Origin of the sequence: Pseudomonas sp. rhizo25, assembly GCF_031931935.1 — a bacterium.
In the GTDB taxonomy this organism is placed as follows: domain Bacteria; phylum Pseudomonadota; class Gammaproteobacteria; order Pseudomonadales; family Pseudomonadaceae; genus Aquipseudomonas; species Aquipseudomonas synxantha.
Map to the genome: position 1 here is coordinate 55,305 of NZ_JAUJXA010000004.1, position 228,954 is coordinate 284,258.

At 60.5% G+C, this 228,954-nt stretch carries 206 protein-coding genes, 2 tRNA genes and 1 pseudogene (2 of these 209 running past the window's edge); 88 read left to right on the plus strand and 121 right to left on the minus strand.

Going from position 1 to position 228,954, the window contains the following annotated elements:
- Together QZR30_RS10150 and QZR30_RS10155 are read left to right on the plus strand one after the other, a co-directional pair.
- Nucleotides 1-587, plus strand: partial view of an amino acid ABC transporter ATP-binding protein gene (locus tag QZR30_RS10150; RefSeq protein WP_046070394.1) — the 3' portion only. Its footprint begins 190 nt before the window's first position; only the last 587 of its 777 coding nucleotides appear in the window; its start codon lies beyond the left edge, outside the window; the stop codon is at nt 585-587.
- Entirely contained in the window at nt 584-1,435 is an 852-nt protein-coding gene (locus QZR30_RS10155) for a transporter substrate-binding domain-containing protein (protein WP_046070395.1), read from the plus strand. Before QZR30_RS10150 ends, QZR30_RS10155 begins: the two co-directional genes overlap by 4 nt.
- Nucleotides 1,436-1,509: 74 nt before the next feature.
- Here QZR30_RS10155 and QZR30_RS10160 read toward each other — a convergent pair whose 3' ends face one another.
- A complete protein-coding gene (locus QZR30_RS10160; RefSeq protein ID WP_046070396.1) occupies nt 1,510-2,673 on the minus strand; it encodes an AAA family ATPase in 1,164 nt (387 codons plus the stop codon).
- Between the two features lie 120 nt (nt 2,674-2,793).
- On the opposite strand from QZR30_RS10160, the gene QZR30_RS10165 reads away from it, so the two are divergent.
- The 4 genes from QZR30_RS10165 (at nt 2,794) to QZR30_RS10180 (ending at nt 10,342) form a co-directional block, all read left to right on the plus strand.
- Nucleotides 2,794-3,876 (plus strand): efflux RND transporter periplasmic adaptor subunit, encoded by a 1,083-nt coding sequence (locus tag QZR30_RS10165; protein WP_046070397.1) that lies wholly within the window; start codon nt 2,794-2,796, stop codon nt 3,874-3,876.
- On the plus strand, nt 3,873-4,943 hold the full coding sequence (locus QZR30_RS10170; RefSeq protein ID WP_046070398.1) for an efflux RND transporter periplasmic adaptor subunit: 1,071 nt from the start codon (nt 3,873-3,875) through the stop codon (nt 4,941-4,943). The genes QZR30_RS10165 and QZR30_RS10170 overlap by 4 nt, the downstream gene beginning before the upstream one ends.
- Nucleotides 4,940-8,005 (plus strand): efflux RND transporter permease subunit, encoded by a 3,066-nt coding sequence (locus QZR30_RS10175; protein WP_056847227.1) that lies wholly within the window; start codon nt 4,940-4,942, stop codon nt 8,003-8,005. Before QZR30_RS10170 ends, QZR30_RS10175 begins: the two co-directional genes overlap by 4 nt.
- A 135-nt stretch (nt 8,006-8,140) precedes the next feature.
- Nucleotides 8,141-10,342, plus strand: coding sequence for a glycoside hydrolase (locus QZR30_RS10180; protein WP_068965955.1), 2,202 nt, complete (start codon nt 8,141-8,143; stop codon nt 10,340-10,342).
- A gap of 84 nt (nt 10,343-10,426) precedes the next feature.
- Here the strand turns inward: QZR30_RS10180 and QZR30_RS10185 are convergent, their stop codons facing one another.
- From QZR30_RS10185 to QZR30_RS10240, 12 genes are all read right to left on the minus strand, one after another.
- Nucleotides 10,427-11,053 (minus strand): class I SAM-dependent methyltransferase, encoded by a 627-nt coding sequence (locus QZR30_RS10185; protein WP_046070401.1) that lies wholly within the window; start codon nt 11,051-11,053, stop codon nt 10,427-10,429.
- 41 nt (nt 11,054-11,094) lie between these two features.
- Nucleotides 11,095-11,739 (minus strand): methionine ABC transporter permease, encoded by a 645-nt coding sequence (locus QZR30_RS10190; RefSeq protein WP_034117212.1) that lies wholly within the window; start codon nt 11,737-11,739, stop codon nt 11,095-11,097.
- Nucleotides 11,729-12,844, minus strand: a complete 1,116-nt coding sequence (locus tag QZR30_RS10195) for a methionine ABC transporter ATP-binding protein (RefSeq protein WP_046070402.1) — start codon at nt 12,842-12,844, stop codon at nt 11,729-11,731. The genes QZR30_RS10190 and QZR30_RS10195 overlap by 11 nt, the downstream gene beginning before the upstream one ends.
- Nucleotides 12,841-13,656 (minus strand): MetQ/NlpA family ABC transporter substrate-binding protein, encoded by an 816-nt coding sequence (locus QZR30_RS10200; protein ID WP_056847225.1) that lies wholly within the window; start codon nt 13,654-13,656, stop codon nt 12,841-12,843. The genes QZR30_RS10195 and QZR30_RS10200 overlap by 4 nt, the downstream gene beginning before the upstream one ends.
- A gap of 159 nt (nt 13,657-13,815) precedes the next feature.
- Nucleotides 13,816-15,168 (minus strand): LLM class flavin-dependent oxidoreductase, encoded by a 1,353-nt coding sequence (locus tag QZR30_RS10205; protein WP_056847224.1) that lies wholly within the window; start codon nt 15,166-15,168, stop codon nt 13,816-13,818.
- On the minus strand, nt 15,168-16,361 hold the full coding sequence (locus QZR30_RS10210) for an SfnB family sulfur acquisition oxidoreductase (RefSeq protein WP_056847223.1): 1,194 nt from the start codon (nt 16,359-16,361) through the stop codon (nt 15,168-15,170). The genes QZR30_RS10205 and QZR30_RS10210 overlap by 1 nt, the downstream gene beginning before the upstream one ends.
- Nucleotides 16,362-16,401: 40 nt before the next feature.
- Nucleotides 16,402-17,643: an SfnB family sulfur acquisition oxidoreductase gene (locus QZR30_RS10215; RefSeq protein WP_046070406.1), complete on the minus strand. Its 1,242-nt coding sequence runs from the start codon at nt 17,641-17,643 to the stop codon at nt 16,402-16,404.
- Nucleotides 17,644-17,830: 187 nt separating this feature from the next.
- A complete protein-coding gene (locus tag QZR30_RS10220; RefSeq protein ID WP_046070407.1) occupies nt 17,831-18,628 on the minus strand; it encodes a hypothetical protein in 798 nt (265 codons plus the stop codon).
- A 370-nt stretch (nt 18,629-18,998) separates the two neighbouring features.
- Nucleotides 18,999-19,745, minus strand: a complete 747-nt coding sequence (gene tcyN / locus QZR30_RS10225) for an L-cystine ABC transporter ATP-binding protein TcyN (RefSeq protein ID WP_046070408.1) — start codon at nt 19,743-19,745, stop codon at nt 18,999-19,001.
- 3 nt (nt 19,746-19,748) lie between these two features.
- Nucleotides 19,749-20,414, minus strand: a complete 666-nt coding sequence (gene tcyL, locus QZR30_RS10230) for a cystine ABC transporter permease (protein ID WP_311903268.1) — start codon at nt 20,412-20,414, stop codon at nt 19,749-19,751.
- Nucleotides 20,414-21,208 carry a cystine ABC transporter substrate-binding protein gene (gene tcyJ / locus QZR30_RS10235; RefSeq protein WP_046070409.1) on the minus strand — a complete coding sequence of 265 codons (795 nt, stop codon included), beginning with the start codon at nt 21,206-21,208 and terminating at the stop codon, nt 20,414-20,416. The genes tcyL and tcyJ overlap by 1 nt, the downstream gene beginning before the upstream one ends.
- A gap of 192 nt (nt 21,209-21,400) precedes the next feature.
- On the minus strand, nt 21,401-22,396 hold the full coding sequence (locus QZR30_RS10240) for a D-cysteine desulfhydrase (protein ID WP_046070410.1): 996 nt from the start codon (nt 22,394-22,396) through the stop codon (nt 21,401-21,403).
- 167 nt (nt 22,397-22,563) lie between these two features.
- On the opposite strand from QZR30_RS10240, the gene epsC reads away from it, so the two are divergent.
- The 3 genes from epsC to mgrA all read left to right on the plus strand — a co-directional run bounded on the left by epsC (nt 22,564) and on the right by mgrA (nt 27,043).
- Nucleotides 22,564-23,490, plus strand: a complete 927-nt coding sequence (epsC, locus tag QZR30_RS10245; protein ID WP_046070411.1) for a serine O-acetyltransferase EpsC — start codon at nt 22,564-22,566, stop codon at nt 23,488-23,490.
- 413 nt (nt 23,491-23,903) lie between these two features.
- Nucleotides 23,904-25,865 carry a choline transporter BetT gene (gene betT, locus QZR30_RS10250; protein WP_173664503.1) on the plus strand — a complete coding sequence of 654 codons (1,962 nt, stop codon included), beginning with the start codon at nt 23,904-23,906 and terminating at the stop codon, nt 25,863-25,865.
- Between the two features lie 140 nt (nt 25,866-26,005).
- Nucleotides 26,006-27,043: an L-glyceraldehyde 3-phosphate reductase gene (gene mgrA / locus QZR30_RS10255; protein ID WP_056847219.1), complete on the plus strand. Its 1,038-nt coding sequence runs from the start codon at nt 26,006-26,008 to the stop codon at nt 27,041-27,043.
- A 130-nt stretch (nt 27,044-27,173) separates the two neighbouring features.
- Here mgrA and tauD read toward each other — a convergent pair whose 3' ends face one another.
- The 7 genes from tauD to QZR30_RS10290 form a co-directional block, all read right to left on the minus strand.
- Nucleotides 27,174-28,022 carry a taurine dioxygenase gene (gene tauD / locus QZR30_RS10260; RefSeq protein ID WP_059397489.1) on the minus strand — a complete coding sequence of 283 codons (849 nt, stop codon included), beginning with the start codon at nt 28,020-28,022 and terminating at the stop codon, nt 27,174-27,176.
- 3 nt (nt 28,023-28,025) lie between these two features.
- Nucleotides 28,026-28,862, minus strand: a complete 837-nt coding sequence (gene tauC, locus QZR30_RS10265; RefSeq protein ID WP_311903269.1) for a taurine ABC transporter permease TauC — start codon at nt 28,860-28,862, stop codon at nt 28,026-28,028.
- Entirely contained in the window at nt 28,859-29,638 is a 780-nt protein-coding gene (gene tauB / locus QZR30_RS10270) for a taurine ABC transporter ATP-binding subunit (RefSeq protein WP_056847217.1), read from the minus strand. Before tauB ends, tauC begins: the two co-directional genes overlap by 4 nt.
- 17 nt (nt 29,639-29,655) lie before the next feature.
- Nucleotides 29,656-30,633, minus strand: a complete 978-nt coding sequence (gene tauA / locus QZR30_RS10275) for a taurine ABC transporter substrate-binding protein (RefSeq protein WP_311903270.1) — start codon at nt 30,631-30,633, stop codon at nt 29,656-29,658.
- A gap of 222 nt (nt 30,634-30,855) precedes the next feature.
- Nucleotides 30,856-32,439 (minus strand): glutamate--cysteine ligase, encoded by a 1,584-nt coding sequence (gene gshA, locus QZR30_RS10280; protein WP_046070418.1) that lies wholly within the window; start codon nt 32,437-32,439, stop codon nt 30,856-30,858.
- A gap of 214 nt (nt 32,440-32,653) precedes the next feature.
- Nucleotides 32,654-33,037, minus strand: coding sequence for a PaaI family thioesterase (locus QZR30_RS10285; RefSeq protein ID WP_056847214.1), 384 nt, complete (start codon nt 33,035-33,037; stop codon nt 32,654-32,656).
- Nucleotides 33,037-35,361, minus strand: coding sequence for a Tex family protein (locus QZR30_RS10290; RefSeq protein WP_068965965.1), 2,325 nt, complete (start codon nt 35,359-35,361; stop codon nt 33,037-33,039). The genes QZR30_RS10285 and QZR30_RS10290 overlap by 1 nt, the downstream gene beginning before the upstream one ends.
- 357 nt (nt 35,362-35,718) lie before the next feature.
- On the opposite strand from QZR30_RS10290, the gene ompR reads away from it, so the two are divergent.
- Together ompR and QZR30_RS10300 are read left to right on the plus strand one after the other, a co-directional pair.
- Nucleotides 35,719-36,459 (plus strand): osmolarity response regulator transcription factor OmpR, encoded by a 741-nt coding sequence (ompR, locus tag QZR30_RS10295; RefSeq protein WP_043047388.1) that lies wholly within the window; start codon nt 35,719-35,721, stop codon nt 36,457-36,459.
- 117 nt (nt 36,460-36,576) lie between these two features.
- Entirely contained in the window at nt 36,577-37,890 is a 1,314-nt protein-coding gene (locus tag QZR30_RS10300) for an ATP-binding protein (RefSeq protein WP_043047387.1), read from the plus strand.
- Nucleotides 37,891-37,965: 75 nt separating this feature from the next.
- On the opposite strand, the gene rimK is transcribed toward QZR30_RS10300, so the two are convergent.
- The 3 genes from rimK to rimA are packed head-to-tail and all read right to left on the minus strand — an operon-like array spanning nt 37,966 to nt 40,143.
- On the minus strand, nt 37,966-38,871 hold the full coding sequence (gene rimK / locus QZR30_RS10305; RefSeq protein WP_003187674.1) for a 30S ribosomal protein S6--L-glutamate ligase: 906 nt from the start codon (nt 38,869-38,871) through the stop codon (nt 37,966-37,968).
- Entirely contained in the window at nt 38,868-39,350 is a 483-nt protein-coding gene (gene rimB / locus QZR30_RS10310) for a retropepsin-like aspartic endopeptidase RimB (RefSeq protein WP_043047386.1), read from the minus strand. Before rimB ends, rimK begins: the two co-directional genes overlap by 4 nt.
- Nucleotides 39,351-39,363: 13 nt before the next feature.
- Complete coding sequence (gene rimA, locus QZR30_RS10315; RefSeq protein ID WP_046070421.1) at nt 39,364-40,143, minus strand: S6 modification regulatory phosphodiesterase RimA; 780 nt, start codon at nt 40,141-40,143, stop codon at nt 39,364-39,366.
- 116 nt (nt 40,144-40,259) lie between these two features.
- On the opposite strand from rimA, the gene QZR30_RS10320 reads away from it, so the two are divergent.
- Nucleotides 40,260-40,667: an RNA-binding S4 domain-containing protein gene (locus QZR30_RS10320; RefSeq protein WP_056847212.1), complete on the plus strand. Its 408-nt coding sequence runs from the start codon at nt 40,260-40,262 to the stop codon at nt 40,665-40,667.
- A gap of 134 nt (nt 40,668-40,801) precedes the next feature.
- Here the strand turns inward: QZR30_RS10320 and QZR30_RS10325 are convergent, their stop codons facing one another.
- The gene (locus QZR30_RS10325) at nt 40,802-41,605 is read right to left on the minus strand and encodes a phosphatase PAP2 family protein (protein WP_311903271.1); all 804 of its coding nucleotides are present in this window, start codon (nt 41,603-41,605) and stop codon (nt 40,802-40,804) included.
- Nucleotides 41,606-41,729: 124 nt separating this feature from the next.
- On the opposite strand from QZR30_RS10325, the gene hslO reads away from it, so the two are divergent.
- Together hslO and QZR30_RS10335 are read left to right on the plus strand one after the other, a co-directional pair.
- The gene (gene hslO, locus QZR30_RS10330) at nt 41,730-42,632 is read left to right on the plus strand and encodes an Hsp33 family molecular chaperone HslO (protein ID WP_046070424.1); all 903 of its coding nucleotides are present in this window, start codon (nt 41,730-41,732) and stop codon (nt 42,630-42,632) included.
- Nucleotides 42,633-42,811: 179 nt separating this feature from the next.
- Nucleotides 42,812-44,353, plus strand: coding sequence for a phosphoenolpyruvate carboxykinase (locus QZR30_RS10335; protein WP_043047381.1), 1,542 nt, complete (start codon nt 42,812-42,814; stop codon nt 44,351-44,353).
- A 57-nt stretch (nt 44,354-44,410) separates the two neighbouring features.
- Here QZR30_RS10335 and QZR30_RS10340 read toward each other — a convergent pair whose 3' ends face one another.
- From QZR30_RS10340 to QZR30_RS10355, 4 genes are all read right to left on the minus strand, one after another.
- Nucleotides 44,411-45,274, minus strand: coding sequence for a DMT family transporter (locus tag QZR30_RS10340; RefSeq protein ID WP_233518662.1), 864 nt, complete (start codon nt 45,272-45,274; stop codon nt 44,411-44,413).
- A 159-nt stretch (nt 45,275-45,433) separates the two neighbouring features.
- Complete coding sequence (locus QZR30_RS10345) at nt 45,434-45,790, minus strand: DUF1493 family protein (RefSeq protein ID WP_046070427.1); 357 nt, start codon at nt 45,788-45,790, stop codon at nt 45,434-45,436.
- A gap of 111 nt (nt 45,791-45,901) precedes the next feature.
- Nucleotides 45,902-46,501 (minus strand): putative adenosine monophosphate-protein transferase Fic, encoded by a 600-nt coding sequence (locus QZR30_RS10350; RefSeq protein ID WP_056847208.1) that lies wholly within the window; start codon nt 46,499-46,501, stop codon nt 45,902-45,904.
- Nucleotides 46,501-46,671 (minus strand): YhfG family protein, encoded by a 171-nt coding sequence (locus tag QZR30_RS10355; RefSeq protein WP_005783831.1) that lies wholly within the window; start codon nt 46,669-46,671, stop codon nt 46,501-46,503. The genes QZR30_RS10350 and QZR30_RS10355 overlap by 1 nt, the downstream gene beginning before the upstream one ends.
- A 267-nt stretch (nt 46,672-46,938) precedes the next feature.
- Here QZR30_RS10355 and QZR30_RS10360 point away from each other — a divergent pair, with 267 nt between their 5' ends.
- Nucleotides 46,939-48,876: a RecQ family ATP-dependent DNA helicase gene (locus tag QZR30_RS10360; RefSeq protein WP_311903272.1), complete on the plus strand. Its 1,938-nt coding sequence runs from the start codon at nt 46,939-46,941 to the stop codon at nt 48,874-48,876.
- A gap of 12 nt (nt 48,877-48,888) precedes the next feature.
- Nucleotides 48,889-49,320 carry an acyl-CoA thioesterase gene (locus QZR30_RS10365; RefSeq protein WP_046070430.1) on the plus strand — a complete coding sequence of 144 codons (432 nt, stop codon included), beginning with the start codon at nt 48,889-48,891 and terminating at the stop codon, nt 49,318-49,320.
- A 67-nt stretch (nt 49,321-49,387) separates the two neighbouring features.
- Here the strand turns inward: QZR30_RS10365 and QZR30_RS10370 are convergent, their stop codons facing one another.
- The 3 genes from QZR30_RS10370 to fdhD form a co-directional block, all read right to left on the minus strand.
- A complete protein-coding gene (locus QZR30_RS10370) occupies nt 49,388-49,873 on the minus strand; it encodes a glycine zipper domain-containing protein (RefSeq protein WP_046070431.1) in 486 nt (161 codons plus the stop codon).
- 319 nt (nt 49,874-50,192) lie between these two features.
- The gene (locus tag QZR30_RS10375; RefSeq protein WP_046070432.1) at nt 50,193-52,541 is read right to left on the minus strand and encodes an FdhF/YdeP family oxidoreductase; all 2,349 of its coding nucleotides are present in this window, start codon (nt 52,539-52,541) and stop codon (nt 50,193-50,195) included.
- Entirely contained in the window at nt 52,538-53,377 is an 840-nt protein-coding gene (fdhD, locus tag QZR30_RS10380) for a formate dehydrogenase accessory sulfurtransferase FdhD (protein WP_046070433.1), read from the minus strand. Before fdhD ends, QZR30_RS10375 begins: the two co-directional genes overlap by 4 nt.
- Before the next feature lie 244 nt (nt 53,378-53,621).
- Between fdhD and lysM the strand changes: the two genes are divergently transcribed.
- A complete protein-coding gene (gene lysM / locus QZR30_RS10385; protein ID WP_046070434.1) occupies nt 53,622-54,062 on the plus strand; it encodes a peptidoglycan-binding protein LysM in 441 nt (146 codons plus the stop codon).
- 107 nt (nt 54,063-54,169) lie between these two features.
- On the opposite strand, the gene yrfG is transcribed toward lysM, so the two are convergent.
- Nucleotides 54,170-54,832, minus strand: coding sequence for a GMP/IMP nucleotidase (gene yrfG, locus QZR30_RS10390; protein WP_311903273.1), 663 nt, complete (start codon nt 54,830-54,832; stop codon nt 54,170-54,172).
- 87 nt (nt 54,833-54,919) lie between these two features.
- Between yrfG and nudE the strand changes: the two genes are divergently transcribed.
- The gene (gene nudE, locus QZR30_RS10395) at nt 54,920-55,486 is read left to right on the plus strand and encodes an ADP compounds hydrolase NudE (protein ID WP_046070436.1); all 567 of its coding nucleotides are present in this window, start codon (nt 54,920-54,922) and stop codon (nt 55,484-55,486) included.
- Nucleotides 55,483-56,319, plus strand: a complete 837-nt coding sequence (gene cysQ / locus QZR30_RS10400) for a 3'(2'),5'-bisphosphate nucleotidase CysQ (protein ID WP_046070437.1) — start codon at nt 55,483-55,485, stop codon at nt 56,317-56,319. The genes nudE and cysQ overlap by 4 nt, the downstream gene beginning before the upstream one ends.
- A gap of 111 nt (nt 56,320-56,430) precedes the next feature.
- Here cysQ and QZR30_RS10405 read toward each other — a convergent pair whose 3' ends face one another.
- Genes QZR30_RS10405 through rfbB form a run of 7 tightly spaced genes read right to left on the minus strand, consistent with a single transcriptional unit; the run spans nt 56,431 to nt 63,512 of the window.
- Complete coding sequence (locus QZR30_RS10405; protein ID WP_046070438.1) at nt 56,431-56,886, minus strand: thioesterase domain-containing protein; 456 nt, start codon at nt 56,884-56,886, stop codon at nt 56,431-56,433.
- Between the two features lie 26 nt (nt 56,887-56,912).
- Nucleotides 56,913-58,298, minus strand: coding sequence for a sigma-54-dependent transcriptional regulator (locus QZR30_RS10410; protein ID WP_046070439.1), 1,386 nt, complete (start codon nt 58,296-58,298; stop codon nt 56,913-56,915).
- Entirely contained in the window at nt 58,295-60,103 is a 1,809-nt protein-coding gene (locus QZR30_RS10415) for a sensor histidine kinase (protein ID WP_046070440.1), read from the minus strand. Before QZR30_RS10415 ends, QZR30_RS10410 begins: the two co-directional genes overlap by 4 nt.
- Before the next feature lie 34 nt (nt 60,104-60,137).
- A complete protein-coding gene (rfbD, locus tag QZR30_RS10420) occupies nt 60,138-61,019 on the minus strand; it encodes a dTDP-4-dehydrorhamnose reductase (protein ID WP_046070441.1) in 882 nt (293 codons plus the stop codon).
- Nucleotides 61,016-61,561 carry a dTDP-4-dehydrorhamnose 3,5-epimerase gene (gene rfbC, locus QZR30_RS10425; protein WP_046070442.1) on the minus strand — a complete coding sequence of 182 codons (546 nt, stop codon included), beginning with the start codon at nt 61,559-61,561 and terminating at the stop codon, nt 61,016-61,018. Before rfbC ends, rfbD begins: the two co-directional genes overlap by 4 nt.
- Nucleotides 61,558-62,433: a glucose-1-phosphate thymidylyltransferase RfbA gene (rfbA, locus tag QZR30_RS10430; RefSeq protein ID WP_046070443.1), complete on the minus strand. Its 876-nt coding sequence runs from the start codon at nt 62,431-62,433 to the stop codon at nt 61,558-61,560. Before rfbA ends, rfbC begins: the two co-directional genes overlap by 4 nt.
- Nucleotides 62,430-63,512, minus strand: coding sequence for a dTDP-glucose 4,6-dehydratase (gene rfbB, locus QZR30_RS10435; RefSeq protein WP_046070444.1), 1,083 nt, complete (start codon nt 63,510-63,512; stop codon nt 62,430-62,432). Before rfbB ends, rfbA begins: the two co-directional genes overlap by 4 nt.
- Nucleotides 63,513-63,890: 378 nt before the next feature.
- Here rfbB and aguA point away from each other — a divergent pair, with 378 nt between their 5' ends.
- Both aguA and QZR30_RS10445 read left to right on the plus strand, forming a co-directional pair.
- Nucleotides 63,891-64,997 (plus strand): agmatine deiminase, encoded by a 1,107-nt coding sequence (aguA, locus tag QZR30_RS10440; protein ID WP_046070445.1) that lies wholly within the window; start codon nt 63,891-63,893, stop codon nt 64,995-64,997.
- 236 nt (nt 64,998-65,233) lie between these two features.
- Nucleotides 65,234-65,461 (plus strand): hypothetical protein, encoded by a 228-nt coding sequence (locus QZR30_RS10445; protein WP_046070446.1) that lies wholly within the window; start codon nt 65,234-65,236, stop codon nt 65,459-65,461.
- Between the two features lie 52 nt (nt 65,462-65,513).
- On the opposite strand, the gene QZR30_RS10450 is transcribed toward QZR30_RS10445, so the two are convergent.
- Nucleotides 65,514-67,601 carry a TonB-dependent receptor gene (locus tag QZR30_RS10450; protein ID WP_046070447.1) on the minus strand — a complete coding sequence of 696 codons (2,088 nt, stop codon included), beginning with the start codon at nt 67,599-67,601 and terminating at the stop codon, nt 65,514-65,516.
- Nucleotides 67,602-68,014: 413 nt separating this feature from the next.
- Here QZR30_RS10450 and QZR30_RS10455 point away from each other — a divergent pair, with 413 nt between their 5' ends.
- Nucleotides 68,015-69,331, plus strand: coding sequence for an OprD family porin (locus QZR30_RS10455; protein ID WP_046070448.1), 1,317 nt, complete (start codon nt 68,015-68,017; stop codon nt 69,329-69,331).
- 107 nt (nt 69,332-69,438) lie between these two features.
- On the opposite strand, the gene QZR30_RS10460 is transcribed toward QZR30_RS10455, so the two are convergent.
- The 14 genes from QZR30_RS10460 to QZR30_RS10525 all read right to left on the minus strand — a co-directional run bounded on the left by QZR30_RS10460 (nt 69,439) and on the right by QZR30_RS10525 (nt 82,329).
- A complete protein-coding gene (locus tag QZR30_RS10460) occupies nt 69,439-71,016 on the minus strand; it encodes a M48 family metallopeptidase (RefSeq protein ID WP_311903274.1) in 1,578 nt (525 codons plus the stop codon).
- 13 nt (nt 71,017-71,029) lie between these two features.
- Nucleotides 71,030-71,395: a hypothetical protein gene (locus tag QZR30_RS10465; RefSeq protein WP_046070450.1), complete on the minus strand. Its 366-nt coding sequence runs from the start codon at nt 71,393-71,395 to the stop codon at nt 71,030-71,032.
- A 37-nt stretch (nt 71,396-71,432) separates the two neighbouring features.
- Nucleotides 71,433-72,776, minus strand: coding sequence for a CHASE2 domain-containing protein (locus QZR30_RS10470; protein ID WP_311903275.1), 1,344 nt, complete (start codon nt 72,774-72,776; stop codon nt 71,433-71,435).
- Between the two features lie 194 nt (nt 72,777-72,970).
- Complete coding sequence (locus QZR30_RS10475; protein ID WP_046070452.1) at nt 72,971-73,255, minus strand: DUF3077 domain-containing protein; 285 nt, start codon at nt 73,253-73,255, stop codon at nt 72,971-72,973.
- A gap of 811 nt (nt 73,256-74,066) precedes the next feature.
- On the minus strand, nt 74,067-74,420 hold the full coding sequence (locus tag QZR30_RS10480) for a nucleotidyltransferase domain-containing protein (RefSeq protein WP_052721971.1): 354 nt from the start codon (nt 74,418-74,420) through the stop codon (nt 74,067-74,069).
- Between the two features lie 17 nt (nt 74,421-74,437).
- Nucleotides 74,438-74,815 (minus strand): hypothetical protein, encoded by a 378-nt coding sequence (locus QZR30_RS10485; RefSeq protein WP_046070453.1) that lies wholly within the window; start codon nt 74,813-74,815, stop codon nt 74,438-74,440.
- 1 nt (nt 74,816) lies between these two features.
- Complete coding sequence (locus QZR30_RS10490; protein WP_046070454.1) at nt 74,817-75,515, minus strand: HNH endonuclease signature motif containing protein; 699 nt, start codon at nt 75,513-75,515, stop codon at nt 74,817-74,819.
- A gap of 662 nt (nt 75,516-76,177) precedes the next feature.
- Nucleotides 76,178-77,335, minus strand: coding sequence for an AAA family ATPase (locus QZR30_RS10495; RefSeq protein ID WP_046070455.1), 1,158 nt, complete (start codon nt 77,333-77,335; stop codon nt 76,178-76,180).
- Between the two features lie 194 nt (nt 77,336-77,529).
- A tRNA-Thr gene (locus QZR30_RS10500) sits at nt 77,530-77,605 on the minus strand.
- Between the two features lie 518 nt (nt 77,606-78,123).
- A complete protein-coding gene (locus tag QZR30_RS10505) occupies nt 78,124-79,311 on the minus strand; it encodes a methyltransferase (RefSeq protein ID WP_311903276.1) in 1,188 nt (395 codons plus the stop codon).
- A complete protein-coding gene (locus tag QZR30_RS10510) occupies nt 79,292-79,981 on the minus strand; it encodes an ABC transporter permease (RefSeq protein ID WP_046072631.1) in 690 nt (229 codons plus the stop codon). The genes QZR30_RS10505 and QZR30_RS10510 overlap by 20 nt, the downstream gene beginning before the upstream one ends.
- Before the next feature lie 38 nt (nt 79,982-80,019).
- On the minus strand, nt 80,020-80,715 hold the full coding sequence (locus tag QZR30_RS10515) for an ABC transporter permease (RefSeq protein ID WP_043047309.1): 696 nt from the start codon (nt 80,713-80,715) through the stop codon (nt 80,020-80,022).
- 74 nt (nt 80,716-80,789) lie between these two features.
- A complete protein-coding gene (locus QZR30_RS10520) occupies nt 80,790-81,542 on the minus strand; it encodes an ABC transporter substrate-binding protein (RefSeq protein WP_003187758.1) in 753 nt (250 codons plus the stop codon).
- Between the two features lie 13 nt (nt 81,543-81,555).
- Nucleotides 81,556-82,329, minus strand: a complete 774-nt coding sequence (locus tag QZR30_RS10525; protein ID WP_025859203.1) for an ABC transporter ATP-binding protein — start codon at nt 82,327-82,329, stop codon at nt 81,556-81,558.
- 554 nt (nt 82,330-82,883) lie between these two features.
- Here QZR30_RS10525 and gabP point away from each other — a divergent pair.
- On the plus strand, nt 82,884-84,275 hold the full coding sequence (gene gabP, locus QZR30_RS10530) for a GABA permease (RefSeq protein WP_046070493.1): 1,392 nt from the start codon (nt 82,884-82,886) through the stop codon (nt 84,273-84,275).
- Nucleotides 84,276-84,839: 564 nt separating this feature from the next.
- On the opposite strand, the gene QZR30_RS10535 is transcribed toward gabP, so the two are convergent.
- Nucleotides 84,840-85,253, minus strand: coding sequence for a hypothetical protein (locus QZR30_RS10535; protein WP_311903277.1), 414 nt, complete (start codon nt 85,251-85,253; stop codon nt 84,840-84,842).
- A 157-nt stretch (nt 85,254-85,410) separates the two neighbouring features.
- Here QZR30_RS10535 and QZR30_RS10540 point away from each other — a divergent pair, with 157 nt between their 5' ends.
- The gene (locus QZR30_RS10540; RefSeq protein ID WP_311903278.1) at nt 85,411-86,376 is read left to right on the plus strand and encodes an arsenic resistance protein; all 966 of its coding nucleotides are present in this window, start codon (nt 85,411-85,413) and stop codon (nt 86,374-86,376) included.
- An 87-nt stretch (nt 86,377-86,463) separates the two neighbouring features.
- Nucleotides 86,464-88,071, plus strand: coding sequence for a hypothetical protein (locus QZR30_RS10545; protein ID WP_311903279.1), 1,608 nt, complete (start codon nt 86,464-86,466; stop codon nt 88,069-88,071).
- Between the two features lie 22 nt (nt 88,072-88,093).
- Here the strand turns inward: QZR30_RS10545 and QZR30_RS10550 are convergent, their stop codons facing one another.
- The 7 genes from QZR30_RS10550 to QZR30_RS10580 all read right to left on the minus strand — a co-directional run bounded on the left by QZR30_RS10550 (nt 88,094) and on the right by QZR30_RS10580 (nt 94,634).
- A complete protein-coding gene (locus QZR30_RS10550) occupies nt 88,094-89,254 on the minus strand; it encodes a Fic family protein (RefSeq protein WP_311903280.1) in 1,161 nt (386 codons plus the stop codon).
- A 198-nt stretch (nt 89,255-89,452) separates the two neighbouring features.
- Nucleotides 89,453-90,124, minus strand: coding sequence for a hypothetical protein (locus QZR30_RS10555; protein WP_005783902.1), 672 nt, complete (start codon nt 90,122-90,124; stop codon nt 89,453-89,455).
- Between the two features lie 93 nt (nt 90,125-90,217).
- The gene (locus tag QZR30_RS10560) at nt 90,218-90,652 is read right to left on the minus strand and encodes an energy transducer TonB (RefSeq protein ID WP_046070498.1); all 435 of its coding nucleotides are present in this window, start codon (nt 90,650-90,652) and stop codon (nt 90,218-90,220) included.
- Nucleotides 90,653-90,899: 247 nt separating this feature from the next.
- Nucleotides 90,900-90,975: transfer RNA gene (locus QZR30_RS10565), tRNA-Phe, on the minus strand.
- A 103-nt stretch (nt 90,976-91,078) separates the two neighbouring features.
- Nucleotides 91,079-91,351 (minus strand): oxidative damage protection protein, encoded by a 273-nt coding sequence (locus QZR30_RS10570; protein ID WP_043047303.1) that lies wholly within the window; start codon nt 91,349-91,351, stop codon nt 91,079-91,081.
- Nucleotides 91,348-92,415 carry an A/G-specific adenine glycosylase gene (gene mutY / locus QZR30_RS10575; RefSeq protein WP_311903281.1) on the minus strand — a complete coding sequence of 356 codons (1,068 nt, stop codon included), beginning with the start codon at nt 92,413-92,415 and terminating at the stop codon, nt 91,348-91,350. The genes QZR30_RS10570 and mutY overlap by 4 nt, the downstream gene beginning before the upstream one ends.
- Nucleotides 92,412-94,634 carry an AsmA family protein gene (locus QZR30_RS10580; protein WP_311903282.1) on the minus strand — a complete coding sequence of 741 codons (2,223 nt, stop codon included), beginning with the start codon at nt 94,632-94,634 and terminating at the stop codon, nt 92,412-92,414. Before QZR30_RS10580 ends, mutY begins: the two co-directional genes overlap by 4 nt.
- A 326-nt stretch (nt 94,635-94,960) precedes the next feature.
- Between QZR30_RS10580 and QZR30_RS10585 the strand changes: the two genes are divergently transcribed.
- The 7 genes from QZR30_RS10585 to QZR30_RS10615 all read left to right on the plus strand — a co-directional run bounded on the left by QZR30_RS10585 (nt 94,961) and on the right by QZR30_RS10615 (nt 100,683).
- Nucleotides 94,961-96,622, plus strand: a complete 1,662-nt coding sequence (locus tag QZR30_RS10585; protein ID WP_046070501.1) for an OFA family MFS transporter — start codon at nt 94,961-94,963, stop codon at nt 96,620-96,622.
- 189 nt (nt 96,623-96,811) lie between these two features.
- A complete protein-coding gene (gene hisB / locus QZR30_RS10590) occupies nt 96,812-97,408 on the plus strand; it encodes an imidazoleglycerol-phosphate dehydratase HisB (RefSeq protein WP_003187781.1) in 597 nt (198 codons plus the stop codon).
- Nucleotides 97,408-98,046 (plus strand): imidazole glycerol phosphate synthase subunit HisH, encoded by a 639-nt coding sequence (hisH, locus tag QZR30_RS10595; RefSeq protein ID WP_043047298.1) that lies wholly within the window; start codon nt 97,408-97,410, stop codon nt 98,044-98,046. The genes hisB and hisH overlap by 1 nt, the downstream gene beginning before the upstream one ends.
- Complete coding sequence (locus QZR30_RS10600; RefSeq protein ID WP_043047297.1) at nt 98,047-98,304, plus strand: DUF2164 domain-containing protein; 258 nt, start codon at nt 98,047-98,049, stop codon at nt 98,302-98,304. It begins immediately after the preceding gene.
- Between the two features lie 39 nt (nt 98,305-98,343).
- Nucleotides 98,344-99,081: a 1-(5-phosphoribosyl)-5-[(5-phosphoribosylamino)methylideneamino]imidazole-4-carboxamide isomerase gene (gene hisA / locus QZR30_RS10605; protein WP_046070503.1), complete on the plus strand. Its 738-nt coding sequence runs from the start codon at nt 98,344-98,346 to the stop codon at nt 99,079-99,081.
- Nucleotides 99,082-99,090: 9 nt separating this feature from the next.
- A complete protein-coding gene (gene hisF / locus QZR30_RS10610) occupies nt 99,091-99,861 on the plus strand; it encodes an imidazole glycerol phosphate synthase subunit HisF (protein ID WP_003187786.1) in 771 nt (256 codons plus the stop codon).
- 66 nt (nt 99,862-99,927) lie between these two features.
- Nucleotides 99,928-100,683 carry a substrate-binding periplasmic protein gene (locus QZR30_RS10615; protein WP_311903283.1) on the plus strand — a complete coding sequence of 252 codons (756 nt, stop codon included), beginning with the start codon at nt 99,928-99,930 and terminating at the stop codon, nt 100,681-100,683.
- Between the two features lie 179 nt (nt 100,684-100,862).
- Here QZR30_RS10615 and QZR30_RS10620 read toward each other — a convergent pair whose 3' ends face one another.
- The 4 genes from QZR30_RS10620 to gpmI all read right to left on the minus strand — a co-directional run bounded on the left by QZR30_RS10620 (nt 100,863) and on the right by gpmI (nt 106,065).
- Entirely contained in the window at nt 100,863-101,636 is a 774-nt protein-coding gene (locus QZR30_RS10620; RefSeq protein WP_046070505.1) for a divergent polysaccharide deacetylase family protein, read from the minus strand.
- Between the two features lie 2 nt (nt 101,637-101,638).
- Nucleotides 101,639-102,955: a S41 family peptidase gene (locus QZR30_RS10625; RefSeq protein WP_046070506.1), complete on the minus strand. Its 1,317-nt coding sequence runs from the start codon at nt 102,953-102,955 to the stop codon at nt 101,639-101,641.
- A 30-nt stretch (nt 102,956-102,985) separates the two neighbouring features.
- Complete coding sequence (locus tag QZR30_RS10630) at nt 102,986-104,281, minus strand: murein hydrolase activator EnvC family protein (RefSeq protein WP_046070507.1); 1,296 nt, start codon at nt 104,279-104,281, stop codon at nt 102,986-102,988.
- 257 nt (nt 104,282-104,538) lie between these two features.
- On the minus strand, nt 104,539-106,065 hold the full coding sequence (gene gpmI / locus QZR30_RS10635; RefSeq protein WP_068965987.1) for a 2,3-bisphosphoglycerate-independent phosphoglycerate mutase: 1,527 nt from the start codon (nt 106,063-106,065) through the stop codon (nt 104,539-104,541).
- Nucleotides 106,066-106,216: 151 nt separating this feature from the next.
- Here gpmI and QZR30_RS10640 point away from each other — a divergent pair, with 151 nt between their 5' ends.
- From QZR30_RS10640 to secB, 3 genes are read left to right on the plus strand one after another with little or no spacing between them, the layout of a single operon-like run.
- A complete protein-coding gene (locus tag QZR30_RS10640) occupies nt 106,217-106,630 on the plus strand; it encodes a rhodanese-like domain-containing protein (RefSeq protein ID WP_003187796.1) in 414 nt (137 codons plus the stop codon).
- Between the two features lies 1 nt (nt 106,631).
- A complete protein-coding gene (gene grxC / locus QZR30_RS10645; protein ID WP_043047291.1) occupies nt 106,632-106,886 on the plus strand; it encodes a glutaredoxin 3 in 255 nt (84 codons plus the stop codon).
- 42 nt (nt 106,887-106,928) lie between these two features.
- Nucleotides 106,929-107,408: a protein-export chaperone SecB gene (secB, locus tag QZR30_RS10650; RefSeq protein WP_043047290.1), complete on the plus strand. Its 480-nt coding sequence runs from the start codon at nt 106,929-106,931 to the stop codon at nt 107,406-107,408.
- Between the two features lie 126 nt (nt 107,409-107,534).
- Here secB and QZR30_RS10655 read toward each other — a convergent pair whose 3' ends face one another.
- Nucleotides 107,535-107,990, minus strand: coding sequence for a tRNA (cytidine(34)-2'-O)-methyltransferase (locus QZR30_RS10655; RefSeq protein ID WP_046070509.1), 456 nt, complete (start codon nt 107,988-107,990; stop codon nt 107,535-107,537).
- Between QZR30_RS10655 and QZR30_RS10660 the strand changes: the two genes are divergently transcribed.
- Entirely contained in the window at nt 107,989-108,429 is a 441-nt protein-coding gene (locus QZR30_RS10660) for a hypothetical protein (protein ID WP_046070510.1), read from the plus strand. The genes QZR30_RS10655 and QZR30_RS10660 overlap by 2 nt on opposite strands.
- A gap of 449 nt (nt 108,430-108,878) precedes the next feature.
- On the opposite strand, the gene ntrC is transcribed toward QZR30_RS10660, so the two are convergent.
- From ntrC to glnA, 4 genes are all read right to left on the minus strand, one after another.
- Nucleotides 108,879-110,315: a nitrogen regulation protein NR(I) gene (gene ntrC, locus QZR30_RS10665; protein ID WP_046070511.1), complete on the minus strand. Its 1,437-nt coding sequence runs from the start codon at nt 110,313-110,315 to the stop codon at nt 108,879-108,881.
- Complete coding sequence (glnL, locus tag QZR30_RS10670; RefSeq protein ID WP_311903284.1) at nt 110,312-111,397, minus strand: nitrogen regulation protein NR(II); 1,086 nt, start codon at nt 111,395-111,397, stop codon at nt 110,312-110,314. Before glnL ends, ntrC begins: the two co-directional genes overlap by 4 nt.
- A gap of 297 nt (nt 111,398-111,694) precedes the next feature.
- The gene (locus QZR30_RS10675; protein WP_046070513.1) at nt 111,695-112,231 is read right to left on the minus strand and encodes a chorismate mutase; all 537 of its coding nucleotides are present in this window, start codon (nt 112,229-112,231) and stop codon (nt 111,695-111,697) included.
- Between the two features lie 205 nt (nt 112,232-112,436).
- Nucleotides 112,437-113,843, minus strand: coding sequence for a glutamate--ammonia ligase (glnA, locus tag QZR30_RS10680; protein WP_034117297.1), 1,407 nt, complete (start codon nt 113,841-113,843; stop codon nt 112,437-112,439).
- Nucleotides 113,844-114,176: 333 nt separating this feature from the next.
- Between glnA and thiI the strand changes: the two genes are divergently transcribed.
- Entirely contained in the window at nt 114,177-115,631 is a 1,455-nt protein-coding gene (thiI, locus tag QZR30_RS10685; RefSeq protein ID WP_046070514.1) for a tRNA uracil 4-sulfurtransferase ThiI, read from the plus strand.
- Between the two features lie 139 nt (nt 115,632-115,770).
- Entirely contained in the window at nt 115,771-117,591 is a 1,821-nt protein-coding gene (gene typA, locus QZR30_RS10690) for a translational GTPase TypA (RefSeq protein WP_043047284.1), read from the plus strand.
- Between the two features lie 193 nt (nt 117,592-117,784).
- Here typA and QZR30_RS10695 read toward each other — a convergent pair whose 3' ends face one another.
- Complete coding sequence (locus tag QZR30_RS10695) at nt 117,785-118,219, minus strand: YkgJ family cysteine cluster protein (RefSeq protein ID WP_003187815.1); 435 nt, start codon at nt 118,217-118,219, stop codon at nt 117,785-117,787.
- Nucleotides 118,220-118,446: 227 nt separating this feature from the next.
- On the opposite strand from QZR30_RS10695, the gene QZR30_RS10700 reads away from it, so the two are divergent.
- From QZR30_RS10700 to QZR30_RS10720, 5 genes are all read left to right on the plus strand, one after another.
- Nucleotides 118,447-120,897: a glycogen/starch/alpha-glucan phosphorylase gene (locus QZR30_RS10700; RefSeq protein ID WP_046070515.1), complete on the plus strand. Its 2,451-nt coding sequence runs from the start codon at nt 118,447-118,449 to the stop codon at nt 120,895-120,897.
- A gap of 156 nt (nt 120,898-121,053) precedes the next feature.
- Nucleotides 121,054-124,131, plus strand: coding sequence for a DUF2339 domain-containing protein (locus QZR30_RS10705; protein ID WP_311903285.1), 3,078 nt, complete (start codon nt 121,054-121,056; stop codon nt 124,129-124,131).
- Between the two features lie 95 nt (nt 124,132-124,226).
- Nucleotides 124,227-125,237, plus strand: coding sequence for a class 1 fructose-bisphosphatase (locus tag QZR30_RS10710; protein ID WP_034117301.1), 1,011 nt, complete (start codon nt 124,227-124,229; stop codon nt 125,235-125,237).
- Nucleotides 125,238-125,413: 176 nt separating this feature from the next.
- Nucleotides 125,414-125,668: a lipoprotein gene (locus QZR30_RS10715; RefSeq protein ID WP_043047281.1), complete on the plus strand. Its 255-nt coding sequence runs from the start codon at nt 125,414-125,416 to the stop codon at nt 125,666-125,668.
- 30 nt (nt 125,669-125,698) lie between these two features.
- The gene (locus QZR30_RS10720; protein ID WP_056847177.1) at nt 125,699-126,268 is read left to right on the plus strand and encodes a lipocalin family protein; all 570 of its coding nucleotides are present in this window, start codon (nt 125,699-125,701) and stop codon (nt 126,266-126,268) included.
- Between the two features lie 111 nt (nt 126,269-126,379).
- On the opposite strand, the gene QZR30_RS10725 is transcribed toward QZR30_RS10720, so the two are convergent.
- The gene (locus QZR30_RS10725) at nt 126,380-127,744 is read right to left on the minus strand and encodes a formimidoylglutamate deiminase (protein WP_311903286.1); all 1,365 of its coding nucleotides are present in this window, start codon (nt 127,742-127,744) and stop codon (nt 126,380-126,382) included.
- A 147-nt stretch (nt 127,745-127,891) separates the two neighbouring features.
- Between QZR30_RS10725 and hutC the strand changes: the two genes are divergently transcribed.
- The 20 genes from hutC to QZR30_RS10830 all read left to right on the plus strand — a co-directional run bounded on the left by hutC (nt 127,892) and on the right by QZR30_RS10830 (nt 152,384).
- On the plus strand, nt 127,892-128,602 hold the full coding sequence (gene hutC, locus QZR30_RS10730; RefSeq protein ID WP_236708731.1) for a histidine utilization repressor: 711 nt from the start codon (nt 127,892-127,894) through the stop codon (nt 128,600-128,602).
- Nucleotides 128,599-129,159 (plus strand): HutD/Ves family protein, encoded by a 561-nt coding sequence (locus QZR30_RS10735; protein WP_046070519.1) that lies wholly within the window; start codon nt 128,599-128,601, stop codon nt 129,157-129,159. Before hutC ends, QZR30_RS10735 begins: the two co-directional genes overlap by 4 nt.
- 405 nt (nt 129,160-129,564) lie before the next feature.
- Nucleotides 129,565-131,238 (plus strand): urocanate hydratase, encoded by a 1,674-nt coding sequence (gene hutU / locus QZR30_RS10740; protein ID WP_046070520.1) that lies wholly within the window; start codon nt 129,565-129,567, stop codon nt 131,236-131,238.
- Between the two features lie 130 nt (nt 131,239-131,368).
- Nucleotides 131,369-132,814 (plus strand): purine-cytosine permease family protein, encoded by a 1,446-nt coding sequence (locus tag QZR30_RS10745; RefSeq protein ID WP_311903287.1) that lies wholly within the window; start codon nt 131,369-131,371, stop codon nt 132,812-132,814.
- A gap of 69 nt (nt 132,815-132,883) precedes the next feature.
- A complete protein-coding gene (locus QZR30_RS10750) occupies nt 132,884-133,849 on the plus strand; it encodes an ABC transporter substrate-binding protein (RefSeq protein WP_046070522.1) in 966 nt (321 codons plus the stop codon).
- Between the two features lie 71 nt (nt 133,850-133,920).
- Nucleotides 133,921-134,772, plus strand: a complete 852-nt coding sequence (locus QZR30_RS10755; RefSeq protein ID WP_034108788.1) for an ABC transporter permease — start codon at nt 133,921-133,923, stop codon at nt 134,770-134,772.
- Entirely contained in the window at nt 134,769-135,593 is an 825-nt protein-coding gene (locus tag QZR30_RS10760; RefSeq protein WP_052501115.1) for a quaternary amine ABC transporter ATP-binding protein, read from the plus strand. Before QZR30_RS10755 ends, QZR30_RS10760 begins: the two co-directional genes overlap by 4 nt.
- Before the next feature lie 74 nt (nt 135,594-135,667).
- Nucleotides 135,668-137,176, plus strand: coding sequence for an HAL/PAL/TAL family ammonia-lyase (locus QZR30_RS10765; RefSeq protein WP_311903353.1), 1,509 nt, complete (start codon nt 135,668-135,670; stop codon nt 137,174-137,176).
- 32 nt (nt 137,177-137,208) lie between these two features.
- On the plus strand, nt 137,209-138,741 hold the full coding sequence (hutH, locus tag QZR30_RS10770; protein WP_046070523.1) for a histidine ammonia-lyase: 1,533 nt from the start codon (nt 137,209-137,211) through the stop codon (nt 138,739-138,741).
- A gap of 161 nt (nt 138,742-138,902) precedes the next feature.
- Entirely contained in the window at nt 138,903-140,312 is a 1,410-nt protein-coding gene (locus QZR30_RS10780; protein ID WP_311903288.1) for an amino acid permease, read from the plus strand.
- Between the two features lie 15 nt (nt 140,313-140,327).
- On the plus strand, nt 140,328-141,533 hold the full coding sequence (gene hutI / locus QZR30_RS10785; RefSeq protein WP_311903289.1) for an imidazolonepropionase: 1,206 nt from the start codon (nt 140,328-140,330) through the stop codon (nt 141,531-141,533).
- Between the two features lie 11 nt (nt 141,534-141,544).
- Entirely contained in the window at nt 141,545-142,345 is an 801-nt protein-coding gene (gene hutG / locus QZR30_RS10790; protein WP_056847168.1) for an N-formylglutamate deformylase, read from the plus strand.
- Between the two features lie 242 nt (nt 142,346-142,587).
- On the plus strand, nt 142,588-143,559 hold the full coding sequence (pip, locus tag QZR30_RS10795) for a prolyl aminopeptidase (RefSeq protein ID WP_043047267.1): 972 nt from the start codon (nt 142,588-142,590) through the stop codon (nt 143,557-143,559).
- Nucleotides 143,556-143,993 (plus strand): D-aminoacyl-tRNA deacylase, encoded by a 438-nt coding sequence (dtd, locus tag QZR30_RS10800; RefSeq protein WP_043047266.1) that lies wholly within the window; start codon nt 143,556-143,558, stop codon nt 143,991-143,993. Before pip ends, dtd begins: the two co-directional genes overlap by 4 nt.
- 266 nt (nt 143,994-144,259) lie before the next feature.
- Entirely contained in the window at nt 144,260-145,996 is a 1,737-nt protein-coding gene (locus QZR30_RS10805; protein ID WP_311903290.1) for a glucan biosynthesis protein G, read from the plus strand.
- Nucleotides 145,989-148,559 (plus strand): glucans biosynthesis glucosyltransferase MdoH, encoded by a 2,571-nt coding sequence (gene mdoH, locus QZR30_RS10810; RefSeq protein ID WP_274357654.1) that lies wholly within the window; start codon nt 145,989-145,991, stop codon nt 148,557-148,559. Before QZR30_RS10805 ends, mdoH begins: the two co-directional genes overlap by 8 nt.
- A 187-nt stretch (nt 148,560-148,746) precedes the next feature.
- Nucleotides 148,747-149,547 (plus strand): transporter substrate-binding domain-containing protein, encoded by an 801-nt coding sequence (locus tag QZR30_RS10815; protein WP_046070529.1) that lies wholly within the window; start codon nt 148,747-148,749, stop codon nt 149,545-149,547.
- A gap of 218 nt (nt 149,548-149,765) precedes the next feature.
- Nucleotides 149,766-150,563 carry a transporter substrate-binding domain-containing protein gene (locus QZR30_RS10820; RefSeq protein WP_046070530.1) on the plus strand — a complete coding sequence of 266 codons (798 nt, stop codon included), beginning with the start codon at nt 149,766-149,768 and terminating at the stop codon, nt 150,561-150,563.
- A 134-nt stretch (nt 150,564-150,697) separates the two neighbouring features.
- Nucleotides 150,698-151,657, plus strand: a complete 960-nt coding sequence (locus QZR30_RS10825; RefSeq protein WP_068965998.1) for an amino acid ABC transporter permease — start codon at nt 150,698-150,700, stop codon at nt 151,655-151,657.
- A complete protein-coding gene (locus tag QZR30_RS10830; RefSeq protein WP_032878328.1) occupies nt 151,650-152,384 on the plus strand; it encodes an amino acid ABC transporter ATP-binding protein in 735 nt (244 codons plus the stop codon). The genes QZR30_RS10825 and QZR30_RS10830 overlap by 8 nt, the downstream gene beginning before the upstream one ends.
- 4 nt (nt 152,385-152,388) lie before the next feature.
- On the opposite strand, the gene QZR30_RS10835 is transcribed toward QZR30_RS10830, so the two are convergent.
- The 12 genes and pseudogenes from QZR30_RS10835 to ubiE form a co-directional block, all read right to left on the minus strand.
- Nucleotides 152,389-154,296 (minus strand): methyl-accepting chemotaxis protein, encoded by a 1,908-nt coding sequence (locus QZR30_RS10835; protein ID WP_056847165.1) that lies wholly within the window; start codon nt 154,294-154,296, stop codon nt 152,389-152,391.
- Between the two features lie 175 nt (nt 154,297-154,471).
- The gene (locus QZR30_RS28010; RefSeq protein ID WP_370881245.1) at nt 154,472-155,344 is read right to left on the minus strand and encodes a methyl-accepting chemotaxis protein; all 873 of its coding nucleotides are present in this window, start codon (nt 155,342-155,344) and stop codon (nt 154,472-154,474) included.
- Nucleotides 155,330-156,388 (minus strand): annotated as a pseudogene (locus QZR30_RS28015) (methyl-accepting chemotaxis protein); the annotation flags it as partial. The gene QZR30_RS28010 and the pseudogene QZR30_RS28015, both read right to left, overlap by 15 nt.
- 203 nt (nt 156,389-156,591) lie before the next feature.
- Nucleotides 156,592-157,299 (minus strand): 16S rRNA (uracil(1498)-N(3))-methyltransferase, encoded by a 708-nt coding sequence (locus tag QZR30_RS10845; protein WP_311903291.1) that lies wholly within the window; start codon nt 157,297-157,299, stop codon nt 156,592-156,594.
- Entirely contained in the window at nt 157,296-158,087 is a 792-nt protein-coding gene (gene tatC / locus QZR30_RS10850) for a twin-arginine translocase subunit TatC (protein ID WP_046070535.1), read from the minus strand. Before tatC ends, QZR30_RS10845 begins: the two co-directional genes overlap by 4 nt.
- Nucleotides 158,084-158,479: a Sec-independent protein translocase protein TatB gene (gene tatB / locus QZR30_RS10855; protein ID WP_046070536.1), complete on the minus strand. Its 396-nt coding sequence runs from the start codon at nt 158,477-158,479 to the stop codon at nt 158,084-158,086. Before tatB ends, tatC begins: the two co-directional genes overlap by 4 nt.
- A gap of 10 nt (nt 158,480-158,489) precedes the next feature.
- Nucleotides 158,490-158,768 (minus strand): twin-arginine translocase TatA/TatE family subunit, encoded by a 279-nt coding sequence (locus QZR30_RS10860; protein ID WP_046070537.1) that lies wholly within the window; start codon nt 158,766-158,768, stop codon nt 158,490-158,492.
- A gap of 26 nt (nt 158,769-158,794) precedes the next feature.
- Nucleotides 158,795-159,127, minus strand: coding sequence for a phosphoribosyl-ATP diphosphatase (locus QZR30_RS10865; RefSeq protein WP_003209299.1), 333 nt, complete (start codon nt 159,125-159,127; stop codon nt 158,795-158,797).
- A gap of 2 nt (nt 159,128-159,129) precedes the next feature.
- Nucleotides 159,130-159,522, minus strand: coding sequence for a phosphoribosyl-AMP cyclohydrolase (gene hisI / locus QZR30_RS10870; RefSeq protein ID WP_046070538.1), 393 nt, complete (start codon nt 159,520-159,522; stop codon nt 159,130-159,132).
- Nucleotides 159,523-159,563: 41 nt separating this feature from the next.
- Nucleotides 159,564-161,168: a ubiquinone biosynthesis regulatory protein kinase UbiB gene (ubiB, locus tag QZR30_RS10875; RefSeq protein ID WP_046070539.1), complete on the minus strand. Its 1,605-nt coding sequence runs from the start codon at nt 161,166-161,168 to the stop codon at nt 159,564-159,566.
- Nucleotides 161,165-161,788: a ubiquinone biosynthesis accessory factor UbiJ gene (locus tag QZR30_RS10880; protein ID WP_046070540.1), complete on the minus strand. Its 624-nt coding sequence runs from the start codon at nt 161,786-161,788 to the stop codon at nt 161,165-161,167. The genes ubiB and QZR30_RS10880 overlap by 4 nt, the downstream gene beginning before the upstream one ends.
- Nucleotides 161,788-162,558 (minus strand): bifunctional demethylmenaquinone methyltransferase/2-methoxy-6-polyprenyl-1,4-benzoquinol methylase UbiE, encoded by a 771-nt coding sequence (gene ubiE, locus QZR30_RS10885; protein ID WP_003171186.1) that lies wholly within the window; start codon nt 162,556-162,558, stop codon nt 161,788-161,790. Before ubiE ends, QZR30_RS10880 begins: the two co-directional genes overlap by 1 nt.
- A gap of 145 nt (nt 162,559-162,703) precedes the next feature.
- On the opposite strand from ubiE, the gene QZR30_RS10890 reads away from it, so the two are divergent.
- The 3 genes from QZR30_RS10890 to QZR30_RS10900 all read left to right on the plus strand — a co-directional run bounded on the left by QZR30_RS10890 (nt 162,704) and on the right by QZR30_RS10900 (nt 164,442).
- Nucleotides 162,704-162,979, plus strand: coding sequence for a polyhydroxyalkanoic acid system family protein (locus tag QZR30_RS10890; RefSeq protein WP_046070541.1), 276 nt, complete (start codon nt 162,704-162,706; stop codon nt 162,977-162,979).
- 104 nt (nt 162,980-163,083) lie between these two features.
- Nucleotides 163,084-163,506 (plus strand): phasin family protein, encoded by a 423-nt coding sequence (locus tag QZR30_RS10895; RefSeq protein WP_059397526.1) that lies wholly within the window; start codon nt 163,084-163,086, stop codon nt 163,504-163,506.
- A 12-nt stretch (nt 163,507-163,518) separates the two neighbouring features.
- On the plus strand, nt 163,519-164,442 hold the full coding sequence (locus QZR30_RS10900) for a phasin family protein (protein WP_311903292.1): 924 nt from the start codon (nt 163,519-163,521) through the stop codon (nt 164,440-164,442).
- Nucleotides 164,443-164,516: 74 nt separating this feature from the next.
- Here QZR30_RS10900 and QZR30_RS10905 read toward each other — a convergent pair whose 3' ends face one another.
- From QZR30_RS10905 to argS, 9 genes are all read right to left on the minus strand, one after another.
- Entirely contained in the window at nt 164,517-165,137 is a 621-nt protein-coding gene (locus tag QZR30_RS10905) for a TetR/AcrR family transcriptional regulator (RefSeq protein ID WP_046070544.1), read from the minus strand.
- 27 nt (nt 165,138-165,164) lie between these two features.
- A complete protein-coding gene (gene phaC / locus QZR30_RS10910; RefSeq protein WP_311903293.1) occupies nt 165,165-166,847 on the minus strand; it encodes a class II poly(R)-hydroxyalkanoic acid synthase in 1,683 nt (560 codons plus the stop codon).
- 90 nt (nt 166,848-166,937) lie between these two features.
- Nucleotides 166,938-167,783 (minus strand): poly(3-hydroxyalkanoate) depolymerase, encoded by an 846-nt coding sequence (gene phaZ, locus QZR30_RS10915; protein WP_056847159.1) that lies wholly within the window; start codon nt 167,781-167,783, stop codon nt 166,938-166,940.
- A gap of 149 nt (nt 167,784-167,932) precedes the next feature.
- Nucleotides 167,933-169,612, minus strand: coding sequence for a class II poly(R)-hydroxyalkanoic acid synthase (phaC, locus tag QZR30_RS10920; RefSeq protein WP_056847158.1), 1,680 nt, complete (start codon nt 169,610-169,612; stop codon nt 167,933-167,935).
- Between the two features lie 249 nt (nt 169,613-169,861).
- Nucleotides 169,862-170,239, minus strand: a complete 378-nt coding sequence (locus QZR30_RS10925; protein WP_057023513.1) for a gamma-butyrobetaine hydroxylase-like domain-containing protein — start codon at nt 170,237-170,239, stop codon at nt 169,862-169,864.
- A gap of 149 nt (nt 170,240-170,388) precedes the next feature.
- On the minus strand, nt 170,389-171,726 hold the full coding sequence (gene hslU / locus QZR30_RS10930; protein ID WP_003171208.1) for an ATP-dependent protease ATPase subunit HslU: 1,338 nt from the start codon (nt 171,724-171,726) through the stop codon (nt 170,389-170,391).
- A gap of 38 nt (nt 171,727-171,764) precedes the next feature.
- The gene (gene hslV / locus QZR30_RS10935; protein ID WP_003171209.1) at nt 171,765-172,295 is read right to left on the minus strand and encodes an ATP-dependent protease subunit HslV; all 531 of its coding nucleotides are present in this window, start codon (nt 172,293-172,295) and stop codon (nt 171,765-171,767) included.
- 258 nt (nt 172,296-172,553) lie between these two features.
- On the minus strand, nt 172,554-173,255 hold the full coding sequence (locus tag QZR30_RS10940; RefSeq protein WP_046070550.1) for an SPOR domain-containing protein: 702 nt from the start codon (nt 173,253-173,255) through the stop codon (nt 172,554-172,556).
- Between the two features lies 1 nt (nt 173,256).
- Nucleotides 173,257-174,993 (minus strand): arginine--tRNA ligase, encoded by a 1,737-nt coding sequence (gene argS, locus QZR30_RS10945; protein ID WP_046070551.1) that lies wholly within the window; start codon nt 174,991-174,993, stop codon nt 173,257-173,259.
- Here argS and QZR30_RS10950 point away from each other — a divergent pair.
- Nucleotides 174,964-175,161 (plus strand): hypothetical protein, encoded by a 198-nt coding sequence (locus tag QZR30_RS10950; RefSeq protein ID WP_059397530.1) that lies wholly within the window; start codon nt 174,964-174,966, stop codon nt 175,159-175,161. The genes argS and QZR30_RS10950 overlap by 30 nt on opposite strands.
- Before the next feature lie 54 nt (nt 175,162-175,215).
- Here QZR30_RS10950 and QZR30_RS10955 read toward each other — a convergent pair whose 3' ends face one another.
- Entirely contained in the window at nt 175,216-177,435 is a 2,220-nt protein-coding gene (locus QZR30_RS10955) for a primosomal protein N' (RefSeq protein ID WP_311903294.1), read from the minus strand.
- A gap of 226 nt (nt 177,436-177,661) precedes the next feature.
- On the opposite strand from QZR30_RS10955, the gene rpmE reads away from it, so the two are divergent.
- From rpmE to QZR30_RS10970, 3 genes are all read left to right on the plus strand, one after another.
- Nucleotides 177,662-177,898, plus strand: coding sequence for a 50S ribosomal protein L31 (rpmE, locus tag QZR30_RS10960; RefSeq protein WP_003237330.1), 237 nt, complete (start codon nt 177,662-177,664; stop codon nt 177,896-177,898).
- 14 nt (nt 177,899-177,912) lie between these two features.
- Nucleotides 177,913-178,719: a thermonuclease family protein gene (locus QZR30_RS10965; RefSeq protein WP_274357735.1), complete on the plus strand. Its 807-nt coding sequence runs from the start codon at nt 177,913-177,915 to the stop codon at nt 178,717-178,719.
- A gap of 183 nt (nt 178,720-178,902) precedes the next feature.
- A complete protein-coding gene (locus tag QZR30_RS10970; protein ID WP_034117342.1) occupies nt 178,903-180,171 on the plus strand; it encodes a malic enzyme-like NAD(P)-binding protein in 1,269 nt (422 codons plus the stop codon).
- A 207-nt stretch (nt 180,172-180,378) separates the two neighbouring features.
- On the opposite strand, the gene QZR30_RS10975 is transcribed toward QZR30_RS10970, so the two are convergent.
- Nucleotides 180,379-182,841, minus strand: a complete 2,463-nt coding sequence (locus QZR30_RS10975) for a penicillin-binding protein 1A (RefSeq protein ID WP_419178872.1) — start codon at nt 182,839-182,841, stop codon at nt 180,379-180,381.
- A 232-nt stretch (nt 182,842-183,073) separates the two neighbouring features.
- On the opposite strand from QZR30_RS10975, the gene pilM reads away from it, so the two are divergent.
- The 12 genes from pilM to QZR30_RS11035 all read left to right on the plus strand — a co-directional run bounded on the left by pilM (nt 183,074) and on the right by QZR30_RS11035 (nt 199,125).
- On the plus strand, nt 183,074-183,730 hold the full coding sequence (gene pilM, locus QZR30_RS10980) for a type IV pilus assembly protein PilM (RefSeq protein WP_046072635.1): 657 nt from the start codon (nt 183,074-183,076) through the stop codon (nt 183,728-183,730).
- A complete protein-coding gene (locus tag QZR30_RS10985; protein ID WP_046070556.1) occupies nt 183,727-184,278 on the plus strand; it encodes a PilN domain-containing protein in 552 nt (183 codons plus the stop codon). The genes pilM and QZR30_RS10985 overlap by 4 nt, the downstream gene beginning before the upstream one ends.
- Nucleotides 184,275-185,246 (plus strand): pilus assembly protein PilP, encoded by a 972-nt coding sequence (locus QZR30_RS10990; RefSeq protein WP_311903295.1) that lies wholly within the window; start codon nt 184,275-184,277, stop codon nt 185,244-185,246. Before QZR30_RS10985 ends, QZR30_RS10990 begins: the two co-directional genes overlap by 4 nt.
- Before the next feature lie 69 nt (nt 185,247-185,315).
- Nucleotides 185,316-186,641: a type IV pilus secretin PilQ gene (locus QZR30_RS10995; protein WP_311903354.1), complete on the plus strand. Its 1,326-nt coding sequence runs from the start codon at nt 185,316-185,318 to the stop codon at nt 186,639-186,641.
- Between the two features lie 4 nt (nt 186,642-186,645).
- Nucleotides 186,646-187,164 carry a shikimate kinase AroK gene (gene aroK / locus QZR30_RS11000; protein WP_046070559.1) on the plus strand — a complete coding sequence of 173 codons (519 nt, stop codon included), beginning with the start codon at nt 186,646-186,648 and terminating at the stop codon, nt 187,162-187,164.
- A gap of 125 nt (nt 187,165-187,289) precedes the next feature.
- Nucleotides 187,290-188,390, plus strand: coding sequence for a 3-dehydroquinate synthase (gene aroB, locus QZR30_RS11005; RefSeq protein WP_046070560.1), 1,101 nt, complete (start codon nt 187,290-187,292; stop codon nt 188,388-188,390).
- A gap of 10 nt (nt 188,391-188,400) precedes the next feature.
- Complete coding sequence (locus tag QZR30_RS11010) at nt 188,401-189,972, plus strand: SPOR domain-containing protein (RefSeq protein ID WP_046070561.1); 1,572 nt, start codon at nt 188,401-188,403, stop codon at nt 189,970-189,972.
- Nucleotides 189,973-190,327: 355 nt separating this feature from the next.
- Nucleotides 190,328-194,773 carry a glutamate synthase large subunit gene (gltB, locus tag QZR30_RS11015; protein ID WP_311903296.1) on the plus strand — a complete coding sequence of 1,482 codons (4,446 nt, stop codon included), beginning with the start codon at nt 190,328-190,330 and terminating at the stop codon, nt 194,771-194,773.
- Nucleotides 194,774-194,805: 32 nt separating this feature from the next.
- Nucleotides 194,806-196,224, plus strand: coding sequence for an FAD-dependent oxidoreductase (locus tag QZR30_RS11020; RefSeq protein WP_311903297.1), 1,419 nt, complete (start codon nt 194,806-194,808; stop codon nt 196,222-196,224).
- A 182-nt stretch (nt 196,225-196,406) separates the two neighbouring features.
- On the plus strand, nt 196,407-197,474 hold the full coding sequence (hemE, locus tag QZR30_RS11025) for a uroporphyrinogen decarboxylase (RefSeq protein WP_068966010.1): 1,068 nt from the start codon (nt 196,407-196,409) through the stop codon (nt 197,472-197,474).
- A 135-nt stretch (nt 197,475-197,609) separates the two neighbouring features.
- Nucleotides 197,610-197,861: a helix-turn-helix transcriptional regulator gene (locus QZR30_RS11030; protein ID WP_046070565.1), complete on the plus strand. Its 252-nt coding sequence runs from the start codon at nt 197,610-197,612 to the stop codon at nt 197,859-197,861.
- Nucleotides 197,854-199,125: a type II toxin-antitoxin system HipA family toxin gene (locus tag QZR30_RS11035; protein ID WP_046070566.1), complete on the plus strand. Its 1,272-nt coding sequence runs from the start codon at nt 197,854-197,856 to the stop codon at nt 199,123-199,125. Before QZR30_RS11030 ends, QZR30_RS11035 begins: the two co-directional genes overlap by 8 nt.
- Before the next feature lie 25 nt (nt 199,126-199,150).
- Here the strand turns inward: QZR30_RS11035 and QZR30_RS11040 are convergent, their stop codons facing one another.
- On the minus strand, nt 199,151-200,368 hold the full coding sequence (locus QZR30_RS11040) for an MFS transporter (protein WP_442967535.1): 1,218 nt from the start codon (nt 200,366-200,368) through the stop codon (nt 199,151-199,153).
- A 177-nt stretch (nt 200,369-200,545) separates the two neighbouring features.
- On the opposite strand from QZR30_RS11040, the gene QZR30_RS11045 reads away from it, so the two are divergent.
- Both QZR30_RS11045 and QZR30_RS11050 read left to right on the plus strand, forming a co-directional pair.
- A complete protein-coding gene (locus QZR30_RS11045) occupies nt 200,546-201,439 on the plus strand; it encodes a LysR family transcriptional regulator (RefSeq protein ID WP_046070567.1) in 894 nt (297 codons plus the stop codon).
- 88 nt (nt 201,440-201,527) lie between these two features.
- Nucleotides 201,528-201,914, plus strand: a complete 387-nt coding sequence (locus tag QZR30_RS11050; protein WP_032878300.1) for a type II toxin-antitoxin system PemK/MazF family toxin — start codon at nt 201,528-201,530, stop codon at nt 201,912-201,914.
- Between the two features lie 203 nt (nt 201,915-202,117).
- On the opposite strand, the gene QZR30_RS11055 is transcribed toward QZR30_RS11050, so the two are convergent.
- The 20 genes from QZR30_RS11055 to QZR30_RS11150 are packed head-to-tail and all read right to left on the minus strand — an operon-like array spanning nt 202,118 to nt 219,431.
- The gene (locus tag QZR30_RS11055; RefSeq protein WP_311903299.1) at nt 202,118-202,513 is read right to left on the minus strand and encodes a hypothetical protein; all 396 of its coding nucleotides are present in this window, start codon (nt 202,511-202,513) and stop codon (nt 202,118-202,120) included.
- A 25-nt stretch (nt 202,514-202,538) separates the two neighbouring features.
- Nucleotides 202,539-203,765: a beta-ketoacyl-ACP synthase gene (locus tag QZR30_RS11060; RefSeq protein WP_311903300.1), complete on the minus strand. Its 1,227-nt coding sequence runs from the start codon at nt 203,763-203,765 to the stop codon at nt 202,539-202,541.
- The gene (gene fabG, locus QZR30_RS11065) at nt 203,765-204,493 is read right to left on the minus strand and encodes a 3-oxoacyl-ACP reductase FabG (RefSeq protein ID WP_046070570.1); all 729 of its coding nucleotides are present in this window, start codon (nt 204,491-204,493) and stop codon (nt 203,765-203,767) included. The genes QZR30_RS11060 and fabG overlap by 1 nt, the downstream gene beginning before the upstream one ends.
- Nucleotides 204,490-204,951, minus strand: coding sequence for an ApeP family dehydratase (locus QZR30_RS11070; RefSeq protein WP_046070571.1), 462 nt, complete (start codon nt 204,949-204,951; stop codon nt 204,490-204,492). Before QZR30_RS11070 ends, fabG begins: the two co-directional genes overlap by 4 nt.
- Nucleotides 204,948-206,114 carry a beta-ketoacyl-[acyl-carrier-protein] synthase family protein gene (locus QZR30_RS11075; RefSeq protein ID WP_311903301.1) on the minus strand — a complete coding sequence of 389 codons (1,167 nt, stop codon included), beginning with the start codon at nt 206,112-206,114 and terminating at the stop codon, nt 204,948-204,950. Before QZR30_RS11075 ends, QZR30_RS11070 begins: the two co-directional genes overlap by 4 nt.
- Nucleotides 206,111-206,593 carry a hypothetical protein gene (locus QZR30_RS11080; protein ID WP_046070573.1) on the minus strand — a complete coding sequence of 161 codons (483 nt, stop codon included), beginning with the start codon at nt 206,591-206,593 and terminating at the stop codon, nt 206,111-206,113. Before QZR30_RS11080 ends, QZR30_RS11075 begins: the two co-directional genes overlap by 4 nt.
- Nucleotides 206,590-207,339: a class I SAM-dependent methyltransferase gene (locus tag QZR30_RS11085; RefSeq protein ID WP_046070574.1), complete on the minus strand. Its 750-nt coding sequence runs from the start codon at nt 207,337-207,339 to the stop codon at nt 206,590-206,592. Before QZR30_RS11085 ends, QZR30_RS11080 begins: the two co-directional genes overlap by 4 nt.
- On the minus strand, nt 207,336-208,583 hold the full coding sequence (locus QZR30_RS11090) for an NAD(P)/FAD-dependent oxidoreductase (RefSeq protein WP_274357749.1): 1,248 nt from the start codon (nt 208,581-208,583) through the stop codon (nt 207,336-207,338). The genes QZR30_RS11085 and QZR30_RS11090 overlap by 4 nt, the downstream gene beginning before the upstream one ends.
- Nucleotides 208,584-208,616: 33 nt before the next feature.
- Nucleotides 208,617-210,947: an MMPL family transporter gene (locus QZR30_RS11095; RefSeq protein ID WP_311903302.1), complete on the minus strand. Its 2,331-nt coding sequence runs from the start codon at nt 210,945-210,947 to the stop codon at nt 208,617-208,619.
- Entirely contained in the window at nt 210,919-211,569 is a 651-nt protein-coding gene (locus QZR30_RS11100) for an outer membrane lipoprotein carrier protein LolA (RefSeq protein WP_046070577.1), read from the minus strand. Before QZR30_RS11100 ends, QZR30_RS11095 begins: the two co-directional genes overlap by 29 nt.
- Before the next feature lie 29 nt (nt 211,570-211,598).
- On the minus strand, nt 211,599-212,024 hold the full coding sequence (locus QZR30_RS11105) for an acyl-CoA thioesterase (RefSeq protein WP_046070578.1): 426 nt from the start codon (nt 212,022-212,024) through the stop codon (nt 211,599-211,601).
- Complete coding sequence (locus tag QZR30_RS11110; RefSeq protein WP_311903303.1) at nt 212,017-213,558, minus strand: HAL/PAL/TAL family ammonia-lyase; 1,542 nt, start codon at nt 213,556-213,558, stop codon at nt 212,017-212,019. Before QZR30_RS11110 ends, QZR30_RS11105 begins: the two co-directional genes overlap by 8 nt.
- Nucleotides 213,542-214,477, minus strand: coding sequence for an LpxL/LpxP family acyltransferase (locus QZR30_RS11115; RefSeq protein WP_311903304.1), 936 nt, complete (start codon nt 214,475-214,477; stop codon nt 213,542-213,544). The genes QZR30_RS11110 and QZR30_RS11115 overlap by 17 nt, the downstream gene beginning before the upstream one ends.
- Complete coding sequence (locus QZR30_RS11120; protein WP_046070581.1) at nt 214,474-215,208, minus strand: glycosyltransferase family 2 protein; 735 nt, start codon at nt 215,206-215,208, stop codon at nt 214,474-214,476. Before QZR30_RS11120 ends, QZR30_RS11115 begins: the two co-directional genes overlap by 4 nt.
- On the minus strand, nt 215,201-216,871 hold the full coding sequence (locus QZR30_RS11125) for an acyl-CoA synthetase family protein (protein WP_046070582.1): 1,671 nt from the start codon (nt 216,869-216,871) through the stop codon (nt 215,201-215,203). The genes QZR30_RS11120 and QZR30_RS11125 overlap by 8 nt, the downstream gene beginning before the upstream one ends.
- On the minus strand, nt 216,868-217,413 hold the full coding sequence (locus QZR30_RS11130) for a membrane protein (protein WP_046070583.1): 546 nt from the start codon (nt 217,411-217,413) through the stop codon (nt 216,868-216,870). The genes QZR30_RS11125 and QZR30_RS11130 overlap by 4 nt, the downstream gene beginning before the upstream one ends.
- Nucleotides 217,410-217,664 carry an acyl carrier protein gene (locus tag QZR30_RS11135; protein WP_003209389.1) on the minus strand — a complete coding sequence of 85 codons (255 nt, stop codon included), beginning with the start codon at nt 217,662-217,664 and terminating at the stop codon, nt 217,410-217,412. The genes QZR30_RS11130 and QZR30_RS11135 overlap by 4 nt, the downstream gene beginning before the upstream one ends.
- A 9-nt stretch (nt 217,665-217,673) precedes the next feature.
- Nucleotides 217,674-217,943 carry a phosphopantetheine-binding protein gene (locus tag QZR30_RS11140; protein WP_046070584.1) on the minus strand — a complete coding sequence of 90 codons (270 nt, stop codon included), beginning with the start codon at nt 217,941-217,943 and terminating at the stop codon, nt 217,674-217,676.
- Nucleotides 217,921-218,733 (minus strand): lysophospholipid acyltransferase family protein, encoded by an 813-nt coding sequence (locus QZR30_RS11145; protein WP_046070585.1) that lies wholly within the window; start codon nt 218,731-218,733, stop codon nt 217,921-217,923. The genes QZR30_RS11140 and QZR30_RS11145 overlap by 23 nt, the downstream gene beginning before the upstream one ends.
- Nucleotides 218,709-219,431, minus strand: coding sequence for a beta-ketoacyl synthase chain length factor (locus QZR30_RS11150; RefSeq protein WP_056847142.1), 723 nt, complete (start codon nt 219,429-219,431; stop codon nt 218,709-218,711). The genes QZR30_RS11145 and QZR30_RS11150 overlap by 25 nt, the downstream gene beginning before the upstream one ends.
- Before the next feature lie 337 nt (nt 219,432-219,768).
- Between QZR30_RS11150 and QZR30_RS11155 the strand changes: the two genes are divergently transcribed.
- Nucleotides 219,769-220,539 carry a ParA family protein gene (locus tag QZR30_RS11155; RefSeq protein WP_311903305.1) on the plus strand — a complete coding sequence of 257 codons (771 nt, stop codon included), beginning with the start codon at nt 219,769-219,771 and terminating at the stop codon, nt 220,537-220,539.
- Between the two features lie 462 nt (nt 220,540-221,001).
- Complete coding sequence (locus QZR30_RS11160; RefSeq protein WP_046070587.1) at nt 221,002-221,223, plus strand: DUF6124 family protein; 222 nt, start codon at nt 221,002-221,004, stop codon at nt 221,221-221,223.
- A 130-nt stretch (nt 221,224-221,353) separates the two neighbouring features.
- On the opposite strand, the gene trxC is transcribed toward QZR30_RS11160, so the two are convergent.
- Nucleotides 221,354-221,788, minus strand: a complete 435-nt coding sequence (gene trxC, locus QZR30_RS11165; RefSeq protein WP_046070588.1) for a thioredoxin TrxC — start codon at nt 221,786-221,788, stop codon at nt 221,354-221,356.
- A 222-nt stretch (nt 221,789-222,010) separates the two neighbouring features.
- On the opposite strand from trxC, the gene QZR30_RS11170 reads away from it, so the two are divergent.
- Nucleotides 222,011-222,307, plus strand: coding sequence for a type II toxin-antitoxin system HigB family toxin (locus tag QZR30_RS11170; RefSeq protein WP_043047206.1), 297 nt, complete (start codon nt 222,011-222,013; stop codon nt 222,305-222,307).
- Nucleotides 222,304-222,705, plus strand: a complete 402-nt coding sequence (locus QZR30_RS11175) for a helix-turn-helix domain-containing protein (RefSeq protein ID WP_046070589.1) — start codon at nt 222,304-222,306, stop codon at nt 222,703-222,705. Before QZR30_RS11170 ends, QZR30_RS11175 begins: the two co-directional genes overlap by 4 nt.
- A gap of 4 nt (nt 222,706-222,709) precedes the next feature.
- On the opposite strand, the gene selO is transcribed toward QZR30_RS11175, so the two are convergent.
- The 3 genes in view from selO to QZR30_RS11190 are tightly spaced (at most 49 nt apart) and all read right to left on the minus strand, a layout consistent with a single transcriptional unit that may run on beyond the window.
- Complete coding sequence (gene selO / locus QZR30_RS11180) at nt 222,710-224,173, minus strand: protein adenylyltransferase SelO (RefSeq protein WP_046070590.1); 1,464 nt, start codon at nt 224,171-224,173, stop codon at nt 222,710-222,712.
- A gap of 48 nt (nt 224,174-224,221) precedes the next feature.
- Complete coding sequence (mscK, locus tag QZR30_RS11185; RefSeq protein ID WP_311903306.1) at nt 224,222-227,605, minus strand: mechanosensitive channel MscK; 3,384 nt, start codon at nt 227,603-227,605, stop codon at nt 224,222-224,224.
- Between the two features lie 49 nt (nt 227,606-227,654).
- Nucleotides 227,655-228,954, minus strand: the 3' portion of a protein-coding gene (locus QZR30_RS11190) for a potassium/proton antiporter (RefSeq protein WP_005784108.1). Its footprint extends 443 nt past the window's final position; 1,300 of the gene's 1,743 nt are visible here — the last part of the coding sequence; the start codon falls outside the window, past its right edge; it ends in the stop codon at nt 227,655-227,657.

The following is a 228,954-nucleotide window of genomic DNA, read 5'->3' on the forward strand; positions in this document are numbered from 1 at the left end:
CCGGCAACGAGCTTTTGCACAAAAGCACCGACTGGCGCCAGGTCCGCCAGGACATCGGCATGGTATTCCAGAGCTACCACCTGTTCCCGCACATGAGCGTGCTCGACAACATCCTGCTCGGCCCGCTGAAGGTGCAAAAGCGCGACCCCCGCGAGGCCCGTGCGCAGGCTGAAAAACTTCTCGAGCGCGTAGGCCTGGCCGACAAGCGCGACGCCTTCCCGCGCCAGCTCTCCGGCGGCCAGCAGCAACGCATCGCCATTGTCCGCTCGTTGTGCATGAACCCCCAGGTCATGCTGTTTGACGAAGTCACCGCCGCCCTTGACCCGGAGATGGTCAAGGAGGTGCTGGAAGTCATCCAGGGCCTGGCCCGCGATGGCATGACCCTGCTGATCGTCACCCATGAAATGGCCTTCGCCCGTGCCGTCGCCGACCGCGTGGTGTTCATGGAGGCCGGCCGCATCCTCGAACACAACACCCCCGAGGCATTCTTTACGAACCCGCAGACCGCACGCGCGCAGCAGTTCCTGGAGAAGTTCTCCTTTGTTTCAACACTGCCCAAGAAGATCAAGGAACTGGAGCTGATATGAAAAAGTTACTGCTGCCGCTGTTTGCCGTCGCCTTACTGGCCGGCTGCGATAAAAAGGCCGAAGAGCCTGCCAAACCTGTTGCTGCTGCGAGCTATATCGACAAGATCAAGGCGCGGGACAAGCTGATCGTCGGCGTGTTTACCGACAAGCCACCATTTGGCTTTGTCGATGAAGCCGGGCGCTATGTCGGCTTCGATACCGACATCGGCCGCCAATTCGCCAAGGACCTGCTGGGCGACGAAAACAAGGTTGAATTCGTGGCCGTGGAACCGGCCAGCCGCATTCCGTTCCTGCAAAGCGACAAGGTCGACTTGATCCTCGCCAACATGACCGTGACGCCTGAACGCAAGGAAGCGGTGGACTTCACCAACCCCAACCTGAAAGTCGCGGTACAGGCCCTGGTGCCCAATGACAGTACGGTCAAAAACCTGGCTGACCTGGCGACCCGTACGACCATCGTCACCACCGGTACCACGGCTGATATCTGGCTGACCAAGAACCACCCGGACTGGAAGCTGCTCAAGTTCGAGAAAAACTCCGAGTCGTTGCAAGCGTTATCGGCGGGGCGTGGTGATGCCTATGCGCAAGACAACCTGGTGCTGTTCAGCTGGGCCAAGCAGAACCCGGGTTACCGCGTGCTGGAAGAAAAACTCGGTGATGAAGCGCCGATTGCCCCGGCGGTGAAGAAGGGCAATATCGAACTGCGCGACTGGGTGAATGCCGAGTTGGCGAAGTTGGGTGAGGAGAAGTTCCTGCTCAAGCTGTATGACCAATACGTGCGCAAAGAGCTGAGCGATGACACCAAGCCTGAAAGTGTGATTGTTGAAGGCGGGAAGTGGCAGGGCTGATCTCTGGACTTTGTGTTGGCTGTCCGGGCCTCATCGGGGGCAAGTCGAATCGATGAGGCCAGCACAGCCACCGCCTACTCCGGCCAATGCCAAGCCGGCCCATCCAACATCCCCTGTCCGACGATCCGCGTCTCCCCCATCACCTTCTCCAGCACAATCGAATTACACCCCTCATCCTGCTGCAACGCCGCAATCAAGCGGCTGGCATGGGACACCACCCACACCTGGCAATGCATCGACGCCTGGGCAATCAGGCGCGCCAACGCCGGCAGCAGATCCGGATGCAGGCTGGTCTCGGGTTCGTTCAGCACCATCATGGTCGGTGGCCGTGGCGTCAGCAGCGCGGCGATCAGTAGGAGGTAACGCAAGGTGCCGTCCGACAACTCCGCTGCCGACAAGGGACGCAGCAGGCCTTCCTGATAAAACTCGATTGCAAACCGCCCGCCCTGCAAGGGTTGGATATTCAGGCGTGCCCCCGGGAATGCATCGCTGACGGCGTGCTGCAATGCCTCGGCGTCGCCCACTTCGCGAATGGTCTGCAACGCTGCGGCCAGGTCCCGGCCGTCGTGATGTAACACCGGTGTGCGGGTGCCCAATTGGGGTTGGCGCACCGGCGCATCCACATCACTGCGAAAGTGATCATAAAAACGCCAGCCACGGATACTCTCGCGTAGCAGCAACACTTCCGGCGAGCCACGCAGGTTGCCCACCTGGTCGAACAGGCTGTGATAGTTGGGTGTGTGCTGGGCCAATACATCCCAGGCGCGGCCGTCACGCGCCCGTACCATCGGCCCGGATCGCTGAACCAGTAGGCTGGCCGGGCGGTAGAGGGGGCCGGCCCAGATACATTCCTTTTTGATTTCCGGGTCTAGTTTGAATTCGCTGCCGGGGACCGGGATGGGCAGGCCCAGGGAGATGGCGTAGCTGAAATCCTCCCCGGCAAACCCCAGGCGCAGGCGTTTGACCCCTTGGGCCGCGGTGGCCTCCACCGGCACTTCGCCGCTGCGCATACGCCGAGTGATGGTTTCCGGGCCGGCCCAGAAGGTCGAGTCCAGCCCACCTTCACGGGCCACGGCATTGATCACCCCGCCCTGTGCGGTTTCGGCCAGCAAGCGAAGGGCCCGATACAGGTTGGACTTGCCGCTGCCATTGGGCCCGGTCACCAGATTCAGCCGGTCCAGGGGCACCACCAATTTATTGATCGAGCGGTAATTGGCCACCGCGAGGGTTTTCAGCATGTGTATTTAGCCGGCATGGGAACCATTGGAGTATGGGATCCTCCATGCAGATAAGGAACCCTGATCTAAGCTCACAGTCGCATACACACTTGTACCTTGCGTCGCGCAAAAGGAGCCTGCATGGGCGGTCGTACTTCGACATTTATTTTCAGCCTTGGCCTCCTGGCGCTGCTGAGCGGCTGTGGCCAAGACAAAGCCGAGCCCAAGCAGCATTCCCGGGTGTTTGTACAAACTGTACAGTCGGCGGATTTCGCCGCAGCGGTGACACTCACCGGGGATATCCAGGCGCGGGTGCAGACCGACCTGTCCTTTCGCGTGGGCGGCAAGATCATCCAGCGCATGGTGGATGTGGGCGACCGGGTGAGTGCCAAGCAAGTGCTGGCCAAGCTCGACCCCAAGGACCTGCAGACCAATGTCGATTCCGCCCAGGCCCAGGTCGTGGCCGAACAGGCGCGGGTCAAGCAGACCGCCGCCGCCTTTGTGCGCCAGGAAAAACTCTTGCCCAAGGGCTACACCAGTCGCAGCGAATACGACGCCGCCCAGGCTGCGTTGCGCAGCAGCCAAAGCGCCCTGGCCGCTGCCCAGGCGCAACTGGCCAATGCCCGCGAACAGTTGGGCTACACCGCGTTGGTCGCCGATGCGCCGGGGGTTATTACAGCGCGCCAGGCCGAAGTCGGCCAGGTGGTACAAGCCACGGTGCCGATCTTCAGTCTGGCCCGGGATGGTGAGCGTGATGCAGTGTTCAACGTCTATGAGTCGCTGCTGGTGGAGCCGCCGTCGGATGCGCCGATCACCGTCAGCCTGCTGGATAACCCAAGCATCAAGGCTGTGGGCAAGGTCCGTGAAGTGACACCTGCCGTGGCCGCCAATACTGGCACCCTCCAAGTGAAGATTGCCCTGCAAAGTCTGCCCAAGGGTATGGAGCTGGGGTCGGTGGTGAGTGCCACGGCCAACGGCCCGGCCAAGGCCAGCATCGAGCTGCCTTGGGCCGCGTTGACCAAAGACCTCAGCGAACCCGCCGTGTGGCTGATCGACGGCGACGGCAAGGCGCAACTGCATAAGGTCACGGTGGCGCGCTACCTTACCGGCAAAGTGATCATTGGCGACGGTCTCAAGGGCGGGGAAAAAGTCGTGGTGGCCGGTGGGCAATTACTGCACCCCGGCATGCAGGTCGAGATCGCCCAGCAAGGAGCCCAGCCATGAAGCAACTGACGGTTATCGTCGCCACGAGCCTGTTGCTGATGGCCTGCTCCAAGGAAGAAGCACCGCCCGAACCAATACGCCCGGTGCTGTCCATGGAAGTGAAGGCAGAGGACCAGGAACACCTCGGCCGCTTCGCCGGCACCATCCAGGCCCGCTACGAAAGCAACCTGGGCTTTCGCGTGTCCGGTCGCATCGCGCGCCGCGCCGTGGATGTGGGCGCCGAAGTCGAGAAGGGCGCCTTGCTTGCCGTGCTCGACCCCACCGACCAGCAGAACCAATTGCGCGCCGCCCAGGGCGACCTGGCCCGCGTGCAGGCGCAGTTCATCAATGCCCAGGCCAATGCGCGCCGTCAGCAGGAGCTGTTCAATCGGGGCGTGGGCGCCCAGGCCCAGCTGGACGTAGCCCAGACCGACCTGAAAACCACCCAGGCGACCCTCGACCAGGCCCGTGCTTCGGTCAACCAGGCCAAGGATCAACTCAACTACGCCGAGCTGCGTACCGACCACGCCGGCATCGTCACCGCCTGGAATGCCGAGGCCGGCCAGGTGGTCAGTGCCGGCCAGCAAGTGGTGACCCTGGCGCGCCCGGACATCAAGGAAGCGGTGATCGACCTTCCCGCCGGCCTGGCCGAGCGCCTGCCGGCAGATGTGGTGTTCCTGGTCGCCGGGCAACTGGACCCCAGCGTGCATACCACCGCCGTCGTGCGCGAGATCGAACCCCAGGCCCAGAGCGCCACGCGCACTCGCCGCGCACGCCTGAGCCTGGCCGAAACACCGCCCGCGTTCCGCCTCGGCACCGCGATCAGCGTGACCTTGAGCACCGCCATTGCCCCGCGCATCGAACTGCCCCTGAGCGCCCTGCAGGAAGACGACGGCAAGACCCGCATCTGGATGCTTGATACCCAGAGCCAGACTGTGCAGCCCCGTGAGGTCAGCGTCCTTAGCCGTAGCGGCAACAGTGTCTTGCTCAACGGCAGCGTCAAACCCGGCGAGCGCATTGTCACCGCCGGCGTGAACAGCCTGAAACCCGGGCAAAAAGTCAAAATCGACGAGGGCAGTTCGCGATGAAAGGGAGTTTCAACTTATCCGACTGGGCCCTCAAGCATCAGTCCTTCGTGTGGTATCTGATGTTCGTCGCGCTGCTGATGGGCGTGTTTTCATACATGAACCTGGGCCGCGAGGAAGACCCCTCGTTCACCATCAAGACCATGGTCATCCAGACCCGCTGGCCGGGCGCGACCCAGGAAGAAACCCTCAAGCAGGTCACTGACCGCATCGAGAAAAAACTCGAAGAGCTGGACTCCCTCGACTACGTGAAAAGCTACACCCGGCCCGGCGAATCGACGGTGTTCGTGTTTCTCAAGGACACCACCAGCGCCAATGCCATCCCCGACATCTGGTACCAGGTGCGCAAGAAGATCGATGACATCCGCGGCACCTTCCCCCAGGGCTTGCAGGGACCGTCGTTCAACGACGAGTTTGGTGATGTATTCGGTTCGGTGTATGCCTTTACCGGTGACGGCCTGTCGATGCGCCAGTTGCGCGACTACGTGGAGCAGGTGCGCGCCGAGATCCGCTCAGTGCCGGGGCTGGGCAAGGTCGAGATGATCGGCCAGCAGGACGAAGTGATCTACCTGAATTTCTCCACGCGCAAACTTGCCGCATTGGGGATCGACCAGCGCCAGGTCGTGCAAAGCCTGCAATCGCAGAACGCCGTAACCCCGGCCGGGGTGATCGAGGCCGGGCCGGAGCGCATATCGGTGCGCACCTCAGGGCAGTTCGCCTCTGAGAAGGACCTGGCTGACGTCAACCTGCGCCTCAATGACCGTTTCTATCGGCTTGCGGATATCGCCGACATCAGCCGTGGCTATGTCGACCCGGCGCGGCCAATGTTCCGCTTCAACGGCAAGCCGGCCATCGGCTTGGCCATTGCGATGCAGAAGGGCGGCAATATCCAGTCGTTCGGCAAGGCCCTGCACCAGCGTATGGACGAGCTGACCGCTGACTTGCCGGTGGGCGTTGGTGTGCACAAGGTGTCCGACCAGGCCGAGGTGGTGGAAGAGGCCGTCGGTGGCTTTACCAGCGCGCTGTTCGAGGCGGTGATCATCGTGCTGGTGGTGAGTTTTATCAGCCTGGGTATGCGCGCCGGCCTGGTGGTGGCGTGCTCGATTCCGCTGGTGCTGGCGCTGGTATTCGTGTTCATGGAATACAGCGGCATCACCATGCAGCGAGTGTCGCTCGGTGCGTTGATCATCGCCCTCGGCCTGTTGGTGGACGATGCGATGATCACCGTCGAGATGATGATCACGCGCCTGGAAAAAGGCGAAACCAAGGAGCAGGCGGCGACCTACGCCTACACCTCCACCGCGTTCCCGATGCTCACCGGTACCCTGGTGACCGTGGCCGGTTTTGTACCGATTGGCCTCAACGCCAGTTCGGCGGGCGAGTACACCTTTACCCTGTTCGCGGTGATCGCCGTGGCGATGCTGGTGTCGTGGGTGGTGGCGGTGCTGTTTGCACCGGTGATCGGTGTGCACATCCTCAGCGCCAATGTGAAGCCGCACAATGCTGAGCCCGGACGCATCGGTCGTGCGTTCAATGGCGGCATGCTGTGGGCCATGCGCAACCGTTGGTGGGCCATCGGTATCACTGTGGGCCTGTTTGCGGCCTCGGTGTTTTCCATGCAGTTTGTGCAGAACCAGTTCTTCCCGTCATCGGATCGCCCGGAAATCCTGGTTGATTTGAACCTGCCGCAAAACGCCTCGATCAACGAGACACGCAAGGCCGTCGATCGCCTTGAAGCGATTATCAAGGACGATCCGGACATAGCCCGCTGGAGCACTTATATCGGTCAGGGCGCGATCCGTTTCTACCTGCCGCTGGACCAGCAGTTGGAAAACCCCTACTACGCGCAGTTGGTGATTGTCAGCAAGGGCCTGGAAGAGCGTGGTGCGTTGATCGCCCGCTTGCAACAGCGCCTGCGCGATGATTTTGTCGGCATCGGCAGCTATGTGCAGCCGCTGGAAATGGGCCCGCCGGTGGGGCGGCCGATCCAGTACCGCGTGTCCGGCAAAGACATCGATCAGGTGCGCAAGCATGCTATCGAGCTGGCGACCTTGCTCGACCAGAACACCCACCTGGGCGAGATCATCTACGACTGGAACGAGCCGGGCAAAGTCCTGCGGGTCGACATTGCCCAGGACAAGGCGCGGCAACTGGGGCTGTCGTCGGAAGACGTGGCGCAGTTGATGAACAGCGTGGTCAGCGGTGCGTCGGTGACCCAGGTGCACGACGATATCTACCTGATCAATGTGGTCGGCCGCGCCGAAGATGCCGAGCGTGGCACCCCGGAAACCTTGCAGAACCTGCAGATCGTTACGCCCAACGGCACTTCGATTCCGCTGCTGGCGTTCGCCACCGTGCGTTACGAGCTGGAGCAACCGCTGGTGTGGCGACGCGACCGTAAGCCGACCATCACCGTCAAGGCTGCGGTGCGCGATGAAATGCAGCCGACGGACCTGGTCAAGCAACTGGCGCCGACCATCGAGAAATTCGGCGCTGACTTGCCGGTAGGCTACAAAGTTGCCACCGGCGGCACCGTGGAAGAAAGCGGCAAGGCCCAGGGGCCTATCGCCAAGGTAGTGCCGTTGATGCTGTTCCTGATGGCCACCTTCCTGATGATCCAGTTGCACAGCGTGCAGAAGATGTTCCTGGTGGCGAGCGTCGCGCCCCTGGGGCTGATCGGCGTGGTGCTGGCGTTGATCCCCACGGGCACGCCCATGGGCTTTGTGGCGATCCTGGGTATCCTGGCGCTGATCGGCATCATCATTCGTAACTCGGTGATCCTGGTGACGCAAATCCACGAATATGAGGTGGCCGGTTACACGCCGTGGGATGCCGTGGTGGAAGCCACTGAACACCGGCGCCGACCGATCCTGCTTACGGCCGCTGCCGCGAGCCTGGGCATGATCCCCATCGCCCGCGAAGTGTTCTGGGGGCCGATGGCCTACGCGATGATTGGCGGGATTATCATTGCCACCTTGCTGACGCTGCTGTTTTTGCCGGCGCTGTATGTGGCCTGGTACAAGATCCGCGAACCGAAGCAGGAGCAACAGGAACAACACGGTTAAAAATGTGGGAGGGAGCAAGCCCCCTCCCACATTTTGATCTTCATAGCGCTTGAACAACTGTGGGAAGCTTCCGAAAAGTCCGCTTGCCGCCCCGCCCAATCGCTGCATGTCTTACCCTCCCCCAGGTCGATCCCTATGTCTTGCCTGCGCTCCACCGTGCTGCTCTGTGCGCTCCTGCTGTCGCCGCCGACCTTTGCCGCTACCGTGCTGGAAAACGCCCTCTGGCGCATCGAGTTGGACCCGGCCACCCTGGCCCTGCGTGTGACGCCATCGGGCCAGGCCTCGGTGAACGTCTCCAGCGGCATCACTGCCCATAGCGTCAGCCAAGTGCAGAACAGCTCCGACCAGGCCAGCTGGCAATGGGACAGCGGCGCCTATCGCCTGACCGCACGCCTTGAACAACGCGACCTGGCCTTGACCATCAACGCCAGTCAGCCTGGCGAGTTGCCGCTGCTGCGCCAGCCCGCCGAAGCCATGGGCCAAGGCTTGCTCTGGCCCTTGGCCGAAGGGCATTACGTACCCGCCGGCAATGCCATATGGCAGGCTTTCCTGCAGGAGCAGGGCGCGCTCAATACCACCCAGGACCTGAGCCTGCCGTTATGGGGCATGGATCATGGAAGCTTTACCCTCAACTGGCTGCTGACCAACCCCTACAACAACCGCCTCCAATGGCAGGCGGAAGGCAAAGGCCTGGCGCTGTCCCTGACCCATGAGTTCACCACGCTGGACTCCAGCGCACCGATGACGCTACGTCTGCACCTGGGCGACGCCGACCCCTTGGCCGGAGCCAAGCGCTACCGCCAGTGGCTGGTAGAGCAGGGCAAATATGAGCCGTTGGCGGACAAGCTGCGCCAGACCCCCGAGGCAGAAAAACTGCTGGGCGCCAGCCATGCCTACCTGTGGGGCAATGACCTGCTGGCGCTGGACGATGTGCGTGATTGGCCGAAGTTGGTCGAGCGGCTACGCGGTCATGCGCTTGCTGCCCTGTTTGATAAGGAAGCGGCCAAGGTGCTGGCGCAGACCACGGCGTTAAGTCGTTATGAGCAGGCGGCGCTGTTGCGTGGCCTTAACGCCGCAATCAACAAGCAGGCGCGCCAGGCGTGGCAAGTCGAGGAGCCGGACATGACGCGACTCGCCGCCCGCTATGGTGAACTGCGCCAGGAGCTGGCGACAGCATTCGCCGGAGCCTTGGGCGGCAGCCCTGAAAGCTGGGGCAGCAAGACTATCCAAGGCCTGCGCGATGCCGGCCTGCCTCGTCTGCTGCTGACCCTGGGCGAAGGCTGGGAAGGCGGCCTCTGGCATCCCGAAGCGATTCGCGCCGGTGTCGACGCGGGATTTCTGATCGCGCCCTACGATTCCTACGAAACCGCTTTGTCCGCGGCCGAGAACCCGGACTGGACTACGGCCCACCAGGGCGACCAGGCTTACCGCAACTGCGCAATCATGCTCAAGGACGGCAAGCTGAAAACCGGCTTCCAGCAGTCCGGTCACTACACCGACCCCCGCTGCGTGCGACCGTTGCTGGAGGCGCGGGTGCGGGCCGTGCAGGCCAAGGCCGGCTTCAACGCCTGGTTCCTCGACGCCTATGCCACCGGCATGCTGTTCGACAGCTACCGGGATGGAGCGTCCATGACCCAGGCGCAAAACGCCGCGGGCAATATCGATGCGTCCCGCTGGCTCAACAGCGTGCTCAAGGTGCCGGCCGGCTCCGAAGACGGCAACGCCACTACTGCCCAGGGCATTCTGTTTGCCCACGGTATGCAGACGCCGGTCATGGGCTGGGGGGATCGGGACATGACCCAGGACAAGCAGTCGCCCCATTACGTCGGCAACTGGTTCCCGCCGGAGCAACCGACGGTGTTTTTCAAACCTGTGCCATTGAAAGAGCCGTTTCGCACGGTGTATTTCGAGCCGAGCATGCGCCTGCCGTTGTACCAGGCGGTGTTCCACGGCTCGGTGATCACCACTCATCACTGGCTGTTCGATAGCCTGAAATTGAGCAATGTGCAGGTTGAGAATGAGTTGACCCAACTGCTCTATAACGTGCCGCCGCTGTATCACCTGAGTGCGGCGACGCTTAAGGCGCGCTTGCCGGTGATTCAACGCCAGGACCGGTTTTTCCGACCACTGCACCAGCGTTTGGCGACCCAGGCGATGACGGATTTTCGTTGGCTGACAGCGGACAAACAGCTGCAGCAAACCACGTTCGCCGATGGCACGCGGTTGGTGGCGAACTTTTCGGCCATGGAAAAAGAAGGGTATGCCGAGCGCAGTGTCACAGCGCTGGTGGAAGGTGAAAAACCGGTGGTGTATCAGGTAGATCAGCAACGCCATTGAGACCATCGGGAGCAAGCCCCCTCCCACATTTAAATGTGGGAGGGGGGCTTGCTCCCGATAGCGTCAGACCAGGTAATAAATCACTTAAGACCGGCGCCACACACTCGCCAACCAAGGCTGCTGCTCCCGAGGCACCCCGGCCGGGCGGTAGTAATGCTCCAGCTCTTCAAACCCGGCCTCAATCAGCAGCGCCTGCCACGCCTCCAGATCGTGATAAGACCCATACCGCGGCCCATTCCAGCCTTCCTGGTTTTCGCCCCGAGGGTTGGAGCTGAACAGCACGCCCCCGGGCTTCAACGTGCCATGCAGCTGCTTGAGAACCCGCGGCAGTTCCTGCTTGGGAATATGAAACAGCACCGCATTGGCAAACACGCCATCGAAGCGCTCGGCGGGCAGGTCCAGCTTGAGAAAGTCCTGCTGCAGCACCTCGCAGCCGCTGTCCTCCCGCGCCATCTGCGCGAAACGCTCGGAGCCATCCAGCCCCACGGCGATATGCCCCATGCGGGTGAAGGTCTGCAAATCCCGGCCCGGCCCGCAGCCGAAATCCAACACGGTAAACGGCGCGGGGCCCTGAATGTGCCGCAATAACGCGTCGATGTTCTGGCTCACATCGTGATCGCGGGTGCCTTCACGGAAGTCTTCGGCCACCTTGTTGTAATGGCCGAGGGTGGTGGTGGTGATCTGGTTGAGGTCTTCGGGGGCAAGTTTCATGGCATGGCGCACGGCTGCGGCTGAGGTTGGTGAACTATACCTCAGCGCTTGTTCAACACCCGCGCCAATCGATCACCACCCAACTGGATCACCGCCACCAGGACCACCAGCAGCACAATCACCGTCAGCATGATCTGCGTATCAAAACGCTGGTAGCCATAGCGATAGGCAATGTCGCCCAGCCCACCGGCACCAATCGCCCCGGCCATGGCCGATGAGTTGATCATGGTCACCAGGGTGATGGTGAAGCCGCCGACGATTCCCGGCAGCGCTTCGGGCAACAGCACGTGCCAGATGATGTGCCAGCGTCGGCAACCCATGGCCTGCGCGGCTTCGATCAGGCCGTGGTCGACTTCGCGCAGGCTGACTTCGGCGATGCGTGCAAAGAACGGCGTGGCGGCGATGGTCAGCGGCACCACGGCCGCCCATACGCCATAGGTGGTGCCGACGATCAGCCGGGTAAAGGGGATCAGCGCCACCATCAGGATCAGGAACGGAATGGAGCGGAACAAGTTCACGAACGCCCCCAGCACGCGGTTAAGGGCCGGCGCCTGATAGATGCCGCCCTTGTCGCTGGTGACCAGGAACACCGCCAGGGGAATCCCTACCAGCAAGGCGATCAGCGATGACACGCCGACCATTAACAGGGTGTCGATGGCGCCCTGCACTAAACGATCAAACCACATAACCGAGCACCTCCACCTGTTGCGCCCAATTGCTGGCGCGGTTGCGCAGCTCTTCGGCGTTGTGCGGCGAGCCATTCACCGCCAGCAGCAATTGCCCCAGGGCATGCCCCTGGATGCGTTCCACACCGCCTTGCAGCAAACGCACGCGTCCGCCGAGGGCGCTGAACAAGGCGGCGAGGTCCGGCTCATCGCTATCGCTGCCGGTGAACTGCAAGCGCAGCACCAGCGCCGCGCCCGCCAGGGATTGTGTGGGTTGCAGGCGGCTTTGCAATTCAGGCGGCAAGCCGTGCTGCAGCGGTGCGAGCAGGGTCTTGCTGACCTCATGCAGGGGGTTGCCGAACACTTGCCACACCGGGCCTTGCTCGACGATTCGCCCGTGTTCCAGCACCACCACGCGGTCGCAGATTTCGCGAATTACCGCCATCTCATGGGTGATCAGCACGATGGTCAGGCCCAGGCGTTGGTTGATCTCGCGCAGCAGGCCGAGGATCGACTGGGTGGTTTCCGGGTCGAGGGCCGAGGTGGCTTCGTCGCACAGCAGAATCTCGGGGTCGTGCACCAGCGCGCGGGCAATGCCAACGCGCTGTTTCTGCCCGCCAGAGAGCTGCGCCGGATAGGCGGTGTGCTTGTCCTGCAAACCCACCAGTTCCAACAGCTCACGCACCTTTTGCTCACGTTGGGGCTTGGGTACGCCGGCAACCTTGAGCGGCAACTCGACGTTCTGCCATACGGTCTTGGCCGACATCAGGTTGAAGTGCTGGAAGATCATGCCGATGCGCCGCCGCAGCGCCACCAGGTGGTCCTCGTCGAAGCCGCCGATGTCGACTTGATCAATCAGCACCCGCCCACTGCTGGGTTGCTCCAGGCGATTGATGGTGCGGATCAGCGATGACTTACCGGCGCCGCTGCGGCCGATGATGCCGAACACTTCGCCACGCTGGATCGCCAGGTCGATGCCTTGCAGGGCGTGTACCGTGCCGCCGTAGGTCTTGCCCAGGTTGATAAAGCGTACGTGGGCGCGGTTGAGGTCCGGGTGCAGTTCAGTCTGCTCGGCGTCCCTGGGCGCATGGCCCAGGTCGCGCAGTTGGGCGTTGGCGGCGGTCATTTTTTATCTTCCCAACCGACTTGGTAGAGCTTGCCGAGGGATTTATCCAGCGCCGCACGCACCACTGGCGAGTGCTGGTAGATGTCGACGAACTTGATTACCCGAGGGTCGGTTTTGCTCTTGGGTTGGATGACGAACTGGATCACGTATTCCGGGTGGTCCAGGCCGTCGAACAGCAGCGCCGACTCTGCATCGAAGGTCTTGGACAGGCGGATATACGCCGGGTAGCCCTGCACCAAGTCCGCATCGTCATAGGCGCGTACCAGTTGCACCGCTTCCACTTGCAGGATCTTGATCTTTTTCGGGTTGGCGATGATGTCTTCTTCGGTGGCTTTGTAGCCTACGCCCGGCTTGAGGGTGATCAGCCCGGCCTTGGCCAGCAGTTGCAGGCCGCGACCGCTGTTGATGGGGTCGTTGGCAATCGCCACGCTGGCGCCCTCGGGCAGATCGCTAATGCTTTTGTACTTTTTCGAGTACAGCCCGATGTTATTGATGATGCCCGGCGCATAGGGCTCCAAATCAAAACCGGCGGCGGCCTTGGCGTTTTCCAGGAAGGGGATGTGCTGGAAATAGTTCACGTCGATATCACCGGCGGCAAGGCTGACGTTGGGGGCGATCCAGTCGGTGAACTCCACCAGCTCGACCTTCAGGCCTTGTTTGCCGGCCTCTTCTACGGCCGCTTCCAGGGGAATGGCGAAGGCGGCGGTGGTGCCGATTTTCAGTGGCGCATCGGCGCCGAATACTACCGAGCTGAACAACCCGAAGGCCAGGGCCAGTGCTTTGACTGGGTGGGTGAGCAGTGTTTTTTTCATAATCAATTTCCAGTCATAAGGTATAGGCACAAACAATGGAGATCCAATGTGGGAGGGGCGGTGCGACGATTCGACTTGCTCCCGATAGCGGTGTGACAGCAAACCCATCCGGTGACTGATTCACCGCTATCGGGAGCAAGCCCCCTCCCACATTTTTGATCAGTGTCGGTAGCTGGAGCCGGTGTGTTGTTCGGGTAAGCGAGCGGTGCCGTGGAAGACTTTTTCCCGCAACGTGCCCTGCGCATACTCGGTCTTGTACGAGCCACGCCGCTGCAGCTCCGGTATCACCAAGTCGATGAAATCCACATAGCTCTCCGGCGTGACAATGCGTGTCAGGTTGAAACCATCCAGCCCGGTTTCGCTGATCCAGGATTCCAGTTCATCCGCCACCTGTTCAGGCGAGCCCACCAAGGTGATATAGCGCCCACCCAGGGCGTGCTGGTCGAGCAATTTGCGCCGGGTCCAGTCGTTGTTTTGCAGGGGCTTGGTGGCTGACTGGATTGCGTTGCTCTTTACGTACTGGATGGGCTCGTCCAGTTCGTATTGGGAGAAATCAATCGCCGTCGAGGCCGAGAAATGCGCCACGCCGGCTTCCGCGCTGGCGTAGCTGAGGTACTCGGCATGCTTGCGCCAGGCCAACTCTTCGGTGGCGCCCACGATCACATTGAGGCCCATGAACACCTTAATATCGTCCGGGTTGCGCCCCGCCTCCACCGCGCTGGCGCGCACCTTATCCACCTGAGTTTTGGTTGAGGCCTTGTTCTGCCCGCTGATAAACACGCACTCGGCATGCCGCCCGGCGAACAGCAACCCACGCTCGGAACTGCCGGCCTGGAACAGCACCGGCGTACGCTGCGGCGACGGCTCGCAGAGGTGATAACCCTCTACCTGATAGAACTCGCCGTGGTGTTCGACTTTGTGCACCTTGCCCGGTTGCGCATACACCCGCGCCTGTGGATCGTTGAGCACCGCGTCGTCTTCCCAGCTGCCCTCCCAGAGTTTGTACAGCACCTGCAGGTACTCATCGGCCTGGTCGTAGCGCCGGTCATGCTCGACCTGTTCAGAGAGGCCCATGGCCTTGGCAGCGCTGTCGAGGTAGCCGGTGACGATGTTCCAGCCGACCCGGCCACGGCTCAGGTGGTCCAACGTGGACATGCGCCGGGCGAACAGATAGGGCGGCTCGTAGGTGAGGTTGGCGGTAAGGCCAAAACCCAGGTTGCGGGTGACGGCGGCCATGGCCGAGACCAGCAGCAACGGGTCGTTGACCGGCAGTTGGATCGACTCCTTGAGCGGCACGTCAATCGAGTTCTGATACACGTCGTAGACACCGACGATGTCGGCGATAAACAAACCATCGAACAACCCGCGTTCGAGGATCTGCGCCAGCTCGGTCCAGTATTCGAGGGTCTTGTACTGGGTCGAGTTGTCCCGTGGGTGAGTCCACAGGCCGTGGTTGATATGCCCGATGCAGTTCATGTTGAAGGCATTGAGCAGGATCTTCTTTTTGCTCATCAGATGGTCCCCCGCAGCGGCGGGTTTTCATCGTTGAGGTAGTAGTTGCCCACGGCGTGGTACTTCCAGCGCACCGGGTCGTGCAGGGTGTGCACCCGGGCGTTGCGCCAATGGCGGTCCAAGCCATGTTCGGCGAGCGTCGCCTGGCTGCCGGCCAGTTCGAACAAGGTGCTGCCGGCAGCCAGGGAAATCTCGGTGCTCAAGGCGCGCACTTCGGCCACGGCGATGGACGCGGCGGCGACGGTCTGGGCATTGCTGTCAGCCTGGGCGCGGTCGAGGAATTCCCCAGAGCGCTCCAGCAAGGCCTCGGCAGCGTGCAGGCGAATGCTCAGGTGGCCGAAGCTTTTGAGGGTCAGCGGGTCTTCGGTGGCTTTGTCGTTGCCGGAATCGATCCACGGGCGGGTCTTGGTGCGCACAAAGTGCAGCGCGTCTTCAAAGGCGGCGCGGGCAATGCCGGTGTCGATGGCCGCGTGGAGGATCTGCGCCAGCGGGCCGACGGTGGTCGGGCGTTCGAAGGCGCTCTGGAACGGGATCACGTCCTGTGCCGCTACCCATACGTTATCGAATACCACCGAGCCGCTGCCGGTGGTGCGCTGGCCGAAGCCGCTCCAGTCGTCGATTACCGTCAGGCCCGCGCTGTCGCGGGGCACGAAGGCCAGCTGCTGGATGCCATTTTCATCTACCACCGAGGTGGGGATGCGTTGCGCATAGATAGCGCCAGTGGCGTAGAACTTGCGCCCATTGATGCGAAAACCATCGCCGTCGCGGGTGAGGCTGGTCACGCGGTCATGGGCGGTCTTGGTACCCAGTTCCGCCAAGGCGTTGCCAAAGCGCTGGCCGGCCAGCACCTCGGCGTACAGGCGCTGCTGCTGTTCGGGGCTGCCGTTTACGCGCAGCACTTCGAGGGCGTAGAAATGGTTCTGCGGGATCTGGCCCAAGGAGCCATCGGCCTGGGCAATCAGCGCGATGACCTTGGCCAGGGTCACGTTGGACACACCCGCGCCACCGTAGGCCTTGGGCACGCTGATGCCCCACAGGCCGGAGCGGGAAAACACGTCCAGTTCGGGCAATGGCAGACGCCGTTCACGGTCGCGTTGGGCGCTGTCGCGGCGCAAGTCATCAGCGAGGTCGCTGGCGACAATAAGGGCGTGTTCGTCGCTGGTGATAACCGCAACGTGGTTAGAAAGGGTCATGAGTTTCTCCAGAAGCTCGTGGAAAAAGTGTTCTGGTCGGTTAAATCCAGGAGTGACGCGCCGGTAAAGTGCCGTTCAAGCGATAGGCACCGATAGCGTGGTACTTCCAGCGCACCGGGTCGTGCAGGGTGTGCACCCGGGCGTTGCGCCAGTGACGGTCGAGGTTGAATTCGGCGAGGGTGGCGCGGCTGCCGGCCAGTTCGAAGAGCTTCTCGGTGACCAGCAACGACACTTCAGTGGTCAGCACTTTCGCTTCGGCCACCGCGATTGACGCGCGCGCAGCAGATTGCGCGGTGATTGGCGCGGCGCTGACCTCGTCGAGCACCTGGCCCGCCTTGCGCAGCAGCGCTTCGGCGGCGTGCAGTTCGATCTTCAACTTGCCGATATCGGCGATCACATACAGGTCGTCGCTGGCCCGTTCGACCTTAGCGTCGATCCAGGGGCGCGAACGCTCACGCACGAAGGCGATGGTGTCGTCCAGGGCCCCACGGGCGATGCCGGCGTCGATGGCGGCCTGGATCAACTGCGACACGGCACCCTGGATGTTCGGGCTTTCGCCCAGGCGCCAGTTGTCGATGACCAGCTCCGGGTCCACCGGCACCCGGTCGAGCAGCACAGTGCCGCTGGCGGTGGTGCGTTGGCCAAAGCCCGACCAGTCATCGACGATGCGCAGCCCTTCGCTGCCGCGCCTTATGAACGCCATGACTTGCTTGCCGTCATCGTTCAGCGCCTTGATCGCAACCCAGTGGGCAAACAGCGCGCCGGTGGAGTAGAACTTCTGGCCGCTGACCACCAACCCGTCACCTTCGGCCGTGAGGCGCGCCTTGAGCTCCAAGGTGTTTTTGGTGCCGCGTTCCGGGCCGCCGTTGCCGATGCGCCAGCCGTCGAGCACGCTCTGGAACAGCTGCTTTTTCTGGCGCTCGGTGGCGGTGTTCTGCAACACATGCAGGATGCCGAAATGGTTCTGCGGAATCTGCCCGAGGGCCGGGTCGGCCGCACTGATGATCGCGAAGACTTCGGCCAGGGTCACGAACGACACCTGCGGGCCACCGTATTCGCGGGGAATTGAAATACTGCCCAAGCCGCTGCGGGTGAATTGTTCGAGCTGTGCCCACGGCAGCTTGCGTTGCTGGTCGCGCTTGGCGGCCTGCAAGCGTGCAGCCTGGGCCAGCTCGTGGGCGGCGCTCAGCGCCTGGGCGTCGTCGCGCAGCACCGTGGCCGGCAACAGCAGGGGGGCTACGTCCAGATCACTCTGGGTGGGTGTTAGAGCCAAGTTAGACATCAGCGCCGCTCCTTGGCTGCACGCAATGCCCTGGCGTTATGCACCGGGGTAATTCTGACCATACCGACCTCGCATTCGATGAAATAAAAACTGAAAAATCAGGAATGTCCGGTGGTCCGGTGCATATACCCTAAGCGTGTTAATTCTTTAAATAAACTAACTTTTAGGAATATGCATAGAAGGGCTGTCACCCCGGTTCACAAGGTGAGCCGAAGCGACGCGGTTGATAGCCTGGCGCGGGCGAGGCAGGGCGGGTCGTTGCTGCTGATGCACAGGCGGCGATGCGCAAAGTGCGGGCGGGTGCCCAGCTGGAATTATTACCGACGCAATCAAGGATGCAGTAGGTAACTTCCAACCGGCAGTCGTCGCCCGCTTCGATAATCACTTGGGAGGGCACCCACACCTGTACTGCCAGGCCTACGTTCCTGGCTTGGATTTTCGGCAGGTCCAGGCGTACATCCCCCCAGCGCAGGGTGATGGCATCGCCGGTGCTCATGTTCAAGTAAGGCTCGATCGTCAGCGGAATGCCGCGTCGTACCTGGCAGCTGTTGACGCCGTAGCGGCGGATGGTTTCAGGCAGGCTGACGGGGGCGAGGTTCTGGTTTTCATCACCCCTTTCGTGGTTCAGATGAGACGAGGGCAGGCCGCCGGGGTAGTTGGTCTTGACCCGCACCAGGGTCGCGGCCGAGCGCATAGGCCCATGGCCGATCTGCAGGACCTGGTAGTGGACGCGCGCGGGGCCGTCCTGCACAAAGCTCTCCGGTACCCACAGGTGGGTGAACGTGCCGATCTTGCCAGCGGTCACCTTGCGCGAGGCGGCGAAGCAGTTGTTCCAGAACAGTTCGATCAGGTCGCCTTCTTCCATGCCTGGGTAGGGTGAAATATCGACTTGCAAGTGCGTGGAGGCCAGGGCGCTGATGCCGCTTCCAATCGCCTGGGGCAATTTGGGGGCAGTGAGCGTGGCCGGGGTTTGGGTGTGTGTCATCAGTAATCTCCTTGATGCAGCCAGCAGCAATCGTTCCGAGCCCCCGGCGCACAGGCGCAAGGCGGTTCGAAAGGAACGATTCAGTCAGTAGCCGGGATAGGATCCAATCCTCAAGGCGCTAGATAAGAGGGTTGGCCGCAGAGCGTCAATGGAGGCAAAAGGCTAAACGGCGGGTTTGAAGATATTCAGAAGGGTCTGACGGGGAGGGGGATTTTAAGGTCGTTACGGCGGGGTATTTTAAGCGCTGGAATGGTAACCCGTTGTAGGAGCGAGCTTGCTCGCGAAGAACGTCAACGACAACGCGGTGAATCAGATTGACCGAGTTGTCTGGGCGCTTTTCGCGAGCAAGCTCGCTCCTACACGGGGTGGGTCAGTGGGCGAGGAATTTGCTCAGAAACTGCCGGGTGCGCTCTTCCTTGGGGTTGGCGAACAACGCCTTGGCTTCGCCCTGTTCGACGATCACGCCCTTGTCGAAAAAAATCACCCGGTTGGCCACATCCCGGGCAAAGCTCATCTCGTGGGTGACGATGACCATGGTGCGATTTTCTTCGGCCAGGCTGCGGATGGTCGCCAGCACTTCGCCCACCAGTTCCGGGTCAAGGGCCGAAGTGGGCTCGTCGAACAGAATCACCTCTGGCTCCATGGCCAGCGCCCGGGCGATCGCTACGCGCTGTTGCTGGCCGCCGGACAACCGCCGTGGGTAGGACGCTTCCTTGCCCGCCAGGCCAACCCGCTCCAGCAGCTTGCGCCCCAATTCGGTCGCCGCTTCCCGCGGCATCTTCTTGACCACGATCGGCCCTTCGATGACGTTTTCCAGGGCTGTGCGGTGCGGGAACAGGTTGAAGTTCTGGAACACGAAGCCCACATGCTGGCGCAGGCGCCGCACCAAGCCCTGTTGCTGGTTGAGCGGCTTGCTGCCGTCGATCTCGATGTCACCGACCTTGATACGGCCGCTGGTGGGTTCTTCGAGGAAATTCAGGCAGCGCAGGAAGGTGGTCTTGCCCGAACCGCTGGGACCGATGATGGCGACTACTTCGCCTTCCTTGACCTCCAGGTCGATGCCGTTGAGCACCACCTGACCGTTGAATTGCTTGGTCAGTTTTTCAACCACGATCATGCTTCAAGACTCCAGGTCATGCCGGTTGACCCGGTCTTCCAGACGATTTTGCAGATGCGCCAGGATGCTCGCCAGGATCCAGTAGATCAGGGCCGCGGACAGATACATGGTGAAAATTTCGAAGGTACGCGCCGACACCAGTTGGGCCTGGCGGAACAGCTCCGGCACCTGGATGGTGGCGGCCAGCGCGGTGTCCTTGACCAGCGAAATAAAGCTGTTGCCCAGGGGGGGCAGGGCTGTACGCATGGCCTGCGGCAGGATGGCCCGGCGCAGGGTCTGCGCACGGGTCATGCCGATACTGGCGGCGGCTTCCCATTGGCCACGCTCGATGGAGGCGATGGCGGCCCGCAGGATTTCACAGGCGTAGGCGGCCATGTTCAGCGAAAAGCCGATCATGGCCGCCGGGATCGGATCCAGCTCGATGCCCACTTGCGGCAAGCCGTAGTAGATCAGGAACAGCTGCACCAGCAAGGGCGTGCCGCGAAAGAACGACACGTAGACCATGGCCGTCCAGCTGAGCAATTTGAAGCGCGACAGGCGCATCAGCGCCAGGCCGAAGCCCAGCAGCAAGCCGAAAAACATCCCGCCAAGGCTGAGGATTACCGTGTAGTACGCGCCCTTGAGCAGAAAGGGCGCGGAGTCCAGCGCGAGTTGAAAGCCTGCTTCCATTATTGGGTGACGTCAGCGTTGAAATACTTCTCGGACAGCGCTTTCAAGGTGCCGTCGGCGCGCAGCTTGTCGAGGGCCTTGTTCACCGCGTCGAGCAGTTCAGGCTCGCCTTTGCGCAGGGCAATCCCGGATTCCTGGCGTGAGAAGGCGTCGCCGGCTGCGGCGGTGTCCTTGGCTTTCTTGGCGTACTCCAGGGCGGCCAGGCGATCAATCAGGATCGCGTCAATACGGCCGATGCGCAGGTCCTGGAACTTGGTCGGGTCGTCGTTATAGGTCTTGATAATGGCTTTAGGCTGGTTGTCCTTGAGCCATTGTTCGTAGTTGGTGCCCAGGCCCACGCCGACTTTCTTGCCGGCCAGGTCGGCGGCGGTCTTGATGGTGTCGACGTTCTTCGCGAGGGTCAGCGCCTGGATACCGGAAACGGTGTAGGGCTTGGAGAAGTCGTACTTCTTCTTGCGCTCTTCGGAGATGGTCACTTGGTTGACCACGGCGTCCAGGCGCTTGGATTCCAAGGCGGCGAGGATCCCGTCCCACGGGGTGGCCTGTAGTTTGACCTTGACGCCCAACTCCTTGGCCAGGGCTTCGGACAACTCCACCTCGAACCCGCTGAGCTTGCCGCTTTCATCGACGAAGCTGAAGGGTGGATAGGTGCCCTCCAGGCCGATCTTGATCTCGCCGGCCTTCTTGATGTTGCCCAACTGCTCGCCGGCAACCGCCTGGCCCAGCCAGCCAGCGCCAAGCGCCAGGCCCAATGTGCCAACCAACAGCGTGCGACGCAATACAGAAATAGTCATGGAGAGCCCCTGTGTTTTTATGGTGAGCGAAGCAGGTGACGCGGTAGTCGTATCCTGCCTTAAAGCGCGGTGTGCGTCTTCGCCTTCGGCGCGATGATAAAGCTGGATTTTAAGACTTGAAAATAATAAAAAATTAATTTCATATACTATTTTTGCCTAAGGAGGCCCTCCCACACTTTGGTCTGTGTCCGTTTAATTGAAGGCTGAATCGTAGGCAAACAACGCCGGCGCCCCACCGGTATGCAGGAAAATGATTGGCCCTTCTTCAAGGCGCTGACGCCCGATGCCGTCCAGCAACCCGGCCATGGCCTTGCCCGTATAAACAGGGTCCAGCAGCAGACCTTCCTGGCTGGCCAAAAGTTTGATCGCGGAGAGGGTGCCAGCATTCGGCTCGCCATAACGGGGGCCGAAATACTCGTCCCACAGGATCACCTTGAAGGCTTCAGGCATATCCATACCGAGCAACTCGGCAGTGCGTTCGGCCAGGCCCTGCACTTTGGGGAACTGCGCTTCTTCGGTGCGCGACACGGTAATGCCGATCACCGGCAACTTCGGCAGCACTTCGCTTAACGCCAGGGCCAGGCCACTGTGGGTACCGGCGCTGCCCGAGGCGAGTACCACGGCGGCGAATTCAATCCCGCTGTCTTCAATCTGCGCGGCCAACTCCAGCCCGGCACGCACATAGCCCAAGGCTCCGAGGGCATTGGAGCCGCCGATCGGCACCAAGTACGGTTTCTTGCCATTGCTGCGCAGGAGGGCGGCGAGGGCGTTGAGCTGGTCATCGGCCTGTTCGAGGTTTTCCACCAATTCCACTTTGGCGTCGAACAGGTCCAGCAGCAGGCGGTTGCCGTTGCCCAGATAGTTCGGGTCTTCGGTGCCGGTAGGGTTCTCCAGCAGGGCGACGCATCCCAGGCCAAGCTTGGCGGCGAGCGCGGCGGTCTGGCGCACGTGGTTCGACTGCAACGCGCCGGCGGTAATCAGGGTGTCGGCGCCCTGGGCGATAGCGTCAGCCGCCAGGTATTCGAGTTTGCGCAGCTTGTTGCCGCCCATGGCCAGCGGCGTGGTGTCATCGCGTTTGACGTAGATGTCCCTGCCCAGCCAGGCCGACAGCCGCTCGAGCTTTTCCAAAGCGGTAGCACCGCCCAGCAGTTCCAAACGGTTAAAACGGTCAAGCTGTTGTTTGATCATGGCTACACACGGTGACTGAGTGATGTGGGGGACTATAGGCAGGCCCTTTTCATCGGGCAACCGGCAATCGCTTATGCCGGATAGTTCTTATGTTCATACCATTGGTTCTTAAGAGCTGCCACGGTGCATACCGTAAAGTGATGGCCATTTCGTCAGGAGTGAATACCGTGAGTGAGCGTTCCAGTCATTGGCAATTGCAGACCATCGTCAGCCAGCTGCGCGGCGCCCGCGACCAGTGGCGAACGCGCAACGGACGCTTGAGCGGCGAGCATGGTGGCCGCGAGCTGCCGTCGCGCGAGGCGGTGGCGCAGATACTTGAAGCCTTGTGCGGTGCACTGTTCCCCATGCGCCTGGGCCCGGTGGACCTGCGCGAAGAAAGCGAAGATTTCTATGTAGGGCACACCCTCGACGTGGCGCTCAATGCCTTGCTCGCCCAGGCCCGCCTGGAGTTGCGCTACGCCGCACGCCAGGGCGGTGAGGACGACAGCGGGGTGGACGCCCATGCCATCCGCCTGATCCAGGATTTCGCCCTGGCGCTGCCGTCCCTGCGCAGCCTGTTGGACACCGACGTACTCGCCGCCTACCACGGCGACCCGGCCGCCCGCAGTGTGGATGAAGTGCTGCTGTGCTACCCGGGCATCCTGGCGGTTATCCACCATCGCCTGGCTCATCATCTATACCGGGCCGGTTTGCCGCTGCTGGCGCGAATCAGCGCGGAAATCGCCCACTCGGCGACCGGCATAGATATCCACCCCGGTGCGCAGATCGGCCCGAGCTTCTTTATCGACCACGGCACGGGCGTGGTGATTGGCGAGACCGCAATCATCGGCGAGCGGGTGCGCATCTACCAGGCGGTGACACTGGGCGCCAAGCGCTTTCCGGCGGATGAGGATGGGCAGTTGCAGAAAGGCCATCCACGTCACCCAATCGTTGAGGACGATGTGGTGATTTATGCTGGGGCAACGATCCTGGGCCGCATCACCATCGGCAAGGGCTCGACAATTGGCGGTAATGTGTGGCTGACCCGCAGCGTGCCGGCTGAGGCGAATATCACCCAGGCGAACTTGCAGCATGATGATGGGGCGCAGAAGTAACCGCGCACTCAGGCACTACACAAAACCAATGTGGGAGGGGGCTTGCTCCCGATAGCGGTGGATCAATCAGCTTATCTGTAGCTGACCCACCGTAATCGGGAGCAAGCCCCCTCCCACATTGTTTAATCGCATGTTCAAATTCACATGTCATCACTGAACGATTTGTCATTTAGATCCGTCATACCAATCCTTGAGCTAGTGTAGAAATCACCTACCATTCGGCCCTGCAATTAGTCCCAGACCGCCTATTCATGTTTAACTTGAACGTTCGTTCAAGTTTAACCGGTGGTTCGCTGCCCGCTCACAACAGGAGGCTTACCTTTGCTGAGTCCGTTATTTACAGCCACATCCCACACCCCAGGGGTGCATCGTTCATGAGTGCATCGTCCACCCCATCCAGCGGCCTGGTGCGCATGAATGCGCCCGTTTTCTACTTTGCCGCGACTTTTATCCTGCTGTTTGGCATTACCGTCATCGCTATCCCGCAACAGGCCGGCGCCTGGCTGCTGGCGGCGCAAAACTGGGCGGCGAATACGGTCGGCTGGTACTACATGCTGGCGATGACCCTGTATCTGGTCTTCGTGGTGGTCACCGCGCTATCGGGCTACGGCAAGATAAAACTCGGTGCCGACCACGACGAGCCCGAATTCAGTTACCTGTCCTGGGCCGGCATGCTGTTCGCCGCCGGCATCAGTATCACGCTGTTCTTCTTCTGCGTCTCGGAACCGTTGACGCACTTGGTGCAACCGCCTCAAGGCGAGGCGATGAACGCCGATGCGGCGCGCCAGGCCATGCAGGTGCTGTTCCTGCACTGGGGCCTGCACGGCTGGGGCGTGTTCGCGTTTGTCGGCATGGCCCTGGCGTATTTCGCTTACCGGCATAACCTGCCGCTGGCATTGCGTTCGGCGCTGTACCCGTTGATCGGCAAGCGCATCAATGGCCCCATCGGTTACGCGGTGGATGGCTTCGGCATCATCGCCACGGTGTTCGGCCTGGGCGCCGACATGGGCTTTGGCGTGCTGCACCTCAACTCCGGCCTGGACTACCTGTTTGGCATTGCCCACACCCAGTGGATCCAGGTGGGCCTGATCACCCTGATGATGGGCGCGGCGATCCTCGTGGCGGTGGCCGGGGTCGACAAGGGTGTGCGGGTGATGTCCGACATCAACATGCTGCTGGCCTGTGCGCTGCTGCTGTTCGTGTTGTTTGCCGGGCCTACCCAGCACCTGCTCAACACCCTGATCCAGAACATCGGTGACTACCTGGGCGCATTGCCCACCAAGAGTTTCGATGTGTACGCCTACGACAAACCGAGCGACTGGCTGGGTGGCTGGACAGTGTTCTATTGGGCCTGGTGGATCGCATGGTCGCCATTCGTGGGCCTGTTTATCGCCCGTATTTCCCGTGGCCGCACCATCCGTGAATTCGTGTTCGGCGTGTTGTTGATCCCGCTGGGCTTCACCCTGGCTTGGATGTCGATCTTCGGTAACAGCGCCATCGACCAGGTGCTCAACCATGGCATGGTCGCACTGGGCCAGTCGGCTATCGATGATCCGTCGATGAGCCTCTACCTGCTGCTGGAAACCTACCCGTGGAGCAAGACCGTCATCGCGGTCACGGTGTTTATCAGCTTCGTGTTCTTCGTGACCTCGGCGGACTCCGGCACTGTGGTGCTGTCCACCCTGTCGTCCAAAGGCGGCAACGCCGACGAAGACGGGCCGAAATGGCTACGGGTATTCTGGGGCGCGATGACCGCCCTGGTCACCAGTGCCTTGCTGTTTGCCGGCAGCATCGACTCACTCAAGTCCGCGGTGGTACTAACCTCGTTGCCGTTCTCGCTGATCCTGTTGCTGATGATGTGGGGGCTGCACAAGGCGTTCTATCTGGAATCGCAGAAGCAGATTGCCCAGTTGCATTCCCTGGCGCCGATTTCGGCGTCGCGCAAAGGCCGTGGCGGTTGGCGCCAGCGCCTGAGCCAGGCCGTGCACTTCCCGTCGCGCGATGAGGTGTATCGCTTCCTCGAATCGACAGTGCGCCCGGCCATCGAGGAAGTCACGGCGGTGTTTGTCGAGAAGGGCCTTAATGTAGTCACTCAGCCAGACCCCTCCAACGACAGCGTCAGCCTGGAAATCGGCCATGGCGAGGAGCATCCATTCATCTACCAGGTGCAGATGCGCGGCTACTTCACGCCGTCGTTCGCCCGCGGTGGCATGGGCTCCAAAGAGATCAACAACCGCCGCTATTACCGGGCGGAAGTGCACTTGAGCGAGGGCAGCCAGGACTACGACCTGGTGGGCTACACCAAGGAGCAGGTCATCAACGATATCCTCGACCAGTACGAGCGGCACCTGCAGTTCCTGCATCTGGTGCGCTGAGTAATATGCGGTAAAGCGTTCCTCTCAAGTAGGCCTTTGCTGTAAAAGGAAGAGGCAGACTTAAGCGATTCAGCTGCTTAAAAGGCCTGGGAATATTGATATTCCCAGGCCTTATTTGCCCCAGCTCAAGAGAGGATTCGATGACGTACATTGCTGCCGAAAACCGCTATGAATCTATCCCTTATCGCCGCGTAGGTCGCAGCGGATTAGTGCTGCCGGCACTGTCCCTGGGGCTGTGGCACAACTTTGGCGACAGCACCCCGATCGACACCCAGCGCGCCCTGCTGCGCACGGCGTTCGACCTGGGCATCAACCATTTCGACCTGGCCAACAACTACGGTCCGCCCTACGGCAGCGCCGAGATCAACTTTGGCCGCTTGCTGCGCGAAGACTTCAAGCACTATCGCGACGAATTGATCATCTCCAGCAAGGCCGGTTGGGACATGTGGCCCGGCCCCTACGGCCAGGGCGGCGGTTCGCGCAAATACATCCTGGCGAGCCTGGACCAGAGCCTGCAACGCCTGGGCGTCGACTACGTGGATATTTTTTACTCCCATCGTTTTGACCCCGACACGCCCCTGGAAGAAACCGCCAGCGCCCTCGCCACCGCCGTGCAACAAGGCAAGGCGCTGTACATCGGTATCTCGTCCTATTCCGGGGTGAAAACCCGCGAAATCGCAGCCTTGCTCAACGAGTGGAAAGTGCCGTTGCTGATCCACCAACCGGCCTACAACCTGCTCAACCGCTGGGTGGAAAAAGACCTGCTGGACACCACCGAGGAACTCGGTGCCGGGGTGATCGCCTTCACGCCGCTGGCCCAGGGCTTGCTCACCGACAAGTACCTCAACGGCGTACCGGCTGATGCACGGGTCAATCGCCCCGGTGGCGGCTCGTTGCAGGCCAAGCACTTGTCCGAGGCCAACATTGCCCACGTGCGGGCATTGAACGAAATCGCCAAGCGCCGTGGCCAGAGCCTGGCTCAACTGGCCCTGGCGTGGACATTGCGCGATCCACGGGTGACCAGCGCGCTGATCGGCGCGAGCCGGCCAGAGCAGATCATCGAGAACGTCGGGGCGTTGCAGAACTTAAGCTTCAGTGCTGAGGAACTGGCGGAGATTGATCGGTTTGCGCAGGAAGGCGGGATCAACCTGTGGGAAAAGCCGTCCACTGCTGAATAACTGACACAACGGGGTCAAAAATGTGGGAGGGGGCTTGCTCCCGATAGCAGTGGGTCAGCTACAGATGAGCTGACTGAACCACCGCCATCGGGAGCAAGCCCCCTCCCACATTTGGTTTTCAGTGTGGCGACTAGAACGGCACATCCCCAAGAATCGTCGCCCGGTGCATCACCCGCCGCTGTGGCCGGTAGTCATCCACGGCGTAATGCTGGGTCACGCGGTTATCCCAGAACGCCACGTCATTTTCCTGCCAGCGCCAGCGGAGGGTGAACTCCGGGCGTGTCGCGTGAGCAAACAGGAATTTCAAGATTGCTTCACTCTCCGCCGGCTCAAGCTCATTGATCTTGGTGGTAAAACCATCACTCACAAACAGCGACTTACGCCCGCTCACCGGATGCGTGCGCACCACGGGGTGCGACAGCGGTGGGTTTTTCCGGCGGGTTTGTTCCCAACGCGCCAGGTCTTCGGCGCTATTGCCGAAGCGCTCCAGCGGGAAGGACTTGGTGAAGTCGTGGGTGGCGGTCAGCCCAGTCAGCAGTACTTTCAATGGCTCGGACAAGGCTTCGTACGCCGCAATACCACTGGCCCACAAGGTATCGCCCCCGAACGCCGGCAATAGCTTGGCGCTGAGTACCGCGCCCAGGGCCGGAGTCGGCAGGAAGGTAACGTCGGTGTGCCACACGGCGTTGTCGCGCACGTCGGTGACGGCGGTGTCGAGGATCAGCACTTCCGGCTGTTCCGGTACGTTGGGGTAGATCGGGTGGATGTGCAGGTCGCCGAAGTGCGCCGCGAACCGCGCTTGCTGCTGCGGGGTGATTGCTTGGCCCCGGAAGAACAGCACCGAGTGGCTGAGCAGCGCCTGCTCGATGGCATCGCGATGTGCCTCGCTCAGCGGCTGGGTGATATCGACGCCACTGATCTGGGCGCCCAGGGCGGTGCTTAATGGGGTAACGGTCAGGCTGCTCAATTGAGTTCTCATCACTTAGTGTGCCTGGCCGTGCCATGGCACTAATTTACGCTGCAGGGCGCGCAGGCCCATCTCCATGGCAAAGGCGATCAGTGCGATGACCAGGATCCCCAGCACCACCACATCGGTGACCAGAAACTGCGCCGCCGACTGCACCATGAAGCCCAAGCCGCTGGTGGCTGCAATCAGCTCGGCGGCGACCAGGGTCGACCAGCCCACGCCCAGGCCGATACGTACCCCGGTGAGGATGTCGGGCAAGGCGCTGGGCAGGATCACATGGCGAATCAGTTGTGCACGGGTGGCGCCCAACGACTGAGCGGCCCGCAGCTTGGCCGGGTCGACGGTACGCACGCCGGTTGCAGTGGCGATGGCAATCGGGGCGAAGATCGCCAGGTAGATCAGCAGCACCTTGGACAGCTCGCCAATGCCGCACCAGATCACGATCAGCGGCAGATAGGCCAGGGGCGGAATCGGCCGGTAGAACTCGATCAGCGGATCGAGAATGCCACGGGCGATACGGTTGGCACCGATGGCAATGCCCACCGGAACGGCGGTCAGCACCGCAAAGCCCAGGCCCAGGCCGATACGGCTGAGGCTAGCGCCCAGGTGCTGCCACAAGGTGGAATCCATGTAGCCGGTGGTCGCCAGTAGCCAGCCTTTTTGCAGCACGGCGGACGGTGGCGGCAGGAACAGAGGTTCGATCAAGCCCGTGGCGGTCACCGCCCACCAGAGGGCGAGCAGGGCGACCAGGGTCAGGACGCTGATCCAACGCGTGCTCAGGCTGCGGCGTACCGGGACAGTGGCGTGCGCCACCGGCTTGCTGGTCGTGGCGGGAAGTTCGTAGCTGCTCATGCGTACACCTGCCGTTGGGAGAACACCTTGCCCAATACGTGCTCGCGGGTTTCGATAAAGCGCGGGTCGGACTTGATCGCCCGCGCCGACTCCCCAGCGGCATAGCGTCGGCCGAAATCCAGCTGCAGGCGTTCGACGATCTGGCCGGGGTTGGGTGCCAGCAGGATCAGGTCCGTGGCGAGGAACACCGCTTCTTCAATGTCATGGGTAATCAGGAATACCGGCTTGGCGGTGCGACGCCAGACTTGCAGCAGCAGCTCTTGCATCTGTTCGCGGGTGAAGGCATCCAGGGCGCCGAAGGGCTCGTCCATCAGCAATACCCGCGGGTCTGCCGCCAAGGCACGAGCCAGGCCGACGCGTTGCTTCTGGCCACCGGAGAGTTGCCAGATGCGGCGGCTGTCGAAGCCGGCCAGGTCTACCAGAGCGAGCATTTCACGGGCGCGGACTTCGCGCTGCGCCTTGGGCACGCCGGCCAGTTCGAGGCCGAAAGCCACATTGGCGAGCACGTCCTGCCAGGGCAGCAAGGCATCGTCTTGGAACACCACGCCGCGTTCGGCGCTGGGGCCTTTGACCGGCACACCGTCAAGGGTGATGCGCCCGGCAGACGGTTCGACGAAACCGGCAATCAGGTTCAACAGCGACGTCTTGCCACTGCCGGACGGGCCGAGAGCGACCAGCAGTTGCTGGGGCCCGAGGTCCAGGGATATGTCAGACAGTACCGGTTCCGGGGCGCCTGGGTACTGTGCGCTGATGCGCTCCAGTTGTAGCAAGGCCATCGCGATCAACTCCTGAATCAGTGGGTGATGAACTGGGCGCTGACGTAAGGGGCGTAGTCCGGCAGCACGGCGTCGACCTTGCCTTGTTCCTTGAGGAACGTAGCGGTGTCGGTGACGGCCTGGATGGTCGGTGCGCCCAGCAGGGTGACCTGGTCAGCGGCCAGCGGGTAGACGTTGCCTTGCAGCAGCAAGGGGATATCGCTGGGCTTGGCGCCTGAGAGTTTCACCAGCTTGTCGACGTTGCCTGTGTCGGCGAGCCAGGCTTGTGGGTCTTTGCGGTAGGAGGCGTAGGCATCCAGGGTGACCTTGGCGAAGGCGGTGACGATGTCCGGGTGCTTCTCGGCAAAATCCTTGCGCACAATCCAGGCATCGAAAGTCGGCGCACCGAACTTGGCCAGCTCGCCGGAGGTGATCAGCACCTTGCCGTTTTCCTTGGCTACGCCCAGGGCGGGGTCCCACACGTAGGTGGCGTCGATATCACCGCGCTTCCAGGCGGCGATGATGGCCGGCGGCGCGAGGTTGAGGATGGTGACTTTGGCCGGGTCGATGTTCCAGTGTTTCAGCGCGGCCAACAGGCTGTAGTGGCCGGTAGAAACGAAGGGTACGGCGATTTTTTTGCCGATCAGGTCCTGGGGGCTGTTGATCCCTGAACCGTTACGCGCCACCAGTGCTTCGGCGCCGCCGATCTGGGTGGCGACCAGGAAGGTTTGCACCGGCACCTTACGGGTTATCGCGGCGGTCAGCGGGCTGGAACCGAGGTAGCCGATCTGCACGTCGCCGGAGGCGATAGCGGCAATGATGTCGGCGCCATTGTCGAATTTGCGCCAGTCGATCTTGGCATGGGTGGCTTTTTCATAGGCGCCGTCGGCTTGGGCGACTTTGGCCGGGTCGACGGTGGTCTGATAAGCAATGGTCACGTCCGCCGCCTGGGCAAACAGGCTGGCACCGGCCAGGGATAACGCGGCCAACAGGCGCAGAGGGGTCAGCAGTTTCAAGGGGAAGCTCCTCAATCAGGCGGCCGAGGTTCGGCGTGTGAGGAGACTAAATGATCTAAGAACTACAAAATAAATAACTTTTTCGAATTAGCTTATGAAGCAAATTCTGCGCATGCGAGGGACCAATGTGGGAGGGGGCTTGCTCCCGATAGCGGAATGACAGTCACTGGATGATTGACTGAAAGACCGCCATCGGAAGCAAGCCCCCTCCCACACAAGCCATCAGTTGCTGATGGCGAGGATACTGGCCTGGTACGACCCGACAAACACATCGAAATCGCCCACTTCGTTCTGCTCCAGCTCCGCCTGCTGTGCCAGCGATGTGCGGGCCTGCTCTTCGAAGCGCGCCTGCTCTTGGGCAGCCAACGGCTCACGGCGGAAGTACTCGGCATGCACCTCGCTCTGATGCAGGGAGAATTGCGCAAAACTCTCCTTGCGCTCGGCCATCGCCGCCAGCACCTGGGCCGAAGGCGTCAGGGACGAATCCTTGACCTTGGCCAACTGGGCATCCAGCGCCTCGCTGTGTTCGGTGATGCCGTGACTCTCATCGAGCAGGGCGGCCAGTGGGGCAATCTTCTCCAGCAACTCGGCAGCCCATTCCTTCATGTCAACCGCCTGGCCTTCACGTTGCAATTGCAGGCCCGGACGGCGACCTTCCTTGACCACGCTGAGGAAGTTGGACGTGGCATTGCCACATTCGTTATTGGCAAACAGCGGGCTGTCGTTCAATGCGCAATACAGCAGGAACGCGTCGAGGAAACGCGACTCCGGCAGGTCGATACCCATCGGCAGGAACGGGTTGATATCCAGGCAGCGTACTTCGATGTACTGGATACCGCGGGCCATCAGCGCCTGGATCGGCCGCTCGCCGGTGTAGGTCACACGCTTGGGACGGATGTTGGAGTAGTACTCGTTTTCGATCTGCAGGATGTTGGTGTTGAGCTGCACCCACTCACCATCCTTGTGCGTGCCGACTTCGACGTATGGCGCGTAGGGTGTTGCCACCGCTTCGCGCAGGCTGTCGGTGTAGCTGGCCAAGTCGTTGTAGCAGGGCGTCAGGCCGGCCTGGGCGTTGCTCTGGTAACCCAGGTCGCTCATGCGCAGGCTGGTGGCGTAGGGCAGGTACAAAGTCTCGGCGTCGAGCACTTCCAGCTGGTGCGAACGCCCGCGCAGGAAGCCGGCGTCCAGGGCCGGCGAGGCACCGAACAGGTACATCAACAGCCAGCTGTAGCGACGGAAATTACGGATCAGCGCGATATAGGCGGTGGACTGGTAGTCGCGGTCGGTGCCGACAAATCCTTCGGCTTCCTTGAGCAACGGCCACAGCTGTTCCGGCAGCGAGAAGTTGTAGTGGATGCCGGCGATGCACTGCATGGTCTTGCCGTAACGCAGGGCCAGGCCTTTGCGGTACACATACTTGAGCTGGCCGATATTGGAGGTGCCGTAGTAGGCGATCGGAATATCTTCCTCGGCCGGTAACGGGCACGGCATCGAGGGGCTCCACAGGTATTCGCTGCCCAGCTTGGAGTAGGCAAAGCGATGGATCTTGTCCAGGCTGCCCAAGGTATCGGCCGGGTCGGGCAGGGCTGGGGTGATGAACTCCAGCAGCGATTCCGAATAGTCGGTGGTGATCTGTTCGTTGGTCAACGCAGCGCCCAAGGCTTCAGGGTGCGGCGTTTGCGCCAGGCGACCCTCGCTGGTGACGCGCAGGCATTCACGCTCGATGCCGTGCAAGCACTGCTCTAGCAGGGAGAGGTGTTCGCGCTTGCCGAGCAGGGCCAGGCGGCGGTTGAGAAGTTCGCTCAAGTTGGATTCCTTCACGCGTCAGTCGCCCCAATATGGGGGTGGGCAGGACGGTCTACAAGGGTGAAGTTGAAACTGGCGTGATCGCCTGGTTCTGAGTCGATTTAACCCGCTCTGAATATGCCGACTTCACTCCATGAATTGGGCTACAGCGCAGCGAGAAAATTCCGACGCTGTTATCGCAGCGCCGAAATTAACTCAAATCGAGGGTGGGGAGCTATAGGACAGCGAACGTGCCCTGCGCTTTTGCGACAAGTCTTTCGCCCTGGTACACGTCGGCTTCGACCACCAACGTGCGCCGCCCGGTGTGGATCACCCGGCTGGTGCACAGCACCTCACCGTCTTCCACGGCGCGGATATAGTTGATCTTGCATTCGATGGTGGCGCTCTGCTGGTCGAAACCATGGGCGCTGGAACAGGCCAGGCCCATCGTGATGTCCACCAGGCTGAAAATCGCCCCGCCATGGAGCTTGCCTGCACGGTTGCGCAGGTGCGGCTCCAGGGTCAGGGCCACCTCGGCAACGCCTTCATCCAGGCGTTGCAGGCGGCAGCCGATCAGCTCGCTGAACGCGCTCTGGGTCAAACCGGCCGGGATTTGCATCAGCGTTTCTTCAGCTGTTTGGCGTTGGCAAACAACGATGCCATGGCATTGTTGCTCGGCGCGGCCGTCGCGGTTTCCTTGCGTGGCGCGTTGTTCTGCGACTGGCGCGGTGCCGAGCCCGGACGCGCGCCACGGGCGCCGTCGATTTTCTCGCCAGGGGTGTCGCTCATGCGCATCGACAGGCCGACGCGCTTGCGCGGGATGTCGACTTCCATGACCTTGACCTTGACCACATCGCCGGCTTTCACCGCTTCGCGCGGGTCCTTGATGAATTTCTCCGAAAGCGCGGAGATATGCACCAATCCGTCCTGATGCACACCGATATCCACGAAAGCGCCGAAGTTGGTCACGTTGGTCACCACGCCTTCTAGGATCATGCCCGGTTGCAGGTCCTTGAGGTCTTCGACACCGTCCTGGAACTCAGCGGTCTTGAACTCCGGGCGTGGGTCGCGTCCAGGTTTTTCCAGCTCTTGCAGGATGTCGGTGATGGTCGGCACGCCGAAGGTTTCGTCGGTGTACTTCTTCGGGTCCAGGCGCTTGAGGAACGCGGCATCGCCGATCAGCGAACGGATATCGCGATCGGTCTCGGCGGCAATGCGCTGCACCAGGGGGTAGGCTTCCGGGTGAACTGCCGAGGCATCCAGCGGGTTGTCGCCATTCATCACGCGCAGGAAGCCGGCTGCCTGTTCGAAGGTTTTTTCACCCAGGCGTGCGACTTTTTTCAGCGCGGCGCGGGTTTTGAACGCGCCGTTCTCGTCACGGTGGCTGACGATGTTCTGCGCCAGGGTTGCGTTGAGGCCGGAAATGCGCGCCAGCAGCGCCACGGAGGCGGTGTTCACGTCCACGCCCACGGCGTTTACACAGTCTTCCACGACCGCATCCAGGCCGCGCGCCAGTTTCAGCTGCGACACGTCGTGCTGGTACTGGCCGACACCGATGGATTTAGGGTCGATCTTCACCAATTCGGCCAATGGGTCTTGCAGGCGACGGGCGATGGAGACGGCGCCACGGATCGACACGTCGAGGTCCGGGAATTCCTTGGAAGCCAGCTCCGACGCCGAGTACACCGAAGCGCCTGCCTCGGAGACCATGACCTTGGTCATCTTCATGGCTGGGTATTTCTTGATCAGTTCGGCGGCCAGCTTGTCGGTTTCACGGCTGGCGGTGCCGTTGCCGATGGCGATCAGGTCCACCGCGTGCTTGGCGCACAGGGCTGCAAGGATCGCCAGGGTCTGGTCCCATTTGTTATGTGGCACGTGGGGGTACACGGTGGCGTGGTCCAGCAGCTTGCCGGTGGCGTCGACCACAGCGACCTTGCAACCGGTACGCAGGCCCGGGTCAAGGCCCAACGTGGCACGCGGGCCGGCCGGTGCAGCCAGCAGCAGGTCGTGCAGGTTGTGGGCGAACACGTTGATCGCCTCGGTTTCAGCGCCGTCGCGCAGTTCGCCGAGCAGGTCGGTTTCCAGGTGAGTATAGAGCTTGACCTTCCAGGTCCAGCGCACGACTTCACCGAGCCACTTGTCCGCAGGACGGTTCTGATTTTGGATGCCGAATTGTTGAGCGATCATGCCTTCGCACGGGTGCATGGCGCCCGGTAGCTCCTCGCCGACTTTCAGCGAGGAGCTGAGAATACCTTCGTTGCGACCGCGGAAAATCGCCAGGGCGCGGTGGGACGGCATGCTTTTGAGCGGTTCGTCGTGCTCGAAGTAGTCGCGGAATTTGGCGCCTTCTTCCTCTTTGCCGGCGATAACACGGGCGCTGAGGATGGCTTCCTGCTTCAGGTAGGTACGCAGTTTTTCCAGGAGGCTGGCGTTTTCGGCGAAGCGCTCCATCAGGATGTACTTGGCGCCTTCGAGGGCGGCCTTGACGTCGGCGACGCCTTTTTCAGCGTTGATGAAGCGAGCGGCTTCGCTTTCCGGCGTCAGCGACGGATCGTCGAACAGGCCATCGGCCAAATCACCGAGACCGGCTTCCAGGGCGATTTGACCCTTTGTACGACGTTTCTGTTTATACGGCAGGTAAAGGTCTTCTAGGCGGGTCTTGGTGTCCGCCAGCTTGATGTCACGTTCCAGTTGAGGGGTCAGCTTGCCCTGTTCCTCGATGCTGGCGAGGATGCTGATACGCCGTTCGTCGAGTTCTCGCAGGTAGCGCAGGCGCTCTTCCAGGTGCCGCAGTTGGGTATCGTCGAGGCTGCCGGTCACTTCCTTTCGGTAACGGGCGATGAAAGGCACCGTGGAGCCTTCATCCAGTAGAGCGACGGCCGCTTCGACCTGTTGTGGGCGTACACCGAGTTCCTCGGCGATGCGGCTGTTGATGCTGTCCATATAACCACCTGAAATTCTTAAAATCAGCTCGCCAGCCCGTAAAAACAAGGCCCGGCAAGGCTGGTTGAGCGGCCCGACTGGCGCCGCTGCCTGGGTCAAGAGGCTGCCTATTGACCCTCGAAATCGAAAAAGTCACGACAAGCGGGTAAAAAAAGCCCGGCAGCAAACGGTAACGATCTGACGTTGCCCTGCACGGAGGCGCCGCATTATAACCAGCGTTCTGCCTTTGGGGGCTACTGCGCCGCAGGTGTTAGGGCGTGGGTTCGCTGGCAGTAGATGAAAAATCTGCTAACAATGCACACGGTGCGTATAACGGCAGCTACGCCATAATGCGCGCCGAGATAAGAGGAGCATCCAATGAGCAGCACCGCACAAACTGCTGAAGGCGAAAAAATTCTCATCGTTGATGACGATCCGGGGCTGAGCAGCCTTCTGGAGCGGTTCTTCAACTCCAAGGGCTACCGTGCCCGCGCGGTGCCGAACACCGAGCAGATGGATCGCCTGCTGGGGCGTGAAGTGTTCAACCTGGTCGTACTCGACCTGATGTTGCCCGGCGAAGACGGCCTCACTGCCTGCAAGCGCCTGCGCGGTGCGAACAACCTGATTCCGATCATCATGCTCACCGCCAAGGGCGATGAGCTGAGTCGTATCAAGGGCCTTGAGCTGGGTGCTGACGACTACCTGGCCAAGCCGTTCAACCCTGACGAGCTGATGGCGCGGGTCAAGGCTGTATTGCGTCGCCAGGCAGCACCTGTGCCGGGTGCACCGGGCAGCGAAGACGAAAGTGTCACCTTTGGCGACTACGAGCTGTCCCTGGCCACCCGTGAGCTCAAGCGCGGCGAAGAAGTGCACATGCTCACCACCGGCGAATTCGCAGTGCTCAAGGCCTTGGTGATGAACGCTCGCCAGCCGCTGACCCGTGACAAGCTGATGAATCTTGCCCGTGGTCGGGAGTGGGACGCTCTGGAGCGTTCCATCGACGTACAGATCTCCCGACTGCGCCGGATGATCGAGCCGGACCCGTCCAAGCCGCGGTACATCCAGACGGTGTGGGGTGTGGGTTATGTGTTCGTGCCGGATGGCACCGCTACCAAGTGACCGATGATTTGCAGGGGCGGGTATCCTGACGTTTGACTCCATGAGGGTCGACGGGATGCCCGGCGTCTGCAATTCTGCGAGCGCCGTTCGTTTCTGCAAGGTGTGCAGCTTTCATCTATGAAAACCCCGCTGTGGTTCCCGCAAAGTTTCTTTTCCCGCACCCTTTGGCTGGTGCTGATCGTCGTTCTGTTTTCCAAGGCGCTCACGCTGGTTTATCTGTTGATGAACGAAGACGTGCTGGTGGATCGGCAGTACAGCCATGGCGTCGCCCTGACGTTGCGTGGTTATTGGGCTGTAGACCCTGAGAACCGAGAAAAAGTGGCCAAGGCGTCGACCTTGACCCGGGTTGATGGTGCCGGCGTGCCGGAAGGCGAGCAACATTGGCCTTACAGCGAGATCTACCAGCGCCAGATGCAGGCCGAACTCGGAGCCGATACCGAGGTGCGCCTGCGTATGCATGTTTCGCCTGCACTGTGGGTACGAGCGCCGAGCCTGGGGGATGCCTGGATCAAGGTTCCGCTGTACCCGCACCCGCTGCGTGGGCAGAAGATCTGGAACGTCTTGGGATGGTTCCTGGCCATCGGCTTGCTTTCAACCGCGTCCGCGTGGATTTTCGTCCGTCAGCTCAACCAGCCTCTCAAGCGCCTGGTGTTTGCCGCCCGCCAATTAGGCCAGGGGCGCAGCGTGCGCCTGCCGGTCAGCGACACGCCCAGTGAAATGACCGAGGTGTACGGCGCCTTCAACCAGATGGCGGAAGATGTCGAACAGGCTGGGCGCGAGCGGGAGCTGATGCTGGCGGGGGTGTCCCATGACTTGCGTACGCCGTTGACGCGACTGCGTTTGTCCCTAGAGTTGATGGGCGACCATACCGACCTGACCGATGACATGGTCCGTGACATCGAGGACATGGACGCCATTCTCGACCAGTTCCTGGCGTTTATCCGCGATGGGCGTGATGAGGTGGTGGAAGAAGTCGACCTGACGGACCTGGTGCGTGAGGTGGTTGCGCCCTATAACCAGAACGGCGAGCAGGTGCGCATGCGCCTGGAGCCGATCCAGCCATTCGCATTGCGCCGGGTGTCGATGAAGCGCCTGCTGAACAACCTGATCGGCAATGCCTTGCATCATGCCGGTTCCGATGTGGAAGTGGCAGCGTATGTATCCGGTGACAGTACTGCACCTTACGTAGTGCTGAGTGTGATGGACCGCGGCGCGGGGATCGACCCGGCTGAACTTGAGGGAATCTTCAACCCCTTTACCCGTGGCGACCGTGCCCGGGGCGGCAAGGGCACGGGCTTGGGCCTGGCGATTGTACGGCGAATTGCCTCGATGCATGGCGGTAATGTGGAGCTGCGCAACCGTGAAGAAGGCGGGTTAGAGGCGCGGGTGCGCTTGCCGCTTGGGCTGATGTTGCCTAGGGATGCGGTCTGAGTGGTGACATAAATCTAATGTGGGAGGGGCAAGCCCCCTCCCACATTGGTTTTATGTTGGGCCTAAAATAGGTTTTTAGCCTTTGCCCTTGGTCCGAGTCATATTCGGCCCGCCGTTCTTCTCCAGATGCTGAATGATGATCCCCGCCACATCCTTGCCGGTGGTGGTCTCTATCCCTTCCAGGCCCGGCGAGGAATTCACTTCCATCACCAGCGGCCCATGGTTGGAGCGCAGGATATCCACCCCCGCTACACTCAAACCCATCACCTTGGCCGCCCGTAGCGCAGTCATGCGTTCTTCCGGGGTGATCTTGATCAGGCTGGCGCTGCCGCCACGGTGCAGGTTGGAGCGGAACTCACCGGGCTTGGCCTGGCGCTTCATGGCTGCAATCACCTTGTCGCCCACCACGAAGCAGCGGATATCCGCACCGCCGGCTTCCTTGATGTATTCCTGCACCATGATGTTCTGCTTGAGGCCCATGAATGCCTCGATGACTGACTCCGCCGCCGTCGCAGTTTCACATAGCACTACGCCGATGCCCTGGGTGCCTTCCAGCACCTTGATCACCAGCGGCGCGCCGTTGACCATCTCGATCAGGTCGGGAATGTCATCCGGGGAGTGGGCAAAGCCTGTGACTGGCAGGCCAATACCCCGGCGTGACAGCAATTGCAGCGAACGCAGCTTGTCCCGTGAGCGTGCAATGGCCACGGATTCATTCAGGGGAAATACCCCCATCATTTCAAACTGGCGCAATACCGCGCAGCCATAAAACGTCACCGAGGCGCCGATACGCGGGATCACCGCATCGAAGCCTTCCAGGGGTTTGCCCCGGTAGTGGATCTGCGGTTTGTGGCTGGCAATGTTCATGTAGGCACGCAACGTGTCGATCACCACCATTTCATGGCCACGTTCGGTGCCGGCCTCGACCAGGCGGCGGGTGGAATACAGACGCGGGTTTCGCGACAGCACAGCAATCTTCATGCAGCACCTGGGGCAGAAATAGTGGAGACCGGGAACACCGGCTTGTCTTGAACGTACTTGACGCCGGGGCTGACCACCAATTGGCCGTCAATCAAGGCTTTGGAACCGAGCAGCAGGCGATAGCGCATGGCCTTGCGGCAGGCGAGGGTGAACTCCACCCGCCACACCCGATCGCCCAGCGCCAGGGTGGTACTGATCACGTAGCGCACCTGCGCATGACCGTTGGAGCTCTTGATGGTTTTCATCGTCACCAGGGGCGCTTCGCAGCGGCGGTGACGCAACTGCACCACGCTGCCAAGGTGCGCGGTAAAGCGCACCCACTGTTCACCGTCGCGCTCGAAGGGCTCGATATCGGTGGCGTGCAGGCTTGAGGTGCTGGCACCGGTGTCGATCTTCGCGCGCAGGCCAGCCACTCCCAGGTCGGGTAGTGCCACCCACTCACGCAGACCCACAACGGTCAAATGGTCAAATGTCTTCAATATGGGTAACCGGTTAATTCGCCCATGCCTGAGGAGAGACCTCGGCCAAGGCTTTGAATGCGGGCCTGGCGAACCAGTAGCCCTGCATCAGAAATATTCCGCAGTCGGACAGGAAGTCGCGCTCGCCGGCACTTTCGATGCCCTCGGCGATGACAGTAACCCCCAACTGCTCACAGATTGTGACAATCCCCTGGACGATCACCTGGCGGACACGGTCCTGGTCGACATCGCGGATCAGTGCCATGTCGAGCTTGATCAAGTCAGGTTGGAAATCGGCCAGCAGATTAAGCCCCGAATAGCCCGCGCCGAAATCGTCGATGGCGGTCATGAAGCCGAATTCGCGGTATTCACGCAGAATATTGGTCAAATGGCGATAGTTATCTACGTGCTCGTGTTCCAGGGTCTCGAAGATCAGCCGATCCAGAGGAAAGTTATGCGCCCGCGCCGCCTCCAAAGTGCTGCGAATACACAGTTCAGGCCGGTATACGGCATTCGGCATGAAATTGATGGACAGGCGGGTTTGCATTCCCAAGGCAGAAGCCCCGGCGATAGCCTCGGTGCGGCAGCGCTGGTCGAAGCGATACCGGTTGCTTTCATTGACCCGCTCCAGCACCGACAGTGCGCCTTCGCCATGCGTGCCTCGCACCAGGGCTTCGTGGGCGAAAATAGAATGATCGCGAAGGTCTACGATAGGCTGGTAGGCGAAAGCGAAATCAAAGCCCAGGGGCTCGCTTTGCTGGCAACCCACGCACCGCTGGCCAGGCGAGGTGAGTGAAACGGGAAAGTCGGTCACAGCGGATCCTCGCGAAATCAGGGTACTACTTGGCGTATCTTAGGTGAGCCTTGGGGTTTATGCGTCGAAGGGTTTCAACGGTAAAGTTGCGACATTTTTCAGAGCGAGGAATTCAAGTGGCTCAAAAGCAAGAAGAGGAAGAAAAGGTCCGGCTGGACAAGTGGTTATGGGCGGCGCGGTTCTATAAGACTCGGGCCCTGGCCAAGGCCGCTATCGAGAGTGGCAAGGTGCACCATCGAGGCGAGCGCTGCAAGCCGGGCAAAGAGCCGCGTATCGGTGATGAGTTTCAGATTCGTACAGGTTTTGATGAAAAGACTGTCGTGGTGCAGGCGCTTTCTGCCGTACGCCGTGGGGCACCCGAAGCGCAGGCGCTGTACACCGAAACCGAAGCGAGTATCGCCAAGCGCGAAAACGCCGCGGCCATGCGCAAGGCCGGGGCGACCGGCATGACCACCGATGGCAAGCCAAGCAAGAAGCAGCGCCGCGATCTATTCAAGTTCCGCGGCAGCGGCAACGACGATTGATTACGAATCTCCTGCCGGCAGCGGATCAAAATGTGGGAGGGGGCTTGCTCCCGATAGCAGAGTGTCAGCCAATACACTTGTGACTGAGCCACTGCAAATCGGGAGCAAGCCCCCTCCCACATTAACCCGCGCATTTAAGGAGCGGTGCGCATGACACTCAATCGCCCGATCACCGGCAGTTTGCCCAGCAACCTGAACACCGGCGCAGTTACCCGCAACAGGAACCCCGACACCTTTGCGGCAAACGGCGTGTAATACCCCCACCCCAGCGCCAACAGCGCCAGCAGCACCCCACCGATATAATCGTCCTGGCCCCAGTGTGCGCCGGCAACCAGTCGCGGCGTCATGAACAACAGCGCCAGGCCCCAGATCACCAGCACCTGGCTGACGCGCTTGGCAAACACCGTCATGAACATGCCCCAGATCAACAGCACCGAAGCGTGATCGCCGGGGAAGCTCTGGCTTGAGCGGTCCTTCAACTCCCAGGTTTTTTCCAGCCCAGGGAAAAAATCACTCATTTGAATCGCGCCGCTGATCACCATCGACGGGCTGCTGTGTTGCCAGTCCATGTGGGCCGCGAGCTTGGAGAACAGCATGCGGATAAACAGCAACAGCAGCAGGATGCCGAGGAAGCCAAAAAACGCTTGGCGTACCTGTACGGCCTTGAACACCCAATCGCCGCGAATCAGCAACGCCAGCAAAATCACGCCGACCACCGCATCAAATGGCCGCAGGCTGGCCACGGCCCACACATGCAGCCAGGTCGAGCTGGTCGCCAGCGGGTCATTAAGCAGATGAAACAGCCACTCGTCGAAAATCACACAGAGCATCTGGCCCGTGGGCCACAGCCAAAAACACAGCAGCCCGATAGCGAGTAGATTGCAAAGAGCCCATCGCCGGAGGTTCCAGTTGGCTTGGAACAAACCCGGATTGTTCATAAACTGTCCCTCATCGCTCTATTAAGCTCCTTGTTTTCAGGAGAAGTCGCACCAACATGGTGCTAAAGCGTTTAATTTTATAAACCTTGTAATCATTTTGTCATCACTTCAGATACCCAGACCTATGACCGATCTACCGGATACCGACTTCACCCAACGATTTATCTTCGATGAGAGCGACGCCCGCGGCGAGATGGTCTCGTTGGAGCGCAGCTATGCCGAAGTCCTCGCTAAACATGCCTATCCGGAGCCGGTCGCGCAGTTGCTCGGTGAGCTGATGGCCGCTGCGGCGCTGCTGGTTGGCACGATGAAGTTCGACGGCTTGCTGATCTTGCAGGCTCGCTCCGAAGGGCCGATCCCCATGCTGATGATCGAGTGCTCCAGCGAGCGCGAAATCCGCGGCCTGGCCCGATATGAAGCTGACCAGATCGCTGCGGACGCCACCCTGGCCGACCTGATGCCCAATGGCGTACTGGCCCTCACTGTCGACCCGACCGAAGGCCAGCGCTACCAGGGCATCGTCGACCTTGATGGCAAAACCCTGTCGGAATGCTTCACCAACTACTTCGTGATGTCCCAGCAAGTGGGCACCAAGTTCTGGCTTAACGCAGACGGCAAGCGCTCCCGTGGCTTGCTGGTGCAACAACTGCCGGCCGACCGCATCAAGGATGACGATGATCGCGCTGAAAGCTGGCGGCATATCATCGCCCTGGCCGACACGTTGAAGGCCGAAGAGCTGCTGGGCCTGGACAATGAAACCATCCTTCACCGCCTGTACCATGAAGAGGCCGTGCGCCTGTTTGATGCACAGGGGCTGCGCTTCAATTGCAGTTGCTCGCGCGAGCGTTCGGCCAATGCCTTGGTGAGCCTGGGCCTGGAAGATGCGCAAAACCTGGTGGTGGAACACGGCGGCCATATCGAGATCGACTGCCAGTTCTGCAACGAGCGTTATCTGTTCGATGCCGCGGATGTAGCCCAATTATTCGCCGGAGCAGGTATCGACACCCCTTCCGACACCCGCCACTAAAACGTTTAAGCACAGGTAAATTACCTGTCGAATGCCGGATTAGAGGCGTTCTGACGGGAGGGCCCTACTCTTTTTGGGCTTTTCTGGCATAATCCGGCCCACTTTTTTCGCGGTAGTAGTGCGCAACTTTCTACTACAAAACGTTTGGAGCACTCGGCCATAGGCCGACGGGGAACCTCATGACGCAAGCCAATAACGCCGTATACACCGATCTGAGTGTTGACGATCTGGTCAAAGAAGCCCTGCAGCGCGGTGAAGGCGTGCTTGCCGATACTGGCGCGCTGGTCGTAGAAACCGGTCATCGTACCGGGCGTTCGCCGGTTGACCGTTTCATCGTTGAAGAGCCTTCCACCCAGGACGCCATTGCCTGGGGCCCGATCAACCGCAAGTTCCCGGCCGACAAGTTCGATGCCCTCTGGGCTCGCGTCGAGGCGTTCAACAACGCGCAAGAGCATTTTGTGTCCCACGTGCATGTAGGTGCTTCCGAAGACCACTACCTGGCCGTGAAAATGACCACCCAGACTGCCTGGCAGAACCTGTTCGGTCGTTGCCTGTTCATCAACCCGGCCCAGTACAACCCGGCCGGTCGTGAAGAGTGGCAAGTGCTCAACGTGGCCAACTTCGAGTGCGTGCCAGAGCGTGACGGCACCAACTCCGACGGTTGCGTGATCCTCAACTTCGCCCAGAAAAAAGTGCTGATCGCCGGCATGCGTTACGCCGGTGAAATGAAAAAGGCCATGTTCTCGGTGCAGAACTTCCTGCTGCCGGCCTCCGATGTATTGCCGATGCACTGCGCCGCCAACATTGGCGAAGCAGGCGACGTGACCCTGTTCTTCGGCCTGTCCGGCACCGGCAAGACCACCCTGTCCGCCGACGAAAGCCGTTACCTGATCGGTGACGACGAACACGGTTGGGGCGAAGGCGTGGTGTTCAACATCGAAGGCGGTTGCTATGCCAAGTGCATCGACCTGTCGGAAAAGAACGAGCCGGTTATCTGGAAAGCCATCAAGCACGGTGCCGTGCTGGAAAACGTGGTGATCGACGATGCCAAGCACGCCGACTACGCGGACGTCAGCCTGACCCAGAACAGCCGTGCCGCCTACCCGCTGGAGCACGTTGCCAAGCGTTCCGAGAAGAACCTGGGCGGCGAGCCAAACGCAGTGATCTTCCTGACCTGCGACCTGACCGGCGTACTGCCGCCAGTGTCGATCCTCAGCGAAGAACAAGCGGCCTACCACTTCCTGTCCGGCTACACCGCGTTGGTAGGCTCGACTGAAATGGGTTCCGGCAGCGGTATCAAGTCGACCTTCTCCACCTGCTTCGGCGCCCCGTTCTTCCCACGCCCGGCTGGCGAATACGCAGAGCTTTTAATCAAGCGTATCCGTGGTTTCGGCTCCAAGGTCTACCTGGTCAACACCGGCTGGACCGGCGGCGGCTACGGCGTTGGCAAGCGCTTCAACATCCCGACTACTCGCGGCGTGATCGCCGCGATCCAGAGCGGCGCGTTGATCGGTGCGCAAACTGAACACCTCGACACCATCAACCTCGACGTGCCATTGGCCGTACCGGGCGTTGAAACCGGCCTGCTGAACCCACGTAACACCTGGGCTGACAAAGCCGCCTACGACGAAGCGGCGAAAGCGCTGGCTGGCCTGTTCATCGAGAACTTCAAGAAGTTTGAAGTGAGCGATGCGATCAAGGCTGCGGGTCCTAAGTTGTAAGACTTAGCTGTTGTGAAAAAGCCGCCTCCTGTAGGCGGCTTTTTTGTACGCGCAGGGTTAATGGGCGATGTGCAGCACCACCGCGCCGACCAGCACCAGCACAACCCCGAGCACCTGTACCGCCGACAAGCGCTCCTTGAAAAATACAAAGCCCAGGATCGCCGCAATACCGCCTGACAGTGTACTGATCACCGTGACCACCGATACCGACCCTGCCATCGCGCCCCACGAAAACGCCGAGAACCCGCCGAGGTTCATCAGGCTGGCACCGGTCAACGTCGCGCAGTTTTTCAGTGGTGGGATCTTCAGGCCGTCCTTGATCTTCAGCACCATCACCACCAGCACGCACAGGCCCACCAGGTACCCCAACCACAACATGGTGATCGGCCCCAGTGCCGGTAGTGTGTAGCGACCTTGCAGCCAGAAACTGGTGCCGTACAGCGTTGCGGCGAGTATGGCGTAGGCGATGGACAGGCGCGGGTTGTTGTGGGGCGTGCCGTTGTCCTTGTGGATGCTGGACAGGACCACCCCAAGCACGCACAGGGCGATGCAGCCCAGTTGTATCAGGCTGATGTGTTCACCGCTGGCCCAGGACAGCAGGGTGGTCACTACACCATAAGAAGTGACCAATGGCGCGACGATGGCGGCTTTGCCCAGGGCGAAAGCCTTGGACAGCGCGAGGGCTCCAGAGACGGTCAGCAGGGCCGCTGCGATGCCCAGGAGCCAGACGCTCAACGGCGCATCGAGGGATTTGAAAAGGTAGGTCGGGAATATGACCAGCAGCAACGTCATGATCAGAAAGCCGAGGGCTTGGCCGAAATACACCGCGCGTTTAACGCCAACGGCGCGGGCATTGAGGCCCACGAGAAAGTCCGTGCCACCCCAGAGCAGGGCGGCCAGCAGGCCCATTAGTACGTCCATGTAGGTCCTTGTTATGCATACCGCTCGCCAGATTAACGCAGAACCAATGTGGGAGGGGGCTTGCTCCCGATAGCGGTGGGTCAGCTATAGATAAGCTGACTGATTCACCGCCATCGGGAGCAAGCCCCCTCCCTCATTGGTATCTCAGTGCTCTTGGGATCAGCTCAGGTTTTCCAAGGTCTGCGTGTCCCACCTGTGGGTCTTGATCGCCAGGTAGAGCATACCGATGGTCAGCGGGACTTTGTCGCCACGGCCCTTGGCGCGTCGCTTCAAGAATACGTCGAACACCGGCGGCTGAAAGTAACGATAAGCGTCGTAGTCGCTTAGGTCGACCCCGAAATCCTGTTCCAGCGCCTCCATGAATTGCTTGGCCTCAACACCATCGCAAGCAAGGTCGAAGTTGAGCGAGGTTTGCAGGCTAATGGTCTTGTGTTTCGGCAAGCCGATTTCTTCATGCAGCAATTGCAGGAGCTGCTGCATGACGGGGTCTTCGGGGAAGTGGGGGGCCAGGTTCATGGTGGGGTGCGTAGGAGTGGGTGAGGGGGCTGTCGCGTTCAGGTGGTCAGTGGCTTAGAAGTGAGGTTGTTCTCGAGCAATAAACAGATAGTTTAATCGTTCGCGGTTCGATCAGGTACTGGGAGGCTTACTGATACACCGCTCAAAAATCGCCTCCAATCCCCGATAATCACACGCCACCGCATCAATATTCGCCGGTATCCATGCCGCGTGTTTCACCAACCACCAGTTCACCGAAAACCCCGCATTCACGATGATCTGTTCAAACAGGATCCGCTGAGCCCGTCCATTGCCTTCGCGGAAGGGATGGATGACATTCAGATCGCCATAAGCTTCAGCGATTTGGTGGACGAGATCGGCCTGGGATGCGCCGACATACCAATTGGCTTCCAGCATGCGTTGAATGATTTTTGCAGCTTCCGGCGGGATACGCTCCGGCGTGCAGAACAGCGTGTCACCTTTCTGGATGTTGACGCTGCGCAGTTCGCCAGCCCAGTCATAAATGTCGTCGAACAGAATGCGGTGAATGTGTTGCAGACGTTCTAGGTCGTAGGGCGGCGGAAACAGCGGAAGATTGCCTACTGAAATTTCGGATAACTCTCGCTCGGCCTGATGCAGGCGTATTTCATCGAGCAAATCGAGGCGGTTGCGCAGGACGCTGCTACCGGGGTAGCAGTACGGGTCCTGGCCCACCCCGTATTTGTCGAGCATCAGCGCGAGGTGTTGCGGTACTTGGCAAGGACGGCTTCGCGGGTCGGCAGGGGCTTGTCGACATCGGCCGGTTGGGTATCGAACCCTTCCAGGCGCAGGCTGGCCAGATAATTGGAACGGCGGATCTTGTGATAGTGATCCTGTTTTTGCTCAAACGTCAGTTCGCTCATTGCAGCGTACTCCTGGGTAGCAAGGCTGTGATTGTAGCGCAATGCTTCAGGGGGAAGGCAGTATAAAAACCAAGTCGTAACCTGTATCAAAATCCCGCCGAAGATCTTAATTCAATGTGAGTTTTCGCAATATTCCCCGTCGGCCCTGGGCCATCCCCTGCCTGTGTATCATCCTGTCTCTTATTTCCTTGCGACCTTTCTCGATTCGCCGAACTTACTGGGCTACGTTTTTAAGCCACGTTCAGCGGTCAATGGAGTGACAGCCTTATGCACGACACCCTCCAGCAGGTCTTTGGTTATCCACAGTTTCGCCTGGGCCAGGAAGAGACGGTCAGCGCCGTCCTGGCCGGGCGTTCGGCAGCAGCAATTTTCCCTACGGGGTCGGGTAAATCTTTGTGCTACCAGCTGTCGGCGGTGTTGCTGCCGCACCTGACGCTGGTGGTGTCGCCTTTACTGGCGTTGATGCAGGATCAATTGGGGTTTCTGCAGCGCCATGGCATTTCGGCAGGCAGTATCGATTCGGCCCAGAGCCGTGATGAGGCCAACGATGTGATGGCCCGTGCGCGTTCGGGCGAGTTGAAAATCCTGATGATTTCGGTGGAGCGCTTGAAGAACGAGCGCTTTCGTAACTTCCTGCACAGCGTGCAGATTTCGCTGCTGGTGGTGGATGAAGCGCACTGTATCTCCGAATGGGGCCATAACTTCCGCCCGGATTACTTGAAGCTGCCGGACTACCAGCGCCAGTTCAATATCCCACAAGCGTTGCTGCTGACGGCCACGGCGACGCCCAAGGTAATCGCCGACATGCAGGCCAAGTTCGCGATTGCCCCCGGGGATGTGGTGACCACCGGCTTCTATCGGCCCAACCTCAACCTGCTGGTGGAACCGGTCAGCGGCCAGCACAAGCGCCGCAGGTTGGTTGAATGGATGACGGAACGGGCCAACCAACCGAGCATCGTCTATGTCACTTTGCAAAAAACCGCCGAGCAGATTGCCGAGCATCTGAACCACCACGGCATTCAGGCCGAGGCTTACCACGCGGGGCTGCCCCACGATAAACGCGAGGGCATCCAGCAGCGTTTCATGGGTGGGCGTTCCAATTGCATCGTCGCAACCATCGCGTTTGGCATGGGCATCGATAAAAGTGATATCCGTAATGTGGTGCACTTCGACCTGCCAAAGTCCATCGAGAACTACAGCCAGGAAATCGGCCGTGCAGGGCGTGACGGGCAGCCATCGGATTGCCTGGTGTTGGCCAATCGCGACAGCCTCAATGTGCTGGAAAATTTCGTCTACGGCGACACGCCGGAGCAAGAGGGCATTGGCCGTGTCCTCGAGGAGTTGCAGGCCGCACGCAGTGAAGGGCAATGGGAGTTCCTGCTCAGGTCGCTGTCCGACCACAGCAATATTCGCGAGCTGCCACTCAAGACGCTGCTGGTGCAGTTGGAACTCAAGGGTGTGATCGCGCCGCGCTACGCGTTTTATGCCGAATACCGTTTCAAGTACCTGATTGAGCCCGACGCTTTGCTCGCACGTTTTTCCGGCGAGCGGCAGCAGTTTGTCGCGGCGATCATCCAGGTGTGCAAGCGTGCGAAAACCTGGGCAACAGTGGATTTCGACGCGCTGTATCAACAGCACAATGCCGAGCGCAGTCGGGTGGTGAAGGCGCTGGATTACTTCCAGGAACAGGGCCTGATCGAGCTGGAAAGCAAGCAGATGACCGAGGTCTACAGTTTGCTCGACACCGATTTTGATCCAGTGGTGTTGAGCGCCGAGTTATACACAGGCTTTAAGCAGCATGAAGTGACGGAGGTGGCGCGGATTCACGCCATGCTCGACCTGTTCGCCACCGAACACTGCCTGGGGCAACGCCTGGCGCAGTACTTCGGTGATGAAAACGCTCCCCAGCGTTGTGGGCATTGTTCGGTGTGCCACGGCCATGTCGCGTATCTGCCGCCTCCGCCAAGCCTGCCGCCACTTGTGGATAAAAGTTTTATGGGGCTGTGCGGCGATTTTATCCACAGGCATCATGAGCACACTGGCGAGCTACCCGGTGCCGAGCGGCTGACGCGATTTCTCGGTGGTATCAGCGTGCCGTTGTTTACCAAGTTGAAGGCGCGGGGGGTTCCCGGTTTTGCCGCGCTGGAGGACTACCCCTACGCCGAAGTGCGCGACTGGGCCCACGCTCAATTAAACCTACTCTGACGAGACTTGCCGATGCCTGACTCAACGCCCCAGCGCGCCGATTACCGCTACTTCCAGCCGATCACCACGCGCTGGCATGACAACGATGCCTACGGGCATGTGAACAACGTCACCTACTACAGCTTCTTCGATACGGCGGTGAATACCTACCTGATCGAACAGGGCGGTTTGGATATACACGACGGCGAGGTGGTGGGGTTCGTGGTGAGTTCGGCGTGCGATTATTTTGCGTCGATTGCATTTCCCGAGCGCATTGAAATCGGCCTGCGAGTGGGCAAGCTGGGTAATAGTTCGGTGCAGTACGAGCTGGCGGTGTTCAAGGCCGACGAAGAAGAGGCCTGCGCGGCGGGGCGCTTTGTGCATGTGTTTGTGGATCGGGCGTCGAACCAGCCCGTGCCGATACCGGGGATCTTGCGCGAGGCGTTGCAGCGACTGGCGGTTTGACCTTGCGGCACCCGATGTGGGAGGGGGCTTGCTCCTCCCACATTAGTACTGCGGTGCTCTTCAGAGCTTACCGATGACGGTAGTGATGCTTGTTCTTGCGATGCCCGTAGGCATGGCCGCGGCCTGGATGGCCATCGCGGTAGTAACGACGGTCGTCACGGTCGCGATCGCGATAACGGCGGTCGTCACGATCACTGTCGTTACCCATGTAGTTGCCCAATGCGCCACCTGCACCACCGCCGGCCGCTGAGCCGATCAGTGCGCCGGTGCTGCCGCCGACACTGCGGCCCACGACGTTGCCACCGGCTGCGCCCAATGCGCCGCCAATGGCGGCTTCGCCTCGGCTACGCTTATCGGCACCGACTGCACTGCCGCCCGCGCCGCCCAGGGCTGCGCCAATGGTCGAGCCGGTGTTGCCGCCCAACTGTTGGCCGACAACAGAACCTAGAACCCCGCCCAATGCGCCGCCTACACCGGCTTCGGTGGTGCCACCGGCCATGGCTGCGCCACTGACCAGGCCAAGGGACAACAAGAGAATCGAGGAGAACTTCATTCAGGGAAACCTCAAGGGGATGACGGCGCGATCCTGAGGTTGTATCGAGACGCTGACAATCGAAATCCGACCGGCGGCAGAGGTTGTATACAATTTGCTAAGTTACTGTTTTTTATCGGGAACTTAAGTTGTTTTTACAGGTCTTTAGTTACTTCGGGACGGCCGCTTTTATGCAAAAGCGGCCTTTTTTGTGCCCGCAGAATCTGTCGTGACTGCGCTGGCCTCAAGTCCCCCCTCCCATATTTGAAATGCATTCCAAGTGTGGGAGGGGGCTTGCCCGCGACAGCGGTGGTTCAAGCAACGAATAGTTCGGATCAAGTCAGGCCGAGCGTGCCATGATCAGCCCGCTGTCACTTGCGGCTTCTAGACGGATCGCGACGAACTTCGACGTCGGCGTGTGGCTACCCTCGCCAGTGCTTTCCAGCGGCACCAGTGGATTCACCTCCGGATAGTACGCCGCTGCCTGCCCCGCCGGAATATCAAATGCCAGCAAGGTAAAGCCCTTCACACGGCGCTCACGGCCATCCTCCCACAACGACACGATGTCAGCCTTCTGCCCTGGCTTGAAGCCCAGGCGGATGATGTCGGCTTCGTTGACGAACAGCACGTCACGCTGGCCCTTGACCCCGCGGTAACGGTCGTCCAGGCCATAGATGGTGGTGTTGTACTGATCGTGGGAGCGCATCGACTGCATGATCAGGTCCGGCACCCGGCCCGTGGCATGGGTGCGTTCGTGGATCAGGTCCTTGGGCAGGATGTTCGGGCGGAAGTTGGCGCGGCCCGATGGTGTGTTCCAGCGGCGTGCACCGGCCGAGTTGCCAAGGTAGAACCCCCCTGGGTGCTTGATGCGCTCGTTGAAATCCTTGAAGCCCGGGATGGTGTCGGCAATCAGGTCGCGAATGCGCCCGTAATCGGCCACCAGCCAGTTCCAGTCAACCGGTTTGCTGCCCAGGGTGGCGGCGGCAATCCCGGCCAGGATCGCCGGTTCGGACTTCATCTGCGCCGACAGCGGTTGCAGTTGGCCGTTGGAGCCATGGACCATGCTGAACGAGTCCTCCACCGTCACCGCTTGCGGGCCGTCGGCCTGGATGTCGATATCGGTACGTCCCAGGCACGGCAGGATCAGCGCGTCTTTACCGTGCATCAGGTGGCTGCGGTTGAGCTTGGTACTGATCTGTACGGTCAGGTCGCAATTGCGCAATGCTTCGAAGGTGCGCAGGCTGTCTGGCGTGGCTTGGGCAAAGTTGCCGCCCAGGCCGATAAACACTTTGGAGCGGCCTTCGAGCATGGCGTGAATCGCTTCCACCACGTTGTGGCCGCTGTCGCGTGGCACCTGGAACTGGAAGCGACGCTCCAGCGCGTCAAGGAAGGCTACCGGTGGACGTTCGTTGATGCCCATGGTGCGATCGCCCTGCACGTTGCTATGGCCCCGCACAGGGCACAGGCCAGCGCCTGGGCGGCCGATATTGCCGCGCAACAGCATCAGGTTGGCGATTTCCTGGATGGTCGGTACCGAATGGCGGTGCTGGGTGATACCCATCGCCCAGCACATGATCACGTTCTTGCCTTTTGCGTACATGCGCGCCGCTTGCTCGATCTCAACCAGCGTCAGGCCGGATTGCTCGACGATTTCTTCCCATGAGGTGTCGTCAATCTGGCCCAGGTACTCCAGTACATTGGTGGTGTGCTCGTTGAGGAAATCATGGTCGAACACCGCTTCCGTGCCTTCGGCCAGGGCCTGGCGTTCCCACAGCAGCAGAAACTTGGCCATGCCACGCAGGATGGCCATGTCGCCGCCCAACGCGGGGCGGAAGTAGGCGGTATTGGTTGGCTTGTCACCGTTGGTGAGCATTTCCAGCGGATGTTGCGGATGCTGGAAGCGTTCCAGACCGCGCTCTTTCAGTGGGTTGATACACACCACCTGGGCGCCGCGTTTCACCGCTTCGCGTAGCGGTTCAAGCATGCGCGGGTGGTTGGTGCCGGGGTTCTGGCCCCAGACGAAAATAGCGTCGGCATGTTCGAAGTCGTCAAAGGTCACGGTGCCTTTGCCCACGCCCACACTCTGGGCCAGGGCTACACCGCTGGCTTCGTGGCACATGTTCGAGCAGTCCGGGAAATTGTTGGTGCCGTAGGCGCGTACAAACAACTGGTACAGGTAGGCGGCTTCGTTGCTGGCACGGCCCGAAGTATAGAACTCGGCCATGTTCGGGCTGGGCAGTGCGTTGAGGTGCTTGCCGATCAGGTCGAAGGCCGCTTCCCAACTGATGGGCATGTAGCGGTCGGTCGCGGTGTCGTAGCGCATCGGCTCGGTCAGGCGGCCCTGGTATTCCAGCCAGTAATCGCTTTGCTCCAGCAATGCGGTGACGCTGTGCTTGGCGAAGAACGCCGCATCGACGCGGCGCTTGGTGGCTTCCCAGTTGACCGCCTTTGCGCCGTTTTCGCAGAACTTGACCATGCCGCTTTCCGGCGAGTCGCCCCAGGCGCAGCCCGGGCAATCGAAACCGCCGTTCTGGTTGGTCTTGAGCATCATGCGGATGTTTTTCAGCGCATTGTCGCTGGTCAACCAGGCTTGCGCCACGCTGATCAGTGCGCCCCAGCCGCCGGCCGGGCCTTTATAGGGCTTGTAGCGTGGGGTTGGGGTCTGGTCGGCTTGGTGGTGAAGGCTCATGGCTGCTGCTCCATCGCTGGGCTATAGACCCGTGGCGCGCTTTTCTGTGGCAAGTGGATGAGATTGAGGTTGTGCCGACGCGCCCATTGCAAGGCCAGGCCGGTGGGTGACGACAGGCTGACCAGGGTCTGGATGCCCGCGCGCAGGACTTTCTGGATCAATTCGAGGCTGCAGCGACTGGTGACAATCGCCAGACCGCCGTTGGTCGGGATATTTGCGCGGATCAAGGCGCCGATCAATTTATCCAGGGCGTTATGCCGGCCGATGTCCTCGCGACCCAGCAGCAATTCGCCCTGATTGTTCATGAACACCGCCGCATGCACTGCGCCGCTGTACTGGCCCAGTGGCTGGAATGCACTGATGCGCTGGCGCAGGCCATCGAGCCATTCGGTGGGCGGCAAGGGCGCGCCGGGCAGCACTTGCAGGTCTGGCAGTGCCTGTTCAACCGCTTCTACTCCGCACAGGCCGCAACCGCTGGTGCCCGCCAATTGGCGGCGCTGCTGCTTGAGGTTCCAGAATGCACGGCTGGAAATCTGCACCTGAGCATATTGGGCAGAGCCGGAGCCGCTGATTTTCAGATCATAGATGTCGCTGACGTCGGTGATAATGCCGCTGCCGAGGCTGAAGCCGACAATGAAGTCTTCCAGGTCTGTGGGCGTCACCAGCATCACCGCCTGGCTGATATCGTTATAGGCAATCGCCAACGCCACCTCTTCGGCCAGCGCAGTACTGGCGACTTCAGTGTGTCCAAGATTGCAGTATTGATAACTCTGGCTGGCGACGGGCGCGGTCGTTTCGAGTGCGGGCGCCGCGCAGTTTGGGCGCTTGGCGTTCATGGGGCAGTACCACCGGCGGATTGATCAGTGTTTAGACTAGGCGCGACAAAGGGTCGCGTCTAATTGCCAGTATTGATCTGTTGATAGATGGCGTCGATCACGGCTGATTTGCCGCTTCACTGCCGGCTTATTCCAAGGGCGGATGATTTCAGCACTTTTGAGTCTTTGGTCGGTCTGGAACCCAAGTCTGTAGGACTGGTCTAGTCTTGGGCATCTGGAAATTAAATCCCAAGGAGAGCGCACCATGAGTATTTTCAGTTTTATCAAAGAAGCCGGCGAAAAGATTGTCGACCTGTTGACGCCGGGTAATGCGAATGCGAGTGAGCAGTTGAAGGAGCATGTGAACAAGGTGGGCCTGGGTAATCCAAACGTGCAGACCACGGTGGATGGCGACAAGGTCACGGTAACTGGTGAAGTTGCCACGCAGGAAGAGAAAGAGAAGATTCTGTTGGCGTTGGGCAACATTGCTGGTGTGGCGAGCGTGGATGATCAGATCACTGTATCGGGCCCTGCGGTTGCCGCTGCTCGTTTCGTCGTGGTGAAAAAGGGCGACACCCTCAGCGCGATTTCCCTGGCGGTGTACGGTAACGCCAACCAGTACAACAAGATCTTCGAGGCCAACAAACCACTGTTGTCGCACCCGGACAAGATCTACCCAGGCCAGACACTGCGTATCCCTGAATAATACGCAGGACAAAATGTGGGAGGGGGCTTGCTCCCGATAGCGGTGTGTCAGCCAAGTATCAGGTGACTGAACACTGCTATCGGGAGCAAGCCCCCTCCCACATGGGTTTAGAGTCCGGCAATGAGATCGCGGTAACCTTCTACTGCTGCAAACTCTGCCGTGTCCTTTGGCCCTTTCTTGCTATCGGGCTCCTTCACCGCCAGCAGATGCCCCACGCCGAAATCGCGGGCGCTGCGCAGGATCGGCAAGGTGTCATCGATAAACAGGCTACGGGCCGGATCGAAACCGATGTCGGCTTGCAAGGCTGCCCAGAATTGCGGGTTTTCCTTGGGGAAACCGTAGTCATGGGAGCTGATCAACCGCTCGAAATACGGCGCCAGTTCAATGCGTTCCAACTTCAATGACAGCGAATCACGATGAGCATTGGTGATCAGGATCACGCGCTTGCCGGCCTGCTTGATCGCCGCCAGGAACGTATCGGCATCCGGGCGCAGGGCGATCAGGTGGGCGGTTTCCAGCTTGAGTTCGCGCACCGGGATCGCCAGCTCAGTGCTCCAGAAATCCAGGCAGTACCATTGCAACTGTCCGGCGTTACGCTCGAACAGCGGCTGCAACTCCATCTCGGCCATGGTGCGGCTCACACCGTGCAGTTCGGCGTAACGCTGGGGCAGGTGCTCCATCCAAAAGTGGTTGTCGTAATGCAGGTCGAGCAAAGTGCCGTCCATGTCCAGCAGGACGGTGTCGATGGCGTGCCAGGGCAAAGAGGGCATGGTGCGTTCTCATGTAAGTAAAGATATCCGACACAGACAATCGGAAAAGCCACGGTATAGTAACCCGATCACGCCAAGGAGCCGCTTATGCGCCAGAAGCCCACCGTCCTCGCCCGCGAAATAGTCGCCAGTAGCCGTTTGTTCCGCGTGGAGGAAGTGCAATTGCGCTTTTCCAATGGCGTTGAACGGACCTACGAGCGTCTGGTGGGGCGCGGCACGGGCTACGGGGCGGTGATGATCGTGGCGATGATCGACGAGGACCATGCGCTGCTGGTGGAAGAGTACTGCGGTGGCACTGACGAGTATGAGTTGTCCTTGCCCAAAGGTTTGATCGAGCCGGGCGAGGATGTGCTGGCGGCGGCGGATCGCGAACTCAAGGAAGAAGCCGGCTACGGCGCACGGCAGTTGGAACACATCACCGAACTGTCGTTGTCGCCTGGTTATATGAGCCAGAAAATCCAGGTGGTGCTGGCCACCGATCTGTACGAAGAACGCCTTGAAGGCGATGAGCCTGAACCGATGCGCGTGGAGCGGGTCAACCTGCGTGAGTTGTCGGCGCTTGCGCAAAACGAGCAATTCAGCGAAGGCCGCGCCCTGGCCGCGCTTTACTTGGTAAGAGACCTGTTGATCCAGCGTGGAGCGTTCAACGCATGAGCGAACTGTTTTTAGGCCACCCATTTATCGCCCCTGTCATTGAACTGGCGCGTCAGGCCGGTGAAGCCATCCTGCCGTACTGGCGCGCCGATGTCGCCGTGACTTCAAAAGCGGATGATTCGCCGGTAACGGCTGCCGATCTGGCCGCCCATCATCTGATTCTCGCTGGCCTTACTGCTCTGGATCCGAGCATTCCGGTACTGTCCGAAGAGGATGCCAATATCGATCAAAGCGTGCGAGCCGGCTGGCAGCGTTGGTGGTTGGTGGATCCGCTGGATGGCACCAAGGAATTCATTTCTGGCAGCGAAGAGTTCACCGTCAATATTGCCCTGATCGAACAGGGTCGCGTGGTATTCGGCGTGGTATCAATGCCTACCACTGGCCGTTGCTATTTCGGCGGCGCGGGCCTTGGGGCTTGGCGTTCGGATGTAAATGCCGCGCCCAAGCAGATTCAAGTACGCCAGACCCCGGCTGCGGGCGAAGCGTTTACCGTGGTGGCCAGCCGTCGCCATACCAGCGCCGAGCAAGAGCGCCTGCTGGATGGTTTGAGCGAAGGTTTGGGCGAGCTGAAACTGGCGAATATCGGCAGCTCGTTGAAGTTCTGCCTGTTGGCCGAAGGCAGCGCCGATTGCTATCCACGCCTGGCGCCGACGTCACAGTGGGATACTGCGGCGGCCCAGGGGGTGCTGGAAGGGGCAGGGGGCGAGGTGTTGGAGTTGAATGGGCAACCGTTCAGCTACCCGGCACGGGAATCGTTGTTAAACCCATTCTTTTTGGCGCTGCCCGCGAAGGCTGCATGGCGCGAACGCCTATTGACCCTGGCCAGATCTTAAGATCACAACAGGGCAAAGTGTGGGAGGGGGCTTGCTCCCGATGGCGATGATTCAGTCACTAGATACTTGGCTGATACACCGCTATCGGGAGCAAGCCCCCTCCCACACTTTTTAGCGGTGCAGGACGTACTGGCCGGTAAAGGTTACTGCCCTCTCTGCGCTACCTGCATTCACAATCCATGTCTCCAGCGCCAGCCGCGCCCGCCCATGACGCTTGTACGTCGCCAAAAAACGCTTCCATACCTTCTCTTCCGGCGCTGCGCAAATGGCTGTCGCATCCTGCGTCACCGGCAACGGATAACTGATCTGCCCTTCCTGAATCACGATATGCCCGTCTTCAATCCCTTCTTCGCGCAATTTCAGGTGCAGCCAACCCCAACCCGCGAGCACGGCGCCGCAATAAAGGCTGCCGCCAAACATGGTGCTCTTATGGTTGATGTTGGCTTGCAAAGGTAAATGCAGATGCAGTTGGTCGTGCTGCCAGTCGAGCACCTTCAGACCCATCTCCCGGGTGAGGGGGATATCGTGGTGCAAAATGGATTCCAGATAACGGCTGTCGCGACTCATGTAGGCCTCTTGGCAGGTTGCGGTTGTCACTCGTCGTCAGCGCCGTGGTTGGCGCTGTCGGCGAAGTTCAGGCCGTGCTTGCGCAGTTTGTCGTGCAACGTCTTGCGTGGCACGCCCAGGGCTTCTGCGAGGCTGCGCAGGGAACTGTGGGGGCGGGTCAGTTCGGCGGCGATCAGGCTCTTCTCGAACTGCTCGACCTGCTCGCTCAGGCCGCCAGGGGTGGAGGTCAGCACGCCGGCTGCCGGGTTGTCCTGGGTGTTGTCCAGCGCCAACTCCAGGCCCAGGGCGAAACGCTCCGCAGCGTTTTGCAGTTCGCGCACATTGCCCGGCCAGCTGTGGCGCAGCAATAGCGCGCGCTGGCCCGGTTGCAGCTCATGCAGGGGCAGGCCATGACGGCTGCTGGCCTCGTCGGCGAAGTGCTGGAACAACATCAGCGCATCTTCGCCACGCTCGCGCAAAGGCGGAATGCGCAGCGGCGCGACATTCAGGCGGTAATACAAGTCGGCTCGGAAGCGGCCCTGGTCGGCTGCCTGGCGCAGGTCTTCCTTGGTAGCGGCGATAATGCGGATATCCAGCGGGATCAACTGATTGCCCCCCAGTCGCTCCACCACGCGCTCCTGCAACAGGCGCAGCAACTTGACCTGTACATCCAGGCTCATGCTTTCGATTTCATCGAGGAACAGCGTGCCGCCATTGGCGAATTCAAACTTGCCGATGCGACGTTTCTGCGCACCGGTAAACGCCCCCGGCTCATGGCCGAACAGTTCGCTTTCCACCACCGACTCGGCCAGCGCCCCGGCGTTGATCGCCACAAACGGGCCGCTGCGGCGGTTCGACAGGTCATGCAGCGCACGGGCGACGACTTCTTTCCCCGCCCCGGTTTCGCCCAGGATCAGCACATCGGCCTTGGTCGCGGCCAGCGCCCCAATTTGCTCGCGCAGGCGCAACATTTGCGGCGAATGCCCCACCAAGCGTGTGCTCAGTTGCTGGCGATCACTGAGGGCCAGGCGCAGGCTGCGGTTGTCCAGCACCAGGCGGCGCAGGGCCAGGGCGCGGCGCACGCTGTCGAGCAGGGCGTCGCTGGCGAAGGGTTTTTCCAGGAAGTCATAAGCGCCGGCCCGCATGGCTTGCACCGCCAGCGGCACGTCGCCATGGCCGGTGATCAGCAGCACCGGCAGGTCCGGGTCCTGACCGTGCAGTTCGGCCAGCAGTTCCAGGCCATCCATGCCAGGCATGCGGATATCGCTGACTACCACCCCCGGCCAGTCCCGCGACAAGCGTGCGGTGAGGCCGCTGGCTTCGCCCAGGGGCAGGACTTTCAGCCCGGCCAGGTCCAGGGTCTGGCACAAGGCCTGACGCAGGTGGGGATCGTCGTCGATCAACACCACCTGAATCTGGTTATCGATACTCATACACTGCGGTCCTCGGACGGTTGCAGACTGACGCCCGGCGAGCCGGCACGCAATTTCAAGGTTAACAGCGCGCCGCCTTCCTTGTGGTTGGCGAACAGCAGTTCGCCGCCAAAGGCACGCATCAGGGTGTCGCAGATCGCCAGGCCCAAGCCCAGGCCCTGGGTGCGCGTCTTGGTGGTGTAGAACGGCTCGCTGGCGCGGCCCAGGGCTTCCATGCAAAAGCCCGGGCCATTGTCGCGAATGTACAGGTTGACGCCCTGCGCAGTGGTTTCGGCACTCAGCCAGAGTTTGCGCGGCGGGCCTTTTTCGGTGAGGGCGTCGAGGGCATTGGCCAACAGGTTGCCCAGCACTTGGCGCAGGCGGGTTTCACCGGCCTGCACCCACAGGGTTGCCTCCGGCAGGTCGCGGATCAGCTCCACTTCCATCGAGCGCCGCCGTTTGGCCAGCAACGCCAGGGCGTCGTCCAGCGCCGGTTGCAGGGCCACGCTCTCCGGTGCATGGCGGTCGCGACGGGCGAAGGCGCGCAGGTGGGCGATGATCGAGGCCATGCGCCCGGTCAATTCGCTGATCAGCTTGAGGTTGCCGCGGGCATCGTTGGTGCGCTCGTGGTCGAGCAGGATTTCGGCGTTTTCGGCATAGCTGCGAATCGCTGCCAGCGGTTGATTCAGTTCATGGCTGATGCTCGCTGACATGGTCCCCAGTGCCGAAAGTTTGCCGGCCTGCACCAGGTCATCCTGGGCGCGCACCAGTTCCTGCTGGGCGTGCTCACGCTCGAGCACTTCCTGTTTCAGGCGCCGGTTCAGGCCCTCCAGGTCGCTGGTACGCTCGGCCACGCGCATTTCCAACTCGCGGCGAGCCTTGGCTTCGAAGGCGATGCGTTCCAGGTAATGCCGGCGGCGCTGCATGATCAAGCCCAGCAACAGCATCAGCACCAACAGCGTGGCACCGCCGACGGCCATCACTGTGCGCACCGGGCGGTTGATCAGCGAGCGTGGTGCGAGGATTTCCACGTTCCAGCCGGTCTCGGCGATGGCCGTGGATTGGCGCAGCCAGGCGCTGCTGCTCAGGCTCAGCGGTTGCGGGTCGCGGGTCGGGTAGGGCTGGATGGCAATGATGGCCTGGCGTTCTTCGGTGGTCAGTGGCCGCGTGGCGCGGAACCGCCATTGCGGGCGTGAGGTGAGGATCACCACGCCGTTGTGGTCGGTGACCAGCAGTTGTTCCGGGGTATTACCCCACAGGCTTTCGGTGTGGTCCAGGTCGACCTTCACCACCAGCACACCGATGATCGTGTCGCCATCACGTACCGCTGCGGCAAAAAAGTAGCCGCGCTTGGCCGAGGTGGTGCCCAGGCCGAAAAATCGCCCCAGGCGCCCGGCCATGGCCTCGCTGAAATAGGGGCGAAAGGAAAAATTGCGCCCGACAAAACTGTCTTGTTTGTCCCAGTTGGACGCGGCCAGGGTCTTGCCGGTGGTGTCCATCAAATACATCACTTCCACCCCGGCCTGGGCGGCGACGTCCTTGAGCAGCAGGTTGGCGTTGACCAGGTTGGTGCTGACCTGGGGCGCGTCCAGCGCGGTGCGCAGGGCCGGCAGGTCGCCGAGGATCTGCGGCAGCACTTCGTAGCGGTGCAGGGTGCCCAGCAGGTTGGCGACGTAGAGGTCGAGGGTCTGACGATTCTGCCCGGCCAGTTCGCTGCGGTAATAGCGCTCGGCCAGGTGCTCCAGTGGCCACAACAGCGGTGCCAGGCATAATGCCAGCAGGGCAAGGCTGCGCCAGCGGGGTCGTCGCGCAAGGGGTGGAGTCATGGGGATCGCGCCTGTGGGTACAGGCGCATTATGCCTAGTGCTGCTGTGCAAGACACTCTTGCAATGCGTCCTGCCACTGCGGCTGGCTGACCTGCCATTGCTGCTGCAGCCGCTTGCAGTCCAGGCGCGAGTTCAGCGGGCGCTTGGCGGGCGTCGGGTAGGCGCTGGAAGGGATCGGCTCCAGTTCGGCGCAGGCTTTCCCGTCGGCCCGCAGCTGCGCGCCAATGGCCTCGGCGAAGCCGAACCACGAGGTTTCGCCTTGGGCGGTGAGGTGGTAGATACCCCATTCCCCGGCCTTGCCGGCTTGCCACTGCTCAATCAGCACACGGGTGCTGTTGGCGATGGTTCCGGCCCAGGTCGGCGCGCCGATCTGGTCGGCCACGATGCGCATCTGCGGTTTTTCCTGCAGCAGGCGTTGCATGGTCAGCAGGAAGTTCTTGCCGTGGCTGGAATACACCCAGCTGGTGCGCAGAATCAGGTATTGGCCACCCACGGCAGCAATCGCCTGCTCGCCTGCCAGCTTGCTCTGGCCGTAGACACCCAATGGGTTTGGCGTGTCGTTTTCGGTGTACGGGGCAGGTTTGCTGCCGTCGAACACATAGTCGGTTGAGTAGTGGATCAGCGGGATGCCCAATGCCTTGGCTTCCTCGGCGAGGATGCCGGGGGCGACAGCGTTGATGGCAAAGGCTGCGTCCGGTTCGCTCTCGGCCAGATCGACGGCGGTGTGGGCGGCCGCGTTGATGATCAGGCCGGGGCGATGGGCGCGTACCTGTTGGCGGATCAGGTCGGCGTTGGCCAGGTCCAGCTGATCGCGGCCCAGGACGATGAGCTCGCCCAGGCCCTGGAGCCGCTGTTGCAGCTCTTGGGAGACTTGGCCGTGTTGGCCGGTGATGAGGATTTTCAGGGAAACCGTCACAGGAATAAGTCCGCGTCTTTCAGGTTTGCACCGTTTTGATCCTTGGCGGACAGCGTCGGCGTGCCGTTGAGCTGCCAATCGATGTTGAGATCCGCGTCGTTCCAACGAATGCAACGCTCCGCAGAGGGCGTGTAGTAATCCGTGGTCTTGTAGAGGAATTCGGCGTAATCGCTCAGCACCACGAAACCGTGGGCAAAACCCGGTGGGATCCACAACTGGCGATTATTTTCGGCAGACAGTCGCACGCTGGTCCATTTGCCGAAGTGCGGGGAGCTGCGGCGGATATCCACCGCCACGTCCAGGACTTCGCCAGCCGTCACACGCACCAGTTTTCCCTGGGCGTGTTCTACCTGATAGTGCAGGCCCCTGAGCACGCCCTTTTGCGAGCGTGAGTGGTTGTCCTGCACAAATTGCAGTTGCAGCCCGCTGGCTTTTTCAAACTCACGAGCATTGAAACTCTCATAGAAAAAGCCGCGCTCATCGCCAAAAACCTTGGGTTGGATGATCAATACACCGGGCAACTCAGTGGCGGTTACATTCATTTAGTGTTCCCGGCGAGCATGTACAAGTACTGGCCATAGCCGGTTTTGCCGAAGTATTTGGCGCGCTCCAGCAGATAGTCACGGTCGATCCAGCCGTTCTCGTAGGCGATCTCTTCCAGGCAGGCTACTTTCAAGCCTTGGCGGTGTTCGATGGTCTGTACGTAGGTAGAGGCTTCCAACAGACTGTCGTGGGTGCCGGTATCCAGCCAGGCGAACCCGCGGCCGAATCGCTCTACGTGCAGATCACCGCGCTGGAGGTAGGCATTGTTGATGTCAGTGATTTCCAGCTCGCCGCGTGGCGATGGCTTGACCGCCTTGGCGATCTTGATCACGTCGTTGTCGTAGAAATACAGGCCAGTCACGGCGTAGTGGGACTTTGGCTTCAACGGTTTTTCTTCGATGGACAGGGCACGGCCTTCTTGGTCGAAGTCGATTACACCGAAACGCTCTGGGTCTTTGACCCAGTAACCGAAGACGGTAGCGCCCGAAGGGCGTCCGGCTGCGCCGCGCAATTGATCGCTGAAATGCTGACCATGGAAGATGTTATCCCCCAGGATCAAGCACACAGGATCATTACCAATGAATTCTTCACCGATGATAAACGCCTGGGCCAGGCCATCCGGCGAAGGCTGCTCCGCATAGCTGAAGCGCACACCGAACTGGCTGCCGTCGCCCAGCAGGTTACGGTACTGCGGCAGATCCACCGGGGTAGAGATCACCAGGATGTCCTTGATCCCCGCCAGCATCAGCACTGAGATCGGGTAGTAGATCATTGGCTTGTCATACACCGGCAACAGCTGCTTGGACACGCCCAGGGTAATGGGGTGCAAACGGGTGCCGGAACCGCCGGCCAATACAATGCCCTTCATCATGCGATCAAATCCTTTGCGTCAGTGTTGCCCAATCGTTCACCTTGATAACTGCCATCCTGGACCCTGCGGCACCATTCCAGGTTATCGAGGTACCACTGCACGGTCTTGCGCAGGCCGGTCTCAAAGGTTTCTTCCGGAACCCAGCCCAGTTCACGCTCGATCTTGCTGGCATCGATGGCGTAGCGTTGGTCGTGGCCCGGGCGATCCTTGACGAAGGTGATCAGGTCGGTGAATTTCTCCACGCCGGCTGGGCGTTGTGGCGCCAGCTCTTCCAACAGGGCGCAGATGCCACGTACCACGTCGATGTTCTTCTGTTCGTTATGGCCGCCGATGTTGTAGGTCTCGCCCACAACCCCAGTGGTTACCACTTTAAGCAGCGCGCGGGCATGGTCCTCGACGAACAGCCAGTCACGCACCTGCAAGCCATCGCCATACACCGGCAGCGGCTTGCCCGCGAGGGCGTTGAGGATTACCAGTGGGATCAACTTTTCGGGGAAGTGGAACGGCCCGTAGTTGTTCGAGCAGTTGGTCAGCAGCACCGGCAGGCCATAGGTGCGCTGCCAGGCGCGTACCAGGTGGTCTGAGGCCGCCTTGCTCGCGGAATACGGCGAGCTGGGGGCGTAAGGCGTGGTCTCGGTGAAGAGATCGTCCACGCCGTGCAGGTCGCCGTAGACCTCGTCAGTGGAGATGTGGTGGAAACGAAACGCGCTCTTCGCCGGTTCTGCCAGCTTCTGCCAGTAGGCCCGGGTGGCCTCCAACAGGCTATAGGTGCCAACGATATTGGTCTGGATAAAATCCGACGGGCCGTCAATGGAACGGTCGACATGGGATTCAGCCGCCAAATGCATGATGGCGTCAGGCTCGAAGCGCGCAAGTATGGCGCTCACGGTGGCCTGGTCGATGATATCGGCCTGGACGAACTCATAGCGGCTGTTGGACGCGATACTGGCCAGCGACTCGAGGTTGCCGGCGTAGGTCAGCTTGTCCAGGTTGAGCACTTCATGCTCGGTGTGTTGAATCAAGTGCCGGATCAGGGCCGAGCCAATAAATCCGGCGCCGCCGGTGATGAGAATGCGCATGTCGAGGGCCTTTTCCTTAGACGGACATTGGGCGAAAGAAGCATAGCTTGAGTTGTGAATCGGGCCGGCGCAAGCGCCGCGAGCATAAGGGGTTGATTAAAGCCCCTGAACAATGGCGATATAGACGTCTGAAAAAACAAACGCCGTCACAATGTTGTTGCCCCTGTTGACCCATCGTGCCTGTTCAAGCGGCACTATGGACAGCACGCATGGCGGCTTTGTTCTGTAAATCTGCCGTGATGACCACGCCACAATCGCTTTTCGATAGTTATCGACTACTTCATGTATTTATCAATGTTAATCCAGATTAACCGCTTTTAAAGCCGATTTTTATCCGTTATAAAGTCGACCTTCACCCCATTCGGAGCCCTGATCGCCATGACCACCCTGCACAGCACCCCTCGCGCCGATGGCTTCCACATGCCTGCCGAATGGGCGCCACAGACCCAAGCCTGGATGATCTGGCCTGAGCGCCCTGACAACTGGCGCCTGGGCGGCAAGCCCGCGCAGGCAGCCCATGTGGCCGTGGCCAAGGCCATTGCCCGCTTTGAACCGGTGACCGTTGCAGTTTCCGCTGGCCAGTACGAGAACGCCCGTGCGCGCCTGGATGTTCCCAATATACGATTGGTGGAGATGTCCAGCGACGATGCCTGGGTGCGGGATACCGGCCCGACGTTCGTTATCAACGACAGTGGCGAAGTACGTGGCGTGAACTGGGATTTCAACGCCTGGGGTGGTTTCGACGGCGGCCTTTATTCGCCGTGGAACCGTGATTCCCAGGTGGGTGGCAAGATCCTCGAGATCGAACGTGCGCCGCGCTACCGTACTGAAGGCTTTGTGCTCGAAGGCGGTTCGATCCATGTGGACGGCGAAGGCACCCTTATCACCACCGAAGAATGCCTGTTGAACCGCAATCGCAACCCGCACCTTGATCGAGCAGCGATCGAAGCGGTGCTCAGCGATCACCTGGCGGTGGATAAGATCATCTGGCTGCCGGACGGCTTGTTCAACGATGAAACCGACGGCCATGTGGATAACTTCTGTTGCTATGTGCGCCCGGGTGAAGTGTTGCTGGCCTGGACCGATGACCCACAAGATCCGAACTACGCACGCTGCCATGCGGCCATGGATGTGCTGCAAAACAGCACCGATGCCCAAGGCCGCTCGTTCATCGTGCATAAAATGCCGATCCCGGGGCCGCTGTACGCCACTGAGGAGGAGTGCGCCGGTGTCGACCCGGTGGACGGCAGCCAGGAACGTAACCCGACCGTGCGGTTGGCCGGTTCCTACGTCAACTTCCTGATCGTCAACGGCGGCATCATCGCGCCGAGTTTCGACGACCCGCTGGACAGCCAAGCCAAGCAGATCCTGCAGAACCTGTTCCCCCAGCACGAGGTGGTGATGGTGCCGGGGCGTGAACTGTTACTGGGAGGCGGCAATATCCATTGCCTGACTCAACAACAGCCAGCCCCGCAGAGAAATTGAGTGCAGTTGTAACAACGCCTTGATGGCAAGCGGGGGCACGGTGCGATTGCAGTGTTCCCGGTAAGCCCGCGGCCCAGGCAGGTTGCGGGCTTTTTTATACCTGAATGCCAATGAACACTGGGAATTGGCATAGCTCTTGTATCGCTGTCGTAACAGTGGCCCAGGGTGATGACTGCACAGTTCTGTCACAAACCTTGAGTAAGTTAGCCGCTCACGCAGCAGGAGAGAGCGCTGAAATGAATGCCGATATCAACCCTATCTACACGCGCCCGTTCCACCCGACGCGGGTTAACGGCGACGCGATCCATGCGCTGGCGCTCTGGTTGAAGGCAAACGGCTCGCGACAGATCAGGCAAGCGCCTGACTGGCGCAGCGTGATGCGTGAACGCTACCCGGCGGGGTTGTTCACGGAGGATGAAGTGCGCGAGCTGTGTGACCTGATGTGTAACTCTAAGGCGCGCTGAGACCTTATGTGGGAGGGAGCAAGCCCCTCCCACAGGTTTCATTTATTCGGCCTTAGAAACTGTAGGTACCGGTGACGACCAGGCTACGCGGCTCTCCCGGCTGAATCTGCGCCGCGCTGGTCGCCGAGGCATAGTAGTTCTTGTCGGCGATATTGTTCAGTGCCGCCCTGACATCCCATTCCTTCTGACGAAACCCGGCCAGTGCATCCCAGCGCCCATAACCCGGCAGCACCACGGTGTTGAGGTTGTCGGCGTAACGATCACCCACCAGGGTCAAGCCGGTTTCTGCGTACCAACCCATTTGCGGCTTCCAGGTGATGAACAGGCTGGCATTACGCTTGGCTACATCGCTGATCCGTTTGCCTTCAAAGCCGTTGTTGTCCTTCTCCACCTTGGCGTCCTGCAGGCCCACGCCGCCGCGTACGTACCAATTGTCGACGATCTTGCCGGTGGCGGTCAGCTCCACGCCGCGTGAGCGTTGCAAGCCTGTGAGCAGGGTAATGGTGCGGTCCAGCGGGTCGCTGGTGCGGCGGTTGTAGAGTTCCAGTTCGTACACGGCCAGGGTGGTGCTCAGGCGGTCGTCGAGCCAGTCGCTCTTCACTCCGATTTCTTTTTGCTTGGTCAGCTCGGGGCTCAGGTCATTGGCGCCGCCTGCCGCATTCGGCGTGATACCGATCAGACCGCCGCCTGCGGGTGTGAAGGTCTTGCTCCACGAGGCATAGAACGAATGGTGCTCCAGCGGCGTCCACACCAGGCCGACGCGTGGGCTGGTGCTGTGGCTCTTCACGTTTTGCTGGGTGTTGAGCAACTTGCTGGTGGTGTCCACTTCAAAGCGGTCGTAACGCAGCCCGCCCAGGAGCTGCCACTGGTCATTCAGACGCAGTTGGTCCTGAACGTACAGGGCGCGACTTTCGACTTCGGTGTGGTTGTTGCTCGAAACGCTCATGCGCCCGGTGTGGCTCAGGTGGCGATTGGGCTGGTTGAGGTTCAGGCTCGGCACGGCCTGGCCGCCTCGATTGACGGCGGTAGCGGAGTACAGCTTCGGATCGCGGCGCTGGCTGCCCAGCTCAATACCGGTGAGCAGGCGGTGCTCCAGGCCGAAGGTGTCGAAACCACCTTCCAGCTCAAGGTTGTTGAACACATTGCGGGTGGTCAGGTCCTGCTGCCAGTGCTGTCGGCTGACGGTGTTGGTTTTCGGGTCGTAGCCGGTCTGGTAGGTGTTGTCGAAATCGCTGTCGAGCTTGAACACGCCGAGGGTGTGGCGCAGTTGCCAGTTGGCGTTGAGCTCATAGGCGAGCTTGGAACGCAGGGACTGGGATGTATCGTCGATGTAATCGCCGCTATCAAAATAGGTGGTGCTGCGGCTCACATCGGCCGGACGCCCGTTGACCCCGGGGATGCCGCGGTCCGGCGTGCGGTTGTAGCGGCTGTATTCGTATTGCACCAGCCAGTTCAGCTCAGGGGTGAGCTGCCAGCTCATCGACGGTGCGAACAACTGGCGGTTGCCACTGACGCCATCGCGAAAGCTGTTGTTGTCCTGGTTGCCCATGTTCAGGCGCAGGCTGATGGTGTCAGTCGGATCGGTGCTCAGGTCGGCATACAGGCTGCGCAAATCATTGCTGCCGCCTTGGGCTTCGATGCTGGATTTCTGCCCCTGGGTAGGCAGTTTGCTGACGCGGTTGACGATCCCACCCTGGCCTCCGCGCCCGTACAGCACCGCAGCCGGGCCCTTGAGCACTTCGATGCGCTCGATGTTATGCAGGTCGCGCACGTACTGGCTGTCGTCGCGGATGCCGTCCAGATAGAAATCGTTGCTCGCGTCAAAACCGCGTATGCGCAAACTGTCGAAGCGCGTGTCGGCGCCGCTGCTGACGTTAGGGATGCCGCTTAATGCCTGGCCCAGGTCGTTGGTGCCGTAGGAGCGCAGGCTTTCGGTCTTCACGGAATCGATGGCCTGGGGCACGTAGCGCACGGACGTGGCGGTGCGAGTGGCGGTGCTGGTTTCCTTGACGCGTGGGTCATCTTCGTCAGCCTCGGCGTTAATCGAGGTTTCAGGCAATACCGTGGTCGCATTGGCAAAACCGACAGACAGCAAAAAAGAGAGCCCTAAGGAAATGGGCGTCAGGCGCGGGACAAGCATGGGGGTGAGTATCCAAATGGTCTGGCAGGGAAATAGTGCGCGAATGGTAATGCTTTGCATTTGCGCGTGTTATCTATTCCCTATGGTGCTGCCTGTTAGATTTGTTACTTAATGTGTTTTTGTCCGTGTGCAGCCACATTTGGTGACTTTCATTGCAGCGCTTTAGCTCGCTGCTTAGACGAATATCGCCTAAATACAGACGATTCACGAAATTGACACTTAGTTCAATGCCCGCATAGGATTGCGCCCAACGCCTGTGGCTAACCACCATGACTAAATCCAATAAAAAAGGCCTGCGGCAGTTCAGTCGTCCGCGGGCCTTCTTTTTGCGGAAAAAAGTCGACACCAGAAAAAAGCAACACGGAGCCTGGTGTCACAGCGCGTACTCAACCCGTAATAAGGAATATAAGAACATGTTGAAGCAACGGATGAGTCTGATCGCTCTGGGGATTTTGAGCGCATCGACAGCAATGGCAAACGACCAGGAGCAATCCAAGGGTTTTGTTGAAGACAGCCACCTGAACATCGCCGCACGTAACGCCTACATCAGCCGTGACAAAAAAAATGGCGAGAAGGACAAAGCTGAATGGGGCCAAGGCTTCATCGGCAAGTTCGAGTCCGGCTTCACCCAAGGCACCGTCGGTGTGGGTGTGGATGTGATTGGTCAATACGCTATTCGTCTGGATGGTGGTAAAGGTCGCGCTGGCGCCGGCGGTATCGACTTCTTCAAGCAGGGCAACGGCACTGTTGATGAAAACGGCCAGCGGAATCCTGGCTCGGCACCACACGACCTGGCCAAAGGTGGCGCAGCCGTGAAGTTTCGCGTTTCCAACACCGTACTCAAGTACGGCGACCAGTTCCCGGCTGTACCTGTGCTGCAGTACGACAACTCCCGCCTGTTGTCGGAAACCTACACCGGTACGTCGATCGTCTCCAAAGAGATCGCCGGTCTGCAACTGGACGCGGGTCACTTCACCAAAGAAGCGCGCAAGAGCATGGAAGGCACCGACAGCGGCCGCCTGAAAAGCATCGACTACATTGGTGGTAGCTACAAATTCACCGAAAGCCTGTCGGCTGCCCTGTACGCTTCCGACATGCAGGACGTGCTGAAGAAGCAATACGTCAACGTCAACTACGTGCTGGCCCTGCCAGAGAAGCAGTCGCTGACGTTTGACTTCAACGGCTACAAAACCAAGCTCGACCGCAGCTTCGCCCTGGAAAACCAAGGTGATGCAGACGCTCGCGACAACAAGATCTGGAGCCTGGGCGCCACGTGGGCTGTTGGCCCGCACAGCTTCACCATCGCTCACCAGCGCAGCACCGGCGACACCGGTTACCTGTACGGTGGCTACCGCAATGCTGGCGGCATCGGCGACGGCGGCAATACCATCTTGCTGGCCAACTCCTACTGGTCCGACTTCAACGGCAAGGACGAGCGCTCCTGGCAAGCAGGTTACGGCATCGACTTCGCCACTTTCGGCGTACCGGGCCTGACCTACAACATTGCCTACGTGCGTGGCACCAACATCGACGACGGCAGCGGCCGTGGCGATGGCACCGAGCGTGAAATCTTCAACCAGTTCAAATACGTTGTTCAAAGCGGCCCAGCTAAAGACCTGAGCCTGCGTGCTCGCGCCTCGTGGTTGCGCGTTTCCGATAACGCCAGCAAGTACAACACTGGCGGTAACGAAATCCGTCTGTTCGCCGACTACCCGATCAACGTTTTCTAATTGATCGAGCGTTGCGCCTGATTCCAGGCAATAAAAAACCCCGACTGGTTCGGGGTTTTTTATTGCCTGGCGCCGAGTGGTTTCGCCTGTAGGGTGTGTTCTGAATGTCAGGCCTTGACCGGCGCAAGCTTCTTGCAGTTTTCCTTGCGCGCGGGGTATTGCTCGCATTTGCGCAGCACGGTTTGTACCTGCTGCATATTCTGCAGCTGCTGGTTGGCCAACAGCTTTTCGGTGATAAACAGTTCTTCCGAACCCAGATTACGTTCAGCCTTGTCGATCATCGCCAGTGCCGCTTGCCCATCACCCCGCTTGAGGTGGTAGCTGATCATCAAGTCATAGGTAGAAGGGCCAGCCAGGGACCAGTCCTTGATCGCCTGCAACTCTTTCAGCGCTTCGCTGTTTTTACCCTGGGCCAGACGCACGGTATAGGCGGTGCGCCGAATGCTCGGCTGGTCCTTGACCGGCGAAGCCAGTGCCTTGCGGATAAACCTTTCGGCATCCGGCACTTTGTTTTTCTCCAGGGCATCGATAGCAAAATACGCATCTTTATAACCCTGCAAGGCCTTCGCCACTTGGGGCGTGTTTTTCATCTTCGACCAGCTTTGCGGGTTGACCCGGGCGCGGCGTTCCTGGCGATATTCGCGTTGCAAGTACTGGCGCAGCTCGGTGTCACGGTCCATCGCCGACATGTGCGAGCGGTTGAAGTACTGGGTAGTTGCGGTGATGCCGGTGGTCAAGCCGTCCTTGACCAGCACGTCGAGCTCTTTGGTGAACTGGTTGAGATTGAACTGCTGCAGCGAATCCTGCATGGCATTCTTGCGCGCCGTGAGAAAGCCCGTGAGCAATGGCTTCTGCTTGCCCTGGAAGTCGTTGAGACGCTCCAGGCTATGGGTGGCGGCGCGCGGGGCGTAACCGGCGCGGATCATCAAGTCGGTGCCGAGCAGGTCGGCCTGGTCTTCCTGGCTACGGCCCCAGGCGGTGCTCCACACCTGGTCGGAAAAGGTATTGGCCAGTGCGGTGTACAGCACTGTGTTACCGATGGTTTTCTGGGTGCCGGCCGGGTCTTTGCTGAACAGCTTCATCGTTCCGGAGCTGCGGTCGACGCCCGTATCGGCAGCCATGGTGGCCAAGGCGACCGTGGAGGCGACGGTGGTGAACATGTCTTTCTGCTGCTGGAAGGCGGCCATGCGGTCATGGTGATGCAGCAGCACATGGCTCATTTCATGACCAAGCATTGCCGCGATTTCGTCTTCGCTGGCAACGTTGTCGAGCATCCCCAGCGGCACGAACAGGTTGCCGTAAGGGTCCGCCGATGGCCCGAAACCATAACTGTCGGTGATCTTCACCTGTAGCGGCGGCAACTCCCCCGGCCAGCCCTTGGACAAGCGCGTGACAATGCCCTGCAAGTAGCCTTGCAGCATCGGGATATCCACCAGGTTCTGCTGGCGCGCCTCGGCGGCCGGCACCGCCCGCCCGTCATAGCTCAGGCGCTGCTGGCTCTGGCGCTGAGGGTCGAGCTTGTAGTACTGGCGCACGTCGGTGTTGTCCACGTAGTGGCCCTGGACCCGGGATTGGGTCGAAGGCCCCACCAGGTTCAGAAACGCCTGGTCTGCGCCCTTCAAGGTCGCGCAACCACTGAGCACGGAACAGGCCAACAGGCTGGCTGCCACTCGATATCCCTTCACCGCAACGCTCCTTTTATTGATTGCAACCGGCACCAAAACCGATGGTGGAATTATTGCGGCTGTCCTTGGCCTGGCTTTTGGTCAGGCCCTGACAAGGCAGGTCGACGACGTTCAGCGGCGGTTCGATACGCAGGTCCATGGTGTCCAGCCAGACCTTCTGGCCTGCCAGCTCTACCTGCACCAGGTCCAGCGCCTGGTTGTACTGCAACACCGGCACGGGCTGGGTGGGCGCATCCTTTTTCGCCAGCTCACGCTGTTGCTTGCCCTGTTCGTCGAGCACCGTCACCGGGTCGGCCAGGAACGCCTTGATACTGTGGGTTTCCGCCCAGGCGCTTGGGGTGAAGAGGGCGGCGAGCAAGACAATCAGACTTCTGTTCATCCTTGGGTTCCTTGAGTCAAAGGGCAAAGCGGCACACTCAGCGATCGCGGTCGAAGAAAGCTTCGATCCGCTCGCTGAACAACACCAACGACAGCAATACAATGCCCAGCACGTTAACCGGGGTGATGTCATTGAGGCTCAGCAGCACACTGACCGCCGCCAACATCGACATCACCAACAGCCACGACGGGCACGGCGAGGTAAAAAACCAGATTTCCTGGCGCCGCCAGCGGCTCCAGGTGCGATGGCCCGCCAGGCGCCGTGCGTGCAGCGCCTTGAGCACAGCAATCAACGCCAGCAGCCCGAGCTCCAGCAGGTCCAGCCAATTGAAGGGCAAGGCGGGGAAGTTGGCCGGTTCATGGTCGTAGGCCATGCCTGAATTGATCAGGTTATCCAGGGCCATGGCGTGCAGGTAAACGCCGGGGAGCTGGCCGTGTACCGGTGACTCCACCAGGTCCCCGGTGGAGGCGATATTGGCGCCGACCAGCACCAGGCGGTCGTGGAGTAACTCGGCGATCAAGGCTTGGTCGTCCGGCTCGGTGACCTCCAGGTCACTGGCCGACAACGTCAGCGTATAAGGGCACCGCGCCTGGGCCGAGTCATCCAGCTTCCAGAACACGGCCTGGAACAACTGCGCCACCCCGTCCAGCAAGAAATGCCGCGCCGCTGCGCAGTGGCGGATATCAGCAATACGCGCCTGTTCCGGCGCCAGCTTCAGCCCCCATTGCACCGCGATGGGCTGGCGCTGCGCAGCGGTTTGCGCATCCACCGGCGGAGGCTTGCACTCGTGCGTGGCACAGAACACCCGGTACAGCGCCAAGGCGGGAGTTTCCATCAGCCCGGCCTGGGTGGTCTTGGCCAGTGGATACTTGTCATCCACCCCTTCCCACACCACCAGCGCTGGGCGGCTGACCTGCATAAAAGGCGCCAGTGTATTGGCCTGGCCCGCCTCCGCACGCTTCAGCCCGGTATTGGCCAACCACAGCGGGATGCCCTGGCGTTGATAACGCTCAAACACATTCGCCAGCAACTGACTGCCACGCGCCGGGTCGCCCAACGAGTGGTCATGGCTGTACAGCAAATCCACAAACACCGCCCCAGGCTTGTACGCCAGCAAACGCTTGAACAACTTGCTCTGCTCGCCGTAGGGCATTGGCCATGAGCTGTCATTGCGCATCAGGTAGGCATCATCAATCAACACCACCGCTACCCGCTGCTGCCCAAGGCTCGGGTAGTGGCTGGCGAACATACGATTGAGCCACTGCGCCGACGCCTTGTCGCTGGAACTGGCCAGGCCGAAAGGATCAAGAATCGCCAGCAACACGATGATGACCGCCAGCCAATAGCGGCGGTATCTGAACAGCGGAGGGTTCGACAACATCCATGTCTCGATTAAAGGCACAAGCAAGGCGGGGTTTTTAACCGGAGTTGGAGGGAGTGTCAAATGGAAAAGTGGCTAATTGCCATATGGCGCCCGACATGCGGATCGCCACTCGTAAAAAAGCCCTGACCTATTCAGCCAGGGCTTTCTCCTGTGAGCGCCGGGCCCGTCAGCCCAGACACTGCACGACTTCGTTACGCCTCAACATTCCCAGGCGACTCCAACACCTTCACCACATCATCAATCACCGCCTTGCTCATCTCCTGCAAATAATGCGACGCCCAGGCATAACGGTCCGTGTCCTGCGTCATCGCCGCGTCTTCTGCGAGCAGCTTGGCGAGGTGGAGCAAGTCGGAAACGTGATGCAAGGCTTCATGCAGGGAAACACCGCTGTTGACGCGGAACAGAGGTTGGTCGGAGTGAAAGGAAAAGGGGGTGACGCCGAGGGTGGTTAACGCAGACGCATTTGTAACGGTCATCGGTAAAACTCCCGTATCAAGTGAGAGCTACCACCTTCGTTCTCAGGCGAATGGGTGGCAGCTGTGCGCAGGCTGAGAAACCGGAGATACAGGAACCCGGCAGACCCGAAGGTCTCCCACGCACAGCCGCCATTGCACGAATTGTGAGGCGAAAAAAAACGCCTGCAAATCGGGTTTTGGGGGCGCTTGGTGCGCCTGCATCTTGCCGGGTTCTCAGGCCCGGTCGCTGAATTGGCAGCGACAGGAGGGAGGGTAGCGTGGTGGGGCGTTGGGAGCAATCGGGAAAATGGATAGGTTAGGCGCCTGCAGGGTTAAGAGCAGGTATTGACTGGTTAATTATTGGTTTTATGGGAGCGGCATAATTATTGGCTATCCATAATTTTCTATAAAAGCTTGAATGCTAGCGAAAGGCACTGGCTGAGGTGAGAAGGCGTTCGAGGGCATGCCACGTAGATCGTCGGTGGATTGCATGGCACACGAGGCTCCGGGATTGCAGTGTGTGGAAAAAGAGGGCTTGCGGAAACTACAAGGCTCTCACGTTTCTGCGAGGGCTTCGTTTTGTATGGTGCGGCACCAAGAGTCGAATAGAGTTTTATCTTGTTGTTTTTAAGATGTTCTTTAAGTCGAAGTGATGCAGAGTATCTCATAAAGTACCCTTTAAGCTTTATCTAGTTTCGCGCGAGTCATGTAGCTGAAGTGGCTTGAAGAGCCGAATTTTGCAGGTTGATGATCTTGAGAGATGTAGTCATTATCAGGCGGGGGGGAATATTATTTTTGAAGTTGTTATGTTTCTATGTGGGTTTATTGGTTTTTACATCTCTACATTGTGAGTGTTTCTTGAAGGGGCGGGATGCTGTCCTATGATTTTTTCTCTTATAGCTATAGCTTCAATGCTCATGGCATTGGAAGATACTGATCCAATTAAAATGGATTTGCTTTTTCTTATGAAATCTAGCTGCATGACTTCTTTTTTCGAAAGTATTGATATATGTGCATCATTTATTTGGGTGCTGAAGATTTCCTTGAGTTTTATTGCAAATATGCAGGATTTTTCGTCAGTGTTATCATGGACTATAAGTAAGTCTATATCTTGGAATTCGGTTCTGCCATTGAAGTACGAGCCGAATCCGTAGATGAGCAGATCCTCTTTATAGGAGTTGATCATATAGCAAGTTTTTCTCTTTAGTATTCTGTCAGATATTCCCAGTAACGTGTGAGGTTCAGTGCGGCCATGAACTCGCGAATTTTGAAAAGTCCTACAGACCTTTCTCGGCAATATATTTTTGCTTCAGGCGAATAACCACACCAGTTGGAGTTGATGATGATTGCATCCAGCTGACCAAGCTTTTGTATGGTTTCTTGATATTCAGCAACTCCATAGCTGTAACACTCGCAAATGAAAATTTTTAATATTTTTCCATTTGTTAGAGATAGATCGTAAAGTCCTCCTTGTATGTTTTTTAGGCTGGAAACTTTGTTATGGCCACGCATACGATCTTCGAAGAATCCGTATTCTTCGTAATGGCTCATCCAAGGGAAATTTTTATTTTGAGCAGCCATTCTAACTTTCCATGATAAGGTTTTCGAATTCTGCGGGAAATCTCAGCACAGCTTCATAAGGGATCTCGTCGTGCACCCATTTTTCATAACTGGAGGCGTGTGTCAAGAACGACCCAACTATTTTCTGTTTTAACCTAGGGAAAAGGGTTTGATTTTCCTTTATTAAAGAGGTGATTATCCTGTTGTTGGGGACAATCGTTGTTAGACGTTCGGAAAGCCAAAGAGCATGAAGCTTATCACTATGAGGATTCCTTTGAGCATTTTCCGAGAGCGGGCCATATTGAAGCCAAGATTGGTGGTTCTCTGAAAGATAAATGCAGATATTATCTTTGAGTTCCTCTAAGGTTGAATATTTGATGGCGTTTAATTTGCTGGAAATGTAAGTTTCGTGACAAATCTTCATTTCCAGCAAAAACTCTACAGGGAATTTTTCTTCATTCTCTTTTTTGTCAATCAGTGTGTGATGATTGGGGCAGAGTAGGATTAGATTTTCATAGTCATCTCTTTCTACGTCGTTCTGGGTGGCATCGTATCTGTTAGCATCTTTTCTTCTGCCTTTGATGTGTGCCATCTCACCTAAAGTATGTGGCGCCGATTCCGCAGCCTGTTCGACCGTTAATTTTTCTGTACATCCGGTAAATGAGCATCGGCCTGCAGCGTTTGACCAAATTAGTTTGATAGATTTTTCAGTAATAGCCATGTAGGACTACTCTATTTTGTGGGTTTTGGTGTACTTTGATTCGATTAAATAATCGTGTTATGAAGATTAGGCATTGATGGTAAAGGGAAGTTTTGAAAATATCCATGCCCGTCAGATTTGTTAGGTTGGCCCCTAAGCTAGAGAGGATCTTTAGTCGCTCGTGAATAGAAACCTAGTCACGCCCTGATTGGTGCCCCACGTCATCCCGCCAAGAATGCTGAGTGTTATCAGGGATCAAGGCCCCTGCGACCTGCGAGGGTTGTCCACTAACGCGGGACTGGCGGCTCTTTACGACCGGGAGCTTGGGCATCTCATGATCTGGCCTCCTGAGCACTTCCGAAGAAGTGGGCGGGTGGAGGCTGCGCTGGCTGACGAGACCAGCGCCGCGAGATCCTGAGTCGGGTTAAGGCAGTGAAGCGATGACCGGGGCATGCCTGACTGTCAGTCAGGTGAAGTCCATTCCGTGGACTGCGGCACCATCATCTGCATCGCTGTTGCTGGTGACTTCGGTGTTTGTCACGCCGATTGTCACGAGGGGAAATGCCGCAAAGCCTTGTACGAGTTGGGCTGCAGGGGGAAAAGCGGGGTCAGACTATGATTTTCGCTATTTAATTGAATAATGTGGTCTGGCCCCCGTTCACTATTCCCCCGTTTCGGTTGTCCTAACTCCCCTCAATCAATGCCCGCTCCTCCAACCAAATCTCCTGAACAAACTGATCCGTAATCGCATAAATCCCATGCCCACGCCGCATGATGATGTTCTCCGCCACCAATGCAATCACTACCGGTTGAATCTCTTCAACCCGCACCTCGCGGCCAACCATTTTTGAATATTCCGCCGCTGCATCAATGGAGAATATCCCGCGGGCATCCCCTTCGGTTGCCGCGATTTTGTTGAAAATCGCCTGAGCCAGGCTGCCAAGTTGCTCGACTTTTTCAAGCTCAATATTTGCCGCCGCCGAGCGTAGGGTGCTGGCTATCACCGGTAGGAAAAGGTCGGGATCACCGTCTTGCTGCAGGAGTTGGCGCAGGGCCTTGAGCATTTCTTCAGGTCGATTCCCCAAGGTGTCGAATGCTTCGATGGCGACTTCGAGGGAAGGGAGCTTTTCTTTCTTTACCGTCATCGCAAGACGATTGAGCAGAAACTCGACGTAATCCCCTTTTAGCAGCGGATACGCTGCTGACGTGGCGCCGGAAAAGGCTTGATTGCGTTTGGCGGTCAGCTCACTCACTTGTGCTCGGTGGGAGCCGGTGCCAATAAAGAGGAAATATCCTGGCGTATTCGGGCGTGGATTGATCCCATCACGCGCAGCCTTGAGGGCCAGGAGCAGTTGATTTCCGTCATCGGAGGAAATGGCGTGTTGCACTTCGTCGATGATCAGCACCAGATCAGTCTTCGCTTGGTCGACCACTTCTGTCAGTGCTTGAGCCAATGTCGGGCCGTCTGCGTTACCGATGCTGTCGAGTTTGAAACCGAACTTGAATCCTGCTGCGCCGAGCTCAACGTTGCTGACGCGCTTGAGCATCTCCAGCGCCGATGAGCCTGGAGTTTGTAGTTCTTTCAGGGTTTTGTGGATGGCGCTGTGCACGAGCGTTGCCGGGTTGGCCAGTGTGTCACTCCAGAGGTCGACGTAGATCACCAGGGCACCTGCTGCTTCCAGGGCCGGGATAAGGTCGTTTCTCAAAAAAGTCGTTTTACCTGTGCGGCGCAGCCCAGACAGAAAAAGGCCTGAGCGTAAGCCTTCATCAAGCACGCCCGGGTTCAGAAGCTGGTTTGCCATCGATTCAGCCAATTCAGGGCGCTGAAATATGCTGCTCATGCAATTACCCCTTTTTATGGATACGCCATAATTATTGCTATTTCATAATTTAGCATAAAGCTGTAGAGGGGAGCCTGTGGCGCAGAATCGGCAGTTTTAACGGATTTGCAGGCGAGATGGCCGAGGAGGGCGTCGACTACTAATGCCCCAGAAACAACAAAGCCCTCACATTTCTGCGAGGGCTTCGTTTTGTATGGTGCCGGCACCAGGAGTCGAACCCGGGACCTACTGATTACAAGTCAGTTGCTCTACCAACTGAGCTATACCGGCGTGTTAGGGCGACGATTATAGCGATTGGAAAGCTTCTGTAAACCCCTGAATTCTGACTATTTTTGCAGAAGGAGAGGTTTTCTTCGAATGGCGGGTTTTCCTCGTCCCTCAAGCGTCAATTCCCAGCCCCGCAATCCACGGTGAATTTCATCTATTCCGTCACCCTGCGTCTGCTCTTTAGAGTCGATGTGGGCCATATTTGCGTGCATTCCCCACGCCACAGCCTGGCTGTGTCGCGGAGCTTTCGGGCTGCTGAAAGGCCCAAAAAACACCGCATAAATTACGCTTTATACGCTTACCCCAAATGCTTATGCACAATCGGCAGGTAGATAGCGAGATGAAGCAACCATTTTGTGACGGCGTTCTCTACACCCCGCAACTGCCTGTTTTGCGTGCGTTTTATTTTGTGAACAAAAAATGACCAGGGTCGATTTTGGCCTGTAACGCAGATAGATACTGGTTCCGTAAAGATTTCATCAACAGAGTTATCCACAGGGCCGTGTAGGAAATTTCGCCCCTTAATCGCGCTCGGCCAGCACCATCAAGTTGCGCGGCGTCAGCGCTGTTTCACAGAAGCTGCCGACCTCGACGTTGTAACCTCGCTCTTGCAGGAACAATGCTCGATCGAGCACCAGCCACATTTCCAGCGGGCGTCGAAACAGGCCTCTTACCAGCTCCAGGTTTCGCACCTCGGCCAGGCGGTGCCAGCCGTGTGCCTCCAGCGCCGTCCAATCCTGTTCGCCTGTGGATAAACCCTTTACGTTCGCCAGTTCCTGGCAGTAGTCAGCGTAAGGTTTGTCCAGCCAACTGGCCGGCAGGGACGGCGTCGGCAGGTATTCGTCGCAACCGCGCAGCTGGCGTTGCAGTCGGTCGAAGCCCAGGCGTCGGGCCATGGACGTGTCCCGTTGCTGGCGCACGCGGTTGCCGGCGGTGACGGTTTCGCTCAGGGGCAGGCCTAGATCTTCTCTGGATAGTTGCAGTCGGGATGCGCGCCCGGCAGCGGACAATGCCTGGTAGCGGTCGGCGGTGATGCGGTTGTAGCAGCAGGGCGCCAGTGCCAGTTGTTTGCATCCGGCGGCGCTGGCCAGTTGTAGCAGGCGCACGTGCAAATCGCCGCAGGCATGCAGGGCGACTGGTGTGTGTTGGGGGTTGATCGCCATATCCGCCATGACGTCCTGCAGGCGATGGGCTGCGGGTAGGTTATGGCGGTCACTCAGGGCTTGGCCGGATGCGACCAGGGCTGGGTCGTATTCCAGGCAGGTCAACTGTTGGCCGGGTTGCAGCAGGCGGCGGCCTAGATGGCCCTTGCCGGCGCACCAGTCCAGCCAATGGGTGGGCGTTTCGGCAAAATTCAGCGCGGCACCGAAGGCTTCGATCTGTTGCCACTTGCGTCCGGGTACGTCGACATTCAGGCGGTGGCGAGCAGGTTCAAGCATGTGCGTGGGTAGTTTATCCACAGCACTGAGGTGTAGCGCTTGAGCGGCCAGCTGTGGAAAAGGTGCTGGCGCAGGCAGGTCGTGGGGGTGGTTGTGACTGGCTTCGGCTTCGGCCAGCGAGCGCTGGCGCAGCCATCGGGACAGCGCCGGATGTTCGGCTTCCCAGGGTAAGTGCAGATGGGTAAAGGGCCGTGGTCGCCACAGCCCTTGGTGCTCGATCAGGAACCCATCCAGCGCCTTGAAGCGTGCCTCAGCGTCCTTGGCACGCATCGACGCGCAGCCATTTTTCCAGCAGTTTGAAGCCACGCACGAGGATGTAGGCCATCAGCAGGTAAAACAGCCCGGCCGCGAAGAAGATCTCTACCGGCAGGTAGGTGCGGGCGATGATGGTCCGCGCCATCCCGGTCAGCTCCAGCAGCGTCACGGTACTGGCCAGGGCGCTGGCCTTGAGCATTAGGATCACTTCGTTGCTGTAGGCCGGCAGGCCGATGCGCGAGGCGCGGGGCAGGATGATGTAGAACAGCGTCTTGGGCTTGGACATGCCCAGGGCGCGCGCCGCTTCGATTTCACCTGGCGGGATGGCCTGGATAGCACCGCGCAGGATCTCGGCGATATAGGCGGCGGTGTGCAGGGTCATGGTGACGGTGGCGCACCAGAACGGGTCACGCAGGTACGGCCACATGAAGCTGTTGCGCACCGCATCGAACTGCGCCAGGCCGTAGTAGACCAGGAACAACTGCACCAGCAACGGCGTGCCACGGAAGAAGAAGATGTAGCCGTAGGGCAGGGCGCTCACGTACCAGCGGCGCGACGAGCGAGCGATGCCGAGCGGGATCGCCAGCAGCAGGCCGGCGATCACCGCGATGGCTACCAGCTCCAGGGTCAGGGTTGCCCCCTGGGCCAGTTTGGGCAGCCACTTGATGATCACGGCCCAGTTCAGGCCCAGGTCGAAGTGCGATAGCCAGCTGTAGTCGCCGCTCATTGGGTGCTCCTTGCAAAGCCGCGGGCGGCGCGTTTTTCCAGGAAGTGCATGCTGATCATCGCCAGCACGGTCAGGCCCAGGTACATGAACGCTGCGACCATGAAGAAGGTGAACGGTTGCTTGGTGACGGTCACGCCGATCTGCGCGTGGCGCATGATTTCTTCAAGGCCGATCACCGACACCAGTGCAGTGTCTTTCATCAGGATCATGAACAGGTTGCCCAGGCCCGGCAGGGCGATGCGCCACATTTGCGGCATGATCAAGCGCGTGAAAATCCGCAGTTTCGACAACCCCAACGCCACACCAGCTTCGCGGTGGCCCTTGGGAATGGCGAGGATCGCGCCGCGGAACACTTCGGTGGCGTAGGCGCCAAAGCACAGGCCCAGGGCGATCACCCCGGCGGCAAAAGCACTCAGGGACAGGTCGGGGTTACCGAAGAACTCCCCCAGGGCACGCATCAGGTTGACCGTGCCGAAGTAAATCAGCAGCACCCACAACAGCTCGGGAATACCGCGAACGATGGTCGAATAAGCACCGCCCAGCCATTGCAGCGGCTTGTACGGCGAAGTCTTGGCCAAGGCGCCGGCAAGGCCGAGCACCAGCCCCAGGCACAGGGCCGTGAGCGCCAGTTTGACGGTCATCAGCGCGCCAGCGGCAAGCGCCGGGCCGAATCCGTAGAGATCGAAATTCATGGTGTTTTCATATCGCGGCAGGCATTGCTGAAAGCCGGCGCGCTCAATCGAGCGCGCCAGGCAGGCCGTTCAGGTCATTCGATGCTGAACGGGAAGTACTTGTCGTTGATCTTTTTGTAGGTGCCGTCTGCCTTGATCTCTGCCAGGGCTTTGTTCAGGCGCTCGCGCAGCGGGTCGCCCTTGCGTACGGCGATACCGATCTTGTCGCTTTCTACTACCGGGTCGCCTTTGAATTCATAGGCCGAACCGTCTTTGCTCTTGAGCCACTCGTACTGCACGTACTTGTCGGCGAGGATGCCGTCCAGGCGCCCGGAGGTCAGGTCGAGGTAAGCGTTTTCCTGGGTGTCGTAGAGCTTGGCTTCGGTGTCCGGCAGCTTGTCTTCCAGGTAGGTACCGGCCAGCGTTGCACGCTGTGCACCGATCACCTTGCCCTTCAGATAGGCGGCGTCTGTCTTGAAGTCCGCTGTGGCTTTGGGTGCGATGAATTGCAGCTTGTTGGAGTAGTACGGGTCGGTGAAGTCGACGGCCTGCTTGCGTTCATCGGTGATCGACAGCGAGGACACCAGGAAGTCGAACTTCTTGGCGTTCAGGGCCGGGATGATGCCGTCCCAGTCGGACACGTACACTTCGCACTTCTCGACTTTCATCTTGGCGCACAGGGCGTCGCCGATGTCTTTGTCAAAGCCCACGACATTGCCGCTGGCGTCTTTATTGTTGAATGGCGGGTAGGCCGCTTCGATCCCCATTTTCAAGGTTTCTGCCATGGCCGTGGCGCTGAACGCCATCGAGACGGCCGCAGCCAGAAGGAATTTTTTATAGTTCTGCATGCATGTTGCTCCGTTAGCGGTTGCTGGACATGAATTGTTTGCAGCGCGCCGAAAGCGGGTTTTCAAACACCTGCTGTGGCGATCCTTGCTCTTCTACCAGACCCTGGTGCAGGAACACCACTTCGCTGGACACCTGGCGGGCAAAGCCCATTTCATGGGTGACCAGCAGCATGGTGCGGCCTTCTTCGGCCAGTGCGCGGATCACATTAAGTACTTCCTGAACCATTTCCGGGTCAAGGGCCGAGGTGGGCTCATCGAACAGGATGACTTTAGGCTGCATGGCCAGGGTGCGTGCAATCGCCGCCCGCTGCTGCTGGCCGCCGGAGAGTTGGGCTGGGTAGGCGTGGCGCTTGTCGCCGATGCCGACCTTGGCCAGCAGGGCCTCGGCCACTTCTATCGCTTCGGCCTTGCTTTGGCCGAGCACACGGCGTGGCGCCTCGATGATGTTGTCGAGGATGCTCATGTGCGGCCACAGGTTAAAGTTTTGAAACACAAAACCGATTTCGCTGCGCAGGCGGTTGATCTGCTTGCCGTCGGCGGCCATCAGCTCGCCGTTTTTCGCGGCCTTGAGCTTGAGCTCTTCACCGGCCACCAGGATCTGGCCCTGATGCGGGTTCTCCAGCAGGTTGATACAACGCAGGAAGGTGGACTTGCCGGAACCGGAAGAACCCAGGATCGAGATCACGTCGCCGTCGCGTGCGGTCAGCGAGATACCCTTGAGTACCTCCAGCTCACCATAGCGTTTATGCAAGTTGCGGATTTCAAGCGCGGGCGTGGCCTCGGCCATGTGCGGTCCTCATTGTGTTCGTTGCGTGCTTCGCTGTTGGGCCGCCTTCCTGGCGAGGCGCCAAGCTAGCATAGCGTTTGGATGACAGCCAACAGCGCTGCGGACGGTTAACCGGTGGTCTGCGGCAGGGTGTCGCATCGGCACAGTAGCGTGTCGCGCCATCAACAACCGAACAGCCGTTTGAACCGGAAAAGCCGCAGGCTTCGCGTAAAAAAGGGCGCGATGGTGCCAGCTTTGGCCGGGTGTTGGAAGGGTTAACCGGGCAAACGGTCCATATCAGCCCTTATATGGAGCGTCACGTACTTTTTGTGTGTGTTTTTGGTGCGCCTGTTCGTGTTGGATGTGGGTCGCATGGTAACGCTATAGCGGAATGCCATTGTTCTCAAAGACTTGCGATGGCTGTTGAATTGTCCTACAGGCCGCGTCAATCGCGGTTTCGTAACATTTTGGCGCAAATCTTGCGTAAAAAATAAAGAACGCCCTGTTGGTTTCTTTTCACGAGAAAGACAGTGGCCGGGCGAACTGTTTTCGCAATTCCTCGCAAAGGTGTGTCAATGAGTAGTACGCAAAGCTCCAATGACCTCGAACAGGGGCTCAAACCGCGGCACGTCACCATGCTGTCAATTGCCGGCGTGATCGGTGCCGGTTTGTTTGTCGGCTCCGGCCATGCGATTGCTGCCGCTGGCCCGGCTGTGCTGTTGGCCTACGCGGCCGCCGGCACGCTGGTGGTGTTAGTGATGCGGATGCTGGCCGAGATGGCCGTTGCGTCACCGGACACGGGTTCATTCTCAACTTATGCCGACCGCGCAATCGGCCACTGGGCCGGTTTTACCATCGGTTGGTTGTACTGGTGGTTCTGGGTACTGGTGATTCCGTTGGAGGCCAACGCGGCGGCGACCATCCTGCATGCCTGGTTCCCCGATGTGGCGATCTGGGCGTTTACCCTGATCATTACGCTGCTGCTGACCGCGACCAATTTGTTCAGCGTGAAGAACTATGGTGAGTTCGAGTTCTGGTTTGCGTTGATCAAAGTCGTGGCGATCGTAGGTTTTGTGATCCTCGGCCTGGCGGCGATTTTCGGCTTCTTGCCCACCAGCCAGGTCAGCGGTGTGTCGCATCTGTTCGACACCCAGGGCTTTATGCCCAACGGCATGGGCGCGGTCTTGGCGGCGATCCTGACCACCATGTTCTCCTTCATGGGCACCGAGATCGTCACCATCGCCGCAGCGGAATCGAAAAACCCCGGCCAGCAGATCACCAAGGCCACCAACTCGGTGATCTGGCGGATTGGTTTGTTCTACCTGTTGTCGATCTTTATCGTGGTGTCCCTGGTGCCATGGAACGATCCGACCCTGGCTGCCGTAGGTTCCTATCAGACCGTGCTGGAACGCATGGGCATCCCGAACGCCAAGCTGATCGTCGATCTGGTGGTACTGGTGGCTGTAACCAGCTGCTTGAACTCGGCGCTGTATACCGCTTCGCGCATGTTGTTTTCCCTGGGTCGTCGCGGTGATGCGCCAGCGGTTGCCAAGCGCACCAACAAGAGCGGCACGCCTTACTGGGCGGTGCTGCTGTCCACCGGTGCGGCGTTCCTGGCGGTGTTCGCCAACTATGTGGCGCCGGCTGCCGTGTTCGAGTTCCTGCTGGCCAGCTCCGGCGCCATCGCCTTGCTGGTGTACTTGGTGATCGCTGTGTCGCAACTGCGCATGCGTCAAAAACGTGCGGCGGCGGGCGAGAAGATCGTGTTCAAAATGTGGCTGTTCCCTGGACTGACCTACGCGGTGATGGTGTTTATCGTCGGCACCTTGACCATCATGCTGTTCCAGGAAGCGCACCGGGTCGAGATCATCGCCACTGGGATCCTGAGCTTGCTGGTAGTGCTGGCGGGGTTGTTCGTGGCGAGCCGCCGCAAGGCCCAGAAGCTAGGCGCAGCGGTGCTCAACTGACGGAATGTGATGCAAATGTGGGAGGGGGCTTGCTCCCGATGAAGTGTGTCAGTCACTGAGATGTCGACTGAGACTCTGCTATCGGGGGCAAGCCCCCTCCCACATTTTGATACGTGTCAGTCTGCTGGAGTTGTCAGCGACTGAGATGCTGAGCTTGCAGGTGGTATTGGGAGTGGCGAGCCGCCGCAAGGCCCAGAAGCTAGGCGCAGCCGTGCTCAACTGACGGAATGTGATGCAAATGTGGGAGGGGGCTTGCTCCCGATGGCGGTGTGTCAGTCACTTGGATGTCGACTGAGACTCTGCTATCGGGAGCAAGCCCCCTCCCACATTTTGATACGTGTCAGTCTGCTGAAGTTGTCAGCGACTGAGATGCTGAGCTTGCAGGTGGTATTGGGAGTGGCGAGCCGCCGCAAGGCCCAGAAGCTAGGCGCAGCAGTGCTCAACTGACGGAATGTGATGCAAATGTGGGAGGGGGCTTGCCCCCGATGGTGGTGTGTCAGTCACTTGGATGTTGACTGAGACTCTGCTATCGGGAGCAAGCCCCCTCCCACATTTTGATATGTGTCAGTCTGTTGTGGCTGTCAGTGCCTGGGATGCTGCCACGTAGTCTGCCTGGAACTGCGGCGATTCGATCCAAGCCAGCGCAGCGGCCTCGTCATCGCTGTCCGTCGCCCACTGCCGATATTCAATCAGCGCCGCCAGGATAAAGTCGGTCGCTTCCTCTTCGCCTTCCTGCTCCAGCACCAGCGCCAGCAGCGGGTGCGCCAGGAATACCGCGCACAGTGCCTGCTGGCTGGTCTCCCCTGCGGTGCGCATCTCGACGAACAGTTCGGTCAAGTCCACAGACTCAAGATCGATACGGCTGTCGTCGCCGGCGAACGCATCCGGCTTGGCCGCGACGGCGCGCTGGGTGCGGTTTTGCTTGGCCTTGGTCTTTGCCCGCTGGGCGCGTTTTTGCTGCTTGTTTGGCGAGGCCATGGGCTCAACGTCCTTGGGTTCTGGATCTGGGTGGGGTATTGAAGCGCAGGTTGAGGTAAATCCCAAGGAAATCCGGGCGGGTTTGGTCGTTCGTCGCGCTCGACCGTCAGGCCATAGATCAATAGGCTACGCCTTTGTCATCTGCCAGAGCGACCTCATGACCCGCGATGCCCTTGAGCATAACCAGATCCCTCTCTATTTTGTCGCCATCCTGCTGGCCGCTGCCTGTGGTGTATACACGCCGCTACTGGCTCACGGTTTGAGCGTATTGATCACGCCCGCCATCGCGGTATTGATGTACGCGATGTTCCTGCAAATTCCCTTCCTCGATCTGCGCCAGGGTTTGGGCAATATCCGCTTTGTCTCGGCGTTGTTATTGGCCAACTTTGTTCTGGTGCCATTGCTGGTGTGGGCGCTGACCCGTGGCCTGCTGGAGCATCCCGCGTTGTTGGTGGGGGCATTACTGGTGTTGTTGACGCCCTGTATTGATTACGTGGTGGTGTTCACCCACATCGGCAAGGGCGACTCGCGGTCGATGCTGGCGGCCACGCCATTGTTGTTGCTGTTGCAGTTGGCACTGCTGCCGGTGTACTTGGGTTTTATGCTGGGCGCACACTCGGGTGTGGTGGTTGAGATCGGCCCGTTTATCGAGGCATTCCTGTTGTTGATCGTGGTGCCGATGCTGCTGGCTGTGCTGACGGCCTACCTGGCGCGACGATCAACGCTTGTCGACAAATGGAGCAGTGCGTGGGCGTGGTTGCCGGTGCCGGCGATGGCCCTGGTGCTGTTCGTGGTGATCGGGTCGCAGATCACATCAGTGATGCGCGACATCGACCTGTTGCTGCCAGTGCTTGCGATCTACCTGGGCTTCGTCCTGCTGGCGCCGTTGATGGGGATCCTGGCTGCGCGACTGTTTGCGCTGCCTGCGCCAAGTGCACGGGCGGTGACGTTCAGTGCTTCGACGCGCAACTCGCTGGTGGTATTGCCGTTGGCGCTGGCGTTGCCAGAGGACGTGCGCGGGTTGGCTGCCGCGGCGGTGATCCTGCAAACCCTGGTCGAGTTGGTGGCCGAGTTGGTCTATGTTCGCCTGATCCCGGCAGTGGTGTGGCCCGCAAGTCGGTAAAAACGTGAATGTTCAGGTTCGTTCAGGCGCTATTCAGGGCTGCGGTCGGCACCATACGCCAGCGCTTCCCACCTGACAGGTCACCCGATGGATCATCGCAACCGTATTCGCCTGGAGTCCCTGGGCCTCTTTCTGATTGCCCTGTTGTTGTTCACGTTGGGAATCTGGGATCAGCAGCCCCAGGGCTTTGATGGGCGCTGGGCGTTGTTCATGCAGGAAATGTTTCGCCACGGCGCAAGTTTTTTTCCCACCACCTACGGTCAGCCTTACGCGGACTACCCAGGCACTGCGACTTTCTTCAGTTTTGTATTCGCCCGCTGGTTTGATGCACCGAATCATTTGGCGAATGTATTGCCCACCGCGCTTGCATCGGCCGGTGTGATCGCACTGATGTACCGCCTGCTGGCGCCGTTCAGTCGCCCATGGGCATTTTTGACGGTGCTGATGACTCTGCTCACCACCCAGTTGCTCGAAAAATCGCGCTCGGTCTGCCTCGACCAGATGATCGCGCTGCTGTGTGTCGGCAGTTTCTATCTGCTGCACAGTGGCGAGCGCCTGGGGTCGCGGCTGCGGCAACTGGCGGTGTTCCCGTTGTTCGTCCTGGCCTTTGCCATTCGTGGCCCCCTGGGGTTGATTGAGGTCTGTGGGGTGGTGTGCGTGTATTGGGCGCTGGGCAGGCCGGGCGAGCGCGTCCGGCAAGTGCTGATCCACGGCGTTATCGGCCTGGTGCTGCTCGCGGTGTGCTGGTGGCTGCTGATGAAGCTTGCGCGATTGAGCGGCGGGGATGCCTTTGCCGATGAAGTGTTCAAGATGCAAGTCGGCGGGCGCCTGGATGAGTCCGGTGAGCCGTTCTATTTCTACTTCCAGCTGAGTTTGTACCGTTACTTTCCGGTGGTGCCGCTGGCGTTGGCCACCCTGGTCGCGCTGCGCCATCGCTGGCCGGAGCGCTGGGTCGACGGGCAGCTGCAACTGCTGGTGCGCCTCGGGGCGTGTGGCTTGATGATTCTGCTCGGGTTGTCGCTGCCGCACTTCAAGCGCGCTTATTACATCTTGCCGATGGTGCCGATGTTTGCGGCTGTTGCGGCCTATGGGCTGCTCCAGGCGCAAGGTTGGCTGTTGGGCGTGCGCCGTTGTTACGAAGGGCTTGTCGCAGCGTTACCGGCGTTGTGCGTGGTTGTGTTGTTTGTGTGTCGGAACGCTTGGCACAAGCAGGGCTATTGGCCGGATATTTCCCTGCCGCTGATGATTGGTGCGTTGGTGGTGTTGCAACTCGCGGCGTTGATTGCCTGGCGCCGGCCGTTGCGTTTGGTATGGCTCAGCGTGATCGCACTGGCGGCGCAATGGTTGTTGTTGGTCGCGGTGATAGAACCGGCCAAGGACCTGCAATTCGACACCCGACGGTTTGTCAGCCAGGTGGAGGCACTGCGTGAGTCGCAGCCTGGCCCTTTGGTGTTTGTCGACCTGGCCCGGGACACCTGGGCGGTGCGCTACATGATGAACCTGGATCACGATGAGCAGCCACTGTTTGTCGAGCGTCACCAGCTTGAGAAACTGAGTGCGCTGCCCCGGCCATCCTGGGTGATTGTGCCGCGCAAGGAGACTGCGCTGTTGAAGGGCTCGCCGGTGGAGCAATTGGCGCCAAGCTTTGCGGGGCGGTTGAATGACAATCCGTTGATGGTGTTTTTGCTGAAGTGAGGGGGCAACTTGGCGGGCCTCCTCATGGATAAGGTTTGTCCAGCTGCTCAGGAATAAAGCCTTCTTCGCGCAGGGATTTGATAACCCCTCTGATCAAATAATTATTTGAGAACCCGATTGTGTACTGCCGAGCACCTGGACTGATGGGAAGCAGCATCCCTTGGTCGACCAGTTTTTTTATTTGATAGGTTCTTTGGGCGGCGGACAGTGTCGGTAGAGCGTCAGCGATATCGCCCGACTTGACCACCTTCAGTTGGATCGCCGTGCTCAGAATTTTCTCTTCAAGAGGCGTTATCCATGCGCGGTCTTTCGCCAATGCAATGGTGGGGGCAAGAATGTGTCTGGTCAGGTAGCCGTAGTCCGTCAGCCTGCTGACTTTCTCTAATTCATCTCTAATGCCTGCCAGCACATACGTACACCAAGCCTCAAGGCCTTCCTTGGTGCCTGTGTCAGCGGTGGAAAGCATCGCGTAATACTTTTCGCGGTCGATACAGAAGACTGCCGTCGGATTCAGGACTCGGCCGCCAGCGCTGACGTTGAAGCCGTACTTCATCAACATTGCGTACGTCAGAAGGCGCACGACGCGGCCATTGCCGTTGCCAAATGGGTGGATCCAGCCAAACCGGTGGTGGGCCAGCGCGACTTTCATCAGATCGTACTTGGGGGCATCCTGCTTATTCACAAAGGCGACGAGTTCTTGCATGTAGCCTGGCACCATCACCGCCTCGGGCGGGAGGTGATCGGACTGGGCAATGCTGACCCCGGACTCGCGGTAAGCACCTGGCGTACGATCACCTTCGCGTTGCATTCCCTGGACGGTGATTGAGTGAAGCTCTCGAATCGCAAACTCCGTGAGATCAGCGCCGGTCTGCATGATGCTTTCGACGTAGTCCATGGCCTTTTCGATATTCGCAATTTCCCGCAACGGATCTGAAGCCTCGGCGGCCCCTTCAACTTTGCTTTCGATGTAGTCGGCCAGTGTCGTGTGGTTGCCCTCGATACGTGCAGAGCCCAGGCTTTCCAGCGTATGAAACAGGGCTTTCAACTGGAAAAAAACAGCAGGCGGTGTATCGCCACCCAGTTGCAGGCGGCGCAGGTGTTCCAGCTCGCTCAGAACATCAACCAGGCCCGAGTCGAACGAGGGGTTCAATAGCTCCAGATCGTGATGAGCAAACTCGGGCATATGGAAAGTATCTCCAATTGATATTTTGATTATCTCGAAAGCAGGCTGATTTGATGCCCGTAGGGAAGGCGTTAGGGGCCTGATGAGGCCCTACACTATCTCAAAAAAACAGTTCGGATAAGTGAAAAACATCCCAAATGAAACTAGGTCCGGTTGGCTTTGGTCAGGGTGCCCAAGCTGTATCCGGACGGGAGCAAGCTATTTGCAGCGATACCCCTCAGGCATCGTCACCGTGTAATTGCGCTGCACGCGGTCCTGGAAGTTCAGGTTCTGCAGGCCCTGCTGCACCAGGAAGGCTTCGACCTTGGCCGCCTGGCAATCGTCGTTATAGGACGATACTCGAAGCACGTACACGGCGCGCCTGCTCGCCTCGTCCCGAGCGGTAGCCCGGAAGGTGGTGAGGGTGGTGTAACCGGTGCGTTCCGATGTGCCTACCGGGCCATAGGAGGTGTTCGGGGTGCTGGTGCAGGTCAGTTGATCGGTCTTTTTCTTGTTCTTCTTGCACTGTGTGGTGGTGCTGTTTGCCACCTGGCCATACTCGGTAGCGGTGTAGCGGTAAGTGACCTGCTTGCTTTCGACGTCAAGGGTGATGGTCATTTTGATCGGTGCATGGTTCTTGGGCAGGGTGGTGTCGGTAAAGACATTGCGAAAGCCCTGGTCCTTCATGGCGCTGACCATGTCGCGCAGGTAGTACCGGGCATTGAGTGCGTTTTCGTCGCTGCCCCCGACAGACGTCACCAGTACGGTTGCCTGGCGGTCGAAGTGATAGTCCGGATCGGGTGTCGCGTTGATCGCTACGTCCATTTGCGTGGCGCATCCACTGAGTAGTGCAGTCAGCAGTAATAGCGAGCAGAGCAAGAGGCGTGTCATGAAAGAAACCTTACAGCTGTGAATGGGGTAAAGGGTGGACGATTGAAGCCAGTGAAAAACAAGCGCTCAAGCGCTTTGTGCAACAGGGCTCGGTCACTCTATCGCCGTATTGCGTTCTTCTGTCTCGATGGCCCCCTGGCGCGTAGCTTGCCCTGCGCAGGATGGGGTCAGGCAAAACACAAAGGGTGCGCGCACCTCGACTTCACCATCCTTGAGAACTGACGCAGGCGGAGCAGGCATTGGCGATGCGGCTGGAAGAGATGCCTGCACGGCAGCAACAAAAAGCTCAGAGCCTGAGTGACTGATCACGCGCTGACGCAACAAGTTGCCGTGGGCATCGATGATGAATTCAATATTGACCTGGCCTTCCAGCCCCTGCGCCTGGGCGTTTGCCGGGTAAAATTTGAACAGGTGTATATGGGTTATCAGCTGTTGTTCCCATAGCTGCTGTTCTGCCAGTTGCTCTGGGGAAGGGGTTCTTGCGCAGGCGCCAAGCAGCAGGGCAAGTGCGATCCAGCAATACTTCATACATATTTCCTTGAGCATTTTTTGCGTCCGTACTATCTGGCGCCACAGAGTATTTCAAATCCAGGCGCTTGGAAGGCTCACTCCCTCGACGGCTCTGTCGATGGGCCTGATCGGTGCCGGTATCGTGATTGCCTGACTCAAGGTGCTCCTGCTCGGCATTCGGGTCCAGGGTGATCCAGAGCACATTAAATCGCAGGCAATAAAAAACCCCAAGGAACACATTGTTCCTTGGGGTTTCTCGGTATTTTGGTGCCCAGAGACGGAATCGAACCGCCGACACGGGGATTTTCAATCCCCTGCTCTACCGACTGAGCTATCTGGGCAACGGGGCGCATTAAACGGGTTTTTCAGGGGGTCGTCAAGCAAGTTTTCAAAAAATATTTAATTATTACCGTCGCTTACGTGCAGACCCCGGTTTTTGATCAATTATTGAGCAGGCGGCACGTAGCCGTCGGCCTTGGCGTATTCCTCGCCGGAAAAGAACTTGTCCATTTCGCCGGCCAGGTATTTGCGGTCTTCGGCGTTCATCATGTTCAGGCGTTTTTCGTTGATCAGCAGGGTCTGGTGTTTCAACCAGTCGCCCCAGGCTTTGGCGGACACGTTGTCGTAAATGTCCTGGCCCTTGGCGCCCGGATAGGGAGGGCGTTCCAGTCCTTCCAGTTCTTCTTTGTACTTGCGGCACATTACGGTGCGGGTCATGACGAAACTCCTGCGTTCAATACGTCGGCCGCGCGCTTGAGCAATGTTTTCACCGGGGCGGCAAGGCCCAGGCGCGGCGGGGTGGCGAGGTTATACCAGAGCCAGTCGGCCTCGGCCACGTGATGGGCGGATTCCTCGACCTGGACCAGCCAGGGTTCGATGGCCAACTGGAAGTGGCTGAAGGTGTGGATCAGTCCGGGGAGCTCCTGATGCTTGCCCAGTTGCAGCGCGTGCTGGTTGGCCAGGTGATCGAGGTCCTCCAGGTCGTCCAGTTCCGGCAAGCTCCACAAACCGCCCCACAAGCCCGTGGAAGGGCGACGGTAGAGCAGAATCGCGCCCTCGCTGTTCGCCAGCATCGGCATCAGCGTGCGCTTTTGCGGGATGGTCTTGCGCGGCTTGGGGATCGGGTAGCGTGTCTCAAGGCCTAGCATATGGGCTTCGCAGCCTTTTTCCAGCGGGCACAGCAGGCAGCTGGGTTTGCTGCGGGTGCAAAGGGTGGCACCCATGTCCATCATCGCCTGGGTGTAGGCGTTGACGCGCTCAAAGGGTGTGAAGCGCTCTGCGGTGGCCCACAGTTGTTTGGCCACCTTGGGCTCGCCCGGGTAGCCCTCCTGCGCGGTAAAGCGTGCCAGCACGCGCTTGACGTTGCCATCGAGGATCGGCGCGCGCAGGCCCATGCTCAGGCTGGCAATCGCGCCAGCGGTGGACAGGCCGATACCGGGCAGCTCGGTGAGTTTATCCACGTCGCGGGGAAACTCGCCGCCGTACTCGTTCACCACGATCTTGGCGGTCTTCTGCAGGTTGCGCGCCCGGGTGTAGTAGCCCAGGCCGGTCCACAGGTGCAGCACTTCGTCTTCCGGCGCGGCCGCCAGGGCTTCGACTGTCGGCAGAGACGCCATGAACCGGTCGAAGTAATTGAGCACGGTGCTGACCTGGGTCTGTTGCAGCATGATCTCCGACACCCACACCCGGTAAGGCGTGATGCCCTGCTGCCAGGGCAGGTCATGACGGCCGTGGCGGTCGTACCAATCGAGTACCGCCGCTGAAAACTGCTCGTCTCTCATCGGTTGAACAGACCTTTCAAGGCGTCCTTGATTTTTGGATTGACCTTGTCGAGCTTCTCTTCCAATTTCTCGTTAAGGCGATTGCCGGCAGCCTTGAGGGCGACCTGGCCAAGGCCATCCTTGTCTAGGCGGCAGGCCTTGGCACCCAGTTCTAGTGGGCCGCGGCAGCGCAACGGCACTTCGATACCCTGGAAGTTGGTGCCGACCTGGCAGGCCGGGTCTGGCACCTCGCGCTGGTCGCCTTCGACGATGATGCCGAGGCGGTAGTCCATGCCCAGTACGCGCAAGTCGACATCGCCGTTGCCGTTGACTGTCAGCCCCGGGATGCGCACTTTCAGGTCGGGGTTGCTGGCCACGCCGTTACGGAACGTCAGGTTACCGCGCAGTTCCTGGAACGGAGTGTCTTTGCCTGGTGGCGTGCTGCTCAAGGTCTTGCGGTTGAGCAGGGCGATACCGGTGCAGACCTGTTGCTCGATGTTGGCGTTGAGCAGCACGCCATTATTGATCACGAAGCTGGCGGTACCGTTGAGGCTGTCGATCAGGGCCTTCTGGCTGTTGCCACGCCCAGTCAGGTTGCTGTCCAGGGTGACCTGGCCTTTCACTGGCGGGTTTTTCCCCTGGGCTTGCAGGATCTTTTCCACCGGCACTTGCTTGATTTGGGTTTGCAGTGCGAGCAGTGGAAGGTCCTGGCGCACATCGAGCGTGCCGTTGGCCTGGAAGGTGCCGTTGTAGAGCCCGCCACTCAGGCTGTCGAGCTTGAGCTGGCCGTCGATACCCGAAGCTTTCAGCGCCGCGTTCTGGATCGGCAACTGGCTCAGGGTGAGTTGGCCGAACGCCAGGTCGGCGTTGATATCCAGGCTGCGCAGGCGCGTCAGTGGCAGCAGTTTGTCCGTGCTCCAGGCGCCTTTGGTCGGTGCGTCCGGCAATGGCGTGCTGCCCCCGGCTGCCATGGCGCCGGCTTCGCTGCTTTGCACTTCGGCCTGGCGTGCGGCGGTTGCGCCTTTGGCCGCTTCGGATTTGGCCGGCAGATAATTGTCGGCGTTGAAGGTATCGACCTTGAGCTGTACACGCAGGGACTGCTTGGCGAAATCGTCCACAGCGACGCGGCCGGTGAAAGTGCTTTCGTCAAGTTTCAGGTTCAGGTTTTCCAGGGCCACGCTGGTGGGCGTGCCCTTCAGACGGCTGACCAGCTCGACCTTGCTCAGGCTGCCCGGAGCCATGGCCGGCAGCGGGTGGCCGATGCTGTCGAGGAACTTGGCCAGGTCAAACTGGGCGACAGACAGGGCGCCGCTGATTTGCGGGGTCTTGTCCAGGTCGTTGGCCTTGAGCTCGCCCAAGGCGCGCAACTGGTTGGCCGAGAGTTTCAGGTTGGTCCATTCGGCGACGTTGGCCGCCAGGTCCACCAGCAGTTGGCCCTGGGTGGAGAAGCTCACGGTCTTGCCTTGCAACGGCTCGCCAGTGGCTTCGCCGCTAAAGCGCATGTCTTCGAACTGGTAGCGCTTGAGGGCACGCTGGATGCGCAAGTTGCCGTTCAGCTCGGTCTTGACACGCATCAGCGGCTGGTTGCTGCCCAGGAACGCGGTGAGTTTCAGTGGAATGCTGGCGCCTTCGTGGATCGCGCCGGCACTGAGCTGGATGCTTTCGGCACTGAATTGCTTGCCGGTCTGTTCATCGTTGTATTCGACGCGGGCGTTGTTGATGGTCAGGCTGTCGATATCCAGGCGGATCGGTTGTGGCGGTTTCTCCGGCTTGGTTTCAGCCACCGGTTCCACTGGCGCAGGCGCGGCTGCGGGGGCCTCGGCAGTCGCATCGGGTACGTTCTTGCCGATGTCTTCCCAGTTGCCATGGCCTTGCTTGTCGCGGTTCAGGCGCAGGTTCAGGCCCTCGACACGCACATCGCTCATCTGCACTTCGCGGCGCAGCAGCGGCAGCACGCGCACCGACAGGCCAAGCATCTGCAAATCGGCGAATGGTTGAGTCGGTGCGGTCAGGGTCGCGACGCTGGCCTCGTGCAATTCCAGGCCCAGCCAGGGGAACAGGCTCCAGCCGATATCGCCATTGAGCGTCAGCTCGATGTGGGCCTTGTCGCGGGCTATCTGGCGAATTTCTTCTTTGTAGTCGTTGGGATCGAAGAGGTGGGTCAGGGCAAAGCCGAGCGCCACAATGATCAGCAACAGCCCGAGAAGTACCAGACCCAGGATTTTGCCGAACGCTTTCATGGGCGAGTCCTTGTATGTCGATTTCAAAATTTAGCCGCAGAGTATAACGCCCGGCGGCCTGCGTCAGTTCACGGATCGTTACATTGTATCCAGTGACGCGAAAATAGGATTTTGACGTCAGAAAAATGCAGATAATCCAAAAAAGGTAGTGGCAGTTTGATTTTTCTGTCATCCACTGGTGCTAATCTCTGCACGTTCGTCCGCCTTCTGCGACTTAACGTCGCGCCTAAAAGGGAGCTTCACTCAACAAAACGGCCACGCTTTGCGTGCAAGGCCGAGGGAGAGAGCGCCTGACGGACGCATATTAATAAATGGGGGAAACACCAATGAGCACTAGTACTGTGGCCGGCGCCGTCGCCGCACAGCCCGCGTTCCTGTCCAAGGAACGCATCATCGCCAAGCCGGGGTTCAACCGCTGGCTGGTTCCACCGGCCGCCCTGGCCATCCACTTGTGTATCGGCATGGCCTACGGCTTCTCGGTATTCTGGCTGCCATTGTCCAAGGCGCTGGGGATCACCGCACCGGTGGCTTGCGCGCCGGACATGAGCTTCATCGCACAAGTCTTCTCGTCTCAATGCGACTGGCCCATCTCCATGCTGGGCTGGATCTACACCCTGTTCTTCATCTTCCTGGGCTGCTCGGCAGCGATCTGGGGCGGTTGGCTGGAACATGCCGGGCCGCGCAAGGCCGGGGTTGTCTCGGCACTGTGCTGGTGCGGTGGCTTGCTGATTTCTGCGCTGGGTATCTATACCCACCAGATCTGGCTGATGTGGATCGGCTCCGGGGTCATTGGTGGCATCGGCCTGGGCCTGGGCTATATCTCGCCCGTATCGACCCTGATCAAGTGGTTCCCGGACAAGCGCGGCATGGCGACCGGCATGGCGATCATGGGCTTCGGCGGTGGCGCGATGGTGGGCGCACCCCTGGCCGCAGCGCTGATGGGCCACTTCTCTTCGCCGACCAGCGTGGGCGTGTGGCAGAGCTTCGTGGTCATGGCGGCGATTTACTTCGTGTTCATGATCGGTGGCGCATTGCTGTACCGCGTGCCGCCGACCGGCTGGAAGCCTGAGGGCTGGACCGCGCCGGCGAAAAAAGCCAGCAACGCGATGATCACTCACCGCCACGTGCATGTGAATGTCGCGTGGAAAACCCCGCAATTCCGCCTGGTATGGCTGGTGTTGTGCCTGAACGTATCGGCCGGTATCGGCATCCTCGGCATGGCCTCGCCACTGTTGCAGGAAGTGTTCGGCGGCAGGCTGCTGGGTGTTGACGTGCCATTTGGCCAGTTGGATGCCGGTCAGCTTGCCTCCATTGCGGCCATTGCTGCTGGCTTTACTGGCCTGCTGAGCCTGTTCAACATCGGGGGCCGGTTCTTCTGGGCGTCGTTCTCCGATTACCTGGGGCGTAAAAACACCTACTTCGTGTTCTTTGCTCTGGGCTTTGCCCTGTACGCGCTGATCCCGAACCTGGGGCACCTGGGTAACGTCGCGCTGTTCGTGGCCGCCTTCTGCATCGTGCTGTCGATGTACGGCGGTGGTTTTGCCACCGTCCCGGCTTACCTGGCTGACCTGTTCGGTACCCAGATGGTGGGTGCCATCCACGGTCGCCTGCTGACCGCTTGGGCGGCTGCGGGCGTGTTGGGGCCAGTATTGGTGAACTACCTGCGTGAATATCAGCTGAGCATTGGCGTTGAACGCGCTGCGGCCTACGACATCACTTTGTATATCCTCGCCGGCCTGCTGGTGCTGGGCTTTATCTGCAACATGCTGGTACGCCCGGTGGCCGACAAGTACTTCATGACCGATGCGGAGCTTGCCGCCGAGCAGGCGCTGGGGCATGACAAAGGTGCCGATGCGACCACCGTACTGGAGTGGAAAGCGTCCGCCGGCAGCAAGCCGTTGGCGGTTGCCGCCTGGCTGGTGGTAGGTATTCCGTTGGCGTGGGGTGTGTGGGTGACCCTGCAGAAGACCGCGGTACTGTTCCACTGATATCAGCTGTGGGAGGGGGCTTGCCCCCTCCCACATTGGATGCGCGGAGTTTTCATAAGTGGGTTCGCACCTGTACGCACATGTCTATCCCCGACACTCCATCAGTCTTATCCCCTCCGATGTTTCTGTTTAGCGCCCGCGCCCCTATAATGGCTGCCTTTTTCGCCCAATGATTTTGCGGAGCTGGTGATGGCCGAACGTAAGGCGTCTGTCGAGCGCGACACTCTGGAAACCCAGATCAAAGCCTCGATCAACCTGGATGGCACCGGAAAGGCCCGATTTGATATCGGTGTACCTTTTCTTGAGCACATGCTGGACCAGATCGCCCGTCATGGGCTGATCGACCTGGATATCGTCGGCAAGGGCGACCTGCACATCGACGACCACCACATGGTGGAAGACGTGGGCATCACCCTCGGCCAGGCCTTTGCCAAGGCCATCGGCGACAAGAAAGGCATCCGTCGCTACGGCCATGCCTATGTGCCTTTGGACGAAGCGCTGTCGCGTGTGGTCATCGACTTCTCCGGCCGTCCAGGCCTGCAGATGCACGTGCCCTACACCCGCGCCAACGTGGGCCGCGGCTTTGACGTCGACCTGTTCCAGGAATTCTTCCAGGGCTTCGTCAACCATGCACTGGTCAGCCTGCACATCGACAACCTGCGCGGCACCAACACCCACCACCAGATCGAAACCGTGTTCAAGGCTTTCGGCCGCGCGTTGCGCATGGCTGTGGAAGTCGATGAGCGCATGGGCGGGCAAATGCCGTCGACCAAGGGCGTCCTGTAATGCAGACGGTCGCGGTTATCGACTACGGCATGGGCAACCTGCACTCGGTGGCCAAGGCCCTCGAGCACGTAGGCGCCGGCAAGGTGCTGATCACCAGCGATGCCAACGTGATTCGCGAAGCCGACCGTGTGGTGTTCCCCGGTGTTGGCGCGATTCGCGATTGCATGGCCGAGATCCGCCGCCTGGGCTTTGACAGCCTGGTACGCGAGGTCAGCCAGGACCGTCCGTTCCTCGGTATCTGCGTGGGCATGCAAGCCTTGCTCGACAGCAGCGAAGAGAACGACGGCGTCGACTGCATCGGCCTGTTTCCGGGCCAGGTGAAGTTCTTCGGCAAGGGCCTGCATGAAGACGGCGAACATTTGAAAGTCCCGCACATGGGCTGGAACGAAGTGCGCCGCACCGTCGACCACCCGCTGTGGCATGAGATCCCGGACATGGCGCGCTTCTACTTCGTGCACAGCTATTACATCGCCGCCGGTGACCCGCGCCAGGTGGTGGGGGGTGGACACTACGGCGTTGATTTCGCCGCAGCCCTGGCCGACGGTTCGCGCTTTGCCGTGCAATTCCACCCGGAGAAGAGCCATACCCATGGCCTGCAATTGCTGCAGAACTTCGCCGCGTGGGACGGTCGCTGGTAAATGGCCAAGAAACCGAAACCGCCGATCTTGAACCTCACGCCCGAACAGGAGCGTGCGGCCACCGACAAGATCAAGCGGTTCATGGAGGACCGCTTCGAGCTCAAGCTGGGTTCGTTCGAGGTCGCCGAGATTCTTGAGTTGTTCACCACCGAAGTGGCGCCGCATTATTACAACAGGGCGATTTTCGATACGCAGACGCTCCTCAAAGAAAGGTTCGAAAGCATCGAAAGCGACTTGTGGTCGCTTGAGAAACCCTGATTTCCCAAGCATTGCTGAATATCGAATAAGGTTTGCCAGATGCTGATTATCCCCGCTATCGATCTCAAGGACGGCGCCTGTGTACGTTTGCGCCAGGGCCGCATGGAAGATTCCACGGTGTTCTCCGATGACCCGGTGAGCATGGCCGCCAAATGGGTGGAAGGGGGCTGCCGTCGCCTGCACCTGGTGGACTTGAACGGTGCCTTCGAAGGCCAGCCGGTCAATGGCGAAGTAGTCACCGCGATCGCCAAGCGCTACCCGAACCTGCCGATCCAGATCGGCGGCGGCATTCGCTCCCTGGAAACCATCGAGCACTACGTTAAAGCCGGCGTGAGCTACGTGATCATCGGCACCAAGGCGGTGAAAGACCCGGCCTTCGTCGCCGAAGCCTGCCGGGCATTCCCGGGCAAGGTTATCGTCGGCCTGGATGCGAAAGACGGTTTCGTCGCCACCGACGGCTGGGCTGAAATCAGCACCGTGCAGGTGATCGACCTGGCCAAGCAGTTCGAAGCCGACGGCGTGTCCGCCATCGTTTATACCGATATCGCCAAAGACGGCATGATGCAGGGCTGCAACGTGCCGTTCACCGCAGCCTTGGCAGCGGCCACGAAGATTCCGGTGATCGCTTCTGGCGGCATTCACAACCTGGGTGACATCAAGTCGCTGCTGGACGCCAAGGCGCCTGGCATCATCGGCGCCATCACTGGCCGAGCGATTTACGAAGGCACCCTGGACGTTGCGCAAGCCCAGGCTTACTGCGACGCCTACAACGGCTGAGGACTGACCATGGCGCTGGCCAAACGCATCATCCCTTGCCTGGACGTCGACAACGGTCGCGTGGTCAAGGGTGTCAAGTTCGAGAACATCCGCGATGCCGGCGACCCGGTGGAAATCGCCCGTCGCTACGATGAGCAAGGTGCCGACGAGATTACCTTTCTCGACATCACCGCCAGCGTCGATGGCCGCGACACCACCTTGCATACCGTCGAGCGCATGGCCAGCCAGGTGTTTATCCCGCTGACCGTGGGCGGTGGCGTGCGCACCGTGCAAGACATCCGCAACCTGCTCAATGCTGGCGCGGACAAGGTCTCGATCAATACCGCCGCGGTGTTCAACCCTGAGTTCGTCGGCGAAGCCGCGCAGCACTTCGGCTCGCAATGCATCGTGGTCGCCATCGACGCCAAGAAGGTTTCCGGCCCGGGCGAAACCCCGCGCTGGGAGATCTTCACTCACGGCGGGCGCAAGCCTACCGGGCTGGACGCGGTGGAGTGGGCGATGAAGATGGAAGGCCTGGGCGCCGGTGAAATCCTGCTGACCAGCATGGACCAGGACGGCATGAAAAACGGTTTCGACCTGGGGGTAACCCGCGCCATCAGCGACGCCTTGGGCATTCCGGTGATCGCCTCCGGTGGCGTGGGCAACCTGCAGCACCTGGCCGACGGTGTGCTCGAAGGCCACGCCAGCGCCGTACTGGCGGCGAGTATTTTCCACTTTGGCGAATACACCGTACCCGAGGCCAAGGCCTATATGGCAGCACGCGGTATCGTCGTACGCTAAACGCTGCTGGACACCATGGCAGGCTCGCGGCACTCTCTGCGCTTGCCATGGATTCCGGTAGCCTTCATGTTCAAACACCTGCTGCTCGCCCTCGCCAGTTCCTCCATGCTCATGGTGGCTACGGCACACGCCGATGAATCGTCTGACACTTCCCTGGTGCTGCTGACGGAAAATTTCCCGCCCTACAACATGGCGAAAAACGGCAAGAACTTCGCCAAGGACGAGAACATCGAAGGCATCGCCGTGGACATCGTGCGCGAGACCTTCAAGCGCGCCGGTATTTCCTACAACCTCACCCTACGTTTTCCTTGGGAGCGAATCTACAAGCTCGCCCTGGAAAAGCCCGGCTACGGTGTATTTGTGATGGCGCGGCTGCCTGACCGTGAAGCCTTGTTCAAATGGGTAGGCCCCATCGGCCCGGATGATTGGGTGTTACTGGCCAAGGCCGACAGCAAGATCCAGCTCAACGACCTTGAGCATGCCCGCCGCTACAAAATAGGCGCTTACAAGGGCGATGCGATTGCCGAAGCATTGGGAAAACAGGGGCTCAATCCGATTGTCGCCCTGCGCGACCAGGACAATGCGCAAAAACTCATGGACGGCCAGATCGACCTGTGGGCCACCGGCGATCCCGCTGGCCGTTACCTGGCGCGTCAGGTTGGCGTGACAGGGCTCAAGACCGTGTTGCGGTTCAATAGCGCGCAGCTCTATCTTGCGTTGAACAAGAACGTGCCTGATGAGGTGGTCGCCAAGCTCCAGGCGGCGCTGGATGAGTTACGCAAGAGCGGTCGTGTAGAGGAAATCATGGCGCGTTACCTCTAAAGCTGGCAGTTCCCTTGCAGCGCAGGGGAATCAGCAGAATAAACGCGGTCAAAAATGTGGGAGGGGGCTTGCTCCCGATGGCGGAGTGTCAGTCAATACATTCGGGGCTGGCCCACCGCATCGGGAGCAAGTCGAATCGTCGCACCGCCCCTCCCACATTGGATCTTCGCAACCTTCATTTAGCGGTAAATGCCGTCTTTGCCGTGCCCGGCCATAGCCCGATTACTGCGCACACTGATCATCAACTTGATATCGATCCACTCCACGCCCTGGGCCTTGAGCTTGGGCAGTTCGCGCTCCAGCACCGCCAGGGTCTGTGGGTAAGGGTGCCCGATCATCACCGCCGACCCCTGCTTATGCGCCAGCTTGATTGCGGTTTGCAGTTGGGTGGTAATCGCCGCCTCGGTGCGTTCGTCATCGAGGAACACATCCCGCGAAACATGCGCCAGGCCAATCTTCTGCGCCTCGGCGGCGGCGACGGTTTGCGCGCTGGTACGGCTGTCTACGAAGAACTTGTGACGTCGCTGCAGCTCGGCCATCAACCATGCCATCGCCTGCGGCTGCGCCGTCATGCGGCTGCCCATATGGTTGTTGATACCGGCGGTATAGGGCACGGCCTTGAATGCAGCGTCCAGGCGCTTGCCGAGTTCTTCCACCGGCAGTTCGGGGTGCCAGGCGAAGGGCCCGGTGGCCGGGTCCATGGGCATGTGCAGGATCACGATCTTGCCGGCCTTGTGGGCCTCGCGGGCGAATTCGGCGGCGTGGGGCGTGTCGGGCATGATCGCGGTGGTTACCGGCCCAGGCAGGGCCAGCACACGACGATCCCGGGTCAGGTTTTGCCCGAGGTCGTCGATGATGAGGGTCAGGTAGGCTTTGTGTGGCTCGCTGGCCGAGGTCGCTTGAGCGACCCCGGCCAGGCTGCACAGCACAGCGATGATCAGGAAAAAACGCATGATCAACGGCTGCGGGTGATGCTCAGGCCCTTGAGCAGGCTCAGCGCCTGGGCCAACTGATAGTCATCGTCCTGCGGCATCGGCTTGGCTTTGGCGCCGCTGCCGGTCGGCTGGTCGGCGCCGCCGTTGCCATTGCCCAGGTGACCTTGCAGGTCGGCCTCTTTGTAGTACTCGCTGTCGATCTCGTTGGTGATCTTGGCCTTGCGCACTTCGATGTCCGGCACGATGCCCTGGGCCTGGATCGAGCGGCCGTTCGGCGTGTAGTACAGCGCCGTGGTGATCTTCAGCGCCCGCTCATTGTTCAGCGGCAACACGGTTTGCACCGAGCCCTTGCCGAAGGTGGTGGTGCCCATCAGGACGCCGCGCTTCTGATCCTGCAAGGCGCCGGCGACGATTTCCGAGGCCGAGGCGCTGCCGCCGTTGATCAGTACCGCCAGCGGCACGTTCTCGCTCAGGTCGTTGCCGGTGGCCGAGAAGCGCAGTTCGGAGTTGGCGATACGACCCTTGGTGTAGACAATCAGGCCCTTGGTAATGAAGTGGTCGACCACTTCCACCGCCGATTGCAACACGCCGCCTGGGTTGTTACGCAGGTCGAGCACGATGCCGTTGAGTTTCTTGCCGTTGTCCTTGCGCAGCTTGGCCAGGGCCTTGGCCACTTCATCGCCGGTCTTGACCTGGAACTGGGTGATGCGGATATAGCCGTAGCCAGACTCCAGCAATTGGCTCTTGACGCTCTTGACCGTGATGGTCGCGCGGGCCAGGGTCACGTCAAACGGGTTGCCGCCGTCCCGTACCAGGGTCAGGGTGATTTTCTGGCCGAGCTTGCCGCGCATCTTGTCGACGGCCTCGGTCATGCTCTGGCCGCGGGTCGGCTGGCCGTTGATCTTCACGATCAGGTCGCCGGCCTGGATGCCGGCCTTGGACGCCGGGGTATCGTCGATGGGCGAGACCACCTTGATCTGGCCGTCCTCGGAGCCCACTTCGATGCCCAGGCCGCCGAACTCACCGCTGGTGCTTTCCTGTAGTTCAGCGAAATCTTCCGGGCCCAGGTAGGCTGAGTGCGGGTCGAGGTTGCTGAGCATGCCCTTGATGGCGTTTTCCAGCAGGGTCTTGTCGTCTACGGGTTCGACATAAGCGGCCTTGATCCGGTCCATGACCTCGGCAAAGGTGCGCAGCTCGTCCAGCGGCAATGGCGCCTTGGTGGTCGCGGCCATGGCGGCGGGTGCAGCCGGTGCAGTCTGGTCGGCGAAAGCCAGGGGCGCGCCGATCACCAGGGCGATCGTCAAGGCCAACGAAGTGAGGCGGGACAAATGCAGCATGTCGAACGAACTCCTAATGTAGATGCGACCCTATCCTTGGGATCTGCACCATTGTGCAGGATCGCTCGGGCGACCCTGCTGACGAATAGCGAAGTACAGCGCCGGGGTGTCCTGGCCGCCACTGGTACCGACAGTGGAGATGGATTCACCGGCTTTTACAACATCACCTGCCGACTTGAGTAATGTCTGATTGTGGCCGTAAAGGCTCAAATAGCCATTGCCGTGGTCGAGAATCACCAGCAAGCCGGCGCCCCGCAGCCAATCGGCAAACACCACGCGCCCACCGTGGACGGCATGGACCTGGCTGCCGGCCGAGGCGCTGATCATCACCCCATCCCACTTGGCGCGGGTGTCATCGCCACGGGTTTCACCGAAGCGTGCCAGTAGTCGACCATCAACTGGCCATGGAAGTTTGCCCCGGGCTGATGCAAAAGGGCCGCCGAACGACTCGCCGCTGCTGGACACCAGCGGGCCAGGGGCTGCGCGTGCCGGTTTGCGCGGTGCTGGCGCGTCGCTGCTGGCGGCCAGTTCGGCCTCACGCTGGCGCTTTTTTTCCGCTTCCTGCTGGGCGATCAGCGCTTTTTGCCGCGCCTCTTCGGCCTCGCGTGCCTGGCGGGCCAGGGTTTCTTCGATGGTCTTGAGCACTTTGGCCAGGTCGGCCTGGTCCTGCTCGCGTGCCTGGAGCTTGGCGTCGCGGGCTTTCACGTCGTTGTTGAGCTTGGCCAGCGCTTGCTGGCGTTCCTTGCGTACCTTGTCCAACTGGTCGCGCTGGGTATCCAGGGCGCTTTTCTGGTCGAGCAGTTGTGACTGCTGGTCGGCAATTTCCTGTTCGACGTTGGCCAACTGGCGCAGGGTTTCGTTAAAACCCTTCAATTGCGCCAGGCGCGCCTGGCTCAGGTAATCGTAATACGTGAGGGTGCGGGCGAATTTTTCCGGGTTCTGCTGGTTGAGCAGCAACTTGAGGTATTCCTGGCGGCCGCTCTGGTACGCGGCACGGGCCTGGATCGCGATCAGGCGTTGCTGTTCAACGCGTGCGCTCTGGAGTTTTTTTTTCTCAGCGTCGAGTCGCTCCAGTTCCGACTCGCTCTTCTTTAATTCTTTTTGCAACTCCTGGACCTGCTTCTCGAGCTTGCCCATTTCGGTTTCCGTGCCGCGCAGGTCTTTCTGCACGCCGGATTTTTCTTCCTGGAGCTTGCCCAGCAGCTTTTTCAGCTCGGCAATGTCCTGACGCGTAGCGTCCAGTTGTTGTTGGGTTTGTGCACGCTCATCGGCAAAGGCCGGTTGGAGCAGGCAGACAAGAGCGAGGGTTATCAAGGCGCGAAGCATAGAGGCGGGCGACACCAGGGAAAGGGACGGCCTAGTATGCCCGCCAAGCGCTGCAAAAAAAACGCCCAATTGGGGCTTGCGGGCAAGATAGGTGCCGAGTGGCAGTGGTATGGCAAAAAGATATCTACCAAACGCTGCAAAGCTAATGTGGGAGGGGGCTTGCTCCCGATTGCGGTGGGTCAGCTACTTATAAGCTGACTGATACACCGCTATCGGGAGCAAGCCCCCTCTAACACTGTTTTGTGATGATGTCGAAATCAGACCAGGATTGAGGTCCCGGTCATCTCTTTTGGCTTCTCCAGCCCCATCAGCATCAGCATGGTCGGCGCCACATCCGCCAGCACGCCGCCATCACGTACCTTGAAGTCGCGCTTGCCAACATAGATGAACGGCACCGGCTCGGTCGTGTGGGCGGTATGCGCCTGGCCGGTGGATTCGTCGGACATCTGCTCGCAGTTGCCATGGTCTGCGGTGATCAGCGCTTCGCCGCCGACTTTTTCCAGGGCGTCGACAATGCGGCCAACGCACAGGTCCAGGCATTCAACGGCCTTGACCGCCGCTTCCAGGTTACCGCTATGGCCGACCATGTCGCCGTTGGCGTAGTTGACCACGATCACGTCGTAACGCTGGTTGTCGATGGCATCGACGATCTTGTCGGTAACTTCCGGCGCGCTCATTTCCGGCTGCAGGTCGTAGGTGGCGACTTTTGGCGACGGGATCAGGATGCGCTCTTCGCCCGGGAACGGTTCTTCGCGGCCACCGGAGAAGAAAAAGGTCACGTGGGCGTATTTCTCGGTCTCGGCGATGCGCAGTTGGGTCTTGCCGTTCTTCGCCAAATAGTCGCCCAGCACGTTTTCCAGGCTGCCGGGGGCGAAAGCCGACGGCGCCGGGATGTTGGCGGCGTATTGGGTAAGCATGACGAACTCGACTTTCGGCTGGCGTGCGCGCTCGAAGTCCTTGAAACCCTCATCGACAAACACATGGCTCAACTCGCGGGCACGGTCGGCGCGGAAGTTCATGAACACCACGGCATCGCCATCTTCGACCTTCACCGGTTCGCCGATGGTAGTGGCCTTGACGAACTCGTCGCTTTCGCCACGGGCGTAAGCGGCTTCCAGGCCTTCCTGGGCGGTGGCGGCATGGAATTCGGCCTGGCCGTCGACGATCAGGTTGTAGGCCTGGGACACGCGGTCCCAGCGGTTGTCGCGGTCCATGGCGAAGTAACGGCCCACCAGGCTGGCGATGCGGCCCTTGCCTAGGGCGGCGAAGGTGGTGTCGAGCAGTTCGATGGACGATTGCGCGCTTTTCGGCGGGGTGTCGCGACCGTCGAGGAAGGCGTGCAGGTAGATCTTGTCAGCCCCGCGCTTGAAGGCCAGTTCAGCCATGGCCACCAGGTGGTCCTGATGGCTGTGTACGCCGCCGTCGGAGAGCAGGCCCATGAAGTGCACGGCCTTGCCGGCGGCGACGGCTTTATCGACCGCCGCGCAGATGGTCGGGTTCTCGAAGAACTCGCCATCGCGGATCGCTTTGGTGACACGGGTGAAGTCCTGGTATACCACTCGTCCGGCGCCGAGGTTCATGTGGCCGACTTCCGAGTTGCCCATCTGGCCGTCCGGCAGGCCCACGTCCATGCCGGAACCTGAGATCAAACCGTTGGGGACGGTGGCGGCCAGGCGATCCAGTACCGGCTTGTTGGCCGAGTACACGGCGTTGTCGTGGTGGCTTTCACTGTGTCCGAAGCCATCGAGAATTATCAGGACCAAAGGTTTAGGCGTAGTAGTCATAGATCCTCTCGCGGCGGTAATAAAGGAAGACAATTGAAAAGGGAGTGGCAGTTTAAAGCGAAGTTCCAACCACGTCACCGCTTTACGGGGGTTGGCCGCCCCTGGCGCCTGTGTATACTTACCGCCATTTTAACGCCCTGGAACCTCCTTGATGGTTGATCACCTGATTGCATTTGCCACTGCCCACTACCTGCTCGTGGGTGCCTTCGTCATCCTGCTGGCGCTGCTGATCGCTCATGAACTGAGCCGCGGTGGTCGCAGCCTGAGCACGTCGGAGCTGACCGCGCTGGTCAACAAGGATGAGGCCGTTGTCGTCGATATTCGCCCGGCCAAGGATTATGCCGCCGGTCATATCGTCGGTGCCCTTAACATCCCGCAGGACAAGCTGATCGCACGCTTGGCCGAGCTGGAAAAATACAAGGCCAAGACCATCATCCTCGTCGATGCCCAAGGCCAGCACTCCGGCACCCACGCCCGCGAGATGCTCAAGACCGGCTTTACCGCCGCCAAGCTGTCGGGTGGTATCAGCAGCTGGCGTGGCGATAACCTGCCGCTGGTGAAGTGATATGAGCCAGGTTGTCGTGTATTCCAGCGATTATTGCCCTTATTGCATTCGAGCCAAGCAGTTGCTCCAAAGCAAGAAGGTGGCCTTCGAAGAGATCAAGGTCGATGGCAAGCCCCAGGTGCGCGCCGAAATGGCCCAGAAGGCCGGCCGCACGTCGGTCCCGCAGATCTGGATCGGCGCCACGCACATCGGTGGTTGCGATGACCTGTTCGCCCTGGAGCGCGCCGGTAAACTCGACGCGCTGCTGCTCGTCTGACTCCTAACCCCTTAAAGACCCCAAGATAGAGAAGGATCTGCGATGACTGACCAACAGAACACCGAAGCAGCAGAAACCCAAGGCCCACAGTTTTCGCTGCAGCGCATCTACGTGCGTGACCTGTCGTTCGAAGCGCCGAAAAGCCCGGCCATCTTCCGCCAGGAGTGGACCCCAAGCGTTGCCCTGGACCTGAACACCCGTCAGAAAGCCCTGGAAGGTGACTTCCACGAAGTCGTGCTGACCCTGTCGGTTACCGTTAAGAATGGCGAAGAAGTAGCCTTCATCGCTGAAGTGCAACAGGCCGGTATCTTCCTGATCCAGGGCCTGGACGAAGCGTCCATGAGCCACACCCTGGGTGCGTTCTGCCCGAATATCCTGTTCCCGTATGCTCGCGAGACGCTGGACAGCCTGGTCACCCGTGGCTCGTTCCCGGCGCTGATGCTGGCTCCGGTGAACTTTGATGCTTTGTACGCCCAAGAACTGCAGCGCATGCAACAGGAAGGCGCGCCGACGGTTCAGTAATCTCGAACCCGACGCAGCACTCAATGTGGGAGGGGGCTTGCTCCCGATAGCGGTGGAACAGTCACTTAGATGTCGACTGACACTCCGCCATCGGGGGCAAGCCCCCTCCCACATTTGTTTTGCGTGTTATTTGAAACCGAGTTGGCGCCAGCCTTCGTAGACGGCGACGGCCACGGTGTTGGACAGATTCAGGCTGCGGCAGCCTTCGCGCATCGGCAAGCGCAGGCGGTGGCCGTCGGGCAGGGCGTCGAGCACGTCGGCCGGCAGGCCACGGCTTTCCGGGCCGAACAGGAAGGCGTCGCCTTCGGCAAAGCTGGCATCATGAAACGGCCGTGAGCCCTTGGTGGTGAACGCAAACAGCCGTGGATGGCCCAGGCTTTCCAGGCAGCTGGCCAGGTCGGCATGGCGCTGGAGGGTGGCGTACTCGTGGTAGTCCAGCCCGGCGCGGCGTAGGCGCTTGTCGTCCATGTCAAAGCCCAGCGGCTCGATCAAATGCAGGTGGCAGCCACTGTTGGCGCACAGCCTGATAACGTTGCCGGTATTCGGCGGAATTTCTGGTTGAAAAAGGATGACGTGAAACATGCACGGCTCCGAAGGCAAAGATGCGCTGCATTCTACCCCTGAAGACGACCCCAGGCCGAAGCTATTGCCGCGGGTCTTGGGTTCGTTGGCGATTGTCGGCTTGATGATTGGCCTGATGATTGGTCGCCTGACCACCCCGGACCCGGTTGAGCTGCTGGAGGTAATGCCTGCGGTCGACGGTGTGGTGGTGTGGTTCAACAGCGAGCCCAAGCTGCATGGCGAACATATCGATGGCACCGTGGCGCTGCTGTTCGATGCACTGGGCAAGCCTGCCGGCGGGCAACTTAAGGTCAATGACAAGGATGTGAACTGGCGCGTGCGCAAGACCGATAGCGGTTTGCTGCTGAACCTGGTGGCGGCGCGGCCATTGCGAGGGGAATGGAAAGGCGAGCAGGTCGATGACCGCTGGCGGCTGGAGGTCCATCTCCAAGAGCGATAAAAGAGGGAGTTCCCGGCCTGCCTGTACCAGGGCTCCCAAAAGCGTGAAGCCCAAAGGCTCCGTATAAAAGAGGGGATTCTCGGCCTGCCTGTACCAAGGTCCCCGAAACTGGATAGTACTGGGGTTGTTGCAGGGCGCGTGCCAGAGTCGTCGATTTGTGCCAAATAATGTCTTCAGAAAGCCAAAAGCCCCGGATTACGGGGCTTTGGTGTTTTTGCAGCTCAATATTTTCCGGGCTGTTCGGTTGTTTCATCTTTGAAAGGTCTGCCCGATGCCGGTTCATGGTGCATCGAAGCGGTGCACAATCCTGCGGCCTTGTAGAGATCCAAATGTGGGAGGGGGCTTGCTCCCGATAGCGGTGTATCAGTCAGCACTCTGTAGCTGACCCACCGCTATCGGGAGCAAGCCCCCTCCCACATTAGACTTTCCAGTGGATCTGGGAGGTGTGATCAGGCGTCATCGCTTTCGTCGTCGTCCCCGCCATCCACCTTCATCCCCAGCTCCTTGATCTTGCGCGTCAGGGTATTGCGTCCCCAACCGAGCAACACTGCCGCGTCGCGACGGCGACCGGCGGTGTGCTTGAGGGCGGTCTCGATCATGATCCGCTCGAACGCTGGCACGGCGCTGTCCAGCAGGTTCGACTGGCCGCGGGCCAGGGCCTGGTCGGCCCATTGGCGCAAGGCCTGTTCCCAGTTGGTCACAGGGGCCGAATCCTGGGGCAGGCTCAGCAACTCAGGCGGCAGGTCGCTGATATGCACTTCGCGCCCGGACGCCATCACGGTAATCCAGCGGCAGGTGTTTTCCAGTTGGCGCACATTGCCGGGCCACGGCAGGTTCTTGAGGTATTCCTCGGTCTCGCTTTTCAGCAGCTTCGGCTCTACGGCCAGCTCCAGGGCGGCGCGGCTGAGGAAGTGGCGGGCGAGGGTGGGAATGTCTTCGCGGCGGTCCGACATGCGTGGGATATGGATACGGATCACATTTAGGCGATGGAACAAGTCCTCACGGAATTTGCCCGCGTGTACCAGGGTTTCCAGGTTCTGGTGGGTGGCGGCAATGATGCGCACATCGACCTTGACCGGCGTATGCCCGCCGACGCGATAGAACTCACCGTCCGCCAATACCCGCAGCAAGCGGGTTTGGGTATCGGCCGGCATATCACCGATTTCATCGAGGAACAGCGTACCGCCGTCGGCCTGTTCAAAACGCCCGCGCCGCAGGTTGGCGGCGCCGGTGAACGCACCTTTCTCATGACCGAACAGCTCTGACTCCATCAAGTCCTTGGGGATCGCCGCCATGTTCAGCGCGATAAACGGCGAGGCCGCCCGTGGGCTGTGGCGGTGCAGAGCATGAGCCACCAGCTCTTTGCCGGTACCTGACTCGCCGTTGATCAGCACGGTGATGTTGGAGTGGCTCAAGCGCCCGATGGCGCGAAAAACCTCCTGCATCGCCGGCGCTTCACCGATGATTTCCGGGGTGCGGGTCAGGGTGGGCGGGGCCTCCTGGTTCTGTTGTTCCTGGGCGTGCTGGTTGGCACGCTTGACCAGCGCTACGGCCTCATCCACGTCGAATGGCTTGGGCAGGTACTCAAAGGCGCCGCCTTGGTAGGACGCGACAGCGCTGTCCAGGTCCGAGTGAGCAGTCATGATGATCACTGGCAGGCGCGGGTGCTGCTCGCGGATGCGTGCGAGCAAGTCCAGGCCACTGGCGCCGGGCATGCGGATGTCAGAGATGATCACGTCCGGCTGCTGGCGCGCCAGGCGGCTCATCACGCCGTCGGCGCTGTCGAAGCTCTGGGTGGTCATGCCTTCCTGTTGCAAGGCTTTCTCCAGAACCCAGCGGATAGAACGGTCGTCATCGACGATCCAGACAGTTTCACTACGGCTCATGTCGTGGGGGCTCCTTGTTCCAATGGCAGGAAGATCGAGAACGTGGTGTGGCCGGGATGGCTTTCACATTCGATCAGGCCCTGATGCTGGCTGATGATGTTCTGGGTAATGGCCAGGCCCAGCCCGGTACCGTCCGGGCGGCCGCTGACCATGGGAAAGAAAATGGTTTCCTGCAGTTCGGCGGGGATGCCCGGGCCGTTGTCGATGATCTCGACCTTGGTCACCAGGCGATGACGCACATGGCCGATGGTGAACTGGCGCAGGGCGCGGGTGCGCAGGCTGATGCGGCCCAGGCGCAGCTCGTTCTGGCTGCTGATGGCCTGCATGGCGTTGCGCACGATATTGAGCACCGCCTGGATCATCTGCTCGCGGTCGATCAATACGTCGGGAATGCTTGGGTCGTAGTCGCGTACCAGGGTGATGCAGCCCTGGCTCTCGGCCTCGACCAACTGGCAGACGCGCTCCAGCACCTCGTGCACGTTGGTCAACGCCAGGGACGGCAATTTGTTGGAGCCGAGCATGCGGTCCACCAGGTTACGCAGACGGTCGGCCTCTTCGATGATGACGTTGGTGTAGTCCTTGAGGTGCTCCTCCGGCAGCTCCCGGGCCAGCAACTGCGCAGCACCGCGAATGCCGCCCAGGGGGTTCTTGATCTCATGTGCCAGGCCACGCACCAGCATCTTGCTGGTTTCCTGCTTGGACAGTTGCGCCTCTTCCTTGGTGATGCGCAGCAATCGGTCGCGAGGATGCACTTCGAGCAATAGCAGGGTGGCGCCGTTGCTCAGGATCGGGGTCACGGCGTAGTCGACGGTCAGGGTCTGGCCGGTGAGGGCCGTGAGCATCGCTTCGCGCTTGGTGAACGGGTGCGCCTGCTCCACCGCCTGGCGCAACGAGCTCAAGGCTTCGGCCGACTCGGTGAACAACTCGCTGATGAACTGCCCATGGCTGCGCTGGCCGCTGATGGCCAGGAGCATCTCCGCCGCCGGGTTCATGTACTCAAGGCGCAGGTCGGCACTGAGCAGGATGGTCGCGGTGGTCAGGTTGTCGAGTAACAAACGGTGCAGTGCATCGCTGATGGTCATCGGGACCTCTTTTGGAGCAAGGCGCGGGCTTGAGGCACACGCTGATACGAGGAAAATGCAAAAACCAAACCAAGGCTCCGAAAAGAAGCGTTAAAGCCCTGAAATAGGCGTTTGTGGCGCGAAACTGTGGCGTTCTGCCAGCTTGAACGGGAAGATTCGAACCAAAATGGGCTGTGGCTGGAGTGAGGGTGCAACCTATCGCACCAATATAGTGCGGTTTTGTGAAGGTTGTTCAGGAAGCTGCCAGAGATGGCCCTGAATGCATACAGCCCAAATGTGGGAGGGGGCTTGCAGTCATTAACCTTTATAGATGCAGAGTTCGGCGGTGGCGCGGATCATTGCCAGTTGGCGCAGCGGATCGTTCAGCGGTTCGTGCACGGCCTCGGCCAGCCACTGCGGACACTGCGGGTCGGTGCGCTGCGGGGTGAAAGCGGCCAATTGCTCAAGCAGGCGCTTTTGCAGTTGATCCAGCTGCGGGCGAATCTGCTTGACCAGGTCCGGGCGCGGATCGTCAGGCGCCTTGCCCTGGAACTGCCAGTCGGACAGGTGGGTGTATTGCACCAGTTTGTTCGCCTCGATCTGTGCCGAGAAAAACTGCTCGGCGGCGGCAGGGTCAAGCTTGTAGCTCGGGGCTTGGGCGACGACGCTGGCGATCACTTCCTGCTCGCGTTTTTTGTCTTCGACGGGCTTGTGGCTGTCCCATTTGCTCAAGGCCACCTGATCGGCAATCTCCAGGCGTTCGGCGATGCTGTTGAGCAGTGGCTCCAAGGTAGGTGGTGCGGCGTAAACACCGGCGCTGACGAATAGCAGGGCGAACACGAATTTATGTTTCAACGCAGATCTCCTTGTGGGAGGGGGCTTGCTCCCGATGGCTGTGTGTCAGTAACACACATATTGCCTGACACTCTGCCATCGGGAGCAAGCCCCCTCCCACCTTTTTGATTGAGTTTGCAGATTTGAAGCTGCATAACTCCCAGGCAAAAAAAGACCTCCCGGAGGAGGTCTTTTTCATCACGCCACGTTAAGCAGCGCTACCGGATCAGCAGCTGTAGTACAGCTCGTATTCCAGTGGGTGTACGAAGGTGCGAACCTTGATTTCTTCTTCGCTTTTCAGCTCGATGTAGGCATCGATGAAGTCGTCGCTGAATACGCCGCCCTTGGTCAGGAACGCACGGCCCTTGTCCAGCTCTTCCAGGGCTTCTTTCAGGCTGCCGCACACTTGTGGGATCTCTTTGGCCTCTTCAGGCGGCAGGTCGTACAAGTTCTTGTCGGCGGCATCGCCTGGGTGGATCTTGTTCTGGATGCCGTCCAGGCCAGCCATGACCAGCGCAGCGAAGGCCAGGTATGGGTTGGCCGCTGGGTCCGGGAAACGCGCTTCGATACGGCGAGCGCGAGGGCTGGACACGTAAGGAATACGGATCGAGGCGGAACGGTTGCGGGCCGAGTAGGCCAGCATTACCGGCGCTTCGAAACCTGGCACCAGACGCTTGTAGGAGTTGGTCGACGGGTTGGTGAAGCCGTTCAGGGCCTTACCGTGCTTGATGATGCCGCCGATGAAGTACAGGGCAGTGTCGGACAGGCCGGCATAACCTTCGCCAGCGAAGGTGTTCTTGCCTTCTTTGGCGATGGACAGGTGAACGTGCATACCCGAACCGTTATCGCCATACAGCGGCTTAGGCATGAAGGTCGCGGTACGGCCGTAGGCATCAGCCACGTTGTGTACGCAGTACTTCAGGGTTTGTACTTCGTCAGCCTTGGCAACCAGGGTGTTGAACTTCACACCGATTTCGTTTTGGCCGGCAGTGGCCACTTCGTGGTGGTGAACTTCGATGACCAGGCCCATCTCTTCCATGGCGTTGCACATGGAGGTACGGATTTCGTGGTCGTGGTCGAACGGCGGAACTGGGAAGTAGCCACCTTTGATGCCCGGACGGTGGCCCTTGTTGCCGCCTTCGATGTCTTGGTCGGACATCCACGAACCCTGTTCGGAGAAGATCTTGAACATGGAACCGGAGATATCGGACTTGAACTTGACCGAGTCAAAGATGAAGAACTCTGGCTCAGGACCAACGAATACGGTGTCACCGATACCGGTGGACTTCAGGTATTCCTCTGCACGCTTGGCGATCGCACGTGGGTCGCGGTCGTAGCCTTGCATGGTCGAAGGCTCGATCACGTCGCAGACGATGATCAGGGTTGGGTCTTCGGTGAATGGGTCGAGCACGGCAGTGCTGTCGTCCGGCATCAGGATCATGTCGGAAGCTTCGATGCCTTTCCAGCCAGCAATGGAGGAGCCGTCGAACATTTTGCCTTCTTCGAAGAAAGCGTCATCCAGCGCGTCGCGAGCCGGCATGGTCACGTGGTGCTGAGTGCCTTTGGTGTCCGTGAAGCGCAGATCAATCCATTTAACGTCATGATCTTTGATGAGTTGAACCGACTTCGACATGGTGTCCTCCGGGTGGCTTCGGGCTGGGTAGTGGAGTTAGCCCTTAGAATGTGGGTGATGCCGGCGCGGATACTCCGCCATGGCAACCTGCCTCACAAGAGAGCAAATTGCATGCCAGTGCGCCAACATGGCCGTTTTGCCTCAAAATGGCCCCTATAACGGTGCAATCCGCCAAAACGTAATAAATAGCGCACTGCAATGTAGCGTTAATTGGTGTAAATGACCCGTTTTGGTGCGTTGCACAAGCGGTGCATATTAACTGGTTAAACCTTGAGCGATTTCCGCTATAATCCGCGCCCCCCTTTTTCAGCAGGCCCGGCGCGCGCTGTTTCCATGAAATTAATCGTAAAAGTCTTCCCCGAGATCACCATCAAGAGCCGACCGGTACGGACGCGTTTCATCCGTCAGTTGGCCAAGAACATCCGTGCCGTGCTCCGTGACCTGGATCCGGCTGTGGTGGTGAACGGCGTGTGGGACAATCTCGAGCTGGAAACCCGTATTACCGACGCCAAAGCCTTGAAGGACATGACCGAGCGCCTGAGCTGCATGCCGGGCATCGCGCATTTCCTGCAGGTGGATGAGTACCCGCTGGGCGACTTCGACGACATCACCGACAAGTGCAAGCAGCACTACGGCAGCTCGCTGGAAGGCAAGGTTTTTTCGGTGCGTTGCAAGCGTGCCGGCAAGCACCCGTTCAGCTCCATGGACGTCGAGAAATACGTCGGCAGCAAGCTGCGTCGCGAGTGCGGCGCAGCTGGAATTTCCCTCAAGGCGCCGCAAATTGAAGTGCGCATGGAAATTCGCGACCAACGGTTGTTTGTGATTCACAGCCAGCACGACAGCATCGGCGGCTACCCATTGGGCGCCCTGGAACAGACCCTGGTATTGATGTCCGGCGGTTTCGATTCCACCGTTGCGGCCTACCAGATCATGCGCCGCGGCCTGATGAGCCACTTCTGCTTCTTCAATCTGGGCGGGCGTGCACATGAATTGGGCGTGATGGAAGTCGCGCACTACATCTGGAAGAAGTACGGCAGCTCCCAGCGTGTGCTATTTGTGAGCGTGCCGTTCGAGGAAGTGCTGGGGGAAATTCTCGGCAAAGTCGATAACAGTCATATGGGCGTGGTATTGAAGCGTATGATGTTGCGCGCTGCCTCGCGAATTGCCGATCAACTGCAGATCGACGCGCTGGTGACCGGCGAAGCGATTTCCCAGGTATCCAGCCAGACGCTGCCGAACCTGTCGATCATCGACTGTGTTACCGAGAAGCTGGTGTTGCGCCCGCTGATCGCCAGCCACAAGCAGGACATCATCGACCTGGCAGAACAGATCGGCACCGCCGACTTTGCCAAGCACATGCCTGAGTACTGCGGGGTCATCTCGGTGAACCCCAAGACCCACGCCAAGCGGCATCGCGTGGAGCATGAAGAGAAAGAATTCGACATGGCGATTCTGGAGCGTGCGCTCGAGAACGCCAAGCTGGTGCCAATCGATCGCGTCATCGACGAGTTGGGCCAGGATGTGCAAATCGAAGAAGTCAGTGAGGCCCTGGCCGGCCAGATCGTCATCGACATCCGTCACCCGGACGCCGCTGAAGACGAGCCGCTGGAAATTACTGGCATCGACGTGCAAACGCTGCCGTTCTACGCACTGAACGCGCGTTTCAAGGAACTGGATAACAGCCGTCAGTACCTGCTGTATTGCGACAAAGGCGTGATGAGTCGCCTGCATGCCCACCATTTGCTCAGTGAGGGGCATGCCAATGTGCGCGTTTATCGACCGAGCTAAGAGCCCGGGGCTGTTTGCCTGTGGCCTGCGTCACCGGCCCCCCGACTCTGCCGTCAAGCTGTAACGGCAAGGCCTGACTCTACTGTTAATCGCTGCCACGACCTGTCAGCACACCGAATCCTCTGATCGAGATACACAAGTGATCGAAAATCTACGTAACATCGCCATCATTGCCCACGTTGACCATGGTAAAACCACCCTGGTAGACAAACTCCTGCGTCAATCCGGCACCCTGGAGCGCAACGAGCTCAACGACGAGCGCGTGATGGACTCCAACGACCAGGAAAAAGAGCGCGGTATTACCATCCTGGCAAAAAACACCGCTATCAACTGGAACGGCTACCACATCAACATCGTGGATACCCCGGGCCACGCCGACTTCGGCGGCGAAGTAGAACGCGTAATGTCGATGGTCGACTCCGTTCTGCTGCTGGTTGACGCTCAAGACGGCCCTATGCCGCAAACCCGTTTCGTGACCAAGAAGGCCTTCGAAGCCGGCCTGCGTCCGATCGTGTGCATCAACAAGGTTGACCGTCCAGGCGCGCGTCCGGACTGGGTTCTGGACCAGATCTTCGACCTGTTCGACAACCTCGGCGCCACCGAAGAACAGCTCGATTTCCAGGTTATCTACGCCTCGGCCCTGAACGGTATTGCTGGTCTTGACCACAACGACATGGCTGAAGACATGACCCCGCTGTACCAGTCGATCGTCGACAACGTACCGCCGCCGAAAGTTGACCGTGAAGGCCCGTTCCAGATGCAAATCTCGGCACTGGACTACAACAGCTTCCTGGGTGTTATCGGCGTTGGCCGTATCGCTCGTGGTAGCGTCAAGCCGAACACCCCGGTTGTGGCTATCGGTGCCGACGGCAAGAAGCGTAACGGTCGTATCCTGAAGCTGATGGGTCACCACGGCCTGCACCGCATCGACGTTGAAGAGGCTTTCGCCGGCGACATCGTGTGCGTGAGCGGTATGGACTCGCTGTTCATCTCCGACACCCTGTGCCAGCCAGACAACGTTGAGGCGATGAAGCCTCTGACCGTTGACGAGCCAACCGTTTCCATGACCTTCCAGGTCAACGACTCGCCATTCTGCGGTAAAGAAGGCAAGTTCGTGACCTCCCGTAACATCAAGGAGCGTCTGGACAAAGAGCTGCTGTACAACGTTGCACTGCGCGTTGAAGAAGGCGACTCGGCTGACAAGTTCAAAGTCTCCGGCCGTGGTGAGCTGCACCTCTCGGTACTGATCGAAACCATGCGTCGCGAAGGCTTCGAAATGGGTGTTGGTCGTCCGGAAGTGATCATCCGTACTGTTGACGGCGTGAAGCAGGAACCGTTCGAAAACGTCACCATCGACACCCCTGAAGAATCCCAGGGCAAGGTCATGGAAGAGATGGGCCTGCGTAAGGGCGACCTGACCAACATGGTGCCGGATGGCAAGGGCCGTGTACGTCTGGAATACAACATCCCTGCTCGCGGTCTGATTGGTTTCCGTAACCAGTTCCTGACCCTGACCAACGGTGCTGGCATCCTGACCTCGATCTTCGATCGTTACGACACCATGAAGTCCGGCGACATGTCCGGCCGTCAGAACGGTGTTCTGGTATCGGTAGAAACCGGCAAGGCGCTGACCTACTCCCTGGAAACCCTCCAGGCGCGTGGCAAGCTGTTCGTTGAACACGGTCAAGAGATCTACAACGGCCAGATCGTTGGTCTGAACAGCCGTGACAACGACATGGGCGTCAACCCAACCAAAGGCAAGAAGCTCGACAACATGCGTGCTTCGGGCAAAGACGAAACCATCGCCCTGGTTCCACCTGTTCGCTTCACCCTGGAACAGGCCCTGGAATTCATCCAGGATGACGAGCTGTGCGAAGTCACGCCTAAGTCGATCCGCCTGCGTAAGAAGATCCTGGACGAAGGCGAGCGTACCCGCGCTGCCAAGAAAGCCAAGAACTGAGTTAACTCAGGCTGAATGAAAAACGCCCCCGGTCGAAAGGCCGGGGGCGTTTTTTTATGCCTGCTGGTTTTGTGGCGCCTGTACCGGCCTCATCGGGAGCAAGCCCCCTCCCACACTTGAATGTGTTCACAAATCAAAATGTGGGAGGGGGCTTGCTCCCGATGAGGCCCTTCAAAACACTACAAATCTTGGATCAGAACTTATCGAGGGTTTTGAAATTGGTCTCGCGCACCACTTCTTTCGGCTTATACGCGCAGTACCCCGGCCGCGGCCCGATTTTCGGGTGGTTGCGGCAAGTATCCGGGCGCTTGTCATAAATAGTGCAGAAGCGCGTCTTACGATCCAGGTACAGGCAGTCGTTGTTGCTCATGCGCTGCAGGGTAAAAATCTCGGATTTGTTGTTATAGCGCTCGACGATGCCTTCCTTCTGCAAGCGCTTGGCGATGTTCTTCGGCGGGTCGCCGCGCTCGAACTCATCGACGATGCCAATGCGGATCAGGTCCTTGATCTTCACCTCCACCGGCAGGGTGCAGCAGCTGGATACGCAGCCGCCGCACATGTGGGCGGAATATTTCTGCCACGTTTCGAGACGGTCGAGTTCCGCGGCGGCGATCAGTTGAGGCTTCATCAGGGTTCCAAGGTGGGGCGGTGTCCGGGCGCGCGATCATACCGGGATTGATGATTTTTTGAACAATATTTTCAGGTTTTTCATCTTCGGTGGCGTTCGGGCACGACCCCTGCATCTAATCCCTTTAACAGTGAATGAGTTAAAAAACTGACGAACCAGAGCCGGCGCCGTGTGTCAGAGCGTCTAGGCTCTAGCAACTCCTTCTATCTCGCCCGAGGTCGCAACTGATGTCTCAGGAACCACTTGCACGAGAAGCAGAGGTAGCCGCATTCCGCGATGCTGTCTTGACCAAACTCACCTACGCGGTGGGCAAGGACCCGGATCACGCCTTCGACCATGACTGGTTCGAAGCCATTGCCCTGGCCGCTCGCGACCAGATGGTCGATCACTGGATGGACCATACGCGGCGTATTTATCGCAAAGGCCAGAAGCGCGTTTACTACCTCTCCCTGGAATTCCTCATCGGTCGTTTGCTCTACGACAGCCTGAGCAACCTTGGCGTGCTGGAAATCGCCCGCGAAGCCTTGTCCGAACTGGGCGTCGACCTGGAACGCATTCGCCTGCTGGAGCCCGACGCGGCCCTCGGCAACGGTGGCCTGGGGCGCCTGGCCGCCTGCTTCATGGAAAGCATGTCGACCCTGGGCATTGCCGGCCACGGTTATGGCATCCGTTATGAGCACGGTCTGTTCCGCCAGGCCATTGTCGACGGCTGGCAGCAGGAACAAACCGAACGCTGGCTGGATTTCGGCAACCCGTGGGAATTTGAACGCGCCGAGGTGATTTACCCGATCGGCTTTGGCGGCAGTGTCGAAACTATTGCGGACGCCTCCGGCAAGATGATCCAGGTGTGGTCGCCCAACGAGACCGTACGCGCAGTAGCCTATGACACACCGGTAGTCGGCTGGCGCGGCGCCAGCGTCAATACGCTGCGCCTGTGGCGTGCACGGGCCGTAGAAGACTTGCACCTGGAGCGCTTCAACGCCGGTGACCACTTGGGCGCCGTCGCCGAAGTGGCCCGCGCCGAAAGCATCTCCCGCGTGCTGTACCCGGCCGACAGCACCGAAGCCGGGCAGGAATTGCGCCTGCGCCAGGAATATTTCTTCGTGTCCGCTTCACTGCAGGATCTGCTGCGCCGCCACAAGAACATGCACGGCTCGGTGCTGAGCCTGGGTGAACACGCCGCCATCCAGCTCAACGATACCCACCCGTCCATCGCCGTGGCCGAGTTGATGCGCCAACTGGTCGACCTGCATGACATTCCTTGGGAAGCCGCGTGGGACGTCACCGTCGAAACGCTTTCCTACACCAACCACACCTTGCTCCCCGAAGCGCTGGAAACCTGGCCGGTAGGTTTGATGGAGCGCATGCTGCCCCGGCACATGCAGATCATCTACCTGATCAACGCCCAGCACATCGACTCGCTGCGCGCCAAGGGCATCCACGACTTTGACGTACTGCGCGCCGTGTCGCTGATCGAAGAAGACAACGGCCGCCGCGTGCGCATGGGCAACCTGGCGTTTCTCGGCTCCCATAGCGTCAACGGCGTGTCCGGCTTGCATACCCAACTGATGCGCAGCACGGTGTTCTCCGAACTGCACAAGCTTTACCCCGAACGGATCAACAACAAGACCAACGGCATCACCTTCCGCCGCTGGCTCTACCAGGCTAACCCCAAGTTGACCGAGATGCTGGTGGAGGCCCTGGGTCCGGACATTCTCGATAGCATGGAAACCCGCCTGACGGAGTTGGAAACCTTCGCCGAGAAACAGACCTTCCGCAAATCCTTCGCCGAACAGCGCTTGCACAGCAAGCGTGCACTGGCCGAGATCATTCATGAGCGCCTGGGCATCGCGGTCAACCCGGCGGCGATGTTCGATGTGCAGGTCAAGCGTATCCACGAATACAAACGCCAACTGCTCAACCTGTTGCACACCGTGGCCCTGTACCAGGCGATTCGTGCCGAACCCGAGGTCGACTGGGTGCCAAGGGTGAAAATCTTCGCCGGCAAGGCGGCTGCCAGCTACCACCAGGCCAAGCTGATCATCAAGCTGACCAACGACATCGCCCGCACCGTCAACAACGACCCGACCGTACGTGGTTTGCTCAAGGTAGTGTTCCTGCCCAACTACAACGTCAGCCTGGCGGAAAGCATCATTCCGGCGGCGGACTTGTCGGAGCAGATCTCCACGGCCGGTTTCGAGGCGTCAGGCACCAGCAACATGAAGTTCGGCCTCAACGGTGCGTTGACCATCGGCACCATGGACGGCGCCAACGTGGAGATGCACGAGCGTGTCGGCGCCGAGCACATGTTTATCTTCGGCCTCAGTGCCCAGCAGGTGGAAGCGCGCAAGCACGCGGGTGAATTCAATGCCGGGCCGGACATCGCCGTGTCCCACCGTTTGAGCGACGTGCTGCAAGCGATCCGCGGCGGGGTGTTCTCGCCGGATGATCCGGGGCGTTATGTCGGCCTGATCGACGGGCTGATCGACTACGACCGCTTCTTGGTGTGTGCCGATTTCGATTCCTACTGGGATGCCCAGGCACGGGTCGAGGCGCATTGGCATGACTCCAAGGAATGGTGGCGTTCGGCTGTGCTGAATACGGCAAGGATGGGCTGGTTCTCCTCGGACCGTACCATCCGCGAGTACGCCACCGAGATCTGGAAAGCCCTCGACTAAACACCGCAACACAAAATGTGGGAGGGGGCTTGCCCCCGATGACGGAGTGTCAGCATTGAATGTATCAGCTGATCCACCGCTATCGGGGGCAAGCCCCCTCCCACATTGCTTCTGCGTCGATATACTGGCCTTCGGTTCGCTCAGGGAATATCGACCATGCAATGGATTTTCATGCTGATTGGCCTGGTACTCGGCTGGGCGCTCGATGAGTCTTTCAGCGATGCGGGTATCGGTGCATTGTTTGGGTTGGGCATCGGCCAGGCGCTCCGCCTGTCGCAGTTGTCGGCCCAGGCGCAGCAGCAGGCCAGTCAGTTGGAAACCACGCAGAAGGCGCTGATAGCCTTGGGCGAGCGCCTGCGGCAGCTGGAAGTGCCCACGCCGACCAGCAACGTTGCAGCCGACCCCCCTGTGCCTGAGCCGACCCCTGTCGTCAAACCGTCCGAACTGGTTTGGGAGCTGCCTGCTGAATTGACGCCTGTGGCCATAATTGCCGAGCCGAGCCGGCCGCTACCGGATGACGCCTGGGCGCCTGCCGCCGCGCCACGCGCCCCCGAACCACTGCGCAGTCCCACCCTGTTCGAACGCGCCATCACCGCTGCACGCAATTGGCTGTTCGGCGGCAATACCGTGCTGCGTGTCGGTTTGGTGCTGTTGTTCCTTGGCCTGGCGTTCCTGCTTCGCTACGCCACCGAAGGCATGGTGGTGCCGATCCAGCTGCGGTACGCCGGAGTAGCGACGGCTGCCATCGGCCTGCTGGGCCTGGGCTGGTGGTTGCGGCGACGTAACAGTAATTACGGCCTGATGCTGCAGGGCGCCGGTATCGCAGTGCTGTACCTGACGGTATTCGCCGCAATGCGCTTGCACCCGTTGATCGACCCGGGCACGGCGTTTGGCCTGTTGGTGGTCGTCACCGTTTTTTCCGCGATTCTGGCGCTCACTCAAGATGCGTTGGGCCTGGCCTGCGCGGCCGTGCTGGGCGGTTTTGCTGCGCCGCTCCTGGCGTCTACCGGTGCCGGCAGCCATGTGACGTTGTTCAGCTACTTCGCCCTGCTCAATGCCGGCATCCTTGCCATCGCCTGGTTCAAGGCTTGGCGCCCACTCAACCTGATCGGCTTTGTCGGCACTTTCGGTATCGGCTTCGCCTGGGGTGTGCGTGCCTATACGCCGGACATGTTGTGGAGCACTGAGCCGTTCCTGATTGTATTTTTCCTGATGTACCTGGCCGTAGGCTTGTTGTTTGCCTGGCGCAAATTGCACGAGATGGCCGATGCGCCCGAGGATGACAGCCGTGGCGCATGGCTGCGCTGGTCGGCGGCCAAGGGCGATTATGTTGACGGCAGCCTGTTGTTCGGTCCGCCGTTGGTGGGCTTTGGGTTGCAGTTCGCATTGGTACAGCACCTGGAATTTGCCGCAGCGTTCAGTGCCTTGGCACTGGGCATTCTCTACATGGCCCTGGCGCGCTGGCTGAGCGGCGGGCGTACCTTGTTGCTGGCGCAAACCTGCCTGGCCCTTGGGGTGATTTTCGTCAGCCTGGCGATTCCCCTGGGGCTTGATGCGCGTTGGACCACGGCGGCCTGGGCAGTAGAGGGCGCCGGAATCTTCTGGCTCGGCTTGCGCCAACAGCGGCTATTGGCGCGGGCATTTGCCTTGTTGCTGCAGCTGGGCTCGGCACTGGCGTTTTTCAGCGAGTTGCGTCCCGGTACAGACACGCTGCTGGAGGGGCCGGCACTGAGTGCGTTGTTGCTAGGCGCAGCGTTGCTGTTCACGTTTTATCAGGTTCACAAAGCTGCGCCTGAGCTCGCCCACGCCTGGGAACGTAAAGGCGCACCGTGGCTTGCGGCGCTCGGCCTGGGCTGTGGATATCTACTGGCGCCGTTGCTGTGGTCGACCCAGGGCAGCGTTATCGGCTGGGCGCTCGCCGGCCTGGTGACGGTGTGGGCAGGCCGGCGGCTCGGTTCGCAGACTTGGGTGCGTTGTGCCGTGGCCGTGCAACTGCTCAGCGGCATCAGCTTTGCGCTCGACCCCGTCAGTAATTTCTACACACCGATGATCATTGCCCTGGCAGCAATGACCAGTGCCTGGTGTTTGCGGCATCAGCAATCGACCCGCAGCTCCAAACTGCTGCTGGGCTGGGGCGTGGTGTGGTGGGGGCTGGCGGTGCTCGGCGAAGTGTGGCGCTCAGCCCCGACGGATTGGCACGCGACCTGGTTATACGCGGCAGCGGCACTCAGCACGGGGCTGTGGTGCTGGCTGGCGCTGCGCCTGCGTTGGGTGGCGCTCGGGGCGGTGTGCACCTTGCTGATGCCGGTTGCCGGTATGGTGCTGCTTGGTACATGGGACGAGTACTACCATCCGGCCGCCAACCTCGCCGGGTTGGCATGGGTGGCGGTTTTCGTGCTGCACTTCGTTTCACTGCGCCGCCTGGTGTTGCTGGTGCCGCAGCAAGCGCTGAGTGTTGCCCATGTGCTCGGCTGCTGGATGTTGATCGGCGTGCTGACGCTGGAGCTGCGCTACGGCCTGATGCAGCTGTCGAGCGAGTACAACGCCTGGCGCTGGCTGGGTTGGGCGATTCTGCCAAGTCTGTATCTGATGCTCGCGGCGGCACCACGTGCCTGGCCGTGGCCGGTGTCGGGCTATCCGCGTGAGTACCGCGTGCTGGCCGCGCTACCCCTGGCCGCATTGATGCTGGGGTGGTTCTGGCTGGCGAATATGTTCAGCGACGGTACCGCCAAACCGATGCCCTACGTGCCGCTGTTCAGCCCGCTGGATCTGGGCCTGCTGTTTGCGTTGCTCGGGGTGTACCTGTGGTCGCTCAGCGTGGCGCCGCAACGCGGGTCGCAAGTGACATTAATCGCCCAGGCGGTGGTGGGTGCCTCGTTGTTTGCTTTCTTTACCGCGCTGGTGATGCGCACCACGCACCATTGGAGCGGTGTGCCGTTCCATTTGGATGCGCTGCTGGAGTCGATGCGGGTCCAGGCAGGGTTGTCGATTATTTGGACCCTGATCGCCCTCGGCCTGATGATCGGCGGTCACCTGCGCCATCGTCGCGAAGTATGGCTGGTCGGTGCGGTGCTGATTGCGGTGGTGGTGGCCAAGCTGTTCTTTGTCGAGTTGAGTAACCGCGGCGGCCTGGCGCGGATCGTGTCGTTCATCGGCGTGGGTGGGTTGCTGCTGGTGGTGGGGTATTTCGCACCGCTGCCGCCCAAGCGGGCTGAGCCTGCGGGCAGGCCTTGAACTCTATTGGAGTTAAATCCTCTGATTAGAGGAAATACACCTCGACTCGCGCTAAACTGCGCGGGTTTTCAGCCCCCCATTCTCCGGAGCCGTCCATGTCCCGCGTTACCCTGAGTCGCTATTTGATCGAGCAGACCCGCAGCAACAACACGCCTGCTGATCTGCGCTTCCTTATCGAAGTGGTGGCGCGTGCTTGCAAGGAAATCAGCCACGCCGTATCCAAAGGCGCCCTCGGTGGCGTGCTGGGCAGCATGGGCACTGAAAACGTGCAGGGCGAAGTGCAGAAGAAACTCGACGTAATCTCCAACGAGATCCTGCTCGAAGCCAACGAATGGGGCGGTCACCTGGCTGGCATGGCGTCCGAAGAAATGGACAATGCCTACCAGATCCCGGGCAAATACCCGAAAGGCGCGTACCTGCTGGTATTCGATCCACTGGACGGCTCGTCCAACATCGATATCAATGCACCAGTCGGCACCATCTTCTCGGTACTGCGTTGCCCAAGCGAATACCTGAGCCAGAACGAAGCCCTGAACGAAAAGGCCTTCCTGCAGCCAGGCACTGAGCAGGTGGCTGCCGGCTATGCGATCTACGGCCCACAGACCATGTTGGTGCTGACCCTGGGCGACGGCGTTAAGGGCTTCACCCTCGACCGCGAAATGGGCAGCTTTGTGCTGACCCACGAAGACATTTCGATTCCTGCCTCTACCCAGGAATTTGCGATCAACATGTCCAACCAGCGTCACTGGGAAGAGCCGGTGAAACGTTACGTCAACGAGCTGATGGAAGGCGAAGAAGGCCCGTTGAAAAAGAACTTCAACATGCGCTGGGTCGCTGCGATGGTGGCCGACGTGCACCGTATCCTGACCCGTGGTGGCCTGTTCATGTACCCACGCGACAGCCGTGAGCCATCCAAACCGGGCAAACTGCGTTTGATGTACGAAGCCAATCCGATGTCGTTCCTGGTCGAGCAGGCGGGCGGTGCGTCCACCGATGGCCACCAGCGTATCCTCGATATCCAGCCTGAGGGCCTGCACCAGCGCGTGGCGGTGTTCCTGGGTTCGAAGGAAGAAGTTGAGCGTGTGACCGGCTACCACAAGAAGTAATACACGGCGATAAATTATCCGCCGTGTTGTGAGGCCGTTCACCCTTGAAGAAGCCCCGAAACGTTTCAGCGTTTGCGGGGCTTTTTTGTTTTCGCTCGTCGGGAACCAGACACCTCTTTTCCCTTCTAAGCTTCTGGCAGATACCCCAGCTGCTTTGTCTCTCCAGGAGCTTTTCCATGTCTTTACGCCGTCTCGCCCTGCTGGCTTTTTGCGTGCTGTTAGCCGCTTGCAGCAAGGTCACTCAAGAAAACTACCAGAAATTGTCGGCCGGCATGGCCAAGGCCGAGGTAGAGTCGTTGCTGGGCAAGCCAACCGATTGTTCCGGCGCACTGGGCATGTCCAGCTGCACCTGGGGCGATAAAAACAGCTTTATCAGCGTGCAGTACGCCGGTGACAAAGTTCTGATGTTTTCCGGGCAAGGCCTGAAGTAAACCGGGGCGCGAGCCTGCGGGAGAAGAAGAATGATGCGTTTTGTTTTGTTCCTTTGCGCCAGCCTGTTTTTGGCGGGCTGTGCCAGCCATTCTGGCGATGATCTGCAACCCAAGACTGCGAGCAACGTCAACCTCAAGCGTTACCAGGGCACCTGGTATGAGTTGGCCCGATTGCCCATGTACTTCCAGCGCAACTGCGCGCAATCCGAAGCGCGCTATACCCTGCTGCCAGATGGCGACATGTCGGTGTTCAACCGCTGCCTGACAACTGAGTGGAAGTGGCAGGAAGCCAAAGGCACGGCCACGCCGCAAGTGCCCGGCAAGACCGACAAGCTTTGGGTCGAATTCAATAACTGGTTCACGTCACTGCTGCCGGGCGTCGCCAAGGGCGATTACTGGGTGCTGTATGTGAGCGATGACTACAAGACCGCCATCGTCGGCAGCCCGAGCCGGCGCTATATGTGGATCCTGTCGCGCACGCCGACGGTGAGCGCCGATACCCGCGAAGACTTGCTCAGTAGGGCGCGGCAGCAGGGGTATGACACCACGCGGTTGATCTGGCGTACTTCAGATAAACAAATGGCCAAGACTTCGCAGTAATTAAATGTGGGAGGGGGCTTGCTCCCGATGCAGTGTGTCAGCCAGTACATCTGATACTGACACACCGCTATCGGGAGCAAGCCCCCTCCCACATGTGTTAGGTGTTGGCCGTTAGCCCAACAAAGCCTTCAAGACCTGGGTGAATACCCGGCTGCTTTCCTCTTCACCGGCATGCCGCCCATCCCGCACCACCCACTTGCCATTGACCAGCACATCGCGCACCTGCCGATCACCGCCGGCGAACAACCAGCGGTTGAGAATTGCGTCCTCGGTAGCTGTGGCCAGGTACGGATCGTTACCGTCCAGCACGATCCAATCCGCACGCTTACCCACTTCCAAGCGACCAATCGGCTGGCCCAGCGCCTGTGCGCCACCGTCCAGCGCAGCATCGAACAGCGTGCGCCCAACCATCGGCTGATCACTGCGATACAGGCGATTACGCCGTTGATCGCGCAGGCGCTGGCCGTATTCCAACCAACGCAGTTCTTCCACCACGCTCAGTGATACATGGCTGTCGGACCCGATACCCATGCGTCCACCCTGGGCGAGGAAATCCACCGCCGGAAAAATCCCATCGCCCAGGTTCGCCTCGGTGGTCAGGCACAAACCGGCAATCGCCCGGCTCTTGGCCATACGTGTCACTTCATCGGGGTCGGCATGGGTGGCGTGCACCAGGCACCAGCGTTCATCCACCTCGACATTGTCATACAGCCACTGCAATGGGCGCTTGCCGCTCCAGGCCAGGCAATCGTCGACTTCTTTTTGCTGCTCCGCGATATGGATATGCACCGGACAAGTCTTGTCACTGGCGGCCAGGACGTCGTGGATTTGCTGGGGGATGACGGCGCGCAGAGAGTGGAAACACAGTCCCAGTCGCTGCGCGGGTTGTGCCGCCAGGATCGGCTGCAAGCGTGCTTGCAGGTCCAGGTAGTTTTCGGTGCTGTTGATAAAACGGCGCTGGCCTTCATTCGGCGCCTGGCCGCCGAAGCCTGAGTGGGTATAGAGCACCGGCACCAACGTCAGGCCGATCCCGCTGCTGGCGGCCGCCAGGCTGATCTGGCGCGACAGCTCGGTACGGTCGGCGTAGGGCTGGCCGCTGACATCGTGGTGCACGTAATGAAACTCGGCCACCGAGGTGTAGCCGGCCTTGAGCATTTCGATATACAGCTGGCGGGCGATGATCTGCAGTTGCTCGGGGCTGATCTTGCCGACCATGCGGTACATCAGGTCGCGCCACGTCCAGAAACTGTCATTGGGGTTGCCAGCCACTTCGGCCAGACCTGCCATTGCGCGCTGGAAGGCATGGGAATGCAGGTTTGGCATGCCCGCCAATACCGGGCCCCTGAGCCGTTCGGCAGCGTCTGCACTGGCATTGGGCTCAACCTGGGTCAGCAGGCCATCGGCGCTGACTTCAAGACGTACATCGTTGGCCCATCCATTAGGCAGCAGCGCGCGTTCGGCAAAGAAAGCGGACATGATCAAGGCACCCCGGTCGTGTGTTTATTTGTATATACATATACAGACGTTTGCCTGCTCGGTAAACTCCGGCAATCTATGCATCTTTTCTTCCTGCAAGGATTCCCTGTGCCGACTCCGCCCGCCAAGTCTTCGCTGGCTGCCCACATGGACGAAAGTCCGGCGCCCTTGTATGCCCGCGTCAAACAGATGATCAGCCAGCAGATCCTCAACGGCAACTGGCCGCCCCATTACCGCGTGCCGTCGGAGAGCGAGCTGGTCAGCCAGTTGGGCTTCAGCCGCATGACCATCAACCGCGCACTGCGCGAACTGACCGCCGAAGGGATGTTGGTGCGCATGCAAGGTGTGGGCACGTTTGTCGCCGAACCGAAGAGCCAGTCAGCGCTGTTTGAAGTGCACAACATTGCCGATGAAATTGCCTCCCGCGGGCATCGGCACACGTGCCAGGTCATCACCCTGGGCGAAGAAGCCGCCGGTTCCGAGCGTGCCGTGGCCCTGGAAATGCGCGAAGGCGGGCGGGTGTTTCATTCGTTGATCGTGCATTACGAGAACGACATTCCCGTGCAAATCGAAGACCGTTTCGTCAACGCCCTGGTCGCGCCGGACTACTTGCAGCAGGACTTCACCCAGCAAACCCCATATGCCTACTTGAATCAGGTCGCGCCATTGACCGAGGGCGAGCATGTGGTTGAGGCGATTCTTGCCGACGCCGCCGAGTGCAAGTTGTTGCAGATCGAGCCGAGCGAGCCGTGCCTGTTGATTCGTCGCCGCACTTGGTCGGGTCGCCAGCCGGTAACCGCTGCGCGCTTGATCCATCCAGGCTCCCGTCACAGCCTCGAAGGACGTTTCAGTAAATGAGTGAAATCAAGGTCTGGCGCGCCGCCGACTACGTACGCATGCCGTGGAAAAACGGTGGCGGCAGTACCGAAGAAATCAGCCGTGATGCGGGCGCTGGCCTGGACGGGTTTGGCTGGCGCCTATCGATTGCCGATATTGCCGAGTCGGGTGGTTTCTCCACCTTCGCCGGCTACCAGCGTGTGATCACGGTGATCAAAGGCGCGGGCATGGTACTGACCGTGGACGGCGAGGAGCAGCGTGGTTTGTTACCGTTGCAGCCGTTCGCGTTCCAGGGTGAAAGCCAGGTGTCCTGCCGCTTGATCACGGGGCCGATCCGCGACTTCAATCTGATCTACTCGCCTGAGCGTTACCATGCGCGCTTGCAGTGGATTGACGGTGTACAGCGATTCTTCAGCACGGCGCAGACGGTGCTGGTGTTCAGCGTGGCGGATGAAGTGAAGGTGTTGGGCGAGAAGCTCGGCCATCACGATTGCCTGCAAGTAGACGGTAATGTTGGCCTGCTGGATATATCGGTCACCGGCCGTTGCTGCCTGATCGAACTGACCGCACGCGGTTGAAAAATGTGGGAGGGGGCTTGCTCTCGATAGCGGTGGTTCAGTCAATTGATAGGTGACTGATAAACCGCTATCGGGAGCAAGCCCCCTCCCACATTTTGTTTTGTGTGATCCATAGATCTGTTTCCAGCCTGCGCACCAATTTGTTACTTAATGCCCCAGCGTGACGCAAAGCTGCGCTGTCGTGACAAATCCCTCTTGCCGTAAAACATCTCCGTAAGAAATTTCATCAAGCTTCGAAGCCTTTATTTTCAAGGCCTTTGCTCGTCTTCGGAAAAAATCTGCAGGGCTCACTCCAAGAGTTGGCCGCTCGATTGCATATGCTTGTACATACAAGTAAAGATGTGTGCGTAAGACTCTCCTTCGCACCATCCATGTTCGCGCATCGATCGCCGAGGAGTCCTAGCAGTGACCAAGTCTACAAAATACCGTGACGTCGAAATCCGCGCCGCCCGCGGTAACAAGCTCACCGCCAAAAGCTGGCTGACTGAAGCGCCGCTGCGCATGCTGATGAACAACCTCGACCCACAAGTGGCCGAGAACCCGAAAGAACTGGTGGTGTACGGCGGTATTGGCCGTGCGGCGCGCAATTGGGAGTGCTACGACCAGATCGTCGAGAGCCTCACCAACCTGAACGACGACGAAACCCTGCTGGTGCAATCGGGTAAACCGGTCGGCGTGTTCAAGACCCACAGCAATGCCCCCCGCGTGCTGATCGCCAACTCCAACCTGGTGCCGCACTGGGCCAGCTGGGAACACTTCAACGAACTGGATGCCAAGGGCTTGGCCATGTACGGCCAGATGACCGCCGGCAGCTGGATCTACATCGGCAGCCAGGGCATCGTTCAGGGCACCTACGAAACCTTCGTCGAGGCCGGTCGCCAGCATTACAACAGCGACCTCACCGGCCGCTGGGTGCTCACCGCCGGTCTCGGCGGCATGGGCGGGGCCCAGCCGCTGGCGGCAACCCTGGCTGGCGCCTGCTCGCTGAACATCGAATGCCAGCAGGTCAGCATCGATTTCCGCCTGAGCAGCCGTTATGTCGACGAGCAAGCTACCGACCTCGACGACGCCCTGGCGCGCATTGCCAAGTACACCAAGGAAGGCAAGGCTATCTCCATCGCCCTGCTGGGCAACGCCGCCGAAATCCTGCCGGAACTGGTCAAGCGTGGTATACGTCCGGACATGGTCACCGACCAGACCAGCGCCCACGACCCGCTTAACGGCTACCTGCCAGCCGGCTGGACCTGGGACGAATACCGCGCCCGCGCCAAGACCGAGCCTGCCGCCGTGATCAAGGCCGCCAAACAGTCGATGGCCGTGCACGTCAAAGCCATGCTGGAATTCCAGAAGCAGGGCATCCCGACCTTCGACTACGGCAACAACATCCGCCAGATGGCCCAGGAAGAAGGGGTGGAAAACGCCTTCGACTTCCCGGGTTTCGTACCGGCCTATATCCGCCCATTGTTCTGCCGTGGCATCGGCCCGTTCCGTTGGGCTGCACTGTCCGGCGACCCGCAGGACATCTACAAGACCGACGCCAAAGTCAAAGAGCTGATCCCGGACGATGCCCACCTGCACAACTGGCTGGACATGGCTCGCGAACGCATCAGCTTCCAGGGCTTGCCGGCTCGTATCTGCTGGGTTGGCCTGGGTCAGCGCGCCAAGCTCGGCCTGGCCTTCAACGAAATGGTACGCAGCGGCGAGCTTTCTGCGCCGGTCGTGATCGGCCGTGACCACCTGGACTCCGGCTCAGTCGCCAGCCCGAACCGCGAAACCGAAGCCATGCAGGACGGTTCCGACGCCGTATCCGACTGGCCGTTGCTCAACGCCTTGCTCAACACCGCCAGCGGCGCGACCTGGGTCTCGCTGCACCACGGCGGTGGTGTGGGCATGGGCTTCTCTCAACACTCCGGCATGGTGATCGTCTGCGACGGCACCGACGAAGCGGCTGAGCGAATTGCCCGCGTGCTGCATAACGACCCGGCGACCGGGGTGATGCGTCATGCCGATGCCGGTTACCAGATCGCTATTGATTGCGCCAAGGAACAGGGCCTCAACCTGCCGATGATCAACGGCTGACGCACCCACTGTAGGAGCGAGCTTGCTCGCGAAGGTATTCCAGGCGCATCGCTGCGTTGAATGTACGTTTTTCGCGAGCAAGCTCGCTCCTACAGAAAAGCATCGAACAATCCATCAGAGGTTGAACCCCATGGCTGCGAATGACACCACCCCGTTGATCGAAAAGCGCTCGATCGACTATATCCCGGAAGCGGAAAGACACGGTCGTCTATTCAGCCAGTTCACCCTGTGGATGGGGGCCAACCTGCAAATCACCGCGATTGTCACCGGGGCCCTGGCCGTGGTGCTGGGTGGTGATGTGTTCTGGTCGTTGATCGGCCTGCTGGTCGGTCAACTGATTGGCGGCGGCGTCATGGCCTTGCATGCGGCCCAAGGCCCCAAGCTTGGCCTGCCGCAGATGATTTCCAGCCGGGTGCAGTTCGGCGTGTATGGCGCGGCCATCCCGATCGTGCTGGTGTGCTTGATGTACCTGGGTTTCACTGCAACCGGCACCGTGCTGTCGGGTCAGGCGCTGGGACAGTTGTTTGGGGTCAGCGACAGTGTCGGCATCCTGATTTTCGCCAGCGTCATCGTGCTGGTCACCGTGCTGGGTTATCGGGTGATCCATTTCATCGGCCGTATCGCCAGCGTCATTGGCGTGATTGCCTTTGTCTACCTGTTCAGTCGCCTGATGAGCCAGACCGACGTTGGCGCACTTCTGCAGATCCGCCATTTCAGCTGGAGCAGTTTTCTGCTGGCCGTGTCGCTCGCGGCATCCTGGCAGATCGCTTTCGGCCCGTACGTGGCGGATTATTCGCGTTACCTGCCGAGCAGGACCTCATCGGTGAAAACCTTTCTCGCCGCTGGTGCAGGTTCGGTCGTCGGTGCACAGGTGGCGATGGTCCTTGGCGTGTTTGCCGCGGCGATGTCCAACGGGCAGTTCGCCGGTCACGAAGTGGCCTACATCGTGGGCCTGAGCGGTACGGGCGCCACCGCTGCATTGCTGTACTTCAGCATCGCGTTCGGCAAGGTCACCATCTCCACGCTCAACTCCTACGGCAGCTTCATGTGCATTGCGACCATCATCAGCGGCTTTCGTGGCCGCCTGGAGGTCACGCGTATGCAACGCCTGGTGTTCGTGCTCGCCATCGTCGGTACGGCAACCCTGATCGCCCTGCTCGGCCAGCACTCGTTCCTCGGTGCGTTCAAGTCGTTCATCCTGTTCCTGCTGGCGTTCTTTACGCCCTGGAGTGCGATCAACCTGGTGGATTACTACTGCATCACCCGCGAGCGCTATGACGTGCCGGCACTGGCCGACCCGAACGGCCGCTACGGGCGCTGGAACCTGCTGGGTATCAGCGTCTATGTCTTCGGCGTGCTGGTGCAGCTGCCGTTCATCGCCACCAAGTTCTACACCGGCCCTTTGGTGGCCGCGCTGGGTGGCGTGGATATTTCCTGGATCATCGGCCTGGTACTGCCGGCGGCCCTGTATTACGTGTGTGCGAAAAAATGGCACGGCACGGTACCCGATCACCTGATCCTGCCAAAAGAGCAGGGCGCTTTACCCACAACAAACGGGCTGGCTGCACAGGCCTGATGGGACGTGGACAGGGCAGGACGCCTACTGACTGCCGTAATCCATTTCATGATTGGGAGCGTCACAACAATGACTATGAATAAGACCTTGCTGGCTACCTTGTTCTCGGCTGGCTTGCTGGCAAGCGCCGGCGCCCAGGCGGCCGGCTGGTGCGAATCCGGCAAACCGGTGAAATTCGCCGGCCTGAACTGGGAAAGCGGCATGTTGCTCACCGACATCCTGCAAACCGTGCTGGAAAAAGGCTACGACTGCAAAACCGACAGCCTGCCGGGCAACTCCATCACCATGGAAAACGCCCTGGGCAGTAACGATATCCAAGTGTTTGCCGAGGAGTGGGTAGGCCGCAGCGAGGTCTGGAACAAGGCCGAGAAGGCCGGCAAGGTCGTGGGCGTCGGTGCCCCGGTCGTCGGTGCGGTCGAAGGCTGGTACGTACCGCGTTATGTGATCGAAGGCGACGCCAAGCGCAAGCTGGAAGCCAAGGCCCCGGACCTGAAAAGCATCGCCGACCTGGCCAAGTACGCCTCGGTGTTCAAGGACCAGGAAGAGCCCTCCAAGGGCCGTTTCTACAACTGCCCGGCCGGCTGGACCTGTGAGCTGGACAACAGCGAAATGCTCAAGAGCTACGGCTTGGAAAGCACCTATACCAACTTCCGCCCGGGCACCGGCCCGGCGCTGGACGCGGCGGTGCTGTCGAGCTACAAGCGTGGCGAGCCGATCCTGTTCTACTACTGGTCGCCGACGCCGCTGATGGGCCAGGTCGACCTGGTCAAGCTGGAAGAAAAGCCCGGTGTGGATAAAAGCGTGACCATCAAGGTCGGCCTGTCCAAGACTTTCCACGAACAAGCCCCGGAACTGGTGGCCGTGCTGGAAAAGGTCAACCTGCCCATCGACCTGCTCAACCAGAACCTCGGCCGCATGGCCAAGGAGCGGATTGAGTCGCCAAAACTGGCGAAAATTTTCCTCAAGGAACATCCTGAAGTCTGGCACGCCTGGGTGAGCGACGACGCAGCCAAGAAAATCGAAGCGGCCTTGTAGGTCAAGTGTGCGCGGCTACCCTCAAGGGTGGCCGGGCGGCTGGCCACAACCCACTGGATCGAGAGCACTATATGTTTCCTGAGAGTTTTACGTTTTCCATCGCCGACTGGGTCAACGGTTGGGTGGACTCGCTGGTTACCAACTACGGCGATGTGTTCCGGCACATTTCCGACACCCTGCTATGGGCCATCGTCAACCTGGAAGGGTTGCTGCGCATGGCGCCTTGGTGGCTGATGCTGGCCATCGTCGGCGGCGTTGCCTGGCACGCCACGCGCAAGCTGGTAACCACGGCAGTGATCGTCGGTTTGCTGTTCCTGGTGGGCGCGGTTGGCCTGTGGGATAAGCTGATGCAAACCCTGGCACTGATGATGGTCGCCACGGTGATTTCGGTGCTGATCGGTATTCCCCTGGGCATCCTGTCGGCGCGCAGCAATCGCCTGCGTTCGGTGCTGATGCCACTGCTCGACATCATGCAGACCATGCCCAGCTTCGTGTACCTGATCCCGGTGCTGATGCTGTTCGGCCTGGGCAAGGTACCGGCGATCTTCGCCACGGTGATCTACGCCGCGCCGCCGCTGATTCGCCTGACGGATCTGGGCATTCGCCAGGTCGATGGCGAAGTCATGGAAGCCATCAACGCCTTTGGCGCCAACCGCTGGCAGCAACTGTTCGGCGTGCAACTGCCGCTGGCGTTGCCGAGCATCATGGCCGGGATCAACCAGACCACCATGATGGCGCTGTCGATGGTGGTGATTGCCTCGATGATCGGCGCCCGTGGCTTGGGCGAAGACGTGCTTGTCGGCATCCAGACCCTCAACGTCGGCCGTGGCCTGGAAGCCGGGCTGGCGATCGTGATTCTCGCAGTGGTCATCGACCGCATTACCCAGGCTTATGGCCGCCCACGGCATGAGGCGAGCAAATGACTACTGTCAGCAAAATCGAAGTAAAGAACGTCTTCAAAATATTCGGCGCGCGTTCCAAGGATGCCCTGGCCATGATCGGCCAGGGCAAGACCAAGGACCAGGTACTGGCCGAGACCGGCTGCGTGGTCGGCGTGAATGACCTGTCCCTGAGCATCGGCACTGGTGAGATCTTCGTGATCATGGGCCTGTCAGGTTCCGGTAAATCCACCCTGGTACGCCATTTCAATCGCCTGATCGACCCCACCAGCGGCGCGATCCTGGTGGACGGCGAAGACATCCTGCAACTGGACATGGAAGCGCTGCGCCAATTCCGCCGGCACAAGATCAGCATGGTGTTCCAGAGCTTTGGTCTGTTGCCCCACAAGAGCGTGCTCGACAACGTTGCCTACGGCCTGAAAGTACGCGGCGAAACCAAGCAGGTGTGTGCCGAGCGCGCCCTGCACTGGATCGAAACCGTAGGCCTCAAGGGCTACGAAAACAAATACCCGCACCAGCTTTCCGGCGGCATGCGCCAGCGTGTGGGCCTGGCCCGGGCCTTGGCGGCCGACACCGACATCATCCTGATGGACGAGGCCTTCAGCGCCCTCGACCCGCTGATCCGCGCCGAGATGCAGGACCAGTTGCTCGAGCTGCAAAAGACCCTGCACAAGACCATCGTGTTTATCACCCACGACCTCGACGAGGCCGTACGCATCGGCAACCGCATTGCGATTCTCAAGGACGGCAAGCTGATCCAGGTCGGCACGCCGCGGGAGATCCTGCATTCGCCGGCGGATGAGTATGTGGATCGCTTTGTTCAGCGGCGGGCGGCGGTGGTCTGAGCCCAACCCTGTGGTGAGGCGACTGCCCCCGATTGGGCCGGCAAAGCTGCACAAGAATTGAAGAAGGTATGAAGATGCCCCAGGCAACAACAATCATCATCGCCGACACCCCGATGCGCTGGCAGGACGTGGCCGCCGTGGCTCGCCATGGCGCCGTGCTCGAGCTCTCGGGCCAGGCCTGGGCGCGCATCGACAACGCCCAGGCCATCGTGCAACGCATCGTCGCCAGCGGCGAGCGCGCCTACGGCGTCAATACCGGCCTGGGCGCCTTGTGCAACGTGTCGCTCAAAGACGAGCAACTGAGCCAGCTGTCGCGCAATACACTGCTGAGCCACGCCTGTGGCGTCGGCCCGGTGCTCAGCGACGAGCAGACCCGCGCAATCATCTGCGCGGCGATCATCAACTACAGCCACGGCAAGTCCGGCCTGCATCCGCAGGTGGTGCACTCGTTGCTGGCGCTGCTCAATCACGGCATCACCCCACAAGTGCCGTCCCAGGGTTCGGTGGGTTACCTGACCCACATGGCCCATGTCGGCGTGGCCTTGCTCGGCGTCGGCAATGTGAGCTATCGCGGCCAGGTGGTCACGGCGCAACACGCTTTGCAGGCTGAAGGCTTGCACCCCGTGGTGCTCGGCGCCAAGGACGGTCTGTGCCTGGTCAACGGCACGCCGTGCATGACCGGCCTGAGCTGTTTGGCCCTCGCCGATTCTCACCCTATGCTGCAATGGGCCGATGTGATCGGAGCCATGAGCTTTGAAGCACAGCGTGGCCAGATAGATGCTTTTGACGAAGAAATCATCGCCCTCAAGCCGCACCCGGGCATGCAGCAGGTAGGCAGCAACCTGCGCGCCTTGCTCGACGGCAGCGAAGTCATCGCCAGCAGCAAAGGTATTCGCACCCAGGACGCCCTGAGCATCCGCTCGATCCCGCAGATCCACGGCGCCGCTCGCGATCAGCTTGAGCACGCCACTCGCCAGATCGAGACTGAACTCAACAGCGCCACGGACAACCCACTGCTGCTTGGCACGCCGGATAACTATCGCGTGGTATCCCAGGCCAACCCGCACGGCCAGTCCGTAGCGCTGGCGGCGGACATGCTGGCGATTGCCATGGCCGAAATCGGCTCGGTGGCCGAACGCCGCCTGGACCGCCTGATCAACCCGCACGTCAGCGGCTTGCCGGCGTTCCTGGTCAGTAACCCCGGGGTCAACTCCGGGATGATGATCGTGCAGTACGTCGCCGCATCCTTGTGCGGGCAGAACCGCCAACTGGCGCAACCGGCGGTGCTCGACAACTTCGTCACCTCGGGCCTGCAGGAAGACCACTTGAGCATGGGCACCAACGCCGCGCTCAAGCTGCACCAGGTGCTGGCCAACGTCACCCAGATCCTCGCCATCGAGTATCTGCTGGCAGCCCAGGCGTTCGAATTCCTCAAGGACCAGCGCTTCGGCGTGGGCACCGACCACGCCTGGCGCTTGTTGCGCGAAGTGGTCCCCGCTTACGAGCAGGACCGTTGGCTGGCGCCGGATATTGCCGCCGCTGCCCAGTTGCTTAAAGAAACTGCGTTACCGAATTTGCACTGAACACCTAAGAATAATTCACAAGGAGAACGAATGTGACTGCGCTAAACCTGATTCCAGGCCAACTGACCCTCGCCCAGCTGCGGGCCATCTACCAGCAGCCGGTAACCCTCAGCCTGGATGACAGCGCCTCGGCCCAGATTGAAGCCAGCGTCGCCTGTGTGGAGCAGATTCTCGCCGAGAACCGCACCGCTTACGGCATCAACACCGGTTTCGGCCTGCTGGCCTCGACCCGCATCGCCAGTGAAGACCTGGAAAACCTCCAGCGTTCCCTGGTGCTGTCCCACGCCGCCGGCGTCGGTGAGCCGATCAGCGATGCGCTGGTGCGGCTGGTCATGGTGCTCAAGGTCAACAGCCTCAGCCGCGGGTTCTCCGGGATCCGTCGCCAGGTGATCGACGCGCTGATCGCGCTGATCAACGCCGAGGTGTACCCGCACATTCCGCTGAAAGGTTCGGTCGGCGCCTCTGGTGACCTGGCTCCGTTGGCGCATATGTCCCTGGTGCTGCTTGGCGAAGGCAAAGCGCGTTACAAGGGCGAGTGGCTGGAAGCCACCGCAGCCCTGAAAGTTGCTGGCCTCACACCGCTGACCCTGGCCGCCAAAGAAGGCCTGGCCTTGCTCAACGGCACCCAGGTATCCACCGCTTACGCATTGCGCGGCCTGTTCGAAGGTGAAGACCTATTTGCTGGCGCGCTCACCTGTGGCGGCCTCACCGTGGAGGCCGTACTGGGTTCGCGCTCGCCGTTCGATGCGCGTATTCATGCGGCGCGTGGCCAGCGTGGGCAGATCGATGCGGCTGCGGCCTATCGTGACCTGTTGGGCGAAAGCAGCCAGGTGTCGCAGTCGCACCAGAACTGCGACAAGGTCCAAGACCCGTACTCCCTGCGTTGCCAGCCACAGGTCATGGGCGCCTGCCTGACCCAGTTCCGCCAGGCTGCCGAAGTGCTGGTGGTGGAAGCCAACGCGGTGTCGGATAACCCACTGGTATTTGCCGCCGAAGGCGATGTGATTTCCGGTGGCAACTTCCACGCCGAACCGGTGGCCATGGCCGCTGACAACATGGCCTTGGCCATCGCCGAAATAGGTTCCCTGAGCGAGCGGCGCATCTCGCTGATGATGGACAAGCACATGTCGCAACTGCCGCCGTTCCTGGTAGGCAATGGTGGGGTGAACTCCGGTTTCATGATTGCCCAGGTCACTGCCGCTGCACTCGCCAGCGAGAACAAGGCATTGTCCCATCCCCATAGCGTCGACAGCCTGCCGACCTCGGCGAACCAGGAAGACCACGTCTCCATGGCCCCGGCCGCGGGCAAGCGCCTGTGGGAAATGGCCGAGAACACCCGTGGCATTCTCGCGGTGGAATGGCTTGCAGCGTGCCAGGGCCTGGACCTGCGCGACGGCTTGAAAACCTCGCCTGCGCTTGAAAAGGCCCGGGACATGCTGCGCGACAAAGTAGCGTTCTACGACAAGGACCGCTTCTTTGCCCCGGACATCAATGCCGCCAGCGAACTGCTTGCCACCCGTTGCCTGAATGAGCTGGTGCCGGCCAAGTTGCTGCCAAGCTTGTAAGCACGACCGCCTTCACTGTAGGAGCGAGCTTGCTCGCGAAAATCGCCAACGATTACGCGGTAAACCTGACATCCATCAGCGCTCTCAGGTTTTTCGCGAGCAAGCTCGCTCCTACAGGTGAGGTCGCGTTTTTCTCAGGATAAGAATAATAGGGAAGAGAAATGCACCAACAAGAAAAGGGTTTGAAACGCGGGCTCAATGCCCGACATATTCGCTTCATGGCGCTGGGTTCCGCGATCGGCACCGGGCTGTTCTACGGCTCTGCCTCCGCCATCCAGATGGCCGGCCCTGCCGTGCTGCTGGCCTACCTGATCGGCGGCGCCGCGGTGTTCATGGTGATGCGCGCCCTCGGTGAAATGGCTGTGCACAACCCGGTGTCCGGCTCCTTCGGCCAGTACGCCAGCACTTACCTGGGGCCAATGGCCGGGTTTATCCTCGGCTGGACCTATGCGTTTGAAATGATCATCGTCTGCCTGGCCGACGTCACCGTCTTCGGCATCTACATGGGCTTCTGGTTTCCTGAGGTCGCCCGTTGGGTCTGGGTGCTGGGCATCGTGTTTTTGATCGGCGGCCTGAACCTGTGCAACGTCAAGGTTTTTGGCGAGATGGAGTTCTGGCTGTCATTGCTCAAGGTCGGCGCTATCGTGGCGATGATCCTTGGCGGGTTTGGCATCATGCTGTTCGGCATTCATTCGGCGGGTGAAACCCATGCCAGCGGCTTGAGTAACCTGTGGGCCCACGGCGGCTTCATGCCCAACGGTATCGGCGGGCTGATTGCCTCGTTTGCGGTAGTGATGTTTGCCTTTGGCGGGATCGAAATCATTGGCATCACGGCCGGCGAAGCCAAGGACCCGCAGCGGGTGATCCCCAAGGCGATCAACGCGGTGCCGCTGCGCATCCTGTTGTTCTACGTGCTGACCCTGTTCGTGCTGATGGCGATCTACCCATGGCCGCAGATCGGCAGCCAGGGCAGCCCGTTCGTGCAGATCTTCAGCAACCTGGGCATAGGCTCGGCAGCGACCATCCTCAATATTGTGGTGATCTCGGCGGCCGTGTCGGCGATCAACAGCGACATCTTCGGCGCTGGCCGCATGATGTACGGCTTGGCCCAGCAAGGGCAGGCGCCCAAGGGTTTTGCGCAGTTGTCCAGGCAGGGCGTGCCGTGGATGACTGTAGTGGTGATGGGCGCCGCGTTGCTCGGCGGTGTGGTGCTCAACTACCTGATCCCGGAAAACGTGTTCCTGCTGATCGCGTCGATTGCCACCTTCGCCACCGTGTGGGTGTGGCTGATGATTTTGTTCACCCAGGTCGCCATGCGTCGCTCCATGACCAAGGAACAGGTCGCCGAGCTGAAATTCCCGGTACCGTTCTGGCCCTATGCGCCGGCAGCGGCCATTGTGTTCATGCTGTTTGTGTTTGGCGTGCTCGGTTACTTCCCGGACACCCAGGCGGCCTTGATGGTCGGCGCCGTGTGGATCGTGCTGCTGATCCTCGCTTACTTGCTGTGGGTCAAGCCCGCCGCCGGGCAAACGGCCAGGGTCCACTACGACCCGGCCTTGTCTCATCGATAACTTAGGGAGGCGTTGATGAAAACCCTTTGGCACCACTGCCACGTCGCAACCATGGCCCAGGGCAAATACTCGATCATCGAGGACGCCGCCATGGTGACTGTCGGCTCGCTCATCGAGTGGGTCGGCCCCCGCAGCCAGGCACCCACGGTGGATTACGCCCAGGTGCATGACCTGCAAGGCGCGTGGGTCACCCCCGGGCTGATCGATTGCCACACCCACACGGTGTTCGGCGGTAATCGCAGCGGCGAATTCGAGCAGCGCCTCCAAGGCGTCAGCTACGCCGAGATCGCGGCCAAGGGCGGCGGTATTGCCAGCACCGTGCGTGCCACCCGCGCTGCCACGGAAGATGAACTGTTTGCCAGCGCTGAAAAGCGCCTGCGCAGTCTGTTGCGTGACGGCGTGACCACGGTGGAGATCAAATCCGGCTACGGCCTGGACCTGGCCAACGAACGCAAGATGCTGCGCGTGGCCCGGCGCCTGGGTGAAGCGCTGCCAGTAAGTGTGCGCGCCACGTGCCTGGCCGCCCACGCGTTGCCGCCGGAATACAAAGACCGCGCCGACGCCTACATCGAGCACATCTGCACCGAGATGCTGCCGGCCCTGGCTGCAGAAGGGTTGGTGGATGCGGTGGACGCCTTCTGCGAATACCTGGCGTTTTCCCCGGAGCAGGTTGAGCGTGTATTTAAAGTCGCCCAGCAGCTGGGCCTGCCGGTGAAGCTGCACGCCGAGCAACTCTCGTCCCTGCACGGTTCAAGCCTGGCGGCGCGTTACCACGCGCTGTCGGCGGACCACCTGGAGTTCATGACCGAAGACGACGCCATCGCCATGGCTGCTGCCGGCACCGTCGCCGTCTTGCTACCGGGGGCTTTCTACTTCCTGCGTGAAACCCAGTTGCCGCCGATGGAGGCCCTGCGCAAGCACGGGGTGAAGATCGCCATTGCCAGCGACCTCAACCCTGGCACCTCGCCGGCGTTGTCGGTGCGCCTGATGCTGAACATGGCCTGCACCCTGTTCCGCATGACCCCGGAAGAAGCCCTGGCCGGCGCCACGCAGCATGCGGCCACTGCGTTGGGCATGGGCGACACCCATGGTTCGCTGGAGGCGGGCAAGGTCGCTGACTTTGTCGCTTGGCAGATTGATCGCCCTGCCGACCTGGCCTACTGGCTGGGCGGCGAACTGGATAAACGCGTCGTGCGCCATGGCGTCGATGTCACTGTTTAAGGAGCTCTGTTGTGGATAAGGTCCTGACATTCAAACAAGGCCGCGTACCGCTGCTGATCAGCATGCCCCACGCCGGCCTGCGCCTAACGCCTGCGGTCGAGGCCGGGTTGATCCCCGAGGCGCAAAGCCTGCCGGACACCGACTGGCATATCCCCTTACTGTACGACTTTGCCGAAGAACTGGGCGCCAGCACCCTGGCCGCGGAGTACTCGCGGTTTGTCATCGACTTGAACAGGCCCTCGGATAACAAGCCGCTTTATGCAGGCGCCACCACCGGCCTGTACCCGGAGACGCTGTTCGATGGCGTGCCGTTGTTCCGTGAAGGGCAGACGCCCTCCGAAGAAGAGCGCGCGAGCTACCTGCAAAAGATCTGGGGTCCTTATCACCGCCAGCTGCAAGAGGAACTGGCGCGCCTCAAGGCCGAGTTTGGCTACGCGCTGCTGTTCGATGCGCACTCGATCCGCTCGGTGATCCCGCACCTGTTCGACGGCAAGTTGCCGGACTTCAACCTCGGTACCTTCAACGGCGCCGCATGCGATCCGGAACTGGCCAGCCAGCTCGAAGCCATCTGCGCCGCGCATCCCCAGTACACCCATGTGCTGAACGGGCGTTTCAAGGGCGGCCACATCACCCGGCACTACGGCGACCCGGCGCAGGATGTCCATGCCGTGCAATTGGAGTTGTGCCAGAGCGCGTATATGGAGGAGTTTGAGCCGTTTCGCTATCGTCCCGACCTGGCCGAACCGACCCAGGTGGTGTTGAAGCAACTGCTGCAAGGGTTTTTGTCTTGGGGGCAAAGCCGGTACCGATGATTCAGGGTGTTGCTCAAATAGCTATCGGGAGCAAGCCCCCTCCCACATTTTGACTGCATTCACACAGTCCAAATGTCGGAGGGGCTGGAGGGGTCGACTGTAGGATTATCTGCGGAGCGAACTGCTGACACAGGTCTAAGTGCTCAAGGACATGCTCATTGCACAATTCGGGTTTATGATGCCTGACGGCAAAATAATAGACGTCCCCCCAGGGATGAACCCGACACCCTACGGAGCGCGCAATGCAGACTTGGTACCCGCAGATCAAACCCTACGCCCGGCATGATCTGGCTGTCGATGACACCCACACCCTGTATGTCGATGAAAGTGGCTCCCCCGAAGGCTTGCCTGTCGTGTTCATCCACGGTGGCCCAGGTGCCGGTTGCGACGCCCAGAGCCGCTGCTATTTCGACCCGAACCTGTACCATATTGTGACCTTCGACCAGCGTGGCTGCGGTCGCTCGACCCCGCGTGCCAACCTCGAAAACAACACCACCTGGGATCTGGTCGCCGACCTTGAGCGCATCCGCGAGCACCTGGGCATCGACAAATGGGTACTGTTCGGTGGTTCCTGGGGCTCGACCCTGGCCCTGGCCTACGCGCAAACCCATCCCGAGCGCGTGCTTGGCCTGATCGTGCGCGGCATCTTCCTCGCCCGCCCGCAGGACATCCACTGGTTCTACCAGGAGGGTGCGAGCCGCCTGTTCCCGGATTACTGGCAGGACTACCTGGCGCCGATTCCGGTGGAAGAGCGCCACGACATGATCGCCGCCTACCACAAACGCCTGACCGGCAACGACCAGATCGCCCAGATGCATGCAGCCAAGGCCTGGTCTGGTTGGGAAGGGCGCATGCTTGGCCTGTGCCCGAGCCCGCAGCATGTCGAGCGCTTCTCCGAGCCGCAGCGCGCCTTGTCCATTGCCCGCATCGAATGCCATTACTTCACCAACAACTCCTTCCTGGAGCCCAACCAGCTGATTCGCGATATGCACAAGATCGCTCATCTGCCCGGCGTCATCATCCACGGTCGCTACGATATGATCTGCCCGTTGGATAACGCCTGGGAGCTGCATCAGGCCTGGCCCAACAGCGAGCTACAGGTGATTCGCGAGGCCGGGCACGCGGCCTCCGAGCCGGGTATCACCGACGCTTTGGTGCGAGCGACCGGCGAAATGGCACGGCGCCTGCTTGATCTGCCCCCTGAAGAAGCATGAAGGGCCTGTTGCAGCGGGTGCGTGGCGCCCGCGTCGAAGTTGCCGGGGAGGTCGTGGGCGCGATTGACCAGGGTTTGCTGGTGCTGGTCGCCGTCGAACCTTCAGATACGCCCGAGAGCGCCGACAAACTGTTGCACAAGCTGCTTAACTATCGGGTGTTCAGCGACGACGAGGGCAAGATGAACCTGTCGCTCAAGGATATCGGCGGCGGTTTGCTGCTGGTGTCGCAGTTCACCCTGGCGGCGGATACAAAAAGCGGGCTGCGGCCAAGTTTCTCCACGGCGGCCCCACCGGCCCTGGGAGCGGCGCTTTTTGAGCACTTGTTGTTACAAGCGCAACAATTGCATGGCAAGGTGGCTTCAGGGCGTTTTGGCGCCGATATGCAGGTGCATTTGGTCAATGATGGCCCTGTGACCTTCCTCTTACAGACATGAATGTATTAAAAACGACTTTAATGCTGAAAAACGCAGGTTTTCGCTACAAATACTTCACTGTCCCTGATGCGTTGTCTCGCGGGCTACTAGATAATCGCGCGCTACGGGGATCAGCGTTGTTTGGTCCATTTTTGACTTAGGTAGAGACTTGTCCGATAGCCTTTGGGGAATCATTTGGCCCTAGGGGAGTCGGAACATTGCTCGCCAACCTGGCATATAGATAGCTGGCCGTTGGTTTTTTGATCTGTTTTCGGCGAGGGTTGCTCGTGATTGTTAGTCCCTGTAATGCACCAAAATTGTCTGCCAAACGGTTACGAAACGCACTGGTGACGGGCTCTGCCCTGTTTTGCCTGTTCGGCGCGGGTCAACTGTGGGCATTCAGTCTGGATGATGTGTCGGCCAAGGCAAAAGAGCTGGCCGGGCAGAAATACGAAGCTCCGCGCAGCAATCTGCCGAACGAATTCCGCGAAATGAAATTCGCTGACTACCAGAAGATTCGTTTCCGCAATGAAAAAGCCGAGTGGGCCGATCAGAACACCCCGTTCAAGCTGTCCTTCTATCACCAGGGCATGCATTTCGACACGCCGGTGAAAATCAACGAAGTCACTGCCGACAGCGTGCATGAAATCAAGTACGACCCGACGCGTTTCGATTTCGGCGACGTGAAATTCGATCCCAAGGCCACTGAACAGCTGGGTTATGCCGGTTTCCGTGTGCTTTTCCCGATCAACAAGGCCGACAAGCAAGACGAAATCATGACCATGCTCGGCGCCAGCTATTTCCGCGTCGTGGGCAAGGACCAGGTATATGGCCTGTCTGCCCGTGGGATGGCCATTGATACCGCACTTCCGTCCGGCGAAGAGTTCCCGCGTTTTACCGAGTTCTGGATCGAACGTCCAAAACCGGGTGACAAGCACCTGGTGATCTTCGCCCTGCTGGATTCGCCGCGCGCCACTGGCGCCTATCGCCTGATCCTGCGCCCTGGCACCGACACCGTGGTCGATGTGAAATCGCAGATGTACCTGCGCGACAAGGTCAGCAAGCTGGGCGTGGCCCCATTGACCTCGATGTTCCTGTTCGGCGCCAACCAGCCGTCCAAGGTCCTCAACTACCGTCGCGAGCTGCACGACTCCAGCGGCCTGTCGATCCATGCCGGCAATGGCGAGTGGATCTGGCGCCCGTTGAACAACCCTAAACACCTGTCGGTCAGCAACTTCAGCGTCGAGAACCCGCGTGGGTTCGGCCTGCTGCAACGTGGCCGCAACTTCAGCCACTACGAAGACCTGGACGACAACTACGACAAGCGCCCAAGCGCCTGGATCGAGCCAGAAGGTGATTGGGGCAAGGGCACCGTCGACCTGGTAGAGATCCCGACTGCCGACGAAACCAACGACAACATCGTGGCCTTCTGGAGCCCGGCCGAACTGCCGGAAGTCGGCAAGCCACTGGACATCGCCTACCGCCTGCACTGGACCCTGGATGACGCGGCATTCCACTCGCCGGAGAGCGCCTGGGTCAAGCAGACCCTGCGTTCCACCGGTGACGTGAAACAATCCAACCTGATCCGTCAGCCCGATGGCAGCGTGGCCTACCTGGTGGACTTCGAGGGCCCGTCCCTGAAGAAACTGCTGCCGGACGCCCCGGTGCGCAGCCAGGTGAGCGTGGGCGATAACGCCGAGCTGGTCGAAAACAGTGTGCGCTACAATGAGCACACCAAAGGCTGGCGCCTGACCCTGCGCATGAAGATCAAGGACGCCGGCAAGCCGACCGAAATGCGTGCGGCACTGGTGCAGGATATCGTGCAGCCAGAGCCTGAGCCGGTTTCCACCCATGTGTTGAAAGCCGACAAAGTCTTGGCCAAGCAGCACGAGAAGCAGGCCAAGAAAGACGCGAAAGACAAGCAAGCCCCGCAGCCAGAAGCTGCCCCAGCCACTCCGGAGCCGATCAAGACCGAGCAAGTCCTGACCGAAACCTGGAGCTATCAGTTGCCTGCCGATGAGTAATTCCCAAGTAACGCCCGAGACTCTGTCCGAGTACCTGGCGCATCTGCCCATGACGGCCGAGCAGCGCGCCGAGCTGGCGGGCTGCCGCTCGTTCAGCGAGTTGCATGAGCGTCTGTCGTCAAAAACCTTCGACGCACCGACCGACGCCGCCCAGGCCTCGGTCGGCCGTCGCTTGACCCTCAGCACTGCCGAAGAGCTGCAAGACGCCGAAATGCTGGCGCTCGACGCCAGCGGTCGCGTATGCCTCAAGGCCACGCCGCCGATCCGCCGGACCAAAGTGGTGCCCGAGCCTTGGCGCACCAATATCCTGGTGCGTGGCTGGCGGCGGATCACCGGTCGCACCAATCCGCCCAAGCCACCGAAAGACGAGCGGGTGTTGCCGGCTGCGCGCTGGCGTACCGTGGGTTCGATCCGGCGCTATATCCTGCTGGTGCTGATGCTCGGCCAGACCATCGTGGCTGGCTGGTACATGAAAGGCATCATGCCGTACCAGGGCTGGTCGCTGGTCGACTTCGACGAAATCCGCAACCAGACCCTGCTGCAAACGGCAACCCAGGTACTGCCTTACGCCCTGCAAACCAGCATCCTTATCATGTTCGGGATTCTGTTCTGCTGGGTGTCGGCTGGTTTCTGGACCGCGCTGATGGGCTTCCTCGAGCTGCTGACCGGTCACGATAAATATCGCATCTCCGGTAAAAGTGCCGGCGACGAGCCGATTCCGAAGGATGCGCGCACCGCGCTGGTGATGCCGATCTGCAACGAAGACGTGCCGCGTGTATTCGCGGGTTTGCGTGCGACGTTCGAGTCGGTGGCCGCCACCGGCGACCTGGATCGCTTCGATTTCTTCGTGCTCAGTGACAGTAACGAGGCCGACATCTGCATCGCCGAGCAGCAAGCCTGGCTCGATGTGTGCCGCGAGGCCGGTGGCTTCGGCAAGATCTTCTATCGCCGCCGTCGTCGCCGCGTAAAGCGCAAGAGCGGTAACCTAGACGACTTCTGCCGTCGCTGGGGCGGTGACTACAAGTACATGGTGGTGCTCGACGCCGACAGCGTGATGAGCGGCGAGTGCCTGACCAGCCTGGTGCGCCTGATGGAAGCCACGCCGGATGCGGGGATCATCCAGACCGCGCCACGGGCGTCGGGCATGGACACCCTGTATGCGCGCATGCAGCAGTTCGCCACCCGCGTGTACGGCCCGCTGTTTACCGCCGGCCTGCACTTCTGGCAGCTGGGTGAATCCCACTACTGGGGTCACAACGCGATCATCCGCATGAAGCCATTCATCGAGCACTGCGCCCTGGCGCCGTTGCCCGGTAAAGGCGCATTTGCCGGTGCAATCCTTTCCCACGACTTCGTTGAAGCTGCGCTGATGCGTCGTGCCGGCTGGGGCGTGTGGATTGCCTACGATCTGCCGGGCAGCTACGAAGAGCTGCCGCCGAACCTGCTGGACGAACTCAAGCGTGACCGTCGCTGGTGCCACGGTAACCTGATGAACTTCCGCCTGTTCCTGGTTAAAGGCATGCACCCGGTGCACCGTGCGGTGTTCCTGACCGGCGTGATGTCCTACCTGTCGGCGCCGTTGTGGTTCTTCTTCCTGGTGTTGTCCACCGCGTTGCTGGCGGTGAATACCCTGATGGAACCGCAGTACTTCATGGCTCCACGCCAGTTGTACCCGCTGTGGCCACAATGGCATCCGGACAAGGCGGTAGCGCTGTTCTCCACCACCATCGTGCTGCTGTTCTTGCCTAAACTGCTGAGCATCATCCTGATCTGGGCCAAGGGCGCGAAAGAGTTCGGCGGCAAGTTCAAGGTGACCTTGTCGATGCTGCTGGAAATGCTGTTCTCCATGCTGCTGGCGCCGGTGCGGATGATTTTCCACACGCGTTTCGTGCTTGCCGCGTTCCTCGGATGGGCCGCCACCTGGAACTCGCCGCAGCGTGACGACGACTCCACGCCATGGAGCGAAGCGGTCAAGCGCCACGGGCCGCAAACCCTGCTGGGCTTCCTGTGGGCCCTGCTGGTGGTGTGGTTGAACCCAAGCTTCCTGTGGTGGCTGATCCCGATTGTCGGCTCGCTGATGCTGTCGATCCCGGTGTCGGTGATTTCCAGCCGGGTCAAGCTGGGTCTCAAGTCCCGCGACGAGAGCCTGTTCCTGATCCCTGAGGAATACAATCCGCCGCAAGCGTTGCTGTCGACCGAGCAATACACCCATGAAAACCGCTGGCACGCCCTCAATGACGGGTTTGTGCGTTCGGTTGTCGACCCGCAGCAGAACGCCCTGGCCTGCGCCTTGGCGACCTCCCGTCACCGTGAGGCAGAGCCGATCGAGTACCTGCGCATGGAACGTGTTCGCCACGCGTTGAAAGTCGGCCCGGCCGGTCTCAACAACAGTGAGCGCCTGGCCTTGCTCAGCGACCCCGTGGCCCTGGCCCGCCTGCATGAGCAGGTCTGGAGCGAAGGTCACGCCGAGTGGCTTGGTGCCTGGCGTGCATCGATCAAGGCTGATCCGCATGCGCCGTTGCTGCCGCTGCAACCGCAGTCGGCCGAGGCTCAACCGGCCTGATTCAGACGCCCCCGAGGGCTCGCCTCGGGGGTGTTCCAAACGCTGGTCCTACAGCGTTTACAGTTCCTTCTTTGCATCGCTAACTCCTTGTTATTTCGAAACAAAAGACCTTTGTTCGAAGCGTATTGCCGTGCCTGTAGCTGGGTTAGCATCGCCCCCCAAAATTTGACTCGCCACGGGGGCATCCATGATCAAGAAGTACTGTGCGGCATTGCTGATTAGCTGTTTCCTATTGGTACACACTGGGCTGCTGAAGGCGGGTGCGCTGGACGATGCTGTTCGCCGTGGTGTGCTGAAAGTAGGCACGACTCCCAATTACGTACCCTTTGAAATGCTTGATAAGCAAGGGCGCATCATCGGCTTTGAAATCGACTTGCTTCATGCCATGAGCCGTGCGATGGGCGTAAAGCTTGAGCTGGTGGCGGTGCCCTATAAGGAGCTGCTGCCGGGGTTGATGGCGAAAAAGTTTGATCTCATTGGCAGCGGCATGACTGTCACCCAGGAGCGCAATATGAAACTCAATTTCAGCGACTCGTTCATCGTGGTGGGCCAGTCAGTGCTTTTGCATCCTCGCCTGGCGAGTGCGGTTTCCAGCATTGAAGACTTGAACCAAGCCGGTTATCAAGTCGTCTCCATTGAAGGCACCACAGGAGAGGCCGCGGCACGGCGCTTTCTCGGGGCGGCGCGTCTCACGACTGTGACGACCCCGGAAGAGGGGGTGCGGCAGGTCGTAGACGGTGAGGTTGACGCGTTTGTGCATGACGCGCCCTACAACCTGATCGCGATGAACCGGCCGCAGAACAGCGCATTGCTGGCACTGGAGCAACCCTTCACCTTCGAGCCCCTGGCCTTTGGCTTGAAGAAAGGTGATTACGACAGCCTCAACTGGATCAATCACTTCCTCAACCAGATCGCCCAGGACGGCACCTACGATCGCCTGCATGACAAGTGGTTCACGGACACTGCCTGGGTGTCTGAGCTTGAGTGATCGTCATAACTACTTACACATCAATCAATTGCCCAGCCGCTGCGCCGATGTGTCTACCTCTGCATTGAACTGCAACGCTGTCGGGGTTTTCCGACATGCGCCGATATGATTTACCCGTGAAACCTTTGTGACGGACAACGAGTGGGTTAGGATCGCACCCCGAAATGGCGCAGCCCTTTGCGCGCCGACCTTATAAGAATCGTTCAGGGGACTTGTTGATGAAAAAGTATCTTTCGATGCTGCTGCTCGGTGTCACTGCGCTGGTCGCTGCCACGGCGGCACAGGCCGGTGCCATCGACGATGCGGTCAAGCGCGGCACGCTGAAAGTCGGCATGGACCCGACCTACATGCCGTTTGAAATGACCGACAAGCGCGGTGAGATCATCGGTTTCGAAGTCGACATCCTCAAGGCCATGGCCAAGTCCATGGGGGTCAAGCTGGAGCTGGTTTCTACTGGCTATGACGGCATCATCCCGGCCTTCCTGACCGGCAAGTTCGACATGATCGGCAGCGGCATGACCCTGACCCAGGAGCGCAACCTGCGCCTGAACTTCAGCGAACCCTTCATCGTGGTCGGCCAGACGCTGCTGATCCGCAAGGACCTGGAAGGCACGATCAAGTCCTACAAAGACCTGAACGACGAGAAATACCGCCTGACCTCCAAGCTCGGCACCACCGGTGAAATGGTGGCCAAGAAGCTGATCTCCAAGGCCAAGTACCACGGCTATGACAACGAGCAAGAGGGTGTGCTGGACGTGGTCAACGGCAAGGCCGATGCCTTTGTATATGACGCGCCGTACAACGTGGTTGCCGAGAAGAAAGTCGGCAACGGCAAGCTGGTGTTCCTGGAAGAGCCCTTCACCTTCGAGCCCCTGGCGTTCGGCTTGAAGAAGGGTGACTACGACAGCATCAACTTCATCAACAACTTCCTGCACCAGATCAAGAACGACGGCACTTACGATCGCATCCATGACAAGTGGTTCAAGAGCTCCGAGTGGCTCAAGGACATGGAATAAAAGCTTGACGGTGTAGGAGCGAGCTTGCTCGCGAAAATCGTCAATGGTAACGCGGCAATCCTGACACCCAACGGGTTCTCGGATTTTTCGCGAGCAAGCTCGCTCCTACAAAAGCACTGCATCCGGAAAATGAAATGAAACAGAAAAAAGCCCAATGGCCCTGGCACCTGCTCACCGTGGTTGTGCTGGTCGGCCTGGCTGGCGCCTTGTACTACGCCACCTCGCTGATGTCCTACGAGTGGCGCTGGAACCGCATTCCGCAATACTTTGCCTATCAAGCCGAGACCTCCCAACGCGCTGCGGATATGTCCACCGTGGTCGAGTTGGTGCGCAAAGGCGACATGGCCGAAGTCACCCTGCGCAATGACGCGGGGGGCGAGCAAAAGCTCACGGTTGCCGACAACAGCCTGCAAGTGGCCCGCGGCGACGATGTGGCTGAGGGCGATGTGGTCGGCGTGACTCGCCAGTGGGCGCTCGGGCCGTTGATGTGGGGCTTGTGGACCACGTTGTGGCTGTCGGTGGTGTCCGGCGTCCTAGGCTTGGCCATTGGCTTGGCGACCGGGTTGTGCCGGCTCTCCAAAAACCCGACCTTGCGCGACCTGTCGACGATCTACGTCGAACTGGTGCGCGGTACGCCGTTGCTGGTGCAGATCTTCATTTTCTATTTCTTTATCGGCACGGTACTCAACCTATCCCGGGAGTTTGCCGGGATCGCCGCGCTGTCGTTGTTCACCGGCGCCTACGTGGCGGAAATCGTCCGCGCCGGGGTGCAGTCCATCACCCGTGGCCAGGACGAAGCGGCGCGTTCCCTGGGCTTGAGCGCCAGCCAGTCGATGCGCCATGTGGTGTTGCCGCAAGCCTTCAAGCGCGTGCTGCCGCCCCTGGCCGGGCAATTTATCAGCCTGGTAAAAGACACGTCGCTGGTGTCGGTGATCGCGATTACCGAGTTGCTCAAGAGTGGCCGCGAGGTGATCACCACCTCGTTCTCGCCGTTTGAGATCCTGTTCTGTGTGGCAGGCCTGTACCTGCTGATCAACCTGCCGCTGTCGAAAATGGCCAGCCGGCTTGAGCGGAGGCTCGCCCAAAGTGATTGAAGTGCGCGATCTGGTAAAAGTCTTCGATACCCGTGGGCACGTGGTGCGCGCGGTGGATCATGTCACCACCCAGGTCGCCAAGGGCGAAGTGCTGGTGGTGATCGGCCCGTCGGGCTCCGGCAAGTCCACCTTCCTGCGCTGCCTCAACGGTCTGGAAGAATTCGACTCGGGCTCGGTGAGCATCGACGGCCTGCAACTGGCCGACCCTAAGACCGATGTGAATGCCTACCGGCGTGAAGTTGGCATGGTGTTCCAGCATTTCAACCTGTTCCCGCACATGACCGTGCTGGAAAACCTGTGCCTGGCGCAAAAGGTTGTGCGCAAGCGCGGCAAGCAAGAGCGCGAGGCCAAGGCCCTGGCCCTGCTGGAAAAGGTCGGTATCGCACAGAAGGCCCATGAGTTTCCGTCACGCCTGTCTGGCGGCCAGCAGCAGCGGGTCGCGATTGCCCGGGCCCTGGCCATGGAGCCCAAGGTGATGCTGTTTGACGAGCCCACCTCGGCCCTCGATCCGGAAATGGTCGGTGAAGTGCTGGACGTGATGAAGACCCTGGCCCTGGAAGGCATGACCATGGTCTGCGTCACCCACGAGATGGGCTTTGCCCGGGAAGTGGCGGACCGGGTGCTGTTTTTCGACCACGGCAAACTGCTGGAAGATGCCGCGCCCGCCGCCTTCTTCGCCGCTCCCCAGGACCCACGGGCACAAGCCTTCCTGCGCCAGGTGCTGTAGCCGCTCAGACCTTGAAGCGGCCTACCGAACGCGCCAGCTCGGAGCCCAGGCGTGCCAGTTCAACACTGGCTGCCGCCGTCTGCTCACTGGCCGTCGAGGTTTGCTCCGACGCTTCCTTGACCTTCAGTACGCTGCGATTGATCTCCTCGGCCACTGCGCTTTGCTCCTCGGCCGCCGCGGCAATCTGCGGGTTCATTTCCTGGATCACCGAGACCGTGCGGGTGATGTTGGCCAGCGCCTGACCTGCGCGACGCGTCAGTTCCACACTGTTGTCGGTCAGGCTGAGGCTGTTGTCCATGATGTCGGCAGTGTGTTGTGTGCCCCGCTGCAGCCCCTCGATCAACCCTTCGATTTCCTCGGCTGATTGTTGGGTACGCTGGGCCAGGGTGCGCACCTCGTCGGCGACTACGGCGAAACCGCGACCTGCCTCACCCGCGCGTGCCGCTTCGATAGCGGCGTTGAGGGCCAACAGGTTGGTCTGCTCGGACACCGACTTGATCACCTCCAGCACGCTGCCGATCTTCTGGCTTTCCTGTTGCAGGCCTTGCATCGCCTCGCTTGAGCGGTTCATTTGCTCGGCCAGGTGCTCGATATGGGTAATCGCCTCGGCCACCACCTGGTCACCCACGCCCGCTTGTTGATCAGCCTCGGTGGCGGCAATTGAGGCTTGCTCGGCATGGCGTGCGACCTCTTGGGAGGTGGCGAGCATTTCATTCATGGCGGTGGCGACCTGTTCGGTTTCCAGTTTCTGGCCATTGACCCCGGCGCGGGTTTGCTCGGTGACGGCGGACAATTGCTCGGCGGCGCTGGCGATCTGGCGGGCGCTGTCGGTGATGCCACCGATCAGCGTGCGCAGGTTCAGGGTCATTTGGCCGATGCTGCGCTGCAATTGGCCCAGTTCATCGCGCCGTGACGTGGTGATGTCGTGGCTCAGGTCACCCTCGGCTATACGGTTGGCGGTTTGCAGCGCCTGACGCAGCGGCCTGACGATCTGACCGGCGATCAGCCAGGCTGCGAGGGCGCCGAGCAGCAGCGCTGCGCCGGTTACATAGAGCATCAGCAGGCGCGCCAGGTCGGCTTCCTTGTCGCGTTGCTGGGTCTGCTCCTCGCTCAACCGGTCGCTTTGCGACAGCAGTTGGTCCAGCCACTGCTCCAGTTGGTTCTGGACGGTTTCAACGGTGACCTGCGCCTCCTTGAGGCGATCGAGTTGGGCGCGATAATCGAGCAAGGCACTGTTCAGCGCGGTGCTGTCTACCGGCAGCGCCGTCACGGCCGACTGGGCGCCGTCGAGGGTTTTGAGCGCAGCATCCACCGCTTGCGTGTAGAGCTGCAGTGTGTCGGCGGCCCAGGCCGGGGACTTGGCGCGGTCTTCGGCGGCCTCCATGGCCTGGCGCAGGTTTTCTACGCTGTCCAGGGCTTTCTCGTCATTCTGGTCGGGCAAGTCGCTGGACAGTTGTCCAAGGGTGTCACTGGCGTTCACGGAGCTGTTGGTGAGCCGTTTCTGCGCTTGCTCGCGTTGCTCCATCAGATTGGGCAGACCGGCCAGTGCCGTCTTGAAGCGTGCGCTGAGGCGGCTGGAATCCTGGACTTGCTGCAGGTGCATGGGGATCTTCAGGCGGTCGGCCAACTCGACCAGATAACCGTCGATTTTCTCCATGTGCCGGCCGAGTTTGTCAAAGCTTGCCGGGTCATTCACGACGCGGTACACAATCCGCTCGGCGCGCAATTCTTCGCCGGTCACGGCGAGGCGCGAAAGGGTGGTCAAGGTTTGAGCGCGAAACAGCGAGGCGTTCAGGGCCTGCCATCCCGTCAGGGCGACAGCCATGCACAGCGCCAGTACCAGGCCGAAGCCAAGGATGAGTTTGAGGGTGACGCTGGTGTTGCCTAATACGCGGGTCAGTGGTCGAAACATGATGCACCTCCATCAGAAAAGAGAGCGCTTCGCACCCCGGCTGACGCAGGTCAGGAGGAGTGAGAACGCTAAATCTTTTCGGCATAGGGCGCGTAAGAATTGACCTGAAAGACGTGTAGGAAATTTCATAAGTTGCAGGCGGCCCAGGACGGGCCGCCACCAGAGTGGGATCAGGTCAGACCCGGAAGCGGCCGACCAAGGCTTGCAGATGAGTGCCCAGGCGCGCCAGTTCGGTACTCGAGGCGGCGGTCTCTTCGCTGGCTGCCGCCGTTTGCTCGGAGATATCGCGCACATTCAGCACGCTGCGGTTGATCTCTTCGGCTACCGCACTTTGTTGCTCGGCGGCGGTGGCGATCTGTGAGTTCATCGCCTGGATGGTCGAGACGGTGCGGGTGATATTGCCCAACGCATTCCCGGCTCGGCGCGTCAGCTCAACGCTGCTTTCGGTCAGCCCACGGCTGTTGTCCATGATGGCCGCCACCTGCTGTGTGCCGCTTTGCAGGCCGACGATCAACTCTTCGATCTCCTCAGTGGACTTCTGCGTGCGCTGGGCCAGGCTGCGCACCTCATCGGCCACCACGGCAAAACCGCGCCCGGCCTCACCGGCACGCGCCGCTTCAATGGCTGCGTTGAGGGCCAGCAGGTTGGTTTGCTGGGCCACGGACTTGATCACGTCGAGCACGCTGCCGATCTTGTCGCTTTCGCGCTTCAGGTCGCCCATGGCGACCGTGGAGTTGCCGACCTCGGTCGCCAGGCGTTCGATCTGGGCGATGGCTTCACCGACCACCTGGTCGCCTTCACGGGCCTGCTGGTCGGCGGCCACGGCGGCTTCGGACGCCTCCTCGGCATTGCGCGCCACTTCCTGCACAGTGGCGGCCATTTCGTTCATGGCGGTAGCCACCTGGTCGGTCTCGACTTTCTGGCTATTGACCCCGGCGCTGGTCTGCTCGGTCACCGCGGACAACTGTTCGGCCGCGCTGGCGATCTGGGTGACACCCTCGCTGATACCGCCGATCAACTCGCGCAGGCCCACGGTCATGCTCTGCATGGCGCGTTGCAACTGGCCCAGTTCGTCCTGACGGGCGGAATCCAGATTGTGGCTCAGATCGCCGGAGGCCACGCGCTCGGCGACTTTGAGGGTCTGGTTCAGGGGAATGACGATCTGGCGAGTAATGGCCCAGGCAGCGAGCACGCCGAAGATCAGCGCCAGTACGGTGGCGAGCAATAGCCAATATTTGGCCTGGGCGGCATCGTGATCTCGCACGGCGGTTTGCGATGTGGTGAGTTTGTCACTGTGGCCCAGCAGGATGTCGCCTTGGGTGGTCATGATTTTCAACGCCGCCGCACTGGCCACCTGGGCGTCGCGATACTGGCTGACTGCAGCGCGGTAGGCTTGCAGTGAAACACCTGCTTCTTGCAGGTTGGCCTGGTACTGCGCCGGCACCTGGCCTTCGAGTTCAGTGACTTTCTTCAGGGCGTTGTCGATGGCGTCCAGGGCCGGCTGCTCGGCTTCGACCTTGCCGCTGTAGGTGTAGCCGCGTACCTGGAAGCGCGCTTGCTGGATCAGCTTGCTCAGGTCGACGACGCTATTGAATTGGATGACGCTGTCGCCTTGCAGCAGGGCTTTTTCAACTTCGTTGATCTTGGCCACGGCGTTGTCGGCGGTATCGCCGAGCTTGCTGCGCGCGCCCTCACGCTTGAGGCCCGCCTGGACCATGGCGGTGAAAGCTTTTTTATACTGGTTCAAGGCTTCCAGCTGTTGTTCGACCAAGGCTTTATCGTCGGGTTGCTCAATCAGCTCGGCGGCGGTTTTCAAACCGCTGTCCAATTGGGCGAGCAGGCCGTCGACCGCGTCGGTGCCTTGTTCGCCGCGGCGCATTTCGAAGTCCAGGCGCGCCAGGCGCAGGTCTTTGGTCAGGCCGTTGAGGCTGGAGATGAAGCCCAGCTTGTCGCCGCGACTGATCACGTCACCCAGGCCGGTCCAGCCGGTAAAGGTGATCAACAGCGTCAGGATCAACACCAGGCCAAAGCCGACGCTCAGCTTGCGGTTGACGCTGACATTCCCCAGTTTCTCGGCTAACCAACGATACATGCTGCGAACTCCCCTGGAACAAGGCTTGGACTTATCCAGAGGCTATCGGCATGTGCATAGGATTCTGTAGCGCCAGAGATCCAATGTGGGAGGGGGCTTGCCCCCGGTGGCAGAGTGTCAGTCACCACATTCAGTGATTGATACACCGCTATCGCGGGCAAGCCCCCTCCCACATCTGGGCTGTGGTGTTTTTGGATTTGATATCAGAACAGTCGGGCGAGCAGGGCCGTCACGGCGGTTTCAACCCGAAGGATGCGCGCACCTAGCTGCACCGGCTGTAGACCGGCCTTGGTCAGCAGGTCCACCTCATAGGGTATCCAACCACCTTCCGGGCCAATCGCCAGCGTCACCGGCTCATCCAGCCCCCGGGGGCACGCAGGATAATCACCGGGATGGCCGATCAGGCCCAGGGTGCCTTCAACCATGGCCGGCAGGCGATCTTCGACAAACGGCTTGAAGCGTTTTTCGATAATGATCTCGGGCAGTACCGTGTCCCGCGCCTGTTCCAAGCCGAGGATGAGTTGCTCGCGCACCGCCTCAGGCTCCAGGAAGGGGGTCTGCCAGAAGCTTTTTTCCACGCGGTAGCTGTTGACCAGCACCACCTTCGGCACGCCCATGGCCGCCACCGTTTGCAGCACCCGGCGCAGCATTTTCGGGCGGGGCAGGGCCAGCAGCAGGGTCAGGGGCAGTTTGGGCGGCGGCGATTGATCGAAGCTGACTTGCAGCTCGGCTTCACCGACGTCCAGGCGCAGCAGTTGGGCATTGCCCATCAGCCCACCAATGCGGCCCACACGCAGGTAGTCACCCACAACGGCGCGGTGGACTTCCTGCATATGCACCAGACGCCGATCACGCAGCACCACCCGGTCCGCCGCGATAAAGTCGGCATCGAGAAGCAGCAGCAGGTTCACGACTGGGTCGCTGGCGGCTGGTCGTCGTCGGCAGCCTGGTCATCCGGGTGTTCGCCACGCTTGCTGATCAAGCCGCTGAACAGGATGCCCACTTCAAACAGCATCCACATCGGCACGGCGAGCAAGGTCTGGGAGAAGATGTCCGGCGGCGTGAGGATCATGCCGACCACGAAGCAGCCGATGATCACGTACGGGCGGATCTTCTTCAGGTACTTGACGTCGACTACGCCGATCCATACCAGCAACACCACGGCCACGGGGATTTCGAAAGCGACGCCGAAGGCGAAGAACAGTGTCATCACGAAGTCGAGGTAGCTGGTGATGTCGGTCATCATCTCCACGCCGGCCGGGGTGGCAGCGGCGAAGAACTTGAAGATCAGCGGGAACACCAGGAAGTACGCGAAGGCCATGCCGGTGTAGAACAGCAGGATGCTCGACACCAGCAATGGCACGGCGATGCGCTTCTCATGCTTGTACAGGCCCGGGGCGATAAAGCCCCAGATCTGATGCAGGATCACCGGGATCGCCAGGAACAGCGAGACCATCATGGTCAACTTCAACGGCGTCAGGAACGGCGACGACACATCGGTGGCGATCATTGTCGCGCCGACGGGCAAGTACTGGCGCAACGGCGTGGAAACGAAGGTGTAGATCTGCTGGGTAAAGGCGAACAGCCCGGCAAAAATGATGAAGATTGCCGCTACGCAACGCAGCAGGCGGGTACGCAGCTCGGAGAGGTGCGAGACCAGCGGCATGTGCTGGTCGTTTTCCGGTTTATCAGCGCTCATGGGGCTCGCGGCGGCAATGTAGGGTCATGGGGCGCGGGCGACGCAACGGGCGTCGGCGCGGGCTCTGTCGGAGCGGGCTCGGCAGCGGGGGCGGGCGCGATACTGTGGTCGGCCACCGGTGGTGTAGCCGGCTTGGCCGGTTCTTGCACCGGGGAGAGAATCTTGCGTGCCTCCTGCTCCAACGACAGGATATGTTCGTTGTGCAATTGCCGGCGGATCTCGTCGGCACCGATTTCCCGTTCAACCTCCTGTTTGATCGCGTTGAAACTGCGTTTCAGACGCCCGATCCACAGGCCGGCGGTGCGTGCGGCGCCGGGCAGGCGTTCCGGCCCCAGTACCAGCAGGGCCACCAGGCCGACGAGCAGCAGTTCAGAGAAGCTGATACCAAACATTAGTCAGTGCTCACGAGTCTTTGCGGGTCGTCTCTTGGACTTTTTCAGCCTGCACGTCGAAGGTGCGACGTTCGGTGATCGGCTGGGTGGCCTGCGGGTGTACAGGCTGGGCCGGGGGCACCGGGTTTACCGTTGGCTCGGCTGGTTTTTCGTCGTCGTTCATGGCTTTACGAAAGCCCTTGATCGACTCACCGACGTCGGTGCCGAGGTTTTTCAGTTTCTTGGTGCCGAACACCAGAACAACCACCACCAGAATGACGATCCAGTGTTTCCAGTCAAAAATGCCCATGCTGCAAATCCTCAAGTCTTAGTTATTCAGGCGGACGGGCGCGAGGCCTTCTCGGCGTGCCCGGACAGGCCGAAGCGACGGTCCAGTTCATCCAGCACGGCCTGTGGATGCTGCCCCAGTTGGGCGAGCATGACCAGGCTATGGAACCACAAGTCGGCGGTCTCATAGATTACATCGCTGCAATCACCGCTGATTTGCGCGTCCTTGGCCGCAATGATGGTCTCGACGGATTCCTCGCCGAGTTTTTCCAGAATCTTGTTCAGACCCTTGTGGTACAGGCTGGCGACATAGGAGCTGTCGGCGTCCGCGCCTTTGCGGTCTTCCAGCACCTGGGCCACACGGTTCAGGGTATCGCTCATGTTCAATGTCCTGCGGGATAAATGGCGTGCGGGTCTTTGAGCACCGGTTCCACGACTTTCCATTCGCCGTTCTCGAACACGCGATAAAAGCAGCTGTGGCGCCCGGTATGGCAAGCGATACCACCGATCTGGTCGACCATCAGGATCACCACGTCGGCGTCGCAGTCCAGGCGCATCTCATGCAGGATCTGCACGTGCCCGGACTCTTCGCCCTTGCGCCACAGTTTGCCACGCGAACGTGACCAATAGATGGCGCGCTGCTCAGTGGCAGTGAGGCTCAGGGCCTCGCGATTCATCCAGGCCATCATCAGCACGCGCCCGGTCTTGTAGTCCTGGGCAATGGCCGGCACCAGGCCGTCACTGTCCCACTTGATCTCGTCCAGCCAGTCTTTCATCTTCGGCTCCGGCAATTTGCGACAGTGTATAACCGGATTGGCTATCGACGCACGATCAGATAAACGCCCACGGCTACCATGATACCGGCCGGCCAGTGGCCCAGTTGGTTCAATGGACCGCCAATTGCCAGCATCGCGCCGCCCACAAGGTGCGCGGCGCCCAGCAGGCGCAGGAACCAGTCGTCTTTGCGTTTGCGCCACGGCGGCTCGGGGTCTTTGGCATGGGGCTGGGACATACGCTCGAGCAGGTCGCGGGTCATGTTGGCCAGGTGCGGTAGCTGTTCGAACTGGCTGTGCAGGTTGCCCAGCATGGTCTTCGGGCTCATCCGCTCGCGCATCCAGCGTTCAAGGAACGGCTGTGCGGTGTTCCACAGGTCGAGGTCCGGGTACAGCTGGCGGCCCAGCCCCTCGATGTTCAGCAAGGTCTTCTGCAACAGCACCAGCTGCGGCTGCACTTCCATATTGAAGCGCCGCGCGGTCTGGAACAGGCGCATCAGCACCTGGCCAAAGGAAATATCCTTTAACGGTTTTTCAAAGATCGGCTCGCATACCGTGCGGATCGCCGCTTCGAATTCATTGAGCTTGGTTTCCGCCGGCACCCAGCCCGAATCAATGTGCAACTGCGCCACGCGCCGGTAATCGCGCTTGAAGAAGGCAAACAGGTTGCGCGCCAGGTAATCCTGGTCTTCCGGGGTCAGGCTGCCGACGATGCCGCAGTCGATCGCGATGTACTGCGGGCTCCACGGGTTGACGGTGCTGACGAAGATGTTGCCCGGGTGCATGTCGGCGTGAAAGAAGCTGTCGCGGAATACCTGGGTGAAGAAGATCTCCACACCGCGCTCGGCGAGCATCTTCATGTCGGTGCGCTGGTCGGCCAGGGTAGCGAGGTCGGTAACCTGCACGCCGTAGATGCGCTCCATCACCAGCACTTTCGGCCGGCACCAGTCCCAATACACTTGCGGCACGTACAGCAGTTGCGAGCCTTCAAAGTTACGCCGCAGTTGACTGGCGTTGGCCGCTTCGCGCAAAAGGTCGAGTTCGTCGTAGATGGTTTTTTCGTAGTCGGCGACCACATCCACCGGGTGCAGCAGGCGTGCGTCGGCGGAGAAGCGTTCGGCGGCGCGGGCGAGGATGAACAGCCACGCCAGGTCCTGGCCGATGATCGGCTTGAGGCCTGGGCGAATCACCTTCACCACCACTTCTTCGCCGGTTTTGAGCTGCGCGGCGTGCACTTGTGCGACCGAAGCCGAGGCCAGGGGCTCGACGTCGAAGCGGCTGAACACTTCGCTGATCTTCTTGCCCAGCTGTGCTTCGATCAGCGCCATGGACTGCTGCGAATCGAACGGCGGCACGCGGTCTTGCAGCAGCATCAGCTCGTCGGCGATATCTTCGGGCAGCAGGTCGCGGCGGGTCGAGAGGATCTGCCCGAACTTGATAAAGATCGGCCCCAGGTCCTGCAGCGCCAGGCGCAGGCGTGCACCACGGCTCAGCTCCAGCTGCTTGCGCGGCAACCAGCGCCACGGCAGCACGTAACGCACCGCCAGCAAGAACCACGGCAGGGGCAGGGCAAACAGCAGGTCATCGAGGCGGTAGCGGATAACGACGCGCTGGATACGAAACAAACGGCGGACGGCGAGCAGCTTCATGCGTTATCGCTTGGATCAAGGGAGCGGCTCAGGCGTTCGAAGCGGGCCTCGAGGCGTTCCAGGTCGATTTTGGCCTTGTCGAGCTCACGAAAGCGCGCTTGCGCTTCCCGTTGCCCGACCAGGGTGCGCGATTCTTCGCTCAGGTATTCGGCGAGGTTCTGGTTGAGGCTGGCGAACCCTTGCTGGTACCAGCGCGTGCGGCTGCGCAGGTGCCCGCTGATCAGTTGGGTGGCCACGGGGCCGATCCAGCGCGACAGTTCGTATTCCCAGTCCAGCTCCAGGTCTTGCAGCACAGCGGCCAAGTCCATCAGCACCGCACTGTCGCCTTCCAGCTCCACCTCGGGGCTGTGGAGGATGGCGGTCTTGTTGCGGCTCAAAGCCAGGTGCAACAGGCTGGAGGCCGGTGCACGCAAGGTGCAGTCAGCTTCGGCGGCCCATTGGGTGGCGAGAAGCAGGCCTTCATCGCTGGGCAGGATAAATAGCTGCATGGCGGGGCTGCGGCAGTCGACGGCAATGACTTTGCCGTTCAAGTGCGCGAGCCGCGCCAGGGCGGTGCTGTCCAGGCGCAGCACACGGTTAAGGCCGTGTTCAACGCTGGCGAGAAGGCCTTGAAGCAACATCAGGGCTTGATGCCGCGGTGCAGGGCGACGATGCCCGAGGTCATGTTGTGGTAGGTCACGCGGTCGAAACCGGCTTCCACCATCATCGACTTCAGGGTCTCCTGGTCTGGGTGCATGCGGATCGACTCGGCCAGGTAGCGGTAGCTCTCGGCGTCGTTGGTGATCAACTTGCCCATCAGCGGCATGAAGGCGAACGAGTAGGTGTCGTAGACCTTGGACATCAGCGCGTTGGTCGGCTTGGAGAATTCCAGCACCAACAGGCGACCGCCCGGCTTGAGGACGCGCAGCATCGAGCGGATCGCGTCTTCTTTATGGGTGACGTTGCGCAGGCCGAAGGCGATGGTCACGCAGTCGAAATGATTGTCGGGGAACGGCAGCTTTTCAGCGTCGGCCTGGACGAATTCGATATTGCCGGCCACACCTTTGTCCAGCAGGCGATCGCGGCCGACCTTGAGCATCGAACCGTTGATATCGGCCAACACCACCTGGCCGGTGGGGCCAACCAGCTTGGAGAACTTGGCCGCCAGGTCACCCGTACCCCCGGCGATGTCCAGCACGCGGTTGCCGGTGCGTACGCCCGACAGCTCGATGGTGAAGCGCTTCCACAGGCGGTGCATGCCGCCGGAGAGCACGTCGTTCATCAGGTCGTACTTGGCCGCCACGGAGTGGAACACCTCAGCGACTTTTTCCGCTTTCTGGCTTTCCGGGACGTTCTTGAAGCCGAAGTGAGTGGTGGGTTCGGCATCGCTGCCTTTGCGCTGATCAGTCATATCGCTGTCACCAAAAGAGAATGCGGGACATGATAATCCCCAAGGCCTGCTTTGTCTTGGCAAGGCTGCAGGTAAGATAGGCGCTCACCGAGACCTTTTGCCGCATGGCGGGTGTTCTGAGTCGTTATAAAGAGGAGTCATTGCAATGGCCCGTATTACCGTTGAACGTGAACATTCCCTGGGAAAAGAACAGGCGCGGGCAAAGGCCGAGCAATTGGCGCGCAAACTCGAGGATAAATATGGCGTGGAGTCCTCATGGTCTGGCGATACCCTCAAGCTCACGCGCTCCGGGGTCAAAGGCACGGTGGCAGTGGCCGATGATTCATTGCGTATCGATGTGGAACTGGGCCTGTTGATGTCGGCCATGAGCGGTACGATCAAGTCCGAAATCGAGAAAGCCCTGGATAAAGCCCTGGCCTGAGCCTGAGGTTCTTAGGGTGCCGATTCTAATTTTAAACCCTACTTTGTGCCCAAGCCCTCAACTCCTGCGGGCGGTCCTCCCCCCTATTTTGTGTGAGGTGCACCATGGCCAAAGTTATTTTGCAGAAAAAAATCGACGTTCAGGCCACTACCCTGAGTGAGGTTAAAAGCTATGCCCGTAAGATTTGGCTGGCAGGTCTTGGTGCCTATGCCAAGGTTGGCAGCGAGGGCGGCGAGTACTTCAAGGAGCTGGTTAAGAGTGGTCAACGTGTTGAAAGTAAAGGTAAAAAAGTTGTAGTTGAACAACTTGATGCTGCCAACAGTCAGATTGACCAAGTAAGGAGTAATGTCTCCAGCGTCAAAGGCCGGGTTGAAGTTCAACTGGATAAAGTTGAAAAAGCTTTTGATACTCGTGTCGGCAGTGCCTTGAATCGGATCGGCATTGCGTCTAAACATGACGTGGAGACACTCTCTGCTAAGCTCGAAGAGCTGACGGCATTGCTCGAACGTGTCGCGCGTAAACACTAAGGAGACATCGGGATGGCTGTTAAAAAGACTACTCAGAAAGAAGGCAGCTCGTGGGTCGGGAAAGTTGAAGAATATTCCCGCAAAATCTGGCTCGCTGGTTTAGGCGTGTACTCGAAGATCGACAGTGACGGCAGCAAACTCTTCGAGACCTTGGTTAAAGACGGCGAGAAGGCCGAGAAGTTGACCAAGAGCACAGTGGGTAAAAAAGTGGACGCTGCCAAGGCCAGTGCGGGTTCCGCCAAGTCGAGCATTTCGGATACGTGGGGCAAGTTGGAAGAGACTTTCGACAAGCGCCTCAACAGTGCTATTTCGCGACTGGGCGTGCCGAGCAAGGCTGAGTTGAAAACGCTGCACAGCAAGGTCGATACCCTGACCAAGCAAATCGAAAAACTGACGGGCGCCAAAGTGGCTCCAGCGAAGACGGCGGCGGCCAAGCCTGCTGCAAAACCTGCGGTTAAAACAGCTGCTGCAAAGCCCGCTGTTAAAACGGTTGCCAAGCCTCTGGCTAAAGCTGCAGCCAAACCTGCGGCCAAGGCTCCAGCCAAAGCCGCCGCCAAGCCAGCCGCTAAAACAGCTGCCGCCAAACCGGCCACCAAGCCTGCCACCAAGCCAGTGGCCGCTAAAGCCGCCGCGAAACCTGCGGCTAAACCGGCTGCCAAGGCCGCTGCAAAGCCTGCCGCGAAACCTGCGACTGCTAAATCTGCTGCCAAGCCATCCGCTGCGAAACCAGCAGCCAAACCAGCAGCAGCCAAGCCGGCCGCTAAACCCGCGGCCGCCGCCAGCAAGAAGCCAGCGGCAGCAAAAAAACCAGCAGCACCAAAACCTGCCGCTGCGGCATCAACCGCTTCGACAGCCAACTCGGTGTCCGCACCGGCCCCTGCTGTTGCGACCCCGACTGCTACCTCGGCAACCCCGCCGACATCCAGTCAGTCCTGATCTTTCAGGACAAAAAAATGCCCGACCTGCAGAGGTCGGGCTTTTTTTATGGCGGGCTTATCAATACCCCAGGTTCACTCCGTGGTATCCAGGTACTTGAGTGCAAACCGCTCTGTCGCCTGCCGCGCCGTCGGCAGCAAATGCGGGGCCACCAGCATCATGACCTGGTAGACCACCACCTGCACCTCGCCCTCACGGTCGAGAATCCGCTGGTAATCCAGGGAAAACAGCAGGGTGAGGGTGATCTGCTCCACCAGTTGCCCCAACGCCTGGGTGCCGCTGACCAACTGCCCTGAGGCTTTCAAGCGCGCAAGCAAAGAGGCCAGTGTGCGTTTAAGCGCGGTGAGCAGGTGGCGAATCCCCTTGGCCAGCTTCGGCAAGCGCCCGGCCAGGTTCGACAGGTCCTGGAACAGAAACCGATAGTGCGCCATGCGCTCGACTATCAGGTGCAGGAACAGCCAGTAATCCTCGGCCTCCAGTTGCGCGTCGGCGGGAGGGTCGAGCAAAGGCGCCAACTCGCCTTGAAAGCGCTCGAACAGCCCGAGCACCAGCGGCTCCTTGCCGTGGAAGTGGTAGTAGAGGTTGCCGGGGCTGATCCCCATTTCATTGGCCACCTCCATGGTCGACACGTTCGGCTCACCCTTCTGGTTGAACAGCTGCAGGGCACATTCAAGGATACGGTCGCGGGTCTTCATCCAGTCTTCTTAATCTGATCGTTGAGCTCAGCGCACCCGCACGTAAGTGCCTGGGGCTGCTTCCATCGGTGGATAATTCTGGTTGCCCAGGGCGGTGAGGGTTTCGCGCGGTACACCGGAGCGCTCCTGTGCCCACGCCAGCCACTGCGGCCACCAACTGCCTTCGACGTGCTGGGCGTCGTAGTACCAGGCGCGAGGGTCGCTGCTCAGCTTGAGGTTTTCGACGTAGTTGGCCTTGGGGTTGCCCGGCGGGTTGAGGATGCTCTGGATATGCCCGCTGTTGGACAGTACAAAGCGCCGCTCGCCGCCCAGCAACTGGGTTGAGCGATACACCGCGTCCCAGGGCGTGATGTGGTCGTTGATCCCGGCCACGCTGAAACTGTCCACGGTGACTTTGCGTAGGTCGATGGGAGTGCCACACACCTCCAGCCCGCCGGGATGGCTCAGCGGGTTGTGCTTGAAGAAGTCCAGCAGATCGCCGTGCAAGGCGGCAGGCAGGCGTGTGTTGTCGTTGTTCCAGTACAGGATGTCGAAGGCCGGCGGCTCCTTGCCCAACAGGTAATTGTTGATCCAGTAGCTCCAGATCAGGTCGTTGGGGCGCATCCAGGCAAACACCTTGGCCATGTCACGGCCGTCCAGCACGCCTTGCTGGTAGGAGCGGCGCTTGGCGGCTTCCAGGGTCTGTTCATCGGCAAACAAGGTCGCGGGGCTGTCGATCTGGCTGTCCAACAGGCTCACCAGGTAGCTGGCGCTGGAGATGCGCCGCAACTGGCGCTTGGCTTGCAGGTGGCCTTGCAGGGCAGCGATGGTCAGGCCACCGGCGCAGGCGCCCATCAGGTTGACCTCGCGGGCGCCGCTGATCGCCCGGCAGACGTTGAGCGCTTCTTCAAGCGCTGTCACGTAGGTGGAGAGACCCCATTCGCGATGACGCACATCCGGGTTGCGCCAACTGACCATGAACGTCTGCAGCCCGTTTTTCAGGGCGTATTGCACAAAACTGTTGGCCGGGCTCAGGTCGAAGATGTAGTACTTGTTGATTTGCGGCGGCACCACCAGCAGCGGCTTGGCGTACTGTTTTTCGCTCATGGGCTTGTACTGGATCAACTCCAGCAGCTCGTTGCGAAACACCACCGAGCCGGGCGTGGTCGCCACTGTCTTGCCCACTTCGAAGGCATGCTTGCTGACTTGGCGCGGCAGGCCATTGTTGTGCAACAGGTCTTCGAACAGGTTGCTCACGCCGCGCACCACGCTGTTGCCACCGGAATTGAGCAGTTCCTTGATCGCCAGCGGGTTAAGCAGGGTGTTGGAGGGGGAGACTGCATCGTTGAGCAGGGAAAAGGCGAAATGTGCGCGGGCACGGTCATCGGCGCTCAGGGTGCTGTCATCGATCCAGTGCCGTGTCTGTTTCTGCCAACTCAGATAGGCCTGTAAGCTGCGCCGGTATAGCGGGTTGAGCGTCCAGGTGGGATCGATAAAGCGCGCGTCCCTGGGGTTGGGTTCCTGCACGGTTTCGCCCAGCAGCACGCGGCCCAATTGACCGCCTAGCGCCAAGACATGGCGGGCGGTATGTACGGGGTTACGCAAACCATGGGCAGCCACGCTGCGCAGGGTCGACAGCAGATCGCGTCCCCTGAGGCCGGTGATCGCGTTTTGCGCGTTGATGAACGCAGCAGGGATGGGCGCCGGGGTCGTCACGGGTCTTTCTCGCATGATTCAACACTCCTTGGTCAAGTCATCAAGCAGGCACGCCAATCCAGAACCATAGCTGGTTCCTGGCAAGTTGCGCGGTGGTGTGGTCCTTCACACCGCCGGTCGCGGATGTATCACAGCGCGCAGGCGCTCCTCCTCGAGAAATTTCATGATGATCGGTGCCACGGCTTCGGCCCGCGTGATCAGGAACAGGTGGCCGTCATCGATAATGTGCAACTGCGCATTCGGGATGCGCCAGGCCAGCATGCGCATGTTGATCAGCGGGATCAGCGGATCATCGTCCCCGGCCAGCACCAGGGTGGGCTGGCGGATCTTGTGCAGCCAATGAATGCTGGTCCAGCCCACCCCGGCGAACAGTTGCCAGTAGTAACCCAGCTTGCCGGCCGAGCGCACTTTGCTCGCATGTTCGGCGGCCAGGTTCGAATCGCGGCGGAACGAGCCGCCATAAATCATCGGCGCGATACGCACCACATGGGAGGGTTGGATATAACGCCGGGGGCTGGCCATCAGCCACAGCACTTTGGGTTTGCCCGGCACCATAAAGGCGCCGGCTGCCGTGGCCGCCAGGATCAGCTTCTTGCAGCGTTCCGGATAGTCATAGGCAAACTGCTGCGCCAGTGCGCCGCCCCAGGACACACCCACGGCGTTCACCTGGCCGTAGTCCAGGTAATCGAGCATGCGTGCGGTAAGTTTGGCCAGGCCCGGAAAGCGGTAGGGCCGGTTCGGCGTCGATGAGCCGCCGACACCGGGCACGTCGAAGGCGATCACTTCCAGGTCCGGGTCCAGGGCCTGGACGAACGGGAACACCAGCTCAAGGTTGGCGCCGATGCCGTTGAAGATCAGCAGCGGCGTCAAGTGCGGTTTGCCCGGGCGTACCGCCGTACGGATGGTCTGGCCATCCAGGTCGATGGTACGGAAGATGAACGATTGCGGCATGCTCAAGCCCTGTGAAGTGTTACAGGAGGAATACAGTCAAAATGTGGGAGGGGGCTTGCTCCCGATGGCGGTGTGTCATTGAGCACAACTGACACTGATCCATCCCTATCGGGAGCAAGCCCCCTACCACATTTGGATCTCATTCCAATCTACCGCTCATGTACATAGGTACCTGGCGCCGCTTCGGCTGCGGCATAGATTTTATTTCCTAATGTCGCCGGTGCTTTCTTCAACTTGCCCGCTCGCTGCGCCTGCCACACCTGCCAATGCAGCCACCACGAATCGGTGTGCTTGGTGGCGTTCTCCTGCCACTCCAGCGCGCTGCCCGACAAACCCTCGCTGGTCTGGTAGCGCGCCTTGGGGTTGCCCGGTGGGTTGAGGATGCTCTGGATATGCCCGCTGCTGGACAGCACAAACTCGACCTGGCCGCCAAACAACTGCGCCGACTTGTAGCAGGACTGCCACGGCGTGATGTGATCATTGGTGCCCGCCAGTGCGTAGACATCGGCGGTGACCTGCTTGAGGTCGATGGGCGTGCCGCACACCTCCAGCGCGTTGGCGCGTACCAGTGGGTTGTTCTTGAACAGTTCGATCAGGTCGCCATGGAATGCAGCTGGCAAGCGCGTGGTGTCGTTGTTCCAGAACAGGATGTCGAACACCGGCGGCTCGTTGCCCAGCAGGTAATTATTGACCCAGTAGTTCCAGATCAGGTCGTTGGGGCGCATCCAGGCGAACACCTTGGCCATATCGCGGCCTTCCAGCACACCGGCCTGGTACGAATGGCGCTTGGCTGCTTCGAGGGTCTGCTCGTCGACAAACAGCGCCACCTGGGTGTCCAGGGTGGTGTCCAGTACGCTCACCAGCAGGGTCAGGGCGTTGACCTTCTTCTCGCCCAGCGCCGCGTAGTGGCCCAGCAGTGCTGTGCAGGTGATGCCTCCGGAACAGGCCGCGAGCATATTCACGTCCTTACTGCCGGTAATCGCCGTGACCACATCGACCGCTTCCTTGAGCGCCTCGATATAAGTCGACAGGCCCCACTCGCGCTGGGCCTTGGTGGGGTTGCGCCAGCTGACGATAAACGTCTGCTGCCCATTGCGCAGGCAGAAGCGCGCCAGGCTCTTATCCGGGCACAGGTCGAATATGTAGAACTTGTTGATCTGCGGCGGCACCACCAGCAGTGGGCGCTCGTGTACTTGCTCGGTGGTGGGCTTGTACTGGATAAGCTCCAGCACGTCGTTGCGAAACACCACCGCGCCTTCGCTGGTGCCCAACGTCTTGCCGACTTCAAAGGCACCCATGTTGACTTGGCTCGGCATGCCGCCGTTATGCACCATGTCCTTGGCCAGGTGGGACAAACCGTCGAGCAGGCTTTTACCGCCGGTTTCAAAGAAACGCTTGACCGCTGCCGGGTTGGCCGCGCTGTTGGTGGGGGCCATGGCTTCGGTCATCAGGTTGATCACGAAGTGGCCGCGGCTGATGTCCTGTGCCGACAGGCTGCTGTCGTCGATCCAGTCGTGGAGTTCCTTGCGCCACGCCAGGTAAGTCTGCAAGTAGCGTTTGTAGAGCGGGTTCTGGCTCCAGGCCGGGTCGTTGAAGCGACGGTCGTCGCCCTCGGGCGCCAGGGGGGATTTGCCGAACATCACATTCTTCAATTCGACGCCAAAGTGGGCGACGTGCTTGACGCTGTGCAACGGTTGCTTGATGGCTTGGGTCAGCACCATCCTGGCCGAGGCCAATAGATCCTTTTTGCGTAACGCGATGATCGGGTTCAGCCCCAGGGTGTTTTCCGAGGCCTGGCGTTTCAAGTCATCGTTATTCTTGTTACTCATCTACGACGCTCCGTTGTCCGAAAGACGAGTACCGGCGATTGCTGCGCACCCAATTTCGATACACGACACCAGCCTGGTACTGCGACCCGGGTGACCGTTGATACCGCATCGTCAAATGCAGGGAACTTGCCAGTTCCATTGGTTACCCGAGTTTATTTTTTTTCGCAAGCGGGCCGATCATTGGCCTCGCGACAGGGCATTCAAGCAGATGAAATTAGAAAATGCCCTCTAAAGAGCAAGACGCCTGGGCTAGAGCATCAGCCGCACGACCGACTGGTTCGGGTCGCGGGTTTTTCCGGCCGCTTTGAGCTCGGCCAGGTAGTCGCTCCACAGTGCGTCCTGACGTACGGCCAGTTGGTAGAGGTAGTCCCAGGTGAACAGCCCGCTGTCATGGCCGTCGTCGAAGGTCAATTTCAGTGCGTACTGGCCGGCCGGTTCGACCTTGTTCAACCTGACGTTGAGCTTGCCGAATTGCAGGATGGGCTTGCCGTGTCCCTGCACCTCGGCGGAAGGCGAGTGCACCCGCAGGAATTCGGCGGGCAGATGATAAACCTCGTCTGGGCTGTAAGTGAGGCCGAGGGTGTTGGAGGTTTTGTGCAGGTTTACAGCAGTAGGAAACTTGGCCATATGAGGTACTCCTGAATAAACCGGCTTAAAAATGTGGGAGGGGGCTTGCTCCCGATGACGGTGTGTCAGTCAGCTCATCTGATACTGAAACACCGCCATCGGGAGCAAGCCCCCTCCCACATTTGAAGCAAAGCAGTTCTGTGTGAGGCTTACAGGATATAACGAGACAAGTCTTCGTTCTGCGCCAATTCGCCCAGGTGGCTGTTGACGTAGTCGGCATCGATTTTGATCGCTTCGCCATTCTGCGCACCGGCCATGTCACCAGCACTGAACGATACTTCCTCAAGCAGGCGCTCAAGCAAGGTATGCAGGCGGCGGGCACCAATGTTCTCGGTCTTCTCGTTGACCTGCCAGGCGATTTCCGCCAAACGCTTGATGCCGTCGGCCTGGAACTCGATACCCAGGCCCTCGGTTTTCAGCAGCTCACGGTATTGCTCGGTGAGCGATGCGTGAGGCTCGCTGAGGATGCGCTCGAAGTCGCCTGGGGTCAGCGCCTTGAGTTCCACGCGAATCGGCAGGCGGCCTTGCAGCTCGGGCACCAGGTCGCTTGGCTTGCTCAGGTGGAAGGCGCCGGAGGCGATAAACAGGATGTGGTCGGTCTTGACCATGCCCAGCTTGGTGTTGACTGTGCATCCCTCGATCAGCGGCAGCAGATCGCGCTGCACGCCTTCACGGGAGACATCGACGCCGCCGGAGTTACCGCGCTTGGCCACCTTATCGATCTCATCGATAAACACGATGCCATGCTGCTCGACAGCTTCCAATGCCTTGGCCTTGAGTTCTTCCTCATTGACCAGACGCCCGGCTTCTTCGTCGCGCACCAGCTTGAGCGCTTCCTTGACCTTGAGCTTGCGGCTCTTCTTCTTGCCCTTGCCCATGTTGGCGAACAGGTTCTGCAACTGGCTGGTCATTTCTTCCATGCCCGGCGGAGCGGAAATATCCACACCGGACACTTCGGCCACTTCAATCTCGATTTCCTTGTCATCCAGCTGGCCTTCACGCAGGCGCTTGCGGAACAGCTGACGGGTGTTGGAATCCGAGGACGGTGCGGCGTCTTCGTTGAAACCCATGCGTGCCGGTGGCAGCAGGGCATCGAGGATACGTTCTTCAGCGGCGTCTTCTGCGCGGTGGCTGACCTTGGTCACTTCCTGTTCGCGCAGCATTTTCAGGGCAGCGTCGGCCAAGTCACGAATGATCGACTCGACGTCGCGGCCCACATAGCCGACTTCGGTAAATTTGGTCGCTTCCACCTTGATGAACGGCGCATTGGCCAACTTGGCCAGGCGTCGGGCGATTTCGGTTTTACCGACACCGGTCGGGCCGATCATCAGGATGTTCTTGGGCGTTACTTCAACGCGCAGTTCTTCCGGCAGTTGCATGCGGCGCCAGCGGTTACGCAGGGCGATGGCAACGGCGCGCTTGGCATCGTCCTGGCCGATGATATGGCGATTGAGTTCATGGACGATTTCGCGGGGAGTCATGGACATAGTTGTTTGGCGGCCTCAAGCGAGAATAAGCCCAAGGCTTACTCGGCGAGGTCCTGCTCCTCAATGGTCTGGTTGTGGTTGGTGAACACGCAGATATCGCCGGCGATGCCCAAGGCGGTCTCGACGATTTCCCGGGCCGACAGATCGGTTTTCTTCAGCAACGCACTGGCTGCCGCCTGGGCGTAGCCACCGCCGGAACCCATGGCGATCAGGCCGTGCTCAGGTTCTACCACGTCGCCATTGCCGGTGATGATCAGGGACGCGTCTTTGTTGGCGACGGCGAGCATGGCTTCAAGGCGGCTGAGGGAGCGGTCGGTGCGCCATTCCTTGGCCAACTCGACAGCGGCGCGCACCAGGTGGCCCTGGTGTTTCTCAAGCTGGCCTTCGAAGCGTTCGAAGAGGGTAAAGGCGTCGGCGGTAGCGCCTGCGAAGCCGGCAAGCACCTGGCCGTGGTACAGGCGACGCACTTTCTTCGCGTTGCCTTTCATTACGGTATTGCCCAGGGAAACCTGGCCGTCGCCGCCCATGACAACTTTGCCGTGGCGACGTACTGAAACGATGGTGGTCAAGGGGAGAGTCTCCACGCAGCGGGGCGAAAATGCCCTGATGGAAACTCATATGGGGGTGGCGGTGGGGATTTCAACCGTAGGACGAGAGCGCGGACGAGTGGTGTTTACCGCTCTGACACCTAACCAAGCACACCGCAAAATCAAATGTGGGAGGGGGCTTGCTCCCGATGGCGCGCTGTCAGCCAATGAATATGTTGACTGACACTCCGCTATCGGGAGCAAGCCCCCTCCCACATTTTGATTTGTGTTGACCCCGAATCAGCGACTCTGGCGCTGTTGTAACAACAGGTTGCTGAACCCGGCGCCGGCCAATTGTTTCTGTGCCACGGTCAGTTGCTCACGGTTGCTGAACGGCCCTACCAGTACGCGATACCAGGTCGCTTCCTTCACCGTGCCGGACTCCACCGTCACCGACTGGCCCAACAGGATGATCTGCGCCCGCACCCGGTCCGCATCCGCCTGTTTCGGGAACGAGCCCGCCTGCAGGAAGAACTTGGTCACCGGCGCGGCCTTGGTGGCAGCGACCGGCGGTGGTGGCGGCGGCGTGATCCCGGCCAGCGCGGCCTGGGCGCGGGCGGTGTCGATTTTCGCGGCTTCGGCAGGTGTCACCGGCGTGGTTGGCACTTGCGGCGTCGGCAGGGTCTTCTCCGGCACGGCATCAGGAGGCACGATCACTTCCGATTCCGGCAGCAGGGTGTAGAAGTCGTACTTCGGCTTCACCGGTGCAGTCGGGCTCGGCGCGGTTTTGTTGGCCTCGGCGATTTTCGTGGCCTTCTGCTGCTCCTGTTTGACGCGCTTGACGTCGTCGCCCTGGCCAGGTTCGAGCTTCATCAAAAATACGATGAATGCGCCGACCGTGAGGCCGATAGCCATCCACAGCCAGCCCGGAATCGGCTGCTTCGCCGGGGCCTGGTAGCGGCTGGCGCCGCGCTTGGGGGCAGGTTTTTTCTTGGCGGCCAACTTACATGCGCTCCAGGGTTTCCAGGCCCAAGAGTTCCAGGCCTTGCTTGAGGGTGCGTCCAGCCAGGGCGGCGAGGCGCAGGCGACTTTGTTTCTGGGCTTCGTCGTCGGCGGTCAGGATCGGGCAGTTCTCGTAGAAGCTGGAGAACAACCCGGCCACTTCGTACAAATAGGTGCACAGGATATGCGGTGTGCCTTTCTCGCCGACGCTGTTGAGCACTTCGCCGAACTGCGCCAGCTTGGCGGCCAGTTCCTGCTCATGGGCGGCATCCAGCACGATCTGGCCTTCGACTTCGCTGAAGTCCTTGCCCAGCTTGCGGAACACACCCGCCACGCGGGTGTAGGCGTACAGAAGGTACGGCGCGGTGTTGCCTTCGAAGTTGAGCATCAGGTCGAAGTTGAAGCTGTAGTCGCTGGTGCGGTGTTTGGACAGGTCGGCGTATTTCACCGCGCCAATACCTACCACGCGGGCGATGTTGCGCAGGTCGGCCTCGGCCAGCTCCGGGTTCTTTTCCTTCACCAAGCTGTAGGCGCGTTCCTGGGCTTCGGTGAGCAGGTCGATCAGCTTCACGGTGCCGCCGTCACGGGTCTTGAACGGGCGGCCATCGGCGCCGTTCATGGTGCCGAACCCCATGTGTTCCATGTGCATCGGGTGGGTGACGAAGCCGGCACGACGGGCCACTTCGAACACTTGCTGGAAGTGCAGGGCCTGGCGCTGGTCAACGAAGTACAGCGCACGGTCGGCCTTGAGCACGCCGCTGCGATAGCGCACGGCGGCCAGGTCGGTGGTGGCGTAGAGGTAGCCGCCATCGGCCTTGACGATGATCACCGGCAGCGGCTCGCCGTCGGCGGTCTTGAATTCTTCGAGGAACACGCACTGCGCGCCGTTGCTCTCCACCAGCAGGCCCTTGGCCTTGAGGTCGTTGACCACGTTGATCAGGTCGTCGTTGTAGGCGCTTTCACCCATCACGTCGGCCATGGTCAACTTCACGTTGAGCAGCTCGTAGATTTCCTGGCAGTGGGACAGGGAAATTTCCCGGAAGCGGTTCCACAGCGCCAGGCACTCCTCATCGCCCGCTTGCAGCTTGACCACCAGGCCGCGGGCGCGGTCGGCGAATTCTTCGGATTCGTCGAAACGCTTCTTGGCGGCGCGGTAGAAGTTTTCCAGGTCGGCCAGCTCGTTGCTGGTGATCGGGTTTTCCTGCAGGTAGGCCATCAGCATGCCGAACTGGGTGCCCCAGTCGCCCACATGGTTCTGGCGGATCACCGTATCGCCGAGGAATTCCAGTACCCGGGCCACGCCGTCGCCGATGATGGTGGAGCGCAGGTGGCCAACGTGCATCTCCTTGGCCAGGTTCGGCGCCGACAGGTCGATGACCACGCGCTGGGCGGCACCAGCCTTGTGCGCACCGATGTTGGCATCGGCCAGGGCGGCGTCCAGGCGCGCAGCCAGGGCCTGGGTGTTCTGGAAGAAGTTGATAAAGCCCGGGCCGGCGATTTCGGCCTTGGTCACACTGGCGTCAGCCGGCAGCGCGGCAATGATTTTTTCCGCCAGGTCGCGGGGTTTCATACCGGCCGGCTTGGACAGCATCATCGCGATGTTGCTGGCGAAGTCGCCGTGGGTCTTGTCGCGGGTGTTCTCCACCTGGATCGCCGGCGACAGGCCTTCAGGCAACACACCTTCGTTGACGAGTTGGGTGAGGGCTTGTTGGAGCAGCTGGCGAATGGTGTCTTTCATGGTGTTCTCTTTCGACCGCAAGCGGCGGCGCGCGATGCGCAGGTGGAAAAACTGGGCATTATCCGTGGCGAGGGCGAGCTTGCCAACCGTTCCGGACCTGTGGAGCATTTTGTAGGAGTGAGCTTGCTCGCGAAAATCGTCAACGATAACGCGGGCTTCCTGATTTAACGCGGTGTTCTTGAGTTTTTCGCGAGCAAGCTCGCTCCTACAGTGGTGGGTGGATCAGTACAAATCTACCGGGTCTACATCCAGTGACCATCGCACTTGTCGGCCGCTGGGTATTTGCTCCAGCTCAAGCATCCAGCGACTTAATAGCCGATGCAGCGGCGCACGGGAGGTTGCCTGCAAGAGTAGCTGAGCGCGATAACGTCCGGCGCGACGCTCCATGGGGGCGGGTACCGGCCCGAGCAATTCGATGCCGCTCAGACTCAATTCACCCAGCAAACCCTCGGCGGCACTGCAGGCTTCATCCAGGAAACCTTCGGCTTGTCCCGGTTTATGCGCCTCGGCACGCAACAATGCCAAGTGCGCAAAGGGTGGCAAGCCGGCCGCGCGGCGTTCACTCAAGGCCTGCTCGGCGAAGGCAAAGTAGCCTTGTTCCGTCAGTTGAATCAGCAATGGATGGTCGGCCAGGTGCGTCTGGATAATCACCCTGCCCGGCTCTTCGGCCCGTCCGGCGCGCCCTGCCACCTGCACGATCAACTGCGCCATGCGTTCGCTGGCGCGGAAATCCCCGGAGAACAACCCGCCGTCGGCGTCCAGGATCGACACCAGGGTCACCCGCGGGAAGTGATGCCCTTTGGCAAGCATTTGCGTGCCCACCAGGATGCACGGCTGGCCTTTCTGAATGGTGGCAAACAACTGGTTCATCGCGTCTTTGCGCGAGGTGCTGTCGCGGTCGACCCGCAGCACCGGGTAATCCGGAAACAGAATGCCCAGGCGCTCCTCGGCGCGCTCGGTGCCGGCCCCTACCGGGCGCAGGTCGACCTTGCCGCACTGCGGGCAATGGCGTGGCACCCGCTCTACATGGCCGCAGTGGTGGCAGCGCAGTTCGCCATAGCGCTGGTGCACGGTCATGCGTGCATCGCAGCGTTCGCACCCGGACATCCAACCGCAGTCATGGCACAGCAGCGTCGGGGCAAAGCCACGGCGATTGAGAAACACCAACACTTGTTGGCCTGCGGCAAGGGTCTGGCCGATGGCCTGTTGCATCGGGCCGGAGATACCACTGTCCAGCGGGCGGCTCTTTACGTCCAGGCGCAGGAAGCGTGGTTGCTTGGCACCGCCGGCGCGCTCATTCAGGCGTAGCAGCCCGTAGCGTCCGGTGTAGGCGTTGTGCAGGCTTTCCAGGGACGGCGTGGCCGAGCCCAGCACAATCGGGATGTCTTCCTGGCGTGCGCGCACCAGTGCCAGGTCGCGGGCGTTGTAGCGCAGGCCTTCCTGTTGTTTATAGGAGCCGTCGTGTTCCTCGTCGATGATGATCAGCCCGGGGTTCTTCATCGGGGTGAACAGCGCCGAACGGGTGCCTATGATGATGTCGGCCTCACCGTCCCGCGCCGCCAGCCACGACTCCAGGCGCTCACGGTCATTGACCGCCGAGTGCACCAGGGCGATGCGGGCGTTGAAGCGCTGTTCGAAACGCGCCAGGGTCTGTGGGCCCAGGTTGATCTCGGGGATCAGCACCAGTGCCTGCTTGCCGGCCTGCAGGGTTTCGCGGATCAGTTGCAGATACACTTCGGTCTTGCCACTGCCGGTGACGCCGGCCAGCAGGAACGCATGGAAACTGTCGAACCCTGCGCGGATCGCCTCATACGCGGCGCGTTGCTCGGGGTTGAGCGGCAATTCCGGTTGGGCCAGCCAGTGTTCGTGGCGCGGGTCGGGGGCGTGCTTGCGGATTTCCACCTGCACCAGGCCCTTGGCCAACAGCAGGTCGAGGCTGTCTTTGCTCAGCATCAGCTTGCTTAACAGCTGATGGGCGACGCCATGGGGATGCTGGGCCAGTGTGGCCAGGGCTTCACGCTGGCGCGGGGCGCGGGCGATACGCGGGTCGTCCAGGCGTGCACCGGGCGCCATCGACCAGAAACGTTCCTGTCGCGCTTCGGCCAGTTCGCCCTGGCGCAGCAGCACCGGCAAAGCCCAGCTCAAGGTATCGCCGAGGCTGTGCTGGTAATACTGCGCGGTCCACAGGCACAGCTTGAACAGCTCAGGCGGCAGTGGTGGCGTGGTATCGAGGATGGCCAGCGCCGGTTTGAGTTTCTCCGCCGGGACTTCGCTGTGATCGGTGACTTCTACCAGGATGCCGATCATCTCACGCCGCCCGAACGGCACGCGTACGCGCATCCCCGGCTGCAACTGCGCCCGCAGCACCCCGGCCGGAGCCCGGTAATCGAACAGGCGGCGCAGGGGCGAGGGCAGGGCTAGGCGCAAAATGGCGTCGGGCACGCGAGGGGTCTCATATAAAGGCAGGCGGTGGTGCAGGGGCGCGAGCCTAGCAGACGAGGGGGGGCTTGGGTATGCCTCGCTTTTCTGATGAAAGGCGCTTTTATCTTTACAAGCAAATAGTGTTGCCGCTTGCGCGTTTAAAAAGGTCTGGTAGAATCCGCGGCCTAATTACGTGCGGTATTCGACAATAGTGTCGAGTGGCGGCACGCTAGCCCGAGGAAGTGCCATGAAAGCCGATATCCATCCAGCGTACGAAACCATCGAAGTCACCTGCAGCTGCGGCAACAAGTTCGAAACCCGTTCGAACCTGTGCAAGCCACTGGGTACTGACGTATGCAACGAGTGCCACCCGTTCTACACCGGTAAGCAGAAAACTCTGGACACCGGCGGCCGTGTACAGCGCTTCGCAGATCGCTTTGGTGCTTTCGGCAAGAAGCCTGCTGCTGCTACTCCAGCAGAGTAAGGTTCAAGAGCCTTATGGGCTTTTGCCAGCTGTTGAAAAAGGCGTCCCTTGTGGGCGCCTTTTTTGTGCCTGGCATTTGGCTGGCGACCGCCCGGGCCGAAGCATTCTGCCCCGCACCGGCCTCTGTGGTGCGTGTCGAGGTGCAGCGGGTGGTGGACGGCGACACCGTGCGCCTCAAGGATGGCCGCAGCGTGCGCATGATCGGCCTCAATACGCCGGAAACCGGCAAGAAGAGACGCGCTGACGAGCCATTTGCCGTCGCCGCCCGCCAGCGTCTACAGGCGCTGGTGCAGGCCAGCGATGGGCGTGTCGGTCTGGTGCCGGGGCGCGAGGGCAAGGATCACTACGGTCGCACCCTGGCCCATCTTTACGGCGCCAACGGTGAGAACCTGGAGGCGCAATTGTTGGCTGAGGGCCTGGGTTTCCAGGTGGGCGTGGCGCCGAATGTGGACCTGGTCGCCTGCCAGCAGGCCGCCGAAAACAGCGCCCGCCAAGCGCGGCTCGGCCTATGGCGCCAAACGCCAGTGCAAACCGTTGGGCAACTCAAGCATTCCGGCTTTGCTTTGATCACTGGCCGGGTCAGCAAGATCGAGCGCAATCGCGGTGGCATTTGGATTGAATTACAGGGCTCATTGGTATTACGCATTGCACCCGATCTGATCAGTCGTTTCGACGCGACCCTGCTCAATGGTCTGCAAGGGCGTACCATCGAGGCGCGTGGCTGGGTGCAGGATCGCTTGCGACGCGGCGGCCTGAAAAAAGGCCAGTCACGCTGGCTACTGCCACTGACCGACCCCAGCATGCTGAAATCAACGTCTTGAATAAAAAAATTGTAGACATTTTTTATTTCGATTGTGAACAGTTGAGCCCTTGTATCCCGTGGCTCTTGGCCAAAAGTCGTAGCCCAGGGCCCTTGACACCCGTGACTGCCCAGTCTTGTAGGTAAATTGCTACGCGCGTATCCTCGGCGGTCCGTCGACCAACAGTAAAAGCGGAATGCCGATATGTCTGATTTGAAAACTGCCGCTCTCGAATATCATGCCCATCCTCGTCCAGGAAAGCTGAGTGTAGAGCTCACCAAAGCCACTGCCACCGCTCGCGACCTGTCGCTGGCCTACAGCCCTGGTGTTGCCGAGCCCGTACGTGAAATCGCCCGTGACCCGGAACTGGCGTACAAGTACACCGGCAAGGGCAACCTGGTTGCAGTGATTTCCGATGGCACCGCGATCCTCGGCCTGGGTAACCTCGGCCCATTGGCCTCCAAGCCAGTCATGGAAGGTAAAGGCGTGCTGTTCAAGCGCTTTGCCGGCATCGACGTTTTCGACATCGAAGTCGATTCCGAGAGCCCGCAGGCTTTCATCGACACGGTCAAGCGCATTTCCATCACTTTCGGTGGCATCAACCTGGAAGACATCAAGGCACCTGAGTGCTTCGAGATCGAAAAAGCCCTGATCGAGCAGTGCGACATTCCGGTATTCCACGATGACCAGCACGGCACCGCCATCGTTACCGCAGCCGGCATGATCAACGCCCTGGAAATCGCTGGCAAAACCCTGGGCGAGGCGAAGATTGTCTGCCTCGGCGCCGGCGCTGCGGCCATTTCCTGCATGAAGCTGATCATCAGCATGGGTGCCAAGCTGGAAAACATCTACATGGTCGACAGCAAGGGCGTGATCCAGTCCGAGCGTACCGACCTGAACCAGTACAAGGCGATGTTTGCCCATCCGTCCTCCAAGCGCACCCTGGCTGACGCCCTCGACGGTGCCGACGTGTTCGTCGGCCTGTCCGGCCCGAACCTGCTGAGCGCCGAAGGCCTGAAGTCCATGGCACCGAACCCGATCGTGTTCGCCTGCTCCAACCCAGACCCGGAAATCTCGCCTGAGCTGGCCCACGCCACCCGCAGCGACGTGATCATGGCCACTGGTCGTTCGGACTACCCCAACCAGGTCAACAACGTTCTGGGCTTCCCGTTCATCTTCCGTGGAGCCCTGGACGTACGCGCCAAGCGCATCAACGAAGAAATGAAAGTGGCCGCCGCCAACGCCCTGCGTGAACTGGCCAAGCTGCCAGTGCCTCAGGATGTCTGCGACGCCTACGGTGGCGCCAAGCTGGAATTCGGTCGTGAGTACATCATCCCGAAACCAATGGATAAGCGCCTGATCACCCTGATCTCCGATGCCGTGGCCAAAGCCGCCATCGAGACCGGCGTGGCGACCCTGCCGTATCCGAAGCACTACCCGCTGCAGAGCGTGGATGATGTGTTCAACGGCTAAGCTGTTGTAGCGCACCAACAAAAAGCCCCGGCTCGAATGAGTCGGGGCTTTTTTTATGGCAATTCTCTTGAAGCCGATAGAGGTCAAATGTGGGAGGGGGCTTGCTCCCGATGGCGGTGTATCAGTCGCCATATTCATTGACTGACAGTCCGCCATCGGGAGCAACCCCCCTCCCACATTTGGATCTATGTTGCGTCTTGGATCGGGTCAGAACAAATCGATCGGCGCGCCTTCATCCGCCGGCAGCGGGCTGCCCGGTGCCACGCCATTGCCCAGCTCGTTGACCGACGGCGGCGTGTCCTCGCTCTTGAACAGCTCGAAGTAAGCATTCGGCGTACTCGGCGAAGCCGCACGTCCACTGATCGGATCGATGCGCAGGCTGAGGATGCCTTCCGGTTCCGGTTGGGTGTGCAAAGGCTTGTCCTTCAAGGCCGCGCCCATGTAGCTCATCCAGATCGGCAGGGCGACGGTGCCGCCAAACTCGCGGCGGCCCAGGCTTTCAGGCTGGTCGTAGCCGGTCCACACAGTGGTCACGTAGTCGCCGTTATAGCCAGAGAACCAGGCGTCCTTGGATTCGTTGGTAGTACCGGTCTTGCCGGCAATATCTGCGCGGCCCAGGGCCAGTGCTCGGCGGCCGGTGCCCTTCTTGATCACGTCTTGCAGGATGCTGTTGAGAATATAGGTGGTACGGCCATCCACGATGCGCTCGGCAACTGCCGGGGCTTGCGGTTCGGTGGTCGCGGGGGCGGTTGCCGCAGGCGTCGTGCCTGGGGTTGGTTCAATGGTGATGCCGCCATTACTCGGTGCCGCGAGGCCATCGGTCGCTGCCACCCCATTGACCACGTCGCCCGGCACCCGCGGTGGGTTGGCGGTGAACAGCATGTCGCCATTGCGGCTTTCGATCTTGTCGATCAGATACGGCGTGATCTTGTAGCCGCCGTTGGCGAAGGTGCTCCAGCCGGTGGCGATTTCCATCGGCGTGAGAGTCGCGGTACCCAGGGCCAGGGACAGGTTCGGCGGCAGGTCGGACTTGGCGAAGCCAAAGCGTGTCATGTAGTCGATGGTCTTGCCCACGCCCATTGCCTGCAACAGGCGAATCGACACAAGGTTGCGCGACTTGTACAGCGCTTCGCGGATACGGATCGGGCCGAGGAAGGTGTTGGTGTCATTCTTCGGGCGCCAGACCTTGTCCAGATATTCATCGACAAACACGATCGGCGCGTCGTTGACCAGGCTGGCGGCGGTGTAGCCGTTGTCCAGCGCGGCGCTGTAGACGAATGGCTTGAAGCTCGAACCCGGCTGGCGCTTAGCCTGGGTGGCGCGGTTGTAGTTGCTCTGCTCGAATGCAAAACCGCCGACCAATGCACGGATCGCACCGTTCTGCGGGTCCAGGGACACCAGGGCGCCCTGGGCGACCGGCACCTGGCTGAACTTGAGGCTGTCATCCTTCTGACGTTGCACGCGAATCAAGTCGCCCACCTGCGCCACGTCGGACGGTTGCTTGGGCATCGGCCCCATGCTGTTGGTATTCAGGAACGGCCGCGCCCATTTCATGCTGTCCCATGCCACATGCGCTTCGCCGGTACGGGTCAGCACCTGGATGCCGTCTTTTGTCACCTGGGTGACGATGGCCGGGTCCAGGCCGCTGATGGAGCGCTGCTTGCTCAATTCGGTGGTCCACGCGCTCAGGGTCTTGCCGGGCAGGCGCGATTCCGGACCGCGGTAGCCGTGGCGCTGGTCATAGGTGATCAGGCCTTCATGCACCGAGTTGTTGGCGATTTCCTGCAAGTTGCTCGGAACCGTCGTGGTCACCCGGAAGCCTTCGGTATAGGCGTCGCTGCCATAGCGCCCAACCATCTCGGCACGAGCCATTTCGGCGATATACGGCGCATTCACTTCTGGCGTCGGCACGTGATAACTGGCGTTCAGCGGCTCGGCCACAGCGCTTTCGTAGGCGGCCTGGTCGATCTTGCCCAGCTTGTACATGCGCCCCAGGATCCAGTCGCGCCGCTCTTTGCTGCGCGCCGGGTTGGCGAGCGGGTTAAAGCGCGACGGGGCCTTGGGCAGGCCGGCAATCATGGCCATCTGCGCCAGGCTGGCGTCACGAATCGACTTGCCATAGTAGACCTGGGAGGCGGCCTCGATGCCGTAGGCGCGGTTGCCCAGGTAGATCTTGTTGACATACAGCTCGAGGATTTCGTCCTTGGTCAGCTGACGTTCGATCTGCAGTGCCAGCAGGATCTCGGTGGCCTTGCGGGAAAAACTGCGCTCGCTGGTAAGGAAGAAGTTCTTCGCCACCTGCATGGTAATGGTGCTGCCGCCGGATTGAATGTGTCCGCTTTTTACCAACTGCGTGGCTGCACGCACCAGGCTGCTGGGGTCGACGCCGTAGTGGTTGGCGAAATTGTCGTCTTCGGCAGACAGCAAGGCGCTGATGAAATTGGGCGGAATATCGGCGAAACGGATCGGTGTGCGGCGCATTTCGCCGAACTCCGCGATCAGTTTTTCATCGCTGCTGTAGACCCGCAAAGGAATCTGCAACTGGATACTTCTGAGGGCCTCTACGGAAGGCAAACCCGGACTAAGGTAGAGGTAGGCCCCGCTGAGTACGAGCAGCAGCCCGCAGACGATGGCGACAATGGAGTACCCGAAAAACTTCAGCAGACGAATCAAGGCTTTTGGATTTCCAGAGAAAAGAATGAGTTACGCGTCGGGGCATGCATGGCTAACGATGGATCGACCCGGGCAGCAGATAAAAGCGGGAAAAAACGCTGGGCATTAAAGCATTTTTCAGCTTGGGGCGTCATTCGCGTGCCTTGAGCAAGCCGACCGGATGCAAGGTGCCTGGCAGCAATCAGACGATACGACAGCCGGTATGACAGGGAAAGTTTTGGGGAGTTTTATGGGAAAGGGAATTTTCAGGCGAAAAGTCGACACCGTCCTGGGCGTCGATATCAATGACAGCAGTATCAAGCTGGTAGAGCTGGGCCGTTCAGCGGGCGTTTTCAGCGTCCAGGGCTACGTGACCCAGGCGCTGGCGGCCCATGCGGTGGTCGATGGTACCCTGTTGGACCTCGAAGGCGCGGGGCGGGCATTGCTGCAGGCATTATCGCGCTTGCGTCCCTCGGCCCGGCATGCAGCCGTGGCGGTGGGGGGGCCTTCGGTGATCACGCGGTTGATCGAAATGGACGCAGGGCTCAGCGATGAGGAAATGGCCTGGACGATCCAGATGGAAGCCGATCAGTTCATTCCTTATCCATTGGATGAGGTGGCCATCGACTTTCAGGTCTGGGGCCCGTCGGCCCAGGGGCCACAATGGGTCCAAGTGATGTTGGCGGCGTGCCTGCGCGAGCAGGTCGAGGCGCGTGAAACGGTTTTGTCCCAGGCGGGGCTGGTGCCGCGGGTGGTAGATGTGGAAGAGTTTGCATTGGAGCGCGCTTGCCGTCAGGATTTTGCCAGCTTCGCGCCGGGTCATCGAGTCGATGGCGCACAATGGGCCGTGGATGCCCAAGGGATGGGAGTGGCTTGCGGGTTGGCCCTGAGGAGTTTCGCTGGATGATACGAATCAATCTTTTGCCTTGGCGCCAGGCGCTGGCGGAACGCAGGCGCAGGTATTTCCTGGTGCTGTTGCTGGTGTTTGCCTGCCTGGCACTGGCTGCAGTCTGGTTGGCTGGCCAGGTGATCGACCAAGCGATAGATCGGCAGGTAAGTCGAAACAATCGCTTGGGTGAGGACATTGGCGTACAGGATTCACGGATCAGGACCATCGACGACCTGCAGGAGCGCAGCCAGCAATTGGCCGAACGCATGAAGGTTGTGCAGGATCTGCACGACGCCCGTTCTTCCGGTGCCCGGCTGTTCGATGAGTTGGCTCGCGCAGTGCCCGAGGGCGTACATCTGCATGAGGTGGTGGCGAATGGCGATACCATCAGCATCCGCGGCAGTGCTGAAAGCCACCAGGATATCGCCCAGTTGATGCGTCGGCTCGAGGCCACGCAAGGGGCTCATGCGACTCGTCTGGAGCGCGTGCAGGCCGAAGGTGAGCGCGGCGAAAGTGAATTCCAGCTGATGGTTCGCCAGGGGGAAACTGTCGAGGCGCAACCATGAGCCTGTCCAGGCTCGACGTTTTCACGCTTTCCCACAACGCTGCCAAATGGCCCTTGCCCTGCAGGGTCCTGCTCGGCTGTGCGCTGGCCGTCCTGGTGTTGCTGGTGGGAGAGGTTGTGTACCTGGGCCCGTCGCGGGGGCGGTTGCAGGGGGTCGAGGCGCGAGGGCATGTGCTGCAACAGCAGCTTGCAGAAAAAACCGGATTGGCCGCCACTCTTGAAGTGCGCACTGAGCGGTTGCGCGCGATGGAGAATAAGCTCGCAGGCCTTCTGCGGCAGTTGCCCGCAGAGTCCGAAGTGCCTGCCTTGCTCGAAGACGTGGCCCGGTTGGCGGTTGCCAACGGTATATGGGTGGAGGGCATCACGGTGCTCGAAGAAGAGCCCCGTCAACTCTACACAGGGCAACCTATGCAGGTGGGCGCCACTGGGGCCTACCACGACCTGGCGGCGTTCGTCAGTGCCTTGGGTGGGCTGCAGCGGGTCGTCACCGTGCAGGATGTCACGCTTCGGCCTGAGGGTGCCTTGCTGCGTCTGGAAATGTTGGCCAAGACCTATCGGGGCACCACGCCAAGCGACAAGGTCCGCCAGGCGCTTGAGTCAGGCCCGCGATTTGTCTACGACCCTACGGCCCTGCGCGATCCGTTCCAGTCGCCCACCTTGCAGGTCGCCCGCGCGCCCGGTCGGCCGGCGCTTTCGCCGGATCTCACCCGGCCACGGGGGATGCTGGAGGGCATGCCCATCGATCAGTTCGAAATGGTCGGCACACTATCCAATGACATGCAGGCTTTCGCCTTGCTGCGGGTGGGGTCACGGGTGCACCGGCTGGCGGTCGGTGATTACCTTGGGCCGGACCATGGCCAGGTCACGGCCATTCAAGACGGGTATGTCGAACTGGTCGAGCTGTTCCCCGATGAACAGGGCGCATGGCTGGAGCGCCCGCGAACCCTGATGCTGAACGTCAATTCATAACGGAATCTAACAATGAAAAGGACTTTCTCGTCCTTCGGTGTGGCGCTATGGATAGCGTTCACGGCACCGATGGCTGCCGCTGTGCCCAATCGCCCGGACCTGATCCACCTGCCGCCGCCTGACAGTGCCTTGCCGGTCAGCTATACGGGCAAAAAACTGACCCTCAATTTCCAGGACATCGACCTGCGCGCGGTATTGCAGCAAATCGCCGATGTCGCCGGGCTCAACCTGGTGACCAGCGACGAGGTGCAGGGCTCGATCACCCTGCGGCTCAAGGACGTGCCCTGGGATCAGGCGCTGGACCTGGTGCTGCAAACCAAGGGCCTGGACAAGCGGGTGAAGGCTGGCGTGTTGCTGGTGGCGCCCGCCGATGAATTGGCCGCTCGCGAACTGCTGGTGCTGGAGTCGCGCAAGCAGATGGCCGAGCTGGCACCCTTGCGTCGGGAATTATTGCAGGTCAATTACGCCAAGGCTGCGGACCTGGCCAAGCTGTTCCAGTCGATGACCGGCTTTGAAGGTGCCACGGATGAACGCGGCTCGGTGGCGGTGGATGACCGCACCAACAACATCATCGCCTACCAGACCGGCGAACGGCTGGAAGAGCTGCGGCGCATCGTGGCGCAGTTGGATATCCCGGTACGCCAGGTGATGATCGAGGCGCGAATCGTCGAGGCTAATGTCGACTACGACAAAAGCCTGGGCGTGCGCTGGGGTGGGCGGCTCAGCCGCGGCAACTGGGGCGCCGGGGGTATTTCCAAGCCCGTGGCGGACGGCGCCGAGCCCCCGCAAAGCCCGCCCAGCTCACCCTTCGTCGACCTGGGTTCGCTGACCGGCACGTCGGGGCTGGGTATCGCCTACATCACCGACAACCTATTGCTGGATCTTGAACTGACGGCGATGGAGAAAAGCGGCAACGGCGAAATCGTTTCGCAGCCCAAGGTGGTCACGTCCGATAAAGAGACCGCACGCATCCTCAAGGGCACCGAGATTCCCTACCAGGAGTCCACCTCCCAGGGCGCTACCTCGGTGTCGTTCAAGGAAGCGTCCCTTTCACTGGAGGTTACGCCGCAAATCACCCCCGATAACCACGTGTTCATGGCGGTCAAGGTTACCAAGGACGAGCCTGACTATTTGAACCGGCTCAACGACGTGCCGCCGATCAAGAAAAACGAAGTCAACGCCAAGGTGCTGGTCCGGGATGGCGAGACCATTGTCATCGGCGGGGTTTTCTCTAATACCCAAAGCAAAGTGGTAGATAAAGTGCCATTTTTGGGCGATGTACCGTATCTTGGCCGCCTTTTCCGGCGCAATGTGCTGTCGGAGAAAAAATCTGAGCTGCTGGTATTCCTGACTCCGCGTATTATGAATAACCAGGCGATTGCTGTGAGTCGTTGATTCTGTGCGAAATTTGATTCTTGTAGGACCGATGGGTGCTGGAAAGAGCACCATCGGCCGTTTGCTGGCCAAAGAGCTGCGCCTGCCATTCAAAGACTCCGATAAGGAAATTGAATTGCGCACGGGTGCCAATATCCCATGGATCTTCGATAAGGAAGGCGAGCTGGGCTTTCGCGACCGCGAGCAGGCGATGATTGCCGAACTGTGCGGCTGCGATGGCGTGGTGTTGGCGACCGGCGGTGGCGCAGTGATGCGCGATGAAAATCGTCGGGCGCTGCATACCGGTGGTCGGGTGGTGTATTTGCACGCGTCGGTCGAACAGCAGGTGGGCCGCACCGCCCGCGATCGCAATCGCCCTTTGCTGCGCACGGCCGACCCGGCGAAAACCTTGCGGGACCTGCTGGCGCTACGCGATCCGCTGTATCGGGAAATCGCCGATCTGGTGGTGGAAACCGATGAACGGCCGCCGCGGATGGTGGTGCTCGACATTCTAGAGCGCTTGCAAAGGTTGCCGCCCCGTTAAAGCCTGGCCCGAAATGCGCTATTCTCGGCGGCGCGCCATGACCTTGCGAGGTGTGGCGTAGAGCTATCAGGCGGTGTCGGATCACGGCGTTGCCGGTCGTCAATATATCTTCAACGCGGGGACACATGCAGACACTTAAGGTCGATCTAGGCGAGCGCAGCTACCCGATCCACATTGGCGAAGGCCTGTTGGACCAGCCCGAGCTGCTTGCGCCGCATATTGCCGGTCGGCAGGTGGCGATCATCTCCAACGAAACGGTCGCACCGCTGTATCTTGAGCGTCTGAGCCGCAGCCTTGCGGCGTATTCGGTGATCTCTGTGGTGTTGCCAGACGGCGAAGCCCACAAGAACTGGGAAACCCTGCAACTGATCTTTGATGGCCTGCTGACTGCGCGTCATGACCGTCGAACCACCGTGGTCGCCCTGGGCGGCGGTGTGATCGGCGACATGGCCGGTTTTGCCGCGGCCTGCTACCAGCGCGGCGTGGACTTTATCCAGGTGCCGACCACCCTGTTGTCCCAGGTCGATTCGTCGGTGGGCGGCAAGACCGGTATCAACCATCCGCTGGGCAAGAACATGGTCGGTGCGTTCTACCAGCCCCAAGCGGTACTGATCGATACCACCACCCTCAACACCTTGCCGCCGCGGGAGCTGTCGGCGGGCCTGGCGGAAGTCATCAAGTACGGGCTGATCTGCGACGAGCCCTTCCTGACCTGGCTCGAAGAACACGTAGATGCCCTGCGCGCACTCGACCAGGTGGCCCTGACCGAAGCGATTTCCCGCTCCTGCGCCGCCAAGGCGCTGGTGGTGAATGCCGACGAACGGGAGTCTGGCGTACGCGCCACCCTGAACTTGGGGCATACCTTCGGCCATGCGATCGAAACGCACATGGGCTATGGTGTGTGGTTGCATGGGGAAGCCGTAGCGGCTGGCACTGTGATGGCATTGGAAATGTCGCAGCGCCTGGGCTGGATCAGCGCCCAGGAGCGCGATCGTGGCATTCGCCTGTTCCAGCGCGCCGGTTTGCCGGTCATCCCGCCGACGGAGATGACCGAGGCCGATTTCCTCGAACATATGGCAATAGACAAGAAAGTGATCGACGGTCGACTGCGACTGGTGCTGTTGCGCCACATGGGCGAGGCAGTGGTGACCGACGATTATCCGAAAGAGATTTTACAGGCCACGCTGGGAGCGGATTACCGCGCCCTGGCCCAGCTTAAAGGTTAATAAGATCCCGATGACTAGTTTGCATGCCGACGAGGCGTTCCTCGGCCATTATCACTTGAGCCATGACCCTTTCGCTCCACGGGTGCCTGGCTTCAAATTCTTCCCGGCCCAGCGCAAGCCCGTGCTGGGGCAACTGCACCACCTGGCACGCTACAGCCAGCTGCTGCTGGTGGTCACCGGCCCGTTGGGCAGCGGCAAGACCTTGCTGCGCCAGGCGCTGGTCGCCAGCACTAACAAGCAATCGGTGCAAAGTGTGGTGGTCTCGGCCCGTGGCGCCGGCGATGCTGCAGGCGTACTGCGCCAGGTGGCCCAGGCGCTGGACGTGGCCAATGCCGAGCCAAACGCGATTCTCAAGCAGGTGGTGCAACTGGGCCTGACCGGCCAGGAAGTCTATCTGCTGGTGGACGACGCCGAGCAGCTTGACGAATCTGCCCTCGAAGCGCTGCTGGCGCTGGCTGCGGGCACGCCGGAAGGTCGTCCCCACGTGTTCCTGTTTGGCGAGTCGTCGTTGATCGCCGATCTGGAGCAGATCAGCGGTGATCAGGAGCTGTTCCACGTCATTGAGCTGCAGCCCTACGAAGAGGAAGAAACCCGCGAATACCTGGCTCAACGCCTTGAAGGCGCCGGGGCGGGTATCGAACTTTTCTCCGCTGCGCAGATCTCTGATATTCACGAAAGCTCCGATGGCTGGCCTGGCAACATCAACCAGGTTGCCCGCGATGCAATGATCGAAGCCATGATTGCCAGCCGCTCAGCGGTCAAGCGTCCAAAGATGGGGTTCACTATGCCTAAGAAGCACGTATTGGCTATTTCTGCCGTTGTCGTGGTCGCTGTTGCCGCCGCCTGGTTGATCCCGGGCCGCAATAAAGCACCGACAACGACCGGCGCGCCAACTGAGCAGGCGCAGTTGCCACTGGGTAAGCCCACGCCAAACGTCGAGTTCGCCAACTCCGGCCAGCCGACCAACCTGCCGATGGTTGGTCAGCCTGTAATGCGTGGCCCGCTCGCCGAAGAAGCCGGTGGCATTTCTGAAGGCGATGACGGTGTGCCGGTGGAAGGCTCCAGTGCCACGCCGCCGACCGTGACCACCACCGCGCCACCAGCGGGCGTACCGGCCGGCACGCCAGCAACCCCAGTAGCGCCTGCCGCACCGGTTGCGCCAGTTGCCAAGCCGACCCCGGCGCCGACGGTCGCGACAGCCAAGCCCGCAGCACCAGTTGCCAAGCCGGCACCGGCACCCGCGGCCAAGCCTGCTGAAAAACCAGCCGCTACCGTGGCCAAGGCCGGCGCCGCTGGCAGCAGCTGGTACAGCAGCCAGCCTACCGGCAACTTCGTGGTGCAAATCCTCGGCACCAGCTCCGAGGCCAACGCCCAGGCGTTCGTCAAGGAGCAGGGCGGCCAGTACCGTTATTTCAAGAAAGTGCTCAACGGCAAGCCTCTCTACGTGATCACCTACGGCAGCTTCCCAAGCCGCGCCGCAGCCGATTCTGCCATCAAGGCCTTGCCAGCGAAGGTTCAGGCTGGTAAACCTTGGCCTCGCACTGTTGCCAGCGTTCAACAAGAACTGGCAGCAACTCGCTGAAGATCCGGCGGCCTTACCCAGGCCGCCCTCCCGGCACCTCAAAAAACAATCGCAAGGCGTGCAGTCCCCCGCAAGGACCGCGCGCTTTGTGGTGTCTGCGCCACAGTAGCTTTTGAGTCGTAGCGGTCAGAATTAAAAAAGTTTTGACTAGCACAGCATATCGCTTTAAACCTTTCATAAATGCGACATAGATTTGCGACATTTCGTCGCTAAATTTGTGAGCGTCTGTGTCGGTGTGTACAATGACCTCCCTTTTGCCCCCGCTAAGCCGGCGTACGTTCGGCGTGGAAGGTAACCGGTTGAATTGAAAAGAAATTTGCCTCGAAATAAGAGGCAGCCTGGTGAGAAAGTGTCTATGAAAGCAGGTCTGTACCAACCCGATGAATTCAAGGATAACTGCGGTTTCGGCCTGATAGCCCACATGCAGGGCGAGCCCAGTCATACCCTTTTGCAAACGGCCATCGAGGCCCTGACCTGCATGACCCACCGCGGTGGGATCAACGCCGACGGCAAGACCGGTGACGGTTGCGGCTTGCTGATTCAAAAGCCCGACCAGTTCCTGCGCGCTGTCGCCAAAGAGCATTTTGCGGCCGACCTGCCCAAGCAGTACGCCGTGGGCATGGTGTTTTTCAACCAGGACCCGGTAAAAGCCGAAGCCGCTCGCGAGAACATGAACCGCGAGATCGTTGCTGCCGGCCTGCAACTGGTCGGCTGGCGCAAAGTGCCAATCGACACCAGCGTACTCGGCCGCCTGGCCCTGGAGCGCCTGCCGCAGATCGAACAAGTGTTCATCGCAGGCGACGGCCTGAGCGACCAGGACATGGCGATCAAGCTGTTCACGTCCCGTCGTCGTTCGTCGGTGCTTAACGCCGCCGACACTGACCATTACATCTGCAGCTTTTCCCACAAGACCATCATTTACAAAGGCCTGATGATGCCGGCGGATCTCACCGCCTTTTATCCGGACCTGAGCGATGAGCGCCTGCAAACCGCGATCTGCGTGTTCCACCAGCGCTTCTCCACCAACACCTTGCCGAAATGGCCGTTGGCCCAGCCGTTCCGCTTTCTCGCCCACAACGGCGAGATCAACACCATCACCGGCAACCGCAACTGGGCCGTGGCCCGTCGCACCAAGTTCGCCAACGATTTGATGGACCTCGAAGAGCTTGGCCCGCTGGTCAACCGCGTGGGTTCCGACTCCTCCAGCATGGACAACATGCTCGAACTGATGGTCACCGGTGGTATCGACCTGTTCCGTGGCGTGCGCATGATCATTCCGCCTGCGTGGCAGAACGTCGAGACCATGGACCCGGACCTGCGGGCGTTCTACGAATACAACTCGATGCACATGGAACCCTGGGACGGCCCGGCCGGCGTGGTCATGACCGACGGTCGCTACGCGGTGTGCCTGCTCGACCGTAACGGTCTGCGCCCTGCGCGTTGGGTCACCACGACCAACGGCTTCATCACCCTGGCGTCGGAAATCGGCGTGTGGAACTACAAGCCGCAAGATGTGATCGCCAAAGGCCGCGTTGGCCCGGGCCAGATCCTGGCCGTGGACACCGAGACCGGGCAGATCCTCGACACCGACGCCATCGACAACCGCTTGAAGTCTCGTCACCCGTACAAGCAATGGCTGCGCAAGAACGCCCTGCGCATCCAGGCGACCATGGAAGACAACGACCACGGTTCGGCTTTCTACGACATCGACCAGCTCAAGCAGTACATGAAGATGTACCAGGTCACGTTCGAAGAGCGCGACCAGGTGCTGCGCCCGCTTGGCGAACAAGGCTACGAGGCCGTCGGCTCCATGGGCGACGATACGCCGATGGCCGTGCTGTCCCAGCGCGTGCGCACCCCGTACGACTATTTCCGCCAGCAGTTCGCCCAGGTCACCAACCCGCCGATCGACCCGCTTCGCGAAGCCATCGTGATGTCCCTGGAAGTGTGCCTCGGTGCCGAGCGCAATATCTTCCAGGAGTCGCCTGAGCACGCTTCCCGCGTGATCCTCAGCTCGCCGGTCATCTCCCCGGCCAAATGGCGCTCGCTGATGACCCTGGAGCGTCCAGGTTTCGACCGCCAGATCATCGACCTGAACTACGACGAGAGCCTCGGTCTTGAAGCTGCGGTGCGTAACGTCGCCGACCAGGCCGAAGAAGCCGTGCGCGCCGGGCGTACCCAGATCGTGCTGACCGACCGCCATATCGCGCCAGGCAAGCTGCCGATCCACGCTTCGCTCGCCACCGGCGCGGTGCACCACCGTCTGACCGAAAAGGGCCTGCGTTGCGACTCCAACATCCTCGTTGAGACCGCTACCGCCCGTGATCCGCATCACTTTGCAGTGCTGATCGGTTTCGGCGCGTCGGCGGTGTATCCGTTCCTGGCGTACGAAGTGCTCGGCGACCTGATCCGTACCGGTGAAGTCCTGGGCGATCTCTATGAAGTGTTCAAGAACTACCGTAAAGGCATCACCAAGGGCCTGTTGAAGATCCTGTCGAAGATGGGCATCTCCACTGTCACCTCGTACCGTGGTGCCCAGTTGTTCGAAGCTATCGGCCTGTCCGAAGAAGTCTGCGAGCTGAGCTTCCGTGGCGTGCCGAGCCGCATCAAGGGCGCACGTTTCGTCGACATCGAAGCCGAGCAGAAAGCCTTGGCGTTGGAGGCCTGGAGTGCGCGCAAGCCGATCCAGCAAGGTGGCTTGCTCAAGTTTGTGCACGGTGGCGAATACCACGCCTACAACCCGGGCGTGGTCAGCACTTTGCAAGCCGCCGTGCAGCAGGGCGACTACGCCAAGTTCAAGGAATACACGAGCCTGGTGGATAACCGCCCGGTGTCGATGATCCGCGACCTGTTCAAGGTGAAGACTTTGGACACGCCGATGGACATCAGCGAAGTCGAGCCGCTGGAATCGATCCTCAAGCGCTTCGACTCTGCCGGTATTTCCCTGGGGGCGTTGTCGCCCGAGGCCCACGAGGCCCTGGCCGAGGCCATGAACCGCTTGGGTGCGCGTTCCAACTCTGGTGAAGGCGGCGAAGATCCGGCGCGCTACGGCACCATCAAGAGCTCGAAAATAAAGCAGGTCGCCACTGGTCGTTTCGGCGTTACCCCCGAATACCTGGTCAACGCCGAAGTGCTGCAGATCAAGGTGGCCCAGGGCGCCAAGCCTGGTGAAGGCGGCCAGCTGCCAGGCGGCAAGGTCAACGGCCTGATCGCCAAGCTGCGTTATGCGGTGCCGGGCGTGACGCTGATCTCTCCACCGCCGCACCACGACATCTATTCAATCGAAGACTTGTCGCAGCTGATCTTCGACTTGAAACAAGTCAACCCCCAGGCCCTGGTCTCGGTGAAGCTGGTGGCGGAAGCCGGTGTCGGCACCATCGCCGCCGGCGTGGCCAAGGCCTATGCCGACCTGATCACCATCTCCGGCTACGATGGCGGTACCGGCGCTTCGCCGCTGACCTCCATCAAGTACGCCGGCGCGCCATGGGAACTCGGCCTGGCCGAAACCCACCAGACCCTGCGCGGCAACGACCTGCGCGGCAAAGTGCGGGTACAGACCGACGGCGGCCTGAAAACCGGCCTCGACGTGATCAAGGCGGCGATCCTCGGCGCCGAAAGCTTTGGCTTCGGTACTGCGCCGATGATCGCCCTGGGCTGCAAATACCTGCGCATCTGCCACCTGAACAACTGCGCTACTGGCGTGGCGACTCAGAACGAAAAACTGCGCAAGGATCACTACATCGGCACCGTCGACATGGTGGTGAACTTCTTCACCTACGTCGCCGAAGAAACCCGTGAGTGGCTGGCCAAGCTGGGCGTGCGTTCGCTGGAAGAGCTGATCGGGCGTACCGATCTGCTGGACATCCTCCAAGGCCAGACCGCCAAGCAACAACACCTGGACCTGACACCGCTGTTGGGCAGCGATCACATCCCGGCAGACAAGCCACAATTCTGCCAAGTGGACCGCAACCCGCCGTTCGATAAAGGCCTGTTGGCCGAGAAGATGGTCGAGATGGCCAGCGCCTCGATCAATGACGCCAGCGGTGGCGAATTTGCCCTGGATATTTGCAACTGCGACCGTTCCATCGGCGCACGCATCTCCGGCGAAATCGCACGCAAGCACGGCAACCAAGGCATGGCGAAAGCGCCGATCACCTTCCGCTTCAAAGGCACGGCGGGCCAGAGCTTCGGCGTGTGGAACGCCGGCGGCCTGCACATGTACCTGGAAGGCGACGCCAACGACTACGTGGGCAAGGGCATGACCGGTGGCAAGCTGGTCATCGTTCCGCCGACCGGCAGCGTCTACAAGACCCAGGACAGTGCCATTATCGGCAACACCTGCTTGTACGGCGCCACCGGAGGCAAGTTGTTCGCCGCCGGCACTGCCGGTGAGCGCTTCGCCGTGCGTAACTCCGGTGCCCACACCGTGGTGGAAGGCACCGGCGATCACTGCTGCGAGTACATGACCGGCGGCTTTGTCGCGGTACTGGGCAAGACCGGGTACAACTTCGGTTCGGGCATGACCGGCGGTTTCGCCTACGTGCTCGACCAGGACAATACCTTCGTCGACAAGGTCAACCACGAGTTGGTCGAGATCCAGCGGATCAGCGGTGAAGCCATGGAGTCCTACCGGAACCACTTGCAGCACGTGCTGGACGAGTATGTCGAGGAAACCGGCAGCGAATGGGGCCGGGAACTCGCCGAGAACCTCGATGATTACCTGCGTCGTTTCTGGCTGGTCAAGCCCAAGGCTGCCAACCTGAAATCGTTGCTCTCCAGCATCCGTGCCAACCCGCAGTGATATGCGCCTGAACAGTTTGATGAGGTTTTAACATGGCTGAACGTCTGAATAACGACTTCCAGTTCATCGATGTCGGGCGCAAAGATCCGAAGAAGAAACTGTTGCGTCAACGCAAGAAAGAGTTCGTGGAGATCTACGAGCCCTTCAAACCCCAGCACTCGGCCGACCAGGCCCACCGCTGCCTGGGGTGCGGTAACCCGTATTGCGAATGGAAGTGCCCGGTGCACAACTTCATTCCCAATTGGCTCAAATTGGTGGCCGAGGGCAACATCCTCGCTGCCGCCGAGCTGTCGCACCAGACCAACACCCTGCCGGAAGTCTGCGGCCGGGTGTGCCCGCAGGATCGGTTGTGTGAAGGTGCCTGCACCCTCAACGACGGCTTCGGCGCGGTGACGATCGGTTCGGTGGAGAAGTACATCACCGACACCGCGTTCGCCATGGGCTGGCGCCCGGACATGTCCAAGATCAAGCCGACCGGCAAGCGCGTTGCGATCATCGGCGCGGGCCCGGCGGGCCTGGGCTGTGCCGACGTATTGGTGCGTGGTGGCGTGACCCCGGTGGTCTTCGACAAGAACCCGGAAATCGGCGGTTTGCTGACCTTCGGCATCCCCGAGTTCAAGTTGGAAAAAACCGTACTGAGTCACCGTCGTGAAGTCTTCACCGGCATGGGTATCGAGTTCCGCCTCAATACCGAAGTCGGCAAGGACATCACCATGGAGCAACTGCTCGCCGAATACGATGCGGTGTTCATGGGGATGGGCACCTACACCTACATGAAGGGCGGCTTTGCCGGTGAAGACTTGCCGGGCGTGTATGACGCGCTCGACTTCCTGATTGCCAACGTCAACCGCAACCTGGGCTTTGAAAAGTCGCCGGAAGATTTCGTCGACATGAAAGGCAAGAAGGTCGTGGTGCTGGGCGGTGGCGACACCGCGATGGACTGCAACCGTACCTCGATCCGCCAGGGCGCCAAGTCGGTCACCTGTGCGTATCGTCGCGACGAAGCCAACATGCCCGGCTCGCGCAAAGAGGTGAAGAACGCCAAGGAAGAAGGCGTGAAATTCCTCTACAACCGCCAGCCGATTGCGATCGTCGGTGAAGACCGTGTCGAAGGCGTGAAGGTGGTCGAGACCCGTCTGGGCGAACCGGATGCCCGTGGCCGCCGCAGCCCCGAGCCGATACCGGGTTCCGAGGAGATCATCCCGGCCGATGCCGTGGTCATCGCTTTCGGCTTCCGGCCAAGCCCGGCGTCGTGGTTCGAGCAGTTCGAGATCCAGACCGACAGCCAGGGCCGCGTGGTCGCCCCGGAGCAAGGCCAGTACAAGCACCAGACCAGCAACCCGAAAATCTTCGCCGGTGGCGATATGGTGCGCGGGTCTGACTTGGTAGTGACAGCGATTTTCGAAGGCCGCAACGCCGCCGAAGGCATCCTGGACTACCTGCAAGTCTGACCCCGATCCTGAATTGAAATGGGATCAAACTGTGGGAGGGGGCTTGCCCCGTCCCACATTTGTTTTGCGCTGCGTTCAAGCTACCGCGACAAATTGACCCGATAGACAAAAGGCACGGCGCATTCCGTGCCTTTTGCGTCGCGCTCTGAGAAAATGCCCGCACTTTTTTTGCGGATGCCGACATGACTGCCCTCAAGAACGACCGTTTCCTTCGTGCCCTGCTCAAGCAACCTGTAGACGTCACCCCCGTGTGGATGATGCGTCAAGCCGGTCGCTACCTGCCGGAATACCGCGCCAGTCGCGCCCACGCCGGCGACTTCATGAGCCTGTGCATGAATCCTGCGTTCGCCTGCGAAGTCACGATGCAGCCGCTGGACCGCTACCCACAACTGGACGCGGCCATCCTCTTTTCCGACATCCTTACCATTCCCGACGCCATGGGCCAGGGCCTGTACTTTGAGACCGGCGAAGGCCCGCGTTTCAGGAAGGTCGTCAGCACCCTGGCCGATATCGAAGCCCTGCCGATTCCTGATCCGCACAAAGACCTCGGCTATGTGATGGACGCGGTCAGCACCATCCGCCGCGAGCTGAACGGCCGCGTGCCGCTGATCGGCTTCTCCGGTAGCCCCTGGACCCTGGCCACCTACATGGTCGAAGGCGGCTCGTCGAAAGACTTCCGCAAGACCAAGGCCATGCTCTACGACAACCCGCAAGCCATGCACCTGCTGCTGGACAAGCTGGCGCAGTCGGTCACCTCTTACCTCAACGGCCAGATCATGGCCGGCGCTCAAGCGGTGCAGATCTTCGATACCTGGGGTGGCAACCTGTCGGCGGCGGCGTACCAGGAGTTCTCCCTGGCCTACATGCGCAAGATCGTCAGCGGGCTGATCCGCGAACATGAAGGTCGCAAGGTTCCGGTGATCATGTTCACAAAGGGCGGCGGCCTGTGGCTGGAAAGCATCGCCGATGCTGGCGCTGATGCATTGGGCCTGGACTGGACCTGCGATATCGGCGAAGCCCGCCGTCGCGTTGGCAACCAGGTTGCGCTGCAAGGCAACATGGACCCCACTGTGCTGTACGCCAAGCCGGAAGCGATCCGCACGGAAGTCGGGCGCATCCTGGCCAGCTATGGCAAGGGCACCGGCCATGTGTTCAACCTCGGCCATGGCATCACGCCGGAAGTGAATCCGGAACATGCGGGTGCATTCCTGCGTGCGGTGCATGAACTGTCGGCGCAGTACCACGAGTGACGGTTGCCTGATAAAGAACGCCCGGCCTAGGCCGGGCGTTCTTGTTTGTGGTCAGCAGACGTATGGTGCTTGTAGTGTCCGTCATTGCGGACATAATGAGCTTCCTATGCTTATAAGTCCGTTATAGGTGACATTATGTTGCTGACCACTCCACCTGATCTGGGCGAAAGGATACGACAACTGCGTCGGGCCAGGGGCTTTAGCCAGGCGCAACTGGCGGACCGGGCCAAGTGCAACCGCAAGACCATCATTGATCTGGAAGCGGGTGAAAATGTCGCGATGTACACGGTGTTCCGGGTGATTTCTGCACTGGGTATGGCCCTGGAAGTCGTGGATAAACGCATCGATCTCAAATCCTTGGCCGATCTGGTGGAGCACGATGAGTAGAATCAAGTTGCTCAATGTTGTGACACCCCAGGGGCATGCAGGCGATTTGTCTAAAGGCTCGCAATTCTCGTTTTCTTATTCATCTGCTGATGCCGGATGCGAGGTATCCCTGGTCATGCCCTACGACCCGACACCTGCGGTCAGTAACGTACTGCATCCGATTTTCGATATGAACGTACCGGAAGGTTTTCTGGCCGATCAGATCAAACGACGGATGGCCAAGCACATGCAGATAGACGAGATGCGCCTGTTATCGGTGATCGGCGGTAACCAGATTGGGCGGCTTACCTACCAGAACCCTGTCGAGGCATCAGTACCCGTGAAGGCTCAGGTGGGCCTCCAGCAAATACTGTCAGCCGATACCTCCCAGGGTGTATTCGAGTTTCTTGTGGAGACGTATTTCGAGTCGGGTATTTCCGGCGTGCAACCCAAGGTACTGGTGCCTGACCTGGACAAGCTGACTGGCAGTCGCAAAACCATGCTCAGTTCTGACCTGATCGTGAAGTCGGGTGCCGATGAATACGTTCACCTGGCACAGAACGAGTTCCTCTGTATGGAGGCTGCGCGCATAGCAGGCATGGAAACACCACCTTTCTGGTTGTCCGGAGGGGGTGATCTGTTTGTGATGGAGCGCTTCGATTTGAACTCGACCGGGCGGCTGGGTTTTGAGGACATGGCCGTTCTGTTGGGACTCAACAAAGATCCCCACGACAATTACAAGTACTCGCAGAGCTACGAGACTCTCGCTGCGGTGATCAATCACGTCTGTGCGCAGGGTGATCCGTTACGCGAGCTTGAGCGGTTCTTTTCTTCGGTTTGCTTGTCGGTCATGGTGCGTAATGGTGACGCGCACCTGAAAAACTTCGGTGTGATCTACACCCATCCTGGAGCCCGAGAAACAGTGCAATTAGCGCCTGTCTTCGATGTCACCACCACTACTGTGTATGAGAACTACAATCCAAAGTCCGGTCGTTCATTGGTTGATCGCACCTTGGCGATAAAAATGAACAAGGTCAAAACCTATCCGGACCGTCAGCAACTGATGGAGTTTGGTCGTAAGCATTGTGGGGTGGAGAAGCCTTGGGTGATCATTGAGCGAATCGCCGAGGCAATGTCCGAGGCGCTCGTTGCCCATCAAGCGCGTATCGATATCGAGCTGTTTTCGGCAATGCAGGCGGAGTGGGATGGAGGACGTGCCATGGCACTTCATGATTCGATCGGCACTGGAATGAAGCGAAAGCCCATTGCGAAAAAACCGCTGTGAAGCGGTTTTCTCGTTAAACAGTGCCTCAAGCTGCTGTGTGTCCCAGCGGCGGCAACTTCGCCAGCTTCAACGCCACCAGCAGCGCGCCAATCAGCAGCGCCACGATAAACCCGCCAATCCCGTTCCATCCGGCAAAGTGCCAGAAGAACCCGCCCGCCGTCCCGGCAATACTCGATCCCACGTAGTAACAGAACAGGTAAAGCGACGACGCCTGCCCCTTGGCTTTCACCGCGCGGCGGCCGATCCAGCTGCTGGCCACCGAGTGGGCGCCGAAGAAGCCGAAGGTGAACACCAGCATGCCCGGCACCACCAGCCACAACGGCGTGAACAGCGTCAGTAACATCCCCGAAAGCATCAACACGATGGTGCCCCACAGCACGCGGCGGCGGCCAAGGCGGTCGGCCAGAGAGCCGATCTTGGCCGAACTGTAGATGCCCGAGAGGTACACCAGCGACAGCAGGCCCACTACGGCCTGGCTCAGTTCATAGGGTGAGGCCAGCAGGCGATAACCGATGTAGTTGAACATCGTTACGAACGCGCCCATCAACAGGAAGGCTTCGAGGAACAGCCACGGTAGGCCCGCATCCTTGAAATGCATGACGAAGCCATCCACCAGGCTGCGCGGCTTGAGGCTGCTGGCGCGGAAGTTGCGCGATGGTGGGAGGATCTTCCAGAACACCGTGGCCGCGATCAGGGCCAGGGCGCCGATGATCAGCATTGCGGTGTGCCAGCTGACGAAGTCGATCAATACGCCGATGATCAGTCGGCCGCTCATGCCGCCAATCGCATTGCCGCCGATGTACAGGCCCATGGCCAGGCCGATGTGCTGCGGGTGGATCTCTTCGCTGAGGTAGGTCATCGCCACGGCAGCCAGGCCGCTCAGGGACAGGCCCACCAGCGCCCGCATCAGCAGAATCCCCTCCCAGGTCGGCATCAGACCGCTGGCGATGGTGGCCAGCGCCGCACAGAACAACGCGGCGACCATCACCGGCTTGCGCCCCAGCCGGTCGGAAATCGGCCCGGTGATTAGCAGGCCGCAGGCAAGCATCGCGGTCGCGACCGAAAGAATCAGGCTGCTTTGCGCCGCATTGATGGAAAATTCATGGGACAGCGCCGGCATCATCGGTTGTACGCAATACAACAGGGCAAAGGTGGCAAACCCGCCGGAAAATAGCGCCAACACCGTGCGCATGAACATCGGCGTGCCTTTTTCGATGTACTCGTCATTGAGCTGCGCCACCACTTCATCGAGAGCGGAGGGAGGGGGTTGTTGGGTGAGTGGAGCAACAGCAGAATTCACGGGGACCTCGAGGAAGGACTGTCAGGACCGACAATGCAAAAAAGAATATAGCTGCCTAATGATTCTTTCCAATATATTGTTCGACCTGTTTGATAGGTTTAACGACCTAATGAGGGGTGTATGGAATTACGTCATTTGCGGTACTTCATCGCCGTCGCCGAAGAACTGCATTTTGGCCGCGCCGCGCAGGTGCTGGGTATCTCGCAACCGCCCCTGAGCCAGCAGATCCAGGCGCTGGAACAAGAGGTGGGCGCGCGGTTATTTGAGCGTACCAATCGTCGGGTCGAGCTGAGCGAGGCCGGGCGCCTGTTCCTGCAAGAGGCGCGGCTGGTGTTGGCCCAGGTCGACAAGGCGGCAGACGTGGCGCGGCGGGCGCAATTGGGAGAGCTCGGGGAGTTGAAGATCGGCTTCACGTCTTCCGCACCGTTCAACTCCAGCATTCCCCAGGCGATCTTCGCGTTTCGCCAGGCTTTCCCGGCGGTGCACCTCAATCTGCAGGAGATGAGCAGCACGGAGGTGGCCGAGTCATTGGTGGATGAGTCGATTCAGGTCGGGCTGATGCGGCCTTTGCCATTGCCCGATTCGCTGAGCGTGGTCGAGTTGATGCGCGAGCCCCTGGTCGCGGTCTTGAATGCTGGCCATCCCTTGGTGGAAGGCAGCGAGCGCGGCTTGCACCTGGCGCAATTGGCGCAGGAGCCCTTTGTGTTTTTCCCACGCACCTACGGCAGCGGCCTGTATGCCCAACTGCTCAACCTGGCCCGCGACGCCGGGTTCAGCCCGCATTTTGCCCAGGAAGCGGGGGAGGCGATGACCATCATCGGCCTGGTGGCGGCGGGGTTGGGCGTGTCGGTGTTGCCGGCGTCTTACCAGCGTATCCGCATTGATGGCGTGGTCTACCGCACACTGCTCGACCCGGAGGCGATGACGGCGGTGTGGCTGGTGCAGCGCAAGGGCGTGCAAACGCCGATGGCGAAGGGGTTTGTGGAGTTGTTGACGCGTCAGGTATTGGTGTAGGCGGGGTCACATACCAGGTAACGCAACCGGCTTAGTTATTCGCCAGAAACTTGCGCAAAATCATTCTTTTTCAGGCGAGTGGATATGGATGGCACTTCTCTATCAGCCCAAGGAGGGCAGCGTGTTGATTTGTGATTTCCGTGGCTATGAGGTTCCGGAAATCATCAAGATTCGACCTGTTATTGTGATACGCAAACACCGGACGAATAAGCTGCTCGTAACGGTGGTACCTCTGAGTACTACCGCTCCACAGCAGGTGTTGGAACACCATTTGCGGCTTGATAGCCACCTTCAGGGAGCGAGCCCGGTCTGCTGGGCTAAATGCGACATCGTCGCGACAGTCAGCTTGGGTCGACTGGACCGAATCAAAAGTAAAGATCGTCATGGCAAACGAACTTACAAAATAGCCGAACTCACCAATGACCAATTTTTGGCGATAAAAGCGGCGGTGCGCAGTGCGCTTGGGTTGCGATAAAGTGGGATATAGATGGACGGCGTTTTGCCACCGATTGCAGGTAACCTGCTTTCAGGCATACTGGCCGAGTTCCCGAAAAGGGGCTTGTGAGACTCTGAGGGTCCTGGGCAACCAGCCACCGCAGAGCCAGGCAGGAAGCGGCGATGACAAGCCAACCTGTTTGTGAAGAGGGCGCCTAAAGGCGCCCTTTGTCGTTTCTGGCCTTACTGCATCCCGGTCGAGCGCAACCCTGCCAGGATGTCCCTATCCAGCATGCTTATCCAACGGTTGTAGTTGCGATGGATCTTGCCGTCTTTGTAGCCCAGGTCACGGCTGTCACGGTAGGTGATGGCGTAGCTGTTACGGGTGTAGCGGATATCGATGGCGGCATAGAACTGGCCGCGCACGGTGATCTCGGCCTGCACCAGCTGCGGGCTCAGGCGTTGCACGGTCCACTCACGTTTCTGCAGAGCGGCGACGATGGTCTGTTTCATCTTTTCTTCGCTGACCTGGCTGGGGGCCGGCAACTCATGCTGGGTGTTGAGTACCGGCTTGCTGGTGCAACCGGCGGTGGTCAGCAGGGCCAGGGTGATCAGGGTAGCGCGTAGCAGGGAAGACATTCCGTTTTCTCCAATCGATTAAAAGTCAGGACCAGCGGCGGAAGATCAACGAGGTGTTGACGCCGCCGAAGGCGAAGTTGTTGTTCATCACGTAGTCGTTGTGCATCTGCCGAAAGCCACCTTGCAGGTAGTCCAGTTCGCCGCATTGCGGGTCGACCGAATCCAGGTTGAAGGTGTGCACGTATTGGTCGCGGTTCATCATCTCGATGCTGAACCACGACTCCAGCGCGCCGCAGGCACCCAGGGTGTGGCCCAGGAAGCTCTTCTGCGAGCTGATCGGCATGCGACTGCCGAACAGGCTGCTGGTGGCCAGGGTTTCGGCGATGTCGCCTTGGTCGGTGGCGGTGCCATGGCCGTTGACGTAGCCAATGGCGGACGGTTCAAGCCCGGCATCTTCCAGCGCCAGTTCCATGGCGCGGCGCATGGTTTTCTGCTCCGGGCGGGTGGTGTGCTGGCCGTCGGCGTTGCTGCCAAAACCAACCAGCTCGGCGTGGATGTGCGCACCCCGCGCCAGGGCATGTTCCAGCTCCTCGAGCACCAGCATGCCGCCGCCTTCGCCGATCACCAGGCCATCGCGGCCGCTGTCGTATGGGCGTGGGCTGGTTTGCGGTGCGTCGTTCTTCAGGCTGGTGGCGTAGAGCGCATCGAACACCATGGCTTCGGTGGGGCAGAGCTCTTCGGCGCCACCGGCGAGCATCAAGGGCAGCCGCCCGAACTTGATCGTCTCGTAGGCGTAGCCGATGCCCTGGCTGCCGCTGGTGCAGGCGCTGGACGTGGGGATCAAACGCCCGGTGAGGCCAAAGAAGATGCTGATATTCGCCGCCGTCGTGTGGGGCATCATGCGCACATAGGAGTTGGCGTTGAGCCCTTCGGCCACCGAGTTGAGCAGCATATTGCCGAAGGCCTTGATCTCATCGGTGCTGCCGGTGGACGAGCCACAGGCCACGCCCATGCGCCCGTCCTTGATCGACTCGTCACCGAGCAGACCGGCGTCGTGCAACGCCTGTTCCGCCGCCCACACTGCCAGGCGCGAGACGCGGCCCATGCTGCGCAGCTGCTTGCGGGTCCAGTGGGCGGGCACGACGAAATCATCGATGGGCCCGGCCAAGCGCGTGTTCAATTCGGTAAAGCGGTCCCACTCATCCATGCGTCGGATGCCGCTGCGGTTGGCGCGAAAGTTGGCGGCAATGGTCTCCCAGTCGCTGCCCAGGGAGGTCATGCCGGCCATGCCGGTGACGACGACGCGCTTCATCAGCACAGGCCTCCGTTCACGGCCAGCACCTGGCGCGTGATATAGCCAGCTTCGGCCGACATCAGGAAATTCACCGCGCCGGCGACTTCTTCCGGGGTGCCCATGCGTTGCGCGGGGATCATTTTCATCAGTTCTTCGACGGGGACGTTTTCATCCAGCATCGCCGTGTCGATCAACCCGGGTGCCACGCAGTTGACGGTGATCTTGCGCTTGCCCAACTCGATGGCCAATGCTTTGGCCGCGCCGATCAGCCCGGCTTTTGAAGCGCTGTAGTTGACCTGGCCGCGGTTGCCGATCAACCCGGAGACCGATGTGATACACACGATGCGCCCGGCGGCGCGGCGGCGGATCATCGGCATCATTACCGGGTGCAGCACGTTGTAGAAACCATCAAGGTTGGTGCGCATCACCACGTCCCAGTCGTCTTCCGACAGCGCCGGGAACGCGCCGTCGCGGGTCAGGCCGGCATTGAGCACCACGCCGTAGTAGGCGCCATGTTGCTCCACATCGGCTTCAAGGATGGCCTTGCAACTGGCACGGTCGGACACGTCGAATTGCAGCACCCGCGCCTTGCGCCCCAGGGTCTCGATCTCGACCTGCACGGCGTCGGCTTCGGCGCGACCACTGCGGCAATGCAGCACGATGTCATGGCCGGCCTGGGCCAGGCGCAGGGCAATGGCGCGGCCGATGCCACGGCTGGAGCCGGTGACCAGTACGGGTTCAGTCATGGCGTTTGGTCCTTCGATTCATCTAGATAGTTGGCCGCCTGGGGCGGTCGAAATACGTTCAAGCGTGCGCTGGCCTGGATGCCGTCGCCGGTGAGGTGGCATTCGAACACACCCATGCCGTTGTCGTCTTCCAGGGAGCGCAAGCCATGGATATTCAACTCGGCGCCGGCGGGAAAGTGCTCCACGTTGCACTCGAATTTACGCGTGCCCAACAGGAAGCCCAGCTCTACCGCCTGGCCTTGCTGGCGCGCACGGCAGCCGGCATAGGCGGCGACGCTTTGCGCCATCAACTCCAGGCCGACCCAGGCCGGCAGGCTGCCGTCAGGGCGGTTGAACAGGCCGCCGGGCTTGACGGTGACGCGGGTGCGCACCTGCTCTTCATCGAACGACAGCACCTGGTCGATCAGGATCATGTCGCCGGCATGGGGTAGTAGTTCGGCAAGTGGCCAATCGATCATGGGGCCTCTGCAATTATCAGGCTGACGTTGTTGCCGCCGAAGGCAAACGAGTTGCTCATCAGGCAGAGTTTTTTCAAGCTGTCGCCGCTGCGTGTCCATTGCAAGGCGGGCAGCGCCGGATCCGCTTGGCCATCCCATACGTGGGGCGGCAGCAAGCCGTGGCCCAGGCTAAGCCAACAGAACGCCGCTTCCAGCGCTCCGGCAGCGCCGAGGGTGTGACCGGTCATAGGTTTGGTCGACGAGCAGGCTACGCCATCGGGGAACAGGCTGGCGACCGCCAGGCTTTCCATGGCGTCGTTGTGTTGGGTGGCGGTGCCGTGCAGGTTCAGGTAGCCGATCTGCTCGGGAGCCAGTTTTGCCTTGGCCAGGGCCTTGCGCATCGCTTGCAACGCGCCCTTGCCGCTGGGCTCCGGCGCGGAGATATGATGGGCATCGCAACTGGCGCCGCTGCCCAGCAAGGCGATCGGGGCTGGCTCGCGGCTCATCAGGAACAGCACCGCCGCTTCACCGATATTAATGCCGTTGCGGTTCACCGAGAACGGATTGCAGCGCTCGCTGGAGACGGCCTCCAGTGCGGTGAAACCGTTCAGCGTCAGCTTGCACAGGCTGTCCACGCCGCCGCAGATCACTGCATCGCAGATGCCAAGATCCAGCAGGCGCTGGGCACTCATCAGTGCTCGGGCGCTGGAGGTGCAGGCGGTAGAAATCACATAGGCCGGGCCGCTCACTTGCAGCCAGTCGGCGAGGAAATTCGCCGGGGCGCTGAGTTCCTGTTGCTGGTAGTCGTAGTCGGCGGGGAATTGCTGGTCGCGCAGGTAGTGGGCAATGCCACGGCTGGCTTCGTCGATGCCTGAGGTGCTGGTGCCGAGCACAATGCCGACCCGCGAAGGCCCATAGGTTTGGATTGCCTGGCGCAGCTGAGCTTCGATCTGCAACGCCGCTTCCAACAGCAACTGGTTATTGCGGCTGCTCTGTTGGCCCAGCGTCACCGGCAGGGGCGCCAGCTCGCCGTGCACGGCCGCCACCGGTACCACGCGCTCTGGCACCCAGCCGCTTTCGGCGCGCATGCCCGAGCAGTCGCCGGCAAACAGCTTGCGGCTGACTTCGGCCTGGCCGCGGCCAAGGGCGCAGATCACGCCAAGGGCGTTGAGGTAAGCGGTCATCGTTTGAGGCCCAGCGGAGTAATGCGATAACGCAACGGCTGGCCCGCCATGTTCACGCTGAACACCTCGGAGGACTGATAGACGATCTGCCAATGGCCCGGCAGCGTACGCGTCAGGTCCATGGCCTGGGCGTGCGGATACAGCGCCGGCACTTCATCGGCCGAGGTCAGGGCAAACAGCAGCGCGGCAAACAGCTCCCGGGCCTGGGGGTTGGGTGGCAGCAAGCCGTCGGCCTGCCACTGCCCATCCACCAGTTTTTGCCGGGCCAGCGGAATGCCCAATGGGTCCATCATCGACCAGCGAATCGCGCTGCCTTCACTCTGGATCACCAGCAGCCAATCCTGGCTCTGGCCGTCCGCCAGGCGTTGCACGTGCAGTTGCATCGGCAAGGCCAGGGTTGGGGTTCTTTGCGGCAGCGGTGCCTGGCTGGCACAGGCGCTCAGCAGCAACACGCAACCGATCAACAGCAGGCGCATCATGGGGCAGCATTCTCCAAAGGTTTACGCGCTACGCAGTTGACCAGGGTTTCCTCGCGCTGGCCTGCCGGCGGCGCCTTGCGCAGGCCCCAGCGCTCCAGCAGGCCGAAGTCGCTGGAGCGGCTCCACCACAGGTAGGGGTACGAGACATTCTGCGAGTCAAATTCAAAACCCTGCTCGCGAAGCATCTCCAGGTATTGCTCGGCGCTTTTCTGCACATGCATCGGGTGGCGGAACAGCCAGCGAATCACCCAGGTGTCGATATAGGCTTCGGTGGATTCGGCAAACAGCAGATAACCGCCCGGCTTGAGTACCCGATAAAACTCCTTGAGTGCGCGATGTTGTTCCACCAGGTGATGGAAGGTCTGGTGGCAGAACAGGATGTCGACGCTGGCGTCCGGTACTTTCAGGGTGGCGCAGTCGCTGCCGATCAACTCGACAGCCATGCCCTGGCGCTCGGCTTCTTCGCGGCTCAGTTCGAGGCTGTGGGGGTCAGCATCCAGGCCGATCAGGCGTGAGGGCGCAAACACCTCCTGCAGCAACCGGAAGGATTTACCCTGGCCGCAACCGGCGTCGAGCAATACCGGCGCCAACGGCAGCGGCTCGCTGAACAGGCTGCGCAGATCGTTGATCGCCACCCGCAACACGTGATGCTGCCAGGTATGGCTGCGCAGGAACCAGAAGCCGAACCTGGTTTCTTCGACGTAATTCTTGCTCAGGTAGTTTTTTCCAACGGCAGGACTGCTCATACCGCTTCACTCGCACAGATATCCGACAACATCCGCAACCGCCGCTTCGGCTCGCTGACAAACGGGTTGCGCTCATCCCACGCGTAGCCAGCCAGGATCGAGCTGATCATGCGGCGAATCTCCGGCGAGCTGCCGGGATGGAAAATCACGTCTTGGAACGTGCCGGCATACCAGCCTTCGACGTAGCAACGGAAAGTGTCGACCCCTCGTTTCAAGGGCTCGGCGAATTCGCGTTGCCAGTCGACGGTCTCGCCGTTGAGCTGACGGTGCAGCACCCCTGCGGCCATGCTCGCCGAACGCATGGCGATGGTCACGCCGGAAGAAAACACCGGGTCGAGGAATTCCGCCGCATTGCCCAGCAGCGCAAAGCCCGGCCCGTGCAGGGTTTTGACGTTGGCCGAGTAACCGCCGATGCTGCGCGCCGGGGTGTCCCATACGGCATTGTTGAGCACGCCGGATAAGCTTGGCGTTTCGTCGATGAAGCTGCGCAGGCAGGCGTCAAGGTCGCTGTCGCGGCCATCGAAATGCTCTTTGGCCGCTACCACGCCCACCGAGCAACGGCCGTTGCTGAAGGGGATGGTCCAGAACCAGATGTCGCGCTGGGTCGGGTGGGTGGTGACCAGAATTTTGCTGCGATCAAAGCCTGGGTGTGCGATACGGTCTTCGACGTGGGTGAACACGGCCTGGCGCAGCGGAAAGTTCGAAGGTGCTTCAAGGTCCAGCAGACGCGGCAGCACGCGGCCATAGCCGCTGGCGTCGAGCACGAACTTGGCCTTGATGTGGTACTCGCTGCCGTTCTGTCGGCGCACATGCAGGTAGCGGCACTCGCCGGAGAAATCCACGCCGACAATGGTTTGGCCATAGCGGATGTCCACGCCCTGCAACGCCGCCTGATCGGCCAGCAATTTGTCGAACTCGCCGCGTTGCACTTGGTAAGTGGTGGGCTTGCCGTTGCTGAACGTGTCACCAAAATCAAATGCACTGTAGCGCTCGCCCCAGGCGAAGGCAGCGCCGGTTTTTACCTGGAAGCCCGCCGCTTGCACGGCGTCGAGCATGCCCGCTTCTTCGATAAAATCGATGCAATGCGAGAGCAGGCTTTCGCCAATCGAGAAACGTGGGAAGTGCTCGCGCTCGATGATCAACACATCATGCCCTTTGCGCTTTAGCAGCGCGGCCGCGATGGCCCCGGATGGTCCGGCACCGATCACCACCACCTGGCGACGTTCCATTTCAACTATGGGCACGAGGGCTCCTTGCCGCATGGGCGATAATCGCATTCATAAGGTGTGTTTCTGCTGCCCGGCCCAGGGCGCCAGCATAAAGCTGAACGCCAGGCCGAGGCTGACCGACAGGCCGAAATTACTCACCGCCGGTGTACTAGAGACTGCCAGCAGGCCGAACGACAACCAAGTCGTCAGTGCTGCCAGCAGCGTCCCCAACAGGCTGACGGCCGGGCCGCCGATCTGCTCGCGCATCAAAATCGCATAGTCAACGCTGATGGCCGTCACCAGCAACAGGCCGAACAGGCTGAAAAGGGTCAGTGGCTGGCCCAGCCAGCCGAGGCTGGCCAGGCTGCACAGCGCGGCCAGCAGCGGCAGGGCGACGATACGCAAGGCACCGCCAAAACCAAAGGGCGCAATCAGCAACAGCACGATCAGCACGCAAGACATCAACTTCAACTCGGCGGCGCTGATTTGCGTGTCGGCAAACACCCGGTTCAAGTCGCCCAGGCGATCGACCAATTGCACACCGGGCAAGTCCAGCGCCTGCACCCGCAGTAGCGCCGGGTTGTTCAAGCCTTGCAGGCTGACCATGGCCGCGACGCCGCCGTCTACCGGGCCGAGCCACAGCGTGCGCCAGGGTTCGGCCAGCGGCCCTTGCAATGCTGCGTCGATGTCGGTGATGGGCAGCGCCTGCAACTGCGCGATTTCAGCTTGCAGGGCGCTGGCGGGCACACCCAGGTCCAGCAGCGGCTGCCAGTGTTGCGGCAGTTTGTTCAGCGCGTCCCGCAGTTGTTGCTGTTCGTCCGCCAGGCTCACCAGCTGATTGAGCGCCAGGTAACCCTCGAGCTTGTCCATATTCACTAACTGATCCAGGCGTTTGCCCAGGGCGGCTTGGCGTTCCAGCAACTGTTGCTGATTGTCGGCCCGCACCAGGAAAAACTGGCTGGTGGGCTGGAACCCGGTGATGCGCGCTACGGCCTGGGCTTCCTGGAGCAATTGCGGCGGCGCGCCGATCCATTGGCGGATATCGTTCTTGCTGTTCAGTTGCCACAGGCCCGCGGCGCAGAACAACAGCACCCACACCAGCAGCACCGAACTGGGGACGTGCTTGATCAGTGCAGCCCGCATTTGCCACAGCGTCTGGGCGATATGCAGCGGCCATTGGGCCGGGCGCAGTTCCACGCCCTTGAGCAGCGCCGGCAACAGGCACACAGCGCACAAATAAGCACCCACCAACCCGGCGGCGGAGAACACGGCGATTTGTGTCAGCGCCGGGAACGGCGTCCAGGCCAGTGCCAGGTAGCCGATGCAACTGGTGGCCAGGCTCAGGCTCAGCCCCGGCAGGGTCAGGCGCAAGGCCGGCCAACTGCGCCAGGGTTGCAGGCTCCAGCTTTTCGACAGGTAGTGCAATGGGTAATCCACCGCCACGCCGATCAGGCTGGAGCCCAGCACCAGGGTCATCACATGCATATGCCCGAACAGCGCCACGCAGGCCACCGCGCCAAACAGCATGCCCACCAGTACCGGCACAAACGCCAGCAATACGCGCCAGCGTCGGAATGCCAGCAGCAGCAATAGCAGGATGCCGACGGTCGCACCGCCGCCGACCCAGGTGATTTCCCGGGTGGCCTGCCGTTGCCCGTTGGCGGCATAGAGCAAGCCGCTGGCGGCGAGCAGTTGCGCGCCTTGCTCGCCAGCTTGTGCGCGACAGGCCTGGAGCAAATCCGCCACGAGCAGCGGCAATTTCATATCGAAGGCATTGCCGGTAGTGCGCGCCCGCAGCAGTACCCAGCTTTTACCGTCGGCTTCGGCGATCAAGGCGCCGCTGCCGATATCCAGTTGCACCGAGCCGTGTTGCGGCTGGCTGTTCTGGATACGCCCGGTCAGGCCCAGCCAGTCGTCCTGGCTCGGCACCAGGCTGAAGCCGGTGAACGGGTCGAACAGCGCTTGCACCCGTTGCTGGATGAAGGCGTCGGGTTGCTCAATCAGTTGCTCGCGGTCCTTGGCCGAGAGCATCGACAAGCGCCCGCGCAGCAGTTGCTCGCGCAGTGCTGGCAGGTCGGCTTGCAGGTTCCACTGCACTTTTTCAAACAAGCCGCTGGCCTGCCAACGCTCGCCCAATTGCTGAGCTACGGCCAGTGCTTGCTGGCGGTCGGCATGCCCCACCAGCACCAGCATTTCGCGGTTGAGCGGCTCCTGCATGCGCTGTTCGGCTTGCTGCTCAAGGGCGTCCGGCGTGCTGCCGGGCACCAGCTCCATCAGGTTGGCCGACAACGGCGCGCCATGGCGCCACTGCCAGCCGGCCAGGGCCAGTACGGCCACCAGCAGGATCAGGAACAGGCGCGGCAGCAGGCGCTCACTGGGCAAAGTCGTGTTGCTCCGCATCGCTCAGGGGCTGGCTGGCCGTGCTGTCCTGCATGCGCAGCACGGTGCTGTCGCCCTGGGTTTCCAGCAGTTCGATGGTGTGCACCAGCTCGCCGCCGTCGATATTGATCCGGGTGAACACTTGCTTGAGCAGCAGCGAGCGCGGGATCAGGGTGAGCTTCCATTGCTGGGCCTGGCCTTGCAGTTGCAGTTCGAAGTCACGCTGCAAGCCACTGCTGTCGCCCTGCAGCACGGCGAGGAACAGGCGATTCTGCTCGTCGCCGGCGCTCTTGTTCGGCAGCGGTTGCCAGCCGTTGGCGTCACGCCTGGCAATGCCTTGGCCTGTGATGCGGTAGTCCTGTTGCAGTGGGGTCTTGAGCAGCCATAACAGGCCGTGGTCCTTGGCGAGCACGAAGGTGCCTTTGCTGACCAGCGGCTGGGGCAGGGCACGCAGGTGTTTTTCCTGGAGGAAGTTGCCGTGGATGACGGCGGGTTTTGCAAGCTGATCGCTCAACTGCTGTAAGTCGAAAGCCTGGGCATTGAAGCTCAGCAACAACGCGACCCCTGTAGGAGCGAGCTTGCTCGCGAAAAACCTGAGGGCGCTGCGCAGTGTCAGTTGGCGCGCGTTATCGTTAACGTCCATCGCGGGCAAGCCCACTCCCACAGGGGATCTCATTTCAAGGCTCTCTCTACGGCGTCGGTGAATACTCTGGGCGAGGCAAGTTGCATCTCGCGGTTGGCGATTTGCACCGCCACCTGCACGGTGCTGGCGCGGGTCAAACGCTCGCCGCTGGCCAGGTCAGTGATCAGGTAATTGACCTTCAAACGGTTCTCCCACTCCACCAGGCTGGCGCGCACATTGAGGGTTTGGCCGAATGTGGCGCCACGTACATAGCGTAGCTGCATGTCGATCACCGGCCAGGCGTAGCCGGACTCCAGCATGGCCGTGTAGTTATGGCCGATCTTGTCCAGCAACGCACAGCGCGCCACTTCCAGGTACTTCACGTAATGCCCGTGCCACACCACGTTCATGGTGTCGATATCGAAAAACGGCACGAGGATTTCAGTGTCGCTGTGCAACACGCCGGGGCTACGCATGCAGCCTCCAATGTTGCTCGGCGATGCGTTGCAGGCACAGGCGCAGTTCGCCTTCCAGGGCGCGGTCTTCGATGACTGGCGGGAAGTCCTTGGCCAGCTCTGCATGCATCGCGGCCAATGCCGGTGGCAGCGGTCGTGCATCCTCGGCCTGGGCGCGCAGCCACACGCCCTGGTTGGCGGCGAGCAGGGTAGCGGCGGCGACCTGTTCGGTCAGCTCCAGCACACGGATGGCGTCGCGGGCGGCGATGGTGCCCATGCTGACCTTGTCTTGGTTGTGGCACTCGGTAGAGCGTGAGAACACGCTGGCCGGCATGGTGTTTTTCAAGGCTTCGGCGGTCCAGGCGCTGGTGCCGATCTGCACGGCCTTGAAGCCGTGGTTGATCATCGCGCGGTCTTCGGGGGCGCCCGACAGGTTGCTTGGCAGGCCATGGTTGTAACGCACGTCCACCAGCAGCGCGAGCTGGCGGTCGAGCAGGTCGGCGACGTTGGCCACCAGGGTCTTGAGGCTGTCCATGGCGAAGGCGATATGCCCGCCGTAGAAGTGCCCGCCGTGCAGCACGCGTTCTGCTTCGGCGTCGATGATTGGGTTGTCGTTGGCGCTGTTGAGCTCGATCTCGATAAATGAGCGCAGCCAGTTCAGGCTGTCGGCCAGCACGCCGAGGACATGAGGGGCGCAGCGCAAGGAGTAGCGATCCTGCAAGCGATGCAGCGGCGCCGTTGGCGCATCAATCGCCAGGTCGTTGCGCAGCCAAGCGGCGACTTGCATCTGGCCTGGGTGCGGCTTGGCGGCGAACAGGCGCTCGTCGAAGTGCTCCGGGTTGCCTTGCAGCGCCACCACATTCAGCGCGGTGATGCGCGTGGCCAGGTGCAGCAGGTAGTCGGCGCGGGCGAAAGCCAGGCAAGCAATGCCGGTCATTACCGCGGTGCCGTTCATTAACGCCAGGGCTTCCTTGGGCCGCAATACCAGCGGCTCCCAGCCCAGTTCGCGATGCACTTCGGCCGCCTGGCGACGTTCTCCTCGGAACAGCACTTCACGTTCGCCGGACAAGGTCGCGGCCACGTAGGACAGCGGCGTCAGATCACCGCTGGCGCCCACCGAACCTTCTTCCGGGATCAGCGGCAACACATCGTGTTCGAGGAATCCATGCAGGCGCTCCAGCAGTTCCACGCGTACCCCGGACACGCCGTGACACAGCGACTGCAAACGCGCCGCCAGTACCGCCCGGGTCGCCTGGGCATCGAGCAACTTGCCCAACCCGCACCCATGAAAGGTGTACAGATGACGGGGCAGCGCCTCGACATGTTCCAGCGGCACCGCCACCACGCAGGAGTCGCCGTAGCCGGTGGTCACGCCGTAGATCACGCCTTCCTTGTCCAGCAACGAGTCGAGGAACTGCGCGCCTTTGGCGATGCGCTGGCGATAGGCAGCGTCATCCTGCAACTGCGTGGGCGCCTGACAGTTGGCCAGGGCCAGCACGTCTTCGATGCGCAAAGGGCGTTCGCCAAAGGTTACCGGCTCAAGATGCGTCGTCATCGGTCTTCCAGAAAGGGTAAAAGTTGAACCATTGTTGGGGCGCTTGCAGGCAAAACTGGCCCAGGCGTGCGGCGTAGCGTGCAGTCCACTCGGCAATCACTTGCTCGCGGGTGCTGCGCTTCCATTCGATCAACGGCGCGAAAGGCTCGATGGTCAGGCGATAGCGGCCTTGGTGTTTGAGGCACATCAGCAGGTTCACCGGGCATTTGAGCAGGCCGGCCAGCAGCCATGGGCCTTGGGGGAAGGCGGCGGCATGGCCGAGGAAGTCCACGCGCACCGTGCGCCCGCCGTGCAGCGGTATGCGGTCGCCGGCAATCGCCAGCCACTCGCCGTCGTCCAGGCGCTGGCTGAGCAGCAGCATGGTGGCCGGGTCCAGTTCGCTGACCTGGATCAGGCGCAAATGGGTGGCGCCGGCTTCGCCCAACAGGCGGTTGAAACGCTCGGCGTGCTTGGTGTGCACCAGCACGTTCATGGTCACCTGCTCACCGATCTCCGCGAGGGCGCGGCACACTTCGAGGTTGCCCAGGTGCGCGCCCACCAGCATCTGTCCGCGTTCGCCGCGCAGTTGCCCGCGCAATTGCGCCGGGTCGTCGATGTCGATCTGCTCCAGGCTTAGCTTGCCGTTCCACACATCGAGCTTGTCCAGCAGCGAATCGGCGAAGGCCATGAACTGGCCGAAGACTTTCCTGTGGGTGGGATGCAGCTCATTGCGCCCACTCCATTCTGCCAGGCGCTGCTGGTATTGCCAGGCGCTCTGGCGGGCGGTGCGGCCGAACAGGAAGAAGTAAAAAACGATGCTGTACAGCAACGGGCTCAACAGTCGACGACCAAGGACTTTTGCCGCGACCGCCGTGAATTTCATCAGCCAGAAGCTGCCACGTTCCTCGCGGTCGGCCCAGTGCTTGGTACTGTCGCTCATGCCTGCCACCGTCGCCACAGGATCATCGGCGCACGCACCAACATGCCGAAGAACAAGCGCGTGTGCATGGCGCTGATGCGAACGTTGTCGCGGAACAGGCGAAAGTGCGATAAGCCGTCGGCCGGGTAGTGCACCTGGGTCGGCAGCCAGCGCATCGGTTGGTTGCGCCAGGCCAGGCGCACCAGGATGTCCGAGTCGAAATCCATGTGCGTGCCGATATAAGCCGAGTCCATCAAGGTCAGGGTCGGCGCCAGCGGGTACACGCGAAAGCCGCACATCGAGTCGCGGATCTGCAGCGACAGGGTGTTGATCCACACCCACACGTGGGTCAGGTAGCGCGCATACAAGCGGCCTTTGGGTACGCTGTCGTCGTATTCGGGGTAGCCGCATATCACCGCGTTGGGATGCCGGCGGGAGGTGTCGATAAAGGTTTCGACTTCACGCAAGTCGTGCTGGCCGTCGGCATCCACTTGCAGGGCGTGGGTGTAGCCCAGGCGCGCCGCCTCGCGGAAACCGGCCATGACCGCGCCGCCTTTGCCCTGGTTGCTGGGCAGGGTCAGCAGGGTGACGTTGTCCAGGGTCGCCAGTTGCGCCAGCACCGCCGCGCAGGCCGGGCTGCTGCCATCGTCGACCAGCAGGCAGGGCAGGCCGCTGTCGAGCAGACTGCGGACCACAGCAGGTACGGCGGTTTCATGGTTGTAGACCGGGATCAGGGCGCAGGGGTTATGCATGGGCGGCTTCCAGCTGTATGCGGCCACTGGAACAGGCCGCGACGCCGTTGCGGTAGGCGAAGTACAGCTTGCGGCGTTCCCGGTCATAGCGCAGGTGCAGTTCGATACGGTCGCCTGGGCGCACCAGTTGCTGGAACTTGAGTACTTCCATGCCGGCGAATGTGCTCGGCAAATCGAGCAGTTGCTGGCCCAGATTGAACGCCCATTCCACCTGCACCACGCCTGGCAGCACGGGCGTTACCGGGAAGTGACCGCTGAAATAGGCCAGGTCCGGCGGGACGCTCAGTTGCACGGTCCATTCGCCATCGGCTTCGACCTGCTCCAGCACTTCGGGGGCTTTTGGCCGGGGAGCCAGCAGAAGTGCTTCGATGTCGGCCTGGGGCAGCTTGCCCTGGCTGTTCAGCGGCAATTGGCGCAGCAACCGCCAGCGCCGGGGCAGGGCCAGGGCTTCGCAGTGTTGGCCCAGGTGCTGGCGCAGGGTTTGGGTGAGCGTGCGCCGGCCCTGGTTGCGCAGGGCATGCAGGCCAGCCGCGCTGAGTACCACCAGGGCGCCGAGGGAGGCGCGGTTTTCCTGCACCACGCCCAGGCGGGTTTCCGCAACCCAGGGGTGGGTCATAAGCGCTTGTTCCAGCATCGGCAGGGAGATGCGTTTTTCTTCCAGCTTGACGATGCGGTCCAGGCGGCCCAGCAATTCGAAACGGCCATCGGCATGGATGCGCGCGGCATCGGCGGTCTGCTCCACATGCCCTTCGGGCAGGTATTTTGAGGCGATGCGCAGCGCGCCGTCGGCATCCTGGCTCAGTTGCACATCGGCAAACGGCTGCCAGGGCTGCGCGCCCTGGCGCCAGGCGATGCCGCCGGTTTCCGAGCTGCCGAGAATTTCCGTCGGCCATTGCTGCAAGCGGTCGTATAGGCTGCCCGCGGCTTCAACCGGCAAAGCACCGCCGGAGGAAAACACTCGTGCTACTTGGCTCAGCGCAGGCCAGTCGAGGTTGTCGCCCATGCGCTTGAGCAGCGCCGGGCTGGCGACCCAGGCAAATCGGGGGTGCTCGCGGCTGGCACGCTGCATGTCCTCGGGGAACGCCAGTTGCTTGCGCACAAAGGGGCGGCCGGCGCACAGCGGCCACAACACGCGAAACAGCAAGCCGTAGATGTGCTGGGTAGCGACGCTGCCGATGACGCAGGCGTCTTTGAGGTCCGCGCCCCACAGGGCTTCCAGCGCCTCGACTTCATTGGCCAGTTGGCGCAGGGATTTGTCGATGCGCTTGGGCTCGCCGCTGGAGCCGGAGGTACACAGGCTCAATTGGCAACTGTCCAGATCAAGCACCGCAGGGCTCAGTGGCGCCTGGTACAGCGCCTCGAGGTCAGTGGCTTCTGTCAGCCAGGCGTCGACGGCAGGATCCCAGCGATGGCGGGTCTGGGGCTGCAGGTCGGCCGGCAGCAGCACGCTGGCACCGGCGCGCCAGGCGCCCAGCAAGGCAATCGCCAGGACGCCGGCGTCTTCCAGGTACACGGCCAGGCGCTGGATGCCACGCGCCTGCAGGCCGGCCGCCAGGCGCAGTGACGCTTCCCACAGTTGGGCGTGGTTCATGTCAGGCTCGGTGGTGACCCAGCGCTGTTGCAGCGGCTCGAGCAACAAGTGCTCAAGTTTCAACCCATTCATACGCGGCCTCGAACCCTTTGTCGTACCAGCCATTCCACGGCAAACAACAGCGCCATCAGCCCGTAGGCGATCAAGCCGTTGTACAACGTCCACCAGCTCAGCGGCGCCCACAGCGTGAGTGCGGCGGCGAGCAGGCCATTACACAGAAAAAATGCACTCCACACCACGGTGACCTGGCGGGTATACACGATTGCCTTCGGCGGCAGTTGCGGGTCAGTCATGCGCGCCAGGCGCTCGACCATCGGCGGGCCGTATTTCAGGCTCAGGCCGAACAGCGCCAGCATGAACGCGCTGACCAGGCTCGGGTACCAGCGCAACCACTGCGGGTTATCGAACCAGGCCAGCAGCAGGCAGAACAGGATCACCGTCGCCGCCATCCAGCGGCTGCCCGGGCGCCGCGCAGCCGTCAGGGCGCGCAGCAGCCACAAGCTGCCCAGCAGCAAGCCGAACTGCCACGGTGCAAAGTGCTCGGTGCCGTAATACACGGCGAAGGGATACAGCAGCCCCGCCAACAACAGGCCAAGGCCGATCAGCCGGCTCATGCGGCGGGCTGGACCAGACGGTACACCGCCTCAACCACGTCGTTCACAGTGCGTACGGCCTTGAACTCTTCAGCGGCGATCTTCTTGCCGGTCTGGCGCTTGATGTGGTCGATCAGGTCCACGGCGTCGATGCTGTCGATTTCCAGGTCCTGATACAGGTTGGCGTCAAGGGTGACGCGTTCAGGTTCCAGCTCAAACAGTTCCACCAAGGCGTCGCGCAGGGTGTTGAAAATATCGTCACGAGTTTGCATGGTACGGTCTCAAGCTGCCTGTCGGGCCGTGACAAACGCCGCAAGGCTGGCCACGTTGGTGAAATGATTGCGGGTGTCCTTGGCGTCGGCATCGATCTTGATACCGTAGGTTTTCTGGATCGCCAGGCCCAATTCCAGGGCGTCGACCGAGTCCAGGCCCAGGCCTTCGCCGAACAGGGGCTGATCGCTGCCAATATCGTCGGCGCTGATGTCTTCCAGGCCCAGGGCCTCGATGATCAGCTCTTTTATCTCGTGCTCAAGGCGGTGTTGGTCGCTCATCTTCGGCGAGCTCCTTAATGAAATAGTGATGCAGGTAATCGTTGAGCTTGCGTGAAGCCTGGGGCGCGGGGCCGAGCGCGGCAAACGCTTGTGGTTCTATATCGGCCCCCACGCGCAAACTGAAGTGGAATCGACGTTTGGGAATGCGATACCAGGGTTCGGCCTTGGTCAGGGTCGTGGGGCTGACCTTGATCACCACCGGGGTGATGATTGTCGCACCGCGCAGGGCAATGGCTGCGCCACCGCGATGAAAGGCAGGCGCCGCGCCGGGCGTGGTGCGGGTGCCTTCGGGAAAGATGATCAGGGTCTGGCCGGCGCGCAGGGCGTCGGCAGCCGCATCGAGCATGTCGGCGCTGCCGTCGTTGCTGATATAGCCGGCATCGCGCACCGGCCCGCGGGTGAACGGGTTCTGGAACAGGCTCTGCTTGACCACGCAGTTGGTCTGGCGCATGAGGCCGATCAGGAACACCACGTCGATCAGCGACGGGTGGTTGGCGACGATCATTTGCCCGGGGCGCCCGAGCTTGTCGGCGCCCTCGACGCTGAAAGTGAGGATGCCCAGGGATTTCATCATGCGGATGAAGAACCAGAACAGGCAACTGATGGTGTGGCGTGCGCGCCGCTGGTGCTGCGTGGCGTCGCCCGGCAGGCAATTAAGCAGCGGAAACACCAGCAAACGCAGGCACAACCCGCCCACGCCGAACAGGAAAAAGCTCGCGGCGGTGGCGAACAGGCGCCAGTAGTAGGCGTCCCGAGGCTTGTCGGTCAGGGCTTGCGTTGCCAGTTCCATACGCGGTTCTTCCAGGCATGTTGGCAGGCGCCCTGTTCGGTCAACAGGGTGCGCAGCAGGTTCAGGGCATGGGGCCACTGGGCGGTGGTGGTGGGTTGGACAGTGGCGCTGGTAAGTTCCAACTGCCACTCGTCGCCCGGGGTCAGCAACAGGCCGAGGGCGTAGGGGAACGGCACGTCATCGATCCAACCGGCGTAGGCTTCGGGCGGCTGTTCTTCGGTGATCACCAGCAGCACCGCCGGGGCGCCTTCATTGAATAGCGCGGCGGCTTCGAGCAGGCCATGCTCCAGGCCATCGCCTGCGGCGGCGAGGGCGGTCATTTCACTGGTTTCATTGCGCAGGATCGACCACAGGCCAATCACTGCGTTGTGCACCGAAAGGCTGAATTGGGTCGGTGACAGCGGCTGATCGTTGGCCAGGTCGCTGAGGATATCGAGGGTGCGCGGGGTTTCGCCGTGCCGGGAGATAAACACCAGGGGCAAATCCTGCAAACCCTCGGCCAATGGCCAGCCCACACTGAAGGCCATGCGCGCCAGGCGACTGAGGCGGCGGCGTTGCATCGCTGGCAAAAATGACACATCCGGCGAGTCTTCACAGACAGGCAGCAACACCGGGGCCCGGCACCAGCCGTGCCAGTCGTCCGCGGTCTCCAGGCCAGGAGCCCAGGCGCGCCATTGGGCGATGTTGAAGTTGATCACTGAGAAGATATCCCGCCCCTGCGGGCTTCCATGTGCGGCCGGTAGCCCCGAATACCGGGATAGGCAGCGATGGCCGAATGGCGCGCATTATCCCGGTGCCGTGGGGTTCTAGCAAACTTTGGTAAAGAATTGTTCAAGTCTGATTACAAATTAGTGGGCAGGAATGACAGATTGTCCCTTACTCAGGCGCGACTTGGATTGTCGGACCGTTCCTATCCATTTGTGCGTGATGTACTAAGGCTTACTGGTAATGCAGCAGTGCATGGATGAACGAGGTAGCTAACGGGCGCTTTTGCGCTCTACACTCGGGCATTCATTGATACACGGAGGTTTTTCCATGCGGCGCGTGGTGTTCAATCAGAAAGGCGGGGTTGGCAAGTCCAGCATCGCCTGCAACCTGGCGGCGGTCAGCGCCAGCGAAGGTTACCGGACCCTGTTGGTGGACCTCGATACACAAGCCAACTCGACCCAATACCTCACCGGCTTGACCGGCGACGATATTCCCATGGGAATTGCCGACTTTTTCAAGCAAACCCTATCTTCCGGACCGTTTTCCAAGAAGAACAAGGTGGATATCTACGAAACGCCGTTCGACAACCTGCACGTGATCACCGCCACCGCCGAGCTGGCAGACCTGCAGCCCAAGCTCGAAGCCAAACACAAGATCAACAAGCTGCGAAAGCTGCTGGATGAGTTGAGTGAGGATTACGACCGCATTTACCTCGATACGCCACCCGCGTTGAACTTCTATGCGGTTTCTGCGCTGATTGCGGCTGACCGTGTGCTGATCCCCTTCGATTGCGACAGCTTTTCGCGCCAGGCCCTGTACGGCCTACTGGCGGAAATCGAAGAACTGAAGGACGACCATAATGAAGGCCTGGAAGTGGAAGGCATCGTGGTCAACCAGTTTCAGGCCCGGGCCAGCCTGCCGCAGCAGATTCTTGATGAGTTGATTGCCGAAGGACTGCCGGTACTGCCGGTGTACCTGGCCAGCTCGGTGCGCATGCGCGAGTCGCACCAGGAGAGCAAGCCACTGATCCACCTGGACCCCAGGCACAAGCTGACCCAGCAGTTTGTGGAATTGCACAATCTGCTGGAAAACGCCTGATCTCAAGTGCCACACAGATCCAATGTGGGAGGGGGCTTGCTCCCGATGGCGGTGTGTCAGTCACCTGATAAGTTGACTGGCCTACTGCTATCGGGAGCAAGCCCCCTCCCACATTTGGATGGTATTCCAATGAATCGTCCCACAGAGGTTGTAGGACCGGTCTGGCAATAAGGCTTGTGCCTTGTAACCTTGCCTACAGGTACGCCAGAATCCGCCGGCTTGTGCGTCTGGATGGGCGTCTCTAAGGTTTGCCGGTCGCTGAATGTTCAGTGATCGGGTTTAGTAGCCCGTGGTGAGACGTACGGCAATTCGTCGATCAGGAGCGTCCTGAACTTGATGGTGGCTGTACGGAGGGCGCTTTCGAGCGCGCCGGTTGCGTCTCCCCGGTCTACTAACCTGCGTACAGCTGCCACCCTCCGTTTAGTAGCGGTAGGTTGCGGCTCCTCTACTCGGAGACGATCCATGGTTAACCTTTATACCGTTACACCCAACCTCCCCACCGAAGCCCTCGTGCTCAACAGCTACGAAACCTTCTCCTCCGTGCGCACGCTATTACTCAACTTGTCCAACGACCTCACTGGCGAACATCGCGATGTGGCGCTGGCGATTCACCAATTAAGCGAACTGGGCGTCATGCTGGTCGGCCAGATGATGGACCGAGAAGCCCCACTGCCCCAAAGCTGAAACACGGTCAAAAATGTGGGAGGGGGCTTGCCCCCGATAGCGGTGTGTCAGCCAATCCATGTGGTGACTGACACACTGCATCGGGGGCAAGCCCCCTCCCACACTGTCCGGTGTTGTGCTGATGATCTGGTTATACGCCCTGGCTACGCAACCAGCTCATCAACTGCGGCAACGGGAATGCCCCACTCTGGCGCGCCACTTCGCGTCCGTTCTTGAACAGAATCAAACTGGGAATCGAACGAATCTCCAACTGCGCCGACAGCTGCTGATTGGCCTCGCTGTCCAGCTTCGCCAACCGGCACTTACCTTCCAGCTGCCCGGCGGCCTGCTCGAATACCGGCGCAAACGACTTGCACGGCCCACACCAAGCCGCCCACACATCCACCAGCAACGGCAAATCGCCCTTGATCTGGCTGGCATAGTCGCCTTGTTTCAATTCAAAGGGCTTGTTCAACAACACCGGCTGCTTGCAACGCCCGCATTTGGGCGCATCACCCAGACGTTCGCCGGGGATGCGGTTGAGACCGTTGCAATGAGGGCAGGGGATTACAAGTGGTTCGGACATCGGAGGCTCCTGGAGTCTGGCCAATAGATGTATTTGGTGCCGGGAGTGGGGTTTATCAAGGTTAGATACAGCGACTTATTCGCTCACATTTTCGCCCGCTCCGGGATGATTCGTGTAGCTAGGCTTTTTGTTGTGCGCCACCGGTCTGTTTGCGGCTATAGCAAATTGCGATAGTTCGAATTCAGGTTTAACCTTCATAGCAAGATGCGATAAGGACGTTGCATGCGAGTCATCAGTGAAAGCAGGATCTGGGAAGCAAAGGGAAAATGGCCGCGCTCGGCAACGGCTCTGGATCAGTGGTATCGCGTGATCAAGCGCAACGCCCCCAAGGACTTTGCTGCGATGAAAGCCATGTTTCCAGCCACGGACAAGGTAGGTGAATTTCATGTGTTTGATATTGGCGGTAACAAGCTGAGGTTGATTGCGTCGGTGCAGTATCGAATGCAGCGCGTTTACATCAAGCACCTGCTTGACCATCGCGATTATGAGAAGGACAAATGGAAGGAAAAAATCAGATGAGCGCACTTATGCGAGTGGCGGCAGAGCACTGGCAATTCGTTTCGCCTGTGCTGCGCAAGCCGGAAAACGAGGCAGACTACGACGCACTGGTGTGCGGTTTGGATGAGTTGTTGAGCCTGGTGGGTGAAGACGAGGACAGCCCGCTGATGAGCCTGGTCGACATTCTGAGCGACTGGATCGAAGCTTATGATCGCGAGCATCGCCCAATGCCCGTCGCCAGCGGGGTCGATGTGCTGCGCTACATGATGCGCGAGCACAACCTCACCCAGAGCGACCTTCCGGGGGTTGGGGCGCAATCAGTCGTCTCTGAGGTATTGAGCGGAAAACGCCAGCTCAACGTGCGCCAGATTCGTTGGCTGGCCGAGCGTTTTGGGGTGTCTGTGGAGACCTTTATCTAAGAGGTCAAGACGAACAACTGATCTCCAAATGCTTGCCCCAATCCGGCGGCCGCTGCGCGTATTGCTCCATCCCCGCTTGTTCCTCAAACGGTTTGGAAAGCACCTCATGCAGCCGTCGCACTTCGCTGTAGTCCCCCGCCTCGGCGGCGGCGATGGCGTTTTGTGCCAGGTAGTTGCGCAGGATGTACAGCGGGTTCACCGCATGCATGCGCCCACGGCGCTGCTCCTGAGTGTAATCCCCGTCCCGCGCAACACGAGCTATGTACCGCTCGGCCCAGGCATCGAACCCAGCCAGGTCGACAAAGTCGTCGCGCAACCGCTTCACTGCAAGCTCCGCGGACTCATCGCCCAGGCGCCGGAAGAACAGCGTGTAGTCCACGCCACTGTTCTGCATCAGCTTGAGCAAGCCTTCCACCAGTTTCTGGTCATCGTCTTCGGCAGTGGTCAGCCCCAGCCGGCGGCGCATCAGGTCCAGGTAATGGGCCTGGTAGAACGGCAGGTACAGGCCAAGTGCCTCTTTCAAGGCGTCGACGCTGATAAACGGCGTAAGCGCCTGGGCCAATGCGCTGAGGTTCCACTGCCCGATCGGCACTTGGTTGCTGAAGGAATAACGCCCTTCATGGTCGGAATGGTTACAGATGAAGTGCGCGTCGAAATCATCGAGAAACGCAAACGGCCCGAAGTCAAAAGTAATGCCCAGGATCGACATGTTATCGGTGTTCATCACCCCGTGGCAGAAGCCATACGCCTGCCATTTGGCGATCATCTCGGCATTGCGCTCGACGATTTCGCGGAACATCGCCAGGTACGGTTCAGGCTGCTCGCGGCACTCGGGGTAGTGCAGGTTCAGCACGTGCTTGGCCAGCTCGGCCTGCTGTTCGGGCTTCTTGGTGTAGTAGAAGTACTCAAAATGCCCGAAGCGGATATGGCTCTGGGCCAGGCGCAGAACCATGGCGCCACGCTCCTGTTTTTCACGCCATACCGGGGTGCTCGAGCCGATAACGCACAGGGCGCGGCTGCTGGGGATGCCCAGTGCATGCAGGGCTTCAGAGGCAAGGAATTCTCGGATCGATGAGCGCAATACTGCACGCCCGTCGCCCATGCGCGAGTAAGGCGTCATGCCAGCGCCTTTGAGGTGCAAATCCCAATGTTCGCCGGCCTGGTTGTAGACCTCGCCCAGCAACAATCCGCGGCCATCGCCCAATTGCGGGGTGTAACCGCCAAACTGATGCCCGGAATAGACCATCGCCCGAGGTTCTGCCTCGGCCCACAACTTGTGGCCGCCAAACAGCTCGGCAAATACCGGTGTTTCGGCTACGGCCGGGTCGAGGTCAAGCAGGGCCATGGCGGCCTTGCTGGCCACCACCAGGCGCGGTTCGTCCAGCGGCTCTGGCAGCACGTGAGTTGAGAACGCGTCGCCCAGGCGTGCGAAGCGGTTGTCGAAGGTCAGTTCGTCGAGGGCTTTCACCGGCCATCTCCAGCAGAATGTCCGAGTATTCTGCTGGGGATAGGGCGTTTAGTCGAGTTTGCTCGGTGGCGGCTCCGGCGCATCCACCACTTTGCCTGCGGGAGGCTCCGGTGCGTCGGGCTTGTCGACGGGCTCGACGATGGTCTTGCGCTCGTCCTCGGCCGGCACCAGTTTGTACTCCTGGCCGTGGAGGTTTTTCAGGTAGATCTCCATCTGCCTGAACGAGATGTTGATGTGCTGTTTCTTGAACTCACGGTTGATAAAGCGGTTGACCTCGTCCAGCACCGGGTTGCGGTCGCCCAGGTCGCGTACGTGCATGCGCAACTCGTGGTCCAGGGTGCTTTCGCCGAAGTTGAGGAAGTACACGTGGGGTTCGGGCTCTTTCAGTACCCGTGGGTTTTCCCGTGCGGCTTTGAGTAACAATTCCTTCACCAGGTCCAGGTCCGAGCCGTAGTCCACCCCGAGTTTGAGGGTCACCCGAGTGATGGTGTCGGTCAGCGACCAGTTGATCAGTTGCCCGGTAATGAAGGTTTTGTTCGGGACGATGATGTCCTTGTTGTCGAAGTCGGTGATGGTGGTGGCGCGAATGCGGATCTTGCTCACCGTTCCCGACAGGTTGCCGATGGTGATGGTATCGCCAATGCGCACCGGGCGTTCGAACAGGATCATGATGCCGGAGATGAAGTTGGCGAAGATCTCCTGCATACCGAAACCGAGGCCCACCGACAGCGCGGCCACCAGCCATTGCAGCTTGTCCCAGCTCACACCGAGGGTGGAGAGCGTGGTCACAAAGCCCACGCCGGCAATGATGTAGGACAGCAAGGTGGTGGTGGCGTAGGCGCTGCCCTGGGCCAGGTCGAGCTTGGACAGCACCAGTACTTCCAGCAGGCCGGGCAGGTTGCGCGCCAGGGCGAAGGTGATGCCGATGATGATCGAGGCGCCCAGCAGGTCGCCGATGCTGATGGGCACCATGCTGATATTCGCGCCCGTGCCGCTGGTGTATTCGTACAGGGTGACGTTATCCAGGTATGAGAATACCGAGATCAGATCCGACCACACCCAATACAACGCCGCGATGAAGCCGCCGAGCAGGGCCAGTCGGATCAGGCGCAAGGATTGTTCATTGACTTTTTCGATGTCCAGTGTCGGCTCTTCCACCACGGCTTCGCCTTCACCGGCGTCCTTGGCGGCCTGGCGTTTGGCCAGGGCCCGGGCGTAGGCCAAACGCCGGGCGGCGACGCTTAGCCAGCGTACGAAGGTGGCCTCGATCACCAGCCAGAACATCAGCAAGTACAGGGTGTTGATCAGCCGGTCGCTGAGTTTCAGTGCGGTGTAGTAGTAGCCAAAGCACACGGCAATAAACAGCGCGACCGGCAGGGCGGTGAACAGCAGCCCGATGGCCTTACGAAACAGTGAGGCTTTTTCGTGGGTCGGGCTGTTGAGCAGCAGGCGGCTCAGCAACCATGCCATCAGCGCGTAGCAGGTGAGCACTACGGCGATGCCCAGAACGTCTTCGGCCAGTGCCGCCGGCTGATGTTCGGCAATCGCAACCACGGCCACCAAGGCCAATACCACGAGGCCGAGCTTGCGCACCCAGCCTTGCAGGAACTCGACTTGGGGCTTTTCCCAACGAAAGTGCAGTTCGGCTACGCCGCCCGGCGCCAGGATCCGGTAGGCGGTGTAGAACACCAGCCACGCCTGGGCGATCTGCAGCAGGGCCGAGCCCAGGTTGGCGTTTTGCCCGCGGGCGTCAATCTGCAGCGCATAGCCGCACAGCGCCAGGCCCAGGGCCACCGGCATGGCCAGCAGGACATTGATCAGGATGGCCTGGGGCGTGTGCCACTGGCTGTCGCGCTTGAAGTGGCCGATGTCCAGGTGCACCTTCTTCAGCCGTACATACAGCGCATTACGGCGCCACAATAGCGCGCCGATCAGCAGCAGCAACGGCAGGAACAGCAGCGGGCGTTGGGTGAGGCCGTCATACAACTCGCTGACGCTGGACGCCCAGGGCAAGGTGGTGACCTGCTTGCTCAAGTGAGCCGGCACGGTTTCCAGCCACTCGGTGTCCAACGGCTTGTTGCTCGGGATCCAGAACATCTGTTCGTCGAGCGTCGCCCGCAGGGTGGTGGCGGTGCTGAGCAGTTGTTTCTGGTTCAGTTGCAGGGTGATGGATTCATTGAGCAGTGCGCTCAACTCGCGGCTCAGGCGTTCCAGCAGGTCACTGCGGGTGATCGCCAGCTCCAGCAAGGTACGCCGCAGTTGCGGGGTGACTTCATCCGGCGGCTGGTCGGCCAGCAGCTTATCCACGTAGGCACTGGGGGAGCTGATCAGCTCGCGCTGCTGGTTGACCTCGAACTGGTACAGGCGAATGTTGGCGATATCGTCGGCCAGGTCACGGTCGACGGTAAGGCGTGGCAGGGCCTGTTTCTGCTTATACAGAATCTTGGACAGCAGCAGGCTGCCCTTGAGCACGTTGATCTGCTCGTCCAGGGCCGAATCGCTCTGGGTCACGGTGTCCAGTTGCTGCTTGGTCTGCAGGTTTTTCTGGGTCAAATCGTTGAGGCGGTCGGTGCTTTTGAGCAGGTAATCGGAGAGCTTGAGGTTCGCCGCGCTTTCCGTGGCCAACAGGCTGCTGCCACCGGCTTTCTGCGCTTCGATGGACTGTTGGGTGACGGTCTGTTGGGATTGGGCCAGGCGTTTCTGGTTGATCAGGGTTTGCAGGTCCTGGATTTCCTGCTCCAGGCGCGCGGTTTTCTCCTGGATCAGGTCATGCTGGCTGTTGCCCAGGTCTTGCAGTTGGCTGTTGCCGGCCAATTCCTGGCGGCGTAGGGGGATCAGTGCATTCAGGGCCGCCAGTTCAGCGTTCAACTGGTTGCGCTGGTCGCCGCTGAGAGCCTTGCCATTGTCTTTGCCGAGTTTGAGCGTGGCGTTGATCTGCTGGATGCGCGTCTGGCTGCTGCTGATTTCGGTCTGGGCGCGCTCGGGGCGGGTCTGTGCGGCGATGGTCAGGCTGTTGGCCTCGGCCAGCTCTTTTTGCAGATCGCCTTGCTGGGTGGTGCGTTGTACCAGCAATTGCTCGAGCTGCGGCACCGGCAGGGTGGCGTAGCGTTGGGCCACCGGGATGACCTTGGTGGCCTTGAGCCGGGTCAGCTCGCGTTGGTTCTCGGTGGTCTGGCGCGGAGCCTCTTCCAGCTGGCGCTTGAGGTCGGCCAGGCGTTGTTCGTAATCCTGCTTGTTGCCCAGGTAGGTCAGGGTCTGCTGCAGGATCGCCTGCAACGCCTTCATGTCGGCGTCGGGCAGCTTGCGATCGGGCAGTTTATCCAGGTTTTGCTGGATGGCGTCGGCGCTGGGCGGGTCGGCGGCGTATACGCTGCCGACACAAAGGGTCAAGCCCAGCAGGGCAGTGGCGAGAAAAGTGCGCAGGGTTGGCATAGAGACCGGTCTTGCAAGGTGAAGAATCGGGGCGTTATTGCCCCGCAGTTTAGAGGAAGAGTCCGGGGCCCGGGCGACTTCCTTCGGGGAATCTGACGCCGACTTTGCCAATCTTGTTCCCGTCCATGACCGCGACGGTCCAGATGGTGTTGTTCCATTCCACCTGGTCGCCCACTACCGGCGCGCCGCCGACCTTCTGGGTAATGAAGCGGCTCAATGGCATGTCCGGGTCGATACCCTCCAGCTTGAGCCCGTACAGGGCCGAAACCGCGCCCAGCTGGGCATCGCCTTCGAGCACGAAGTCGCCGAAGAAGCGCAGGTCGAGGCCCCGTTGGGGTGCCTGGCTGAACAGTTTGCCAAGGGCCGGCAGGTTGTGTTCGTGGCCGATCACACAGAGCAGATCGTCGACTTCAAGCACCGTACTACCCGACGGATGGAGCAGTTGCTGGCCCCGGAACAGCGCGGCGATGCGCGTGCCTTCGGGCATTTTCAGCTCGCGCAGGGCCGCGCCGATGCACCATTTTTCCGCGCCCAGGCGGTAGACGAACAGCTCCCACTCGCTGGTGACGTGCACTTCCAGGGCGGCCCGGGAAATCGGGGCTGGGTCCGGCGGTACGGTGACCTTGAGCAGCTTGGCCACCCACGGCAGGCTCGTGCCCTGCACCAGCAGCGACACCAGCACGATAAAGAACGCCAGGTTGAAGTACAGCTGCGCATGGGGCAGGCCGGCCATCAGCGGGAACACCGCGAGGATGATCGGCACCGCGCCGCGCAGGCCGACCCAGGCGATAAAGGCTTTTTCGCGCCCGTGGAAGGCCTTGAACGGCAACAGCCCGACCATCACCGACAACGGCCGCGCAAACAGGATCATCCACAGCGCCAGGCCCAGGGCTGGCAGGGCGATGGGCAGCAGGTCATGGGGCGTGACCAACAGGCCCAGCACCAGGAACATGCCGATCTGCGCCAGCCAGGCCATGCCATCGAGCATATGCAAAATGCCATGGCGGCTGCGCACCGGGCGGTTGCCAATCACCAGCCCGCACAGGTACACGGCCAGGAAGCCGCTGCCGTGCAGGGCGTTGGTCAGGGCGAAGACGAACAGGCCGCCGGCGATCACCAGGATCGGATACAGGCCGTTGGCCAGGTTGATACGGTTGACCAATTGCAACATCAGCCAGCCGCCGCCCAGGCCCACCAGGCCGCCGATGCCGAATTCGCGGATAAGGTGCGTCAGCAGGCTCCAGTGCAGGCCGGTCTGGCCGCTGGCGAGCATGTCGATCAGGGTGACGGTGAGGAACACCGCCATCGGGTCGTTGCTGCCGGATTCGATTTCCAGGCTGGCGCTGACC

Excerpts from the sequence above, each read along its gene's own strand:
- QZR30_RS10155 (WP_046070395.1), top strand. The coding sequence starts at position 584 with ATGAAAAAGTTACTGCTGCCGCTGTTTGCCGTCGCCTTACTGGCCGGC.
- QZR30_RS10160 (WP_046070396.1), bottom strand. The coding sequence starts at position 2,673 with ATGCTGAAAACCCTCGCGGTGGCCAATTACCGCTCGATCAATAAATTG.
- QZR30_RS10165 (WP_046070397.1), top strand. The coding sequence starts at position 2,794 with ATGGGCGGTCGTACTTCGACATTTATTTTCAGCCTTGGCCTCCTGGCG.
- QZR30_RS10170 (WP_046070398.1), top strand. The coding sequence starts at position 3,873 with ATGAAGCAACTGACGGTTATCGTCGCCACGAGCCTGTTGCTGATGGCC.
- QZR30_RS10175 (WP_056847227.1), top strand. The coding sequence starts at position 4,940 with ATGAAAGGGAGTTTCAACTTATCCGACTGGGCCCTCAAGCATCAGTCC.
- QZR30_RS10180 (WP_068965955.1), top strand. The coding sequence starts at position 8,141 with ATGTCTTGCCTGCGCTCCACCGTGCTGCTCTGTGCGCTCCTGCTGTCG.
- QZR30_RS10185 (WP_046070401.1), bottom strand. The coding sequence starts at position 11,053 with ATGAAACTTGCCCCCGAAGACCTCAACCAGATCACCACCACCACCCTC.
- QZR30_RS10190 (WP_034117212.1), bottom strand. The coding sequence starts at position 11,739 with ATGTGGTTTGATCGTTTAGTGCAGGGCGCCATCGACACCCTGTTAATG.
- QZR30_RS10195 (WP_046070402.1), bottom strand. The coding sequence starts at position 12,844 with ATGACCGCCGCCAACGCCCAACTGCGCGACCTGGGCCATGCGCCCAGG.
- QZR30_RS10200 (WP_056847225.1), bottom strand. The coding sequence starts at position 13,656 with ATGAAAAAAACACTGCTCACCCACCCAGTCAAAGCACTGGCCCTGGCC.
- QZR30_RS10205 (WP_056847224.1), bottom strand. The coding sequence starts at position 15,168 with ATGAGCAAAAAGAAGATCCTGCTCAATGCCTTCAACATGAACTGCATC.
- QZR30_RS10210 (WP_056847223.1), bottom strand. The coding sequence starts at position 16,361 with ATGACCCTTTCTAACCACGTTGCGGTTATCACCAGCGACGAACACGCC.
- QZR30_RS10215 (WP_046070406.1), bottom strand. The coding sequence starts at position 17,643 with ATGTCTAACTTGGCTCTAACACCCACCCAGAGTGATCTGGACGTAGCC.
- QZR30_RS10220 (WP_046070407.1), bottom strand. The coding sequence starts at position 18,628 with ATGACACACACCCAAACCCCGGCCACGCTCACTGCCCCCAAATTGCCC.
- tcyN (WP_046070408.1), bottom strand. The coding sequence starts at position 19,745 with ATGATCGTGGTTGAAAAACTGACCAAGCAATTCAACGGTCAGGTGGTG.
- tcyL (WP_311903268.1), bottom strand. The coding sequence starts at position 20,414 with ATGGAAGCAGGCTTTCAACTCGCGCTGGACTCCGCGCCCTTTCTGCTC.
- tcyJ (WP_046070409.1), bottom strand. The coding sequence starts at position 21,208 with ATGACTATTTCTGTATTGCGTCGCACGCTGTTGGTTGGCACATTGGGC.
- QZR30_RS10240 (WP_046070410.1), bottom strand. The coding sequence starts at position 22,396 with ATGATCAAACAACAGCTTGACCGTTTTAACCGTTTGGAACTGCTGGGC.
- betT (WP_173664503.1), top strand. The coding sequence starts at position 23,904 with ATGAATGCGCCCGTTTTCTACTTTGCCGCGACTTTTATCCTGCTGTTT.
- mgrA (WP_056847219.1), top strand. The coding sequence starts at position 26,006 with ATGACGTACATTGCTGCCGAAAACCGCTATGAATCTATCCCTTATCGC.
- tauD (WP_059397489.1), bottom strand. The coding sequence starts at position 28,022 with ATGAGAACTCAATTGAGCAGCCTGACCGTTACCCCATTAAGCACCGCC.
- tauC (WP_311903269.1), bottom strand. The coding sequence starts at position 28,862 with ATGAGCAGCTACGAACTTCCCGCCACGACCAGCAAGCCGGTGGCGCAC.
- tauB (WP_056847217.1), bottom strand. The coding sequence starts at position 29,638 with ATGGCCTTGCTACAACTGGAGCGCATCAGCGCACAGTACCCAGGCGCC.
- QZR30_RS10285 (WP_056847214.1), bottom strand. The coding sequence starts at position 33,037 with ATGCAAATCCCGGCCGGTTTGACCCAGAGCGCGTTCAGCGAGCTGATC.
- QZR30_RS10290 (WP_068965965.1), bottom strand. The coding sequence starts at position 35,361 with ATGGACAGCATCAACAGCCGCATCGCCGAGGAACTCGGTGTACGCCCA.
- ompR (WP_043047388.1), top strand. The coding sequence starts at position 35,719 with ATGAGCAGCACCGCACAAACTGCTGAAGGCGAAAAAATTCTCATCGTT.
- QZR30_RS10300 (WP_043047387.1), top strand. The coding sequence starts at position 36,577 with ATGAAAACCCCGCTGTGGTTCCCGCAAAGTTTCTTTTCCCGCACCCTT.
- rimK (WP_003187674.1), bottom strand. The coding sequence starts at position 38,871 with ATGAAGATTGCTGTGCTGTCGCGAAACCCGCGTCTGTATTCCACCCGC.
- QZR30_RS10325 (WP_311903271.1), bottom strand. The coding sequence starts at position 41,605 with ATGAACAATCCGGGTTTGTTCCAAGCCAACTGGAACCTCCGGCGATGG.
- hslO (WP_046070424.1), top strand. The coding sequence starts at position 41,730 with ATGACCGATCTACCGGATACCGACTTCACCCAACGATTTATCTTCGAT.
- QZR30_RS10335 (WP_043047381.1), top strand. The coding sequence starts at position 42,812 with ATGACGCAAGCCAATAACGCCGTATACACCGATCTGAGTGTTGACGAT.
- QZR30_RS10340 (WP_233518662.1), bottom strand. The coding sequence starts at position 45,274 with ATGGACGTACTAATGGGCCTGCTGGCCGCCCTGCTCTGGGGTGGCACG.
- QZR30_RS10345 (WP_046070427.1), bottom strand. The coding sequence starts at position 45,790 with ATGAACCTGGCCCCCCACTTCCCCGAAGACCCCGTCATGCAGCAGCTC.
- QZR30_RS10350 (WP_056847208.1), bottom strand. The coding sequence starts at position 46,501 with ATGCTCGACAAATACGGGGTGGGCCAGGACCCGTACTGCTACCCCGGT.
- QZR30_RS10355 (WP_005783831.1), bottom strand. The coding sequence starts at position 46,671 with ATGAGCGAACTGACGTTTGAGCAAAAACAGGATCACTATCACAAGATC.
- QZR30_RS10360 (WP_311903272.1), top strand. The coding sequence starts at position 46,939 with ATGCACGACACCCTCCAGCAGGTCTTTGGTTATCCACAGTTTCGCCTG.
- QZR30_RS10365 (WP_046070430.1), top strand. The coding sequence starts at position 48,889 with ATGCCTGACTCAACGCCCCAGCGCGCCGATTACCGCTACTTCCAGCCG.
- QZR30_RS10370 (WP_046070431.1), bottom strand. The coding sequence starts at position 49,873 with ATGAAGTTCTCCTCGATTCTCTTGTTGTCCCTTGGCCTGGTCAGTGGC.
- QZR30_RS10375 (WP_046070432.1), bottom strand. The coding sequence starts at position 52,541 with ATGAGCCTTCACCACCAAGCCGACCAGACCCCAACCCCACGCTACAAG.
- fdhD (WP_046070433.1), bottom strand. The coding sequence starts at position 53,377 with ATGAACGCCAAGCGCCCAAACTGCGCGGCGCCCGCACTCGAAACGACC.
- lysM (WP_046070434.1), top strand. The coding sequence starts at position 53,622 with ATGAGTATTTTCAGTTTTATCAAAGAAGCCGGCGAAAAGATTGTCGAC.
- yrfG (WP_311903273.1), bottom strand. The coding sequence starts at position 54,832 with ATGCCCTCTTTGCCCTGGCACGCCATCGACACCGTCCTGCTGGACATG.
- nudE (WP_046070436.1), top strand. The coding sequence starts at position 54,920 with ATGCGCCAGAAGCCCACCGTCCTCGCCCGCGAAATAGTCGCCAGTAGC.
- cysQ (WP_046070437.1), top strand. The coding sequence starts at position 55,483 with ATGAGCGAACTGTTTTTAGGCCACCCATTTATCGCCCCTGTCATTGAA.
- QZR30_RS10405 (WP_046070438.1), bottom strand. The coding sequence starts at position 56,886 with ATGAGTCGCGACAGCCGTTATCTGGAATCCATTTTGCACCACGATATC.
- QZR30_RS10410 (WP_046070439.1), bottom strand. The coding sequence starts at position 58,298 with ATGAGTATCGATAACCAGATTCAGGTGGTGTTGATCGACGACGATCCC.
- QZR30_RS10415 (WP_046070440.1), bottom strand. The coding sequence starts at position 60,103 with ATGACTCCACCCCTTGCGCGACGACCCCGCTGGCGCAGCCTTGCCCTG.
- rfbC (WP_046070442.1), bottom strand. The coding sequence starts at position 61,561 with ATGAATGTAACCGCCACTGAGTTGCCCGGTGTATTGATCATCCAACCC.
- rfbA (WP_046070443.1), bottom strand. The coding sequence starts at position 62,433 with ATGATGAAGGGCATTGTATTGGCCGGCGGTTCCGGCACCCGTTTGCAC.
- rfbB (WP_046070444.1), bottom strand. The coding sequence starts at position 63,512 with ATGCGCATTCTCATCACCGGCGGCGCCGGATTTATTGGCTCGGCCCTG.
- aguA (WP_046070445.1), top strand. The coding sequence starts at position 63,891 with ATGACCACCCTGCACAGCACCCCTCGCGCCGATGGCTTCCACATGCCT.
- QZR30_RS10445 (WP_046070446.1), top strand. The coding sequence starts at position 65,234 with ATGAATGCCGATATCAACCCTATCTACACGCGCCCGTTCCACCCGACG.
- QZR30_RS10450 (WP_046070447.1), bottom strand. The coding sequence starts at position 67,601 with ATGCTTGTCCCGCGCCTGACGCCCATTTCCTTAGGGCTCTCTTTTTTG.
- QZR30_RS10455 (WP_046070448.1), top strand. The coding sequence starts at position 68,015 with ATGTTGAAGCAACGGATGAGTCTGATCGCTCTGGGGATTTTGAGCGCA.
- QZR30_RS10465 (WP_046070450.1), bottom strand. The coding sequence starts at position 71,395 with ATGAACAGAAGTCTGATTGTCTTGCTCGCCGCCCTCTTCACCCCAAGC.
- QZR30_RS10470 (WP_311903275.1), bottom strand. The coding sequence starts at position 72,776 with ATGTTGTCGAACCCTCCGCTGTTCAGATACCGCCGCTATTGGCTGGCG.
- QZR30_RS10475 (WP_046070452.1), bottom strand. The coding sequence starts at position 73,255 with ATGACCGTTACAAATGCGTCTGCGTTAACCACCCTCGGCGTCACCCCC.
- QZR30_RS10480 (WP_052721971.1), bottom strand. The coding sequence starts at position 74,420 with ATGATCAACTCCTATAAAGAGGATCTGCTCATCTACGGATTCGGCTCG.
- QZR30_RS10485 (WP_046070453.1), bottom strand. The coding sequence starts at position 74,815 with ATGGCTGCTCAAAATAAAAATTTCCCTTGGATGAGCCATTACGAAGAA.
- QZR30_RS10490 (WP_046070454.1), bottom strand. The coding sequence starts at position 75,515 with ATGGCTATTACTGAAAAATCTATCAAACTAATTTGGTCAAACGCTGCA.
- QZR30_RS10495 (WP_046070455.1), bottom strand. The coding sequence starts at position 77,335 with ATGAGCAGCATATTTCAGCGCCCTGAATTGGCTGAATCGATGGCAAAC.
- QZR30_RS10505 (WP_311903276.1), bottom strand. The coding sequence starts at position 79,311 with ATGCGTGCCAAGGACGCTGAGGCACGCTTCAAGGCGCTGGATGGGTTC.
- QZR30_RS10515 (WP_043047309.1), bottom strand. The coding sequence starts at position 80,715 with ATGAATTTCGATCTCTACGGATTCGGCCCGGCGCTTGCCGCTGGCGCG.
- QZR30_RS10520 (WP_003187758.1), bottom strand. The coding sequence starts at position 81,542 with ATGCAGAACTATAAAAAATTCCTTCTGGCTGCGGCCGTCTCGATGGCG.
- QZR30_RS10525 (WP_025859203.1), bottom strand. The coding sequence starts at position 82,329 with ATGGCCGAGGCCACGCCCGCGCTTGAAATCCGCAACTTGCATAAACGC.
- gabP (WP_046070493.1), top strand. The coding sequence starts at position 82,884 with ATGAGTAGTACGCAAAGCTCCAATGACCTCGAACAGGGGCTCAAACCG.
- QZR30_RS10535 (WP_311903277.1), bottom strand. The coding sequence starts at position 85,253 with ATGGCCTCGCCAAACAAGCAGCAAAAACGCGCCCAGCGGGCAAAGACC.
- QZR30_RS10540 (WP_311903278.1), top strand. The coding sequence starts at position 85,411 with ATGACCCGCGATGCCCTTGAGCATAACCAGATCCCTCTCTATTTTGTC.
- QZR30_RS10545 (WP_311903279.1), top strand. The coding sequence starts at position 86,464 with ATGGATCATCGCAACCGTATTCGCCTGGAGTCCCTGGGCCTCTTTCTG.
- QZR30_RS10550 (WP_311903280.1), bottom strand. The coding sequence starts at position 89,254 with ATGCCCGAGTTTGCTCATCACGATCTGGAGCTATTGAACCCCTCGTTC.
- QZR30_RS10555 (WP_005783902.1), bottom strand. The coding sequence starts at position 90,124 with ATGACACGCCTCTTGCTCTGCTCGCTATTACTGCTGACTGCACTACTC.
- QZR30_RS10560 (WP_046070498.1), bottom strand. The coding sequence starts at position 90,652 with ATGAAGTATTGCTGGATCGCACTTGCCCTGCTGCTTGGCGCCTGCGCA.
- QZR30_RS10570 (WP_043047303.1), bottom strand. The coding sequence starts at position 91,351 with ATGACCCGCACCGTAATGTGCCGCAAGTACAAAGAAGAACTGGAAGGA.
- mutY (WP_311903281.1), bottom strand. The coding sequence starts at position 92,415 with ATGAGAGACGAGCAGTTTTCAGCGGCGGTACTCGATTGGTACGACCGC.
- QZR30_RS10580 (WP_311903282.1), bottom strand. The coding sequence starts at position 94,634 with ATGAAAGCGTTCGGCAAAATCCTGGGTCTGGTACTTCTCGGGCTGTTG.
- QZR30_RS10585 (WP_046070501.1), top strand. The coding sequence starts at position 94,961 with ATGAGCACTAGTACTGTGGCCGGCGCCGTCGCCGCACAGCCCGCGTTC.
- hisB (WP_003187781.1), top strand. The coding sequence starts at position 96,812 with ATGGCCGAACGTAAGGCGTCTGTCGAGCGCGACACTCTGGAAACCCAG.
- hisH (WP_043047298.1), top strand. The coding sequence starts at position 97,408 with ATGCAGACGGTCGCGGTTATCGACTACGGCATGGGCAACCTGCACTCG.
- QZR30_RS10600 (WP_043047297.1), top strand. The coding sequence starts at position 98,047 with ATGGCCAAGAAACCGAAACCGCCGATCTTGAACCTCACGCCCGAACAG.
- hisA (WP_046070503.1), top strand. The coding sequence starts at position 98,344 with ATGCTGATTATCCCCGCTATCGATCTCAAGGACGGCGCCTGTGTACGT.
- hisF (WP_003187786.1), top strand. The coding sequence starts at position 99,091 with ATGGCGCTGGCCAAACGCATCATCCCTTGCCTGGACGTCGACAACGGT.
- QZR30_RS10615 (WP_311903283.1), top strand. The coding sequence starts at position 99,928 with ATGTTCAAACACCTGCTGCTCGCCCTCGCCAGTTCCTCCATGCTCATG.
- QZR30_RS10620 (WP_046070505.1), bottom strand. The coding sequence starts at position 101,636 with ATGCGTTTTTTCCTGATCATCGCTGTGCTGTGCAGCCTGGCCGGGGTC.
- QZR30_RS10625 (WP_046070506.1), bottom strand. The coding sequence starts at position 102,955 with ATGCTGCATTTGTCCCGCCTCACTTCGTTGGCCTTGACGATCGCCCTG.
- QZR30_RS10630 (WP_046070507.1), bottom strand. The coding sequence starts at position 104,281 with ATGCTTCGCGCCTTGATAACCCTCGCTCTTGTCTGCCTGCTCCAACCG.
- gpmI (WP_068965987.1), bottom strand. The coding sequence starts at position 106,065 with ATGACTACTACGCCTAAACCTTTGGTCCTGATAATTCTCGATGGCTTC.
- QZR30_RS10640 (WP_003187796.1), top strand. The coding sequence starts at position 106,217 with ATGGTTGATCACCTGATTGCATTTGCCACTGCCCACTACCTGCTCGTG.
- grxC (WP_043047291.1), top strand. The coding sequence starts at position 106,632 with ATGAGCCAGGTTGTCGTGTATTCCAGCGATTATTGCCCTTATTGCATT.
- secB (WP_043047290.1), top strand. The coding sequence starts at position 106,929 with ATGACTGACCAACAGAACACCGAAGCAGCAGAAACCCAAGGCCCACAG.
- QZR30_RS10660 (WP_046070510.1), top strand. The coding sequence starts at position 107,989 with ATGCACGGCTCCGAAGGCAAAGATGCGCTGCATTCTACCCCTGAAGAC.
- QZR30_RS10655 (WP_046070509.1), bottom strand. The coding sequence starts at position 107,990 with ATGTTTCACGTCATCCTTTTTCAACCAGAAATTCCGCCGAATACCGGC.
- ntrC (WP_046070511.1), bottom strand. The coding sequence starts at position 110,315 with ATGAGCCGTAGTGAAACTGTCTGGATCGTCGATGACGACCGTTCTATC.
- glnL (WP_311903284.1), bottom strand. The coding sequence starts at position 111,397 with ATGACCATCAGCGATGCACTGCACCGTTTGTTACTCGACAACCTGACC.
- glnA (WP_034117297.1), bottom strand. The coding sequence starts at position 113,843 with ATGTCGAAGTCGGTTCAACTCATCAAAGATCATGACGTTAAATGGATT.
- thiI (WP_046070514.1), top strand. The coding sequence starts at position 114,177 with ATGAAATTAATCGTAAAAGTCTTCCCCGAGATCACCATCAAGAGCCGA.
- QZR30_RS10695 (WP_003187815.1), bottom strand. The coding sequence starts at position 118,219 with ATGAAGCCTCAACTGATCGCCGCCGCGGAACTCGACCGTCTCGAAACG.
- QZR30_RS10700 (WP_046070515.1), top strand. The coding sequence starts at position 118,447 with ATGTCTCAGGAACCACTTGCACGAGAAGCAGAGGTAGCCGCATTCCGC.
- QZR30_RS10705 (WP_311903285.1), top strand. The coding sequence starts at position 121,054 with ATGCAATGGATTTTCATGCTGATTGGCCTGGTACTCGGCTGGGCGCTC.
- QZR30_RS10710 (WP_034117301.1), top strand. The coding sequence starts at position 124,227 with ATGTCCCGCGTTACCCTGAGTCGCTATTTGATCGAGCAGACCCGCAGC.
- QZR30_RS10715 (WP_043047281.1), top strand. The coding sequence starts at position 125,414 with ATGTCTTTACGCCGTCTCGCCCTGCTGGCTTTTTGCGTGCTGTTAGCC.
- QZR30_RS10720 (WP_056847177.1), top strand. The coding sequence starts at position 125,699 with ATGATGCGTTTTGTTTTGTTCCTTTGCGCCAGCCTGTTTTTGGCGGGC.
- QZR30_RS10725 (WP_311903286.1), bottom strand. The coding sequence starts at position 127,744 with ATGTCCGCTTTCTTTGCCGAACGCGCGCTGCTGCCTAATGGATGGGCC.
- hutC (WP_236708731.1), top strand. The coding sequence starts at position 127,892 with ATGGACGAAAGTCCGGCGCCCTTGTATGCCCGCGTCAAACAGATGATC.
- QZR30_RS10735 (WP_046070519.1), top strand. The coding sequence starts at position 128,599 with ATGAGTGAAATCAAGGTCTGGCGCGCCGCCGACTACGTACGCATGCCG.
- QZR30_RS10745 (WP_311903287.1), top strand. The coding sequence starts at position 131,369 with ATGGCTGCGAATGACACCACCCCGTTGATCGAAAAGCGCTCGATCGAC.
- QZR30_RS10750 (WP_046070522.1), top strand. The coding sequence starts at position 132,884 with ATGACTATGAATAAGACCTTGCTGGCTACCTTGTTCTCGGCTGGCTTG.
- QZR30_RS10755 (WP_034108788.1), top strand. The coding sequence starts at position 133,921 with ATGTTTCCTGAGAGTTTTACGTTTTCCATCGCCGACTGGGTCAACGGT.
- QZR30_RS10760 (WP_052501115.1), top strand. The coding sequence starts at position 134,769 with ATGACTACTGTCAGCAAAATCGAAGTAAAGAACGTCTTCAAAATATTC.
- QZR30_RS10765 (WP_311903353.1), top strand. The coding sequence starts at position 135,668 with ATGCCCCAGGCAACAACAATCATCATCGCCGACACCCCGATGCGCTGG.
- QZR30_RS10780 (WP_311903288.1), top strand. The coding sequence starts at position 138,903 with ATGCACCAACAAGAAAAGGGTTTGAAACGCGGGCTCAATGCCCGACAT.
- hutI (WP_311903289.1), top strand. The coding sequence starts at position 140,328 with ATGAAAACCCTTTGGCACCACTGCCACGTCGCAACCATGGCCCAGGGC.
- pip (WP_043047267.1), top strand. The coding sequence starts at position 142,588 with ATGCAGACTTGGTACCCGCAGATCAAACCCTACGCCCGGCATGATCTG.
- dtd (WP_043047266.1), top strand. The coding sequence starts at position 143,556 with ATGAAGGGCCTGTTGCAGCGGGTGCGTGGCGCCCGCGTCGAAGTTGCC.
- mdoH (WP_274357654.1), top strand. The coding sequence starts at position 145,989 with ATGAGTAATTCCCAAGTAACGCCCGAGACTCTGTCCGAGTACCTGGCG.
- QZR30_RS10815 (WP_046070529.1), top strand. The coding sequence starts at position 148,747 with ATGATCAAGAAGTACTGTGCGGCATTGCTGATTAGCTGTTTCCTATTG.
- QZR30_RS10820 (WP_046070530.1), top strand. The coding sequence starts at position 149,766 with ATGAAAAAGTATCTTTCGATGCTGCTGCTCGGTGTCACTGCGCTGGTC.
- QZR30_RS10825 (WP_068965998.1), top strand. The coding sequence starts at position 150,698 with ATGAAACAGAAAAAAGCCCAATGGCCCTGGCACCTGCTCACCGTGGTT.
- QZR30_RS10835 (WP_056847165.1), bottom strand. The coding sequence starts at position 154,296 with ATGTTTCGACCACTGACCCGCGTATTAGGCAACACCAGCGTCACCCTC.
- QZR30_RS28010 (WP_370881245.1), bottom strand. The coding sequence starts at position 155,344 with ATGCAGAGCATGACCGTGGGCCTGCGCGAGTTGATCGGCGGTATCAGC.
- tatC (WP_046070535.1), bottom strand. The coding sequence starts at position 158,087 with ATGAGCGCTGATAAACCGGAAAACGACCAGCACATGCCGCTGGTCTCG.
- tatB (WP_046070536.1), bottom strand. The coding sequence starts at position 158,479 with ATGTTTGGTATCAGCTTCTCTGAACTGCTGCTCGTCGGCCTGGTGGCC.
- QZR30_RS10860 (WP_046070537.1), bottom strand. The coding sequence starts at position 158,768 with ATGGGCATTTTTGACTGGAAACACTGGATCGTCATTCTGGTGGTGGTT.
- QZR30_RS10865 (WP_003209299.1), bottom strand. The coding sequence starts at position 159,127 with ATGAGCGATACCCTGAACCGTGTGGCCCAGGTGCTGGAAGACCGCAAA.
- hisI (WP_046070538.1), bottom strand. The coding sequence starts at position 159,522 with ATGAAAGACTGGCTGGACGAGATCAAGTGGGACAGTGACGGCCTGGTG.
- ubiB (WP_046070539.1), bottom strand. The coding sequence starts at position 161,168 with ATGAAGCTGCTCGCCGTCCGCCGTTTGTTTCGTATCCAGCGCGTCGTT.
- QZR30_RS10880 (WP_046070540.1), bottom strand. The coding sequence starts at position 161,788 with ATGTTGCTTCAAGGCCTTCTCGCCAGCGTTGAACACGGCCTTAACCGT.
- ubiE (WP_003171186.1), bottom strand. The coding sequence starts at position 162,558 with ATGACTGATCAGCGCAAAGGCAGCGATGCCGAACCCACCACTCACTTC.
- QZR30_RS10890 (WP_046070541.1), top strand. The coding sequence starts at position 162,704 with ATGGCCCGTATTACCGTTGAACGTGAACATTCCCTGGGAAAAGAACAG.
- QZR30_RS10895 (WP_059397526.1), top strand. The coding sequence starts at position 163,084 with ATGGCCAAAGTTATTTTGCAGAAAAAAATCGACGTTCAGGCCACTACC.
- QZR30_RS10900 (WP_311903292.1), top strand. The coding sequence starts at position 163,519 with ATGGCTGTTAAAAAGACTACTCAGAAAGAAGGCAGCTCGTGGGTCGGG.
- QZR30_RS10905 (WP_046070544.1), bottom strand. The coding sequence starts at position 165,137 with ATGAAGACCCGCGACCGTATCCTTGAATGTGCCCTGCAGCTGTTCAAC.
- phaC (WP_311903293.1), bottom strand. The coding sequence starts at position 166,847 with ATGCGAGAAAGACCCGTGACGACCCCGGCGCCCATCCCTGCTGCGTTC.
- phaZ (WP_056847159.1), bottom strand. The coding sequence starts at position 167,783 with ATGCCGCAATCGTTCATCTTCCGTACCATCGACCTGGATGGCCAGACC.
- phaC (WP_056847158.1), bottom strand. The coding sequence starts at position 169,612 with ATGAGTAACAAGAATAACGATGACTTGAAACGCCAGGCCTCGGAAAAC.
- QZR30_RS10925 (WP_057023513.1), bottom strand. The coding sequence starts at position 170,239 with ATGGCCAAGTTTCCTACTGCTGTAAACCTGCACAAAACCTCCAACACC.
- hslU (WP_003171208.1), bottom strand. The coding sequence starts at position 171,726 with ATGTCCATGACTCCCCGCGAAATCGTCCATGAACTCAATCGCCATATC.
- argS (WP_046070551.1), bottom strand. The coding sequence starts at position 174,993 with ATGAAAGACACCATTCGCCAGCTGCTCCAACAAGCCCTCACCCAACTC.
- rpmE (WP_003237330.1), top strand. The coding sequence starts at position 177,662 with ATGAAAGCCGATATCCATCCAGCGTACGAAACCATCGAAGTCACCTGC.
- QZR30_RS10965 (WP_274357735.1), top strand. The coding sequence starts at position 177,913 with ATGGGCTTTTGCCAGCTGTTGAAAAAGGCGTCCCTTGTGGGCGCCTTT.
- QZR30_RS10970 (WP_034117342.1), top strand. The coding sequence starts at position 178,903 with ATGTCTGATTTGAAAACTGCCGCTCTCGAATATCATGCCCATCCTCGT.
- pilM (WP_046072635.1), top strand. The coding sequence starts at position 183,074 with ATGGGAAAGGGAATTTTCAGGCGAAAAGTCGACACCGTCCTGGGCGTC.
- QZR30_RS10985 (WP_046070556.1), top strand. The coding sequence starts at position 183,727 with ATGATACGAATCAATCTTTTGCCTTGGCGCCAGGCGCTGGCGGAACGC.
- QZR30_RS10990 (WP_311903295.1), top strand. The coding sequence starts at position 184,275 with ATGAGCCTGTCCAGGCTCGACGTTTTCACGCTTTCCCACAACGCTGCC.
- QZR30_RS10995 (WP_311903354.1), top strand. The coding sequence starts at position 185,316 with ATGGCTGCCGCTGTGCCCAATCGCCCGGACCTGATCCACCTGCCGCCG.
- aroB (WP_046070560.1), top strand. The coding sequence starts at position 187,290 with ATGCAGACACTTAAGGTCGATCTAGGCGAGCGCAGCTACCCGATCCAC.
- QZR30_RS11010 (WP_046070561.1), top strand. The coding sequence starts at position 188,401 with ATGACTAGTTTGCATGCCGACGAGGCGTTCCTCGGCCATTATCACTTG.
- gltB (WP_311903296.1), top strand. The coding sequence starts at position 190,328 with ATGAAAGCAGGTCTGTACCAACCCGATGAATTCAAGGATAACTGCGGT.
- QZR30_RS11020 (WP_311903297.1), top strand. The coding sequence starts at position 194,806 with ATGGCTGAACGTCTGAATAACGACTTCCAGTTCATCGATGTCGGGCGC.
- hemE (WP_068966010.1), top strand. The coding sequence starts at position 196,407 with ATGACTGCCCTCAAGAACGACCGTTTCCTTCGTGCCCTGCTCAAGCAA.
- QZR30_RS11030 (WP_046070565.1), top strand. The coding sequence starts at position 197,610 with ATGTTGCTGACCACTCCACCTGATCTGGGCGAAAGGATACGACAACTG.
- QZR30_RS11035 (WP_046070566.1), top strand. The coding sequence starts at position 197,854 with ATGAGTAGAATCAAGTTGCTCAATGTTGTGACACCCCAGGGGCATGCA.
- QZR30_RS11045 (WP_046070567.1), top strand. The coding sequence starts at position 200,546 with ATGGAATTACGTCATTTGCGGTACTTCATCGCCGTCGCCGAAGAACTG.
- QZR30_RS11050 (WP_032878300.1), top strand. The coding sequence starts at position 201,528 with ATGGCACTTCTCTATCAGCCCAAGGAGGGCAGCGTGTTGATTTGTGAT.
- QZR30_RS11055 (WP_311903299.1), bottom strand. The coding sequence starts at position 202,513 with ATGTCTTCCCTGCTACGCGCTACCCTGATCACCCTGGCCCTGCTGACC.
- QZR30_RS11060 (WP_311903300.1), bottom strand. The coding sequence starts at position 203,765 with ATGAAGCGCGTCGTCGTCACCGGCATGGCCGGCATGACCTCCCTGGGC.
- fabG (WP_046070570.1), bottom strand. The coding sequence starts at position 204,493 with ATGACTGAACCCGTACTGGTCACCGGCTCCAGCCGTGGCATCGGCCGC.
- QZR30_RS11070 (WP_046070571.1), bottom strand. The coding sequence starts at position 204,951 with ATGATCGATTGGCCACTTGCCGAACTACTACCCCATGCCGGCGACATG.
- QZR30_RS11075 (WP_311903301.1), bottom strand. The coding sequence starts at position 206,114 with ATGACCGCTTACCTCAACGCCCTTGGCGTGATCTGCGCCCTTGGCCGC.
- QZR30_RS11080 (WP_046070573.1), bottom strand. The coding sequence starts at position 206,593 with ATGATGCGCCTGCTGTTGATCGGTTGCGTGTTGCTGCTGAGCGCCTGT.
- QZR30_RS11085 (WP_046070574.1), bottom strand. The coding sequence starts at position 207,339 with ATGAGCAGTCCTGCCGTTGGAAAAAACTACCTGAGCAAGAATTACGTC.
- QZR30_RS11095 (WP_311903302.1), bottom strand. The coding sequence starts at position 210,947 with ATGCGGAGCAACACGACTTTGCCCAGTGAGCGCCTGCTGCCGCGCCTG.
- QZR30_RS11100 (WP_046070577.1), bottom strand. The coding sequence starts at position 211,569 with ATGGACGTTAACGATAACGCGCGCCAACTGACACTGCGCAGCGCCCTC.
- QZR30_RS11105 (WP_046070578.1), bottom strand. The coding sequence starts at position 212,024 with ATGCGTAGCCCCGGCGTGTTGCACAGCGACACTGAAATCCTCGTGCCG.
- QZR30_RS11110 (WP_311903303.1), bottom strand. The coding sequence starts at position 213,558 with ATGACGACGCATCTTGAGCCGGTAACCTTTGGCGAACGCCCTTTGCGC.
- QZR30_RS11115 (WP_311903304.1), bottom strand. The coding sequence starts at position 214,477 with ATGAGCGACAGTACCAAGCACTGGGCCGACCGCGAGGAACGTGGCAGC.
- QZR30_RS11120 (WP_046070581.1), bottom strand. The coding sequence starts at position 215,208 with ATGCATAACCCCTGCGCCCTGATCCCGGTCTACAACCATGAAACCGCC.
- QZR30_RS11125 (WP_046070582.1), bottom strand. The coding sequence starts at position 216,871 with ATGAATGGGTTGAAACTTGAGCACTTGTTGCTCGAGCCGCTGCAACAG.
- QZR30_RS11130 (WP_046070583.1), bottom strand. The coding sequence starts at position 217,413 with ATGAGCCGGCTGATCGGCCTTGGCCTGTTGTTGGCGGGGCTGCTGTAT.
- QZR30_RS11135 (WP_003209389.1), bottom strand. The coding sequence starts at position 217,664 with ATGCAAACTCGTGACGATATTTTCAACACCCTGCGCGACGCCTTGGTG.
- QZR30_RS11140 (WP_046070584.1), bottom strand. The coding sequence starts at position 217,943 with ATGAGCGACCAACACCGCCTTGAGCACGAGATAAAAGAGCTGATCATC.
- QZR30_RS11145 (WP_046070585.1), bottom strand. The coding sequence starts at position 218,733 with ATGGAACTGGCAACGCAAGCCCTGACCGACAAGCCTCGGGACGCCTAC.
- QZR30_RS11155 (WP_311903305.1), top strand. The coding sequence starts at position 219,769 with ATGCGGCGCGTGGTGTTCAATCAGAAAGGCGGGGTTGGCAAGTCCAGC.
- QZR30_RS11160 (WP_046070587.1), top strand. The coding sequence starts at position 221,002 with ATGGTTAACCTTTATACCGTTACACCCAACCTCCCCACCGAAGCCCTC.
- trxC (WP_046070588.1), bottom strand. The coding sequence starts at position 221,788 with ATGTCCGAACCACTTGTAATCCCCTGCCCTCATTGCAACGGTCTCAAC.
- QZR30_RS11170 (WP_043047206.1), top strand. The coding sequence starts at position 222,011 with ATGCGAGTCATCAGTGAAAGCAGGATCTGGGAAGCAAAGGGAAAATGG.
- QZR30_RS11175 (WP_046070589.1), top strand. The coding sequence starts at position 222,304 with ATGAGCGCACTTATGCGAGTGGCGGCAGAGCACTGGCAATTCGTTTCG.
- mscK (WP_311903306.1), bottom strand. The coding sequence starts at position 227,605 with ATGCCAACCCTGCGCACTTTTCTCGCCACTGCCCTGCTGGGCTTGACC.